The organism is Paraflavitalea sp. CAU 1676 (genome assembly GCF_029223285.1).
Taxonomy (GTDB): Bacteria; Bacteroidota; Bacteroidia; order Chitinophagales; family Chitinophagaceae; genus Paraflavitalea.
In genome coordinates this window covers 173015-369687 of the sequence record NZ_JARHUJ010000011.1, presented here as the reverse complement: position 1 = coordinate 369687, position 196673 = coordinate 173015, and the positions used below count along the sequence as shown (strand labels likewise).

Annotated in this window: 168 protein-coding genes, 1 tRNA gene and 1 riboswitch (1 of these 170 cut by a window edge); of the genes, 85 read left to right on the top strand and 84 right to left on the bottom strand. The window is 49.4% G+C overall.

Annotation, left to right across the window (positions count from 1 at the left end; all coding sequences use genetic code 11):
- Positions 1–300 precede the first annotated feature (300 nt).
- From P2H89_RS32195 to P2H89_RS32185, 3 genes are all read right to left on the bottom strand, one after another.
- Positions 301–633, bottom strand: coding sequence for a DUF3630 family protein (locus P2H89_RS32195; protein WP_275835050.1), 333 nt, complete (start codon positions 631–633; stop codon positions 301–303).
- Positions 634–691: 58 nt separating this feature from the next.
- Positions 692–865, bottom strand: coding sequence for a hypothetical protein (locus P2H89_RS32190; RefSeq protein ID WP_275835048.1), 174 nt, complete (start codon positions 863–865; stop codon positions 692–694).
- A gap of 70 nt (positions 866–935) precedes the next feature.
- Positions 936–1469, bottom strand: a complete 534-nt coding sequence (locus P2H89_RS32185) for a gamma carbonic anhydrase family protein (protein ID WP_275835046.1) — start codon at positions 1467–1469, stop codon at positions 936–938.
- 126 nt (positions 1470–1595) lie between these two features.
- Between P2H89_RS32185 and P2H89_RS32180 the strand changes: the two genes are divergently transcribed.
- Positions 1596–2789: an aspartate aminotransferase family protein gene (locus tag P2H89_RS32180; RefSeq protein WP_275835043.1), complete on the top strand. Its 1194-nt coding sequence runs from the start codon at positions 1596–1598 to the stop codon at positions 2787–2789.
- A gap of 74 nt (positions 2790–2863) precedes the next feature.
- Here the strand turns inward: P2H89_RS32180 and P2H89_RS32175 are convergent, their stop codons facing one another.
- From P2H89_RS32175 to glpK, 4 genes are all read right to left on the bottom strand, one after another.
- Positions 2864–3346 (bottom strand): RidA family protein, encoded by a 483-nt coding sequence (locus P2H89_RS32175; RefSeq protein ID WP_275835041.1) that lies wholly within the window; start codon positions 3344–3346, stop codon positions 2864–2866.
- A 40-nt stretch (positions 3347–3386) separates the two neighbouring features.
- Positions 3387–4124 carry an MIP/aquaporin family protein gene (locus tag P2H89_RS32170; protein WP_275835039.1) on the bottom strand — a complete coding sequence of 246 codons (738 nt, stop codon included), beginning with the start codon at positions 4122–4124 and terminating at the stop codon, positions 3387–3389.
- 67 nt (positions 4125–4191) lie between these two features.
- A complete protein-coding gene (locus P2H89_RS32165; protein ID WP_275835037.1) occupies positions 4192–5748 on the bottom strand; it encodes a glycerol-3-phosphate dehydrogenase/oxidase in 1557 nt (518 codons plus the stop codon).
- 96 nt (positions 5749–5844) lie between these two features.
- A complete protein-coding gene (glpK, locus tag P2H89_RS32160; protein ID WP_275835035.1) occupies positions 5845–7344 on the bottom strand; it encodes a glycerol kinase GlpK in 1500 nt (499 codons plus the stop codon).
- A gap of 123 nt (positions 7345–7467) precedes the next feature.
- On the opposite strand from glpK, the gene P2H89_RS32155 reads away from it, so the two are divergent.
- Entirely contained in the window at positions 7468–10989 is a 3522-nt protein-coding gene (locus tag P2H89_RS32155; RefSeq protein WP_275835033.1) for an amidohydrolase family protein, read from the top strand.
- A 115-nt stretch (positions 10990–11104) separates the two neighbouring features.
- On the opposite strand, the gene P2H89_RS32150 is transcribed toward P2H89_RS32155, so the two are convergent.
- The gene (locus P2H89_RS32150; RefSeq protein WP_275835031.1) at positions 11105–13618 is read right to left on the bottom strand and encodes a DUF5686 family protein; all 2514 of its coding nucleotides are present in this window, start codon (positions 13616–13618) and stop codon (positions 11105–11107) included.
- A 142-nt stretch (positions 13619–13760) separates the two neighbouring features.
- Between P2H89_RS32150 and P2H89_RS32145 the strand changes: the two genes are divergently transcribed.
- The 8 genes from P2H89_RS32145 to P2H89_RS32110 all read left to right on the top strand — a co-directional run bounded on the left by P2H89_RS32145 (position 13761) and on the right by P2H89_RS32110 (position 19953).
- Positions 13761–14408, top strand: coding sequence for a hypothetical protein (locus P2H89_RS32145; RefSeq protein WP_275835029.1), 648 nt, complete (start codon positions 13761–13763; stop codon positions 14406–14408).
- 29 nt (positions 14409–14437) lie between these two features.
- Positions 14438–14737 carry a transcriptional regulator gene (locus P2H89_RS32140; protein WP_275835027.1) on the top strand — a complete coding sequence of 100 codons (300 nt, stop codon included), beginning with the start codon at positions 14438–14440 and terminating at the stop codon, positions 14735–14737.
- An 81-nt stretch (positions 14738–14818) separates the two neighbouring features.
- Positions 14819–15253: a hypothetical protein gene (locus P2H89_RS32135; RefSeq protein ID WP_275835025.1), complete on the top strand. Its 435-nt coding sequence runs from the start codon at positions 14819–14821 to the stop codon at positions 15251–15253.
- 2 nt (positions 15254–15255) lie between these two features.
- Entirely contained in the window at positions 15256–16656 is a 1401-nt protein-coding gene (locus P2H89_RS32130) for a radical SAM protein (RefSeq protein ID WP_275835023.1), read from the top strand.
- A gap of 148 nt (positions 16657–16804) precedes the next feature.
- Entirely contained in the window at positions 16805–18400 is a 1596-nt protein-coding gene (locus P2H89_RS32125) for a DUF4153 domain-containing protein (RefSeq protein WP_275835021.1), read from the top strand.
- 12 nt (positions 18401–18412) lie between these two features.
- Positions 18413–18853 (top strand): hypothetical protein, encoded by a 441-nt coding sequence (locus tag P2H89_RS32120; protein ID WP_275835010.1) that lies wholly within the window; start codon positions 18413–18415, stop codon positions 18851–18853.
- A gap of 7 nt (positions 18854–18860) precedes the next feature.
- On the top strand, positions 18861–19232 hold the full coding sequence (locus P2H89_RS32115; RefSeq protein WP_275835009.1) for a diacylglycerol kinase family protein: 372 nt from the start codon (positions 18861–18863) through the stop codon (positions 19230–19232).
- 34 nt (positions 19233–19266) lie between these two features.
- On the top strand, positions 19267–19953 hold the full coding sequence (locus P2H89_RS32110) for a DUF1361 domain-containing protein (RefSeq protein WP_275835007.1): 687 nt from the start codon (positions 19267–19269) through the stop codon (positions 19951–19953).
- A gap of 355 nt (positions 19954–20308) precedes the next feature.
- On the opposite strand, the gene P2H89_RS32105 is transcribed toward P2H89_RS32110, so the two are convergent.
- Positions 20309–23875, bottom strand: a complete 3567-nt coding sequence (locus P2H89_RS32105) for a hypothetical protein (RefSeq protein ID WP_275835005.1) — start codon at positions 23873–23875, stop codon at positions 20309–20311.
- An 83-nt stretch (positions 23876–23958) separates the two neighbouring features.
- Between P2H89_RS32105 and P2H89_RS32100 the strand changes: the two genes are divergently transcribed.
- Positions 23959–24600: an MBL fold metallo-hydrolase gene (locus P2H89_RS32100; RefSeq protein ID WP_275835003.1), complete on the top strand. Its 642-nt coding sequence runs from the start codon at positions 23959–23961 to the stop codon at positions 24598–24600.
- A 407-nt stretch (positions 24601–25007) separates the two neighbouring features.
- Here P2H89_RS32100 and P2H89_RS32095 read toward each other — a convergent pair whose 3' ends face one another.
- Positions 25008–26528, bottom strand: coding sequence for a polysaccharide biosynthesis C-terminal domain-containing protein (locus tag P2H89_RS32095; protein WP_275835001.1), 1521 nt, complete (start codon positions 26526–26528; stop codon positions 25008–25010).
- Between the two features lie 184 nt (positions 26529–26712).
- Between P2H89_RS32095 and P2H89_RS32090 the strand changes: the two genes are divergently transcribed.
- A complete protein-coding gene (locus P2H89_RS32090) occupies positions 26713–27372 on the top strand; it encodes a hypothetical protein (protein ID WP_275834999.1) in 660 nt (219 codons plus the stop codon).
- A 216-nt stretch (positions 27373–27588) separates the two neighbouring features.
- Here P2H89_RS32090 and P2H89_RS32085 read toward each other — a convergent pair whose 3' ends face one another.
- Complete coding sequence (locus P2H89_RS32085) at positions 27589–28194, bottom strand: MarR family transcriptional regulator (protein ID WP_275834997.1); 606 nt, start codon at positions 28192–28194, stop codon at positions 27589–27591.
- Positions 28195–28228: 34 nt separating this feature from the next.
- Positions 28229–28816, bottom strand: coding sequence for a protoglobin domain-containing protein (locus P2H89_RS32080; RefSeq protein WP_275834995.1), 588 nt, complete (start codon positions 28814–28816; stop codon positions 28229–28231).
- A 219-nt stretch (positions 28817–29035) separates the two neighbouring features.
- Here P2H89_RS32080 and P2H89_RS32075 point away from each other — a divergent pair, with 219 nt between their 5' ends.
- On the top strand, positions 29036–30262 hold the full coding sequence (locus P2H89_RS32075; RefSeq protein WP_275834993.1) for a sorbosone dehydrogenase family protein: 1227 nt from the start codon (positions 29036–29038) through the stop codon (positions 30260–30262).
- A gap of 76 nt (positions 30263–30338) precedes the next feature.
- Here P2H89_RS32075 and P2H89_RS32070 read toward each other — a convergent pair whose 3' ends face one another.
- The 3 genes from P2H89_RS32070 to P2H89_RS32060 form a co-directional block, all read right to left on the bottom strand.
- Entirely contained in the window at positions 30339–31070 is a 732-nt protein-coding gene (locus P2H89_RS32070) for a ribonuclease III domain-containing protein (protein ID WP_275834991.1), read from the bottom strand.
- A 120-nt stretch (positions 31071–31190) separates the two neighbouring features.
- Positions 31191–32438, bottom strand: coding sequence for a beta-ketoacyl-ACP synthase II (gene fabF / locus P2H89_RS32065; protein ID WP_275834989.1), 1248 nt, complete (start codon positions 32436–32438; stop codon positions 31191–31193).
- 103 nt (positions 32439–32541) lie between these two features.
- Positions 32542–32778, bottom strand: a complete 237-nt coding sequence (locus P2H89_RS32060) for an acyl carrier protein (protein WP_038103191.1) — start codon at positions 32776–32778, stop codon at positions 32542–32544.
- Between the two features lie 343 nt (positions 32779–33121).
- Between P2H89_RS32060 and P2H89_RS32055 the strand changes: the two genes are divergently transcribed.
- Complete coding sequence (locus tag P2H89_RS32055; RefSeq protein WP_275834982.1) at positions 33122–33550, top strand: GNAT family N-acetyltransferase; 429 nt, start codon at positions 33122–33124, stop codon at positions 33548–33550.
- 8 nt (positions 33551–33558) lie between these two features.
- Here P2H89_RS32055 and rsmA read toward each other — a convergent pair whose 3' ends face one another.
- Positions 33559–34314 (bottom strand): 16S rRNA (adenine(1518)-N(6)/adenine(1519)-N(6))-dimethyltransferase RsmA, encoded by a 756-nt coding sequence (gene rsmA / locus P2H89_RS32050; protein WP_275834980.1) that lies wholly within the window; start codon positions 34312–34314, stop codon positions 33559–33561.
- Between the two features lie 78 nt (positions 34315–34392).
- On the opposite strand from rsmA, the gene pdxA reads away from it, so the two are divergent.
- The gene (gene pdxA / locus P2H89_RS32045) at positions 34393–35493 is read left to right on the top strand and encodes a 4-hydroxythreonine-4-phosphate dehydrogenase PdxA (protein WP_275834978.1); all 1101 of its coding nucleotides are present in this window, start codon (positions 34393–34395) and stop codon (positions 35491–35493) included.
- A gap of 155 nt (positions 35494–35648) precedes the next feature.
- Here pdxA and P2H89_RS32040 read toward each other — a convergent pair whose 3' ends face one another.
- Entirely contained in the window at positions 35649–36353 is a 705-nt protein-coding gene (locus tag P2H89_RS32040) for a hypothetical protein (protein ID WP_275834976.1), read from the bottom strand.
- Positions 36354–36538: 185 nt separating this feature from the next.
- Complete coding sequence (locus tag P2H89_RS32035; RefSeq protein ID WP_275834974.1) at positions 36539–37468, bottom strand: TIM barrel protein; 930 nt, start codon at positions 37466–37468, stop codon at positions 36539–36541.
- Between the two features lie 149 nt (positions 37469–37617).
- Between P2H89_RS32035 and P2H89_RS32030 the strand changes: the two genes are divergently transcribed.
- From P2H89_RS32030 to P2H89_RS32015, 4 genes are all read left to right on the top strand, one after another.
- Entirely contained in the window at positions 37618–38574 is a 957-nt protein-coding gene (locus tag P2H89_RS32030; protein ID WP_275834972.1) for an SUMF1/EgtB/PvdO family nonheme iron enzyme, read from the top strand.
- 25 nt (positions 38575–38599) lie between these two features.
- Positions 38600–39934, top strand: a complete 1335-nt coding sequence (locus tag P2H89_RS32025) for a Gfo/Idh/MocA family oxidoreductase (protein WP_275834970.1) — start codon at positions 38600–38602, stop codon at positions 39932–39934.
- Positions 39935–40133: 199 nt separating this feature from the next.
- Positions 40134–41027: a lysophospholipid acyltransferase family protein gene (locus P2H89_RS32020; RefSeq protein WP_275834968.1), complete on the top strand. Its 894-nt coding sequence runs from the start codon at positions 40134–40136 to the stop codon at positions 41025–41027.
- A 13-nt stretch (positions 41028–41040) separates the two neighbouring features.
- Positions 41041–42051 (top strand): fatty acid desaturase, encoded by a 1011-nt coding sequence (locus tag P2H89_RS32015; protein ID WP_275834966.1) that lies wholly within the window; start codon positions 41041–41043, stop codon positions 42049–42051.
- 99 nt (positions 42052–42150) lie between these two features.
- Here P2H89_RS32015 and P2H89_RS32010 read toward each other — a convergent pair whose 3' ends face one another.
- Both P2H89_RS32010 and P2H89_RS32005 read right to left on the bottom strand, forming a co-directional pair.
- Positions 42151–42990, bottom strand: coding sequence for an ABC transporter permease subunit (locus P2H89_RS32010; protein WP_275834964.1), 840 nt, complete (start codon positions 42988–42990; stop codon positions 42151–42153).
- Positions 42968–43903, bottom strand: a complete 936-nt coding sequence (locus P2H89_RS32005; protein ID WP_275834962.1) for an ABC transporter ATP-binding protein — start codon at positions 43901–43903, stop codon at positions 42968–42970. The genes P2H89_RS32010 and P2H89_RS32005 overlap by 23 nt, the downstream gene beginning before the upstream one ends.
- Positions 43904–44323: 420 nt before the next feature.
- On the opposite strand from P2H89_RS32005, the gene P2H89_RS32000 reads away from it, so the two are divergent.
- Positions 44324–45766: an Ig-like domain-containing protein gene (locus P2H89_RS32000; protein ID WP_275834960.1), complete on the top strand. Its 1443-nt coding sequence runs from the start codon at positions 44324–44326 to the stop codon at positions 45764–45766.
- Between the two features lie 283 nt (positions 45767–46049).
- On the opposite strand, the gene P2H89_RS31995 is transcribed toward P2H89_RS32000, so the two are convergent.
- From P2H89_RS31995 to P2H89_RS31975, 5 genes are all read right to left on the bottom strand, one after another.
- A complete protein-coding gene (locus P2H89_RS31995; protein ID WP_275834958.1) occupies positions 46050–46343 on the bottom strand; it encodes a transcriptional regulator in 294 nt (97 codons plus the stop codon).
- Positions 46343–46954, bottom strand: coding sequence for a hypothetical protein (locus P2H89_RS31990; protein WP_275834956.1), 612 nt, complete (start codon positions 46952–46954; stop codon positions 46343–46345). Before P2H89_RS31990 ends, P2H89_RS31995 begins: the two co-directional genes overlap by 1 nt.
- A 2-nt stretch (positions 46955–46956) precedes the next feature.
- Positions 46957–47556 (bottom strand): hypothetical protein, encoded by a 600-nt coding sequence (locus P2H89_RS31985; protein ID WP_275834954.1) that lies wholly within the window; start codon positions 47554–47556, stop codon positions 46957–46959.
- Between the two features lie 97 nt (positions 47557–47653).
- On the bottom strand, positions 47654–48307 hold the full coding sequence (locus tag P2H89_RS31980) for a hypothetical protein (protein WP_275834952.1): 654 nt from the start codon (positions 48305–48307) through the stop codon (positions 47654–47656).
- Between the two features lie 49 nt (positions 48308–48356).
- Positions 48357–50627 (bottom strand): TonB-dependent receptor, encoded by a 2271-nt coding sequence (locus tag P2H89_RS31975; RefSeq protein ID WP_275834950.1) that lies wholly within the window; start codon positions 50625–50627, stop codon positions 48357–48359.
- A gap of 682 nt (positions 50628–51309) precedes the next feature.
- Between P2H89_RS31975 and P2H89_RS31970 the strand changes: the two genes are divergently transcribed.
- The 3 genes from P2H89_RS31970 to P2H89_RS31960 all read left to right on the top strand — a co-directional run bounded on the left by P2H89_RS31970 (position 51310) and on the right by P2H89_RS31960 (position 57025).
- The gene (locus P2H89_RS31970) at positions 51310–53994 is read left to right on the top strand and encodes a M14 family metallopeptidase (protein ID WP_275834948.1); all 2685 of its coding nucleotides are present in this window, start codon (positions 51310–51312) and stop codon (positions 53992–53994) included.
- Between the two features lie 70 nt (positions 53995–54064).
- On the top strand, positions 54065–56431 hold the full coding sequence (locus tag P2H89_RS31965) for a hypothetical protein (RefSeq protein WP_275834946.1): 2367 nt from the start codon (positions 54065–54067) through the stop codon (positions 56429–56431).
- 219 nt (positions 56432–56650) lie between these two features.
- Positions 56651–57025: a DUF4870 domain-containing protein gene (locus tag P2H89_RS31960; RefSeq protein ID WP_275834944.1), complete on the top strand. Its 375-nt coding sequence runs from the start codon at positions 56651–56653 to the stop codon at positions 57023–57025.
- A gap of 59 nt (positions 57026–57084) precedes the next feature.
- Here the strand turns inward: P2H89_RS31960 and mdh are convergent, their stop codons facing one another.
- The gene (gene mdh / locus P2H89_RS31955) at positions 57085–58014 is read right to left on the bottom strand and encodes a malate dehydrogenase (protein WP_275834942.1); all 930 of its coding nucleotides are present in this window, start codon (positions 58012–58014) and stop codon (positions 57085–57087) included.
- Positions 58015–58130: 116 nt separating this feature from the next.
- Positions 58131–58619, bottom strand: coding sequence for a redoxin domain-containing protein (locus P2H89_RS31950; protein ID WP_275834940.1), 489 nt, complete (start codon positions 58617–58619; stop codon positions 58131–58133).
- 149 nt (positions 58620–58768) lie between these two features.
- Between P2H89_RS31950 and P2H89_RS31945 the strand changes: the two genes are divergently transcribed.
- The 6 genes from P2H89_RS31945 to accC all read left to right on the top strand — a co-directional run bounded on the left by P2H89_RS31945 (position 58769) and on the right by accC (position 65830).
- Positions 58769–59128: a BlaI/MecI/CopY family transcriptional regulator gene (locus tag P2H89_RS31945; protein ID WP_275834938.1), complete on the top strand. Its 360-nt coding sequence runs from the start codon at positions 58769–58771 to the stop codon at positions 59126–59128.
- 6 nt (positions 59129–59134) lie between these two features.
- A complete protein-coding gene (locus P2H89_RS31940; RefSeq protein WP_275834936.1) occupies positions 59135–60895 on the top strand; it encodes a M56 family metallopeptidase in 1761 nt (586 codons plus the stop codon).
- 28 nt (positions 60896–60923) lie between these two features.
- Positions 60924–62888: a M56 family metallopeptidase gene (locus P2H89_RS31935; RefSeq protein WP_275834934.1), complete on the top strand. Its 1965-nt coding sequence runs from the start codon at positions 60924–60926 to the stop codon at positions 62886–62888.
- A gap of 257 nt (positions 62889–63145) precedes the next feature.
- A complete protein-coding gene (gene efp / locus P2H89_RS31930; protein ID WP_275834932.1) occupies positions 63146–63712 on the top strand; it encodes an elongation factor P in 567 nt (188 codons plus the stop codon).
- 188 nt (positions 63713–63900) lie between these two features.
- Complete coding sequence (accB, locus tag P2H89_RS31925; RefSeq protein ID WP_275834930.1) at positions 63901–64389, top strand: acetyl-CoA carboxylase biotin carboxyl carrier protein; 489 nt, start codon at positions 63901–63903, stop codon at positions 64387–64389.
- Positions 64390–64492: 103 nt separating this feature from the next.
- Positions 64493–65830, top strand: coding sequence for an acetyl-CoA carboxylase biotin carboxylase subunit (accC, locus tag P2H89_RS31920; protein WP_275834928.1), 1338 nt, complete (start codon positions 64493–64495; stop codon positions 65828–65830).
- Positions 65831–65920: 90 nt separating this feature from the next.
- On the opposite strand, the gene P2H89_RS31915 is transcribed toward accC, so the two are convergent.
- From P2H89_RS31915 to P2H89_RS31890, 6 genes are all read right to left on the bottom strand, one after another.
- On the bottom strand, positions 65921–67753 hold the full coding sequence (locus tag P2H89_RS31915; protein WP_275834926.1) for a hypothetical protein: 1833 nt from the start codon (positions 67751–67753) through the stop codon (positions 65921–65923).
- 97 nt (positions 67754–67850) lie between these two features.
- A complete protein-coding gene (locus tag P2H89_RS31910; RefSeq protein ID WP_275834923.1) occupies positions 67851–70217 on the bottom strand; it encodes a T9SS type A sorting domain-containing protein in 2367 nt (788 codons plus the stop codon).
- 277 nt (positions 70218–70494) lie between these two features.
- Positions 70495–70698, bottom strand: a complete 204-nt coding sequence (locus tag P2H89_RS31905; RefSeq protein WP_275834921.1) for a hypothetical protein — start codon at positions 70696–70698, stop codon at positions 70495–70497.
- Positions 70699–70825: 127 nt separating this feature from the next.
- Complete coding sequence (gene der, locus P2H89_RS31900; RefSeq protein ID WP_275834919.1) at positions 70826–72175, bottom strand: ribosome biogenesis GTPase Der; 1350 nt, start codon at positions 72173–72175, stop codon at positions 70826–70828.
- Between the two features lie 16 nt (positions 72176–72191).
- On the bottom strand, positions 72192–73061 hold the full coding sequence (gene era, locus P2H89_RS31895) for a GTPase Era (RefSeq protein ID WP_275834917.1): 870 nt from the start codon (positions 73059–73061) through the stop codon (positions 72192–72194).
- A gap of 118 nt (positions 73062–73179) precedes the next feature.
- Positions 73180–73254, bottom strand: a tRNA-Met gene (locus P2H89_RS31890).
- Between the two features lie 79 nt (positions 73255–73333).
- Between P2H89_RS31890 and P2H89_RS31885 the strand changes: the two genes are divergently transcribed.
- Entirely contained in the window at positions 73334–74176 is an 843-nt protein-coding gene (locus tag P2H89_RS31885; RefSeq protein ID WP_275834915.1) for an alpha/beta hydrolase-fold protein, read from the top strand.
- 230 nt (positions 74177–74406) lie between these two features.
- Here the strand turns inward: P2H89_RS31885 and P2H89_RS31880 are convergent, their stop codons facing one another.
- Together P2H89_RS31880 and P2H89_RS31875 are read right to left on the bottom strand one after the other, a co-directional pair.
- Complete coding sequence (locus P2H89_RS31880; RefSeq protein WP_275834913.1) at positions 74407–75111, bottom strand: head GIN domain-containing protein; 705 nt, start codon at positions 75109–75111, stop codon at positions 74407–74409.
- Between the two features lie 33 nt (positions 75112–75144).
- A complete protein-coding gene (locus P2H89_RS31875; RefSeq protein WP_275834911.1) occupies positions 75145–75870 on the bottom strand; it encodes a head GIN domain-containing protein in 726 nt (241 codons plus the stop codon).
- A 176-nt stretch (positions 75871–76046) separates the two neighbouring features.
- A riboswitch (TPP riboswitch) is annotated at positions 76047–76164 on the top strand.
- A 67-nt stretch (positions 76165–76231) separates the two neighbouring features.
- On the opposite strand from P2H89_RS31875, the gene P2H89_RS31870 reads away from it, so the two are divergent.
- The gene (locus P2H89_RS31870; RefSeq protein ID WP_275834909.1) at positions 76232–78661 is read left to right on the top strand and encodes a TonB-dependent receptor; all 2430 of its coding nucleotides are present in this window, start codon (positions 76232–76234) and stop codon (positions 78659–78661) included.
- 173 nt (positions 78662–78834) lie between these two features.
- Complete coding sequence (locus tag P2H89_RS31865) at positions 78835–80052, top strand: PmoA family protein (protein WP_275834907.1); 1218 nt, start codon at positions 78835–78837, stop codon at positions 80050–80052.
- A 1-nt stretch (position 80053) separates the two neighbouring features.
- Here the strand turns inward: P2H89_RS31865 and P2H89_RS31860 are convergent, their stop codons facing one another.
- Together P2H89_RS31860 and P2H89_RS31855 are read right to left on the bottom strand one after the other, a co-directional pair.
- Positions 80054–80659: a Crp/Fnr family transcriptional regulator gene (locus tag P2H89_RS31860; RefSeq protein WP_275834905.1), complete on the bottom strand. Its 606-nt coding sequence runs from the start codon at positions 80657–80659 to the stop codon at positions 80054–80056.
- 9 nt (positions 80660–80668) lie between these two features.
- Entirely contained in the window at positions 80669–81268 is a 600-nt protein-coding gene (locus tag P2H89_RS31855) for a Crp/Fnr family transcriptional regulator (RefSeq protein ID WP_275834903.1), read from the bottom strand.
- A 212-nt stretch (positions 81269–81480) separates the two neighbouring features.
- Between P2H89_RS31855 and P2H89_RS31850 the strand changes: the two genes are divergently transcribed.
- The 6 genes from P2H89_RS31850 to P2H89_RS31825 all read left to right on the top strand — a co-directional run bounded on the left by P2H89_RS31850 (position 81481) and on the right by P2H89_RS31825 (position 85759).
- Positions 81481–82716, top strand: a complete 1236-nt coding sequence (locus P2H89_RS31850; protein WP_275834901.1) for an isocitrate dehydrogenase (NADP(+)) — start codon at positions 81481–81483, stop codon at positions 82714–82716.
- A gap of 90 nt (positions 82717–82806) precedes the next feature.
- A complete protein-coding gene (locus P2H89_RS31845) occupies positions 82807–83202 on the top strand; it encodes a hypothetical protein (protein WP_275834899.1) in 396 nt (131 codons plus the stop codon).
- The gene (locus P2H89_RS31840; protein WP_275834897.1) at positions 83202–83921 is read left to right on the top strand and encodes a phytanoyl-CoA dioxygenase family protein; all 720 of its coding nucleotides are present in this window, start codon (positions 83202–83204) and stop codon (positions 83919–83921) included. Before P2H89_RS31845 ends, P2H89_RS31840 begins: the two co-directional genes overlap by 1 nt.
- 219 nt (positions 83922–84140) lie before the next feature.
- On the top strand, positions 84141–84575 hold the full coding sequence (locus tag P2H89_RS31835) for a hypothetical protein (RefSeq protein WP_275834895.1): 435 nt from the start codon (positions 84141–84143) through the stop codon (positions 84573–84575).
- 53 nt (positions 84576–84628) lie between these two features.
- Positions 84629–84901: an acylphosphatase gene (locus P2H89_RS31830; RefSeq protein ID WP_275834893.1), complete on the top strand. Its 273-nt coding sequence runs from the start codon at positions 84629–84631 to the stop codon at positions 84899–84901.
- A 105-nt stretch (positions 84902–85006) separates the two neighbouring features.
- Entirely contained in the window at positions 85007–85759 is a 753-nt protein-coding gene (locus P2H89_RS31825; RefSeq protein WP_275834891.1) for a DUF1080 domain-containing protein, read from the top strand.
- A gap of 90 nt (positions 85760–85849) precedes the next feature.
- On the opposite strand, the gene P2H89_RS31820 is transcribed toward P2H89_RS31825, so the two are convergent.
- Positions 85850–86821, bottom strand: a complete 972-nt coding sequence (locus P2H89_RS31820) for an NAD-dependent epimerase/dehydratase family protein (RefSeq protein ID WP_275834889.1) — start codon at positions 86819–86821, stop codon at positions 85850–85852.
- Between the two features lie 574 nt (positions 86822–87395).
- On the opposite strand from P2H89_RS31820, the gene kdsA reads away from it, so the two are divergent.
- On the top strand, positions 87396–88217 hold the full coding sequence (kdsA, locus tag P2H89_RS31815) for a 3-deoxy-8-phosphooctulonate synthase (RefSeq protein ID WP_275834887.1): 822 nt from the start codon (positions 87396–87398) through the stop codon (positions 88215–88217).
- Positions 88218–88671: 454 nt separating this feature from the next.
- On the opposite strand, the gene P2H89_RS31810 is transcribed toward kdsA, so the two are convergent.
- Positions 88672–89661, bottom strand: a complete 990-nt coding sequence (locus P2H89_RS31810; protein WP_275834885.1) for an AraC family transcriptional regulator — start codon at positions 89659–89661, stop codon at positions 88672–88674.
- 87 nt (positions 89662–89748) lie between these two features.
- The gene (locus P2H89_RS31805; RefSeq protein WP_119052007.1) at positions 89749–89970 is read right to left on the bottom strand and encodes a PspC domain-containing protein; all 222 of its coding nucleotides are present in this window, start codon (positions 89968–89970) and stop codon (positions 89749–89751) included.
- 166 nt (positions 89971–90136) lie between these two features.
- Here P2H89_RS31805 and P2H89_RS31800 point away from each other — a divergent pair, with 166 nt between their 5' ends.
- The 11 genes from P2H89_RS31800 (at position 90137) to P2H89_RS31750 (ending at position 107372) form a co-directional block, all read left to right on the top strand.
- Positions 90137–92404: an aconitate hydratase gene (locus tag P2H89_RS31800; RefSeq protein WP_275834881.1), complete on the top strand. Its 2268-nt coding sequence runs from the start codon at positions 90137–90139 to the stop codon at positions 92402–92404.
- A 165-nt stretch (positions 92405–92569) separates the two neighbouring features.
- The gene (locus tag P2H89_RS31795; protein ID WP_275834879.1) at positions 92570–93682 is read left to right on the top strand and encodes a glycoside hydrolase family 18 protein; all 1113 of its coding nucleotides are present in this window, start codon (positions 92570–92572) and stop codon (positions 93680–93682) included.
- 94 nt (positions 93683–93776) lie between these two features.
- A complete protein-coding gene (locus tag P2H89_RS31790; RefSeq protein WP_275834878.1) occupies positions 93777–94889 on the top strand; it encodes a formylglycine-generating enzyme family protein in 1113 nt (370 codons plus the stop codon).
- 273 nt (positions 94890–95162) lie between these two features.
- Positions 95163–95879, top strand: coding sequence for a phosphoadenylyl-sulfate reductase (locus P2H89_RS31785; protein ID WP_275834876.1), 717 nt, complete (start codon positions 95163–95165; stop codon positions 95877–95879).
- 63 nt (positions 95880–95942) lie between these two features.
- Positions 95943–96851 carry a sulfate adenylyltransferase subunit CysD gene (cysD, locus tag P2H89_RS31780; protein WP_275834874.1) on the top strand — a complete coding sequence of 303 codons (909 nt, stop codon included), beginning with the start codon at positions 95943–95945 and terminating at the stop codon, positions 96849–96851.
- A 92-nt stretch (positions 96852–96943) separates the two neighbouring features.
- Positions 96944–98185 (top strand): GTP-binding protein, encoded by a 1242-nt coding sequence (locus P2H89_RS31775; protein WP_275834872.1) that lies wholly within the window; start codon positions 96944–96946, stop codon positions 98183–98185.
- A gap of 109 nt (positions 98186–98294) precedes the next feature.
- Complete coding sequence (gene cobA / locus P2H89_RS31770) at positions 98295–99149, top strand: uroporphyrinogen-III C-methyltransferase (protein ID WP_275834870.1); 855 nt, start codon at positions 98295–98297, stop codon at positions 99147–99149.
- On the top strand, positions 99133–100860 hold the full coding sequence (locus P2H89_RS31765) for a flavodoxin domain-containing protein (RefSeq protein ID WP_275834868.1): 1728 nt from the start codon (positions 99133–99135) through the stop codon (positions 100858–100860). Before cobA ends, P2H89_RS31765 begins: the two co-directional genes overlap by 17 nt.
- A gap of 29 nt (positions 100861–100889) precedes the next feature.
- Positions 100890–102563: an NADPH-dependent assimilatory sulfite reductase hemoprotein subunit gene (locus P2H89_RS31760; RefSeq protein ID WP_275834865.1), complete on the top strand. Its 1674-nt coding sequence runs from the start codon at positions 100890–100892 to the stop codon at positions 102561–102563.
- A gap of 36 nt (positions 102564–102599) precedes the next feature.
- On the top strand, positions 102600–104117 hold the full coding sequence (locus P2H89_RS31755) for a TSUP family transporter (protein ID WP_275834864.1): 1518 nt from the start codon (positions 102600–102602) through the stop codon (positions 104115–104117).
- Positions 104118–104441: 324 nt separating this feature from the next.
- A complete protein-coding gene (locus tag P2H89_RS31750) occupies positions 104442–107372 on the top strand; it encodes a TonB-dependent receptor (protein ID WP_275834862.1) in 2931 nt (976 codons plus the stop codon).
- Between the two features lie 148 nt (positions 107373–107520).
- Here P2H89_RS31750 and metX read toward each other — a convergent pair whose 3' ends face one another.
- Positions 107521–108531, bottom strand: coding sequence for a homoserine O-acetyltransferase (gene metX, locus P2H89_RS31745; protein WP_275834860.1), 1011 nt, complete (start codon positions 108529–108531; stop codon positions 107521–107523).
- A gap of 70 nt (positions 108532–108601) precedes the next feature.
- On the opposite strand from metX, the gene P2H89_RS31740 reads away from it, so the two are divergent.
- The 3 genes from P2H89_RS31740 (at position 108602) to P2H89_RS31730 (ending at position 111351) form a co-directional block, all read left to right on the top strand.
- Complete coding sequence (locus P2H89_RS31740; protein ID WP_275834858.1) at positions 108602–109039, top strand: OsmC family protein; 438 nt, start codon at positions 108602–108604, stop codon at positions 109037–109039.
- 170 nt (positions 109040–109209) lie between these two features.
- The gene (locus P2H89_RS31735) at positions 109210–110382 is read left to right on the top strand and encodes an aminotransferase class I/II-fold pyridoxal phosphate-dependent enzyme (RefSeq protein WP_275834855.1); all 1173 of its coding nucleotides are present in this window, start codon (positions 109210–109212) and stop codon (positions 110380–110382) included.
- 144 nt (positions 110383–110526) lie between these two features.
- Complete coding sequence (locus tag P2H89_RS31730) at positions 110527–111351, top strand: CHAD domain-containing protein (RefSeq protein ID WP_275834853.1); 825 nt, start codon at positions 110527–110529, stop codon at positions 111349–111351.
- Between the two features lie 13 nt (positions 111352–111364).
- Here P2H89_RS31730 and murF read toward each other — a convergent pair whose 3' ends face one another.
- Together murF and P2H89_RS31720 are read right to left on the bottom strand one after the other, a co-directional pair.
- Positions 111365–112639 carry a UDP-N-acetylmuramoyl-tripeptide--D-alanyl-D-alanine ligase gene (gene murF / locus P2H89_RS31725; protein WP_275834851.1) on the bottom strand — a complete coding sequence of 425 codons (1275 nt, stop codon included), beginning with the start codon at positions 112637–112639 and terminating at the stop codon, positions 111365–111367.
- 82 nt (positions 112640–112721) lie between these two features.
- Positions 112722–114323 carry an SUMF1/EgtB/PvdO family nonheme iron enzyme gene (locus P2H89_RS31720; RefSeq protein ID WP_275834849.1) on the bottom strand — a complete coding sequence of 534 codons (1602 nt, stop codon included), beginning with the start codon at positions 114321–114323 and terminating at the stop codon, positions 112722–112724.
- A gap of 176 nt (positions 114324–114499) precedes the next feature.
- Here P2H89_RS31720 and porU point away from each other — a divergent pair, with 176 nt between their 5' ends.
- The 6 genes from porU (at position 114500) to P2H89_RS31690 (ending at position 122645) form a co-directional block, all read left to right on the top strand.
- Positions 114500–117928 carry a type IX secretion system sortase PorU gene (gene porU, locus P2H89_RS31715; protein ID WP_275834847.1) on the top strand — a complete coding sequence of 1143 codons (3429 nt, stop codon included), beginning with the start codon at positions 114500–114502 and terminating at the stop codon, positions 117926–117928.
- A gap of 195 nt (positions 117929–118123) precedes the next feature.
- On the top strand, positions 118124–119296 hold the full coding sequence (gene porV, locus P2H89_RS31710; RefSeq protein WP_275834845.1) for a type IX secretion system outer membrane channel protein PorV: 1173 nt from the start codon (positions 118124–118126) through the stop codon (positions 119294–119296).
- 77 nt (positions 119297–119373) lie between these two features.
- Positions 119374–119850: a 2-C-methyl-D-erythritol 2,4-cyclodiphosphate synthase gene (ispF, locus tag P2H89_RS31705; RefSeq protein WP_275834843.1), complete on the top strand. Its 477-nt coding sequence runs from the start codon at positions 119374–119376 to the stop codon at positions 119848–119850.
- Between the two features lie 18 nt (positions 119851–119868).
- Positions 119869–120312, top strand: a complete 444-nt coding sequence (dut, locus tag P2H89_RS31700; protein WP_275834841.1) for a dUTP diphosphatase — start codon at positions 119869–119871, stop codon at positions 120310–120312.
- A gap of 37 nt (positions 120313–120349) precedes the next feature.
- Positions 120350–121183, top strand: a complete 834-nt coding sequence (locus P2H89_RS31695; protein ID WP_275834839.1) for a DUF4292 domain-containing protein — start codon at positions 120350–120352, stop codon at positions 121181–121183.
- A gap of 97 nt (positions 121184–121280) precedes the next feature.
- On the top strand, positions 121281–122645 hold the full coding sequence (locus P2H89_RS31690) for a peptidoglycan DD-metalloendopeptidase family protein (RefSeq protein ID WP_275834838.1): 1365 nt from the start codon (positions 121281–121283) through the stop codon (positions 122643–122645).
- Positions 122646–122792: 147 nt separating this feature from the next.
- Here the strand turns inward: P2H89_RS31690 and P2H89_RS31685 are convergent, their stop codons facing one another.
- Together P2H89_RS31685 and bshA are read right to left on the bottom strand one after the other, a co-directional pair.
- Positions 122793–123452 carry a hypothetical protein gene (locus P2H89_RS31685; RefSeq protein ID WP_275834836.1) on the bottom strand — a complete coding sequence of 220 codons (660 nt, stop codon included), beginning with the start codon at positions 123450–123452 and terminating at the stop codon, positions 122793–122795.
- Between the two features lie 363 nt (positions 123453–123815).
- On the bottom strand, positions 123816–124934 hold the full coding sequence (gene bshA, locus P2H89_RS31680; RefSeq protein ID WP_275834834.1) for an N-acetyl-alpha-D-glucosaminyl L-malate synthase BshA: 1119 nt from the start codon (positions 124932–124934) through the stop codon (positions 123816–123818).
- Between the two features lie 74 nt (positions 124935–125008).
- Here bshA and P2H89_RS31675 point away from each other — a divergent pair, with 74 nt between their 5' ends.
- On the top strand, positions 125009–126376 hold the full coding sequence (locus P2H89_RS31675) for a M20/M25/M40 family metallo-hydrolase (RefSeq protein WP_275834832.1): 1368 nt from the start codon (positions 125009–125011) through the stop codon (positions 126374–126376).
- A gap of 1 nt (position 126377) precedes the next feature.
- Positions 126378–126767, top strand: a complete 390-nt coding sequence (locus P2H89_RS31670; RefSeq protein ID WP_275834830.1) for a hypothetical protein — start codon at positions 126378–126380, stop codon at positions 126765–126767.
- 152 nt (positions 126768–126919) lie between these two features.
- Here the strand turns inward: P2H89_RS31670 and P2H89_RS31665 are convergent, their stop codons facing one another.
- The gene (locus P2H89_RS31665; RefSeq protein ID WP_275834828.1) at positions 126920–127630 is read right to left on the bottom strand and encodes an SAM-dependent methyltransferase; all 711 of its coding nucleotides are present in this window, start codon (positions 127628–127630) and stop codon (positions 126920–126922) included.
- A gap of 15 nt (positions 127631–127645) precedes the next feature.
- Positions 127646–128407 (bottom strand): EI24 domain-containing protein, encoded by a 762-nt coding sequence (locus P2H89_RS31660; RefSeq protein WP_275834826.1) that lies wholly within the window; start codon positions 128405–128407, stop codon positions 127646–127648.
- A 93-nt stretch (positions 128408–128500) separates the two neighbouring features.
- On the opposite strand from P2H89_RS31660, the gene P2H89_RS31655 reads away from it, so the two are divergent.
- Positions 128501–129127 carry a DNA-3-methyladenine glycosylase gene (locus P2H89_RS31655; RefSeq protein ID WP_275834824.1) on the top strand — a complete coding sequence of 209 codons (627 nt, stop codon included), beginning with the start codon at positions 128501–128503 and terminating at the stop codon, positions 129125–129127.
- A gap of 12 nt (positions 129128–129139) precedes the next feature.
- On the opposite strand, the gene P2H89_RS31650 is transcribed toward P2H89_RS31655, so the two are convergent.
- Both P2H89_RS31650 and upp read right to left on the bottom strand, forming a co-directional pair.
- Positions 129140–130165 (bottom strand): PorP/SprF family type IX secretion system membrane protein, encoded by a 1026-nt coding sequence (locus tag P2H89_RS31650; protein ID WP_275834822.1) that lies wholly within the window; start codon positions 130163–130165, stop codon positions 129140–129142.
- A gap of 66 nt (positions 130166–130231) precedes the next feature.
- A complete protein-coding gene (gene upp / locus P2H89_RS31645; RefSeq protein ID WP_275834820.1) occupies positions 130232–130882 on the bottom strand; it encodes a uracil phosphoribosyltransferase in 651 nt (216 codons plus the stop codon).
- A gap of 87 nt (positions 130883–130969) precedes the next feature.
- Between upp and P2H89_RS31640 the strand changes: the two genes are divergently transcribed.
- Complete coding sequence (locus P2H89_RS31640) at positions 130970–132094, top strand: anhydro-N-acetylmuramic acid kinase (RefSeq protein ID WP_275834817.1); 1125 nt, start codon at positions 130970–130972, stop codon at positions 132092–132094.
- A gap of 89 nt (positions 132095–132183) precedes the next feature.
- Positions 132184–133923, top strand: a complete 1740-nt coding sequence (locus P2H89_RS31635) for a M28 family peptidase (protein ID WP_275834815.1) — start codon at positions 132184–132186, stop codon at positions 133921–133923.
- 71 nt (positions 133924–133994) lie between these two features.
- On the opposite strand, the gene P2H89_RS31630 is transcribed toward P2H89_RS31635, so the two are convergent.
- Positions 133995–134600, bottom strand: a complete 606-nt coding sequence (locus tag P2H89_RS31630) for a GNAT family N-acetyltransferase (protein ID WP_275834813.1) — start codon at positions 134598–134600, stop codon at positions 133995–133997.
- 470 nt (positions 134601–135070) lie between these two features.
- Here P2H89_RS31630 and P2H89_RS31625 point away from each other — a divergent pair, with 470 nt between their 5' ends.
- Positions 135071–136048, top strand: a complete 978-nt coding sequence (locus P2H89_RS31625; RefSeq protein ID WP_275834811.1) for an AraC family transcriptional regulator — start codon at positions 135071–135073, stop codon at positions 136046–136048.
- Between the two features lie 740 nt (positions 136049–136788).
- On the opposite strand, the gene P2H89_RS31620 is transcribed toward P2H89_RS31625, so the two are convergent.
- From P2H89_RS31620 to ade, 6 genes are all read right to left on the bottom strand, one after another.
- Positions 136789–137523, bottom strand: a complete 735-nt coding sequence (locus tag P2H89_RS31620; protein WP_275834810.1) for a LytTR family transcriptional regulator DNA-binding domain-containing protein — start codon at positions 137521–137523, stop codon at positions 136789–136791.
- Complete coding sequence (locus P2H89_RS31615) at positions 137520–138542, bottom strand: histidine kinase (RefSeq protein ID WP_275834808.1); 1023 nt, start codon at positions 138540–138542, stop codon at positions 137520–137522. Before P2H89_RS31615 ends, P2H89_RS31620 begins: the two co-directional genes overlap by 4 nt.
- A 77-nt stretch (positions 138543–138619) precedes the next feature.
- Complete coding sequence (locus tag P2H89_RS31610) at positions 138620–138979, bottom strand: DUF4288 domain-containing protein (protein ID WP_275834805.1); 360 nt, start codon at positions 138977–138979, stop codon at positions 138620–138622.
- A 38-nt stretch (positions 138980–139017) separates the two neighbouring features.
- Complete coding sequence (locus P2H89_RS31605) at positions 139018–139797, bottom strand: LiaF domain-containing protein (RefSeq protein WP_275834803.1); 780 nt, start codon at positions 139795–139797, stop codon at positions 139018–139020.
- Positions 139798–139917: 120 nt separating this feature from the next.
- Positions 139918–140541 carry a Crp/Fnr family transcriptional regulator gene (locus P2H89_RS31600; RefSeq protein WP_275834801.1) on the bottom strand — a complete coding sequence of 208 codons (624 nt, stop codon included), beginning with the start codon at positions 140539–140541 and terminating at the stop codon, positions 139918–139920.
- A gap of 427 nt (positions 140542–140968) precedes the next feature.
- Positions 140969–142636, bottom strand: coding sequence for an adenine deaminase (ade, locus tag P2H89_RS31595; protein ID WP_275834799.1), 1668 nt, complete (start codon positions 142634–142636; stop codon positions 140969–140971).
- A 264-nt stretch (positions 142637–142900) separates the two neighbouring features.
- Here ade and P2H89_RS31590 point away from each other — a divergent pair, with 264 nt between their 5' ends.
- Positions 142901–143626 carry a hypothetical protein gene (locus P2H89_RS31590; protein WP_275834797.1) on the top strand — a complete coding sequence of 242 codons (726 nt, stop codon included), beginning with the start codon at positions 142901–142903 and terminating at the stop codon, positions 143624–143626.
- A 101-nt stretch (positions 143627–143727) separates the two neighbouring features.
- Positions 143728–146181, top strand: coding sequence for a TIM-barrel domain-containing protein (locus P2H89_RS31585; RefSeq protein ID WP_275834795.1), 2454 nt, complete (start codon positions 143728–143730; stop codon positions 146179–146181).
- Between the two features lie 596 nt (positions 146182–146777).
- Here the strand turns inward: P2H89_RS31585 and trmD are convergent.
- A complete protein-coding gene (gene trmD, locus P2H89_RS31580; protein WP_275834793.1) occupies positions 146778–147455 on the bottom strand; it encodes a tRNA (guanosine(37)-N1)-methyltransferase TrmD in 678 nt (225 codons plus the stop codon).
- A 306-nt stretch (positions 147456–147761) separates the two neighbouring features.
- Here trmD and P2H89_RS31575 point away from each other — a divergent pair, with 306 nt between their 5' ends.
- Entirely contained in the window at positions 147762–149258 is a 1497-nt protein-coding gene (locus P2H89_RS31575; RefSeq protein ID WP_275834791.1) for a DUF5723 family protein, read from the top strand.
- A gap of 61 nt (positions 149259–149319) precedes the next feature.
- On the opposite strand, the gene P2H89_RS31570 is transcribed toward P2H89_RS31575, so the two are convergent.
- From P2H89_RS31570 to P2H89_RS31545, 6 genes are all read right to left on the bottom strand, one after another.
- Positions 149320–149715: a S4 domain-containing protein gene (locus P2H89_RS31570; protein WP_275834789.1), complete on the bottom strand. Its 396-nt coding sequence runs from the start codon at positions 149713–149715 to the stop codon at positions 149320–149322.
- 58 nt (positions 149716–149773) lie between these two features.
- Positions 149774–151147 (bottom strand): dipeptidase, encoded by a 1374-nt coding sequence (locus P2H89_RS31565; protein ID WP_275834787.1) that lies wholly within the window; start codon positions 151145–151147, stop codon positions 149774–149776.
- 88 nt (positions 151148–151235) lie between these two features.
- On the bottom strand, positions 151236–152231 hold the full coding sequence (locus P2H89_RS31560; RefSeq protein WP_275834785.1) for a cation diffusion facilitator family transporter: 996 nt from the start codon (positions 152229–152231) through the stop codon (positions 151236–151238).
- 45 nt (positions 152232–152276) lie between these two features.
- On the bottom strand, positions 152277–153815 hold the full coding sequence (locus P2H89_RS31555; protein WP_275834783.1) for a T9SS type A sorting domain-containing protein: 1539 nt from the start codon (positions 153813–153815) through the stop codon (positions 152277–152279).
- Positions 153816–153820: 5 nt separating this feature from the next.
- Positions 153821–154465, bottom strand: coding sequence for a hypothetical protein (locus tag P2H89_RS31550; RefSeq protein WP_275834781.1), 645 nt, complete (start codon positions 154463–154465; stop codon positions 153821–153823).
- A gap of 84 nt (positions 154466–154549) precedes the next feature.
- Complete coding sequence (locus tag P2H89_RS31545) at positions 154550–155185, bottom strand: response regulator transcription factor (protein ID WP_275834779.1); 636 nt, start codon at positions 155183–155185, stop codon at positions 154550–154552.
- Positions 155186–155648: 463 nt separating this feature from the next.
- Between P2H89_RS31545 and P2H89_RS31540 the strand changes: the two genes are divergently transcribed.
- The 3 genes from P2H89_RS31540 to P2H89_RS31530 are packed head-to-tail and all read left to right on the top strand — an operon-like array spanning position 155649 to position 157914.
- Entirely contained in the window at positions 155649–156197 is a 549-nt protein-coding gene (locus P2H89_RS31540) for an RNA polymerase sigma factor (RefSeq protein WP_275834777.1), read from the top strand.
- Complete coding sequence (locus P2H89_RS31535) at positions 156190–157164, top strand: hypothetical protein (protein ID WP_275834775.1); 975 nt, start codon at positions 156190–156192, stop codon at positions 157162–157164. Before P2H89_RS31540 ends, P2H89_RS31535 begins: the two co-directional genes overlap by 8 nt.
- 33 nt (positions 157165–157197) lie before the next feature.
- Positions 157198–157914, top strand: coding sequence for a hypothetical protein (locus P2H89_RS31530; protein ID WP_275834773.1), 717 nt, complete (start codon positions 157198–157200; stop codon positions 157912–157914).
- On the opposite strand, the gene P2H89_RS31525 is transcribed toward P2H89_RS31530, so the two are convergent.
- On the bottom strand, positions 157896–159404 hold the full coding sequence (locus P2H89_RS31525) for an LptF/LptG family permease (RefSeq protein WP_275834771.1): 1509 nt from the start codon (positions 159402–159404) through the stop codon (positions 157896–157898). The two genes, P2H89_RS31530 and P2H89_RS31525, sit on opposite strands and share 19 nt — an antisense overlap.
- A 141-nt stretch (positions 159405–159545) precedes the next feature.
- On the opposite strand from P2H89_RS31525, the gene P2H89_RS31520 reads away from it, so the two are divergent.
- A complete protein-coding gene (locus P2H89_RS31520) occupies positions 159546–160157 on the top strand; it encodes a hypothetical protein (RefSeq protein WP_275834769.1) in 612 nt (203 codons plus the stop codon).
- On the opposite strand, the gene P2H89_RS31515 is transcribed toward P2H89_RS31520, so the two are convergent.
- Complete coding sequence (locus tag P2H89_RS31515; RefSeq protein ID WP_275834767.1) at positions 160158–160538, bottom strand: START-like domain-containing protein; 381 nt, start codon at positions 160536–160538, stop codon at positions 160158–160160.
- Positions 160539–160850: 312 nt separating this feature from the next.
- Here P2H89_RS31515 and P2H89_RS31510 point away from each other — a divergent pair, with 312 nt between their 5' ends.
- The 4 genes from P2H89_RS31510 to rimM all read left to right on the top strand — a co-directional run bounded on the left by P2H89_RS31510 (position 160851) and on the right by rimM (position 164461).
- On the top strand, positions 160851–161726 hold the full coding sequence (locus P2H89_RS31510) for an RNA polymerase sigma factor RpoD/SigA (protein WP_345799382.1): 876 nt from the start codon (positions 160851–160853) through the stop codon (positions 161724–161726).
- A 164-nt stretch (positions 161727–161890) separates the two neighbouring features.
- On the top strand, positions 161891–163210 hold the full coding sequence (ffh, locus tag P2H89_RS31505; RefSeq protein ID WP_275834765.1) for a signal recognition particle protein: 1320 nt from the start codon (positions 161891–161893) through the stop codon (positions 163208–163210).
- Between the two features lie 204 nt (positions 163211–163414).
- Complete coding sequence (gene rpsP, locus P2H89_RS35440; protein WP_345799381.1) at positions 163415–163852, top strand: 30S ribosomal protein S16; 438 nt, start codon at positions 163415–163417, stop codon at positions 163850–163852.
- A gap of 93 nt (positions 163853–163945) precedes the next feature.
- The gene (gene rimM, locus P2H89_RS31495; RefSeq protein ID WP_275834763.1) at positions 163946–164461 is read left to right on the top strand and encodes a ribosome maturation factor RimM; all 516 of its coding nucleotides are present in this window, start codon (positions 163946–163948) and stop codon (positions 164459–164461) included.
- A gap of 73 nt (positions 164462–164534) precedes the next feature.
- Here the strand turns inward: rimM and P2H89_RS31490 are convergent, their stop codons facing one another.
- From P2H89_RS31490 to P2H89_RS31480, 3 genes are all read right to left on the bottom strand, one after another.
- Positions 164535–164912, bottom strand: coding sequence for a T9SS type A sorting domain-containing protein (locus tag P2H89_RS31490; RefSeq protein WP_275834761.1), 378 nt, complete (start codon positions 164910–164912; stop codon positions 164535–164537).
- 158 nt (positions 164913–165070) lie between these two features.
- Positions 165071–165790: a LytTR family DNA-binding domain-containing protein gene (locus P2H89_RS31485; protein ID WP_275834759.1), complete on the bottom strand. Its 720-nt coding sequence runs from the start codon at positions 165788–165790 to the stop codon at positions 165071–165073.
- A 2-nt stretch (positions 165791–165792) separates the two neighbouring features.
- Positions 165793–166902 carry a sensor histidine kinase gene (locus P2H89_RS31480; RefSeq protein WP_275834757.1) on the bottom strand — a complete coding sequence of 370 codons (1110 nt, stop codon included), beginning with the start codon at positions 166900–166902 and terminating at the stop codon, positions 165793–165795.
- A 185-nt stretch (positions 166903–167087) separates the two neighbouring features.
- Here P2H89_RS31480 and P2H89_RS31475 point away from each other — a divergent pair, with 185 nt between their 5' ends.
- Both P2H89_RS31475 and P2H89_RS31470 read left to right on the top strand, forming a co-directional pair.
- Positions 167088–169469 (top strand): TonB-dependent receptor, encoded by a 2382-nt coding sequence (locus P2H89_RS31475; protein WP_275834755.1) that lies wholly within the window; start codon positions 167088–167090, stop codon positions 169467–169469.
- 262 nt (positions 169470–169731) lie between these two features.
- The gene (locus P2H89_RS31470) at positions 169732–170901 is read left to right on the top strand and encodes a serine hydrolase domain-containing protein (RefSeq protein WP_275834752.1); all 1170 of its coding nucleotides are present in this window, start codon (positions 169732–169734) and stop codon (positions 170899–170901) included.
- 97 nt (positions 170902–170998) lie between these two features.
- Here the strand turns inward: P2H89_RS31470 and P2H89_RS31465 are convergent, their stop codons facing one another.
- The 3 genes from P2H89_RS31465 to P2H89_RS31455 all read right to left on the bottom strand — a co-directional run bounded on the left by P2H89_RS31465 (position 170999) and on the right by P2H89_RS31455 (position 173274).
- Entirely contained in the window at positions 170999–171604 is a 606-nt protein-coding gene (locus P2H89_RS31465; protein ID WP_275834750.1) for a DinB family protein, read from the bottom strand.
- Between the two features lie 69 nt (positions 171605–171673).
- Positions 171674–172375 (bottom strand): hypothetical protein, encoded by a 702-nt coding sequence (locus P2H89_RS31460; RefSeq protein ID WP_275834748.1) that lies wholly within the window; start codon positions 172373–172375, stop codon positions 171674–171676.
- A 314-nt stretch (positions 172376–172689) separates the two neighbouring features.
- Positions 172690–173274 carry a Crp/Fnr family transcriptional regulator gene (locus P2H89_RS31455; RefSeq protein WP_275834746.1) on the bottom strand — a complete coding sequence of 195 codons (585 nt, stop codon included), beginning with the start codon at positions 173272–173274 and terminating at the stop codon, positions 172690–172692.
- A 128-nt stretch (positions 173275–173402) separates the two neighbouring features.
- Here P2H89_RS31455 and dinB point away from each other — a divergent pair, with 128 nt between their 5' ends.
- The 3 genes from dinB (at position 173403) to P2H89_RS31440 (ending at position 177155) form a co-directional block, all read left to right on the top strand.
- Positions 173403–174551 carry a DNA polymerase IV gene (gene dinB / locus P2H89_RS31450; RefSeq protein WP_275834744.1) on the top strand — a complete coding sequence of 383 codons (1149 nt, stop codon included), beginning with the start codon at positions 173403–173405 and terminating at the stop codon, positions 174549–174551.
- Positions 174552–175134: 583 nt separating this feature from the next.
- On the top strand, positions 175135–175776 hold the full coding sequence (locus P2H89_RS31445; RefSeq protein ID WP_275834742.1) for a peroxiredoxin: 642 nt from the start codon (positions 175135–175137) through the stop codon (positions 175774–175776).
- Positions 175777–175877: 101 nt separating this feature from the next.
- Positions 175878–177155, top strand: a complete 1278-nt coding sequence (locus P2H89_RS31440; RefSeq protein ID WP_275834740.1) for an amidohydrolase family protein — start codon at positions 175878–175880, stop codon at positions 177153–177155.
- Positions 177156–177228: 73 nt separating this feature from the next.
- Here the strand turns inward: P2H89_RS31440 and P2H89_RS31435 are convergent, their stop codons facing one another.
- The 6 genes from P2H89_RS31435 to P2H89_RS31410 form a co-directional block, all read right to left on the bottom strand.
- A complete protein-coding gene (locus P2H89_RS31435; protein WP_275834736.1) occupies positions 177229–177852 on the bottom strand; it encodes a hypothetical protein in 624 nt (207 codons plus the stop codon).
- A gap of 247 nt (positions 177853–178099) precedes the next feature.
- The gene (locus tag P2H89_RS31430) at positions 178100–178819 is read right to left on the bottom strand and encodes an RNA pseudouridine synthase (RefSeq protein ID WP_275834734.1); all 720 of its coding nucleotides are present in this window, start codon (positions 178817–178819) and stop codon (positions 178100–178102) included.
- The gene (locus P2H89_RS31425; protein WP_275834732.1) at positions 178812–180347 is read right to left on the bottom strand and encodes a pseudouridine synthase; all 1536 of its coding nucleotides are present in this window, start codon (positions 180345–180347) and stop codon (positions 178812–178814) included. The genes P2H89_RS31430 and P2H89_RS31425 overlap by 8 nt, the downstream gene beginning before the upstream one ends.
- A 116-nt stretch (positions 180348–180463) precedes the next feature.
- Positions 180464–181516 (bottom strand): 23S rRNA (adenine(2503)-C(2))-methyltransferase RlmN, encoded by a 1053-nt coding sequence (rlmN, locus tag P2H89_RS31420; protein WP_275834730.1) that lies wholly within the window; start codon positions 181514–181516, stop codon positions 180464–180466.
- Positions 181517–181547: 31 nt separating this feature from the next.
- The gene (locus P2H89_RS31415; protein ID WP_275834728.1) at positions 181548–182948 is read right to left on the bottom strand and encodes an amidohydrolase family protein; all 1401 of its coding nucleotides are present in this window, start codon (positions 182946–182948) and stop codon (positions 181548–181550) included.
- A 42-nt stretch (positions 182949–182990) separates the two neighbouring features.
- Complete coding sequence (locus P2H89_RS31410; RefSeq protein WP_275834726.1) at positions 182991–183449, bottom strand: hypothetical protein; 459 nt, start codon at positions 183447–183449, stop codon at positions 182991–182993.
- Between the two features lie 237 nt (positions 183450–183686).
- Between P2H89_RS31410 and P2H89_RS31405 the strand changes: the two genes are divergently transcribed.
- From P2H89_RS31405 to P2H89_RS31395, 3 genes are all read left to right on the top strand, one after another.
- Complete coding sequence (locus tag P2H89_RS31405; protein WP_275834724.1) at positions 183687–184883, top strand: acetyl-CoA C-acyltransferase; 1197 nt, start codon at positions 183687–183689, stop codon at positions 184881–184883.
- A gap of 82 nt (positions 184884–184965) precedes the next feature.
- Positions 184966–185514: a hypothetical protein gene (locus tag P2H89_RS31400; protein WP_275834723.1), complete on the top strand. Its 549-nt coding sequence runs from the start codon at positions 184966–184968 to the stop codon at positions 185512–185514.
- A gap of 11 nt (positions 185515–185525) precedes the next feature.
- Complete coding sequence (locus P2H89_RS31395) at positions 185526–185990, top strand: DinB family protein (protein WP_275834721.1); 465 nt, start codon at positions 185526–185528, stop codon at positions 185988–185990.
- A 216-nt stretch (positions 185991–186206) separates the two neighbouring features.
- On the opposite strand, the gene P2H89_RS31390 is transcribed toward P2H89_RS31395, so the two are convergent.
- From P2H89_RS31390 to P2H89_RS31360, 7 genes are all read right to left on the bottom strand, one after another.
- Positions 186207–188462 (bottom strand): 3-coathanger stack domain-containing protein, encoded by a 2256-nt coding sequence (locus P2H89_RS31390; RefSeq protein ID WP_275834718.1) that lies wholly within the window; start codon positions 188460–188462, stop codon positions 186207–186209.
- A 381-nt stretch (positions 188463–188843) separates the two neighbouring features.
- Entirely contained in the window at positions 188844–189644 is an 801-nt protein-coding gene (locus P2H89_RS31385; RefSeq protein WP_275834716.1) for a hypothetical protein, read from the bottom strand.
- Between the two features lie 403 nt (positions 189645–190047).
- Positions 190048–191244 carry a hypothetical protein gene (locus P2H89_RS31380; protein WP_275834714.1) on the bottom strand — a complete coding sequence of 399 codons (1197 nt, stop codon included), beginning with the start codon at positions 191242–191244 and terminating at the stop codon, positions 190048–190050.
- Positions 191245–191267: 23 nt separating this feature from the next.
- On the bottom strand, positions 191268–191909 hold the full coding sequence (locus tag P2H89_RS31375) for an ATP-binding cassette domain-containing protein (protein ID WP_275834712.1): 642 nt from the start codon (positions 191907–191909) through the stop codon (positions 191268–191270).
- A 108-nt stretch (positions 191910–192017) separates the two neighbouring features.
- A complete protein-coding gene (locus P2H89_RS31370) occupies positions 192018–193634 on the bottom strand; it encodes a DUF4836 family protein (protein ID WP_275834710.1) in 1617 nt (538 codons plus the stop codon).
- A 285-nt stretch (positions 193635–193919) separates the two neighbouring features.
- Positions 193920–195308 (bottom strand): histidine--tRNA ligase, encoded by a 1389-nt coding sequence (hisS, locus tag P2H89_RS31365; protein WP_275834708.1) that lies wholly within the window; start codon positions 195306–195308, stop codon positions 193920–193922.
- Between the two features lie 33 nt (positions 195309–195341).
- The gene (locus P2H89_RS31360; protein WP_275834706.1) at positions 195342–195812 is read right to left on the bottom strand and encodes a low molecular weight protein-tyrosine-phosphatase; all 471 of its coding nucleotides are present in this window, start codon (positions 195810–195812) and stop codon (positions 195342–195344) included.
- A gap of 542 nt (positions 195813–196354) precedes the next feature.
- Between P2H89_RS31360 and P2H89_RS31355 the strand changes: the two genes are divergently transcribed.
- Positions 196355–196673, top strand: partial view of an energy transducer TonB gene (locus tag P2H89_RS31355; protein WP_275834704.1) — the beginning only. Its footprint extends 527 nt past the window's final position; only the first 319 of its 846 coding nucleotides appear in the window; it begins with the start codon at positions 196355–196357; its stop codon lies off the right edge, out of view.

Below are 196673 nucleotides of genomic sequence, written 5' to 3'. Positions count from 1 at the left end.
CAAAAACAATACTAAAACACCCCTCAGTCACGTCTTTTTATACAGTGCTCTTGTGGATAAACCCCACCAGAAAACTGAAAAGAAAAAGGGTGCCTCAAATTACTTTTGAGACACCCTCTTTGTGTTTCAGAAGTAAAACTGTATGGTAAGCCAACGCTGGTTTGGGTGCCACAATGACAAAGCCTGTCCAATGGCTGTTGTCACTGCCATAATACTAATCTATTATCGACCAGCTGGTGTGTCGAACTGCCGGGTGTAGCGTGTGCGTCATTGAACGACTGCAGGTAGGCCTGTCAGTGATCAGGACACAAACCGCTTGGCGCGGTGGATGAGTAATTTATTCTCGAGAAAATTGGCTACTTCCACTACGGCGTCATTGTCTTTGCGCGGTGCTTCGCGAACTTTGAACGGGTAAAGGGAAATGCCGGTGTAAATGTTGTAGTAAAGTGTTAAGGTATGGCCTTTATACAGGAAGTTCCAGGTGAGGGTATCGAAATCATCCTGTTTTTGCGTGAAGCGGATCTCCAGGTTTTCGGAGAGAATGTTGGCCACTTCATAAAATCTTTTCAGACCGCAATCATCGTCTATGATCGCTTCGGTGCAGCCGAAGTCGGTACGTAGCGTTAGGCTCATACAGTATGGATTTAAGAGTTATCTAATGGGTACGAATCGTAAACTTCGTATCGGGAAATTATGCTTTGAATTTCTTAGCCTTCGGCACCTTTTCGCCACTGAGTATTCGTTCTGCACCTACATTCTTACCATTGGAGGGACAACCAGATTTGGGCCCGAAGATGCCACAGGAGCTGCTGCACAAGATGATCAATAAGCTGGCTGTAACGAGTACTGTTTGTTGGATTTTCATAACCGGATTGCAGTGGATTTTTATCGCTTTTTAAAACTATACATATTCTTCCGTAGTTGCAATAGGCAGTCTATTTTTCCTCGGCTACCTGGTCCCGAAACCAATCGGCATAGCGGATGTAATTGTTTGCTATTCTGTCGATTTCACCCTGTATTTGAGATTGGTCAATATTTTTTACTTTCTTGGCGGGCACCCCTGCCCAGATGGTTCCGGACGGTATCTGGGTACCTTCGAGTACGACGGCGCCGGCGGCAATGATGGTGTGACTGCCGATAACGGCATTGTCCATCACGATGGCCCCCATACCGATCAATACATTGTCTTCGATCGTACAGCCATGCACAATCGCATTGTGGCCGATAGATACATTATTGCCGATGATGGTTTGGGTCTTCTTGTAAGTGCAATGGATCACCGCGCCATCCTGTATGTTTACTTTATTGCCCATGCGAATGCTGTTCACATCGCCCCGCACTACCGCATTGAACCAGAAACTGCAGCCATCGCCAGCCACCACATCGCCTACGATCGTGGCATTGGGGGCTATAAATGTATTCTCTCCGAAACTGGGGTATTTACCATCTACGTGTAATATGACAGGCATAAATAGAAGTTTGTACAAATATACTAAGATGGACGCGGATACAGCGGCCAGTGGGAGTACGCCGGGAGCCAGGCCTGCCTAAACAGTGCAAACAGGAGCAAACCCTCCAACCAGTATCTTTGCGCCATGAATCAACGGGAACTGTTTTTTCGCCACGTGGCGCAAACCTCTACCGCCCCCCTGGCGCTGGAGATCGTAAAAGCTGAGGGAAGTTTGTTGTGGGATGCAGAAGGGAGGGAATACATCGATATGATCGCCGGTATCAGCGTATGTAATGTGGGCCACCGCCACCCCCGGGTGGTAAAAGCCATCCGGAAACAGGCCGACCAATACCTGCACCTGCTGGTATACGGTGAGTTTGTCGAAACACCCCAGGTGCAATATGCCAAAGCCATTACCGATCACTTGCCCGGAAGCCTCAATTCGGTTTATTTCACCAATTCGGGCGCCGAAGCCGTTGAAGGGGCGATGAAACTGGCTAAGCGTGTCACCAACCGTTCCCAGATCATCGCGTTCAAGGATAGCTACCATGGCTCTACCCAGGGCGCCCTCAGCATTATTGGCGATGAGTATTGGCGCCGTGCTTACAGGCCCCTCCTGCCCGATGTATTGCATTTGGAACACGGTTCCTTTACTGCCATCGAGGCCATTACCGATCGCACCGCCTGTGTGATCGCAGAGCCTATCCAGGCCGAACGGGGCGTCTATACTCCCTCCAAAGAATGGGTGAAGGCCTTGCGTAAGAAATGTACTGAAACGGGTACACTGCTGATACTCGATGAGATACAAACGGGTTTTGGTCGCACCGGCACCCTCTGGGCTTTTGAGCAGTTCAATATTACGCCGGATGTATTGCTATTGGGTAAAGCCCTCGGCGGTGGTATGCCGCTGGGCGCTTTCATTGCCGACAAAGCCATCATGATGAACCTGGCCGATAACCCGGTGCTGGGTCACATTACTACCTTTGGCGGCCATCCGGTGTGCTGTGCTGCAGGGCATGCTGCCCTTAAAGTGTTGTTGAAAGAATCGCTGGTGCAGGATGTGAAGAAAAAAGAAGCCATACTGCTGGAGCAATTAAAGCATCCGCTGATAAAAACCATCCGTTCAAACGGATTGATGCTGGCTGTTGAGTTCGATAGTTTCGAGACCAACAAAAAGATCATCGATGCCTGTATCCGTAAAGGTGTGCTCACCGATTGGTTCCTGTTTGCCGCCAATTGTATGCGCCTGGTGCCGCCATTAACTATATCTCCGAAGGAGCTTAAAAAGGCCTGTAAAGTGATCCTGGCGGCGATGGAGGAGGTGATGGGAGTGAGGTGAGGTTCACCCAAGCGGAAGGTCATCAACGGTAGGGTAAAAAAAGGGCCGGTTGAATGCCGGCCCGCTGTCGTTCTTTAAGGCTCTATTTCCACAATGACCTCTACTTCTACTGCAATATTATTAGGAAGGGAGCCCATGCCCACTGCCGAGCGGGCATGCTTTCCTTTATCGCCGAAGATCTCCACCATCAGGTCGGAGTACCCATTGATGACTTTAGGGTGATCGCCAAAACTGTTCTCACAGTTTACCATACCCAATACTTTCACGATGCGCTTTACTTTGTTGAGATTGCCCAGTTCGGCTTTCAATACCGACAGGTGGTTGATGCCTACCAACCTGGCCGCCTGGTATCCCTGCTCGATGGTAAGGTCCTTACCTACCTTGCCGGTGATATTGGTACCATCTGCTTTGGTAGGCCCCTTGCCGGAGAGGTATAACAGATTGCCCACCCGCACCGCATTGACATAATTGGCGATGGGCTGCGAAGGGGGGGTAAGCACGATGCCTTTTTCCTTCAGTTTCTGATCAATATCCTGGGCATGTAGGCTGGTGGTCATAAGTGAAAGTATAAATAACGTACGAAGTATTTTCATACGGTTAAGATAGAAAATATTTGAACACTACCGCGGCCAGCATGGCGCCGACAATAGGTCCCACCACCGGTATCCAGGCATAACTCCAGTCGCTATCTCTTTTTTGGGGAATGGGCAAAATGAAATGGGCAATACGTGGACCCAGGTCTCTCGCCGGATTGATCGCGTAACCTGTAGGCCCACCCAGCGATAAACCGATGGCCAGTACCAGCAAGGCCACCGGCAGGGCATTGAGCGTCCCCAAGCTTTGTGCGGAATCGGTAAACAATAAAGCGCCCAGCATCAACACGAAAGTACCAACGGTCTCGGTAAGGATATTGTGTGGTGCGCTGCGTATGGCCGGACCCGTAGAGAACACGGCCAGTTTGAGGTCGCCATCTGCCGTGTGGGCAAAGTGCTGACGGTAAGCCAGCCAGGTAATGATGGCGCCAACGATCGCGCCGGCAAATTGGGCGAGGATGAATATGCTTACATTTTCTTTGGGGAATTTCTCCAGGTAAGCCAGGGCGATTGTTACAGCCGGATTGAGATGACCACCTCCGCCCAGTTTGGTAGAACTATATACCCCTACAAAAACGGCCATGGCCCATCCGAAGGTGATAACGATCAGGCCGCCATTATGGCCTTTGGTCTTACTCAGGAGTACGTTGGCCACTACACCGCTGCCGAGTATGATGAGCAGCATGGTGCCAACGAATTCGCCTACAAAATGATTGTAAACAGGGGCAGCAATCGGATCCATAGTTGATGTATTCAGGTTTAAAGATGAATCAGTTTAAACGTTGCACAGGCAGGGCCCGGCATTATTCTTAACCGGGCAGGTATTGCCGGGCTATTTTATGAAAGGCTTCCAGCTCCCGCTGTATCCAGTCGTCGCCCTGCTTCAGCGCGCCCGCCATCAGTTGTGCCACGCGGGGAGCTGCTTCTATCGCTGCTTTGGCATCCAGCAGTAAGGCTCTTGTTCGCCGGCTTAAGGCATCTTCGAGGGTCATGCACAATTCATGCTGCACTGCCCAGATGATGGTGGCCTCCTGGTAGGGCAAACGTGGGTGCAATAAGGCGCCCAGTTCGGGTTTATCGGCGATCATTTGCTGCAGGCCCGATTTGTCGGAACCATAGTAATAATCGGTCGTTGAGTAGTCCGTGGTGTGCATGGCGCCATGGATCGGCAAATCTTTTGTTACCGGTTCTTTGTAGGGCAGACTGCCTTGCACGGCAGCAATATTGATCACGTCGGCAGCCATTTTGCGATAGGTGGTCCATTTACCACCGAGAATGCTTACGAGTCCACTATCGGATATAAGGATCGAATGATCGCGTGATATCTCTGCCGTTTTCTTCGCCGTGCTTTTGACCAGGGGACGCAGTCCGGCGAAGATGCTCTTGACATCATCGCGCGTAGGATCTTTGGTCAGGTAGCGCGCTGCATGCTCGAGAATAAACTGTATCTCCTCTTCCTGTGCACGAGGTTCTTCATCGATGCGGTCAACGGCCGTGTCGGTAGTACCTACAATGATCTTCTGGTGCCAGGGTACGGCAAACAATACGCGTCCATCATCGGTGTGCGGTATCATGATGGCCGCTTCACCGGGCAGAAATTCTTTGTCGAGCACCACGTGTATACCCTGACTGGGTGCGATGCTTACCGGCTTTTCCGGGTCGTCCATTTGTTGTATCGCATCCGAAAACACACCGGTGGCATTGATCACCACTTTGGCCTGTACTTCGTAGGTTTTACCCGTCAGTTCGTCTTTGACGATAACACCCGCAATTTTATCCTGCGACTTCAGCAGGCCGGTCACTTTAAAATAATTCAGCACCACGCCTTTTTGCTCAACAGCCGTTTGCGCCAGGTTGATCGCCAGGCGCGCATCATCAAACTGACCGTCGTGGTACAATACGCCGCCCCGCAACCCTTCTGCGTCGAGGGTAGGGGCAAGCGCCAGCACTTCTTCGGTGGATAGCCATTCGGAAGTGCCCAGCCCGAGGCTGCCACTCATCCAGTCGTATACTTTAAGGCCGAGCCCGTAATAAGGCCCTTCCCACCACTTGTAATTAGGTACAATGAATGATTGGTTCTTGACCAGGTGGGGCGCATTCTGCTTCATAATGCCTCTTTCCTTCAGCGCATCCATCACCAGTTTGATATTGCCTTGCTGCAGGTAGCGAACACCGCCATGCACCAGTTTGGTAGAGCGGGAGGAGGTGCCTTTGGCAAAATCGACGCCTTCAAACAGAATGGTGCGGTAGCCTCGTGCGGCCGCATCTACGGCAGCACCCAGTCCGGTGGCACCGCCGCCGATGATGATGATATCCCAGGGTGTTTTATTCGATTCAAGTTGATCTATCAGCTGTTGTCGGTTCATGCTATACAATTACAAAGGTTCGATTGGTAACGCTACTTTCTTATTGGTCGATGCAATATTGAACCAACCGATCACAATATTCAATTTGAAGGATGGCTATTTGTCATCGGCCCAGGCGATCGACGCTTTCACGGCACGGTGCCAGCCTTTTAACAAGCCCTGTACCTGATCTTTGGGCATAGCAGGCGTAAACTGCGCATCTACCTGCCATTGCTTTTGCAATTCTTCCACACTGTCCCAATAACCTACGGCGAGGCCAGCCAGGTAGGCGGCGCCCAATGCCGTGGTCTCGTATATCTTGGGCCGTAATACCGGCACCTGCAATATGTCGCTCTGGAATTGCATCAGGGCGTTGTTGATGGTGGCGCCACCGTCAACCCGCAGTTCTTTGATATCGATGCCTGCATCAGACACCATGGCCTTCAACACATCGTTGGTTTGGTAGGCAATGCTTTCCAGTGCCGCGCGGGCAATATGGGCATCGAGCGTGCCCCGTGTTACGCCAAACAGGGAGCCGCGTGCATGCTGGTTCCAGTGCGGTGCCCCAAGGCCCGCAAAGGCCGGCACCATAAACACGCCGTTGGTATCGGGCACACTGGCAGCCAGGGCTTCTACATCGGCCGAGTTGCGGATGATGTGCAGCCCGTCGCGCAGCCACTGTACTACCGCGCCGGCAATAAAGATGCTGCCTTCCAGTGCATATTCTACTTTGTTGTGGATCTTCCAGGCTACGGTTGTCAACAGGTTGTTGGTCGATGTCACCGCCTTCGATCCGGTATTCATCAGCATGAAACAGCCGGTACCATAGGTGTTCTTCACCATGCCGGGTTGTGTACACATTTGGCCAAACAAAGCGGCCTGCTGATCGCCGGCGATGCCCGCAATAGGTATATTGGCGTGTTTTACGATCGCTTCCGTGACGCCATAGGTTTTGCTGGAAGGTCTCACTTCGGGCAACACACTGGCGGGGATATCGAACAGTTTCAACAGGTCTTCATCCCATTCGCAGGTGTGTATATTGAGCAGCATCGTACGTGATGCATTCGATACGTCGGTAATGTGCAGCTTGCCACCGGAGAGTTTCCAGATCAGCCAGCTGTCGACGGTGCCAAAAGCGAGCTTTCCGCGGCTGGCTTTCTCCCTGGCGCCTGCTACATTGTCCAGTATCCATTTTAATTTGGTGGCGGAGAAATAAGCGTCGATGATAAGACCCGTTTTCTGTTGTATCGTAGCGCCATGTCCGGTAGCTTTGAGGTGATCGCAATACTCGGCAGTTCGGCGATCCTGCCATACGATGGCACGGGCGATGGGTTTACCGGTTTCGCGATCCCACACGATGGTGGTTTCACGCTGGTTGGTGATGCCGATCGCGGCCACCTGGTCGGTCGTGATGCCTTTGCGGGCGATCACTTCTGCCATTACGCTGAATTGCGAGGCCCATATTTCTTCGGGCTCATGCTCTACCCATCCTGGTTGGGGATACCATTGTTTGAATTCTTTCTGTGCTACAGTAACGATACAGCCGGCATGGTCAAAAAGGATTGCCCGGCTGCTGGTAGTGCCCTGGTCAAGGGCAAGGATATACTTTGAAGACATGCAATCGATTTATGTCAAAAGATAAGCAATTAAGAAACAAAACAACCATTCATAACAATTAAATAGCCGATTGATTGCGCTGTTGTAATTTTCTGCGTTCAACGCCAAAAAAATCTACTAATTATGAGCATAGCCCTGCCAAAAAAACGCAACCGCCGGCTGGTTGCAGTACCTGCGGTACTGATCGCCGGTGCGGTATGGGCAGCTACAGGTCATGAACGCCACCTCACTGCGTTCAACAATCCTGCCGTAGCTGACACCATCCGAAAGGACACTACAAAATTTACAGAGTATAAAAGTCTTCCGCTGAAGCCCGAGCGCAAGATCTCCTTTGCTACGAACGAAGGAACCTGGATGAGTGTGGACGTGAGTCCCGATGGTCAATCGATTGCGTTCGACCTGATGGGAGATATCTATACTGTTCCCATTACAGGGGGTAAAGCCACCATTGTTACCAAAGGCCTGTCTTTCGATACGCATCCGAGGTATAGTCCCGATGGAAAGAAACTCCTCTTCACTTCCGACAGAAGCGGTTCCGAAAATATCTGGTACATCGACCGGGAGAAACAGGACACCGTGCAGGTTACGAAAGATCGCGACCAGAACTTCCCCGGCGCTGCCTGGACACCCGATGGCGATTACATCGTCGCCGCACGCGGCCGTCTCGATGTAAAGCTGTGGATGCTGCACAAGGATGCCGGCAGTGGTGTGCAATTGGTAGAAACGCCCGGCTTCAAGACCATCGACCCGGCCGTTAGTCCCGATGGTCGCTATGTGTATTTTTCTTCGCGCAATGGCGCCTGGACCTACAACGCGCCCTTACCGCAATACCAGATCAGTGTGTATGACCGCGATAATGCGCGTACCTCTACGATCACTTCGCGTTATGGATCGGCCTTTACCCCTGTACTGTCGAAAGATGGCAAATGGCTGGTATACGGTTCGAGGTTTGAAGACAAAACAGGTCTCGTGATCCGCAACATCACCAGCGGCGATGAACGCTGGCTCGCTTACCCCGTGCAAAGAGACGAGCAGGAGTCGATGGCCACGATGGGTGTATTGCCTGGCATGTCCTTTACGCCCGATAGCAAAGCACTTATCGCTTCTTATGGCGGCAAGATCTACCGCATACCGGTGGATGGCGGAAAGCCAACCGAAATCCCTTTCACAGCTGACATAAACCTGGAACTAGGGCCGCGCCTCGAATTCAAATACCCGGTAACAGATACATCGCATATACTCGCTACCCAAATACGGGGTGCGGTGCCCTCGCCCGATGGCAGGAAACTTGCCTTTACTGTGTTGAACCGCCTCTATGTAATGGACTATCCCAATGGTACGCCCAGGCGTCTCACCACGCATGAGTTTACGGAGGCCGAACCCGCCTGGTCAACCGATGGTAACCATATCGTATTCACCACCTGGACACCCGAGGGTGGCCATCTGTACAAAGTGAACGTGAACGGCAAGACTACTTTGCAAAAACTTACGAAAGAACCGGCCTTCTATTCATCGGCAGTATTCAATGGAAAGAACGATCGCATCGTATTCGTGCGCGGAAAATTGCAGCGTTACCAGGAATCCATATCGCCGGGCGCTAATGAAACAGAGAACGAGATCTGCTGGATGCCGGCCAACGGCGGGGAGATCACGCTCATCAGCCGCGCTAACTTCCGCGGCAACCCTCACTTTGTAAAAGGTGAAGATGACCGTATTTATCTCAACCAGGGGGGCAGTCTGATCTCCGTGAACTGGGAAGGCAAAGATGAAAAAGTACTGGTACGTGTAACTGGTGTTACTACCTACGGCATCAGCAACTGGAAGGATGCGGAACATCAGCATGAGCTTAACTCGTCCGATTTCTGCCTGCTTACCGAGAAAGTAGCGCAGGCTATGGAAGTGCAGGTGCCTTCTTCGGCGGCGCAGATCAACATGTCGCCCACGGGCAACAGGGCGCTGGCGCAGGTCAACAACGATATCTACGTGATCACGGTACCCAAAACCGGTAAAACGGCTTCCATTTCGGTAGCAGATGCTGCCAGCGCTTCGTTCCCCGCACGCAAGCTGACGGACCTTGGTGGCGAGTTTGCCAGCTGGGAAGCGGATGGCAAACGTGTTCACTGGTCGCTGGGCAATGCGCACTTCGTGTACGATGTAGATAAAGCAGTGGCGCAGGAAGACAGCGTGAAACTGGCTAAAAAAGCCGAAGCCAAACGCAAAGAAGATTCCCTCGCCAAAGCGATCACCGACGTGGTTAAGATAAAGACCGATACCACGAAGAAACTCATCGATACGCTTGCGAAGAAGGTCGTTGAGAAGAAAGAAGAGTTCAAATACAAGCCTGAAGAGATCGCTATTAAGCTATATTTCGAAAAAGACATGCCCAAAGCATCGGTGTTGCTCAAAGGAGCACGCATCGTTACCATGAAGGGTAATGAGGTGATCGAGCAGGGCGATATCCTTGTGGTCAACAACCGCATCAAGGCAGTAGGGCCTAGCGGCACACTACAGGTGCCGGCCAACACTAAAGTGATCGATGTGGCTGGTAAAACCATTGTGCCGGGGTTTGTGGATACGCATTCGCACATGTGGCCTACCTGGGGCGTACATAAGAACCAGGTGTGGATCTATGCGGCCAACCTCGCTTATGGTGTAACCGCTACACGCGATCCGCAAACGGCCACTACCGACGTGCTCACCTACGCCGATATGGTCGATGCCGGTAAGATCGTGGGCCCGCGCGTATACTCGACAGGTCCCGGTGTGGGCTTCTGGATGTACAATGTGCGTGACTCTGCACACGCCAGCAGCATCCTGCGCCAGTACAGCAAATACTACAATACGAAGTACATCAAAATGTACCTCACAGGGCCGCGCCAGGTAAGGCAGTGGATCATCAAGGCTGCGAAAGACCAGGGCCTGATGCCTACTACCGAAGGCGGTCTTAACTACAAGCTCAACATGACCAATATGCTCGATGGCTATCCCGGTCATGAGCATACCATACCCGTTTATCCGTTGTACAAAGATGTGTACAAGTCCATCGCCGAGTCGAAGATGGCGGTAACACCCACCCTGTTGGTATCCTATGGTGGTCCCTGGGCAGAGAACTTCTATTATGAGACCGAAATGCCCTACAACGATAAGAAGCTGCAGAACTTCACACCATACGATGAGCTGGCGCCCAAAACACGCCGCCGCGGAGCCTGGTTCATGCCCGAAGAACATGTGTTTGTCAAACACGCGAAGTCGATGAAGTCGATGGTGGAAAGCGGTGCGCTGGCTGGCATCGGTAGCCATGGACAGTTACAGGGTTTAGGATATCATTGGGAGCTTTGGTCTATGCAGAGCGGTGGTATGAGCACGCTCGATGCGCTGAAGACCGCTACCATACTCGGTGCAGAAGCACTGGGATTGGATGGCGATATCGGAAGCATTCAGCCTGGTAAGCTGGCCGACCTGATCATTATGGACAAGAATCCGCTGGAGAATATCCGCAATACCAATACCATCAATATGGTAATGAAGAATGGCCGCCTGTACAGTGGTAATACACTCGATGAGGTGTATCCCGCTACAAGGAAGCTGGAACGTAGTGAATGGACATTCGAAAAACCCGTTAATACAACTGGTATAAAAGAATAGCGTGTTACATCACGCTGGGCTGGTAGCACAATAGCCAATCCATAATCGAAAAGGGTGTCTCAGCTGTACAGCTGAGACACCCTTTTCGATTTATCCTTTTATAGGCTGATATCGGTTAAAATGCCAGGCGGAAGCTGAAGAATACCCCGAATTTCTTTACCGTTTCCTTGGGCAGGGGGGTAGGCGCCAGTCGCCAGATGAAGTCGACCCTGAAGAGGCGGAAGATATTATCAACGCCCGTACCTACTTCTACATAGGTCTTGCCATCGAGGGATTCGAATTTGTAATCGGAACCTGCCGGCATATTGTATTCCTTGTTCTCATCGCTCAGGCTGCCCACCAGCGCCTTCACAGTCCAGAACTGGCGGAACTTGAGTTTCCGGGTAAAGGGAAGCAAACGGAAAATGCCGTTGCCGAAATTGTGCTCGAAATTGATACCGGCATATCGGTCGTTCAGGTATTCGTAGCGGTTCATGAGGTTGAAGGCATACTTATCGTAATAATAGATCTCATTACCGGGTGCTACGTCGAGCAGCATATAGGGCAACTTGCCCCAGGTGCGGCCTGCAAAGACATTGTAATAAACAGTGCCGAATGGTGGAATTTTCGAATAGTCGGATACGCTGGCGCTTAGCTTATGATAATCGTATTTACCGCTTAGTGCGCCTTTTAAACCCCGCGTATAACGGAGCTCAATGATCGGAAAGTCGCTGCCCAGGCTATAGCGATTGAAAGTAGTTTCCAGGAACTTTTCGAGGTGAGCATACCGGAAGCGAATGGTGGCCTCGGTGGTCCGGATGGCAGAGTCGCCCTTGTCGTCTACAAACAGCGATTTATAGGGCAGGTTGCGTACGGGATCGTAGTTTTTATGGGCGCCGCCGAGTGTTACCGAGAAGCCCGATTTGGTAGAGCCAAACAGGTCTACCTTGGTTTCATCGGCCATCAGGAACTTGATGGGTACGCCGCTTTTGCGGATGGCCAGTGCGAAGATATTGTCCTGGCTGATGGCATCGTAGTATTGCTGACCGCGGTCGAAATCGTGCTTATGCGATACGGTGATATACGTACGGGGGTTCTTGTTGAAAAGATACATTGCATCCAACTGGTATTTGAATTCCTGGTCTTTGAAGCCATAGGCCAGGTAGCCGTGGAACAATACTTTCTTGCTGAAATATTTATTCGTAGCGAGGTCGAACCTCGTACGGAATCCTTCCTGTACGTTGGCGGTGGCCCAGTTGAACCAGGGACCGATCTCGTAGTTGCCGATATTCATGTAGCCGGTAGCCAGGAAATTAAGGGTCCTGGTGGCACGCTTAAAGGCGGGCATCTTGAGCAGGGTATCAATGGTTTGATAGATCGCTTTCTCCGACTTATTGAGTTCTTCGTGACGCGATTCGACCCAGAAAGAGTCGGGGGCCTGTTGCGCAGCAGGTGACAGTATGGTCTCTTCAGTCAGCTTGTTTTTGCCCAGCTCTTCCACGACCGATGGATCATTGACCATGATGTTGCGGTAGGTGGTGCTTTTTCTGCCGATGGCCGACAAGGCCTTTTCGCCGGTAAGGGAGAGGTCTACGACAAACTTATCGCGGGTAAGGAACCAGGTGCTGTCGTTGATGAGGCTGAATTCCTGGATCAGGCTCAACCGGTCTACGTAGTTGATGTTCGCATCTTTCGACAGGCGCAGGTTCATCTTCTGGATGGCCCAGGTAGTATCGTGTGCCCAGCAATCACCTTCAAAAGTATTCTCGCCCCCACGTTTGGGAGTAAATGACATGTGAATGAGGCGGCGCCCGTTAACGACCTGGGTGTCCAGCACTTTGTAGCGGTAGTAGCTGTCGCCATTATCGCTGAGAGGACTTACAAAGAGTTTGTCGAATACCGGGATGAAGTTGCTGTAAAAGTTGATGTTTTGATCCATACCACCCAGGAAGCGGGCTACGCTTTCGTTGTTGATGCCCATGGTTTTGGTGCCCTGGAACACTTCGCGGCGCTTGCGGGGTGATTTCTGGTAGTAATAATCGGAAATGGCTTCTGTAAGATAGATGGGCAGGTAAGGATTGCCTTCATCGGTGGTATCAATATTGTTGAGTACGAAGTTGAATTTTTTGATGAAAGGGAGGTTCGCCCACTTATCCCGCTTGATATTCTTGATATCGACTTCCAGCTTGTTGTACAATTCGTAGGAGAAATTATCGAACCGGTAGCGGTCATTCTTTGCCTTGCGCCGCACGATCCTTTTCCACATGAGGAGGCCGCGGTCTATCTTCTGGCGTACTACCACTTCATTCGTGAATTTGCCCCTTTCAAGCAGGATACTGATGTCTATAACCCCGCTTCGGGCCTTACTGATGAGAGCAGAGTCGATAACCAAAAGGAAATCCTGGTAACCAACGTAGGTGATCTTTATGGAATCGAGGGGCCATTGGTCGAAGCGGAAGAGGAAAGATCCGGCAGAATCACTCAGCTTGCCGCTGCCGGAGCCCTGGAATTGCATAGAGGCAAAAGGGATACGTTCATCACTGTGGGCATCTTTGATAACGCCCCGCAGTACCTTGGTTTGTCCCTGGGCGGCTTGGATCAACAATAAAAAGCAACAAAGCCGGGCTATACTCGATAAAAAATTCTTCACACAATCAATTTGTTCTAATGACCAAAAATACGACTAAGCCCCCTATCGGGAACTGTTAAAAAGAACCAAAAACAGGGATATAACGACAAAAGTTTGCAAATATGAAATATTTGCCCCTACTTTGTGTTACAAAGTGCTTTATATGGATAGCCAACACCAACCACAAACTTTGGAAACGCTGCAGGATATTAAACGCATGATGGAGCGTTCCTCACGGTTTATTTCGCTGAGCGGATGGAGTGGTATCAGCGCGGGGATCTGCGCCTTGCTGGGCGCCTGGGCAGCCCATAGCAGGCTGGGAAGTTTTCTTGTATATCATGGTGGCCGGCAGCACCAAAGCATTTATAACGAAGAGCAGGCTTCCCTGGACTTGTTCTATGATCTCATCCTGATTGCCGTGATCACCTTCATTGCGGCTTTTATATCGGCTTTTTTGTTTACGTATATCCGGAGCAGGAAGAATGGTGTACCGATCTGGGACCGTACGGTACAGCGATTGGCCTGGAACACCATAATGCCCATGGTGGTAGGTGGTATTATGATAGTACGGGCCCTGGAATTTGGGTATTATGAGCTGGTGGCGCCGGGCTGCCTTATTTTTTATGGACTGGCATTGGTGAATGCTTCTAAATACACCCTTGGCGAGATACGCTACCTTGGCTATGGCCAGATCATCCTGGGCATACTCAATCTCTGGATAATCAACGAGGGGTTGTATTTTTGGGCCGCTGGTTTCGGCATCCTGCATATCGTTTATGGTGCCATTATGTGGTGGAAATATGAAAGATGAGGATGGCATTCAGCATAATTAGTGTGTGTATGAAGAACCCGATTGGAAATCTTAATAAAATATTTGACAGCCGTATCCGGCTGGGGGTCATGAGCATCCTCATGGTGAATGAGGAGGTGAGCTTTAATGACCTCAAGCAGATGATGGAGGTAACGGACGGTAACCTGGCCTCGCACCTGGTCAACCTCGAAGAAAACGGGTTCATCAAGGTCCACAAAGGGTTCGTAGGCCGTAAGACCAATACAACTTATTCAATAACAAAGGCTGGTGAAAAAGCTTTCAAGGAACATATTGAGGCATTGGAGAATATGATCAGAGGAGTGAAGTAATATTTTTTTTGCCCCTGCACTTTGTAATGCAAAGCACTTTACGAGTTGGGTATTATTATGGCATTTTAAACACTTATGAATATGAGCAATACCTTATCACAAAGAATCGGGTTCACTTTTAAAGTTTGGTTCATCGCAGTATTGGTCAACACCGCAATAGGAACAGCATTCCTGGCCTTGTTCCTGGGCCCGGGCTTTGTTCCGCTTTTATTGCAGTATGGTGCCGGACTTGGCTTGATCGTTTCTTCACCGGCCTTGCTGGTAATTCCCCTCACATTGGCGCTGTGTGTACGCAAGGGCCTGTCCGGTGTCTGGACTTATCGTGTCATGATAGGAGTAGCCGCGATTTTGGGATTGACGGGATGGCTTATATACATGGCTTTTTTTAAAGAATTCAATGAGGAAAATTATGTCTTACTGGCAATCGCCATCGTGTCTGGAGTGGTAGCTGTTTGTACTCAACAGAAAAAACTATACGCCCTGGGCGATTACTCATCACTTGCTGAAAAAGGGTAACCATGAAAATAAAAATGATCCTCCCGGCATTGACCGAAGCCAAAAGCCCCTATTGGCGTCCGATCAAATATTCCCTCTTTCCTCCTTTGGGGCTGGCCACATTGGCGGCGTGGTGCTCGCCGGATGATGAGGTATGCTTGCAGGACGAGCATGTAGAAACGCTTGATCTCTCCGATAATCCGGATCTTGTTATTATACAGGTCTATATAACCAATGCCTTTAGAGCATACAAAATAGCAGCACATTACCGTGCCAAAGGGAGCTATGTTTGTCTTGGAGGCCTTCATGTAAGTTCATTGCCCGATGAGGCGAAACCTTTTGCAGATAGTTTATTCATTGGGCCCGGAGAAGATACCTTCCCCCGATTCCTGAATGACTACCGCTCAGGAAATCCTAAGCCAATCTATGTCAATAACACGAGGAATATTGAAAGCATTCCTCCTATCCGACGCGATCTCATCAAAAGAAATTTATACCTGGTACCCAATTCAATTGTCGTATCGAGAGGATGCCCGCATCATTGCGATTTTTGCTATAAAGATGCCTTTTTTGAAGGGGGTAAGTCCTTTTATACCCAACGTGTAGATGCAGCCCTTGCTGAAATTGACCGGCTTCCCGGCCGACACCTTTATTTTCTGGATGATCACCTTCTTGGCAACCAGAAATTTGCTGCGGCATTATTCGCGGGTATGGAAGGAATGGATCGTGTTTTTCAAGGCGCATCTACGATAGATGCAATCCTTCGGGGCGACCTTATTGAAAAGGCGGCCAGGGCAGGACTTCGCAGCGTATTTATCGGCTTTGAAACGCTAAGTGAGGGCAACCTGCAGCAAAGCAACAAGAAACAGAACCTGGGGAAAAATTATCAGGAAGCAATACGCCGGCTGCACGACCTCGGGATCATGATAAATGGCAGTTTTGTATTCGGCCTGGATGAGGATAGGCAGGATGTATTCAAGCGGACAGTCGATTGGGCAGTATCAAACGGCCTTACAACTTCCACTTTTCATATACTAACGCCTTATCCAGGCACAAGGCTTTATAAAGACATGGAGCAAGCCGGACGTATCCTCCATCATAACTGGGATTTATATGACACCCGGCAGGTGGTATATAAAACAGGCGGACTATCTGCCGATGAATTGAAAGCTGGTTATGATTGGGCATATAAATCTTTCTATTCCTGGAAAAACGTTGCGAAAGCGAGTGTGCAACATGATAACCTGCACCATATGATCAAACATTTTGCTTATGCGGGTGGCTGGAAAAAGTTTGAGCCGCTTTGGAATTTTATTATCAAAACCAAGGGACTGAATCAGATGCTTCCTTTACTGGAAAGTATTTTGTCGAAAGTGAACAATGGAAAAGGTCAGCCAATCAAACCGTTTCCTGCAATTGCCTGATGAAGTATGATTGTACTCCAGCGTAAATTCATCGGCCTATGTTTTTAATGGAACCAACTAAATAACCAATAGCATCAAAAGTTCAACACACTGCCGGCTGGTCGTTTAACCAGCGGACAGGCCAACTTATGTCTTAAAATCAACCGTTATGCGTAACAAGATTTCACAAAGCTTATTAGTTATTGCCGGGGGCGTGCTGTTCAGCCTCGTATTCTGGCAGGAAAAACTCGGCATCAACACCGTGCTGTTCGATGCATTCATCTTAACAGCCATATTCTACTTATACGCCCGCGCCAGGCAAAATGCTGTGGTGAGGTGGCTGCTGGTCGGTCACCTTATCTGCCTGGCCATGATCGTGGTGCACAACACCGTATTGAGTAAGATCGCCTTTGCCACCACCTTATTGCTGATCGTGGGGTTTGCAGAATATGTGCACCGGTCAGCCTGGTTTGCCGGCGGTTCGGTTATCCTCAACATTATCTTCTGCATTGCCTCTTTTGGAGAACACTTCAAACCAGCACGTGCCAGTGGAAAAAAGAGAAAGCGACTGTCGAAGGTGATCCGCTTCGCCATCTTTCCGCTGATACTCCTGGTTGTGTTCTTTTTCATCTACTTCTCGTCCAACAGCGTATTCCAGGCCATCGCCAATAGCATCGACATTTATTTGGGCAAATTCTTTCATGCCTTGTTCGATGTGTTCTCGCCTCAACGGTTGCTCTTCCTGTTGTTCGGTGTATATGTAACGGGTTGTTTATTGATGCGTAGCAAGATCGATTTCTTTGTGAACCGCGAAAAGAACAGGAACGACGAATTGCAGCGTACGCGCACCAGCTGGCGGCAAAGGTTGGCCCGCCCTTCTTTCCAGATCATCGAGGCGGTGATGGGGCGATTTGCCAAAGGCACGCTGGCGTTGAAAAATGAGAATACCACCGGTATCATCAGTTTGTTCCTGCTCAATGCGCTGTTGCTGGTCATCAACCTGATCGATATCAGCTACCTCTGGTTCGATTTCGATTATATGGGCGAAGTGTTTCTCTATAAGATGGTGCATGACGGCACCGAATTGCTGATCGTATCTATTGTATTGGCGATGTTGGTCGTACTCTTTTTCTTCAAAGGCAATCTCAACTTCTACAAACGCAACAAATGGCTCCGCTATGGCGCCTATGCCTGGATCGCCCAAAACTGTATCCTGGTAGTATCGGTATTGCTGCGCGATTATTATTACATCGCCCGGTATGGGCTGGCTTACAAAAGGATCGGGGTATTGTTTTTCCTGTTGATGGTGCTGGTAGGCCTTACTACCGTATTCATCAAGATCTGGAAACAACGCACCGCCTACTTCTTATTTCGGGTAAATGCCTGGGCAGGCATCCTGTTGCTGGTATTGGCTTCTACCGTTCATTGGGACGAGTTGATCGCCAGCTATAATATTAAACACAAAGACCGGGTGCCGCTCGATGCACAGTTCCTGCTAACTTTATCCGACAAAACATTACCGCTGCTGCAGGCCAATATGGAAGCCTTTAAGCAGCGGCAGACAACCGTTCAGGAGAATTTGTCGGATGTAAGTGGCACCAGCTGGAAAAATGGCGTGCCTTATCCTTGCGATACCTGTTTTGCCGCAACGATCGCTGTGCGCACCAATGCCTATCTCGAGAAACAGGAGCATCTTAGCTGGCTCTCGTGGAACTATGCCGATGCGGTAACTACAAGGTCCCTTCGCAAACATCCAATACACTAAAATGCCGCTGCTATGGAAGTCGTAAAAATCAGTGTGAAGATTTGGATGAATACCATATTCTTTAATGCTCTTTTTTTCGGAATAATGGGAGCCGTATATGGGGAAATTTACTGGCTGTTTTCTGTACCCTTTATTTACATAGGTGGAGTTGTGGCAGGTTTGCCTTTTCTGGTATTGACCATCCTGCTGGTAAAGGCAGCGAGCTTGTTCCCCTATTCGGCAAGTGGCAAAGTTTGCTGGATAGCCGTGATCGAGTCCCTGTTCATAGCCTTATTTTACATGTCGGTAAATTATGTCGTCGGCAACAGGTTTTCGCTGAACAACAACCTGGCGCAATCCCTTACTGGAACAACAATTGCTGCATGTTGGCTGTCACTGTATATATGTCGAAAGTCATTTGCGGATCATACTGAAATGTCGGCCCCGGCCAACTTGCCAACTGACACTAAATAATCTGATTATGAAACCAGCACCATTCTCAACTAAAGAACGCGTCAGAAGTTTCCGATTTGCAGGCCAGGGCATCCTGTCTTTTTTGCGCAACGATCATAATGCCTGGATCCACCTGGGGTCTACCGTTGCCGTTATCGTATTGGCAGGCTACACCGGCGTCACCAAGGTCGAACTGCTTGCCCTGGTATTTGTGATCGGCCTGGTGTGGCTGGCAGAAATGTTCAATACCTGTATCGAGCGCATTATGGATTTCATCTCCACGGAGCGTAAGCCGGAGATAAAGTTCATCAAGGACGTGGCGGCCGGTGCCGTACTGGTAGCTGCCATTGCCGCATTCATCACCGGGTGCATTGTATTCATTCCAAAATTCATCCATTAACAATTATCAGATCGTTCTCTAAAAGAAGATAAACATGAAAAATATTATCAAACCCATCTGGCAGTACCGTCAGCTCTTTTTACGCAGCGAAGTAGACAAGATTCTTTCCTTGTCGATGACCTTTGGTGTATCACTGGTGGCAGCACGCATCATCTATACCGGCGAACGGGATTTCCTCTTTATGATCTGGAATCTCTTTCTGGCCTATATACCCTATTTTATTTCCAGCTGGCTTACACGTACCCCCAGCTGGGCAGCTTATGGGAAGAAGTTTGCGCTGGTATTCATCGGCTGGATACTGATTATACCCAACAGTTTTTATATCCTTACCGACCTGTTTCACCTCGGCGGGCATCCCGGTGCACCACTGTGGTTCGATCTGGCCCTGATCGTTTCCTTTGCCTGGAACGGTTTGCTGCTCGGTATCCTGTCGGTACGGCATATGGAGAAGATCGTTGAGTTGTACATTCCTGGTAAAACGGTATGGCTGTTTTTGTATCCGGTTATGTTGCTCAATGCATTTGGTGTGTACATCGGCCGCTACCTCCGCTTCAACAGCTGGGATGTGCTCACCAACCCATTTGGCCTGCTGGCAGATATCGCCCAACTCATCTGGCACCCGGTACAATACCGCGAAGCCTGGGCCATGGTAATATGCTTTACCGTACTGATGCTACTTGTTTACACCACACTCAAAAAGATAAGCAGGATGATCTGGTAATTGGAGGCAGCCAAACCTGCCGGACAAAGAAACCGGCAGGCGCTGCGCTACTACACGCACCAGGTTCATAGGCCTGTGCTGCACCTCTGAATTTGCCCGTTATACCCTTCCAAATATGACGGTTGGTTTAAGTTGGACAACGGCGTCGCATTCCTGCGACGCCTCTTTTTTTGCGCCATGGAGACTGGGAAACCTGAGCATCGGGGCAACATCATTTCACCATGCTGCCGCTGCTTCTCGGAAAGAATATGGCTTGGTAAAGAACAGACCCTGGTAAAAAGTAAACTTGCTATAAAAGAAACAGGGCCGACCCCATAAGGTCAGCCCCGTTCAATATCATCTGTATCGGATACTATTAGAAATCTACGCCCATCGCAAAATGCAGGATCGGCTTGCCACGGAAGATGCCACTCATTTCCCAGCCGGCATCCAGCCGCAGGAAATACCCTAGCAACGTACTGCGTACACCAAAACCATAGCCACCAGCCAATGGACCAATACCACCAGCCTTAATACGTACCGTGGCCGTAGGGTCGGGCAGCGGATCACCAGTCACCGGGTCACGTTGAGGGAACAACTGTTGAGGACGTTCAAACTTATTCAGTCCACCGCTGAACAGGTCACCATCCCAGGCATTGCCCAGATCGAAGAACTGAATCACCTGGAAGTTGCGGATGAATGCATTATTGATCGGCCGGTTGATCAGCGTGCTGAAGATCGGGAAGCGGAACTCACTGTTGATGACGACAGAGTTGTTACCATTCGTAAGGTTTTGATTAAACCCACGCATGTTTACCGCCAGTGATTGATAGGAGTAATCATTAGCCGGGTCGGGATTGGGCTGTGAATTATACTTGGGGAACATCCAGCCATCGGCGCCACCGAGGTAGTAAATGATCTTCTCATTACCCCAGGAAAAATCTCCTGCTACACGCGCAGCCCAGATGAAGTTGCGGTAGATGGGCAGGTAGTACCGGCCATCGAAGCCCAGGTTGAACATCATACGACCCGGTTTTACCTGGCTTTGCGTAGGTTTATTCAACAACGCGTTGAGGTCGATATAGGCCTTGTAACGAACACCGTTCCAGATGTTCATGGCCTTTTGAATGGCATTGTCATGTATATATTCAAAGCGGTTCACCCACCAGGTTTGCTTGTTCAGGTCGGGTGTTTTCAGCGCAATGGTATCTACACCAGAACCGGTGAGCTCTGCACGCACCACCACACGGTCCAGGCGAACGCCCGATGAAAAGCGCAAACTGCGTACTTTATCGAAAGGAAGCTTCACTACACCCTGGTAGAGGTTGCTATAAGATTTTCCCTCGCGGTATTCATTCACGGTACCACCCTGGAACAATACACCACCGATCTCCGTTTTGCGGTAATACAATAAAGAGAAGTCTAATTTCTTCTTGAGGTAATCTACGCGGGCAAACCACTCACCGCCGCCATCAAACAACGACTGACTAACCGGTGTAAAGATCGCCGTGCCGCCGGTTCCAACACTTACCCCGCCACCGCCGCCGCCGATCAGCGGTAAACGGATAGCACCGGTAAACCGGATGTCTTCGAAAAGATCAAATACGGATGCCTTCAGCATACCGTTAAAGGCCCCGCCGCTTTGCAGCATCACAGGCAGCGAACCGGTATAGGGTTGATATTTGGTGATCAACACGTCGTTATTGAAACCGCCGGAGAAGTTATCCATAGAGAACTTCAACCGGTAAGGGAATAGCTTGGCTTTCTTGAGCACCGATTCCTTTTCTTCTGTTACTGCCTCCTGGAACGGATCGATCACCGTAACGGGCTGCTTATTGGCTGCCGCCGCTGCTGCCGCCGAATCTGTTTTCTCCGGTTCAAAGCCCGTTTCAAAGGCATCATTCTTTTTCCTCACGGTAGTATCGCCGGGAATGATCGTTTGTATATCGCGCCCGCCGGATAGCTTCGCACTCGTGATGGTTTTGCGACGGTAATCGGTTGGTTTGGGATTTACATTGCGCCGCCTGAGCGCGTTTTCATCCACCTTTAAGCGATACACCAGTTTCAATGCACCTTCCTGGCGCACCTCACTCACCTGTCCGTTATCTCCTGCAGCTTTGGTCTCTACCAGGCCGCTTTGGTAGTTCGTAATAGGAAATACATACGAGGAGTCGTTGGTAACAGAGAACGCAAACACGGAGTCGGGCGCCGATTTGCCCCAGGTCTTCAACGTGGAATCGAGTTCCAGGTCGCTCGGGTTGCGCAATATTTCATCGCCCACGATATACACACTATCCAAACCTGCACGGCGGGTGGTGAAGAAACCGGCAAAACGGTTGTTAATACCTGTTTCATCGCTGACGAAAGTAAAGTGAGAGGTATTGTATTGCACCGGATAACGGGCATTGCCATACTTCATCTTGCTCAGCTGCGTGATCTGCCTGAAATCGCTCTTGTTATAAATATCGGTCAGGAAGATATTGTAACGGGTAGTGGCCACACCGGTGTCTTTGCCGATCGTAGTGGCATCGGGCCGGTTGGACGAGAAAATGATACCGGTCTTGTTGGGAAAGGCAACGAACGACGCATCCAGGTCGGCATAACCATCATTGGTAACCTGCTCATAGGTATCTTCCCCGATCTTGTAAATGAAGATATCCGGCTGGCCCTTCCGTACGGCACTCAACAGGAGCGTATTGGAATTGAGCATGAAGCTGGCACTCTGGATCTGCTCAAAATGGGTGAGCTCCATCTTAACCGGCTTGTAATGCTTGACTAGATCGTACACGAATAATTTGATCTTGCCTTTCTCCCAGTAGATACAGCCAAGGCGCGTGCCCTTGCCATCCCAGAACAGTAATGGATAAGCAGGGTTTACTTCATTGTCGAGCGAGCGAACGCCGTTCTTCAGCAACACCCGGCGATCAACGAAGTTTTCATACAATACCACCTGGTTCTGCCCCTTAACGTATTCCACCACGGCATAGGTCATGCTGCGGGGAGCCGGGTTGGGGGTAAAGCGGATATAATCGCGGTTGGCAGTTACATCTTCCGTAAGGATCACATTCCCCTTAGGCGCATTGCGGCGACCGGTAATGTCTTTGTAATACTTTTCCGACATCTGCTCCATGAAATCGCGCAGTACATCCCTGAATTTCTTTTTGCAGATACGCTGGGAGGCGCTGTTGAGGTTGCGGTATACACGGGAGAGGTATAGGAAGTAAGTAACGTTTTCTTTTTTGTATTTGTCGGCGATATAGTACCAGAAAGCATGGCCGGCCAGCAGGGGCTTCTCGAAGGCAAACTGGTAAAAGTTGCGATATTCAGCTCCCATCAGAGCCGATTTCAACTGATCGTCGAGGGTGGTATTCCAGTCTTCTGCCACATAATCCACATAGCCGTCTACCAGCCATTTGGGCAGGTCGAGCAGGGCCTGGTTGGCCGCAAACTCACCAAGATCATCACCAAACAGGATATTGTCAACCAAAATGCGGGCAATACCCTGGCGCACCTGGCGGCGAAGGTCGGCATGATCGCCGTTGAAGAAAACGATCATTTTGTTGTTCACCAGCTTGGTAATGCCGCCGGTTGTTTGCCAGTCGAGGTTGAGGCCGATATTGGATTGCTCCAGCTCGTTGAAATTGTTGTAGATGACAATATTGGCGCGGCGCTGCAGGCCATATTCTACAAACTGCTCGATGCCGGGCAGTTCCTCTTCGGCCATTTGCAATACGTAGTTGGCGATCGTTTGACCGTTCTCGTAGAAATAGGTATTAAAATTGGTGGATTGATAATATTGCCATTTGAATTTGCGATACTGGACCCGGTTCTTGCCAAACTCTACCGTGTTCACCTGGGCACTCACATCCATGTGCAAAAGCAGTACGGAAACTAAAAAACCAAGTAATACTTTTGTGGATGGCTTGATCTGTTGAAATTGCATAGCCTGTCATTAATGTTTTAAAGTTAAAACAAACCCTGTTACCGGGTGAAAAAAAATCAATTGGCTAAAATACGATACCGTTTATGCTGACGATCCAAAAATTTACCTTCAGTCCGATCCAGGAGAACACCTATGTGGTCTATAATGAGCAAGGCGATTGCTGCATTATCGACCCGGGTTGCTATTTCGGCAATGAACGCATCGAATTGAAGGAGTTCATAGAAGAAAACAGCCTTACCCCAAAGTTTTTATTGAATACCCATTGCCACCTCGATCATGTTTTTGGTAATAAGTTTGTCCACGATACCTGGGGATTAACCTTACACCTGCACGAAAAAGAAAAAGTGGTATTGGATTTCGCTCCTACGTCCGGACTGAAATGGGGGTTGCCTTTTGATAATTACAAAGGCGACCTGATCTATTTACGGGAAGGTGAGGCCATTCGGTTGGGTAACGATCAACTCAATATCATTTTTACCCCGGGCCATTCACCAGGCCATGTCAGCTTCTATTGTCCCGAACAGCAATTTATCCTGAGCGGTGATGTATTATTCCAGCGCAGCATCGGTCGTACCGACCTGCCAGGAGGCAATTTCGAAACACTCGCAAAAACGATCCGCGAACAGCTGTACATCCTACCCAACGAAACCACCGTCTATTCGGGCCATGGCCCCGAAACCACCATCGGCGACGAAAAAATACACAATCCCTTTGTAAAGGCTTGATTAAGATGTTTTTAATGTCGACAGCCGGGCGGCTTTGGTTGCCCGGCTGCTTGTATTGTAAGCTGGTAGTAACCAATAAAAAGCCTTGTACATATATTTTAGTTCGATATATGACGAAAACTACAGAGCACCTACAGAGCATCTACAGAGCACTTACAGAGGACCTACAGAGCCCCTCCTTCGGTTTGCTTTCGGAGATGCTCCTGAGATGGTTCATAGATAGTAGCCTGACATAGGCCTGGGCAAGCACTGAGGGTCTACCATTAGGCCACCTTCGCCATGTGGGTTTCTGTAGGATATCCAGTGTGTTTGTAGTGGAGTTGATGGGTATGATCGCGGATATAGTGCCTGCTCCGGGAAGGAAGCAGCCAGGAGAAGCGGTAAACGGTAGGGGTAACGCCCCGACGCTAGAAGAATTTGCCTACAAAGGGTAATTTCTGCATTTCCTTTCGCTCCACTTTTACGATCAGCAGGGTAAAGAGGCCTATCAGTACGGCCGAGCTGCCATAGTAAAGAACATAAGAAGTCGTTGACCACTTTTTAGGAAGGAAGGAAGCTATGAGGAACTCATGAATAATATAGATCAGCGTTACGATCACCAGGTAAGTGATCAGTTTCTTTTTGGCATAAGGAATAGGGTAGTGCTTCTGACCCTGCATGTAGCTGACCACCATCATAAACAGGTAACAGCAGAAAGTGGCCCAGGCAGCGCCGAAATAATGCCATTTGGGGATGAATAGCATATTCAGGACGATCGTGACGACGGCGCCGGCGATGGTAACATAGGCCGCCATCATATTCTTATTGGTGAGTTTGTACCAGATCGATAAGTTGTAGTAAACACCCAGGAAAACGCTGGCCATGGTAAGCACCGGCACAATGCGGATCCCCTCAGCATATGATTTATGCGTTGAAGCGATCAGTAACTTCCAGAATTCGAGGTTGAGGGAGATGATCAGGAACATGAAGCAACAGGCGATCACGAACAATTTGGTAACCCGGGCATACATCTTCTGAGCCCCCTCACTCTTCGACTGGTTAAAGAAAAAAGGTTCGGCCGCCATCCGGAAGATCTGGATGAATATGGTGATCAGCACGGCCAGCTTGTAGTTGGCGCCAAATATACCTAACTCATATTCGGCCTGGCCCGCATAGGTTTCCACGATCACCTTCCGGTAGATGACCCGGCTCATCATTTCGTTGATCATGCCGCCGAAGCCCACGATGATCAATGGATAAGAATAATGCATAATATCCCGCCACAGTTTCCCGTCGAACTGGAACTTGAAAGAGGCAAACTCCTTATAGAGCAGTAGCAGGGCCAGTCCGTTGCCGATGAGGTTGGCAATGATAAAATACCCTACGCCTATACGGGGATTGTATAAGATCGCTACAAACGAGTTCTCCCCCGCTTCACGCGCCGGGCGTGCCACATAGTAGAAAAATAACACCACGAGGATATTGACAACCACCGCAAAAACGTTGATGAAAGCATATTTGCGCGGCCGCTCTTCGAGCCTTAATTTGGCCATTGGGATCGTGTACAGGGTATCGAAGAACACGATCCAGATCATCCAGGTCACGAACTCGGGGTATTTTTCCATTTCAATGAACTGCGTTAGCGGTCCCTTGAATGCAAAGAGTAGCACGGTGAAAGCAAGGGTTGAGACCCAGATGGATATGTTAAGGGTATTAAATATTTTCTGTTTATCGTGGGTTTGCGCGAAACGAAAGAAGCTGGTTTCAAGTCCATAGGTAAAGAGCACCATCAAAAATGGGATGACGGCATAGATCTGAGTGAAAGGGTAAGAATCAGTAGGACCAAACAACCGGAAGGTCAGCAGGCTGACGCCGAAATTGAGAAACCGGCTCACGATGCGGGGTACGCCATACCAGAGAGTTTGACCAGCTAATTTTTTTATGCTCAACTACAAGGATTTTGAATGCCAAATTTAAGGGTTCATGTCGCAAAGTGATCGTTAATCCTGCGCCGGAACCGCCTTTTAAGCAGGAACAGTAATATTTTACACCCTGCCGCGACCAATGTTTAGTATAAACGCCGGGTTTCTGCGTTTATGTTTTTATGGCTAATCTTATACCAAATAAAGCACAATGAATAGAACTTTACCCCTGCTGATCCTGCTACTGTCTACTGCACTCAGCACACGTATCAATGCCCAGGCTGTCGTAGCCACTGAATCGAAAGTTGAACATACCAAAGGCGATAAAATTGCCGCTGTGATAGAACTGCCTTATCCGGTGGAGGAAGTGGAAGCTGCTATCGAAGAACATTTTTCCAAAAAGGGCGGCAAAAGCGACAAAAGCAAAGGGTACCAGATCTACCGCAACATGAAGATCAGCGACGAAGAAGTAGAACTGAATGACCTGCACTTCAAAGTAGAGCGCAAGAGCCGTAAGGAAAAAGATATTACCCTCGTGTACCTGCTCGTGGGCCGCCCCAGCGAAAATGTAGGCGCCCGTTCTTCGGTCGACCGCCACAAGATCAATGAAGCAAAAGCTTTCCTCAACCAGCTTACCCCTTCGGTAGAAGCGCGCCACCTCGATGTACAGATCGTGGGTCAGGAAGAGGTGATGAAGAAGACCACCAAACGCAACCTGCAACTCATCGACGAGCAAAAAGAGCTGGAAGAAAAGATCAAGGCCCTGCAATTGAAGCTTGATCAAAACAAAATAGAGCAGCAAAAACAATCAGAAGAGCTCACCCGCCAGCAGGGAATACTCGATGCCATGAAGTCGCGCAAGAAGGCCTAGGTCGCAGGCTGGACGATGTGTCCGGTGCAGACTGCCCGTGATGCCACGAAGGCATTCAGGATAAGCTGGTCGCAGGCTGTTTGATGAGGCCGGTGCAGGCTGGCCGAAATGCCTGGCTGTGTCGCCTGCAGGCATGCAACAAAAGTTAAGTGGCAGACCGGTTGGTGAGTTTGAATCTATGCGCATGCTGATGCATGCCGACTAGCAACGACAAATCTAAGCCGGCGTCTTGAACTCCGGGCATTCCAGCCGCAGGTCGGTAGCCCGCAGCGTTTGATTGACCAGGTTACAATAGTGCGTGTTGCGCTGGTCGCCGGCGTAATAATGGCAATTGAAGCACATGCGTTGCGTGGAAATAATATTGGCCTGGTTCAGGCGATAGATCAGCTCCAGAATGGTAAAAGTGAGCTGATCTTTTTGTTCCGGGGATAGTGCCGCCACGGCTTCTTCGAGCGGTGCGGTCACCCCGGCAGTGGCCAGGGCCAGGGCTATGCCTGCCTCGGTGAGAGAAAGTATATAGCTGCGTGAATCCTCCGGATCGACCACTTTTTGCACCAGCCCTTTTTGCTCGAGGGCTTTGAGGCTATCAGATACCGTTGCCTTGGTGACGTTGAATTCCCTTGCCATAAAGGCGCCTTTGCGATGGGCCGGGTTGGGATGAAAATGGATAAAGTGGAGTAATTGCAGCTGGGTAGCGCTGAGCCCGTGGTCCTGGGCTTGCGATTGAAATAATACACGAAATACTTCGGCCAGTTTGCCCAGCGAAGCAATGATCTTACTGTTCTGATTCACCAATTGTAATGCAGGATCGAACGATGACATAAGCGATAAGGTATATCCGGGAACATCAACAGCCCTAGAATTCTCCGGCACGGATATAAGGATACGTCAACAATACCGCTGATAAAACGACTGCTTTGAACCAGGCCTGTTGCATGCCTTCCACTTGTTCGGGACTATGTCCTTTGCTGGCCAGCAGCGGTTTGATCGTGGTAGTAATAGGATATATGAAAGCGGTAATATAGCGATAATGGACAATAGGTGCGGCCTCTATTTCATCGGTCTTGTTCTTTTTGATCCGGTGATGCCGCAATCCGATCTCGTACTGATAGTTCAACCACTCCTGGTCGAGCGGACGGAAGCAAAGATCTTTGATCCATTGGATAAAGCGCTTCCGGACGGATGTAAGATATTCCAGATTTGCCAGATTATTCTTACTAAAATAATGCAGCAGGTGCGGATGGCTCCCGATCAGCTCATACCAGCTATTGATCACCGCATCGGCCTGGTCGGTCAGTACCTCACCCGCCATGCGTAAATACTCCTCATCGGCCTCTGTAAATAACACAGTGGCTTTCAGCAGTTCCAGGTCCTGCACCGTTACGGGTGATGTGCCCGCTTTCCCGAACGTATACCCTTTGATGGGGGCTTCCAACTTGTCCATAGTTCCTGTTTGAGTGTGGTGTGATGAGGAATCCTTACGGTGCCTGATAAAATACAAGCAAATCCCCTCCGGCAAATGCCGGTTGTAAGGAATACTTACGAAAGCAGATTATCAAGGGATTAGCCAATGCCCGATTATTTTATTAAATACGCATTAAAAAACTGCTGGCTTCAGAATTGCAACGGTTTTTGCATTGATTTATCAGCTAAAACCTGCCATATGAACAGCTTTGCCCGGTTATTTCCCAGGTTAACTTTCCCCTCTTTCAGAAAATCTATCACCCCGGTACCTGCCTGCCTGCGCAAGTGTTACTGGTTGCTACCTGCATTGGTGTTGGCCGCCTGCTCCTCCGACAAGCCGAAGGTGCCGGGCACACCAGCAGAAGCGGATTCACTGTATTCCAAATACCAGCTGGATAAGATCAAATTACCGCCCGGCTTTAAACTATCGGTCTATGCAGTAGTGCCCAACGCACGCAGTATGTGCTGGGGTAGCCAGGGTACACTCTTCGTGGGTAATAAAGACGATAATAGTGTATATGCTGTGGTAGATACCGATCGGAACGGCCGTGCCGATACCGTGTACACCGTTGCGAAAAACCTCACGATGCCCAACGGCGTTGCCTTTCGCGAAGGCAGCCTGTATGTGGCAGAAATGAGCCGCATCATCCGCTTCGACAACATCGAAAGTCAGCTGGCCAACCCGCCGTCGCCGGCGGTGGTGTATGATAAATATCCCGATAAATCGCACCACGGATGGAAATTCATCGCCTTTGGCCCCGACGGTAAGTTATACGTGCCCGTTGGTGCCCCCTGCAATGTATGCGAGGAAAAAGATCCTGTGTTTGCCTCTATTACCCGCCTCAATCCCGATGGCAGTGGCCTGGAAATTTTCGCCAAAGGGATACGCAATACCGTGGGCTTCGCCTGGCATCCGGATACGAAGGAGCTTTGGTTTACCGATAATGGGCGCGACAATATGGGCGACGATATTCCCGAAGACGAGCTCAACCATGCACCCAACAAGGATATGCATTTCGGCTTTCCCTATTGTCACCAGGGCACCGACCTCGACCCCGAATTTGGCAAAGGAAAGAACTGTGCCGATTATACGCCGCCGGTACAGAAGATGGGGCCTCACGTGGCGGCGCTGGGCATGCGTTTCTATACGGCCGGCATGTTCCCTGCCGAATACAGGAACAGGATCTTCATCGCTCAACACGGCAGCTGGAACCGAAAGATTCCTGCAGGCTACCGGGTGATGACGGTTACCCTCGACGGCAATAAGGCCGCGAAGTTTGAGGAGTTTGCCACGGGCTGGTTGCCGGGCACCAGTGAAAAAGACGTGATCGGCCGGCCGGTGGACGTAGAAGTGGCGGCAGACGGCGCTTTGCTTATCAGCGACGATAAACAGGGAGTGATCTACAGGGTTACTTACAGTAAATAAAACTGCTGAACTGCGGGAGAGCAGTGTTGCACTGAAGGATTGACGGTGGAGGTGGAGGACCGTGAGGGTGGAAATATTAATCCTCTTCCCCTTCTACTTTATTGAGGCCGAGTTTGTCGATGGCAATGGCGGCAGCGATCTGGCTGGCGTCTTTCTTATTATAGGCTTTGCCTTCTGCCAGCAGGGCGCCATCTACCACAGCACCGATGGTGAAGAGGCGGCGACCACCTTCAATGCGCTCATCGAGGGTTTCAAACTCCAGGTTTTTGCCATTCTTGTTGGCCCACCCATAGAGCTTGTTCTTGTGATTGATCTCGAGGGCTTCGAGGTCTTCCATATACAGGTGCGGAATGATGATGCATTCCAGTACCCACTTCTTGGTCTTCACAAATCCCTTGTCGAGATAGATGGCGCCAACCACGGCTTCGAGCGTGTTGCCGAAGATCTGGCTCATCTTTAGGGAATTGTCGAACTTATTGTAGAAGGTGATCTTTTTTAATCCCATCTTAATGGCAATCTCGTTGAGCTTGTTGCGGTTTACCATCTTGCTCCGCATTTCGGTGAGAAAGCCTTCTTCTTTATAGGGATATTTCTTGAAAAGGAAATCGGCTACGATGCCGCTGAGAATGGCATCACCGAGGTATTCGAGGCGTTCATTGTTTTCGTCTGCACTGTCACGTACAGAGCGGTGGGTCAGCGCGGCCTGGTATAAAGCGGTCTTGCCGGGTGCAAAACCCAGTACATTACGGAGATTCTTCTTGAAAGCAAGATTGCTTTCCTTGCCTATAAATCGGTCCAGGATTCCCACAATAGTTAAGCTACAATTTTTTCATTAAGCCAAAAAATCAATATAGGTAAGGGCTTACGGTTCGGTACTAAGATACCAAACAACGAACAAGGTTAGTGAAAAATTATGCAGCTTGCTTTTTTAGTACTTCTTTATGATCACACAGGCATTGTGACCGCCAAAGCCAAACGTATTACTCAAGGCAGCGCGCACAACTTTCTTCTGAGGTTTTTCAAAGGTAAAATTAAGACGAGGATCAAGCTCGGGATCGTCTGTGAAGTGGTTAATCGTAGGAGGTACCATATCATGCTGAACGGCCATGATACAGGCGATGGCTTCTACCACACCGGCTGCTCCGAGGCAGTGGCCGGTCATGGACTTGGTGGAGCTAATGTTAATGTTATAGGCATGTTCACCAAACACATCGACGATTGCCTTCACTTCGGCAATATCTCCCAATGGGGTAGAAGTACCGTGTGTGTTGATATAATCGATGTCTTCAGGTTTCATACCGGCGTCGTCAAGTGCCGAGAGCATCACATTTTTAGCGCCCAATCCTTCGGGGTGGGGGGCTGTAACGTGGTGGGCATCTGCAGTGGCGCCGCAACCGGCGATCTCACCATAGATCTTTGCTCCACGGGCAAGGGCATGTTCCAGTTCTTCCAGGATGATCGCTCCCGCCGCTTCTCCCATAATAAAACCATCACGGTCCTTGTCGTAAGGACGACTGGCAGTTTTGGGATCGTCGTTGCGCTCACTCATTGCTTTCATGGCATTGAATCCGCCTACACCAGCTTCGCTGATCACCGCTTCCGAACCACCGGCCATAATAATGTCGGCTTTCCCGAGGCGAATGAGGTTGAAGGCTTCCATGATCGCGTTGGTCGAGGAGGCACAGGCGCTCACAACCGCAAAGTTGGGGCCCCTGAAGCCATGCCGCATGGAAATATGACCAGCAGCAATGTCGAGGATCATCTTGGGAATGAAGAATGGATTGAAACGGGGTGTACCGTCTCCTTTGGCAAAGTTTATTACTTCTTCCTGGAAAGTTATAAGGCCGCCGATACCACTGGCAAAAACTACCCCGATACGATCGGGATTCATGGTCTCTTTGTTGATGCCTGAATCGGCTACAGCCTGATCGCTGGAGGCAAGTGCGATCTGTGTAAAACGGTCAAGCTTCCGGGCTTCTTTTTTATCGAGGTATTGTAAAGGATCGAACCCCTTTAACTCGCAGGCAAAACGGGTCTTGAACTTCGATGCATCAAATAAAGTAATATTATCCGCACCGGAAACACCATTAAGAAGACCGTTCCAATAGTCTTGTAAGTTATTTCCAATAGGAGTTAAAGCGCCAATACCTGTTACAACAACGCGTTTTAAGTGCATAGGATTCTTGTCCGGAAGTTTTTTTAAGTAACAAATCCGCCTTCGGGCGTACATAGCTATCGAAGGGCGGATTTAATTTATTACACCTGAACTAGTGTTCAGATTACTTTGCATGCTCTTCTAAGTAAGCAATAGCCTGACCAACAGTCGTGATGGTTTCAGCTTGCTCATCTGGAATTGAAATGTTGAATTCCTTTTCAAACTCCATGATCAGTTCTACGGTGTCCAGTGAATCGGCACCCAAATCATTGGTGAAAGAAGCCTCATTGGTAACCTCTGCTTCTTCGACACCTAACTTGTCAACTATGATCTTTTTTACTCTGGTTGCAATGTCTGACATTTTTGTAAAGTTTAGTTACGGCTGCAAAAATATAGATTTTGGCATAATGACAATAAATCACTGGTTTTTAATTGTGGCGCAGATATTTTTTAGTTTCAATGAATTGTAGTACTATCCGGCAGCAATTCCGGCAAATTCGATGCCCGCCTGTAATATATATTAAGCATGTTGATGCGATCACCAGCAGCCATCCCGGGGTATTCAGTCAAAACGGGTTGGCATAATTGACGCTTCACCGGCCCTCCGGAACCTTTTATCAGTTTAATTTTTAATATATGACACTTCCGGTTAAAGGGTAAATCACTATATTGCAGCAGGCGAAACACCACTCAAAAACGCGTGCATGGCTCTCAAAATCATTGATCACGGTACGAAAGAATACCAGCAAATGGTTCAATTGCGGAATGATATCCTACGCAAACCGCTTGGCCTTAGCTTTACCCCGGAAGAACTGGAAAAAGAGAAAGAAGAAATACTGATTGCAGCATTCGAAGAAGATAAAATGCTGGGCTGCTGCATGCTCATCACCCTCGACCCGGCTACCGTTCGGTTACGCCAGATGGCGGTATTGAACAACCTGCAGGGTAAAGGTATCGGCCGTGCCCTGATGCAGTTTGCCGAAAACATCGCCCGCGACCGCGGTTTCCGGAAAATGACCATGCATGCCCGTCAAACGGCCGTGGGTTTTTATGAAAAACTAGGCTACCGGGTAAGCGGCGATCAGTTTGAAGAAGTTTCCATTCCACATTATATAATGGAGAAGAGCCTGTAAGGGGGCCACTAGTAATTCATTCTGAAGGTCAGGGCGGCAAAGTCCTGCACCTTCAACTGCTCAGCCCGTTTATTAAAGATCTCATCCTGCAGCTCATCGGCCGAAAACAGGCCTTTAACAGCATTGCGTAAAGTCTTCCGGCGCTGGTTGAAGGCAGTTTTCACCAGGTTGAACAGGGCTTTTTCACTTTTCATGGGCACCGGCTCCGTCAGTGGCACCAGGCGGATGACCGCACTTTTCACCTTGGGCGGTGGATTGAATGCATCCTCATCCACTTCAAAAAGGTATTCTACGGTAAAAAAAGCTTGCACCAGTACGCTGGTAACGCCGTATACTTTTGACCCTTCCCGGGCGGCTACCCGCTGGGCTACCTCTTTCTGAAACATACCTGTCATGGATTCCACCTGGTTCTTCCAGTCAAGCATTTTGAATAATATCTGAGAGGAGATATTGTAGGGGAAGTTCCCCACTACCGTAAAGCGACCTTCGAACGGCGCATCGATATCGAGGATACTCTGGTGAATGATCTTGCCCTGCAGCACGGGATACTGCTGTTGCAACCAGTTTACCTTTTCATCATCCAGCTCCACACATTTGAAGTCGATCCCTTCCAGCCCTATCAGGTACTTGGTAAGCGCTCCGCCACCAGGCCCCACCTCCAGCAATTGCTGAAACGGTCGCTCCCGCAGTACCTCCACGATCCTGCGACTGATTTTCTCATCCTTCAAAAAATGCTGACCCAGCGATTTCTTTAGCGTGTACATGGGGCAAAGGTACGGTGGGGAATCGAGTTGCGCAGGCGGCATAATTATTCGTACTTTAGCCACCCAGAATAAAGAACTATGAATGCACCGCAACAAAAGCCGGTAATAGGCATCACGATTGGCGACCTGAATGGTATTGGTACCGAGTTGATCATTAAAACCTTCTCCGACCACCGTATCCTTGAACTGTGCACGCCCATTATATTCGCTTCCAATAAAGTGATCAACTTTTACCGGAAGGGTTTACCCGATCTCAATCTCAACTACCAAAGCATAAAAGAGCTGAACCGTATTACGCCCAAGCAGGTTAATATATTCAACTGCTGGGAAGAAGAGGTAGGCATTACACCCGGTCAGCTTTCCGAAACAGCCGGTAAATATGCGATCCGATCGCTCACTACAGCGGTGCAAGCCCTTAAAGAAGGAAAGATCCAGGGGTTGGTAACAGCGCCTATTCATAAAAAGAACACCCAATCGGCCGAGTTCAACTTCACCGGCCATACGCCTTATTTAAAGAGCGTGTACGGCGTACAGGACGTAGTGATGCTGATGGTAGCAGAGAATTTCCGGGTGGGCCTTGTTACGGAACACGTTCCGCTGCGCGAAGCTGCTCAGTTCATTACCCGCGAAAGGATCCTTTCCAAACTCAATATCCTTAATCAGTCCCTGATCAAGGACTTCGGCATCGATAAACCGAAGATCGCCGTACTAGGCCTCAATCCCCATGCCGGTGATGAAGGCCTTATTGGTAAGGAGGAAGAAGAGATCATCAAGCCAGCGATCAAAGAAGCCAAACGGAATATGCTGGTGATGGGACCTTATAGCGCCGATGCATTCTTTGCCCGTCAGCACTATACGAAATTCGATGCGGTACTGGCCATGTACCACGATCAGGGGCTTATCCCCTTCAAATCACTGGCGCTTGGCGAAGGTGTAAACTATACTGCCGGCCTGCCGGGTATCCGCACTTCTCCCGACCACGGTACCGCTTTCGACATTGCCGGTAAGAACAAGGCCGATCATTCATCCTTCCTCACCGCGATCTATGAGTGCATCGACATCATCAACCAGCGCAATGGTTATGCGGAATACCGTAAGAACCCGCTGAAGAAAATGACGTCCGTGATTCTGGCCAATGCGGTTGATGAGAAGATCGATATGGAAGAGACCGACGAATAAAAAATGATAAAATCATCATAGAAAAAGCCGGCAGTGATCGATCACTGCCGGCTTTTTTAGTTCGGTAGGTAGTTTTTCGCTTTGGTTGCTTCCACTTCGATCCACGTGCTTTTTTCAGCAATTGCGGTAACAGCCCTGGGCTAAAGGGGTAACGATTACTTGAAGAAACTATCTGCCAGGCCCTTATTGACCGCATAATTGGAATAGCTGATCTCCAGTTTGCCCTTTTGTTCCTTATCGGTATTATTGGCAGGCTTGGGTTTCTCTCCGGTGTCGTAATCGAAGGCGAGGCCCTTGGGTAGTTTGTAATCCTTCGTATTGAAACTGAATACGACCTTATCGGGCAGTCCCCAATTGGCATATTGGCTATAGGTCATTTCCATTTCATACGTGCCATTGCTGCGGGTGGTCATAACGGCCTTCCGCACCAGCGATTGCTTTTCGTCGATGTACAGGGTGGCTACCACGATATCGCTCTTTTCATCGGATGGCAGTAATTTGATGATGCTGACGGGTGTGTTGTCAACCGTGCTCTTGCCGGCGGCAACGGCGGCATAGTTCCCATTGGCGAACAGGCCTCCCAGGTTTATATTAGCGCCCCCTTTGGGCACGATGGCAATACCATCTGCTTTCTTGATCCTGAACTTATCGGGATTTTTATAATAGATCACCACTTTCGATTCGGGGATCTTCATGAACGAGACATCGGTCTTCATCACACCATCGGCCTGATAATCCTTTACAGTAGCCAGTTTGTCTTTTACTTTTTTGATGACGGCATCGGCTTCCTGTGCAAGGGCGGTCGTGATCGATAAGGTACAGGCGCTGGCCAATACCAGCATGCTTCGAAAAATATTCATTGCTAATGATTAACGGCTACAGCAACTGCTGAAGCCGGTACAAAAGTAAGGTGTGCAATTTTGCCGGCGCTGGTCATAGAAGACTTTAACGTTCCGGCAAATTGCACACCTTTAAAAATCGTTGCAGGCAGGTAAAGCAAGCAAAGTGATGAACGCCTGGCACTCAGGCCATTGGCGCCCGCGCTTTACAGAAAACTATCCGATTCGCGGTAGGCCTTGATCAGGGCAGTTTCTCCTTCTTTACCGGGCTTGGCATTACCATGCTCCATACCGAGGATGCCCTTAAATCCTTTGGCGTGAATATGTTTGAAGATATTCTTATAGTTCATTTCACCGGTAGTGGGTTCCTTGCGGCCGGGATTATCACCGATCTGCAGGTACCCGATCTCATCCCATGATTTATTCAGATTATTGATAATATCGCCTTCATTGCGTTGCATGTGGTACATGTCGAACAGGAATTTGCAACTGGGACTGCCTACCGCCTGGCAGATCATATAGGTTTGGTCGGAGTGGCGGAGGAACAGGTCGGGGTTATCGCTCAATGCTTCCAGTACCATTACCAGTCCATGTGGCTCGAGAATAGCGCTCGCCTTGCGTAATGCGTTGATGACGTTGGCAGTTTGGTATTCGAACGAAAGACTTCGTTCGTAATTGCCCGGTACTACCGTCATCCATTTGGCGCCACAACGTTTGGCCACTTCCACGGCTTCCTTACAGTCTTTGATCATGCGGTCTATGAACTCCTGTTTGCCGGTGGTAAGGGAAGTTTTCCAATGCCAGTTGTCGGATGTGATCACGAAAACACCCATACGCATACCCAACGATGCCAGCGTTTCGCCGATCTTCTTCTGCATTTCCGGTGTACGGCCCATCATACCATTGTCTTCGATAGACCGGAAGCCCATGCTATGGGCAAATTTTATTTGTTCAATGAAATCATTGCCAGCGTGGTTTCTGAACATGCCATCATGAAAGGCATAATCGAGATTAAATGTTTTTTCAGCATTCGTTAGGGTATCCTCCCTTTCATCCGACTTACCAAGTGCTACAGCAGCTGTTGCTAATGAGGCGCCGGTGAACAGGGAATTACGCATAAATTGTCTACGTTTCATGTTCTGAGTGTTTAGATAAATATAGGATCAAATGCGTGTAGCTGGGAAATAAATTTTTAATGCAATCGATTTCTCTACCTGACAAGTGTAGTGTGCAGGAGGGGCGTATAATTTATTTCCTTATCTTTCGAGCACTTAAAACTATTAGAGTGAAAAGACTGGCCCTATTTGTATTCGGCGCTACTGCAATGAGTGTAGCAACGGCACAACAAACAAACAACTTTGAACCCTACGAAACTACCATACCTGGTTCAAGCGTGTCATTTAAAATGCTTCCAGTACCTGAAGGTCAGTTCCTGATGGGAAGTCCTGCCAAGGAACTATTGAGGAAGCCGGATGAAGGACCGCAAAAGAATGTTAAAATTTCTGCATGCTGGTTTGGGCGCTATGAAGTGACATATGATGAGTTCCTGCTTTTCTTCAACGACGAAAGCGCGAGCAGGAATTCGGAGGTGGATGGTGTTACCAGGCCCACCCCGCAATACATCGACCTCAGCTGGGGTATGGGTAAGCAGGGAGGTTTTCCTGTAAATAGTATGTCCCAGCGTACTGCGCTCATGTATTGCCGCTGGTTATACAAGAAAACCGGCGTCTTTTACAGGTTGCCTACAGAAGCCGAATGGGAATATGCCTCCAGGGCCGGCAGTAACACGGCTTACTATTTCGGTAATGACGCAAAGCTGCTGAAGGATTATGGATGGTTTGCCGGCAACAGTAAAAATAAATACCAGAAGGTGGGTCAAAAGAAACCGAACGCCTGGGGATTGTATGATATGTTGGGTAATGTGGCCGAGTGGACAGTCGACCAGTATGATGAAAAATTCCTGGCCAACCTGGCGGATGGCACCGTTGATCCATCCGTGAATGGAGAAGACCTGTATCCTAAATCCGTTCGCGGCGGTGGATACCTCGATAAACCGGAGATGCTGCGTGTGGCAGCCCGCGGTAAATCGGACCCTACCTGGAATAAGCGGGACCCGCAGATCCCCAAAAGCAAATGGTGGCTTACAGATGGCATGCAGGTGGGCTTCCGCCTCGTAAGGCCGCTGAAAGCGCCCAGCGCCGAAGAAGCAGAAGCTTTTTATAAAAAATACCTTGGTAATTAGATTGCTCCATTATAAACTTACAACCATGCACAAAGATGCACCCAACCAATCTTCCCGCCGTGATTTTGTGAAACAAACTTCACTGATTGCCGGTGGCCTGATCGCAGCACCCCTATTTTCCAAAGCCAATTATTTCTCCGGCGCTGACGATGTCATCAAAGTAGCCCTGGTGGGTTGCGGTGGCCGCGGCACAGGCGCTGCTATGCAGGCCCTGCTCACCAAGCAAAATGTAAAGCTGGTAGCGATGGCCGATGCATTCGGCGACCGTCTTGAAAAATGTTACAAGTCTTTGACTGCCGATTCAAAATCGGGCGATAAAACGGTGAAGGATCGTGTAGACGTTCCCGCTGAAAGAAGGTTTGTGGGTTTTGATGGCTACCTGAAAGCTATTCCACTGGCCGACGTGGTGATCCTAGCCACCCCTCCGGGTTTCAGGCCCATTCATTTTGAAGAAGCCATTAAGCAAAATAAGCACGTGTTCATGGAGAAGCCGGTTGCCACCGACCCTGCAGGCGTGCAAAAAGTGCTGGCAGCAGCCGAGCAGGCGAAAGCCAAAAAGCTGAACGTTGTAGTGGGCCTTCAGCGCCACTACCAAAACAGCTACCGCGAACTGTTCAAAAAGAAAAAACTCATAGGTGATATCACCTCGGCACAGGCCTGGTGGAACAATGATGGAGTATGGGTAAACAAACGTCAACCTGGCCAAACCGAAATGGAATACCAGATGCGTAACTGGTACTATTTCGTATGGCTTTGCGGTGACCATATTGCCGAGCAGCACATTCACAACATCGATGTCATCAACTGGTTCAAAGGTGGCTATCCTGTAAAAGCACAGGGTATGGGCGGCCGTCAGGTGCGTAAAGGAAAAGACAATGGTGAGATATTCGACCACCACTACGTTGAATTCCAGTATGCCGATGGCTCTATCCTCAACAGCCAGTGCCGTCACATTCCCGGCACCATGAGCAAGGTTGATGAATTGCTCGTCGGCACGAAGGGTATCATCAGAACCGGTGATGCCAATATCATATCCCACAAAGGCAAGGTGTTGTTCCAGTATGACAGAACGAAGGAGAACAATCCTTACCAAACAGAGCACGACGAACTGTTTGAAGCCATTGCGCAGGGGCAATACAAATTTGCCGACGCTGAGAACGGCGCCAAAAGCTCAATGACCTCTATCCTCGGCCGTATGGCGACGTATACCGGACAGGTCGTTGACTGGGATAAAGCGATCAATTCCAACCTCAACCTGCAACCCAAGCAATACGACTTCGCGGCCGCGCCGCCGGTATTACCCGATGCAGATGGCTGGTACCCTGTAGCGATTCCCGGAGTAACCAAATACGGTTTTTAACAGTATCGACTAAAAAATAAGTGAGAGGGCTGCCCACCGGGCAGCCCTCTTTTTTGTCTTATGGCGGTTCGGTGGTCGCCCATGGCGTTTTATTCCTATATAATGTTAAACTGACAGTATTTTAATGGGTAATTGCAAGTTTTGTGAGGTTTATTCTTTTATCTTTAGCGCCACCTTTAAAACTAAACAACGGACGACTTTGGCTAAGTTGAGCTATTATATAGCCCTACCCTTTATTTACTTACTTTCACTGCTCCCTTTCCCTGTATTATACCTGGTATCGGACGGATTCTATTTTGTGCTGTATCACCTGATCGGTTACCGCAAAAAGGTAGTTTTCGCCAACCTGCGGAATTCTTTCCCCGATAAATCAGACGCCGAGATCAAGGCCATTCAAAAGCGCTTCTACAAGTACTTCTGTGATCTTTTTATCGAAACCTTTAAAACGCTCACCATTAGTCCCAAAGCGATGCTGAAGCATTGCGGCATGGACCCGGCGGCGCAGCAATTATTTGATGGATTTGCGGCAGAAAACAAGAGCATCATCATTGTCATGGGCCATTATGGCAATTGGGAGTGGGCGGGCAATACCTTTAGCCTGCTGTGTAAGCACCAGTTGTATGTGATTTATCACCCGTTGTCGAACCAGTACTTTAACAACCTGATCATAAAAATGCGCACGCGGTTTGGTACTAAGCTGATCGCAATGAGGGATACCTTCCGGGAAATGGTACTGAACAGGTCGCATTTGTCGGCCACTGCTTTTATTGCCGATCAAACCCCGGCGCCGGATAAGGCTTACTGGATGGATTTTCTGAACCAGGATACGCCGGTATTTCCCGGTACGGAGAAGATCTCTCAGAAAATGAATTATCCCATCGTATATGTGTCGATCAAAAAAATAAAACGGGGATACTATACGTTAAGCGCAGACATATTGAAGTTGCCGCCTTATAATACCACCCAGGAAGGAGAAATAACAGAAGCACATACCAAAAGGCTGGAAACAGATATTAAAGAGAATCCAGACACCTGGCTATGGACACATCGCCGGTGGAAGCATCAAAGACCAGAGAAACAGTTATCAAAGTAAATAAACGATCAATATGCTGTGTGGAAAAGAGCTGATCCTTGCAACGAAACCATTTGCGAAAGAGATCAGAAGTAAGAGTTGGTTGTACACCATCACAACCCTGGGCCTTTGTATCCTTGCTTTGAGTGCCACCGTATGGGCGCCATGGCTCGGACTGAGGATATTGAGTAGCATCGTCTCCGGCTTATTGCTGGTGCGTATGTTTGTGATCTACCACGATCATCAGCACCATACGATCCTGCACAAGTCGGTACTGGCCGATATGATCATGAGTGTGTTTGGCATTTACATGCTGGCGCCCACCAGTATCTGGAAGCGTTCGCACGACCATCACCATAAACATAACTCCAAGCTTTTCAGCGCCAGCATTGGTTCATTCCCGATCGCTACGCGGCAGAAGTACCTGACCATGGGTGCAGGTGAAAGGGTCGGCTACCTGGCTATCCGCCACCCCCTTACGATTGGCTTGGGTTACTTTACCATGTTCCTGCTGGGCATGTGCGTAAGCTCTTTCCTGAGCAGCCCCCGTAAGCACTTCGATGCGCTGATCGCACTGATCCTGCACATCGGGGCAGCTGTATGTATATTCATGTTTTTAGGATGGGAAGCGTGGCTCTTAATGTTCTTTGTGCCCTTTGTGATCGCTTTTGCTTTGGGATCGTACCTGTTTTATGCGCAGCATAATTTTCCCGGTGTTACCTTCTGCAGTAACCAGGATTGGGCCTATGACAAGGCAGCGCTGGAATCGTCCAGTTACATGACCATGAATCCCATTATGCATTGGTTTACTGCCAATATCGGTTATCATCATATACACCACCTCAATGCAAAGATCCCTTTCTATCGCTTGCCGGAAGTAATGAAGCACTTTCCCGAACTGCAGGCTGCCAGGACCACTTCCCTGCATCCACGGGATATCATAGCCTGTCTGAAACTGAAGGTCTGGGATCAGGAGCTGGGCCGTATGGTTTCTCTGAAGGAGCTGGCGGTGAATGTAAAGAAGGCTAAACTGGCCGCTGCGTAGTAGTATAAACAGCATAGAACTATCAACGTCATACCGGCGGCCGAATGGCCGCCGTTTCTATTGGTGGTTACCGTATTGGGGTCGATTGGCCGCTGTGTTTTAGGAAAGTATGTCCTTTCTCCGGAAGATCAGGATGGCTGTGCCTACAAAGCCGACAATATGCAGCAACAGGATGCCCGCCGATTTAAAAACACTGGTATAATTCACCGGGTTGTCAAAAAAGCCTTTCCATCCGAGCATGTGAGAGGTAAACAGGAAAGGTTTCATCAGGTTGAACAAGGGGAGGTCCATGGTACTGAGAATCGTGAAAACGATCACGATGCTCATCGTAGCCACGATGGGGCCAATGGAGTTTTCGGCAAATAAAGATAGAAAGAAGGAGAGGGCCGATACGGTGATCATGGCAACGGCCGCAAATCCAAAAGCTGAGAAATAGCGCCACATGACGTCGGCTTGCTTCAGCTGTATGATCTCTTCGCTCTTAAATACCATCAGATCGCCCACACCAAAGATCAGCATAGACAGCAATAGCGATAGAAAGGCCATCCACAATAATAGCGAGAGTGTATAGATCGCGCTGGCAATAAACTTCGAGAGCAGCAGGGTGCTTCGACTGATCGGCTTGCTGGCCAGCAGGCGAAGCGTGCCCATATTGGCTTCACCGGCAATCATGTCTCCACCGATCAGGGCGATTAGCAGGGGCACATGTATCAGCAGGGTTTGCAATATGAAATAACACACGAAATATCCATTGGCGATCTTGCCATCGATGGCGAAATCAGACCGGATGGACTGCAGCAACAGGTCGAGATAGGTGTCGGCATCGACGTACAGCGCCAACTGTATCAATAGTACGATAGCAGCGATGGCTGCAAAGGATATATAGGTGCGCGGGCGCTTGAATATCTTGAACAGTTCAATTTGTAAAAGGGTCCACATGTCTATTGGCAGTTGTTAAGGCCAGAAAATAGGCTTCCAGTGAATGCTGCGGTTGTACAGCTGTGATAGCGGCCCCCATCCCTACGAGGTCGGCGGTAAGGGCCGGCACCTGTTGTTCGTCCATCCGGAAAATCACATGATCTTCTTCGTGCGTTTGCAATTGCGCCTGCCAGCGGCTCGCTTGCAGGCGGGGCAGTACGGTGGGAAGATTGCCGATACCTACCCGGATGAGCATGTTCGATGTGTCGAATAGCTCTTTCACATTTCCTTCGGCTACTTTCTTTCCTTTATCAATAATGATCATTCTGTTGGCGGTCATTTCTATTTCATACAGCAGGTGAGACGATACCAGTACTGTCTTCCCGAATTGATGACTAAGGTTAAGGATCAGCTGCCTGATATCGGCAATACCCTGAGGATCGAGTCCATTGGTGGGCTCATCGAGTATGATGAGCTGGGGATCATGCACAAGTGCCACGCCAATACCCAGCCGCTGCTTCATACCTTGTGAAAATGTCTTGACCTTGCTGTGTGCTCTGTCTGCAAGACCTACCAGCTCCAACTGATCCATCAATTGCTGTTTGCCGGATTTGATGCCGCTCATACGTGCAAACAGAGAGAGGTTCTCATAAGCTGTGAGATACTTGTAGAGGTCAGGGCGCTCAATAACTGCCCCTACCTGCCGTAGTATATCTCTTCGATGCTTTTTGAGGTCCATACCAAAGAGTTCTATGCTTCCTTGAGATGGTTCTATGAGAGAAAGCAGCATCCTGATGGTGGTGGATTTCCCGGCGCCATTCTGGCCCAGGAAGCCGTATACATCACCCTGGTGGACAGTAAATGAAATATCATTGACCGCTGTAAGATCCTTGTAATGCTTGCTGAGGTGATTAACGCTGATGATGGCCGACATATAATGATATGTCTTACAAATTACAACCCAATTTGTTAGCAATGAGCAAAAAAAGCTACCTGTTGGGGATCACTATAGGACATGCATGCCCGTTTAAAAAAAAGTATCCGATTTCTTGCATAATCCGTAAGGTCGTTATACTTTTGCCTCATCTCCTCGCATCCTCTGATAATTCCGTTACCTGCAAGACCACATGATTTCCAATCTTGCACCAATTTCCACCAACAAAGTTCAATGTAACCAGTAGCCTGTCAGCAGGTTAACTATAATACTATTCTTTCCAATAGCTATGTAAGCTCGGAGTGGAAGTGATTCCCTCACTCGTACAATCCTTTAAGCAAAGTATTCTCCTTCCTTTGAATGCCCCGATGAACGCGCTTCATCAGTGTATCTCCATTACAAACTCTGAAACTTACATCAATGAAAAGGAATTTTACCCTTTTAGTATCCGCATGGGTACTCGCATCACTGAGTGCGCAAGCTCAGCTTCCTGAAAACTTCAACTCTCGTCCGGGCGTATCAACTTCGATGGTAAAGGCCCATCTGCAAAGCAAATGCTGGATCTTCGACGGTTTTAACACAAACGATAACTACACACCTGGTATTGAAGGTGATGGAGGAATGGTTTCTACCAGCAGCACGGCCACTATTTCTCAAACTACTGGTATTTACACACAGGTGCTGGATATTCCGGGCTCTGTTACGGTTTCTTTCAAATACAAGATCAGCGACGCTTTGCCGGCCGGCGCTACCCGTAGGATCAGGATTTTTCTGACCACGGCCGACCAGATCGTAGCTGGTGCTTACCTCGCGCAGATCAACATCAACAGCTCAACAGTAGCTGGTCAGGTTTATAGCTTCAGCCAAAACTTTTCACCGGTTGGTTCTGGTCCTTACAGGGTTTACCTGCAATACCAGGGCACAGGTGGTAACACAAGGGTAGGTATTGACCAGGTGATGGTTAATGCTCCGCTTTATTATCCAGCAGGTTGTAATTCAGCGCCCGTTGCAGTTAACGATAACTTCAACGGCGCTGGAAACCGCACTGCTTCGGGTGATGTAACACAGAATGACAGCGATCCCGAATTCGAGTCGTTCGATGCTTACCTCACCGAACAATCGGCCGATGGTACTGTGGTGCTGGAAACCAATGGCAACTTCTCTTTTACGCCCAATCCTGGTTTTCTCGGTACTACGACCTCTTTCAAATACAGGATCTGTGATTTCGGTTTCAATCCCCAGTGTTCTCCCGAAGCTACTGTAAACCTCACTTTTGCAGCTTCCACGCTGCCGGTAACCCTGGTTGATTTCAAGGGCCTGTACAAGGATGAAGGTAATGTAGAACTGAGCTGGGCTACTGTTGCCGAAGTGAACAGCGACCGTTTCGAGATCGAGAGAAGCTTCGACGGTGCTAAATGGGAAACGGTTGGTTCGATCAAGACCGGAGCGAACTCTTCAGCCAGGAAGAATTATAGCTTCATCGATAAAGTAGGTCGCAACACGGTAGCTAAGAAAGATGTGTACTACCGCCTCAAGCAGGTTGATATCGACGGCCGTCCTACCTACAGCAAATTACTCATCGTTCGTGTATACAATACTCAAGCACTGAAGATGGTAAGTGTAAGCCCGAACCCTGCGAAGAATGACATTGCCGTTAATGTACAATTGAACGAAGACTCTTATATCGTGATGAAGGTGCTCAACTCGAGTGGTGCTGAAGTAATGCGCAAGTCGGCCAAGGCAGGTGCAGGTTCCAACAGCTACCTGATGGATGGAAGCAGCAACCTCAAGCCAGGTATGTATGTACTGGAAGTGACTATCAACAGCAAAGAACGTATGATCGTTAAGCTGATCAAAGAATAATTGGTTAGGTTTCAACAGAGGTAAGAAAGCATCCCCCCTGTCCTGCTCGTATTACGCTAAGGATTTGGGGGGACTTTTTTTATGAGAAGGTGGTGCGAGGTAATAGGAAACCCTGGATTTGCTTAAGATATAACCTGGGTTCACCAGGTGCCCGAACAAAAAGGAGGAAACCTCAAATACCTGAGCCTTCCTCCTTTTGTTATTTTAGCCTGGCAAAGAGAATTTGAACGAGCTGCGTTTCGCCGGGTCTACGCCTGTAAAGGGCCTCCTGATGGAAATGCTTTTATTTTTTTACGCCGAGATAGGATTGCAGGTTGTTGACGTACTCTTCAAACGCTTTGATGCCGAGCGGCGTTATTTTGCAGGTTGTTTGGGGATAGTTGTCCTTGAACTGTTTGGCGACTTCGATGTAGCCGGCCTCCTTCAGCTTATTGATCTGCACGCTGAGGTTACCCGCCGTGGCATTTGTCTTTTCCTTGATGAAGGTAAATTCGGCCTCCTTCACACTGATCAGGAGTGAAACGACAGCCAGCCTGAGCTGGGAATGAAGTATGGGATCGAGGTCTTTAAATTCCATTAGGCAATGATTCTGTCTGTTGTCTGCATCTTTTTCCTGTGCTCAGCCCTCAGCATATAGCCGGGAATGAGGTATCCTACCAGCACTGCCACTGCAGCGATCATCATATCGTACCGGAAACTATCGACTATAAAAATGCCGATAGCGGCGGCCCAGTTTACCCATGCTCCCACGATCAGTGGTTTGAAGCGGATAGCACTGCCATGTATGAACATCCAGAAGGCATACAAAATATAGAAATAGCCAAAGGAGAATTCGCTTTCGCTGATGTATGCGGCTGCAATGATGGAGAACAGGCTAATGAAAAAGCCGTGCTCTATTTTGTCGAGCAATTCCTGTACATAGGTTTGCACCGTATCCTTTTTCTTTTTCTGCAGGTGCCCGATGGCATATACGATCAGGCCAACAGCCACCATGCCCAGCCATACCCATCCGATATATCTTCCCAGTTTGAGATAGCTCAACACGATGGAGCCTACCGTAGCACTAAACAGCAGCCAGCCCCAGATAAGCCAGCCATCTCCTTTTTCCTGGTGCTCATCACGGGCCACCTTGATCATTTGCTGTATCAGCAACAGGCTCTCTTCGCCCGATAACTTTTTCTCTTCCATGATTAAGCATTTTCTTTTTTATGCTTTGCCTGCAATACATAGCCGGGAACGATCCAGGCAACAATAACAGCCAGCGACAACATCAGCAACTGATAATCGTATGGCACAAAGCTGGCCAGTATCGACAACAGCCAGCAGGCGATGCCGCCGATCATGAGCACGCGCACTTTCAAAATGATACCCGATAAAAAAGTAGGCATGCCATAAAGCGCCAATAGTGCAGGATTGAAGAATTTGTAATACTCCGGACCCATGATCTGCCCGAATAGAAAGCCAAAGAGGAACATGAGGACAACGAAAGTGAGCCAAACAAAACCGATGATCTCGTCGGTATAGGTTCTCACTTTGCTGTTCTTTTTGCGCTGGCGGAAGTAAAAGAACTGGTAGATCAGTACCAGCCATACCGACACCCACACCAGGTAGTGCTGCTGATAGTGAACAAAATGTAATAATATGAATTGGGCAATGCTGCAGATCAGCACTGTCCATCCCCACAATAAATACAAATGGCCGTTCTCGCTGTAGCGATTACGGGCCTTGTTGATCATCGATTGGATCAGCTCAAGACTTTGTTGCTGCGAAAATCCTGGTTCATGCTCCATAGAGAAATTAATTATGGTGTTCAACCACGGGTCAAATATAAAGTTGTCCACGGCAATTCTGCCCGGGGCAGGCCGTGGACAATGCACATGATATGCACTATTTTATCTGATTCAGGAAATACAGCACCTGCGATTTGCCCCATTGTGGATGTATGTCCGATTCGGGTTTGTAGGTGTCGTATTTTTTGATGGACTGTTCAAACAGCGCCTTGGCTTCTGTTTTACTTCCACCGAACTGTTCAGGCGTATAAAATTTGTCCTGGCCCTCGAGCAGGTATACGCGTGGATTTTCAGGGTTCAGTGACTTGGCTTTTTGGAGCGCTTCTGCGGCCATCGGGCCATAGGTCATGTAGCGGTTCATTGGGTCGACCATCATCCGCAGTGTGGCGATCATTTTTTTCACGCAATAGATATCGGAGTTGTCTTTGTTCAGCGCTTCGGCCTTATTCAATAATTCCTCTGCCTTGCTGGCGAGCGGATCGATCTTGTCGCCATTGCCGCCACCAACAGCTCCTTGCATGTAACCAGACATGACGTTGCTGAGGGCAGCATAATAATAGGGGAGCCACTGTGTTTTTTCGGCATCACCAATGCGCTGAAAGCTATTGGCGGCATCGGTCCAGGCATCCGCAGTTTGCAGTGAGTCGAGTGAACTTACAATCGGTTGCATGGCCTTTACATATTTTTCGCTTTGAGCGCTGGCGCCCAGCACCAGGATGGATAAAACTACTGAAGTGAAGATCTTTTTCATATTGCTGTTATTTGAATGGATGGTTTATTGATTATTTGTTTTTTATTTATTAAAGGTTGCTGTTGATCACATCATCTGACCGGTCTACACCAAAGCTCAGGAAGCAACCCAGGAAGAAGAAGCGTTTGGCTGTAGGCACAACGGGCTCCTTATGTGATCCATTGGCCGAATAGTTGTACCCGAATATTTGGTTGTTGCCAATTACGTTGTTCACGGAAAACACCCATACGACAAACTTTTTGGCTGTCTGGCTGCCGATATTGGGCAGGTAATTGACGCTAAAGCTCATGCTGTGGTAGGGGATGGTTTTGCCCTGATCGGCAATGACAAATTTTGCGCTGCCATTGTCGTAACGGATATTGTAATAGGGCCTGCCCGAGGCGAAAGTATAAGAGCCGTTGAATTGCGTCTTCAGCTTGGTTACAAATTTCTTGACGATAAGGCTGGCAGTGTGGTTGGCTGCGAAATTGGGTTGCATGGCATAAGGGTAATTGAGGTAGTCGCGCTTGGTGTCGAGATACGAATAAGAGATCCAGTAGTCGACGTTCTTAAAGGTCTTACGGTCGCGCCAGAACAATTCGATCCCTTTGGCATGCCCGTAACCACCCCTGCCTACACTGTCGATGATCTTGCTACCGCTGGTTGCAAAGGTTTTATTGAGTTCGTTGTATTTCTTGTAGAATGCTTCAACCCGCAATGTATAGTCCCTGCTTACTTTTTGAACGTTGGCGATATAATGCGTTGCCTTTGTATAGGCAAGATCATTGTAGAAGTAATTGCGGAGGTAAAAATCCTTTTCAGGCTTCTGGTAGAAGACACCGTAAGCCAGTGATGCCTGCGTTTTTTCTCCCAATTTGTAAGCCAGCGAAACGCGGGGCGCAATATTCGCTTTATCAAGCTGCGAGGAATGTTCTACACGGCCGCCTACTTTGGCTGCGAGGTCGTTGGTGAGGTAAATATCAGTTTCGGCGAATGCAGCTTTGAAATGATCATCCGTTTCGGTGATGGCTTTAGGCACAAATTGATTGCTGAAATCGTTCTTGTCTTTAAAATACAGGTACTCGCCACCGAAACGCAATGCACTGAGGCCGGGTAGCTTCCTTTCCAACACTGCTTTTACCTGGGCAAGGCTACCATATGACTTAACCTTAAAACTCTTGCCGCCAAAAGGATCGTCGTCGATATCCTGGGGCACATTATCCTGGTTCTGCAGTTCATTGTTGATCTTATCGCTATTGTCGCTGTAAGAGGCGCCGAGGTTGAGTTTCCAGTTGCGATTCAGTTTTTCGCGGTAGGAGAGGTTGGCATAGACGTTGAAATTGGTGAGCCTGAATGCGTTTTTGAGGTCGAGGGAATCTATATCGGGCCGGCGAACCCCCAATTGACTATAATTAAAGTAGCCATAGAATTTGAGCATGCCGGTCCTGGACGTTTTGATCCGGAAATTGGCCTCGCCATTGTGAAACTCAGGCGTATGAAAATTATCGACCCGTTGTTTTACGACTGCCAGGTAGGCCACGAGGTTGGTATAATTGTAGTTGACGCCCCAGCTGGCCTTCTTCTTCTTGGAGAGACTTTGGTAACCAGCGTTGAGGCCTACTGTTGATATGCCTACACTTGCAGATGATTGTTCGGGCAGGTCGACCGATTCGAGGATCAAGGCAGAAGAGAGCGCCTGACCATACAGCGCCGAATACCCGCCGGAACTGAAGACGGTGCCTTTAAATATAAAAGGAGAAAAGCGCCCGCGCTGAGCGATATCCGGAACGCTGCTGAAGAAGAAGTTGTTGACGAGGGTTCCGTCTATGAATACCTTGGTTTCCTGGGCGGTACCACCTCTTACAAACAGGCCTTCACTTTCACCTACCTGTTGTGCGCCGGGAAGGGTTTTGATAGCACTGGTAATATCGGCATTGGCGCTGGCGGTGGTAACGATATCGATGGGATTGAGCGCCGTAGTGCGCTTGGTATCGCTGGCCTCGAAGGTGCCTGCGGTGATCACCACGGCCTTCAGTTCATTGGGTTCTTCCTTTAGCTGAAAATCCAGGGTGATGGAACCACCCGTAAGGCTTACTTTTTGTTCGAATAATTTAAAACCGATGGAGGTAACCAGGAGCGTTTGCTCGCCCTTTTCGGTCGTCTTGAACCGGTATTGTCCGGTTGAATCGGTGGTACCTCCATCGTAGGAGTCTTTGATGGCTATACTGGCGCCACTAACCTGGCGACCTTTGGCATCCTTCACTTTTCCTGAGATCGTGGTTTGGGCCGAGCCAACGAGCCAGGTGAGTGCCAGCAGGATGAGGGGAATCAATTTGAGCATGTAGCGATAGTTTGGACTTCAAAGCTAAAGTAGTTTATAACATAAACCAAATGATGTTGTAAAGTTGATCGCTGTTAGCAGGCTAAAGAAGGACGAAATGGTTGATTAATATGCTGATAATGAATGAATAGTGTAGCTGAAATATTTTTTGCGACTGTATTGTGACCGGACTACGGTGCAATTAGCAGGTTTCGGTAAGGCAATTTCCAGCGCCCGGGAGGGATTTTTCTATCGTGTTTTTACCTTGTAAAGCAATAAAAAATAGAGTACACTTGTGTTAACCCTCTTCCGTAGAAAAGCCTCAAACCGTCCCCCCGGTTGATGAGGATGAACATAGTTCACCTGTTACCTGAGCGCAGGCTGCCCTATTTGCCTGTTAACCCCGCTTGTAAAGCCGGCGTGGCTACCATTATAATCAATTAATCCAGTACAAAATCTGTACTATGAAACACATGTACGCACTATCCAGCAAACGTGCCCATTCCCGCCAGGGGCGCAAAGGACATACGGTACTTTTCTGTCACCCACCATTTTATCGGTGCCTCTAATTCAATAATTACTCCGGTAATCATTGCGGCATCTCCCATGCCGAAACGGCCAATTTCGCCGTATGGATACGCTTTTGCCCAACCCAACCCCTAATTGGAGTATAAACCGCTCCCAATCCCTAATGACTAAACCTATGAAACCATTGCATTATTTAGTTGCCATATCACTCGTAAGCCTCTCTACTACCGCCAGCGCACAGCAGAAATACAGTCGCGTAAAACTGGATATCCCCGCTGCAGGCCTTGCCTGGCTGGAATCGCAGGGCGTGGAGTTTGATCATGGTGAAATGATCAGGGAAGAAAAATCTTTCATTACCACCATCGACAGTGTTTCGATGATCAACCTGAAAAAGTTGGGTATCCGCTATACAGTCCTCATCGACGACGAAACGGCACATTTCAAAAGCGTCGCTCACCGTGAGAATTTCTACAAGCAAACAGAGGCCGTCATGCTCAATGGAAAGCTGGAGTTTGAGAATCCCTGCGGCTCACATTATTCTGGACTATCAGTACCCGCCGGATTTATTGACGGATCTTATGGCGGCTATTATACCTGGCAGGAGATGCAGCAACGCATCGATTCGCTGGTGCATCATTATCCCTCCCTGGTTCAAAAGATCGTTCTGCCAACAACTTCCCTCGAAGGCAGGCCCCTGATCGTGGTTAAGATATCGGACAATGCCTCCTCCGATGAAGCGGAACCGGAGGCGTTTTATACCGGGCTTCATCATGCCCGCGAAGGCATGAGCATGATGAACCTGTTCTTCTTTATGCAATACCTGGTAGAGAATTATTCAACCGATACCAGGATCAAAGAATTGGTCGATAGCCGGGAGCTTTATTTTCTGCCCTGTGTGAATCCCGATGGCTATCGTTATAATGAGATCAGTGCTCCGGGCGGCAGCGGCATGTGGCGAAAGAATCGCCGGCCAAATGCCGGTGGGTCTTATGGTGTAGACCTTAATCGTAACTATAATGTTGATTGGGGGATAACGGGCCCCAACATCAGTACCTCCCATAGCCCTTCGAATGATGCTTATGTAGGTACAGGCGCGTTTTCGGAACCGGAAACCCAGGCCATCCGGGCCTTCTCGGCTACCCGCCACTTTACCGTAGCTATTGATCATCATGCATATGGTAATTACTACGTAACGCCTTATGGCCGGCCCGCCAGCCATCCTTTCTCAACGGTTGATGCCGCCTTCTATTCATATGCTTCTGCACTGATGTCGAGGTACAACGGGTATTTTGCCGGAGATGGAATGGCTACGGTGGGTTATTATGCCGTGGGTAATTCGCGCGACTGGCATATCGCCGGCGACCTTGGCATGGGTACCAAGCAAAAGACCTATGGCTATACGGTGGAAGTAGGCAACGGCAGCCTGGGCTTTTGGCCTCAACCCGAGAATATTATTCCCATTGCCAAAAGCATGTTCTTTGCCAACGTTCAGATGGCTTACATGGCTGGTTCGTATTTCGAACTGCAGGATATGGATCCTGTAGCCGTGACATCCACCAGCGGTGATTTTGGCTTTAGCCTCCGCCGGATCGGGTTAACAGATGCCCCTGTAACGGTAACAATAAGTCCTGTTGAAAATATTGCCACCATCAATGGTTCAGTAACGGTGAACAGCTTTGCTAATTATTTCGATACCGTGCAAAGGCAGATCGGATATACATTACCCGCTGGCCTTGGCGCCGGTTCAAGGATCCGTTTTGCCTATGAGATCAGTTCGGGTGGCATTACCATCAGGGATACCATCACCAAATTATTTCAACCCGTTACGCTGCTCGCCGACAATATGGAATGGGCTTCCAACCCGAACTGGAGCCTTTCCGGAGGGTGGGGCACCAGTACGGGTGCTTCCTATCAGGGAACGCGTGCACTCACCGAGTCGCCTTCGGGTAACTATGCCAGTGGATCAACCTCCACGGCCACCTATAATACCAGCTTCGATCTTTCGAATGCTTCAGCTGCTTATCTGTCATTTTGGGTACGGCATCGTGCCGAGAACGCTTACGACAAAATGCAGGTGCAGGTATCGACAGGCGGTAGCTATCTCTCTGTTTGCGGTAATAATACTGTATCAGAAAATATTGGTACGCTGGGCAGTCAGCCTGCACTCACCGGCATGCGCGATGCCTGGACCCGCGAAGTGATAGACTTGCGCAATTACCTCGGTAATTCCTCGGTAAACCTGCGCTTCCGTTTCACCTCGAATGGTGCAACCGGCTATGACGGATTCTATATAGATAATATGGAATTGGTAAAATCGTCGCTGATCCTTTTGTCATCGAAGTTTACCAGCCTGCAGGCAAAACAGGCGGAGGAAGGGGTAGAGCTTACCTGGCAAGCAGCGGTCTCTGCCGAACATGATCGGTTCGAAGTGGAGCGGTCGGCCGATGGAACAAATTTCATAACGCTTGGCACCGTGAAAGGAGTTACCAATCTACGCTTCGTTGATCCATTGCCAGCCGGTGTGAACTATTACCGCGTCAAGGCCGTCGATAAGGCAGGACGCGCGGACTACAGCCGGATCGTGACCATCGAAACCACAATCATGACCAGTGTGCAGCTGCATCCTAACCCGGTTTCAAAGGTGATGGTCATGAGGTTTCAACTGGTTTCACCATCCGGTTTGCTGTTGAAGGTTACCGATATCGCCGGCAGGCCGCGGTACCAGCAGACAATCCAGGCGACTAAAGGAATAACAGACTGCCGTATCGACGTAAGCCACTGGCCGGCGCAGGTATACCTGCTGCATGTCAGTGATCCGCGAACAGGGCAGGTATCGGTTCTTAAGATGATCAAGCAATAAAGTCCGCGTACGGTGCTCCTGCAAAGGAGCAGCGTACATACCAATAATCAATAACTGAAAATCCATTCCAATGAAAAAGAGATCTACTATCCTGATTTTGCTTATTCTCTTGTTACTGCTTTGGGGTATGGCAGAGCGGTCTGAAGCGCAGACTGTCGACTTCAGCAAGACTGTTGCCAATATCACTACCGGCGGTAACGGCACCAGCGCCAGCGAAGGAAATATCCTGGAGTATACGATCGTCGTGAAGAATCTATCCACGACGAACTACACGAATGCTATTTTGTACGATAACATCCCGGCGGGAAGTGCCTATGTACCCAATTCCACCTTTCTGAATGGGGCAGGCGTGGCCGATGCCAGTGGCAAAATGCCTTATTCCAATACGGGCAATATCATCCAGTCGCCCGCGGCTGGCTTAGGTGTATTGGTACCCAATGTGCCGGCTACGATCAGGTTCCGTGTGCGGGTAACTGCCAATGGTGGTAATATCAACAATTTCGCCATGCTTGAGTATGATCACCAGTCCAATAAGATATCGCAGAACTCCAATAAAGTGTTTACCAACCTGTCGCCCGATCCGCTTTGTACCACCATCTATCAGTCGACGGCCGAAACGACCAATGGTGTGCCCCAAAGCCCGTCTAATAAACCCTATCGATATATCAGAACGGTCAATACGACCAATGGTACTGCAGGCCCGATGATCTACGATGGCGCCAACGGGCTTTGCTACAATGCGCTGACAGGTGCTGCACTTGCCGCAGGCTCGGTGCTCACGTATGCTTCTGCTATTGCCTATGACAAGAATACCAATCGCATCTATTTTGTAAATAACTATACCAACGAATTTCAGGACCTCAGTTATATCGACCTGAATGTTTCTCCGGTGGTCGCCCGTAGATTTGTAGGTTATCCATTGGAAACGAACCTGACGAGTGGCTACAATATCAACAGGATGTCCTTTTGTTCGGATGGTTTTGGTTATGCCATTACACAGAATGGTCGTGACATTATCCGCTTTTCGATCAATGCCGTTACAGGCGCTCCGGATATCGTACGCCTTGGCGCGCTGATCAATGATGTCAACAATGGCAGCAACAATATTCTCAATGAAAGCGGCGGTGATATATTCGGTGATGGTTCGGGTAACCTGTACCTGATTGCCAACTCCAGCAAACTGTATAAGATAAACCCTAACACCAGGGTATCCACGTTCCTTGGTTCGGTAAACCCTTTTCCGGGTACTTCCAATTCGATGGCGGTGGATCCGGCCGGTAATGTTTACATTGGTGGTGCTTACCGGAATGTGTTTAACGTGAACCTGGCTTCCATGGCAGGTGTATCGCTGGTGACGGACTCCCTGAATAATGTGTGGACGAGCGGTGACTATACCAGCTGTGGATTTCCGGTGCTGGCACCTGTATTGGAAGCGATCAAAACGTACCGCAATATCAATGGGCATGTAGGCGTGATAGGTGGTGATACCGTGGAATACGTTATCGAGGTCATCAACACCGGCAACCTGAATGCTGCAGGCGTTAAATTGTACGACTATATCCCTGCGAATACAGCGTACATTCCCAATTCCACAAAACTCAATGGTGTTGTCATTCCCGATGTGAGTGGTATGATGCCTTTTTCGCTAACCGGCGGTCGCCTGATCAACACGGCTGGGCAGCCTAATGGTATCATCAGGCCCGGTGTGCAGCATAAGGTCGTAATGACGTTCAGGGTCAAGACGGCACTCAATAGTTATGTCTGCAATCAGTCGAGGGTTACCCTATTCGATATCAATGGCAACCCGATATTTATCAATTCCGACGATCCTACGCAGCCAGGCGGTGGCTCACAGGCTACCTGCTTTTACACTGGTGGTGTATTGCCTGCCAATAGCTTTACTTTTAAAGCCAGTTTACTCGACGATAAATCGGTACTGCAGTGGAGTGTTAAAGAGGAATACAATATTGAACATCATGATATTGAATACTCCAACGATGGCAGCCGCTTTGTATCCCTCGGCAGTGTTAAGAGCAAAGGGAATACTATGGGGGTTAACAATTATCAGTTTACCGATGAAGTAAACACCTTGGCCCCCGCCAGGTATTACAGGATCAAGACCCGGTCGTTTAATGGTAAGCAGGTCTATTCTTCCGTAGTCCGGTTGAGTATTAAAAGTCTTCAGGTTACCCGTATCATGCCCAACCCCTTCGACAGGGTGATTACGGTTCAGTTGCAATTGAAAAGTGCAGGGCGTGTACAGACCCGCCTGGTTGACATGTTTGGCAGGGTAGTGGTGCAACGATGGGAGTCGATGGGTAAAGGGGTGCATTCCTTTACGATAGAAGCACCTGCGGGGCTTGCTCCCGGCACGTATGTGATGGAGATCATTGCTGGCACTACCGATATGTATCAGCAAAAGCTGATCAAACAGTAATTGGTTGAAGCTGATAATAAGGGCAGTATCCGGAGGGGGCTGCCCTTATATTGTTTGAGCGACACGAAAAATTGCAACTTCTTTGTAAAACAGAACGATGGTTCATTTATTTTTTATGGAACTGGCGGGGATATTCAGTAACTTAAGGTGGAAATGGTGGTGTAATAAAATGGTGGTTGTGGAGACTTATTAAGTATAAGAATCTTAAACAAACATAACATGAATCAGCAAACCAATTCAATCCTGGGTAGCGAAGAGCAACCCTTATACACACCTACGTCCGATGAGCGTACTATGGCCATCCTAAGCCACGTTCTTTGTCTGGTTGTCGGCTTTTGGGCACCCCTGATCATTTACCTGGTAAAGAAGGGTGATTCCAAATTCGTGACAGAGCATGCGAAAGAATCGCTGAACTTCCAGATATCTCTGGTGATCTATTTCATCATAAGCGCCATTCTTATCATTGTGTTGATAGGCATTTTCCTCATCTGGGCAATTGGTATCGCAGCCATTGTGTTGATCATTATAGCCACTATACGGGCCAGTGAGAACAAGCTGTATCGCTATCCCTTCTGTATCCGCCTCATCAAATAATCATACGAAAAAGGGCGCCATTGGCGCCCTTTTCTCTATCGTTGTTTATAGCTTAAAGCTTATAAAGTCTTCAGAACGTCGTTCATATTGCGTACGGCATCAGCGCTCTTGTTGAACAGAGCCTGCTCGTCTGCATTCAAACCGAAGTCCAGGATCTTCTCCCAGCCACTACGGCCAATGGTCACCGGTACACCCAGGGCGATGTCTTTCTGTCCGTATTCGCCATTGAGCGATACGCAGCAGGTGAACAATTTCTTCTCATCCCGAACGATGCTTTCAACCAGGGCTGCTCCGGCAGCACCGGGTGCATACCAGGCAGAAGTACCGATCAGCTTGGTGAGGGTGGCGCCACCTACCATGGTATCAGCGATAATTTGTTTTTGTTGTTCTTCGCTCAGGAACTTGGTTACCGGAACGCTGTTCCAGGTAGCAAAGCGGATCAGGGGGATCATGGTTGTATCACCGTGACCGCCAATTACCACTGCATTCAGATCAGCCGGGCTGCAGCCGAGGTGCTGGCTCAGTTGATATTTGAAACGGGCGCTGTCCAAAGTACCACCCATACCGATGATGCGGTTCTTGGGAAGTCCTGTAGCAGTGAGCGCCAGGTAGGTCATGGTATCCATTGGGTTGCTGATCACGATGATGATCGCATCGGGAGAATATTTGAGGATGTTTTCGCACACACCTTTTACGATGCCAGCGTTGGTACCGATCAGCTCTTCGCGGGTCATACCAGGTTTGCGGGGCAAGCCTGAGGTAATCACTACAACATCAGATCCTGCAGTTTTAGAGTAGTCATTGGTGCTTCCGGTGATCCGGGTATCGAAGCCCAGCAGCGTAGCGGTCTGCATCATGTCCTGGGCCTTGCCTTCAGCGAATCCTTCTTTAATGTCGAGTAAAACCAGTTCTGTAGCAAGTTCTTTACGGGCAATATTATCGGCACAGGTAGCACCCACGGCGCCTGCACCCACAACGGTTACTTTCATCAGAAAACAATTTTAGAGTTGATCAATGTGTAAATCCTGTCTGTCCGTTTCAGACGGATCCGGCAGGCGGGGCAAAGGTAGGCCATGAAAACACAAGATGCAATCTAAATCCGGAATTACTGGAGGGCTTTGAGCAAAGTCTCTACCGCCACATTTCCCTGCCAGGTATTCACCAGGTCGCCTTTCTTGTCGTATGCTGCGAGGTAAGGCAGGCTTTGGATATGATAAAAGGGGGGCAGGAAAAACTTTTCATCCCGGCCCACTTTGATATTAGGATGCTTACTCAGTTCGAAATAATTGATAAACTCCACCATTTCTTCAAATTTCTGATAGGTGGCCAATACCAGTTGGGCATGCTTGAACTTATCAATGCTTTTCATCATGTCTTCCATCTGATGCTGGCAATGATCGCAACCCGGACTAAAGAACATCACCAGCACGGGTCCTTTCTTCAACTGGTCTTTGGTAAAATTTGTGCTATCGGCCTGTAACAAAGTGAAAGGCGGTACGGTCGGGAAACGCTTGTAGGGATAGGTTGTATCCGTTTGTGCCACAGCAAGTAAGACAAACAATAAAGTGGCTGTTGTCAGTATCCATTTCTTCATCGCGGTCGAAATTTTGAATGAGGTTTGTGGCCCCAAAAGTAACTGTAAACCATCTTACTGTATAATGAGAAGTCTCTTTTAACAAAATGAGGGAGAAAATAATTGGAAGGTCTACGATATTGTCGTAGGTTTACGAAAATATCGTACAGATGGAGAAATTAACACCCCAGGAAGAGGACGCGATGATGGCAGTGTGGAAGGCCGGAGAGGGTAACGTAAAGGTATTTCTGGAATTGATGGACGAACCCAGGCCTCCTTATACCACCCTTGCGTCTACCATTAAGAACCTGGAAAGAAAGGGTATGCTGCGCAGTAAGCTGGTAGGGAATGCCTATTTGTATACACCGGCTATGACCGAGGAGGAATATAAAAAAACCTTTATGAACGGCGTAGTCAAGAATTACTTCGATAACAGCTATAAAGAGCTGGTGAACTTCTTCGTGGAGCAAAAGAAACTGAGCCCCGAAGAATTACAGGAGATCATCGATATGATTGAAGGAAAGAAGTAAAAACGTATGCAGTATATCCTCAAACTATCCATTGCCTTGACAGTAGTATACCTGTTTTACTGGTTGCTGCTGCGCAGGCTTACATTTCATAACTGGAACCGGTGGTATTTATTACTATACTCTGCGGTATGTTTCCTGATACCTATGGTTGATGTAGGCAGTTTGTTACAAAGGCGGGGTTGGATCGATGCTACCGTTGTTAACTATATACCATCGCTCACCAATGCCGGCAAGGCATATCTGCCGGTTGAAAGAAAGGAAATCGTTTGGGCGGTTGTATCCTTACTGGTAGCGGCAGGCACTGTCCTGATGCTGATTCGAATGCTGGTACAATACTGGTCGCTGCGGCGGCTACTTTCGTCGGCTGTACTATTGTCTGATGGCGACGTAAAATTGTTCCATGTTGAAAAAAAGATCATCCCTTTCTCTACGGGAAATGCTATCTACGTTAATCGCCATCTCCATCAGGACCATGAGCTCAGGGAAATCATCAGACATGAATTCATTCACATAAAACAACGTCATTCACTCGATCTCTGGTGGAGCGAACTGTTATGTATTACCAATTGGTACAATCCTTTTGCCTGGCTTATCCGGAAAGCCATCCGGCAAAACCTGGAATACATAGCCGATCACCAGGTGTTGCAAAGCGGTCTCGACCGAAAGCAGTACCAATACCTTTTGTTGAAGGTAACCGGTGTTGCCCCGTTCAGCTTCACCTCTAATTTCAATTTTTCCTCACTCAAAAAAAGAATTGTCATGATGAACAAGAACAAAAGTGCCAATGCGCACCTCATGAGGTTCCTGTTTATACTACCACTGCTTGTGGTAGTGTTGCTGGCCTTCCGGAAGGTAACGATCACCAACACCTCCGTAACCGTATCAAATATAACAGATACGGTACCGGTGAAAACGATCGACATAGACGCGGAATTCAAGAAAAGGAATATAAAGCAGATCATGATTACCGAGAAGGGTGACAAAGCAAAAGTCACCCTCAGAGATGGAACGGTCAAATCCTTCGACCTGACAAAGGCAGATGAAAAAGCCGCTTTCGAAAAGGCATACGGCGACCTGGAACCTCCGGCTCCGCCGCTTGCTCCCAGGCCCTCCAAATTGGCCGCACCACCCGCTCCTCCTGCTCCGGTAAAAGGCCAGCAGCCAGCACAGCCAGCAACGCCTCCTGCGCCTCCTGTGCCTGTAGAAGCGCCACAGCCTTCGCAGCCTGCCCAGCCTCCTGCACCACCGGTAAAAGTCAAAAATGTGGTTGCCGTGGCTACACCTGACAACGATATTTCGATCGCGGCGGATGAAGTGCGGATGGTGTATGCCTCTGAAGTCAATGTGTCGGGCGGAACGGTTGTTGGCAAGGGCAATGCCCATGCCCAGGTACAGGAAACACCGGTTCGGAGAACTGTGATGAGCGGCGATCTGATCGCAATAGCTCCCGCAGCATCTGCCGGGATGGAAGCCGATAAAGTGCCTCTCGAAGAGCAACCATTGCTTGAGTTGACCAACAGCATGACTTCGGATGATCTGGACCGTATCGCCCGCGAGCTGGCCGGCAGGGGGTATACTTTAAGATTCAAGAATGTGAATTTCGATAACGGTGTACTTACCTCGGTCGTGGGATCAATCTCTTACGACGGCAAGTTGAGCAAGTTCACGGCCGATTCGTTTAAGAAATTGTCAATCTACCTATACAAAGGCAATCCTGATAAATTTCATATCATGATCCACAACGGACGGGTATCATTGACCAATTAATATTCGTATATCATTTAAGCACCTTGTTATGCCGTATATAGCCCAGTATTTGCTAAAGTTGTCGATCAGTCTCGCCGTCGTTTATCTATTCTATGCATTGGTGTTGCGGCGGCTTACTTTTCACAACTGGAACCGATGGTACCTACTGGGCTATTCCCTGATTTCCTTCTTCATTCCTTTTGTCAATATTAATCCATTACTGGAGCAGGAGGCCTGGGTAAAGTATCCGGTGGTGCAGCTTATCCCGGTAGTAGGCAATTATGGAACCGCGGCTAGCCAGTCATCCGCGCCGGATGGGTGGATGCTGTTATTATACTTCTTTATTGCAGGAATGTTGATCATGTTGATCAGGTTGCTGGTACAATACCTTTCGCTGAAGAAAATTCAGCGGTCGTCCGAACTCATTTCCGACAACACAGTAAAGATCTACCAGGTCAACAAAGCGATCATACCATTCTCTTTCGGTCGCTCCATCTTCATCAATCAAAAGCAACATAGTGAAGTGGAGTTAAAAGAGATCATCCGGCATGAGTTCATTCATGTAAAGCAACGCCATACCGCCGATATGCTGTGGTGTGAAATATTATGCCTTCTTAATTGGTATAATCCCTTTGCCTGGCTCATCCGCCATGCCATCCGGCAGAACCTGGAGTTTATTGCCGACCATCATGTCCTGCAGGCAGGGCTCGATCGCCGGCAATATCAGTACCTGTTATTGAAAGTAGTAGGTGTTCCTGCATTTGCGATCGCCAGTCAATTTAATTTCTCATCGCTTAAAAAGAGGATAGCCATGATGAACAAAATGCGTAGTGCAAAAGTACATTTGATAAAATTCCTGTTCATACTGCCCCTGGTTACAGTGCTCTTGCTGGCTTTTAGGAATGCGGCTGTGACGAATGATCTTTCAACTGCAATAGAGCCCGGCCTGTTGGATGAGGCGCCACTGCCGCTGGGTGCCAATGTTGCCCTGTATCCGGCCGTAGAGAAAATGATTGAATCTCCAACTGCCGATACGGTGCCTGCTGTAATCGGTATCAAGCTGCAGCGGATCGATTCATCGAGGCTCCTCCTCAGGGTTCCCCGTTTCGATTCGACCAGGTATGTTATCGATGCCAGCCTCGAGGGCCCAGCCGATCCTCACCGGTCTATGAAAGGCAGGGATCCAATGGTCATCGTAGACGGTGTTGTATTTAGAGAAGAAGGCAGCGTCCTCCATACCATGGACCCCAATGATATTGAGAGTGTTTCAATATTAAAGGACCAGGCGGCTGTTGCTTTGTACGGCGAAAGGGCACGATATGGGGTAATTCTGGTGACCAGCAAAAAGGTAAAAGATTCCTCTTTACCCAAAAGAGCTATCATCCTGCGACCAGTGCAGGAATCAAAAGTTGCAGACACTGGCAGGCCCGTGATCAGGATCAGGGGAGTGGAAAGAAATGAAGGCCTCAGCAATTTTGAAGGAATTATCGTCGTGGACGGTAAAGTCTATGACACTGTTGAGTACCGCACCCTGGATCTGAAACCGGAGGCGATCAAATCGATTGACGTGATCAAAGGTCCGGGTGCTGAAGCCATTTACGGTCCGAAGGGGCAAAAAGGGGTGATCCGGATTACTACTAAAGCGGCCGGTGAACTCATCACTGCCGCCCCAGCGCCTGTGAGGGGGGCCATGTTTACGGAAGAAGAAACAAAACAGCTGCAGGAAGCAGCATTAAAAAATAATATACTTTTTATTGGCGTTGAGAATCAACTCCCCATTAACATAAAGGGCATTCCCGACAACGAGCTTTGGGTAACTGTCAGCCAGGGCGCTGTATCGGTGAAAGGAGCAGTAGCACTTATAAAGCCAATCAACCCAGGGCCAGTAGAAATGACGATTTCCCGGAGAAAGAATTTTCTGAGCGCCCCCGAGGTTTTGGAGAAAAAGACCTTTACAGCGAAATTCCTACCCTCTCCAAGCGGTCTTTCCGCGTTTTTGGCGGCCAATCATTGAGCGTCGCTGTAAGCCGGTTGGGTGTTTCTGCTTCCTGATCAGCCAATTGATCAAACTTCTACTGTAGGCATTCCGGTAAAGGGCCCGCTCAGGGAATTCCCCGGCACCGCCAATCCCTGCTTTGAGCTGATTTTGAACTTTTACTAACCTTTTGTGCGGTGACAATTTTGCCGTAGTTTTGCTGCCCCTGCTGCCCGGGTTTAGCGCCACAGGAGCGGAGGTGGTAACATTTGTAATAAAAAAATTTCAGCTACTTTATGGCAACTACTGCAGATATCAGCCGCGGTATGATCATCAAGCTCGATGGCAGCTTATACTCCATCGTTGATTTCGGGGAAAACAAAACTGCCCGTGCCGCCGCTAAGGTGTGGGCTAAGTTAAAAGGCGTTGACAATAAACGAAGTATTGAAAAAACCTGGAACTCAGGCGATAACATTCACCCGGTTCGTGTAGAAAGGAAAGATTACCAGTTCCTGTACAAAGACGACAGTGGTTACAACTTCATGGATAACGAAACCTTTGAGCAAATTGCACTGGGGGCAGAATTGATCGATGCTCCGCAATTTTTGAAAGATGGTCAGGAAGTGTCCATGCTGATCAATACCGAGACCGAGCAGCCCATGAGTGTGGAACTGCCCGATAAGATCGTGTTGAAAGTAACTTATTCGGAGCCTGGTGTAAAAGGTGATACGGCTACCCGTACCTTAAAACCAGCTACTGTTGAAACCGGTGCTACCGTAAACGTACCCCTGTTCGTGAATGAAGGTGAACTGATCCGTGTCAACACCAAGAATGGTGAGTATGTAGAGCGCGTGAAAGAATAAGGTGTATGATCGCTGTTCGCATTTTATAAAAAAATACTGGAATGGATAATGGAGCCTTTCTGTTGTCCATTTTTTTATTCCATTGGATATTAGCTTTATAAAAGGGGTTTTGGGTATATTTAGAGTGTAATCCTTATCTTAGCCGCCTGTTTTGCCCGAACTAACCGTCAACATAAACAATTAAACAGATGGATTTTAAACAAATTCAGGAGTTGATCAAAATGATCAACAAGTCCAACATCGGTGAAGTGACCATAGAAGAAAAGGGATTCAAGTTAACCATCAAGCAAAAAGAAGAACCTGCTCAACACGTAATTGCTGCTCCCGTACATGCGCCTGTGGCTTTCCCGGCGGTTGCTCAACCCCAGGCTCTCGCAGCGCCCGCAGCACAAACTTCCGGGGATAAGCCCAAAGCAGCAGAAGCCGCTGCTGACAATCTGATCACCATCAAGAGCCCCATGATCGGTACTTTTTACCGCAGTCCATCACCCGGCAAACCGGTATTTGTGGAACCCGGCGACGAAGTGTTGCCTGGTAAAGTGGTATGCATCATCGAGGCAATGAAACTCTTCAATGAAATTGAAAGCGAAGTAAAAGGCCGCATCGTGAAAGTACTGGTTGAAGACGCTTCGCCTGTGGAATATGACCAACCGCTGTTCCTGGTAGAACCTAATTAATTTGAACATTTGGAAATGTGCTGTTGAGCGAATGACACCCCTGTCGATTCACCGGTAAGGCCATTTTCAGATCTTCAGATCCTCAAATTCTCAACCCAAAAGAATGTTCAAAAAGATTTTAATAGCCAATCGTGGAGAGATTGCCTTACGGGTAATACGTACCTGTCGTGAGATGGGTATTAAAACTGTAGCGGTATATTCTACGGCTGATAAAGATAGTCTGCACGTGAAGTTTGCCGACGAGGCTGTGTGTATAGGCCGTGCAGCCAGTACCGATTCCTATCTTAACATTCCCCATATCATGGCAGCTGCCGAGATCACCAATGCGGATGGTATCCATCCGGGTTATGGTTTCCTGGCAGAAAACGCCCGGTTTGCCGAAATATGTGGCGAGCACAATATCAAGTTCATCGGACCCACACCCGATCAGATCCGTTCGATGGGCGACAAGATCACCGCCAAGGATACGATGATCAAAGCCGGTGTACCCGTGGTGCCCGGTGGTAAGGGTTTGCTGGAAAACCTCGATGAGGCAAAAAGCCTGGCAAAAGAGATCGGCTATCCCGTTATCCTGAAAGCGACTGCCGGTGGTGGTGGTAAGGGGATGCGGGTAGTATGGAATGAAGAAGAGATCGAGCGTGCCTACACTACGGCTAAAGTAGAAGCAGGTGCGTCTTTCAAGAATGATGGTATCTACATGGAGAAATTCGTGGAAGAGCCCCGTCATATCGAGATCCAGGTAGCCGGCGACCGCTACGGTAAAGTATGCCACCTCAGCGAAAGAGACTGCTCTATCCAGCGCCGTCACCAAAAGCTGGTAGAGGAATCTCCTTCTCCTTTCATGACACCCGAACTGCGTCAGCGTATGGGCGATGCTGCCATCAAAGCGGCTTCTGCCATCGGATATGAAAGCGTTGGTACCATTGAGTTCCTCGTTGATAAGCACCGTAATTTCTACTTCATGGAAATGAATACGCGTATCCAGGTAGAACATTGCGTAACCGAAGAAGTGACCAACTTCGATCTGATCAAAGAACAGATCAAGATCGCTTCCGGCGAAGCCATCAGCGGCCTCAACTATGAACCGCAAATGCACGCTATCGAATGCCGTATCAATGCGGAAGATCCTTACAACGACTTCAGGCCCAGCCCCGGTAAGATCACCGTGCTTAACCAGCCCGGCGGTCATGGCATCCGTATCGACTCGCATGTATATGCCGGCTATGTAATCCCTCCTTACTACGACTCCATGATCGCCAAGATCATTGCTGTTGCACGTACCAGGGAAGAAGCCATCAATACCATGAGCCGCGCGTTGAACGAGTATGTAATTGAAGGCGTGAAGACGACCATTCCTTTCCATCAGCAACTGATGAAGAATGAAGACTTCATCAAGGGTAACTTCAATACCAAATTCCTCGAGACATTCAAGTTGGTTTAACACCAGCAGCATAATAGTAAAACAGGCCCGCCAGCGATGGCGGGCCTGTTTTATTGTAGTAAACCCACGCTACCGCACACCGGTTGTCTATCACAGCCTGACCAACCTTATCGGTTCTATCCTGGCCAGTAGGGTAGTGATTGACATCGTATATATGCCTCTGGGATATTTCGATACATCGATCGCTATGCTGGTATGTCCTTGTTGAAGCTGGATGGACCTCATCTCGCAAACACGCCCTGCTGCATTAACCAGCTTGCAATGAATGGTCATTCTCCTGGGTGAAGTGATGATCAGTTGTGTAAAACCGCTGGTAACGGAAGGCCTCAGCGTTGCAGAGAGACGGCTGCCTTCGGCATGATGCAATTGCCCCCGGGGCCCTAGTAACAATGGATTGAGGGTAGCACTGGTACTGGCCAGCGTAAAATATTGCTGGCCGGGGGCGAATGTCGCAACGGGCTCACTCATGACGAATCCATTGGACCCCGGTGTACCCTGTCGTTCCCAATTGCCCATATCCACCCAGCCTGTGGGGGACAATTGGGCTACTCTTAATGCCATCATATCTGTAACACCCCCGCTGTTGGGATCATTGAAAGATAACTTCACCTGTGCTTGCGGACTGCTCAAGGCATCGGCCAGAATACTCCAGTGCTCGATTCTTGAGATATGGTGAATAGAAGCGGGTATGACGCTGCTCTTCGATGCAGGATTGCTGCGATGGAACTCTACGGTAAAGGTGCCGGTTACATTTACCAGCGAAAGCCAGCGCTGAGCGTTGCCTTTACCCACGGGAAACATAAATTGGCCGGTTGCTGATAGTCCCTCCTTCTTCAGTGGGCCATCGATAAAAGTACCGGTTGTCAGCGAATCAGCATGAACGGTGCAGGCAGGTTGCAGTGTTAACAGTTTCGATGGAGTGGTAACGAGGCGCCCGTTTTGCAATTGGAGTTTGTAGGGTAGGGAGACCGGTGTTTGTAAGGTTGCTCCTGCAGGGTTATTGATCTTGAGGGTTATGTCATTAGCAATGCCGCCTGCTGCTACCGATATATTTTGTACACTGCTTCCGCAGAATTCAAGAACAGGAAAGCCATTGTCCTTTTCTGTGATGATACCGCTGGTTTGTTCAAGGGCTTTCGCTATGCGAATAACGGTATTGTAAGGTGCGCTCCCCAGGTTTAACATCCCGCCTTGTTGCACCAGGTTGCCTGCTATGAATATAGTGTCATCCAGCGCGAGGTTCAGGTTCACCTGGTTACCGATGATCAGGTCGCCGCGTATAGTAGCACGATTGAGGCCATTGATATTATACGTCTTGCTACTTCCATTGGCTACCGCTGAGAATGCCAGCGTTCCATAGGTTCTGCCAGAAACCGAGAGCAAGGGGCTTCCCCCCTTGATATCAAATTCAAAGATGCCCAGCTCGGTGCCTGGTACAGTTGATAGCGCTGCTACCAAATTGACATGTGCGATAGGAGTATTGTGAATATATCGGCCGCCGTTGCCGATCCACATTACACCCGCAACCTGTATGGATATGCCCGATGATGCTCCTGAATTATTCCTGAAAATGCCGCCTGCATGGATGGCGAGGCAGGTGGCCGTGTTGCTGAGCTGCAATGCAGGGAGGGCGGTATTCCCGAATGGTAACACCAGTTCAATGGTGTGTGCCGCCGAAGGCTGAATCGTCAACGATCGAATATGGACCGTTATATTTCCTATGGGTAAATTGATGGAATAGTTGCCAGCAAACAGCGAGTTGTCGAGTAGTACATCATCGCCCGGTGTGGGTACCATGTTGCCTTGCCAATTGGCGGCAGTATTCCACTGTTTGTCACCGGCAGTACCAATCCAACGAATCTGACCAATGCTATTTAAGTGGGCAACGGAAAGGAAAATGAGTAGTGTAATGGACTTTTTCATAGTATATGGCAGGCTGTCATACAGCCTGCGGTAACTACGAAAAAAAATCCTCCTGCGATTGCGCAGGAGGATGCAGATATTTTGATGGTAGTATTTACTACTGCTTGATGAAGCGGATGGTGCTGGTCCTTTCTCCGTTTTGCAGGTAGCCAGTAACCTGGTATGTGCCGGCAGGCAACGTTGCCAGGTTGAGCCATATTTCCTGATTACCGGCAGTAATACCATTTACCTGGCGATAAGCCGTGCGGCCCTGGATGTCGGTTACCACAAACTGGACATTGGTCTTCTCGGAAGAACCGATCTGAAGGCGTGCCCTGTTCGTAACGATGGTAGGCATCATAGAAGAGATAACCACTCCTCTGGAACCATTCATTACCACTACGATCTTGGTAAGCTCTGCAGAGCCGTCGATATCTATCATACGCAGTCTGTAGTAAACGGTACCTGCAGGCAATGCTGCATCGGTGAATGAATAAGAGAGTTTATTCTCTTCGCCATTGACAGTGCCGATAGCCGTAAAATTGCTGCCGTTGGTAGAACGCAAAACTTCAAACTGCTGAGGCGTGCTGTTGTCGGTGATCGTCCAGTTGATTTTAGCGGTACTGCCATCTTTCCTGGCTGTAAAGTTCAACAGGTAAATAGGCAATGCACTATTGAGGGTATAAGCAAATGTAAAAGGGCTAAAGCTTGTCATTGTTGTAGTCTCAATGCTGCCTGTGGTAGAGTTGCCGGGGAACAGTTTGGTTCCTCTGGCATCTGTCCAGGAGGTGCCATTGAAATGCGCTACTACCAACGTATCGGTAGCGCCGGCGCCAGGTACGGCAGTTGCCAGGGAGAGCCTTATTACTGCATCACTACCAGCTATTTTAGAAATGTTCCAGTATTCCTGGTTCGATATCGCCGTTAAAGGACTTGTGACAGTGGTTGTAGCATATCCGCTGTTGAAGTATTCGGCTTCGTACACAGAGAAGGTTGTAGCAGCAGGCTTCACCTCACAGGCGCGAAGTACGCCACCCTTGCCTACTGGCAAAGAGAGGTATTGGGTATTGGAGGCAGCAGCTCTCCTTAACGGGCCGTCTACATAGCCGCTGTTGGAAGGCGAATTGAATACCAATGGGTCGGTTGCGTTGCTGTTACGTACAAACAGGAAGTTCGAAGCACTTGTTGTGATAACTCCTTTTGCGGCAGAATTCCAGCTTAGCTTACCTACCTGCAAGATGCTTTGCAGTGTGGCGCCTGCGCTGTTGTTCATGCGCAAAACCACCTGTGTTGCGGGGTTGTCGAGCGGCGAGGAAAAGAATCCGATATTTTGGTTGGTGGTACCATTTAATTCTATCACGAACAGCTCGGCACTGGTACTAACAGTGGGGTTAAGGCAATCGAATATGCCACTGATCTGTGTAACGTCGCCCCTTATCTTAAAGGTAACCGGGTTGGTGACGGTACCAATATTATTCATGAGGTTTAAGGTGCCGCCGGTTTGCAGGAAATTACCGCGCAGATCCCAGGTATAACTTCTGGTGAGGTTGGAGCCCCCCAGGGTTACATAAGACCCGGCACCTACTTCCATATATCCCATTACGGTATAGTTGACGGCCGGTACTGTGGTGGCGCTCAATGATAAGTTCTGGTTATTGGTGCCTAATATCTCGAGGTTACCATTAATGGTGAGGCCAGGGGGCAACGCAAGTGCTACGGAGCTGGTCATGCCAGGACAGTTAACGGAAAGGTGCCCGATATTGGAAGGTACCGGGGCGCTGAAGCTTGGGGCAGCGGTAGTGATGCCTGTGATCGAAATGGCGGCATCTGCATCCCAGGTAGCAACAGGAATATTGCCGGCGTTGCGGGCGACCCAGAAACGGGAGCCGCTTTCAAACTTGAGGTAAGCAGGTACGCTGCAGAGAAAACCGCTAAAGTCGTTGGCTAGTTTGATGGTGCCATTTACAGTGAGCAAATTGGAAAAGCCGGTACCAGGCATTTGCCCAACAGCAGTTCCAGCAAACGGAGCACCTGTTACACCGAAGAAGCTCCAGGTTCCATCTACCAACGCCTGCGCATTATTGGCAAAAGTTGTAGAGAAAGTAGTATTCGCAGTAGAGGCGCTGTCTTCCAGTGTGCTGCCGACATCGATCTTCAGGGCTGGCGCTGCTATGCTACTGCTGTTAAGCGTCATCGTGGTGCCGGTGGCAGGGGTATAGAGGCGAGCCTTGGCATTACTGGTTACGGTTAAGCTGTTGAGTGTAATAACAGTGAGGTCAACGAGGATGAGCGCATTCTGATCGAGCACTACATCGTAGCTGGCGCCATTGGGTACGTCAACACCAGCAGCGCCGCCAGAGGTGTTTGACCAGTTATTGGCGTTGTTCCAGTTTCCGTTGGAAGGACCAATCCAATATTTCGTTTGAGCATTTGTGGGAATGACATAGCACAGGCATGCCATCAGAAGCAGGTAAAGGTGTTTCATGCAATTGAATAGTTTACAGGCGTTGAATAATGAATGAGATCGGAATAATGGTGCACACAGGAGATGGATTCCAGAGGTTTATAATTCGTTTTGGTTGTAAGCGGCTATTTGAGAAGCCAATTTAGGCAAAAAACAAAAACGGCCATCAACTTCCTGAATAATGATTTTAAATAGATTGATTTATTTATATGTGTCGGAGCGCATATGTCAATGATCCTGTATACCAATAAAAAAAGCCTCCCTGTGGGGGAGGCCAGCAAAATATCTTGCCAGACTACTATTTCTTAGTGCTGTCTGCAGCAGGCTTAGTGCTGTCAGCTTTCAGTGTAGAATCAGCAGCAGGAGTAGCTGTGCTGTCAGCAGCAGGAGCAGATGTAGCAGGAGCAGCTGTAGAATCAGACTTTGTTTCTTCAGCAGTACCACCATCGCTGCAAGCAGTTAAAAAACCAGCAACAGCTAAAATAGCGAGTAACTTTTTCATTTGGAATTGCTTTTGAGTTTGATGAGATGGGCGCAAAAGTAATATCTTTTTGCTATTATGCAAATATTTTACAATCAGTAGATTGAATTTTGATTTGAACCGGGTTTATTTACTATCAAATACCGCCTTATTTCTTCCGGAAGAACAATCTTACCGGTACTCCTTTGAAATTAAAATTTTGTCTCAATTGATTTTCGAGATAGTTCTTGTAAGGTTGCTTGACCTCGTCGGGATAGTTACAGAAGAATGCAAAAGAAGGAACATGTGTTGGTAACTGTGTCACAAACTTGATCTTGATAGAATTGCCGCGTACCACCGGCGGGTGGTAAGACTCGATGGCCTTCAACATGATCTCGTTCAACTGTGAGGTTGGAATGTGGCGTTGTTTGCTTTCGAAAACATCCAGTGCCAATTCAATAGCCTTGTGGATGCGCAGTTTATCCTTAGCAGAAATAAAGAGGATGGGTACATCATTAAAGGGAGCCAGGCGGTCTTTCAGTACCTTTTCGTAGTCACGTGCCGTATTGGTAGCCTTTTCCATCAGGTCCCATTTGTTTACCAGGATCACTACTCCTTTGCCTTTACGGACTGCCAGGCTGAAAATGTTCAGGTCCTGGGCTGTGATCCCTTTCTCGGCATCCAGCAGTAATAAGCATACATCTGCTTCGTCCATGGCCTTGATAGCACGGATAACCGAATAGAACTCGAGGTCTTCATGTACCCTCGTTTTGCGGCGGATACCGGCCGTGTCGATGAGTACGAATTCTTTCTGGAAAAGATTATAATGTGTATGGATGGTGTCGCGGGTAGTACCAGCGATCTCGCTGACAATGGTTCGTTCCTGGCCTATCAATGCATTAAGAAGAGATGACTTGCCTACGTTCGGCTGCCCAATGATCGCAAACTTTGGAATAGTGGGTTCCTTAGGTTTTTCCTCTCCTTCTTCTCCGGTATAGTCTTCGGGTTCTGTAGCTGGTTCAGCCGGTATCAAAGCCGTAATGGCATCCAGCAATTCACCACTGCCACTACCACTCATAGAAGAAATGAAGAACACATTGTCGAAGCCAAGTCCATAAAACTCGGTCGCTTCCAGCATGCGCGCTGAATTGTCTACTTTATTAACGGCTAAAAAGACTGGTTTGGAAGTGCGGCGCAGCACATCGGCCATCGATTCATCGAGATCGGTTATGCCGGTTGCAGCATCGCCCATAAAGATCAGGGCATTGGCTTCTTCAAGGGCGATCATCACCTGCTTGCGGATCTCGCGTTCGAACACATCTTCACTTTGGGGTACAAATCCCCCGGTATCGATCACGTTGAACGACTTGCCATTCCAATCAGCTACACCGTACTGCCGGTCGCGCGTAACGCCGCTCACATCATCCACGATGGCTTTGCGCTGCTCCAGCAGTCTGTTAAAAAATGTACTCTTTCCTACATTGGGTCGTCCAACTATTGCTACCGTAAAACCAGCCATAACTGCTTCTTATTATTTAATGATAACCGTATTCTTTCAGCATGAAATCGTTATCCCTCCATTTGGGCTTCACCTTCACAAACAACTCCAGGAATACCTTTTGACCAATGAACTGTTCAATATCTTTCCGCGCGTCGGTACCCAGCTGCTTGATCATTTTACCCCCTTCGCCCAGCAGGATGGCTTTCTGTGATTCGCGCTGTACAACGATATCGGCGACTATCTTGACAAGTGTTGCCTTCTCTTTGAACTCCCGCACGATCACCGTAGTATGATAGGGGATCTCGTCCTTGAACAGGTAGAAGATCTTTTCCCGTATCATCTCTGCTACAAAAAAGCGGGTAGGCAGGTCGGTCATCTCGTCCTCAGCAAAGAAGGGTTCGCCTTCGGGCATGTATTGCACGATTGTCTTCAGCAGGTCATCTACCTGTGCGCCTTTCAACGCAGAGATGCCTACGACTTCCTTGCAATAAGGCTGCCCGCGGAAAAAGCTTAGCGCTGCTTCCTTCTTTTCTGCTTTGGCGGTATCCAGCTTATTGATTGCTACAATGGCCGGTGCTTTCAATCGCAGGGAGGAAAAAAGGGTATTGGCCTCTTCCAGGTTTTCATTGATATCGACCAGCAACACGGCAACATCAGTATCTTCCTGCGCCTGCTGTACAGCATGCATCATTTTCTCCTGTAGTTTGTACTTGGGTTCAATGATGCCGGGCGTATCGGAAAAGATGATCTGGTATTCGGGCGTGGTGACGATGCCTTTGATCCGGTGACGGGTTGTTTGCACTTTAGGTGATACAATAGCCAGCTTCTCGCCCATGATGGCGTTCAAGAGTGTGCTTTTGCCCGCGTTGGGCTTCCCGAATATGCTTACAAACCCCGATTTCATAAAGAATGCAAAGGTAATAAAAGGTTGTCGTGGTATAAAGTAAGCCTGGAAGAGACGCCCAGGTAACCTTATACCAATAAAAAAAGGGATCAGCATTGCTAATCCCTTGCTTTTGATTTGGTTGCGAAGCCAGGGATCGAACCTGGGACCTTCGGGTTATGAGCCCGACGAGCTACCGCTGCTCTACTTCGCGATGTGGGTTGCAAATGTACACTTTTTTTCATTACTGCCAAATTTGATTTACTTTTTTTACAAATTGTATTTTCAGGGTTATGAATAAGATATCGTTAATATGCCTGCTGGTCGGTGTTTGCGCCTGTAAAGCGGCCCCGAAAAAACAGCAGGATAGCCTTTACTCCCGCCACCTGCAGCGCGCTGTACAACTTACGATCTTCAATACGCCGCTGCCTGATGATAAGTCACAGCTGAATCTTCTGATCCTGAACGATGGCCAGGAAGCCGACAGGCTGCGGTTGAATGACCTGCTCGACAGTCTTTACAAAGCCAAAGCGATAAAGCCACTGGTGGTTGTAGCTGTACATAGCGGCGACCGGATGCAGGAGTATGGAGTGGCCGACAAACCCGATTTTGAACAACGTGGCAGCCGGGCAGGCTACTATGATGCGTTCGTCAACAACGAACTCTATCCTTTCATAAAAAAGAAGGCCGGCGTGCGTAAGTTCAACACAGTGGCTATAGCTGGATTTTCCCTGGGCGCGCTCTCTGCTTTCGATATTGCCTGGAACCATGCCGATAAGATCGATAAAGCCGGTATTTTCTCCGGTTCATTCTGGTGGCGCGATAAAGACCTGTCCGATACGACCTATAAGGATGATGATAACCGCATAATGATCGCGAAATTGAAAGACTCCCGCAAGAAGCCACATCAGCAATACTGGTTTTATGCCGGCGGAGCCGAAGAATCATCCGACCGGGATAAAGACGGGATCATAGATGTAGTGGACGATACCAAAGACGTGATCGCCCTGGTGCAAAAGAGAATGGGCGGCTCCGGCGATGTTCAATATGTGGAAGCACCCGCCGGCCGTCATGACTGGCCCGACTGGAGCGCTCAATTGCCCGCGTTCCTGGTTTGGGCCTTTGGCAATCAATAAATGCCAAAGAAGCTGTTACAGCGTGTTTAGGTCCCGAAAAGGCCTCAACTGGTTGGTGCTGAAGACCTCCCCCCACCAACACCCTAAGATGGCCCTGGGTTGAACGAAGGATGATGCCTGGCACACCATAGGGTAACAGGATAATTAATAAAAAAAGGGCTGACCAACAGGTCAGCCCCGAAAAGCTTTATCGTTGAATTTAAAACGCAGGAGTCGTTTTTTCCGGCTGATTACCCCCTGCGCACACTGCTGGCGCCACTTGATCTCAGGTCACGGATCACTCCATCTCCTTTGTAGTGTACACCACTGGCGCCCGAGGCCCGCACATTCAATTCCTTGTTCACGGTGATCTTGATATCGGAAGCACCGCTGGCATCAGCATCACAATTGTCCACGATCAGGTCATAACCCTTGAAATCGCTCGCACCATTGGCATCTACCTTCAGCACCGTAACCTTACCATGCACCACCGCATCGGAAGCGCCGCTCAGGCTCACATCGAGCGAATTTGCTTCGATAGCCCCTTTGAAATCACTGGCGCCGCCCATAGAGAGTACCATGTCGTTGGCCTTGATCGTACCGGTAACTACCACATCACTGGCGCCATTTGCCGTTAGCTTGTCGATGTTTTTGAAAGATACATACACCTTCAGTTTCTTGCTGCCTTTCCACCATTTACCATCATCATCGTAACTGATCTTCAACACGCCATCTTCCACTACAGTTTTGATGCGATCGCGGAACTCGGGTTTGATGGCGCTCACCGCCAGCGCTTCTTCGTCGGATTGGGAGAGGTACAGGTCAATGGCATTGGAAACGCGGATAGCGTGAAAGCTGCCTACCTGACGGGGTTGTGCGTTTTCATCCGTGATCACCTTCTGGGCCATCATGGCGAGAGGCAGGGCCATAATCAGTAAGAGAAATACCTTTTTCATGGGTTGCTCAGTTTGTATTGAGTTAGTTGAATATTATCCTTTCTTGGAAACAGATCCACCACTGCTGGTCTTTACGTTGCGGATCACTCCATTGCCTTTGTAAGAAACATAACCGCCGCTGCTCGCTTCCGCCGACATCTCTTTGTTGATCGTGATCTGCGCACCTGCACCGCTGCTCACATCTACATCGCAATTATTTACTGCGAGTTCGTAGCCATGGAAGATACTGCCGCTGCTGGCATCAACATTCAGGGTATTGGATGTACCGGAGATATTAACTACTGAACCACTGCTTAGATCGATGTCCAGACCATTGAAGGCGATGGCGCCTTTGAACACCGCACCACTCGAAACATCCATCACCAGTTTATCACCTTTCAGGTCTCCTTCTACTGCAATGCTGGAGCCGGAAGCGAGATCAATACCATCTATCTTGTCGATAGATACATACGCTACAGGGTTTTTGCCTTTGGTACCGCCACCGTTCTTCCAGAACTTCAGGGTTTCCTGTTCGTAATAGATCTTCAAAACGCCGCCTTCCACTTTGGTAACGATCTTGTCGCGGTACTCGGCCTTGGTAGCACTCACCGCTACTGCTTCGGGACCCTGACTTAAATATACTTTGATACCTGTAGATACTTTAATGGCATGAAAGCCCGATACCTGGCGCACCTGGGCCAAAGGATCATTCACTTGTTTCTGTGCCGATAATAAGAGCGAAAAAAGAATGCCGAAGCCTAACAATCCGATCTTTTTCATAATAAGCATTTTAGTATAGAGACTGCTTGATTTGTTGAATGTTGCATCCGGTCTGCCAGTAAGCCACCCGGCTGCTGTTATATAGGTGTGACGGATGCCCGCACCAGAATGTTACAATTCTTTTAAAAAAGTTTTTTTGCCTGTATCTTTGCGGTCTCTTTGGCCAAAGAGGTTTTTTCAGATTCCCGGGGTGCTTTTCTCATACTGCCCAGGCAGTATGTCTAAAGGCTGAGATTATACCCGTAGAACCTGACCAGGGTAATGCCTGCGCAGGGAAGGTAGGTCCTCTTCTATTGTCTACACTTCGCTTTCGCAGCATTTTCTCTTAAATCATTTTTTTTCACTCTAAATCTTTCCGAAGATGAGAAAAATGCTTTTGGGGATTTGCTACTTATTGATTTCCCACGGGTTATTGGCTCAACAAATTAAGGGCCACGTAACCGATGCATCCACCGGGGCACCCGTAGCAGCTGCCACCGTAGAGCTATCCAATTTTGTTACACAGGTAACCAATGAAACCGGTCAATTCAGTTTTCAACGCATCAGGCATGGCCGGTACACACTGCGCATTACCAGCGTAGGCTACCAAGCTATCGACACCACCGTTTCAACAACTGAGGCCGGTATCACGATCAAGCTTAACAAGCTCAATCTTTTCCTGCAACCGGTAGAGGTAAGGGCCATCAGGGCGGGGGAGAAGGCACCCTTCGCCAAAACCGATATCTCCAAAAAGGAGATCGAAAAGATCAATATGGGCCAGGACCTGCCCTTTATCCTCAACCAGCTGCCATCGGCTGTGGTAAGTTCCGATGCGGGCAATGGTGTAGGTTATACCGGGGTCCGTATCCGCGGTACAGATGGAACACGCATCAACGTTACCCTCAATGGAATTCCGTACAATGATGTGGAATCGCAGGGTAGCTTTTTCGTGAACATGCCCGATTTCACTTCGTCGGTCAACAATATCCAGGTACAACGAGGGGTAGGCACCTCTTCCAATGGAGCCGGCGCCTTTGGTGCTACCATCAACCTCAGCACCAATGAAACCAATACCAGGGCTTATGCTGAACTCAACAACAGCATAGGTTCGTTCAACACCTGGAAGCATACGCTCAAGGCCGGCAGCGGCCTGATCAGTGATCATTTCACGATCGACGCCCGCTTGTCTAAGATCAGTAGCGACGGTTTCGTTGACCGTGGCTCAAGTGATCTGAAGTCATTCTACCTGAGCGGAGCCTACCTTGCTGCTAAAACATCGGTACGGGTGAACGTATTTTCTGGAAAAGAAAAAACTTACCAGTCCTGGAACGGCGTGCCAGAGGCAAAACTCTATGGTGATGAAGCCCAGCTGACAGAACATTACTACAACAACCTGGGTACACTTTACTATACACAACAGGATTCAGTAAACCTGTTCACGGCCGATCCGCGCAAGTACAATTACTTTACCTACAGCAATCAAACCGACAACTACCAGCAGGATCACTACCAGGTATTCTTCAACCATGAGTTCTCCCCGAAGCTTGCCGTCAATACCGCCTTCTGGCTCACGGAAGGGAAAGGGTACTACGAAGAATACAAACCGCAGGAAAAGTACAGCTCGTATGGATTGCCCAATTATGTAGTGGGTGGTGTTACAGCAACTAAAACCGATCTCATCAGGCAGCTTTGGCTCGATAATAAATTCTATGGACAGATATTTTCGCTCCAATACAAGGCTGCAGCAGATCAGGTAACAATTGGTGGTGGTTGGAACCGGTACGATGGCAAACACTTTGGAGAGATCATGTGGGCGCAGGCCGGCATACCCAACAGGTATCGCTGGTACGACCTGAAGGCTTATAAAACGGATGTGAATGGTTACGCCAAATACCAGCATAAGTTTACAGCGAACCTCGAAGCATTTGTGGACCTGCAGTACCGCCGCGTATTGTATAATATCGGCGGCTTCCGCAAGAATCCCAACCTGAAAGTGCGCAATACCTACGATTTCTTCAATCCTAAATTGGGTATTACTTATAGCGAGGGTGGCTTCATGACCTATTTGTCTTATGCGCAGGCTAACAAAGAGCCCAATCGCGATGATTTTGAAGCCGGTGCTCAACAGCAGCCAAAGCCGGAGAAACTGCACGATTTCGAAGCTGGAATATCTCAAAGAGGCAGCTGGTATTCGTTTAGCGCCAATGGTTACTACATGCTGTACAAGAACCAACTTGTGCAAACTGGCAAGGTGAATGACGTGGGTGGCTATACCCGTACCAATGTAGATGACAGTTACCGAATAGGAATTGAGTTGCAGGGTACGGCGCAGTTGCGGCAGTGGCTACAGATAGGCGCCAATGCTACATTCAGCGGCAACCGTATCAAAAACTTTACAGAGTTCTATGACGATTACGACAACGGCGGTCAACAGGCCATCGCGCACGGCAATACCGATATCGCATTTTCGCCCAGGCTTATTGCCGGCGGCAATGTTACTTTACTGCCTGCCAAGGGCTTCGAGATAACTTTTCTTGAAAAGTACGTAGGGAAGCAATACCTCGACAATACTTCCAGTAACCAGCGTAAACTGGCTGCTTACTTTGTACAGGATGCCAGAGTATCTTATACGTTGCGTAATGTAGTTGCGAGAGAGATCGTGCTAATGGGCCAGGTAAATAACCTGTTCAACCGGAAATACAATTCGAATGGGTACACCTACAGTTACCAGTATGGTAAGGTGATCACCGAGAACTTCTATTTCCCGATGTCGGGAACCAACTTCATGCTCGCCCTCAACGTGAAGTTGTAGATAGCTCATATAGCTAATTAATCGAATGCCACAGTTTAACATCCCTGCGGGAGTTAACTGTGGCATTTTTCTGTACATTTATAGCGCACCCGTGTACAGTCAAAGCCCGGCTTTTAATGCCGCCGCCATCGATCCGTGCACCTGCAGCTAAACGACAACTAAAAGCTATTCGGATGAAAGGCATCGGCTCGCTGTGCTTACTGTTCCTGGCTACCTGCCAATGGATAACGGCTCAAACAATCCCCTTCACGATTGAAGTGAAGGCAGGGAAGTATTCCCGTTACAATACACCTGTACAAGTCAACCTCCCGAAACCGCTTCCTGTTGGAACGGTGTATCAATTGAAGAATACGAAAACAGGCAAAGCGGCGTCCGCTCAATTGCTCGACAGTGTAACACTCGTGTTCATTCTTCCCGATAGTATGGAGCCTGGCTCCTGGCACAATTATACGGTCACGAGGTTAGCTAATGGCAACGGCGTTAAACATCCAGTCACCATTGTTAAAGAGAAAAACGGCCTGCAGGTGAACGTAAAGAACAAGCCACTTTTCTTTTATCATACTACAGAGGCAATGCCGCCGGCAGATAGTCCGGCTTATTATCGCCGTAGTGGGTTCATTCATCCCTTATATAGCCCTGGTGGCCAGGTACTCACCGATGATTTCCCTGCCGGCCATACCCATCAGCATGCGATCTTCAATGCGTGGACCAAAACTACTTTCCGGCACGAGATTGTCGACTTCTGGAACCAGCATTCAAAGAAAGGTACCGTAGAGCACATCGAGGTAGACAGGGTGCGCGAAGGCCCTGTAGTGACCGAGCTGCGGGTAAAGCTGCGGCATAAAAGCCTGTTGCATGGCGAAGTGTTGAGGGAGATGTGGATCATCAGGGTGTATCCCTTCAGCGATTATTACTTATTCGACCTTATTTCGGAAGAACGCAATGTAACCACCGATACCTTGTTCCTCGAGAAATATCATTATGGGGGCATGGCATTCAGGGGGAGCAAATATTGGAATGACCACGACAAAAAGAATTTTCAAAACTACTGGCAGGTGTTGACGAGCGAGGGTATCCGTGACTCCGCCGCCAATCATACCCATGCCCGCTGGGTCGATGCGTCGGGACGGGTGAATGGCCAGGCAGCAGGCGCTACGGTGTTCGATCATCCGGTTAATTTCCGCTACCCCCAGCCGATAAGAGTGCATCCTACCATGCCGTATTGGGTTTACTCGCCAATGGTAGATGGTGGCTTCACCATCAATCCGGGTACCTGGTACCGCACGCAATACCGCTATTTCATCCATCAGCAATTGCCCGATACAGCGGGCATTGGCCGGGTTGAAAAGGATTGGGTGATCCCTCCCGATGTAAAAGTGATTGGTTTGTAGACTACTTCTTCCGTAACAGGTGTTTCAGCCTGCTAAAGGTTTCCGGTTTGATATTCAGGTAAGAGGCCAGTATCTTTTGCGGCACCCGCTGAAGCATATGTGGGTGGTTGGTGACGTAAGCAAGGAAGCGCTCGCGGGTGGTCATCTGCAATTGCTCGTAATAGCGGATATCCTTTTTCATGAACATTTGCGTTACCATCGCTCTGCCGAGCCTTTCGAGGGCTATCGATTTTTGAAGGGCTTCCTGCATGTTATCGTAGCGAAGGGAGATGAGCACAGTTGGTTCCAGGGTTTCGAGTATCAGGTCCGATGGGGTGCGGGTATGAAAAGATATTTCGGATTGTACGATATGCCCTTCGGTGGCCAGCTGCAGGGTACATTCTCCCTTTTTGGTGGTGATATATTTCCTGACCATGCCTTTCATAACGATGCTGAGGGAGTCATCCACCTCGCCCTGATGAAGGATCACCGTTTTTTTATCGTAGGCGCAAAGTTCCAGGTAGGGCGATAACAGGTCAAAATCATGGCGGCTTAGTTCCATGAAGCGCTGGAGATAAACAAAAACGTGTTCCAGATAGCTTTTAATATCCAACTTTCTCTCTCTCATTCCGTGGGGTTAGTTCGCTGCAGACGTCTCTGCAATCCTTTTAGACAAATAATGCTTTAAACGGCTAAATGTTTCAGGTTTAATGTTAAGATAGGAAGCCAGATATTTTTGCGGCACCCGGCGGAAGAGATCGGTATTTTCCAATACAAACCGCACGAACCGCTCTTTGGTATCGTAACGGATCCTGTCAAGCTCCCAATATTCTTTTTGCAGGAAGAGATCGGTGATGAGCAGTCGCCCCAGCGTTTCCATTCTTGGATACTGCTGGTAAAGCCTTTCCATTTCGTTTTTGTGCAGGGATAGGAGGATGGAAGGTTCAATAGTTTCCACGACATAAGTCGAGGGCATCGTAGTAAAAAATGACACAGAAGAGCAAATGAGTTCGCCTTCCCGGGCCAGTTGGGTAATTACTTCCTGGCCTCCTTTATAAAAAAATTTGCGTAGTAAACCTTTGTTGATGAAATGCAGGTAGTCTTCGGTTTGTCCGGGTTCGATGAGGCGCACCTTTTTGTCGTAAGAACGTACTTCCATTACCTTGGTAAGGGCTGCCAACTCATCCGGTGAAAGGGTCATGAAACGGCCGATATACTTTTGTAACATATTCAGCATACGCGCAAGTTAAAGGTTATCAAACTATATATACACCGCACGGGGGATCGGGTAGCCATTTCCTTCGAAAAATACGTGTAATTACGTAATGACCCAAAATTACCAACTCTCCTGTACCTTCCTGCCCTGCTTCCCGGCACTAAATGCACTTTGTGTATTTTCTGCATTTACTGTAGGTTTGCAAACCTTAACATAGCTTAAAATTTCAGCAAATGCCAAAAAAAATTAAAGTAGCGAATCCTGTTGTAGAACTGGATGGTGACGAGATGACCCGCATCATCTGGAAATTCATTAAAGATAAACTGATCCTGCCCTACATAGATGTTGATATTAAGTACTATGACCTGGGTGTTGAGCACCGCGATGCAACCAACGATCAGGTGACCATCGATGCCGCCAATGCCATCAAACAGTACGGAGTAGGTATCAAGTGCGCTACGATTACACCCGATGAAGCCCGGGTAAAAGAATTTAGCCTGAAGCAAATGTGGAAGAGCCCCAACGGTACCATCCGTAACATCCTGGACGGAACCGTATTCCGCGAGCCGATCGTTATCAATAATATCCCCCGCCTGGTTACCAACTGGACAGCCCCCATCATTGTAGGCCGTCACGCCTTTGGCGACCAATATCGCGCGACAGATACCGTTATCAAAGGTAAGGGTAAATTAACTATGACCTTTACCCCCGAAGGCGGTGGTGAGCCCCAGACCTTTGAAGTGTTCAATTTCAAGGGCGATGGCGTGGCTATGACCATGTACAATACCGACGAAAGCATCATCGGCTTTGCCCGCAGCTGCTTTAACATGGCCCTGGCCAAAAAATGGCCCCTCTACCTCAGCACCAAGAACACCATCCTCAAAAAGTACGATGGCCGATTCAAGGATATCTTCGAAGACATCTACCAAAACGAGTTTAAAGCCCAGTTCGAGGCAGCGGGTATCGTTTATGAGCACCGCCTTATCGACGACATGGTGGCTTCTGCCCTCAAATGGAACGGGAACTTCGTATGGGCCTGTAAGAACTATGACGGCGACGTACAGAGCGATACTGTAGCACAAGGCTTTGGATCACTGGGTCTCATGACCTCTGTACTCGTTACCCCCGACGGCAAAACGATGGAAGCGGAAGCTGCCCACGGTACCGTAACCCGCCACTACCGCGACCACCAGGCCGGCAAGCCTACCAGCACCAATCCCATCGCGTCTATTTTCGCGTGGACAAGGGGTCTGGCATTCCGCGGCAAGCTCGACGGCAACCAGGAGTTGATCGACTTCTGTAACGCTATCGAAGCCGTTTGTATCGAAACCGTAGAAAGCGGTAAGATGACTAAAGACCTGGCTGTTTGCGTTCATGGCAACAAGGTGAAACACGGAGAACATTTCCTGTACACCGAAGAGTTCCTGGAAGCCATCGACCAGAACCTGAAAAAGAAAGCTGGATTGTAATTGATCCTTATTGAATACTTTTGAAAGCGTTCCGCCCGGTGGAACGCTTTTTTTTATTAGCTTAACGGGCACAAATACCCTAGTCTGATTATGAACACCAGGATCCGAACACTTATTCCATTGCTGCTAATTGGCGGATTTGTCATTTTTTCCTGGGTCATATTCTTGTCAACTGACTATCAACCCGTTTTCCAACACTATCTGACACTGTTACTTTTTGCGCCGCTGGTGTACCTTTTTTTCACCCGTCTTAAATGGGCTACTGTGCTTACAGGAGTATTCCTGCTCCTCGCCACTATAAATCTGCTGCCATTAACTCCTGGAATAGAAACTACGTGGGTGTCCATTGGGAAAGTGATTTTGCCGTCCTTTCAATTCTTCGGATTGATGATCCTGATTGTGTATGCAATTCTCAATTTTGATGTGCTGACAGAGATATATTTGGACTATAAAGACGCGAAAAGCCACAAGGAGACCAGAAAATAATGCAACAATATTATCCAACCCTTCAGCAATTTGAGCAGGATGGCTATGCTGTGGTCAATGAAATATTCAGCGAAGACGAAGTGGCAGCCATCATAGCCATCATCGACCAGGCCGACCACTCGAGCCCCGTATTCCGCAAAACCAGCGAGCTCTTTGCCATCCGGCAATTTCTTAAAGAGCTGCCTGCTGTAGGATCCTATATTTTTACGGAGAAACTCACAAATGTCATTCGCTCACTATTTGGTGAAGTTTATTTCGCAGTAAAGTCGATCTACTTCGACAAGCCCGGGCAATCCAATTGGTTTGTTGCCTGGCATCAGGACCTTACCATATCGGTAGCAGACAAAGCTGAGGTGGCCGGCTTTGGACCCTGGACGGTGAAACAAAACCAATTTGCCGTACAACCGCCGCTGGAAATACTACAACAGAACTTTACCATTCGCATACATCTCGATGATACCAATAAAGACAATGGCGCACTCCGCGTAGTACCCGGCTCTCATAAAAAAGGTATTTACCGACCCGAGACCATCGATTGGTCGATAGAAACAGAAGTTACCTGCGAGGTGCAGCGCGGTGGTATTATGTTCATGCGGCCACTGTTGTTGCATGCCTCCAATCGTACCGCCAACAACGCCCGGCGGCGCGTAGTGCACATCGAGTTTAGTAAAACGGCCTTGCCGCAACCGCTGCAATGGTCGGAGGTATTGCCTGCATAGCATACCGTTTCAAACTGGCAAATCCATTCGAAGATGGGAAGTCCACCGTTATTAGCGTCCACTACGGCAGAAGCGGTAGCTGTGCCTGAAGACCTTTTGCAAAATGATTATTACTGACTGTTGCCAATCATCCCCAGATTGCCCGGCCCGCCACTAAAGCATTGATACCGTGCATGGCAAAGGATTTGAGCATTCATCCATAAGTTCAAAAAGATTATTATGGAAGCAAGTATCTATGAATTTTTTGCCGCGTACGAAAAACGTTTCAACGATGCACTGAAGGGCGAAACAGATGTGGAAGGGACCGCTGCCGCCTTTGCTCCTTTTTTTGTTGAAGCCAGCCCTGCCGGTATTCATGGTGGCAGTAACGACCAGGAGTTTCGTAAGAAGATACCACAAGGGATGGATTTCTATCGCCAGATAGGAACTTATTCGATGGAGATCTTGTCGCAGGATGTAACAGAACTCGACGACCTGCACTATATGGTAAAAGTGCATTGGAAAGCAGCTTATAAGAACAAGGACAATACCGACCTTGCCATTGAGTTCGATGTCATCTATTTCCTGCAAACCCGCGATGATGAATGGAAGGTATTTGCCTACATCACAGGCGATGAAGACAAGGTAATGCGGGAGCATGGATTGATACAGTGATCAGGTACATCGCCGTAAGCCCCCGGCCTCCTGGCATTTCGTATCTTGCCGGCATGTTACAAACTGTCACCATCCTGGTATCCGGCAAAGTTCAGGGTGTCTATTACCGGCAAAGTACGCGGGAAAAGGCCCTGGAACTGGGGCTCACCGGTACCGTAAAAAACCAGCCCGATGGCAGCGTGCTGATCCATGCCTCGGGGCCGGCACAACTCGTCAACCAGCTGATAGCCTGGTGCAGACAGGGCCCTGACCGGGCAATAGTTAGCAGTGTAGAAGTGACAACCATTGAACCATTGGCTTTTCTGGGGTTTACCATAGTACGGTAGATGTAGTGCGGTATTTTGTTAACCGTATGCCATTGCTCCCGCCAACGATTGTTGATTCGCTACATTTCCCTATCTTGATCCCCTATTCCTAAAAATATTTGTACCATGACCCAACGATTATTGCTGACTGCCTGCCTCGTATCTGTGGCCGCATTGGCACAGGCCCAAAAAGTGAACAGAACTGGCGGTGATCCCAAATTATCAGAATACTGGGAACCCGAAGTAAAAGTAGTGGCGCCAGGCAAATCAGCTGCCGACGCACCGGCTGATGCCATCGTATTGTTCAATGGCGCCGATGCCAGCGCCTGGGAAGCGAAAGGCGGCGGCGCTATCAAATGGAAAGTGGAGAACGGAGCCATGACAGTAACCGGCGGCTCCGGCGAAATTCATACCAAACAGGGCTTCGGCGATTGCCAGCTGCACATTGAATGGAGAACACCCGATGTAGTGAAAGGAGATGGGCAGGGTCGTGGCAACAGCGGCATATTCCTCATGGGTAAATATGAGTTGCAGGTACTCGATTCGTACAACAACAGAACTTATTCGAACGGACAGGCAGCAAGCATCTACAAGCAACTGCCACCCATGGTAAACGCCAGCCGCGGACCCGGCGAATGGCAAACCTATGACGTGATCTTCACTGCACCTGTATTCTATCCTGATGGCAACGTGAAATCACAGGCCCGTATTACTGTCATACACAATGGCGTGCTGGTGCAAAATAATGCAACCATCTGGGGCGCCACCCAATACGTGGGTATTGCCAATTACGAAAAACATGGCGATAAGGAATCGATCATACTGCAAGACCATGGCAATCCTGTCAGCTACCGGAATATCTGGATCAGACCGCTCTAAGCGCTACAGCCAAATTCAAATAAATAAAAAGTAAAAGGGTTAAAGTTTCTGCTTTAACCCTTTTACTTTTATTGAAGAGCAGTGTTGCTCTTATGATTTTATACCCACACCACCACGTTCGATCTTCAGGTTATCGAGCATATCCTTGGTCATCTTGGCAAGGTCATATTCAGGTTTCCAACCCCAGTCTTTCGAAGCAACGGAGTCATCGATACTCGCCGGCCAGCTGTCGGCAATTGCCTGGCGGTAATCGGGTTGACAGTCGAGCTTGAAATCTGGAATATGCTTCTTGATCTCGGCGCCGATCTCCTTTGGAGAGAAGCTCATCGCAGACAGGTTATACGAATGACGGATATTGATCCTGGCGGCCGGAGCTTCCATCAGCTCAATGGTGCCGCGAATGGCATCGGGCATATACATCATCGGCAGGTAGGTATCTTCTTTCAGGAAGGCTGTGTATTTCTTCTCTTCCAGCGCCTCATGGAAAATTTCCACTGCATAATCGGTAGTGCCACCACCGGGAGCCGATTTATAGCTGATCAAACCAGGATAGCGGATACTCCGCACATCCACGCCAAAGCGCTGGTGATAATAGTTACACCAGAACTCGCCGGCATACTTACTGATACCGTACACGGTAGCAGGCTCAATGATCGTTTGCTGCGGGCAGTTCTGTTTGGGGGAAGTGGGACCAAATACAGCAATGCTGCTGGGCCAATACACTTTATAGATCTTTTCTTCACGCGCAATGTCCAATACGTTCAGCAAGCCCTGCATATTGAGATTCCACGCCAGGTTGGGATTCTTTTCGCCGGTGGCCGACAGGATCGCCGCCAACAGGTAGATCTGGGTGATGCTTTGACGGATCACCTGCACATGCAGCATCTCCTTATTCATTACATCGATACTTACATAGGGGCCGGTTCCTTTCAGCAGGTCATTTTCTTCCCGCAGGTCCGATGCGATCACATTTGCATTGCCATATATCTTACGAAGGGCCAGCGTGAGTTCCACACCGATCTGCCCGGAAGCGCCAATAACGAGAATTCTTTCGCGGATCATAATAGGGTTTGCATTTTAATGGCAGCAAAAAAACGCAAAATTTCAATGGAAACCATAAAATACTGAGCCCGTCCGTCCGAATTATCAGCAGACCGCTCCTTAACTTGAACCGCGCCAGCCGTGCACCCGGTTGCGCGGTCGATCCTTACTGTGTACTTAATACGAAATGGCCTCATTCGGGCAGTAACGCTGTCCATCGCCAAGCGTCCCCCATCGCGCATGAATTGCCTGCAACCAAATAGCAGTTGCCGGTTGGTTTAAGCGATCGTTACCTTACTATCGATTGAATGTAATAGGATGCTGCGTTCCTGCAATGTAGGCACAGCAAATGTGCGACACATCTATTAAGAGACGCTGCATCTCCGCTGTAATAGGGCGCAAACCAGGGTGGTGGGGCGGCTTCTTTGGTAACCGATTCGGGACCTAAACCGGGACCAGAGGCCAGCTTCCAGTAACGGGAAGGCCACACCTGCAAGACCTGGGGTGAAAGGGCCGCCAGCAAGCCATTGGCACCGAAATCGACATGCCGTTGATGCACTGCGGCCGGATGCCCCTGCTTTCGTATCTTTGCGCCATGGAAAAAATGCTTAAAGACCTGTTTGCCAATCAACAGTACGACGAGAACAACTTTTTTCTGATAGCCGGCCCCTGTGTGGTGGAAAGCGAGGAATTATTGCTGGAGGTAGCCGATAAAGTAAGCGGCATCTGTAAAAATCTGGGTATCCCTTACGTATTTAAGTCTTCTTACCGGAAGGCGAACCGCACCAGCGCCTCTTCCTTTACAGGCCTGGGCGATGAAGTAGCGCTCCAGCTCCTCAAAAAGACAGGCGAAAAATACAAGTTGCCGGTAACCTCCGATGTGCATGCGCACGACGAAACTGCCCTTGCTGCCAAATACATCGACATATTGCAGATACCGGCCTTCCTGTGCCGCCAAACCGACCTGCTGGTGGCTGCGGCCGAAACCGGCAAGATCGTAAACGTGAAAAAGGGCCAGTTTGTAAGCGGCCCCTCCATGAAGTTTGCGGCAGAAAAGATCCGCAAAGCGGGCAATGATAAAGTGATCCTTACCGAGCGTGGCAATACTTTCGGTTACCAGGATCTGGTGGTAGATTACCGCAATATTCCCTGGATGAAGGAGCACGGCGCTCCCGTGGTAATGGATTGCACGCACAGCCTGCAGCAGCCCAACCAAACCTCGGGCGTAACAGGCGGTAACCCCCAGCTCATAGGTACTATAGCCAAAGCGGCTATCGCATCCGGAGCTGATGGCCTATTCATCGAAACGCACCCCAACCCTGCGGTTGCGAAGAGTGATGGCGCCAATATGCTGAAGCTCGACCTGCTCGAAGGAGTATTACAGCAACTGGTAAAGTTGCGCAAAGCGGTGATCTAAGTCGAAGAAATAATACCTGACAGGATAGGTAGGGTAAACAGCGCATGGCGCTGCAGCTGCTACTAAAAAAGAAAAAGCTACTCTTTGCGGAGTAGCTTTTTTCTCATGTGAATGTATAGCACTTTAAAAATCTGTCCAGTAAAAAAGCTTCCACGGAGGAAGCTTCAATGAGTTTTCAAAGGTAATTCCGTGGTTTCAGTCAGTACAAAAGACCAGCGGTGGTTTTCCATAGTTTCTGCAGGATCAAAAACGGGACTTCAGCTCAAAACCGTTCAGTGGTCGTTTATGTATACAAAACTATACCCGAAATGCGGGTTCATCTAACTGATATCGGTACAATGCTAACTATAAAGTATTTACACAATCGTTTGCACGATAATTTAACTAACGTTAGCTGTTGTTAATAGTTCGAAAGTGTTTGTTAAAGGACGGACCCGAGCAATACTTTTCATTTTCAGGATAGCAGCTGACTGGGCAATACACCAAATTCTTTTTTGAATGCGATGGTGAAATTGCTCAGGTTGGCATAACCCAGTTCCATGGCCACTTCTTTCACTGAGTATTTTTTTGTGAGCAATTTATCCTGGGCAGCCTGCATACGGGCTTTCTGGTAATACTCGTAAATAGGATAACCATACATCGTTTTGAAGTCCTTTTTCAACTTCGATTCACTGATGGAAACCATCTTAGCGAGCTGTTGTATAGAGGGGGCGGGTTGAAAGATGTCTTTGGTCAGTATTCCTTCGATCTGCATCACCCGGTTAATGTCCTCCTGCGAGAGCGGAATGCGGAAGGTAGGATTGTTCATTTTGTCGAGCAGGTGCAGGAAAAACCGTTCGATCATCAGCATGATCCTGTTTTGGATGATCGTTAACCGGAGGGGATTGTCTTCTTCCACATCGAGAATGGTACGCATCCACTGACGGTATTTGCTGTCGAGCGGTTCGATATTGAAGTTCTCCGCCTTGAGTGAAATGTAGGTGGAGAGCACGTCTTCAACAGTATGGATGTCGAGGTATTTGGCCAGCCATTCTTTGTTGAACAGTACAGCGATGGAGTGGAAATGACTGCTTGCCGTGCCAAGATACGACCAGTCGAAATGCGAACTGGTGAGGTAGGCGATCGACTTGCTGGTATTGCTCTCCTTCACCTTTTCATCGTCGATGGTGATAATAAGGCTGCCGGGTATGGCGAGTTCATCGAACCGAAGCGTATAGAATTCTCCATTAATGCTTCGTTTTCGGTGGATCAGCCAATCCATGTTCCACTTGCAATTGGTAATACAGGCATGTAATCCATTGGGCAATGGCAGAAACATGAAATTGCCATCCGCCACTTCAGGAGGAAAAACTACCTGGTTATTCTCTACCGGCACGCCAAGCTGCTCGGAAAGTTTGAGCAATAACTGCTCATAATCTGTCGTGTTGTAATCAAACTGAAACAAAATACAGGCTTTACAATGTGAATTAAGCAATACAATTCAATCACAGGATGAAAGCTGTTAAGTCGGTTGGATACAGAGATGTACTTGTTATTGGTATTTCAATGGGTTACGGCGCACGGATAAGATGTACCGCTTGATGTTCATCCAGAATGCCAATACAAAGTATACGATAAGGGGGGATCCCATGGTCAGGAAAGAGATATATACAAACCAGGTACGAATGCGTGAGGTGGCAATGCCCATGCGCTCACCAATAGCGGTGCAAACGCCGTAAGCCTGCCATTCGATAAAAAATCTCAAACGATTCATAATACTAATTTATACATTTTAAATCAATGTCCTAGCCCCTGTTTATCCCAATAATTTATTTTTTAGGTAAATTGCACCGATTTTATGCGACCGGTACGTTTATGACGGGATTTGAGATGATAGGGTTGTAAGGGTGATCGTATAATTAAAATATAAAATATTTAACATGGTTTTTGATCTGGATCTAATCAAAAAGCTTTACGCGGCCATGCCTTCGCACATCGCAGAGGCCCGTAAGCTGACAGGCAAGCCCCTCACATTGGCAGAAAAGATTTTGTACTCCCACCTGTTTGAGCGCGCAAAGAGAGCTTATGAGCGTGGCAAGGATTATGTAGATTTCGCTCCAGACCGCGTTGCGATGCAGGATGCCACCGCACAGATGGCCCTGCTGCAGTTTATGACCTGCGGCCGCTCTCAGGTAGCTGTACCTTCTACCGTACACTGCGATCACCTTATCCAGGCCAAGACAGGTGCTAACGAAGACCTTAAAACAGCATTGGATGTAAATAAAGAGGTATATGACTTTTTAGCATCCATTTCCAATAAATACGGTATCGGGTTCTGGAAACCAGGCGCCGGTATCATTCACCAAGTAGTTTTGGAAAATTATGCATTCCCCGGCGGTATGATGATCGGTACCGATTCTCACACCCCCAATGCAGGTGGCCTCGGTATGGTGGCTATCGGTGTAGGTGGTGCGGATGCGGTAGACGTAATGGCTGGCCTGGCCTGGGAGCTTAAAATGCCCAAACTGATCGGTGTAAAACTGACGGGTAAGCTGAGCGGCTGGACTTCTGCCAAAGACGTTATTCTCCGTGTAGCGGGTATCCTTACCGTAAAAGGTGGTACCGGTGCAATCGTTGAATATTTCGGTGAAGGCGCCGACAGCCTGAGTGCTACCGGTAAAGGAACCATCTGTAACATGGGTGCCGAGATCGGTGCAACCTGCTCCGTATTCGGTTACGACAAGAAGATGGCCGATTACCTTATTGCTACCGGCCGTGCCGAAGTAGCTTCCCTGGCTGATGGTATTCGCGAGCACCTGCGTCCCGATGCAGAAGTGTACGCTGATCCTGCCAGGTATTACGACCAGCTGATCGAGATCAACCTCGATGAACTGGAGCCTCATGTAAACGGTCCGTTCACGCCGGATCTGGCATGGCCTATCAGCAAATTTGCTGAAGCGGTGAAAGCCAACAACTGGCCCGAGAAACTGGAAGTTGCCCTCATCGGCTCCTGCACCAACTCTTCTTATGAAGACATCAGCCGTTCTGCTTCACTGGCAAAACAGGCTATCGATAAAAAATTAAAGACAAAGGCCGAGTTCACCATTACACCCGGTTCTGAAGTAGTTCGTTATACCATCGAGAAAGACGGATTCTTGAAGACTTTCGATCAGATCGGTGGTATTGTACTGGCGAATGCCTGCGGTCCCTGTATCGGTCAGTGGGCCCGTCACATCGACGATCCCAACCGCAAGAACTCGATCATCACTTCCTTCAACCGCAACTTTGCAAAACGTAATGATGGTTACGCTTCTACCCACGCATTCGTGGCATCGCCCGAGCTGGTAACTGCGTTCGCCATTGCCGGTAACCTTACCTTCAACCCGTTGAAGGATAAGCTCACCAATACAGAAGGCAAAGAAGTGATGCTCGATGAGCCTACTGGTGTTGAACTGCCTCCCAAGGGCTTCTCTGTCGACGATCCCGGTTACCAGGGTCCTGCTGCCGATGGTACCGGTGTTCAGGTAATTGTAAAGTCCGATTCTCAGCGTCTGCAACTGCTCGAGGCATTCACGCCCTGGGAAGGTACCGACCTGAAAGGATTGAAGCTCCTCATCAAGGCAAAGGGAAAATGTACTACCGACCATATCTCTATGGCGGGTCCCTGGTTGAAGTTCCGTGGTCACCTCGATAACATCAGCAACAATATGCTGATCGGCGCGATAAACTTCTTCAACGATAAAACCGATTCTGTAAAGAATGAGCTGACTGGCGAATACGGTCCTGTTCCTGCTACACAGCGTGCTTACAAGGCCGCTGGTATCGGTTCAGTAGTAGTAGGTGATGAAAACTATGGTGAGGGCAGCAGCCGTGAGCACGCGGCCATGGAGCCCCGTCACCTCGGTGTTCGCGCCATCGTAGTACGGAGCTTTGCCCGTATCCACGAAACCAACCTGAAGAAACAGGGTATGCTGGCACTTACTTTCGCCAACAAGGAAGACTACGACAAGATCCAGGAAGATGATTCTTTCGACATCACAGGTCTCACCAGCTTCGTGCCCGGTAAGTCGCTTACCCTCGTTGCCAACCACAAGGATGGCAGCAAGGACAGCATCACACTGAACCATACCTACAATGAACAACAGATCGAGTGGTTCAAAGCAGGTGGTGCGCTCAACGTGATCCGCAAGCAGTTTGCAGGTAATTAATGAATAATTACATCGAGCTATACAGGGCCAGCCGTACCGGTTGGCCCTTTTTGTTTTGTGTAGCCATGAGTCGCCACTGGCCAGGGGCTGTTGATTGCGGAGAATTGTGCAACCAATACATTACAAACGGCGTGTAGCGGGCACATTAATTATGTAAATTCATGTATGATGCGACACCTTCTTACCAACCTGCTCTTCCTGCTATTGATCTTTAACGCTGCCCAGGCAAGGCAGTCTAAACGAACTGATGCTAGAAGACCTTTGGCCGTACTGGCCTATTACTCGGGTAATGCCACAGAGATCGATCAGTACAACGTACAACAGCTTACCCACATCATCTATAGTTTCTGCCACCTCAAAGAGAACAAGCTGTTTGTAGGCAATGGCGAACCTATTATCAGGAAGCTGGTGTCGCTGAAGGACAAGAACCCATCTTTGAAAATACTGCTCTCCCTGGGCGGCTGGGGCGGCTGTAAGACCTGCTCGGATGTATTTGCAACCGCCGAAGGGAGAAATGAGTTTGCCCAATCGGTAAAAGAGTGGACCGATAAACTCGGTACCGATGGCATCGACCTCGACTGGGAATATCCCGCTATTGAAGGCCATCCCGGCCATCCGTACAAGGAAGCCGACAAGTCCAATTTCACTGAGCTGGTGATCGCCCTGCGCAAAGCCCTCGGCAAAAAACAGGAGATCAGCTTTGCCGCAGGAGGTTTCCCTAAATTCCTGGAAGAATCGATCGAATGGAAGAAAGTAATGGCCGTGGTGGATAGGGTCAATATTATGAGCTACGACCTCGTCAATGGATTTAGTACAGTGACTGGTCACCACCCGGGGCTATATTCCACAGCCGGTCAAAAGGAGTCGGCCGATAATGCCGTGCAGTACTTGTTGTCGCTGGGCATCCCCGCCAATAAACTAGTGATCGGTGCAGCCTTCTATGCGCGTGTTTTCGATGGGGTAGATAGTGTGAACAATGGTCTTTATCGCGCCACCAAATTCAAGAGCTTTGTTCCGTACAGAACCTTCCCGAAAAACATAACGGCCGAACAGGGTTACACTTTCTATTGGGATGATGTAGCCAAGGCGCCCTACGCTTATAATGCTGCTCAAAAGCTGTTTGCTACTTTCGACGACAGTACTTCCATCGACCTTAAAACAAAGTATGCGCTCGATAAAGGCCTTAATGGCATCATGTTCTGGGAGCTCACCCTCGATAAGCCCGAACATGGACTGCTCGAAGCGATCGACCAGGCAAGGCGCCGGAAGAAGAAATAGCACTCTACTAAAAAAGTGGGGTAAATGAAGTTTTAATGCGTTCAAAGGCGAAAAAATAGCGCCTCTAAAACACAGGATGCCTTAACTTGGGGCAATGAAAAGAGGCCTCCTGCAGATCCTGGCACTAGGGTTTATTTATTCCTGTAATTCATCGGATGCGGCCAAAACTGCTGTTGCGCAACATGATACTGCGGTATCCTGCGAGTCGAATCTGCCTGCACGTTTTCCCGTGGCCGGCGGCGATAGCTCCATAGCGCAAAGCGATAGTGTATCGCACAACGGAATGATCTGGATCGCCGGCACCACGTATGGCATGGGGGCCACCGATAATGAAGGCAGGCCCGATGAATATCCGCAGCATAAAGTATCAGTGGCAGGTTTCTGGATCGACGCCACTGAGGTGACCAATGCACAGTTCAGCAAGTTTGTAGATGCCACCGGCTATGTAACCACTGCCGAAAAAAAGCCCGATTGGGAAGAGATGAAAAAACAGTTACCGCCCGGCACGCCCAAGCCTTCCGAAGATGTGCTGGTGGCTGCTTCGCTGGTATTTGCTCCGCCAGCACACCCGGTGCCGTTAGATGATGCCTCGCAGTGGTGGTCGTGGAAAAAAGGAGCCAACTGGCGCCATCCGCAAGGCGAGGGCAGCGACCTCAAAGGAAGAGACAATTATCCCGTAGTACATATCTCCTGGTTCGATGCAGAAGCCTATGCCCGCTGGGCCGGTAAGCGCTTGCCTACCGAAGCTGAGTGGGAGTATGCAGCAAGGGGTGGGGTACAGGATGCCATATACCCATGGGGTAATGAAGACATCGAAAAAGGCAAACCCAAGGCCAACACCTGGCAGGGCAGTTTCCCCGATAAGAATACAGGATGGGATCGCTTCCAGGCCTTGGCGCCTGTGAAATCGTTTGCGTCGAATCAATACGGACTATACGACATGGCAGGTAATGTATGGGAATGGTGCAGCGACTGGTATGATGCGAATTGGTATGCCGCACAAAAAAATGCCAATGCCTTCAACCCTGCCGGCCCCGGTCAAAGCAATGACCCCATGGAACCCACTGTGCCTAAGAAAGTAGTGCGCGGCGGATCCTTCATGTGCAATGCCTCTTACTGTAAAGGATACCGCGTTACAGCACGCATGAAAACCTCTCCCGATACTGGGCTTGAGCACACCGGATTCCGTTGTGTATCATCGAAATAATGCAGCCGGCTGGCGGAACTAACATTCATTAGCAACAGCAATTGTTAAAAAAAGTATTAGTCTACCTATGAGGTAGAAAAAATTGTCCGTTTCCGCCCCGGACCTTATCTTTGTTAGTGAGTCAACGAATTTTGTTCATGTTACACACTATCGCGATGCAATACAATACTATCTCCTATTGTTACAACTATTGTTGTTGCTGTTGATTCATTTCCTCCTATTTTGCTTGTTTCCCGCTATCATTTTTCGATTACCACTGAATGTTCAACATACATGCATACGTCACTTAAGGATTATACTGCCGAATTAACCTATCAGTCGAGTGGACTATCTATCGCTGAAGTGCTGGCATTGCTGGCGAGGACATTCCCCGGCCAGGTGACTTTCTCCACCAGCTTCAGCTTTGAAGATCAGGTGGTGGCCCATGAAATATTCAGCAACAGCCTTCCCATTAAAGTGTTTACCCTCGATACCGGACGCCTGTTTGCTGAAACCTATTCTGTGTGGAATAGTACCAATACAAAATATGAATCGAACGTAAAAGCATATTATCCCAATAACGAGGCGCTCGAGGAATTTGTGCTGCAAAACGGACCCAATGCTTTTTATGAGTCGGTAGAACATCGTAAGAAATGTTGTTTTATAAGGAAAGTAGAGCCATTGAAAAGAGCGCTTCAGGGGAATGCTGTATGGATCACGGGGCTGCGGGCGGAGCATTCCCCTGACAGGAACAACCTGGCCGTCTTCGAATGGGACGAGTCGAACCAGGTGATCAAGTACAATCCTATTCTGAACTGGACCACCGAAGCCGTGCGCCGGTTCATCGACGACAACAATGTTCCTTACAATCCGCTGCACGATAAGGGATTTGTGAGCATCGGTTGTGCCCCCTGTACGCGTGCCATCAGACCCGGAGAAGATTTCCGCGCCGGCCGCTGGTGGTGGGAGGACGCGAGTAAGAAAGAGTGTGGCCTGCATGTTCATTCATAAGGACACAACGGCGAAAAATAATACAGTAATAAATACTTTTGAAGGAATAAAAATATTGAACGAATGAGTGCTTACAGATTAGATTACCTGGATCAGTTGGAGTCGGAAGCGATACATATCTTCCGTGAAGTGGCAGGTCAGTTCGAAAGGCCCGCCTTGTTGTTTTCGGGAGGTAAGGATTCTATCACTCTTGTTCACCTGGCCCTCAAAGCCTTCAGACCCGGCAAGTTCCCCTTCCCGCTGGTACACATCGATACCGGCCATAATTTCCAGGAAGCGTTGGACTACCGCGATGCACTGGCGGCTACCCTCGGTGAAAAGCTCATTGTTCGCCATGTAGGTGATACCATCAAGGCAAAGCAACTTACTGAGCCCAAAGGGAAATTTGCCAGCCGCAATGCGCTGCAAACCTTCACCCTGCTCGATACCATCGAAGAGTTCAAGTTCGATGCCTGTATTGGTGGCGCACGCCGCGATGAAGAAAAAGCAAGGGCCAAAGAAAGAATTTTCTCTGTAAGGGACGAATTCGGGCAGTGGGACCCCAAACTGCAACGCCCCGAACTCTGGAATACCTACAATGGTAAGATCCACAAGGGCGAGAACGTACGGGTATTCCCCATCAGCAACTGGACCGAGCTCGACGTATGGAACTATATCCGTCGTGAGAAGATCGGGCTGCCTTCCATCTATTTCTCGCACGATCGGGAAGTGATCGAACACCAGGGACAGCTGGTAGCTGTATCCGAGTTCATCCAGCTCGAGTCTACGGATAGGGTGCTTACCAGAAAAGTACGTTATCGCACAGTGGGTGATATGACCTGTACTGCAGCCGTTGAATCTACAGCCACTAACATTGACGATATCATTACCGAGATCATTGCTACCAAAACCAGTGAGCGTGGTGAAACACGTATCGACGATCGGGTATCCGAAGCAGCGATGGAAGACAGGAAGAAGAACGGATATTTCTAATGGCTGCGTCTAATGGCGCAAAAGCACAACGGGTGCTTCCGGGTGTGCAACCGACAAAACAAACAAAACAGTAACAACTATAAATTATTAAGATGGACTTACTTCGTTTCATAACTGCCGGTAGTGTTGATGATGGCAAAAGCACCCTGATTGGCCGGTTGCTGTATGATAGTAAGAGTATCATGATCGATCAGCTGGAAGCGATCGAGCGCCAGAGCAAGAACAAGGAAGAAGGGGAGATCGACCTCGCTTTGCTGACAGATGGCCTGCGCGCAGAACGTGAACAGGGTATCACTATCGACGTAGCGTATAAGTATTTCTCTACCCCCAAACGGAAGTTCATCATTGCCGATGCGCCCGGTCATATTCAGTATACCCGCAACATGGTTACAGGAGCTTCCAATGCCGACCTGGCCATCATCCTCATCGATGCGCGCAATGGAGTAGCGGAACAAACACGCCGTCACTCGATCATCGCATCACTGCTGAACATCCGCCACGTCGTGGTGGCCATCAATAAAATGGACCTGGTGAATTTCTCCCAGGATGTGTACAACAATATTGTGATTGATTATGCTAAAGTGGCCCAGTCGCTCGGGCTTAAGCAGGTTACCTATATACCGCTCAGCGCCTTGCAGGGAGATAATATCGTAGAGAAGTCGGATAAGATGAGCTGGTACGAAGGTCCATCCCTGTTGAATTACCTCGAAGAAGTGGAGATCCAGGATACCATCGATCTAACCAATGGCCGTTTCCCGGTACAGTATGTGATCCGTCCTCAAACGGACGATCTGCATGACTACCGTGGTTACGCCGGTAAGATCATCAGCGGCGTGTACAAAGTGGGCGATACGGTAACTGTACAGCCCGCCGGGATTCAAAGCAGGATCAAGGCTATTGAAGTTGCCGGTAAGGAAGTAGAGGAGGCATTTGCGCCCCAGAGCATAGTGCTGCACCTAGCCGATAATATCGATATCAGTCGTGGTGATGTGATAGTAAATGCTGCCCAGCCCGTGAAGACGGCCCAGGAGCTGGAGGTGCTGGTATGTTGGATGGACAATAAGCCGCTGGTACCCGGAAATAAGTATCTGTTGCAAATCAATAGCCGCGTAGTACGATCGGTAGTCCGGAATATAGAATACAAGCTGGATGTAAATACACTCGAAAGGAATGAAGCTCCTGCACAGGCATTGCTGAATGATGTGATCAAAGCCACGATCAAAACCGCCTCCCCCATCCCGTACGATTCCTACCAGGAGTTAAGGGCTAATGGTGGCGCCATCCTGATCGATGAGACCAGCCACGTAACCGTGGGCGCCTGTATGATCCAATAATCAATAAAGCAATAACGGCCATGGTCCATGGCCGCCCGGATAATGCAAAAAGACAGTAAATACTGTTGATATTTTTTTGCCCCTTTAATCTACTAAAAAAGTAGACATAATGAGTACAAAGCAAACAGGTAAGGTGATATTGGCGGGCGCCGGCCCGGGTGATCCCGAATTGCTGACCATCAAGGTGGCCCGTTACCTGCAGCAGGCTGATGTGGTATTGACCGACCGGCTGGTGAGTGAGGATATACTCAAGGCCTGGGTACCTGCCGATGCGGAACTGATCTATGTTGGCAAGCAGTGCCGCCGCGGCTTATCGACACCTCAGGAAACGATCAATGAACTGATCGTTGAATATGCTTTGGCCGGTAAACTGGTCGTGCGCCTGAAGGGTGGGGATGTCTCCATCTTCTCGAATGTGCTGGATGAATTGCAGGCGCTCGCCGCAAACCAAATACCTTATGAGATTATTCCCGGCGTAACAGCCGCCCTGGGAGCCGCTGCTTTTGCAGGCATTCCACTCACCGCCAGAGGGTACTCGACAGCTGTTCGATTCCTTACTTATTATAAATCCGACGTGGTATCGGAAGCATATTGGAAAGAGCTGGCTGCAACAGATGATACCCTGGTATTCTATATGTCGTCCGAAACCCTCGATGGGGTAGTGGCGAATCTTACGAAAAACAATATCAGTGCCGATAAGCTGCTGGCGGTAGTTGAACAGGCTACCACGCCACTGCAGAACGTGCACGTGTCGAACATCTATGCTTACAACGAACAGTTGAAAGGCATCAAATTCATTTCTCCTTCCCTGGTGATCATTGGTAAGGTAGTGGGCCTCCATGAGCAGTTCAACTGGCTGGCCAACAGCAATAGCAGGGAAGAATACTTTAAGCCTGTAGCCAAGTTATTTACAACCATAACCGACCATACTGAAAAAGTAAAAGACCATGTTAGTAGAGCCTAAATTGAAGTTGTTGCTTGACCTGGTAAACACTTCCAGCAAAGACGAGTTGATCTGGATGAATGGATACCTGGCTGGCTTGCTGGCACAACACCAGCCTGCGCAACAGTCGGCCCCCGCACCCGCGGCAGCGCCTGCTGATGCCAAGCCTGCCGTACAGAAGATTACCATTGCTTACGGTACCGAAACCGGCAACTCCAAGAAGCTGGCTGCTGATTTTGCTTCGCAGGCGAAGAAGAAGGGCATTAATGCCAAACTGGTGAGCCTGGATCAGTATAAACTCAACGACCTGTCGAAAGAAGAATATTTCTTTACCATCATCAGTACACAAGGTGAAGGTGAACCACCTGCCACCGCGAAGAAGTTCTACGACCATATTCACCAAAATGGATTCAAGCTCAACCAGCTGAAGTTTGGTGTACTGGCACTCGGCGATACATCGTATCCCTTGTTCTGCAAGGCCGGCGAAGATGTCGATGCACAGTTACTGAAGTTGGGCGGTCAGCGCGTAGTATCGTTGCAGTGCTGCGATACCGATTACCACACGGAAGCAACCAGCTGGTTCTCCAATGTGTTGACGCAGCTCACTACAGCGGGCAGCGCCGCGCCCGCAGCCACTGCAGGCGTAGCGGTTGCTAAGAAAGCCACCGGAAAGAAAACTTATAAAGGCACCGTCCTTACCAATATAAACCTGAACGACCGCGGTGCTTCCAAAGAAACCTACCATATCGAGATAGGTGTAGAGGAAGAAGTGGATTACCTGCCGGGCGATTCATTGGGCATCATTCCCGAAAACTCAAAGCAGGTGGTAGATACCATACTGGCGCTGGGTTTCAGCAATAACAATACAGAGATCGCTTTCCGCAACGAAAGCGATTCGATCTACAACCACCTGAAGAAGCGTATCAATATAGCCTGGCTACCCGAGCGCGTGGTGAAGCAGTATGCGGCGATCGTAAAGCAGGATATACCCGAAACCAAGATCGGCCTGGTAGACCTAATGAAGATCTATCCGGTAAAGGACCTGCAACAATTCCTGGAAGTGTTTTCGATCCTGGAGCCCATAACGCCCCGGTTGTATTCGATCTCTTCTTCTCCCAATGCCCACAGCGGGGAGATGCATGTTACGGTAGCAAGGGATACTTTCTACATTAACCAGGAAGCGAAGTACGGACTCTGCTCCGATTACCTGTCGCAGCACCTCTCCCCCGACAGTGAAATACAGTTCTATATTCACAAGAACAACCAGTTCAGACTACCCGAAGCCGGCAAAGATGTGATCATGATAGGGCCCGGTACCGGAATTGCTCCCTTCCGTTCCTTCCTCGCCGAGCGCGATGCGACCGGAGCAGAAGGACGCAACTGGCTCTTCTTCGGCGATCAGCATTTCATAACCGACTTCCTGTACCAAACCGAATTGCAGAACTGGTTGCAAACCGGCGCTTTGACCAATATCAGCCTCGCCTTCTCGCGCGACCAGGACTATAAGATCTATGTACAGCACCGCATCCTGGAGAAAGCTGCCGAGCTGTGGAAGTGGATCAGTAACGGCGCCTATGTGTACATATGTGGTGCAAAGGCGCCGATGAGTGTAGACGTAGAGTTTGCCCTGCTGCAGGTGATACAGCGCTATGGCGCCAAAACCGACGAGCAGGCCATCCAGTACCTCAATCAACTGAAAGAGGAAGGCAGGTATTTGTTAGATGTTTATTAATCAGTCAACCGACCATTCACTACCGAAATATGAGTACGAATAAGAATTTGTCGCCCGTAGAGAAGATCAAAACCGAAAGTGATGCACTCCGTGGCACCCTCAAACAAAGCTTACACGATGAAATAACCGGCGCGTTGCGGGAGAATGACCAATCGCTGATCAAGTTTCACGGTATGTACCAGCAAGACGACCGCGACCGTCGTGAAGAGCGCAGCGCCAAGAAGCTGGAATGGCTGTATTCATACATGGTGCGTCTCCGCCTGCCGGGTGGTTTCCTTACACCGGAACAATGGCTGGGTCTGCACAACATCGCCGGTGAACATTCTACCGGTACTATCAAGATCACGACCAGGCAAACCATACAGCTGCACGGTATTCTCAAATCGCACATCAAGCCTACCTTGCAGGCTTTCAATACGATCCACCTCGATTCTATTGCCGCTTGCGGTGATGTGAACCGAAATGTAGTGTGTGGTGCACACCCCAAGCAGTCGCCCATTCATGAAGAAGTGTTTCAATATGCCGGTAAACTGAGCCAACTCGCACTGCCTAAGACGAAGGCATATTACGAAGTGTGGTTGAACGAAAAGCCATTGACCGATAAGAAGGAAGAAGAAGATCCCTTGTACCAGGAGCGTTACCTGCCCCGGAAATTCAAGATCGCCATTGCCATACCGCCACACAACGATGTGGATGTATTTACCAACGACCTGGGGTTGATAGCCATAGTGGAGAACGGCAAGCTGATCGGTTTCAACATGGCCGTAGGCGGGGGGCTCGGTGCTACCCACGGCAATGCGAGTACTTATCCGCGCCTGGGAACTATCCTCGGTTTTGTACGCGGCGAAGAAAATACGTTGAAGGCTGCTTATGAAGTGATCACCATACAGCGGGATTTCGGTAACCGCAGCGACCGCAAACTGTCGCGTCTGAAATATACGGTCGACCGCATGGGTGTAGAGGCATTCAAGGCCGAACTGGAAAAACGTTGCGGCTTTGCGCTCGAAGAGACCAAAGACTTCAAGTTCGATCACCGGCCCGATTATTACGGCTGGCACCAGAACCATGAGCAGAAATGGTACTATACTGTATTCTCAGAAAATGGTCGCATTCTTGACGACGAAAAGGTGGCCATGAAAACGGCACTCCTGGAAATAGCTAAAACCGGGAAAGCCAATTTTCGCTTCACTTGCAATCAGAATGTCATAGTTAGTGATATCGCCCCAAAAGATAAAAAAGCGGTTGAAGATATTTTGGAGCAATTTGGTATCATTGCACACACTAACAGTGCCGGCCCTGTTCGGCGCAGTGCGATTGCCTGTGTGGCCTTCAATACCTGCCCGCTGGCCCTGGCCGAAGCTCAACGATACCTGCCCACGCTGATCAGTAAGATAGAGCCACTGATGGATAAACACAAGATCAGCGATGATGAGATTTCCGTGAGAATGACGGGTTGCCCCAATGGATGCGGAAGACCTTATGCCGCAGAGATCGGTTTTGTAGGTACTGGTTATGGACTGTACAATATGCACCTGGGCGGCGATCGCGATGGTTTCAGGCTCAATAAGAAATACAAGGATAGCCTCGACGAATCGGCGATTTTGCGTGAGCTGGACAGCCTCTTCGAGGTATACAGCAAGAAGCGGAAGGAAGGTGAAACATTTGGAGATTTTGCCGTACGTGAACAATGGGTTACAGCATAGATCTGGAAAAACGAACAACTAATTAATACCTACAGGATGTCGAAAGAAAATCAACAAACCAAAATACCGGGAGCCGAAGCAGCGGCACAGGATGCCAACTTCCTGTTCCCGGTATTTCTGCGTCTCGAGGTCCTGGAGGTGCTGCTGGTAGGCGCTGGGAAGGTGGGCTTGGAAAAGCTCACCGCCATCCTGAACAACTCCCCACAGGCGAAGGTGTCGGTGGTAGCCACCAAAGTATTGGAAGAAGTACGGGAACTCGCCGAAAATTATCAGTTCGTGAGCATCGGGGAACGCCCGTTTGAAGAGGCCGATCTCGATGGAAAAGACCTGGTGGTACTGGCCATAGATGATAAAGAGGCCAGCAAAACCATCCGTGATCTTGCCCGTGAACGGAAGATATTGGTCAACGCTGCCGATAAGCCCGATCAATGCGACTTCTACCTGAGCTCCGTGGTGCAGAAAGGCAATCTTAAAATAGCGATCTCTACTAACGGTAAGTCACCTACGGCGGCTAAGCGTATCAAGGAGGTATTAAACAAGGCATTGCCAGGTGAACTCAATGAGGTGATCAATAACCTGCATACCGTACGAAACAGGCTCAATGGCAATTTTGAATATAAGGTGAAGCGCCTCAATGACCTCACCAAAATTCTCGTTGAGCGTGATACCGCCGAAAAGGAAAGACGTTGGCGAAAAATAGCCACCTATTCGCTGCTGATCTTCGCGGCCATGCTGATCGGTCATTTCATTTTTTCTTACCTGCCTTTACGCCAAATGGCCGATGATACCGTTAAATGGTACCAGACCCTCGACAAGAACTTCCATTGGATGGTTATGGCGGGTTTCCTCGCCCAGTTGGTGGACGGTGCCCTCGGTATGGGGTACGGTGTTACCAGTACCACGATCCTGCTCTCTGCAGGGGTAAACCTGGCAGCGATCAGTGGAAGTATCCATACGGCAGAAATGTTTGCGAGCGGAGCTTCTGGTTATAGCCACTATAAATTTGGAAACGTCAACAAAAAACTGTTCCGCGTACTGGTAATACCTGGTGTGATTGGGGCGATCCTGGGCGCTATATTGCTCTCTAAATACGGTGAATCACATACCGCCTACCTGCGCCCTATCCTGGCATCGTATACAATGTTCCTGGGATTGAAGATCCTCTATAATGCGTTCAGGCAGCAACAGCAGAAAAAGAAATTCAAACGGTATGGATTGTTGGCCGGTGCAGGCGGTTTCCTCGATTCATTTGGCGGTGGCGGTTGGGGACCTATCGTAACCACCACGTTGATCACCAAAGGCCGCAGCCCACGTTTTGTGATCGGATCGGTAAGCCTTACAGAATTCTTTGTAACCCTGGCAAGTGCTTTCACCTTCTTCACCCTGCAAGGGGTATCGCACTGGCAGGTTATTGTAGCCCTGATCGTCGGCGGCCTGCTGGCTGCGCCGCTGGCTGCCAAGCTAACCGGTAAGCTGCCGAGAAAAACAGCTATGATCCTTTTAGGAGCCCTGGTGATCTTCTGGAGCATCAGGATCATCATCAAGATATTTTAAGTAGAAAGCCCGGCAGCATAACCTGACCGGGCTTTAAAATATTTTAATAGTCTAGTAAAAGAATAGACTGTATATCCAAAATAACTATTAATTTAGCGCCATGATGCAATACCAGTACACCCATATACAGCCATATTACTACCTGGCACCCATCTCCACACTAAGCCGCTGTTGTTGTTGAAACAAACAGAAACCGAGCAAGTTCACTCAAACAAAACGATCAACTACTCAATACTCCCGGAACTTATCGATAAATCCGGGATTTTTAAGACCTAATAAGTCTACTAATAAAATAGACTTTAACCGACAAACATCAACGACAGTATGAAGCCCATTTATTTGCTGCTGGTAACCCTCCTTAGCCTGGCAAGGGTGAATGCCCAGGAAGTAAGCCTGATTGAAGTAACAGGCCGCGTTACCGATCAGGACAAACACGAACCCCTATCCGACGTTAGTATCCAGATAAAAGGAACCGTTCAGGGAACCATCACCAACCGCGCCGGTGAATTTACCCTCCGTACCAAGGCCAAACCTCCTTTTACGCTCGTATTCTCTTCCATTGGATTTAAAGAACAGGAACTGGAGGTAAAGAGCCTTGGCTCTAACCTGCAGATCGCCCTGGCCACCCAAACCTATATCGGCAATGAGGTGGTAGTTACCGCTTCCCGGGTTCCTGAGAACATCCTGAAATCGCCCGTAGCCATCGATAAACTCGATATCCGGGCCATCAGACAAACTGCCGCTCCCAGTTTCTATGATGCCTTGGAGAATATAAAAGGCGTACAGATGACCACCTCGAGCCTTACTTTCAAAGTGCCCAACACCCGTGGCTTCAACATTCCCAACAACTTCCGTTTTATGCAACTGGTGGATGGGGTAGATATGCAGGCCGCAACACTGGGTGTGCCGCTGGGTAATGCCATCGGGCCCACCGAACTGGATATTCAAAGCGTGGAGATCACACCCGGTGCCGCCTCCGCCCTCTATGGTATGAATGCCATCAACGGCATGGCCAATCTCATCACCAAAGATCCCTTTACCAACCAGGGATTGAGCTTCTACCAAAAGACGGGGGTAAACCATGTCGACAACCGCGATCATGACGCAGGTATACTTACCGAAACCGCTATCCGCTATGCCAAAGCATTCGGTAACAAGTTTGCCTTCAAGGTCAATGCCAGCTACCTGCAGGGTGTTGATTGGATCTCCGATACCAGGCTTGATCAAAATCCCAATAGTAAGAACTCAGCCAACCCGGCATACCCTTCTCTCAACGGCGCCAACAACATTGCTTTCGATGGCTGGAATAAATACGGCGACGATGCCCTGCAGCTGAGTAACACCGTTTCCGTAACCGGACTCACCATCGACGATGTACCCAACCGTACCCTTACTGTTGCGCGCACCGGTTATTGGGAAAAAGACCTCGTTGATCCCAAAGTAGACAACCTGAAAGTAGACCTCGCATTACACTATCGTTTAAATACCAATACACTCCTGTCTTATTCGTACAGGGTTGGTAAAATGGATGGGGTGTTTCAGCGTGGGAATAAAGTGAAGCTCGACAATGTAGTGGTGCAAAACCATCACCTCGAACTGAAAGGCATCAACTACAACATTAAGGCTTACATGATCAAGGAACGTACCGGCGATTCTTACAACGTAAAACCGTTGGCCGATAATATGGACTTGTATACCGGCGGCAGCGGATCTGCCTGGGGCACCAAGTACAAAGACGCCCTGAACGCTTATGCAACTGCGAATGGCGGCAAGCTTACTGCTGCCAACCTGGCTGCTGCTACTGCATTCGCCCGGCAGAAGGCGGATGCGAGCCGGGCAGAACCCGGTACCGAACGTTTCGCAAGGGTAAAAGATTCTATTATCAGGATCAATAACTGGGATATCAAATCGTCCCTGATTCCTGATGCTCCTGCTACCGGTGGTGCTGCCCTGATCCAGAAAAGCAATGTGTACCATGTAGAAGGACAATGGGATCTTACCAAATACACCAAAGCATTCAACCTCCTCATCGGTGCCGATGCCCGCGTGTACGAACTGATCCCTGATGGTAACAACTTCGTCGATTTCAGCCGCCCTATCGATCAGCGCAACCTGCCCGATAAGAACGGAGGATATGGCGATAATACCTATTACAAGAAATTTGGCGGCTTTGCGCAGGTCACCAAAACCTTCTTCAATGAAAAGCTGAAGTTGTTTGCCTCGCTGCGTTCCGACTACAACCCCGAGTTCGATCCCAAGTTTACCCCCCGTATCGCTGCAGTATATACATTCAAGGAGCGCCACAACTTTAGGGCTACCTTCCAGCAAGGATACCGGTTCCCTGCCTTGTTCGAAGCACTTTCTTATGTGAACAATGGCCGTGTAAAACGCGTAGGCATATTGCCTATCATCAACGAGGGGTTGGGCTTCCGCGAGAACAGCTATACACAGCCTTCCGTAGCCGCTTTCAATGCTGCGGTTAAAGCTGCTGGAAACTCCGATGCGGCAGCACTGGCCAACCGGAACCTGCTCGAAGTAGCCAGGCTGCCCGATGGCCGTCCCGAAGGCATCAACTCTTTTGAGGTAGGATACAAGAGTGTGCTGTTTGGCAACAAGCTCCTCATCGATGTAGATGCTTATGCCAACGTATATGATGGCTTCCTGGGCCAGGTACAGGTGTATGTACCCAAGGGTGAAACAGTGGGCAGCGATGCGGCCGTGATCGCCATGGTCGATCGCAACCGCGATGCCACTACTGCCAGCAACGGCAACGCTGCCAGCAAAGGACAGGATCGTTACCGCGTGTATACGAACGCAAAGAATAAATACACTACGTATGGTTCATCGCTGGGCATTACTTACAATTTCTTCAAAACTTTCGCGGTGTCTGGCAACTTGAACTACAATGATATTAAAGGCAATGAAACGGCCGACCTGTTTGTGACCGGCTTCAATACGCCCCGTTGGACGAGTAACCTCTCCTTTGGTAACCGCGCTGTTACACCCAATATCGGCTTCAACGTAACCTGGAGATGGCAGGATGCCTTCCTGTGGGAGAGCCCACTGGTTACCGGCCGGGTAGCTGCCTACCAAACCATCGATGCACAAGTTACCTTCCGCCTGCCTGCTTTGAAGAGCTCTATTAAAGCTGGAGGTACCGATCTGTTGAACAATCGTTATCTGCAATACGCCGGCGGTCCTTCTATCGGTGGCTTGTACTATGTGGCCATTACGGTTGATGGCTTGCTGAAATGATCTTTCTGATGAATGGAAAAGGCCTTGCGAGGTAGTGATACCCAAGCAAGGCCTTTCTTATTTTGAGTTGAGATGATCGATGTGTTGGTGTTGGCGGGGCCACCTGAAGTAACATGATTACTATCCTGGTTTTAGGAGTAGCAGGCTATTAATTCCCCAGCCAGTTCTGTAAACATTGAGAGATCTTTTCTCCCTCTACCATAAATCCATCGTGGCCATAGGCAGAGTCGATCTCTACCAGGGTAGCATTCGGCAACTGAGCCTGGATATGCCGCTGCTCGATGAGCGGACAAAGGATGTCGCTGCTGATGCCGATGATGAGGGTTTGCTGCCGGATCGTTTGTAACAAGGCATCTACATGGCCGCCGCGCCCGCGGCCCAGGTTATGGGTGTCCATAGCCTTGGTAAGCGTCCAGTAGCTGAAAGCATTGAAGCGTTTTACCAGTTTGTCGCCCTGATAATTGATGTAAGAAGCGGCCCGGTAGGCATCGAGTTTTTCACCGTCGGGGTCCGTTTGCTTTTGCACCATGATGCCGTAGTTGCGATAGGTCAGCATACCTACTGCCCGGGCAGCTTTTAATCCTTTGCTGCCGGCATAGGGAGCGTTCTCCTGCCAGGTACTGTCGGCCTCGATGGCCAGCCGCTGTGTGGCGTGAATAGCGATGCCCCAGGCGCTCTCGGTAGGTGAGGTGGCTAACAGGAACAACCGGTCTATGAGGCTGTTTTCCTGGATGCACCATTCCATGGCCTGGTATCCGCCCATACTGCCGCCCATGAGCAGGTAGATGCGTTCAATACCAAGATGGCGGCGAAGCAGGATGTGCGCCTGCACCATGTCGCGGATGGTAATGAGGGGAAACTGATGATAGTAAGGCTGTCCCGTTGTGGGGTTATTGCTGAGCGGGCCCGTAGTGCCATAACAAGAACCCAGGATGTTCGCACAAACAATAAAATACTGGTCGGGGTTTACAACATAATCCTGCCCAACGACCCCTTTCCACCAGTCGGCAACGTCGGAATTGGCCGTCAGGGCGTGGCAGATCCACACTACTTTACTATCAGCCCGCAGGGTGCCGTAGGTATGATAGGCAATCGTGAGTTCTGGTAATGACGCGCCGTTTTCCAGGGGAAAGGGCTGATGATAATGGAAATACTTCATTCTACCGATTAGCTAAATTCAGGGTGCAAAGTAAATGCCTGCATGAATTACATTTGCAAAAATCTTTGCCATGATCAAAATTGAGCTAGAAAGGGTTTCGGGAGATTACGGATTTGCTGCAAAAGACGCTTACGGCCATGTTGTACATACGGACAGTAGCCCGGAATCGGGTGGTACAAACTTTGGGGTACGTCCTATGCAATTGCTACTCATGGGGTTAGGCAGTTGCAGTGGCATCGATATCGTGTCTATCCTCAAAAAGCAGAAGCAAACGATCGACACCTTTACCATGAAGATCGAAGGCCTGCGGGAGCCCGGAAAAGAGCCCTCCATCTGGCAGGATGTGACCATCGTTTTTGAACTCACTGGCGATATAGACCCCGATAAGGCCCGCAAAGCCTGTCAGCTTTCCATGGATAAATACTGCTCCGTAGCCGAAACCATGCGTCGCGCAGGTGGTAACCTGAAGTGGGAAGTAAAGGTGAACCAGCAGGCGGCCGCCCAATAAGCGAAGTGACCGACCGCGCCAGGGCACACAACAAGGTCATAAAATTTACCCGTTGGCAATTAGCCACCCAACCGGCAAACCCGGTTTCCGGCAGGCTGCCGCTCAACAAGAAATAATAATTTACCGTATTCACATCCGAACCATGTTCGGGTCAACTTGTAATCTTTATCATGTCACAACATCCCATCACGAAAGCGATCCGTACGCAAACCGACCGTACGCCCGAAATGGAGCATTCCACGCCGTTATTCTTAACCAGTAGCTTTTGTTTCGACTCGGCCGAAGAAATGCGCGCCGCTTTCGCGGATGAAACGGATGATAATATTTACAGCCGCTTTACCAATCCCAACGTAAAAGAGTTTACAGATAAGATCTGTGCCCTCGAAGGGGCTGAAGCAGGATATGCCACTGCATCTGGAATGAGCGCCATCTTCGCCTCTTTTATGGCCTTGATGAAGAAAGGTGATCATTTGCTTTCCTGCAATGCCATCTTCGGCAGCACCCATACCGTGATCACGAAATTTCTGCCCAAGTATGGCATCGAATCTTCTTATGTCAGCGCATCGTCCGATGCTGCTGCCTGGGAAGCCGCCATTCGTCCCAATACGAAGATGATCTATATCGAAACCCCTACCAATCCGGGACTCGATATCATCGACCTGCAAATGGTGTCGGCGATTGCCAAAAAGCACAACCTCATCCTGAATGTAGACAACTGCTTCGCTACACCGATCGGTCAGCGTCCCATTGACCTGGGAGCCGACCTCGTGGTGCATTCTGCTACCAAGTGGATCGACGGACAGGGTAGGGTACTGGGTGGCGTAATAGTGGGCCGGCCCGACCTCATCAAAGACGTCTACCTGTTTTGCCGTAGCACGGGGCCATCGCTTTCTGCTTTCAATGCCTGGCTGCTCAGCAAAAGCCTTGAAACGCTCGATGTACGCATGGAGCGCCATGCCACCAACGCCTTGAAGCTGGCACAAGCCATCGAAAATCACCCCAAAGTATCCTGGACCAAATATCCTTTCCTAAAGAGCCATCCGCAACATACCATTGCCTTGAAACAAATGAAGAACGGCGGTGGTATCGTTTGTTTTGAACTGAAAGGTGGATTGGCCAGCGGACGCAAATTCCTCGACAGCCTGCAGATGTTGTCGCTCACGGCCAACCTGGGCGATACACGCAGTATCGCATCGCATCCGGCCAGTACTACCCATGCCAAGCTCTCAGAAGAAGAAAGACTCGCCGTGAACATCACGCCCGGATTGATACGCATATCTACCGGTCTGGAACATGCCGACGATATCATCAACGATATATTGCAGGCACTCGATAAATGCTAAAAGAGGCCAACTGATCAGCGTTCCCGGATCCTGGCCTATCTACGCCTAAGGAGGGCAACTCGTTGCCGTTAGGAGATCGTAGTCTATCCACGGCTAAGAAGGCCAACTGCTGTAAATTTCGTACCTTATGTACAAACTTGCAGTATGAAAAGGGCCTTGCTGGCAGATGTGATCAGGAAACATGGACGCCGTATCAAACGCTATGGCGACCAATTGCCCGGTCATTTCGAGGTGGAAATGGTGCATGATCTCCGGCTGGAGTATAAAAAGCTCCGAGCATTTACCCGTTTGCTGAAAGAGTCTAGGAAAGCCCGCGATATAGGCATTCCCCCGGAAATAAAATCAGTGTATCATACCGCTGGTAGGGTGCGCGACTTTCAATTATTCATACCGCTGGTAATGGCCAGGCAGGAGACAGAAGGCGTCCGGTTAAATCAATATACCTCTTCTCTGGAGCAGCGATTGTTTACCGCCAAGGAATTGTTGGTGAAAGCCATCGAAAAGCTAAAGGCGAATAAAGCCATTGATCAGCTGACCACCTCATTGCCATCCTACCTCGATGATAAGATCGTTCGCCGTTTCATCCATCGCAAAATAGCTTCCGTGCAGGTGATGTTGCTGGCCCTGGAAAAAGACAGGGAACTGCACGCTATCCGAAAGCAGTTGAAAGATATTATCCTCAACATTCGCATCTTCGACAGCGACTGGGGTATATCATTTCCGGTAACGGCCTGGCGCAGTGAAAAACGATTACACGAAGTAGCCTCCATGCTGGGCGATTTCAATGATCGCTGTATCGCGTTGTCCTTTTTGTCGGACAGTACCCTCCACGCTTTGCCCGAAGAAGAAAAGGCACACCTGGTGAGCTGGCGTACAGCCCTCATCAACGAAAAGCAGCAGATCATGCAAAAACTCATGGAGCAATTGCAACAGCTGCACCTCATCTCTAATTTTGAAAAACAATATTGACCACACTTTATCCCTAAGCCAGCACTTTCTCCATTTGCATGCTGCGCGATCCCTTGATCAAAAAGAAGGTATGATGAAGATCCTGTTGCCTGAACCATTCAGCAGCCTGCACGGCATTTTCCTTACTGATGAAAGGGTGTTCGATCTTCAGGAAGTCGCCGCCCACCAGTACCACGGAATCCCATGGGTACTGCTGTAGGAGAGCAACGATCTGCTTGTGCTCATCGAGGCTTTCGGGGCCCAATTCGGCCATCGCACCCAGCATTAATACCTTATGATCAGCTTTGATGCCGGCAAAGTTTTCGATGGCGGCGCGCATACTGCTGGGGTTGGCATTATAGGCATCGAGAATGATCTTGTTATCGCCGCGTTCCATCAATTGTGAGCGGCTGTTGGAAGGAGCATACTGTTCAATAGCCTTTTTGATGAATTGATCTTCCACCCCGAAATGCCGCCCTATGGCAGCTGCCACCAAAACATTGGGCAGGTTATAGGCGCCTACCAGCTGGGTTTGGATCGTAAAGGCATTATCCGAGGTAATAGCGACAGAAAGGAATGGTTCGCTTTGCACCAGCTGGCCGGTAACATCGGCATCGGCCGTGCCATATTTGATGATATGAGGTAGCCCCTGGCTCATCGTGTGCAGGTAATCATAATCCCACATCACAAAGGCGGTACCATTGTTGGCACGCAGGTAATCGTATAGTTCGCCCTTGCCCTTGCGTACGCCTTCCACGCCGCCAAATCCTTCCAGGTGGGCCTTGCCCGCATTGGTAATGATGCCATGCGTAGGCAGGGTGTAGGCACAATAGGACGCAATTTCCTGTTGGTGATTGGCGCCCATTTCGATCACCGCCATTTGCGCGTCTTTCTGAACACGCAGTATTGTTAGCGGCACACCGATATGGTTATTAAGGTTGCCATAGGTCGTATAAGTTTTGAACCTGGTAGACAACACCGCGTGCACGAGTTCCTTTGTGGTGGTTTTCCCGTTGCTGCCCGTAATGGCGATGAATGGGATATCGAACTGCTGGCGATGGTGTTTGGCCAATTGTTGAAGGGTGTCGAGCGTATCGCTCACGACGATGATACGTTCGTTGGGCGTGGCCGGTGCTTCATCCACCACAGCATAGGCTGCGCCGGCTGCCAGTGCTTTTTCGGCAAACTGGTTGGCGTTGAAGTTGGGGCCTTTCAGCGCAAAGAAAATATCTCCCTGCTTAAGGCTGCGGGTATCGGTTTGAACGGAAGGGTATTGCTGGAATATTGAATAGAGTTGTTTGATCGTCATACAACAAATATAATGAAGCCACTAAAAAAAACATCCCGCTCTACGGCGGGATGTTTTAAATATGATGGAACAAGAAAGCGGATTAACGTTTTCTGCTGTTCTGTCTTCTCTGGGGATAGCTGATACCGGTTTTGCGACCGTTACCTTCGGGGCTACCTACACGGTCCATAGCGCAACGGAAACCAACGGTGCTGCTACCCTGATCTTCTTCGAGGAAGCGGCGTGTACCGGGAGAAAGGTAGTAAGGACGATCGTTCCAGCTGCCACCCTTGATCACACGCGATTTATCGCTGATGAGGGTAGTGAAGCCATAGCCGCGACCACCGTTCTTTTGGTTTTCTGCGATATCGGTAGTACCATAAGTAACACCACTTACCAGTGAGTCACCATCGAGGTAGTTGATCACATTGGCTTTTTGGTAGTTACGACGGTTCTTGCTCTCTTCGTCGGTTGCGTACACTCTCTTCACGCGACCAAGACTGTCTTTTTCAAACTCACCATCTTTATTCTTGTAGTCATTCTGGAAGTAGTTACCACGGAAAGGAGCTACATCTTCCTGGTCAACCGATGACAGCGGACGGTAAACGTCTTCTACCCACTCGTTAACGTTACCAGACATGTTATACAAACCAAATGAGTTGGGGAAGAAGGAGTTTACAGGGGCGGTGTACACGGCACGGTCGTTCAAACCACCGGCAACACCCATGTTGTCACCATTGCCGCGTTTGAAGTTGGCGAGGAAAGTACCTTGCCATGCACCACGGCGGTTGTCGCGCAAGCCATTTACGTTTTGGCTCCAGGTATACACCTGCTTGTTGGTGATCAACTCTTCACCGCGCTTGCCTTCTTTCTTGCTGGGTGAAGGGTTTTGACCTACAAGCGCAAGGGCTGCATATTCCCACTCAGCTTCTGTAGGGAGGCGGTAAGAAGGCAGCAGGATACCATCTTCGAAGGTTACCTGGGTACGTGGAGTACCATTAGGATTCTTCAAAGGGTTCTTTTTGGAACGAACCTGGTTGCCCGGGGTAGGTGTGGTAAGACCCAACAGGTATGCTTTCGTGTTGAAAGACTCCTGTCCCTGACCTTGAATATTCTTGAAACTGTTCTTGTTGATGAAACCTTTATCCATCAGGGCTTTTTCATTGACCCTGTCCGAACGCCAAAGGCAGAAATCATGCGCCTGTCTCCAGGTTACCCCAACCACCGGATAGTAGTTGTAAGAGGGGTGACGGAAATAGTACTCAACCATGGGCTCGTTATAGCCCAGCTCGCTACGCCATACCAGCGTATCGGGCAATGCGCCTTCGCGCACGGGTTTGTATTCGTCGCCATCGAATACGTTGTTGATCCAATAGAGGTATTCACGGTAGTGAATATTGGCTACCTCGGTACGGTCAATGTAGAATGAGTTTACAGTCTTACGGCTGGGGATGTTGTTCCAGTCGCTCATTACGTCCTCTTCTACGGCACCCATCTGGAAAGTACCACCCTGTACGAACACAAGTCCGGGACCAGTGCGCTGCTCTTTCTCGCGCGACACCTGGTAGCCGCCCATATTCTTATCGTTATAATTCCAGCCGGTTACGTCGGATTTTTCCTGCTTCTTGCCGAATAGGCCTCCATTTTTACAGGAAGACACTGCAGCGGTGCAGGAAAGCAGGATGAATAGGTTTTTCAGATTCATTTTGATAACTTTTGCCTTTGGTTCAATTAAGTTAAACGTGCTTTTAAAGCAAATATTGTACAGCTTTCAGGGCTGTTTTTTCCACAAGGTAGTCGGTTGGCGAATATACTCACTTTCATGTAACCAAGCTCCTCAGGTAATACTTATTACATTAAAAATGAGCTATTTTTGAAGCAATGGGCCGCCCTGGTAACATCCCCTTTTTCGTATTGTTCACCCTACTGTTTGGGGTATTCCCCGCTGCCGGTCAAAGGAATTATACGAGCCAATCCGTCCTTTCGGTTGGGAATTGGTATAAAATTGCTGTGCCCGCTGCCGGTGTTTATAAAATTGACCTCGCTCTCCTCGCCGCCCTCGGCGTCAATACCGGCTCCCTGGCCTCCTCATCAGTACGCCTCTTCGGCAACGGCGGCCAGATGCTGCCCGAAGATAATAAGACCCCGGTCATCGACGACCTCGCCGAAACGGCCCTTTGGGCCGAAGATGGCGGCGACGGCATTTTGAACGGCAGCGACTACCTGTTATTCTATGCCCCCGGCCCCCACGCCTGGCTTGCCGACCCTGCCGCCCGAACCTTTTCGCATCAGAAAAATGTCTATAGCGAGCAGTCTTTTTATTTCATCAGTATCGGCGGTACCGGTAAACGTATTACCACCGCCAACCAACCGCTATCTCCCAATATCACCATCAACACCTTCTCCGAAAGATACTTTTACGAGTTGGATACCGTGAATCTCTTAAGTAGTGGCCGCCAATGGTTTGGTGACGATTTTGCCGATGCTCCGGGGAAGCTGCGAAGCCGCAGTTTTACCGTCCGGATGCCCGGTATTACCCCCGAGCCTGCCCGTCTTACTGCCAGCTGCTTATCGCGCACTTTTGGTAATCAGGGCAGGTTCAACATCACAGTCAATAATCAGGCCGTACTATCGATGGATATTCCGCCCGTGGCTACAGGCCCCTACGACCAGTTTGCCCGGATCGTGGAAGCCTCCAACAATTTTACTGCCACTCAGTCCGACCTATCGGTGCGCTTCGATTATACTCCCGGCAGCGCCAATGCCCAGGGCTGGCTCAACTGGTTCGAGGTATTGGCCAGGCGTACGCTCGCTATGGTGGGGAATGATCAACTATCCTTTCGCGACTGGAACAGCGCGGCCGCCGGCAATATCGGCAACTTCACGATTGGCGGGGCTACAGCGGCTACCCGCGTGTGGGAGGTCACCAACCCACAGGAGCCGGTACGCATGACCCTGGTTCCTGATGGCGCCGGCCAACATTTCGTGAACACCTGCAATACCCTACGGGAATACATCGCCTTCAATACCAATGGATTACTGGTGCCTGCCGCCATTGGTCGGGTAGCCTCTCAAAATCTCCATACGCCCACCCTCACGGACTATATTATCGTTACTCATACCTCCCTGTGGGAGCAGGCCCAGCGCCTGGCTGCTTTTCACCGCCAAACCAATGGGCTCAGCGTTACAGTCGTATCGACCGAACAGATCTTCAATGAGTTTGCTGCCGGCTCACCCGATCCGGCCGCCATCCGCAACTACCTCAAAATGTACCACGACAGGGCCGGCGCCGATACCACCAAACGCGCCAGGTACCTCCTGTTGCTCGGCGATGCCTCTTTCGACTATAAATCGCGCATCAGCAACAATACGAACCTGGTGCCCGCCTGGGAAAGCCCTGTATCGCTCGATCCGCTGGCCACTTATACTTCCGACGATTTCTTCGGCCTGCTCGATAACGACGACGATATCAACGGAAATGGAATTTACCTCCTCGATATAGGCATCGGCCGCATACCAGCCCGCAATGAACAGGAAGCAAAGGCTATTATTGATAAGATCATCGCTTACCATCAGCCAGCCACTCTGGGCCCCTGGCGCAATGAACTCAGCTTTGTGGCCGATGATGAAGACAATAACCTCCACCTTCAGGATGCCGAGATCATCGCACAATCGGCCACCGCAACTGCTCCTGTCTTCAACCTCGATAAGATCTATCTCGATGCCTACCGCCAGGAAAGCGGGGCAGGAGGGAGCCGCTATCCCGGCGTGAACCTGGCCGTCAACAGTGGGTTTTTCAACGGTACCCTCATCTGGAACTATAGTGGGCATGGCGGGTACAGAAGGCTGGCCGAAGAAGTGGTGCTCGACCAGGATATCATCAATACCATCAACAATCCCGGCAAGCTGCCACTGTTCATAACCGCCACCTGCGATGTGGCGCCGTACGATAATCCACTGATCAGTTCGATAGGGGAGAACCTGCTGTTGCGCGAAAAAACGGGCGCCATCGCGCTCATGACCACCACCCGGCTGGTATTTGCCTTCAGCAACCGGGTCATGAACAAAAACTATATTGAAACGGCCCTGCAGCAGCAGGCCAACGGCCGCTACCTGCCCCTGGGCGATGCGGTGCGCAGGGCAAAGAATGTCACTTATACTCTTTCCGGTGATGTGATCAACAACCGGAAATTCACCCTGCTCGGCGACCCCGCCATGCGACTCGCTTTTCCACAGCATACCGTGCAAACCACTTCGATCAACAATAAACCGGTTGCAGCCACACCCGACACACTGAAAGCACTATCAACGTATTCCATCAGCGGGCTGATAACGGATGCCGCAGGCAATCCGCTCCCCACATTTAATGGCACATTATATGCTACTGTCGCCGACAAAGCGCAGGGGGTGAATACACTGGGCAATGATCCCGGCAGTGTGCCTACTACCTTTCAGTTGCAGAAGAATACCCTTTTCAAGGGAAAAGCTACCGTTACGAATGGCGCATTCACCTTCCGTTTTGTGGTGCCCCGCGATATCAGTTATCGCTTCGGTAATGGCCGCATCAGTTATTATACCGATAACGGCAACGTGGATGGCAATGGCGCTTTCACCAATATCATGGTGGGTGGATCGGGCGACAGCACTTCCGATCGTGAAGGGCCCAATATCAAAGCCTACCTCAATGATGAAAGATTCATCAACGGTAGTATCAGTAATGATAAACCGATCTTGCTGGTGAAGCTGGCCGATTCATCCGGTATCAACATCATGGGTACAGGCATTGGACACGACCTGGTAGCTATACTCGATAACGATCAGCAGCAGCGGTTCTTATTGAATGATTTCTACGAAAGTGAGCTGGATAATTATCGTAAGGGCGCCGTACGTTTTCAGTTGCCCGTATTGAGCGATGGACCGCATACCCTTACTATAAAAGCATGGGATGCAGCCAACAATTCGAGCGAGACCACGCTGGAGTTCAAAGTGCAAAATCAGGATCAGCTTAAGCTGGAGCATGTATTGAACTACCCGAATCCGTTCACTACACGCACTACCTTCTGGTTCGAGCATAACCGGGCCGGTGAGGAGTTATACGTAGATGTACAGGTATTTACCGTAACCGGAAAGCTGGTAAAGAACATACGCCGTACAATATTTTCCCCCGGCAACCGTTCGAGTGAGGTGGAATGGGATGGGCGCGATGAATATGGCAGCAAAATTGGTCGTGGAGTATACATTTACCGGTTACGGGTACAGACAATGGACGGTAAAACCGCCCAAAAACTAGAAAAATTGTTTATTTTGTAATTAGTATTTGTATTTTTGGTCCTCATATTTCAACCGCCTATTGAATTGATATTCTACTCTGAAAGTTTTTGACGCCACAGCAAGGCCATCTTGCCAAAACTAACTTGATCCGAACCTGATTCTTTTTAATTTATTGTTATCTGATTGCATTTGCTGTAGGTGCTTTTACCTTAAAACACGACAAATTACTGATGTATGAAACAACGGACCTTTAAACTGACTGCTGCATTATTGGTGTTGGCGGGGTTGAATTCTTTAAAAGCGCAGGACGCGCAGCCTATCAATGTGGTTACCACGGCTGTTCCGTTTCTGCGTATTTCTCCCGATGCACGGGCAGGCGGTATGGGCGACTTAGGCGTGGCTACTTCACCGGATGCCAACTCGGCATTCTGGAATCTTGCTAAAACCCCTTTCGCTCAAAAGAATTTCAGTATAGGATTGACCTATACACCCTGGTTGAAAGACCTCGGCCTTAATGATGTTTATTTATTAGCATTAGCTGGTTATTATAAGCTCGATGATCTGCAGGCATTCTCCGGATCGGTTCGGTATTTCAGTCTTGGTAATATACAATTCACCAACCCCAATGGTGATTACTGGGGAGATGGCCGTCCACGTGAGTTCGGCGTAGACCTCGGTTATTCCCGTAAATTATCAGATAAGATCGGTTTGGGTGTGGCACTCCGTTACATCAACTCCAACCTCGCTGCCGGCGCTCCTTCAACAGGAACTGCTTATAAAGCAGGTAGCACTGTAGCCGGTGACCTTTCTTTCTACTACAATGGCCTACGTGAATCGGGTAGCGGCTGGAGCTTCGGCGCCGTGCTCAGCAACCTCGGCGGTAAGATCGGTTATACCAATGATGCACAACAACGGGATTATATCCCTGCCAACCTGAGCTTTGGTACCACCTATACGGCAGCTATCGACGAAACCAACAAGATCCAGTTCGGCGTAGACTTCCACAAACTGCTGGTGCCTACACCACCTGCCTTTACCGGTAATACATCAGAAGACTCCGCGCTCGTTGTGAAGTACCGCGACAAGAGTGTAATGAGCAGCTGGTTCAGTTCATTCGGTGACGCCCCCGGTGGCTTCAGCGAAGAGTTGAAAGAACTCCAGGTATCACTGGGTGCAGAATATAGCTACAACGACCAGTTCTTTGTGCGCGCCGGTTATTTTTATGAAGACAAGAGCAAGGGTAACCGTAAATATTTTACCGTTGGTCTGGGTCTTAAATACAATGTATTCGGATTGAACTTCTCTTACCTCGTGCCTTCCGGTTCGGGTGTAAACAGGAACCCGCTTTCCAATACCCTCCGCTTCGGTCTGATCTTCGATCTGGACGATGCAGGTGGCGATAACTAATCGCGGCTGGCATTTATTGAATATATTTGAAGCGCCCCGGCATCCCGGGGCGCTTAACTTTTAATACAGCGTTCATCATGTTCCGTATCGGATTTGGCATCGATTTTCATCAGTTGGTAGAAGGAAGACAGTTATGGATTGGTGGGGTGAACATACCACACCATAAGGGAGCATTGGGGCATAGCGATGCCGATGTATTGTTGCATGCCATTTGTGATGGGCTGCTGGGCGCACTGGCACTGGGTGATATCGGTATGCATTTTCCCAATACCGATCCCACCTATAAAGACATCGACAGTAAGATATTGCTGCAGCACTGTTATGCGCTCATCAGTTCGAAGGGCTATAGAGTGGTGAATGTAGATTCTTCTATTTGCCTGGAAGCACCCAAGATCAAGAAACACTCACCCGAAATGCGGAAACTGATCGCTGAGATACTCGAAATAACGATCGACGATGTATCGGTAAAAGCCACGACCACCGAGACCATGGGATTCGTGGGCCGCGAAGAAGGACTGGTGGCTTATGCCAATGTGCTGCTCCAAAAATTGTAAATCCGTTACCTTTGCGCCATGTCAAAAATTCAAGTAAAGGTCATCAATCAATCATCCAATCCATTGCCCGAGTATAGTACCGCCGGATCGGCAGGTATGGATCTGCGCGCTAACCTCGAGGCACCCGTTGTGCTTAAATCGCTCGAGCGCGCCCTGATACCCACCGGTCTGTTCATGGAATTGCCCGATGGCTACGAAGCCCAGGTGCGGCCCCGCAGCGGCCTGGCCATTAAGCAGGGACTTACCTGCCTGAACACACCCGGCACCATCGATGCCGATTATCGCGGAGAGGTGAAGGTGATCCTTATTAACCTGTCGCAGGAGACACAAACCATCCAGCACGGCGACCGTATTGCCCAGATGGTGGTTCACAGCGTCGGCCAGGTTGCCTGGGAACCAGTAGCAGCCATCGGTGCCACCCAGCGCAATGAGGGCGGCTTTGGTCACACCGGCAAATCCTGATTCAGCCAGTAGCATTCAGTATTACATATTTTCATTTATGACATATTTCAAATGGTTAGGGTTCATTGCTGTACTGATCGTCGGCATACAGGTTAGCAGCTGCCGTTCTACCAGAAAGATCCAGACTGCGATCACCAAAAAGGATACAACCGTGGTGGTAGTAGTGCCCGAGGTTGACCGCAAAGCCGATTCAACGAAATACATTCAACAGGTATTTCAATCTGTTCAAAACACCCGCATCACGGATTTCCGCGCCATGACGGCCAAAGTGAAAGTGGAGTATAAAGGGGCCGATGGCAAGAAACCCGATTTTACCGCCAACGTACGGCTCCAGAAAGACAGTGCTATCTGGATCAACGTTACCACCATCCTGGGCGAAGCATTGCGGGCTATGGTAACGAAGGATAGCGTAAAGGTCCTGTACAAAATGGATAAGATGGTGCAGCTGAGGTCTATTGAATATCTTCAGGAAGTGACTAAAATTCCCTTCTCTTTTAATGAGTTGCAAGACATCCTGCTGGGCAACCCCATCTATCTCGACAGCAATATCGTGTCGTACAAGAACGAAGAAAAGGCGATCTCCCTCATGAGCCTGGGTACCCTCTTCAAACATTTTCTGACGGTGAATAGGGGAGATTATTCCCCCCAGCACAGCAAACTGGACGATGTGGATATGAACCGGGCCCGCACCTGCGATATCACCTATGGTGACTATGAACTGAAGAATGGGATCAATTTTGCCAAATACCGTAAGATCGTGGTATCGGAGAAGTCTAAGCTGGAGATCGAGTTGCAGTTCAAACAATTCGACTTTATTAACGAACAATTAAGCTTTCCTTTCACCATTCCGAAAAATTATAAGCGTCAATAATCGTTATAGTAGGGCAATCTTTTGATAGTGCCGAACGTTGTGCTGTATAGATTGCACCCTGGTATAACCGCTTTTTTAACTTGTAAATGGATCTGTCATGCTCAAAAAACTATTTTCCTGCTTGCTGGTGATCAGCTTTTCCGGTACCCTCCTGGCTCAAAACAGTAGTGATGACCTGAAAAAGAAACAGGCTGATATTCAACGGGAAATAGATGAGCTGCGACAATCGCTCAACGATACCAAGAAAAACAAGAAAGCGGGCCTGGGACAACTTTCCATGATCACGAAGAAATTACGTCTGCGCGAGCAGGCCATCAATAACATCAATGACCAGATCGATGCGATCCAGAGCAATATCAGTCAGTCGCGCAATGAGATCGGCCGGCTGAAGCAGGAATTGGATACCCTCAAGTTCCAATACGAAAAAAGCGTGGTGTATGCCTACAAGAACCGCAGCAACTACGATTTCCTCAATTTCATCTTCTCGGCTTCCAATTTCAACGACGCGCTGAAACGCATAGAATACCTGAAATCTTACAGGCAATATCGCGAGCAGCAGGCAACCTCCATCAAGAGTACCCAGCTGTTATTGCAAGGCAAGATCGTAGGGCTGGAGTCTTCGCAAAAGCAAAAAAATGATGCCTTGCATGTGCAGGAGAAGGAAAAGGTGGTGTTGGTAGAAGAGCGCAAAGAAAAAGATGAGATCGTATCGAAGCTGAAGGCGCGCGAGCGGGAACTGAACAAGGAGCTGAGCGACAAACAGCGCGCCGATAAAAAACTGCGCGACGGTATCATGGCGGCCATTCGCCGCGAAGCTGAAAAAGCAAGGGCCGAAGCGAAACGCCGGGAGAAAGAAGAAGCAGCGCTGGCGGCCAAGAGAGCGGCAGCGGAAAAGGCGGCGGCGGCCGAAAGGGCTGCAGCTGAAAAATCATCTGCTTCTGAAAAAGCGGCTACGCCCAATCCCAATACAACGGCAGCAACCACCACAGCTCCCAAGCCGGCCGTGGCCAAACCCAAGAGTGTATTTGAAGCTACGCCCGAAGGCGTATTGCTCTCTGATAATTTTGAGAAGAACCGCGGTAAACTGCCCTGGCCTGTTGACAAAGGACAGATCAAGATTCACTTCGGACCCTATAAAGTGCCTGAGATCGGCGTAACCGGTAACAACCCTGGGCTCACACTAGAGACCGAAGAAGGCGCTCCTGTAAAAGCTGTATTTGATGGAGAAGTGATTTCCGTGTTTGAAGTAGATGGCTCCAGTGCGGTGTTCGTTCGCCATGGTAAATATTTCACTACCTACAGTAACCTCAACGGTGTGTCGGTTTCCAGGAACCAGCATGTAAAAGCCGGCCAGGTACTGGGCAAGGCCTCTACCAATGGAGAAGGCAATGGAGAGATCGAATTCGTATTGATGCAGGATACCCGGAACCTCGATCCCGAGCCTTGGATCAGGCGGCGTTAATCGCAGAACATAAGAAGCGCTTGATATGATTGGGAGCCGGCGATGAATTGCCGGCTCTTTTTATGGTTGGCCAACAAGGGCATATCTATTGGGGCTTATTGCTCACCGTACGCCAGCACACAACTCTTTCTTTCAAGTACCGATGCATCAGCTGGTCTCTTCTACCAGAGGCTTACTCCAATCAAACTCCTTGAATGTTTGAAAGTACTGCTGGCGGAAGAGCCTATCACGCTTGCGCCAAAGGCGTAACTCAAATGAAGGGGCGCGTGGCCGTGCGGTCGATTCGGAGGTGCCGGTGCGCTTCCGCCTACTGCGTCGTAATTGCTCTTCAAACGACCGGGACCGCGCCAGGCTGGTCGCTTCGTGTACCGATCCATCATCGTGTCCCTGGCGGCGGAGGTTTCTATTTAACGCCGCCCGGCGAGCCCGGTAATCCACGCGCAGGCGGGTTACAGCACCCTCCACGGGCTGCTGCTGCTTACCTGCATATTGCTTCGAGAGGTAGTCAATGATGTCGTCCTTGCTCCAATGGTATTTAAGCCAGGTGGTTACTTCGCCCACGAGTTTGCGGAAGAGTTCATGTTTTTGGCGATGCTTCGGCAACAATGCATAAATGGTTGATGCAATGGGCGAAGCCATACCCATCAGGTTGGCATACTGCATCGTTTTTCGGAAGGCGGGGTCAGTCTTCACCCGCTCGGCAGTGAGCGAACTGCGGGACCGCATGAAGTATTCATCGTACCGTTTATAGATGGTCACCGGTCCCACGGTACCGGTAAATGGAGGAGGGGAGGTAAGCCGTGCCATACAAATGATTTACCTAAAGTTACGGGACAGGGCAGCTTTTAGATCTGGCTGTCGTACAAACCGTGGCTTTCCGTGGCATTCAGTGACTTTCCGTGGCATTTTAACAATTCGTTACAGGTGCAACAAGCTGGCTGTCCACTTACTTTCAGCCGTATCTTCTTATTGCCAACGCCGGTCCTCCCTATATTTTTCTTTGGATTTCGTTAGGTTCTCCTTCGTATTTCATTCGCTGTTAAAGCGCACTTTCCTAAGCGAATACCGAACAAATACCGAACGAGGTACAATCCAGATAGGAACAATGTCCCTGGCGGCATCCGTCCGGGATGCCGCTGCAGCAATACCGCCCTTGCGGTAACCAGTATGTTAGAGGAATCTATTGTAAAGTTCTTCGTATTGGGGTACAATATTATCGATGTCGAAAAGGCGCGCATGGGCGGCCGCATTGAGTTTGAACTGTTCCAGCTTCGCCGCGTCCGACAGCAGGGAAATGGCATAACGCCCCATGGTCGTTACATCTCCCACATTCGCTAAATAGCCCGTTTCACCGTGTTTGTTGATCTCGGGCAAACCACCGGCATTGGTAGAGATCACCGGTACGCCTGCCGCCATGGCTTCCAGGGCCGCCAATCCAAAGCTCTCGTAATCGGAAGTGAGTAGGAAAAGGTCGGCAATCGCCAGGATATCCTCCATCTGCTCCTGCTTGCCCACAAAACGGGTTTCATCGCAAATGCCCAGGTCGCGGCACATACTTTCTGCAGCGGGACGCTCGGGACCGTCGCCTACAAACAGGAGTTTGCTGGGCACTTCGCGCACCGTTTCGGCAAAGATCTGAACCACATCCTGTACCCGCTTTACCTTACGGAAGTTGGAGGCATGCAGCAATATCTTCTCACCATTGGGAGCGATCACCCGGCGAAAGGCATCGATGGGTTTTTTATTGAATCGTTTTACATCCACAAAGTTCTGGATCACTTCGATCTCCTTTTCAATGCGGAAGTTCTTATAGGTTTCATCACGGAGGTTGTTGGATACTGCCGTGATGGCGTCGCTTTCATTGATAGAAAAAGTAACCACCGGTGCAAAGGTCTTGTCCTTGCCCACCAGGGTAATATCGGTACCGTGTAAGGTCGTGATCACCGGGATCTTCTTGCCCTGCTTCTCCAGGATCATTTTGGCCATATATGCCGCCGAGGCGTGCGGTATCGCATAATGCACATGCAGCAGGTCGATATTGCTGTTGACGATCACATCGACCATGGTGCTGGCCAATGCTGTTTCGTAAGGAGGATAATCGAATAAAGGATAGTGAGGAACTCTTACTTCGTGATAAAAGATGTTTGCATGGAACTCGCTTAAACGCACGGGTTGCTGATAGGTAATAAAGTGCACCTGATGACCCTTATCTGCCAGAGCTTTCCCCAATTCTGTCGCCAATACGCCACTTCCGCCGAACGTTGGATAACAAACAATTCCAATACGCATACGCTGCTTTAATATTTGAAGATGTGAAGGTAAATGAATTAGTTTGGAATTAACTTTAGCCGAAAATAACACCTATGATGCGCAGAATGTTCACTGCATGTTTTCTTGTACTCACCCTGCCTGCCCTGGCCCGGCAGAACGACTCACTGCTGATCAGGGCCATAGCCGATGAAATACTGGTTAATGGAAAAGCTTATGAAAACCTGCGTGTACTTACCAAGCAGGTGGGCGCCCGCCTGTCGGGCTCGCCCGCCATGTACAAGGCCGAGGCCTGGGGCAAAAAGACCCTGGAACAATCGGGCGCCGAAAAGGTTTGGTTACAGGAATGTATGGTGCCTCATTGGGTACGCGGCGGAAAGGATGAAGCCTATATCGCCGGCCAACCAAAGAACACGCCACTCGATGTGCTGGCATTGGGTAACTCAGTAGGTACAGGTGCCAAAGGTGTTAAAGCGCCGGTTGTCCTGATCAATTCTTTCGATGAACTGGAACAGCGCAAGGATGAAGTAAAAGGGAAGATCGTCTTCTACAACTATAAGTTCAACAACAAATTTGTCAAGACCTTTAATGCTTATGGTGATGCCGGCAAATACCGCGGCATGGGGCCCAGCCGGGCCGCCAAATACGGCGCCGTAGCAGTATTGGTACGCTCCATGAGCAATGCGGCCGACAACAACCCGCACACCGGCAGCACCGTATACAATGATTCATTTCCTAAAATACCGGCGGCGGCAGTAGGCCTGCAGGATGCCGATAAACTGGCAGCCCTCCTCAACAGCAATAAAAGCGCTACTGTATATTTGAAAACGCTGGCCAACATGTTGCCCGATACGATCGGTCATAACGTGATCGGCGAATGGAAAGGCAGCGAATTTCCCGAGCAGATCATTACCATTGGTGGCCACCTCGACTCCTGGGATCCTGCCGAAGGTGCGCATGATGACGGTGCCGGTTGTGTGCAGTCCATCGAAGTATTGAGGGCGCTCAAGGCCATTGGTTATAAACCCAAACGTACTATCCGGGTGGTGTTGTTTGCCAATGAAGAGAATGGCCTCCGCGGTGGCACCAAATACGCCCAGGAAGCAAAAGCAAAAGGCGAACAGCATTATTTTGCGATGGAAAGCGACGAAGGTGGGTTTACACCCCGCGGTTTCGGGATCACTGCAACGCCAGAGCAACTTGCCAAAATTCGTACATGGACACCGTTGTTTGAACCCTACGGTGTCTTTGAATTGGAAGCCGGCTATGGTGGCGCCGATATCGGTCCGCTCAATCAGCTCTTCAAAACACCATTGGCGGGACTGGAGCCAGACTCTCAGCGGTATTTCGATATCCACCATGCGCGGAGCGATGTTTTTGAAGCCGTCAACAAAAGAGAGTTGGAGCTGGGCGCGGTCAATATGGCGGCATTGATTTATCTTGTTGATAAATACGGATTATAATATGAAAGTTAAGCACTACATCATTATTTCACTGCTGCTGATACTGATCGGCTTTGCGTATTTCCGTTTTTACTGGGTGTTTGCCGAAGGTACCAAGGCCGGTGTACTCAACACCTTTCAATTGAAAGGCTATGTATTCAAGACCTACGAAGGAAAGATCATTCAGAGTGGTTTCAAGGCCAATATCCAGAGTAATGAATTTGAGTTTAGCGTGGTGAGCGAGTCGGTCGCGAAAACACTGATGGAGAATTCGGGCCGGGATGTGGAGTTACACTACAAGAGTTACTTTGGGGCATTACCCTGGCGCGGTATGCAAAAGTTCATTGTAGACAGCGTTTACCAGGTGAGGGATACCAACGGAGAAACGATCATCAGTCCAAAAAATAAATAGAGCTAAGCTTCGGGGCTGCTGGCCAGTATGTTCCCGGATCTTATACCTGCCATATCGCTTTATCGCCCGGCCCTGTGCCGGGCTTTTTGTTGCGCTTCGGGCAACGAATAGGATCACTTTTTCAAAACATGTTAGTTGATACCAGTGGCAGGCTACTTCCCCGCAGCCAGTAAACAAAATACCGTAGGCCGCTTGTGCAGGTTGGGTAGTTCCTTATTCCACTCGGCGATGCTTTTAGTTTGGATAAACTCTGTATCGGCGGTAAGGTCGGCAGCCACGCACAACCTGGTGGTGGGCAGGCAGGCCTTTAGCAAAGCTTCCAGCAGCTGGTTGTTGCGGTAAGGCGTTTCAATGAACAGTTGCGTGCATTGTTTGCGCGCCGATTCAGATTCGAGGTCACGGATGGTTTTGATGCGGTGTCCGGTATCGATGGGCAGGTAACCCACAAACTGGAATTGCTGTCCGTTCATGCCACTGGCCATCAGGGCCAGCAACAGGGCACTGGGGCCGGTGAGCGGTTTTACCTGGGCATTCATTTCATGAGCAACGCCGGCCAGTATCTGCCCGGGATCGGCCACGCCCGGGCAACCGGCCTCGCTGATGATGCCGATATTTTTGCCGGCTTTGAGGTGCTGACGAAACTGCGCACGTACCGCTTCTTCCGCTTTGTGGATCGTGATCCACTGGTAATCGTCGATCACCATCTCTTTCCACAATACTTTCAGGTAGCGGCGGGCGCTACGCTCGTTCTCTACAAAGAATACCTGGCATTCCTTTACAGCCTCCAGTACGTAGGCAGGAATGGTTTGTGTAGCTGTTTCGTGCAGGAAACAGGGTATCAGAAATACTTTGGGTGAAGTCATGATTGGGTAAGTGCCTTACACTTCTTTGTTTTGGTAATACAAGCTGATCGTTGCTGCAATGACGGCATAGGCGGGGGCCAGCACCCATCCTACAAAAGGCACCAGGTGCATCAGGTAAAAAACGATACCGTTGCCAATGGCGAGCCCTTTGTGTTTACCAATGAACTCGATGCTCGCGGTGGGCGATAGCTTGTGGCGCTCGCAACTGTAATCCAGCATCGAAAATCCATAAAAATAGCATTCCACCAGCAACACAATGACCGGGGTAACCCAGCCGATAACGGGCACGAAGGAGGCCACGAACAAAAAGAACAGGTAAACCGTTTGCCACAGGGTGTTGCGCAAAGCCAGCTTAATACCGCGCAGCATATCCTTCAGCAATTGCTGGAAGCTGAAGGGATAGTCCTTTCCGGAAAGGATCGCTTCGGTCTTTTCGCTCAGGTACGCAAACAGGGGAGAGCCCAGTATCAGGAACAGGTATTTGAACAGGGAGAAATAGAACAACACGAGAATGAGCCTTACCATGATCTCGCCCAGTATGAAAATAAAACTCAGGAAACCGCTGCTCTGGCGATGCAGCCACCGGTCGATGCCGGCGGTATGACTAACGTAGGTAACCGCCGCACCCGAGGAGGTCCAGAAGAAATACATGCCCAGCATGAACAGGATCATGTAAAAGATACCCGGAATAATGATCCACTTCCACAGGTTGTGTTTTGCAATGAACCTGTGAGCCCTTGAATAGGACTGTATCGCTATAACTATTTCTTTCAGCAAGTTTAATAAATTTGAGGTGCCCGGGGCAGTGACTCACAGGATAAGGAAAAGCTTGTGCAGTCAAACTTAACAAATATATCTATTGCATTACTCATGAAAAAACTGGAACAGGATTTTTATGACCGGTCCGATGTACTGAAGATCTCGAAAGAGCTGTTGGGAAAAGTCCTGGTTACAAAGTTCGGTCAAAGGCTCACAGCTGGCCGTATAGTCGAAACGGAAGCCTATGCCGGAGAAATAGACCGCGCTTCTCATGCCTGGGGTGGCCGCCGTACCAACCGTACTGAAGTGATGTATGGTGCCGGAGGTACCGCGTACGTGTACCTGTGTTATGGCATACACCAGATGTTCAATGTGGTCACCAATCAACAAGGCATACCCCACGCTATTCTTGTGCGGGCTGCAGAACCGCTGGAGGGAATTGACATTATGCTGGAGCGAACCGGTAAGAAGCAATTGGATTTTACGCTCACGAAAGGGCCCGGCAATGTCGGTAAAGCTTTCGGTTTCCATACCCGGCATACAGGGCTCAGCCTGCTGAGGGATGAATTATTTATCGCCGACGATGGCTACCTGGTGAAGAAAGCCGACCTGCTCGCGACGCCCAGGATCGGGGTAGATTATGCAGGCGACGATGCGGCCTTGCCTTACCGGTTCATCATCCGGGACAATCCTTATGTGAGTGGTAAAAAGATCGGGTTGGTGAAGAAAGAGAAATGATCTGGGTAAAAGCTAGAATCTCGGGCAGGGTATGCCTTTATTACCTGGCGGGCGGTTGATATAGATGAGGGAAATTTCAATACCGCCACGGCTTTGGGAAGCTGTTTTAAGACTTGAAATATTTACGTCGTAAGAGGCACCCAAACGGAAGCCGCCAAACTCGAGACCTACATAGGGAATCACCGCATCATTAACATTGTTGAAGCGGGTCCATAGCCCAGCATAGAAATTGGTGGGATTTTCTTCATCGCCGTTGACATTGAATCCGACAGCACCTCCCAAAACAATATTGTTGGCGGCCGCCTGGCGGCTGAAAAGTGAACTGAGGTAGACCGTTTTACTGCGGTCGCCGAGGGGAATGGCGCCACCAGCATGCACCGTGAGCCGGGGATTGAGCGTGTAGTATATACCTGTGAAGGTTTCCTGTGGCTTATTGACGTGGTAGGCCGAAACACCCAGGTAGAAGTTGTTGTAGCCATCGGTAGAACCGTTATACAGGGCGCCGAGGCTGAAGTCGAAATACTTGACATTGAGCACCTGTTCATCCACGGATTCACCACTGGGGTTGGTCCATCCGCCAAAATCATCCAGCTCATTCTGGAAATTCAGTTTAGTGCCATCGAGCCTTTTATTGGTATACGTGCCCTGGAAACCGATGCCGATCTGGTGCAGGCCATCTTCATCCAGTCCTTTATGGTAAGCGGTAGTAACGGCGATGCTATTGGTGGTGAGGATGCCATTGGCCGTTCTGTCGGTCATCGCCATAACACCTACACCCCAGGTATCGAGTTCGGAAATGCGTCCGGTAAGAATGGGAAGGTCGAAAGAAGCAGTAGAGGTAATGAAGGCATTGCTGATGGCAGGCCACTGATCACGATAATTACCTGCTACACGGAACGTACCATTGAATTTGCCGGTGAGGGCAGGGTTGAGGGTGAGCGGCGATACGAAGAACTGGGAAAAGTTAGGGTCCTGGGCTGTAACAGAAACTGTATTCAGCATCAGGCATAAAGCCGTCAGTATTGTAAAGATCCTCATCCGCATAGTTGGTACTTACTAAGTAAATACAAAATACGACAAAAAGAGGGAACCAGCAATGAAAATTTACATTTGGACTTTTGTGCCGAACGAAAGGTCGCCTGCGTCGCCCAAACCGGGCACAATGTACCCCTTGGCGGTAAGTTCCTCGTCGATAGCGCCGCACCATAATTTGACGTTGGGCTCGCTCCGCTGTACGTATTCGATGCCCACGGTACAGGCGATGGCCACTACGATATGGATCTCACGGGGGTGCCCTTCTTCCCGCAGGTATTGAATGGTCTTGACCAGCGAAGAGCCGGTGGCCAGCATCGGATCGGAAATGATCACCACCCTGTTCTCCAGTTCGGGGCAGGATACGTATTCCAAACTTATCTCAAATGAGCCGTCCCGGTTGTGTTTGCGATAGGCAGAAATGAAAGCATTATCGGCTTTGTCGAAATAGTTCAACAAACCTTGGTGCAGGGGAAGGCCGGCCCGCAGGATGGTGGCCAATACCGGTTGCTCCCGGATCACATCGCATTGCGATATGCCCAGCGGCGTTTGGATCTCTTTTTCCTCATAATCCAGCACTTTGCTGATCTCATAGGCGGCGATCTCACCAATGCGCTCCAGGTTGCGGCGAAAGCGCATCCTGTCGGTTTGCACCTGCACGTCGCGCAGCTCACTGATCCATTGAGATACCAGGGAACATTGGTCGCTTAAATTGATTACCATGCTTTAAGTTTTGGATTTTGATGGCGAAGCCTGACATTTGGTGGACAAAACTAAAACCTACGTTCTGAAATCAGAAATAATAAAATTATGGTATATCGTGTAATCGGGCTCATGAGTGGCAGTTCGCTGGATGGTTTGGACATCGCTTTTGTGGAATTGCACGAGCAGTCGGGCAACTGGAGCTATGAGATCAAGGCCACCGCCTGCTACGCCTATAGCCCCGAGTGGGTCGAGAAATTGAAGAAGGCCACAATGCTCAATGCGCTCGACTATCAGTTACTGCACACCGCGTATGGCCATTATACCGGGCAACTGGTCAATTCGTTTATCGAAGAGAACGGCCTCGAATACAAAGTTCAACTCATTGCCTCGCACGGACATACGACCTTTCACGTGCCCGGTCAGCAAATGACGGCCCAGCTGGGCGACGGCGCTGCCATCGCCGCCACCACCGGCATCAACGTAGTGAGCGATCTGCGTGCCATGGACCTCGCCCTGGGGGGGCACGGCGCACCGATTGTGCCCATCGGCGAAAAACTCCTGCTGAAAGATTACCCCCTGTTCCTCAATATCGGCGGCATTGCCAACGTATCGTGTAACCTCACGGCCGACTATATTGCCTTCGATGTGTGTCCGGCCAACCGGGTACTCAACATGCTGGCCAACAAGGCAGGCAAAAATTATGACGACGGCGGACAGCTGGCGGCCACCGGTACCCTGCAGCCCGAATTACTGAATACGCTCAACGCATTAGAGTATTATCAGCTCACCGGTCCCAAATCGCTGGCCAATGATTTTGGTACCGATGTCGTATTCCCGTTGGTGACCGGCTTCCGCTTTGGCAAAAAGGAATCGTGGATACAGGATAGCCTGCGTACGTACATAGAACATATTGCCCTGCAGATCAAAAAAGCCCTCTCTCCCGTGGTGAATAACCAGGGGCAGGAGGCATCAGCCGGCAGCCGTAAACTGCTGGTAACCGGTGGAGGCGCGCACAACACCTTCCTCATCGGGCGGTTGACGGAATTGCTCGCAGAAGATGGGATCGAAGTGGTGGTGCCCGACAAACAGCTGGCCGATTTCAAAGAGGCAATCGTCATGGCACTCATCGGTGTATTGCGGTGGCGCGAGGAGAACAACGTACTCGCCTCCGTTACCGGGTCGCGTCGCAACAGTATCGGTGGCGCTGTATGGATAGGTCAGGAAGCCTGATACCATCGTTCATCGATCGAAACCTGTTAATATAGATTGGGCAGCTGAACGCTGCCCAATTGCTTTTCGTATATTGTAACTACTATCCCATGCGTAGAATGAAAAATCTGATTACAACCCTGGCGTTACCATTGCTGATCCTTTGTTCCGGAGCACAGGCCCAAAAAGCATCTCCCCGGGAGAAAGAATACTTCACACAGCTTAGAAAAACATTTGTCGCCGATAATGCTTATCAAACCGTTGCATTTGTGGAGCAGCGTTGGCGCATAGCCGGCAATACCGGATTTAATGAAAGCATCTTTCATGTGGAGAAGATCCTGCAGCAGGCAGGGTATGTGCGCGAAACGACTGGCGAAACGGATGCAGTACTCACCTACCGCATCGAAAAGCGACCCATGCAGCGGCCTACCTGGGAGCCAGTCAATGCCCAATTGTTCATAGATGGAGAAAGTAAGCCCTTGCTGGAGTTTGTCACCAACCGCAATATGCTGGCCATCAATTCAGCATCCACCGGTGCAGCGGGCGTAACAGGCGAACTGGTCGATATCGGCAAAGCGACCGACAAAGACCTGGAAGGAAAAGACTTTACCGGCAAGATCCTGATGGCCGATGGGGGTATTGGCGCCGCCTATACGAAAGCGATGAAGGTTGGTGCCCTCGGCGCACTTGCTTATTCCCTGCCAGGGTACACGCAGCCCGAAAAGCACGTCAACTCCATACAATTCCAGGGCATCCGGTACGAGCCCGATTCTACAAAACGTAAATGGGGGATACTCCTGTCGACCGCAGCACGCAAGCGGTTGAAGGAAGCGCTCGCCAAAGGACTGGTTAAGCTGCGGGTGGTTACAGCAGCCAGGGCATACGCTTCGGAAGAACTGACCCTGGTGGCCAACGTTCGTGGCACCCTAAAGCCGGCCGAGCGTTTTGTGTTCAGTGCGCATGTCCAGGAGCCGGGGGCCAACGACAATGCAACCGGAGTAGGCACGCTGGCCGAAATGGCGCGGGTAACCGCTGCCTTACTCAAGGCCGGCAAGATCAATCCTCAACGTACCATTACATTTCTGTGGGGCGATGAGATCATTTCTACCAACCGCTACATCAAAGACGATACGCTGCGCGCCAAAGGCATTAAATGGGGGCTGAGCCTCGATATGGTGGGTGAAGACGTTCAAAAGACAGGCGGCAGCTTCCTCATTGAAAAGATGCCCGATCCTTCGGCTATCTGGACACGTGGCAACGACAAGCACAGCGAATGGGGTGGCTCGCCGTTGAAAGAATCTGATATGTTTCCTCACTACTTCAATGATCTGCTGCTGAACCGCTGCTTGCAGGAGTCGAAAGCCACCGGCTGGGTAGTCAATACCAACCCCTTCGAAGGAGGCAGTGATCACACCCCCTTTTTACAGGCTAAGATACCCGGGTTGCTGATGTGGCATTTTACCGATGTGTATTATCACACGGATGGCGACCGGTTGGAAATGGTGTCGGCAGAAGAGATGAAACATGTCGGGGTAAGTGCGCTCGCCACCGCCTATCTCCTGAGCGACGCCGATGGCAAAACAGCCATAGCGCTGATCAATGATATAACCGGTAATGCGCTGGTGCGGTTACAAACGGAATGTGCGTTGGGTAAAGCGAATATTGAAAAAGGAGGCGATGCCGCCACAGAGAAACATATCCTCGAAGTGTGGCGCGATTGGTACGTGGCCGCCATTGGTGCCATGGAGGATATTCCGGTGCAGAGCAACGATAAAAAAACAGCTAAGGCCATCGCGCAGGCGCAACAGAAAATTCAGGAGGCGTTTACCAAATGTACTGCGGGCTGGTAAGGCCAGTTGGTGTTGTGCACCGCCCATCGGCAGTATGTCGTTGATGGTGCGATGCTGGCATATACAACTGTTTATGCCTGCGATTGGTAAAACTGTTCCCGGCTGCATAGGTATAAGCACGAATTCTTTTGCCGGGTAGTGATCTTTTTATGAAAAATGAAACCGCGTTTCCCGATCTTACTGTTCAACAGCTCATGCTCGTCGAGCAACATCACCAGGCGTTTTACTTCACGGAAAGAAAAGAGGAATTCCATCATGGTTTCCAACGCATACGACCATTGGGGGCCGGCCAGTAATCTTTCGGGTTTGATGAGCAGCTGCAATTTATAATCGCCTTGGCTGGCCGTGTATTGCAGGCTGATATCGTCGGCAGCAGCCTGGTAAAGATCAGCCTGTGCTAAAGTAGCATTGTTCAACAACAACATAAAGGATTGGGCAGTACCCGATCCTGCAATGCGGCTGTAGATCTCCTGCAGGTGCGTAACGTGGGCTTCCTTCTTCAAATGACGTGTATACTCCCACGGAAGCCAGTGATAGATCACTGGCAGGTCGGTAGAAAGGTTGAGCAGGCGCAGGGAAATGATGGCCTGGTCGGTAGCGAACTGTTTGGTATAAACAATGTTCTGTACCGAATCATAAGAAACAGGTTTACACGGCAATTTGCGCGCGATAGTCATATGGGACTCTTTGACAGTGTCATCGATTGGACCTGCCAGGTCTCTGAATGCTACGTTAGTAGGTATTAAACTGGCGGACATTACATTTGGTTTTAATAATGTATACCAGAGCCTTGACCAGTAATGTTCTTTTGAAAGGGTTACGGGAGTTAGATGATCTTGCTACAGGGAAGTGAATTGTTGGTTGCTAGTCATGATCGGCCAGTAATGCGATCCGGTGCTCTTTACGCGGCCGTAAACGAAAGAGGAATTTGCTTCTTTTTTAGGACCCTGCCAGTTATTATCCACTCAATTTTACCAAAATACTTTCTAACGTGTAGGTGACTATACAAGTAAACCCTTACAGAAGGTCTTAATTGTGAGGAATACTAACGGTTATACGGCAGCTGAAATAAAAATGCATGGCAAAAAGTGAATAATTAGATGGATAACCGAAATTGTAGCGGCATTTAGCCATTAAACCTGTCTTTATGAGTGTTCAAGTCCTTTCAGAAAGTGAAGGGCGTATTGCTTTGTCCGATGCCGAACCCGTAGGATTGTGGGAGTTCAAGATACCTGAGGCGCGTTCTCTTACGGCGTCGGGTGCATTTGGCGATCTGCTTTTGCAGGAAACCCCTGGCAACCAATATGCTGTTTGGTATAATAATTTCCACATCAAGCGGGGCGACCGCCTCACCATACTGCATACAGAACCAGTCTATAAGCTTCAATTTATTCTGCACAACAGTTTTTCTTTTTATGATCCCGGCGGACTTACTACTCCTGTGCATGAACGTGGATACAATTTTCTGTCCCTGCCAGGTACGGAAGAGCGCATCAGTTTTAAAGACAAATTGTATTCATCCATCGAAATACATTTCTCTCCGCAATACCTGCAAACTTATGCAACCGGTTTTGCACACCTGGCCGATTGGCTGGGGAAGACCAGAAATCCTGTTGTCAGCCGCTTGTGCAAGGTTAACCAGATTGCCACGCGCCACATGATGCAATGTATTCATGAACTTCTTTACTCACCTTATACCGGCGATCTGCGAAAGATGCATTATGATGCGCTCGTCAATGAACTGTTGTTACTGGTGTTGCACGAAACAGGCATGCATCCTGTAAAGAAGGCGATCCGCTTTACCAACCGTGAAGTAGAGAGCCTGTATGAATTAAAGCGGTACCTCATTGCCAATATGGACAAGCCGGTCGACCTGGAACAACTGGCTGGTACGTATGGAATAACGTTGAGAACGATGAAAAGGCGCTTTCAAACACTGTTCGGTATTAAGATGTACAACTTCCTGTGGGAGATCAGAATGGAGCAAGCCTGCGTGCTGTTGCAGGAAACGGATACGTCGATAGAACAGGTGGCTGCTATGACTGGTTACCAAAGCTTTGCTAATTTTTCAACGGCTTTCAAAAAGTATTATGGACATCCTCCGAAGTATTTCAGGAACCACTGATTTATTTTGACTTTGTGGTCATTTATGGAAAAAAGAATCCCTATAGCTAAAACATCGGCCAGTGGTGGTAAGGTATATTTGTTATGCCATCAGCACACAGCATACTGCTGTTGCAATCGGTAGTGTCATTGCCCGCTAGTGCGATGGCTGCCGCCAGGTTCGGGATAGGATAGTGTGAATGGGTTTGCAGAAACCGGACCTTATTAATCTGGAGTTCATGCACGTAATAAAGTTTCGAATGTTGAGGTTGGGCTCTGTATTTTATTGATCGCTTCGGGCGACACACGATTACCCTTGGGGAAGTTGAATGCCGGTCGACGGTTGTTGTTCCTGTGTCTGAAAAATTAATTACACTCCGATCGGGTCTTTTTCCCAGGTAGCTGTTTAACCGGGTAGCCGGTGGTGAAGTGGGTTGATGAGTAAAAAAATCCTTTTTGCAATTGAGGACCCTTTATTCCGCGTCAACCCTGCACTAACGATGTAGTCTGTGTTGGACCTTCTTTGAGGAGAGGGTCGATCAGCACAGTTGCATCGATGCCGGCTCCCGTTTTTCTCCCCTGTCCGTTTACCCGCAGCCAAAAAAATAAGAACTGCTTTTGCCCTGCAGTAAGATACTGCCTGGTGGGAAATGTAATTTGGCGATCAAATTCCATTAACCATTATACCTATCCTTGCACTTGATTTGCCGGAGACTGCGCTGCCTATGGAAACGTAGTCTCCCCCGCCAGGCTTTTGCCACACTAAATTCCCAACACGCCCTTAAGTTTCGCATGTCCTGTTTTGCTTACAGGTATCCGGGCACCTGTTGTGAGCAAAGCGAGCCAGCTTTCTTTTTCATGCGGATCGAGCCGGGTGATGCACTGTACGTTGACGATATAAGACCGGTGTGTTCGTACGAATTGTGCGGCATCCAGTATCTGCTCAAAATGAGCCATTGTTTTATTCTTCAGGAAAGTTCCATCCGTCGTATGGATCTTCACATAATCATCGGCAGCCTCCAGGTAATGCACGTCTTCGATGGGGATGATCCTGATCCTGCCGCCCGTTTTTACAACAATGCGCTGGTTTTGCTGGGGAGCCAGCGAGGCAGTCTCGAGTAGCGGAGCAGGCGAGGATACAGGTTGCCGCTGATCAAGCCACTTTTGCAATGCCTTGTCAAACCGTTCCTGGCTAAAAGGCTTCAGTAAGTAGTCGACCGCATGACTTTCAAAAGCCCTGATCGCATATTCGTCGAAGGCAGTAGTGAATATAATTGCCGGTGGCTGTTCCACCAGTTCCAGCATTTCAAAGCCATTGATCTTCGGCATCTGGATATCGAGGAATATCAGTTGCGGTTGGTGTTGCTGTATGGCTTTAACACCTTCAAAGCCATCGCCGCATTCTTGTGCCACAACGATTCCGGGATGCTGCTGCAGGTATTCAACAATGATCGACCGGGCTAGTGGTTCGTCGTCTATTATGAGCGCCTTGATCATAAGCGGGGTATTTTAATGAGGGTGGTAAACAAGGAGTCTGCCACGGATGTATTCAATAAGTCGGCCCTGGCAAACAGGAGATACAATCTTCGTTGTACCGAGCTTAATCCAAAACCTGTACCTGGTTTTGGGGTCGAGGTTTCGGGATCGAAAGGGTTTTGTACCGCCACCTGCAGGTATTCACTATCGGCACTGGCTTTAATGCTGATGGTCACCTGACCCGTGGTATCGTATAAGCCAAACTTGATGGCATTCTCCACTACCGGTTGCAGCAGCATATGGGGAATTTTATAAGCCGCCGCCGCTTCGTCGAATTCAACCAGCGTATGCAGCCGGTGTCCAAAGCGGACCTTCTCTATCTCCAGGTACAATTCGAGGTGCTGCAATTCTTCTTCCAGCGTGGTCCATTGGTTTTCTTCTTTTCGAAGCGTACCCCGTAGAAAGTCGGACAACTGCTGGATCATTTTCCTGGCCTGATCGGGACGGCTCGTTACCAGGGCGCTGATGGAGTTCAGGCTATTGAAGAGGAAGTGAGGCTGAAGCTGTTGCCGTAATTTATACAGTTCGGCATCTTTGGCCAGTTGAGCGGCTGCCGTACTTCTTTGTGACGTTTCCTTTTGTTCTTCCTGCGCATACCACAACTCACTGATAAGGGCCACACAGCCTGTAGCCAGCAGCGAAATAAAGAAACGAACAGGCAGCGAGGCCTGCAGAAAGGAGAGGTATACGATGTCTTCGCTATACAGCTGAAACATGGCCAGCTTTACGAGCGCGATCCATATGCCGCTCAGGGCGGCACAAAGGATCAATATGTAAATGTATTTTCCTTTTTGCGGACGGTAATACCGGAGGTTGTTGCTTACCAGCCAGCACATGGCGGCGAGCAGCAGATTGGTGAGCACCGCATCAGTTGCCGACAGGGGCCAGGGCAAATTCCAATACCGCAGCATGGCTACATGCATGGCCGTCCATACCAGCCAGCAGCTGGCAAAGATGAGTTTGTTTCGGTATGTTCCCAACGGAGTAATTGACAAGGTGCTATGCTTAAATGGGTGGCTAATGGTTTTGATGCCGTGAATGAATTGGTTTATGTAAGCTAAAATAACTCAAGAAACCGGTGTGTGATATTATCACGGATATGGGCAGCTTTTTTGTGGACCAGCTCGATGTAGACGCCGGCATTATCAGCTTCCTGCACCCTGGAATACAGTTCGGCGCCGTCTATCAGGGCCGAGATTCTGTACAGTTCGCTTACGTTGATGAATTTCCATTGCACCATCTTCTGTTGCTGATTGAAGAACATTTCCTGCTCGAGATCGCCGATCGTTTGAGCTTTGGCAAAAGCCGTGCTCTCGTCATCGGCCTGGATAAGCCTTAGCTGTTCATCGAACTGAGGAGTATGTTCTCCTTCTCCGCAAATGATCTGGTATACGATTTTGCACAGAAACCAACTCATAGCAACAATTTTGAAAGGAAAGGATTGAATGGCGTACGTTAAAAGCTCCTGATCTCGATGCCGGCAAAGAGGGCCGTACCTTGTAGTATCAGCACTTTGTCGGAACTGGTGGTAGGTTGCGGGGGGCGTTTGTCTTCAATACCCCCAAAGATGGCTACCGCTTCCGAGCGGATAGACCAGTGAGGAGGCACGATCAGTTTGGTGCCGCCAAATACCTGCACTACTTCGATCACGATAGGGCCTTTGAAATCGGCCTGCGTTAAATTGATCTCGGCGCCGCCGAAGATCGAAACGATCTCACCGCCCTTGAGGTCTTTGGTATACATCACTTTTTTCACGTTGCCGAATATGGAAACAACATTCAGTGCGTCGGATGTAGCCGTAGCACTGTAGTCATACGTTTCTTCGATTGGTGTGGCTGGATCACCGTAGTAGGTCTTTTCTTCAATACGGCGGTTCTTCTTTCTGCCCGGCGATAAAAGTAAGATAAGTCCCACGCCAAAAACTACTACGGGTATGATGAACCGGCTGGCATCATGGTCGGGGAAAATATTATCCGATAGAAAGAAGGTGCCGATGCCCATCAGGATCAGCCAGCCGAAGTCACGGAAACGGGTTTGAAGTCCGATAAAGAAACCCACCACGATCAGGATCATCGGCCAGGTAAATACCCATTTGGGTATCAGGTCGGCTTCCACTTGCCTGATCATTAACACGGTGCCTGCCAGGAGTAACACGAGGCCGGCCAGTATATTTTTATCTTTCCGGCGACGCCTGGGCTTGTCGGTGGTGGTGTCCTGGAAATCCTGGTTTTGCATATCCTGTATTTTTCACAAAACTATAGGCATAAAATTCCATTTGCAATAACCAATGGGTTATGCCGGGCCTTTTACCGGTGAATACAGGTATTTTCTCGGGGAATCCGGAAGCGTCGGAGACTATTTGGCGTGAGAAAGCTTACTCCTGATGCGGCTGAGTGTTTCGAGCGTCATGCCCAGGTAAGAAGCGATGAACTTGAGCGGTACCCTGTTGAGCATGAAACTTTTGGTCGCAATGAAGCGTTGGTATTTGGAGGTAGCTTCCGTAAGGCGGGCTATGTAAGCCCTTTCCTCTGCATCACGATAGTACTTCTCCAGCAACAGGCGTCCGGCAATATTCACTTCCGGATGGTTGTTGTAGAGGTATTGCAGGTCATCGAAATGCAGCCCGGTGAGCTCGCTCTCCTCGATGGCTTGAATATTCTCGAATGATCTTTGCTGGGTATGAAAACTGGTTATGGAAGTAGCCAGCTCATTTTCGGCAGTGATCCAGGTAGTGATCTCTTTTTTGCCGTCCTGTACATAGCCGCGCAGGATACCCTTTTGAATGAAGTAGATGTAAGCGCACAACTCGCCCGATCTCACCAGGAATTCTCCTTTCTTTACTTTGTAGGAAAAACATTTGCTGTTGGCATACTCTCTTGCTTCATCGCTTAACGGATGAACGGCATTTGCAAAAAATACCAGTGGAGCATCTTGAATAACAATACCTGGCTCACCTGCAGTCTGTTGGTTAAATGACATACAATAGTTCGGGTTTAGTCGGGGGTTCACAAACAGGCCTTCATGACATGGGCGGATACGACCGGTCAATCATTCAGAGGTATTGTATTGGAATGGTGGGTTTCAGTATAGATAGCCGTAACTGTTACTAAAGATATAAAAACTATGCTTATAACAAATGTCAAGGAATAGGAATTTAGCAACCTAAGTGATTTTCTGTACGCACCGGCGTTGAATACACCCTGCATGCAGAAGAAAAATACCCATTCGCCTGACGCTGGTTTTTCGTATTGTCTTATTGTGGCGCCATGGCGAAATGCGCGCCGGATGAAAAGTCTACCAATTTTGTCCCCCAAAGTAGGTACAGCCTTCCCCGGCCAATGGTAGGTTGGAATGTTGAGCGGGATCAACAGTACAAAAATAGGCAGGACCCCGGGGTCCGTTTTATTCAGAGCAAGGCAAATTGATCTCCGTCAAACATGCCCAGGTCGCTCAGCTTTAAGTGTGGGATTACCAATAGTGCCATAAAGGAAAGTGTCATGAATGGAGCCGACAACGTGGAGCCCAGCTCTTTGGCCATGGCGTCGATGGCTGTATAGGAGCGGGCAACGGCATAACCATCTTCATCGCTCATGAGCCCGCCCACCGGTAGCCCTACTACGAGTGAAGAAGCATTTGCATCACCTTTACAACAGCTAACACCTCCCTGCCGGGCGATGACCAGGTTGATCGCCTGGCACAGGCTTTCATCATCTGCACCAACGGCTACAATATTATGCGAGTCGTGCGCCACGCTCGAGGCCAGGGCGCCCGCCTTCAATCCGAAGTTTTTGATAAAACCAATGGCTGGTGGAGCAGGGTGGTACCGGTTTACCACCGCTATCTTCAATATATCCCGGTCGGTATTACTGGTCAACCAATCTGCGTGTTGTGTCGTTAGCCAACTTGCAGGCACATCAAGGCGGTTGGTGATCAATTGACCGTCGAGCGCTTCAATAACCGGAACAGTTGGCTGTTCGTTCGCAGCGGCGCGGAGATCTTCGGGCTTTATGGGACTGCCATGGAAATTATTGACCGGCGCCTGTCGACTGTTGGTTTTGTGGGCAGCGTTCCATTGCTGCATCACTTCAGGTTTGGTCACTTCTATACCATCGATGAAAGTGGCCTTCACCGTAAATTGTTGTACATCCTTGACCAGGATAAAATCGGCGCGATCGCCCACCCGCAATAAGCCTACATCGAGGTGATAGTGCAGTACGGGGTTCACGCAGGCTGCCTGCAATACTTTGAATAGATCGATCCCTTTGGCAACGGCGCGCGCGCAAAGTTGATCTATATGGCCCTCCACCAGGCTGTCGGGATGTTTATCGTCGCTGCAAAACATGATCTGTTCCGGATGGTCGTGCAACAAACCTATGAGGGCTTCGAAATTCCTGGCAGCACTGCCTTCGCGGATGAGGATCTTCATACCGTAATGCAGTTTGTCGAGCGCCTCGGCCTCGGTAAAACATTCATGGTCGGTTGAGATGCCGGCCTCGATGTATTGTTTGGCCTGTTCACCGCGCAGACCGGGCGCATGCCCGTCGATAGGTTTGCCCAGGCGCCGGGCTGCCGCTATTTTGGCCATCACAACAGGGTCTTTGAACAGCACTCCCGGAAAATTCATCATTTCGCTCAGGTACTTCACCTCGTCCATTTGCAACAAAGCCTCTACGTCATCCACATCGAGGGTTGCGCCGGCAGTTTCGAATATAGTGGCCGGAACGCAGCTGGGTGCGCCAAAGTAAAATTTGAAGGGTGTGGTATTGCCATTGTCGATCATATACTGCACACCGGCCAGTCCGCACACATTGGCAATTTCATGGGGGTCGCTCACTGTCGCCACAGTACCATGTACCACCGCCAGGCGGGCAAATTCTGCCGGCACCAGCATGGAACTTTCAATATGAACATGGCTGTCTATAAAGCCCGGTAAAATGAACTGTTCGCTCACGGCAGCCCCCGCCGGCAGTGGATCGATAGACCGGATAATGCCGGCTTCCACCCGGATAGAAGCCGGATATACCTTTTGCTGCCATACATCGGCCAGGAAGCCGGTAATTGAAAAGTTCGTCATAGATACCTGGTTTGATCGTAAATATAGGACCATTTGATCTGGAAAAAGACCGCTTATATTGCCTGACTTTACCCGGTAGCATGGTGAAACTGAGGCTAATGTGCGCATATGCCGCACAAAATGGCGCGCGAATTGTAATATAATCTGCCTTTTTACGTCTAACATTGCGACTGGGCCCGGCCTGTTTTGCTCCATGGCCGCCACCCGTCTTCCGTGTCCCTTCAAATTGGTTCCATGTTTATTATCAAATTAAAAATAAATACCATGAAATTCTTGCGCATGCCTGTTGCCGCGATAGCGGCCTTATCCCTGAGTGTTGCTGTACAGGCTCAAACTGCCGATGAGATCATCAATAAGCACCTTGAGGCCATCGGCGGTAAAGAAAAGATCGCCGGCCTGAAATCGCTGGTCGTCGAGTCAGAAATGGACATTATGGGTACGCCCGCACCCACGGTAACGACGACCTTGTATAAAAAAGGATATATCAGCGAGGTCAACTACAACGGACAAAAGATCATCAATTGCGTTACATCCGACAAAGGGGGCTGGACTGTCAACCCGCTGGCCGGAGTGGTAACTGCAGAGCCCATGCCTGCTGATCAGGTGAAGTCTGGCCAGGTACAGCTGGAACCGGGTGGTTCTTTGTATAACTACGCTGCCAACGGTTTTACTGCCGAACTGGCCGGACAGGAAGAAGTGAACGGGAAGAAAGCCTACAAAATAGTGCTCACCGGCAAAGACGGTACAAGCTTTACTCACTTTGTCGATCCAACAAGTTATTTCATTGTACGCACGGTTGCTAAAATGTCCATTGGCGGAAACCCGATTGAACAGGCTGTCAATTTCAGCGATTATAAGAAAACCGATTTCGGCATGCTCGTACCCAATAACTTTTCTATCGAGTTGCCCAATGGCATGGTTCTTACATCGACTGTAAAGAAAGTAGAAGTGAATAAAGAGATCGATCCAAAAATATTCGACAAGCCCTAAGCGGCTTTCACTCACTTTAACAAACGGGTGCCGTCAATTTTTTTGACGGCACCCGTTGTTTTTATAAATTGACCCACATATACAAATCAGAAATGCAAATAATGCGAAAAACCACGATCGCTGTACTGCTCTTCCTGCTGGTAACAGCCACACAGGCACAAAAAGTGATCGTCAATACTGTTGGAAAGGATCCTTTTAATGGCAAGGCCGATGAGGTGGTATACAAAGCCAAAGAGGGCGAGTGGACCTTTCAGTCATATACCTTTCCGGTCATCAAGGCTACTTACCGGCCCACGGGTTATACACGCGGCGAACAGGTGTCCGATGCCGTGATCGCCAAACCGCCAGCCATCAATACCAAAGTAACCGTCGCCACATCACAAACCATCGACTGGGAAAACAACACCAGCGTGGTTATTCAACGCGATAAACTCTATTTCAAGGCCGGCAAGGAAGTGCGCGTTAAATCAGCTTCGTGGTTCACGCAGGGCGATTACAATGGATTCCGGTTTCAACTGACCGATCAGGAAAAATTCTTTGGCGGTGGCGAGCGTGCCCTGCCAATGGATCGTCGCGGATACCGGTTCAACTTATACAATATAGCAGCTTATGGCTATGGCCTCGGCGCCGATAACCTGAACTTCTCGGTGCCTGTGCTGTTGTCTTCGGCCGGTTATGCCCTGTTCTTCGATAATCCGTCGAAAGGGTATTTTGATATCGGCCTTACTGATAAGGCGGTATTGGAAGCCGGCTTCGTGAGTGGAGAACTTACCTTCTATGTGGTGTTTGGTAAGAACATGGATGAAATGCTGCAGAACTATACAGCCATCACCGGCCGCCAGCCCCTGCCGCCCCGCTGGGCTCTCGGCAACTTCGTGTCGCGGTTTGGTTATCGCAGCGAAGCGCAGGTGAAAGAGGTGGTGGGCAAAATGAAAGAACAGAAGTTCCCGATGGATGGCCTCATATTCGACCTTTTCTGGTTTGGAGATGAAATCAAAGGCGGCCTCGGCAATCTCGATTGGACGAATACCACCAAATGGCCCAATCCCAAGCTAATGCTTGAAAGTTTCCGCCTCAACAATAACCTGAAGTCGGTATTGATCACCGAGCCTTATATTTTGCGCTCATCAAAGACCTATACCGAAGCCACCCCCTTCCTTGCTACCGATGCAGCCGGCAAGCCCTACGATTTTACAGAGCTTTATTTCGGAAACGGTGGTTTGCTGGATGTGTTCCGTAAGCCTGCGCAGGACTGGATCTGGAAATTCTACAAAAAGCAGGTATCCAACGGGGTTACCGGATGGTGGTCCGATCTGGGCGAACCCGAAAAACATCCAATTGGGGTGATGCATAACCTCAAGGATTATGGTGTTAACCGACCCATGGGGGCCGATGAAGTGCACAATGTGTATGGGCACTATTGGAGCAAAATGCTGTTCGAAAAATACAAGGATGACTATTCCTCCGTTCGATTGTTCCACCTCAACAGGGCCGGCTTTGCCGGCAGCCAGCGTTATAGTGTATTTCCCTGGACAGGGGATGTGGCCCGCAACTGGAGCGGTCTTAAATCACAATTCCCGGTATTGCTGGGTATGAGTGCCAGCGGCATGCCCTATGTACATTCCGACGCAGGTGGTTTTGCCATGGCCGATCAGGCCGATGCGGAGCTGTACACCCGCTGGTTGCAGTTCGCTGCCTTTACACCGGTATTCAGGCCGCATGGAACAGCCTTGGGGGATTATGATAAAACTGTCAAAGACATTCCATCCGAACCAGCCTTGTGGGATCAGGCTACCCGCAACAACGTGCGCAATTACATCAACCTGCGTTACCAGTTACTGCCTTACAATTATTCCCTGAGTTATGAACAGTCGGTACTGGGTAAGCCGCTTATGCGACCAGTGTATTATTACAATTTTGCAGATCCCGAAGCGCTGAAGGCAGACGAAGAATACCTCTGGGGCGACAATTTATTGATAGCCCCGGTGACCAGCCAGGGCGCTACCGCCAGGATGGTGTACCTGCCCGAAGGTAAATGGTACAATTTTTACGACAACAGCGTGCAAAATGGAAAGCAATATGTGAACCAGCCGGCTGATCTGTCAAGAATACCGGTGTTTGCGCGGGCAGGTGGCTTCATTCCTGTTTGGCAAGCCGACTCGATCAAATCGACAGAGAGCTATAATTCCAAGGAGCTGGGCCTGTTGTATTATCCGTCTGAGGCTGCCTCTTCTTATGTGTTTTTCGACGATGACGGGACCAGTACGCGTACACTCGAAAAAGCCGATTATGAGTTGATCACCTTTAGCGCCCAGCCGCAGGGTAGTTCCATATCGATAGAAGTAAAGACCAATAACGAGGCTTTGTATAAACGTAAGCAGGTAAGGAAATTCACCCTGATGATACCGGCTACCGGTGGTTATCCCAATATACGGGTGGGTGGAAAGGCGGCGACCGCTGCTACTGCCAAAAAGATCAGTCTCGTTAGCGGCCAGTTTATCGCGGCAGAGATCGAGTTCAGCGGCAAGCCACTGCGTATAGAACTGGTTAAATAACGAGAATGTATAATGTATCTGTGGGGCAAATCGCGATCAAAAGACCGGCCAGTATAGCCGTTTTGCGGAACATAATCCGCAATTCCGCAGCCTGATTTGTATTTATTGGCAAATTTGAATTTGAATCCGGGTGGTATACGATTTGTCGTACCTACCCTCGGTTTTTCATAGGATATTGGATTATAAATTGCCTGGATGTCTATCCGGGCTATTTTTTTGTGGTACCTGCCTGCTTTTTTAGGAGGCTGGCTACGTCATTAAAATGGATGGTATGCGGTTAATTGTAGAACTGTAATCAGGTGAAAAAGCAGTATATAGATGGGTGCTGGTAGATACCCGTTAAGCCCTGGGTAGTTTTGCGATGTGGATAACAAGCTTTTGGCATGAAGCATGCAATTACTGATACAACCAAAATCCGTCTCTATGAAAAAGACAATCCTGATCAACCTGCTTATGCAACTCGTATTTTATGCTTTGGTGTACGTAGTTGCATCGTGGTAGTTATCACGTCTCGTTTGATGAGTCGACCTTCCAGCACCCTGAATGGGCCCTGTACTACGGTATGGATCCGGCAGCCCGTGCTGGAAGTATCGTTCTTAATCTTTCAGCAGGTCCGGTTTCCTCTCGGTGGTGCGTTGCACTGCCTGGTCATATCGCCATTCTTCAATCTTTTTCAGATCACCGCTCAGTAAAATATCGGGCACTTTCCAGCCCCTGAAATCTGCCGGCCTGGTATAAACGGGGGGAGCTAATAAATTGTCCTGGAAGGAGTCGAACAGGGCCGAGGTTTCATCGTTGAGCACCCCTGGCAACAATCTGCCAATAGCATCTACCACTACCGCCGCCGCCAGTTCTCCGCCGCTAAGCACATAACTGCCGATCGTGATCTCTTTCGTTACAAAATGATCGCGGATGCGTTGGTCGATGCCTTTGTAGTGTCCGCAAATAATGAGCAGGTTCTGCTTCATCGACAATTGGTTGGCCGTGCCTTGTGAAAAATCTTCACCATCAGGCGTCATATAAATGACCTCGTCGTATTTCGTTTCTTTCGATAATGCTTCGATGGCATTTGCCAGAGGTTCGGGCATCATGACCATGCCGGCGCCGCCGCCATACTGGTAGTCGTCGATCTGGCCATAGTCATTTATCGCCCATTGACGCAGGTGATGCACCTGAATGGTCAGCAGCCCCTTGTCGCGGGCCCTTTTCATGATTGAGTGGGATAGCGGACTTTCCAATAATTCGGGTAAAACAGAGATAATATCGATGCGCATGGCGCAAAGATAAACAAGAGCGACCGTAAACCAGCCCGCCGGAGGAGACCGGGAAGGGAAGGGCGGTACTAAGCGGGACGGGGCCGGTAGGTAAAAACCGGCCAGGGTGATGCTGCATTAACCAGTAGATTCTTTGGTGACCAATACCAAATCTCCCTGCAATGCGGTTGTGATCGCATGATAACCAATCTGTATTTCGAAATTTCCCTTTTGCAGGCATCAAATATTCCCGGTGCTTTTGCGTTTAAGGCATGGAACATCGGTTGGATGTCTGTGACCCTTAACCCCTAAACCCCTCTTTAACGCATGTTTAAGCAATTAAACGGACAAACCCTATTGCGTAGATTGATCGTCCCTTCTTTTTTGTGCAGTGCATTGGTTGGTTATTCCCAGGATTACACAGGTTATCGTACCGGCAATTATACCGGCGTCAACGGTGTATTCTTCAACCCGGCCAATATCGCCGATAGCCGCTACAGGTGGGATGTGAACCTCGTTTCGGTGAGTGTGCTGGGCGGTAATAACCAGGCCTCTTTCAAACTGAAGAATCTCAGTGAATCCTTTAATGCAGACAGTCTCGAAAACCAGTTATATGGTAAGAATGCAGGCCCTACCAACGGTATTATGAGCGTTGGATTGATCGGCCCCTCTTTCATGTTCAATGTATCACCCAAAACCTCGATCGCGCTCACCACCCGCAGCCGGGTGATGGCCAACGTACAGGATGTTGACGGTACGCTGCTGCAGCAGGTGATCGATGGTTACGCCAACGGCGACGAACTGCCTTACACCATCACGTCGGCGAAGAACATGGTGGTGAATATGAATGCGTGGACCGAGTTTGGTGCCAGCGTAGGGCAGGTAATCCTCGATAAGGAGAAGCATTTTCTCAAAGGCGGTGTTACCCTTAAATACCTCGCCGGCGTAGGTAATACTTACCTGCAATTGAAACAGCTCAGTACAACGATCAATGAAGATAAAGTGTCGGAGAAAGGCTATCTCTCCAATACAACCGGCCGCATTGGTATCGGTTTCGGCGGCGCCAGCTTCGATAATTTTGAGGCCGATGACCTCACCACTTTCGATAGCAAAGGTTTTGGTGTAGACATCGGTTTCGTGTACGAATTCCGTCCCGACCAGGCAAAGTACAGGTCTGGCGATAAATACGATTGGAAGCGTAATGAGAATAAATACAAGTTGCGCGTAGGCCTTGCCTTACTCGACATCGGCGCTATCAAATACAAGCGCGACCTCAGCCGCAGCGGTGCCTATGACCTGGGTGTTACCGGCGTTGAACGCTTTTACCTGTCCGAGCTGAAAGATGTTGACCTCGATGATTACAAGCAATTTTTCGACAACCGCCCGCAATACTTTACAGCGGTTGCCGGCAGCACAGAAGGTGATTACAAAGTAGCCTTGCCCACTACCATTCAACTGGATGTGGACTACAACCTGCACAAAAAGTTTTATATCAGTCTGGCTGGCCAGTTCTCGCTGATCAATAGCGATAGCAAACCTTACAATAGTCAGTACCGCAATACATTCACGCTTACACCGCGTTACGAAACAAGGCTGTTCAGCGCCTTCCTGCCGCTCAATTACAATGAGCTCACGAAGTTCAATGCGGGTTTATCGCTCCGTTTCGGACCAGTGTTTCTTGGTTCGGGCAGCGTGATCACCGCCCTGCTGGGTGAATCAAAACAGGCAGATGCGCATATCGGTATCCGCTTCGGTATCCTGCACAAGGATAAATCGGGAAAGAAGAAAGTAGCAGAGAAGCCAGCCGAAGCCGCCAATCAATAGTTTTCTGATCAAAGGTATAGGTAAGACAAAGCCCCCGGTTGCAGATCCGGCGGGCTTTTTTTTATTCACCATCTTCGAAGAAATCGCCCAGTTCGCGCCGCTGCTTTTTGGTAGGACGGCCAATCTTGCTGAGGCGCTTGCCGGTATGGAAACTCGCTGCCTGGAATTCCAGACGTTCCAGCTCTTCGGGAGGAGTAATATCAGTATAATACTTGATGGCCTCTGAGTAAGCCACGCGGTTATGCAATAAGGCAGCAACTTTCACCCGCCAGCGGCGCGCTTCGGTCTTTACATGGTATTCGTCGCCTACCGTAACCGTTTTCGATGGCTTTACCGGCATATCATTCAGCTTAACCTTTCCCGCATCGCAGGCAGCCGCAGCCAGCGCCCTCGTTTTGAACAGGCGAATGGCCCACAGGTATTTATCGATCCTCAGTTTTTCTTTTTCGGTACCCATGGTGTAAAATTAAAAAATCCCGGAGGTTCTGCCTCCGGGATGATGATATTTAAGCCGATCAGGCCTTATTGAATTCCGCAAAATACTGGTGGAAATAAGGGATCGTTTCGATGCCCTTGTAGAAATTGACCAGGTCAAACTTCTCATTGGGCGAGTGCAGGTTGTCGCTGTCCAGCCCAAATCCCATAAATACGATCTTCACCCCCAGTTCGCGTTCGAGGGTAGTGCAAATAGGAATACTGCCGCCACCGCGTACGGGAACAGGTTTCTTATTGAAAGTAGTTTCGATGGCTTTGGCAGCAGCCTGGTAAGCCAGCGAATCGATCGGCGTCATATAAGGTTCACCACCATGCAGGTTCTCTGCTTCAACCGTTACGGAGGCAGGAGCAATTTTGCGGAAATAATCGAGCAACAGGGCAGTGATGTTTTCCGAAGATTGATTGGGTACCAGTCTGGCCGAGATCTTCGCGTATGCTTTAGATGGCAATACGGTCTTGGCGCCTTCGCCGGTATAACCACCCCAGATGCCATTGAGCTCGATCGTTGGGCGGATACCGGTGCGTTCGTTGGTCGTAAAACCTTTCTCACCCCACAGTTCCTTTACACCGAGGTCGTTTTTGTATTCTTCCTCATCATAGGGAGCCTGTGCCATCAGGTTGCGTTCTTCCTGACCCGCCTCTACCACATCGTTGTAAAAACCGGGAATGGTGATATGGTTGTTCTCATCGTGGCATGATGCGATCATCTTTGCCAGTATCGTAATGGGGTTGGCTACTGCACCGCCGTAAACTCCAGAGTGCAGGTCGCGGTTGGCCGCGGTCACTTCCACCTGGATATAGGCCAGGCCGCGCACGCCGATATCGATGGAAGGGTTTTCCATGCTGATCATGGACGAGTCGCTGATGAGGATCACATCACACTTCAACAGGTCTTTATGGGCAGCCACAAATTTGCCGAGGTTGGGCGAGCCAACTTCTTCTTCGCCTTCGATCAGGAATTTGATATTGGTAGCCTGCGAATTGGTCCTGGTTAAAATCTCCAATGCCTTTACGTGCATATAGAACTGCCCCTTGTCATCGGCCGAGCCACGGGCATATATTTTGCCATCCTTGATCACGGGGTCAAAAGGGCCACTGTGCCAAAGGTTCAGCGGATCGGGTGGTTGTACATCGTAATGACCGTATACCAGTACCGTTGGTTTCTTGGGGTCAATGATCTTTTCTGCATATACTACCGGATGTCCGTCTGTTTCGTACACCGCCGCAGTCGCTGCACCGGCATCCAGCAACCGCTGCTTCACTGCTTCCGCACACAGCTTCATATCCTCCTTGTTGGAGCTGTTGGAACTGATAGACGGAATGCGCAACAGTTCAAGCAACTCGTTAAGGAATTTCTCCTTGTTTTTCTCCTGATAGTCTTTCCAGGCTTGCATATTGACAGATTTATGTTTAACTGAAATAGGTCATTGGGAAGCGAATATAGGCCGTTTTCCGGAACTCGGCCGGGCTCGTCTCCCCCCTTCACACGCCGGGATTTAACTGGTGCTTCTTGTTCTGGGCCAGGTTTTCCAGCGTCCAGGGCACCTGCTTAACAAAAGGCTGCTGGCGAACCGTACAATCCTTCTTGGTGCAAATGCGGCAGGAGAAATCGAGGCAGCCGTCGGAGTGTACGAACAATTCGAGCGTGGAGCCAAATTCGTTGCGTATGAGGCTGGATAGCTCATCGATCTCGCGATGTGCTTCATGCACATTGAAATACCAGGGCACGGTAAGGTGACAATCTACATGCAGCTGGCCGCCGTATTTGATCACGCGCAGGTTGTGCAGGTCGATCCAGTTCTCGCGGCGGTGCTTGTTGAGCAGGTCAACCATTTTCAGCAATAGATCCCGGTCGGCCTCGTCCATGATGCCGGCAATAGAGCTGCGCAAAATGCGGTAGCCGGTGATGATGAGGAGCACACCAAACAAGATAGCAACCACCCCGTCGATCCATTGAATGTGCGTCACATAGATCAAAGCAAGGCCAACGATGATGCCAAGGGTTGAGTAAGTGTCGGATTGTAAATGTTTGCCGCTCGCAACAAGGGCCAGTGAATTGTTTTTCTTTCCCTGGCGCACGCTGTAATAACCCATGGCAAAATTCACCAGGGCGGTAAAGGCTACCAGTATGATACCGTAGTCGAGTTTTTGCAATTCGCGTGGATGCAGCAGGTTGTCGATCGCTTCATAGATGATGAACAAGCCCGCCACTCCGATCAAAGTGCCTTCTACGGCGGCCGACAGGAACTCGGCCTTCCCATGTCCATAAGGATGGTTCTCATCGCGTGGCTTGGCAGCCACAAACAAACTATATAGACCAATAAAGCCGGCAATGACATTGACGGTGCTTTCCAAAGCGTCCGTCAATATCGCTACCGAGCGCGTCAGAAAATAAGCAACGATCTTGATAAGGAACAGGCACACGCCTATCGATACTACCCATTTCTGTATGCGAAGATTTTCCCTTCCTGTTTCCACTTCGGCCAATTTGCCGTAAAAGTAGAATTTATTCAATTGTGCCGCCTACCGCACTACCATTACTTTTTCCTTAAATGCCTGGCCCATTCCAAACGCATGGGGAATTGTAAGGACATAGGTGCCGGCCGGCAGGTTATGAATGTTTACCGCTTGTGTGCCTCTGATGCTAAACTTTTGAACAAGCTTACCGCTCAGGTCGGTAATAAGGGCTTCTTTAGGGTCGTTGATGCCCTCCAGGCGAATGCTAAACTGTCCTTCGCTGGGGTTGGGCCATATCAATACGTTCACACCGGCGCCGCCTTTGATCGCTTTGATCATGGAATAATAAGCACGATCATCGAGGTCTACCTGTTTCAGCCGGTAATAGGCGATGCCAGGATAGTTGTTGTTGTCGGTGAAGGAATAGTCGATGGGCATCACACTGTTACCATTAGCTGCTTTGGAGGCAACAAATCCTTTATTGGTGAAGTCCGTTTCTGTGTCCAGCCTTCTTTCAACGTAAAAGCCCTGATTATTGTGCTCCGTTTGGGTTTGCCATCCCACCAATACCTGCGTGTCAGTATGGCGCTTCAGGTTAAACTGCGTCAGGCTCACCGGTAAGGTCGTTGCCAGCAGGCCAATGCCGAATTCGCTGAAGGTACTCAGCTTGTTGCGTTGTGCATAGCCATGTGCTACGAGCCGGCCCAATCCTCCAGTAGCATTTACATGACTACCGGTTGGCACCGACCAGTCGGCGCCATTGGAAGAGGCTTCGGGTCTGCGCAGGATGGTGAACAGGTTGTCGCTTAAGCCTGTAAAGCCATTTATGTATACACGCAGGTCGTATTGGCCGGTAGTGGGTGTTCCATTCGGGCTCAGGTGCCAGATGCCTGCGTTATGAATGCCGGTATAGGAGGCGCCTGCTTCGGTTACAACCAGTCCCGCATCGGTACCCAGTTTGGGTTGAAAAGATGCGTCGATATAGCTGATGTTGTTGAGTGGATTGGCCATCAGGTTGTCCATTTCGGCGAGATACACGCCAGAAGAAAGCCCCAGGGGAAATGTGTATTTATTGGTCAATGCCGGGTTAATGAAACGCCTTATACTGCCATTGATCCAGCATTGGCTATAATTAACATTCGAAGGAGATGCTTCGATTGCCAGCTCATCCATACCGGTCACTACAGCGGAGTGCGTGAGCGTGCGGATCCTGCCCTGGTTGAGGTACCACTTGAGGGCAGATACCGAACTCGCGAATTGCAGGTCATATCCGCTCATTTCCAGGCTTCCGAAAACATTCAGCGTTTGGATCGTTTGTGGCATGCTACTGTTGAAGACGATCCTCCCGGTACCATATTGGTAGGGAGTAATGGTTTGGTCGGTGAAGTTGGCGCTATACCCCGCACTATTGCCCAGCAGGATCGTGCCGGCGTTGATCAATACGCTGCCTGCCTCAAGACTGATATCTCCCTGAACAACAAATTCAACGCCTGATTGAATGCGAATATCGGCCCCGGATTGCACATACACCTGCGTCATGGCTGGTAAGCAGCAGCTAACTGCCGGCAGTACCGCAAAGAATAATTTTCTCAAAGTGGATGGCATTGGAGTTATGGTTTATAGATCACGAAATGAAAATTGCCATCGATATCAGCACCAGTTATGCTATACAGGAATACCTGCAGCCTGCCGGCACCACTGCCAGTGGTGGATATAACGGGTGTAGTGCTGCCGATGGGCGTCACCACGGTAATGTATTGTTGAAACTGGTAGTTTTCGCCGGTGATCGTGATGTCATAAAAGCCGGTAATAGTGTGGCTCACCGAAACATTGCCGCTACTAGCCTGGACGAAGCCTGCAGCGCTGATATTGCCATAGGCGATCGGCAAAAGGTTGGCGTTGCCTGTTTTGGAGCTGCGGGTGAGTTCGTTCTGCACATCGACGGAACCACTGGCAGTAACGGAAAGCTTGGGAATACCTTGTATTGTAAGGTGAACGCTGCCGGTAGTATTGCCGCCACCGGTACCAAAGTCTACATCCTCGGCCGACCCCGCCCAGGAGCCTAAATAGCCCCGGTAAAAATTGCTTTCGTACAGGGTCATGTACATGGCCGAAGAGCCGGTGAATCGCGCCACCGGGCCAACGGGACTGTACACGTCGAGTTTATAGAGGGGCGCGGGTACGCCGATGCCGACATTTTGAGCATGGGTGGTAAAAGAGATTACTAATAGCAGCAGGATGGATAGTTGTTTCATGAGTGGTTACTGTTTGTACCAAAACTAAACAGTACCATCAAGGCATACACTACATCATCATGTAGTGGAAAGCGTTGTAGCTTTTTATACCAGTCCGTCTTTAATGGCTTTGGAAACCGCTTCGGTAGCGGAATGTACATGAAGTTTGTCGTAGATCTTTTTGATGTAGAAGCGCACCGTATCGTGGCTGATCTTTAGCTGGGCAGCGATCATCTTGTAGCTGAAACCCTGTACCAGCAGTTGCAGGATGCTGATCTCTTTTTCGGAAAGGTCGGTCTTTTCCTGGTCGGGATTGTGGGCCGGAGGGATCATCAACAATACTTTGCGGGCTACTGTACCCGTCATGGGAGCGCCGCCCGACAGTACATTGCGTACGGCTGCGGGCACTTCGAGCGAAGCGTATCTTTTGAGGATATAACCACTGGCGCCGGCACAAATGGCGCGGAAGATATTTTCATTGTCGTCGAAAACGGTCAGCATGATGATGGGCAGCTCGCCGGCAAATTTGCGGATGCGCCGCACGGCCTCTACGCCATTTACACCAGGCATATCTATGTCCATCAGTATCACATCCGGCTCCAGTTGCCGCACATCTGTTTCTACGGTCTCTGCATTGGGAATACCGGCCATGAACTCCAGGTCGGGCTCTTCACTCAGCAGGGTTTCCATGCTTTGCCGCAGCGCTTCATTGTCGTCGTATAGTAGGATCTTGATTGCCATTAGCTTGTTAAAGGTAGTATCCTAAAATACGATATCCGCTACATTATCATGTAGTATCCGGAGTGAAAAGATGCCGGCAACGGGAAAAAACCACTCCGCCCGCCGGCCGGCATACAAATTCACCCCAGAGAACTAAACGTTTAAGGGAAAACCACCACCTGTTAATCATTGTCTGTGTTACTGTTCGGGGTACGGACTTTCGTTCTACCCAGATACAGCCAGCATCCGACCGCTGCCAAACATGAACTTCCCAAAGGATGTGGGGGAGGTAAGCACTAAAGTGTAAGGGTTTGATCAACAAACTATAATCCGGTTTCAGCACTGATTCCAATGTTTAGACCGGACTTCATTTCCAAACGTTTCGCCGCCGGGAAAAAAAAGTCACTTTTTTTGAATTACCCACAAACAGTGATTAACATAGTGGGGCATCGCCGGGAATAGGGAAAAACCTGATATTTGTTGGATGGAACCTGTACGCAACGCCCCTCCTCATTTTGAGGTCTTAACCCAACAAGCTGCTAATGGCGACAACAAAGCCTTTCAGCAACTCTACGATCATATCGCCGGGCGGATGTACAGCCTCTGTCTGCGTTATGCCGGCAATGCCAATGATGCCAACGATTGCTTCCAGGAAGGTTTCGTAAAACTCTACAGGCACCTGTCGGGGTTCAGGGGCGATGGTTCCTTCGAGGGATGGGCCCGCAGGATCTTTGTTGGCACCTGTATTGATTTCATCAAAAAGAAGAAAATAGTACTTACTGCTATCAGCGACGAAATAGAACTGGCTGCTGATGGGCTGAGCGGCTATGACAAGCTCACGAACGATGAACTGATGAAGATGATCGGCACCATGCCCGATGGCTACCGTACGGTCATCAATCTGTACCTCGTAGAAGGGTACAACCATAAAGAGATCGGAGAAATGCTGGATATATCGGAAGAGGGTAGCCGTTCGCAATTGTTCAGGGCCAGGGTTTATCTGCAGAAATTATTCAAGGAAACCAATGGATAACAGGATCACTATACTAAGTCGCCTGCGCGACTATGAGGTACAGCCCCCGGCTGCCGCCTTCCAGCGCTTGCTGGCGAGGCTGGAGCAGGAAGCTGCGCCCGATCCTGACGTTCAATGGCTGGGTGCCTGGCAGCCTTTACAAGAGTTCGAACAGCAGCCACCAGCCTGGCTGCCGGCGGCCATATTGCAGGCAACGGTACATACACCGATGCTGGCCGGCTTGCAGTCGCATGAGCAGGCGCCCCCTGCCGGGGCCTTTGAGCAAATACTGCGCGAAGCGGCGACTGTTGTCCATCAGGAACCGATCGAACCATCCACACCCCACGAAAGCCTGTTACCAGGGATCGAAGAAACGGTGGGCGGAAAGCGCAAGGCCTTTCTCTGGTTCAGGATCGCAGCGGCGGCCTGCCTGCTGCTCATAGCGGGGTGGGGAATATACCGGTTGAACAGGAGCCAACCGGTTGTGACTGAAACGTCTACGACACAACAGCAGCCGGTACAAGAAGTCCCCGCGCCCCAGGTGCCCGCAACGCCGGCGCCATCCCCGCAGCCGCCGGCCGATATGGCCCGGTATCAGGCCTATGATAATGTCCACACAGAAAATTATTTCAGCAGTAATACGTTCTTAATTGGCGATGAGGGTATCGGCCTCATCGATAATGATTTTATCGTCACCCTGGCCAGCTATCAGTACAAGGAATTGCCTTCCTTCCTCACTGAAGAGGAAGAGGGCGAAAAGATGGTAAGGCTTGATCAATACAGCTATTTTACGATCTCGGAGAACATGATGAATAACCTGCGCAAAATGTACCAGCGAAGATCGAAAGGTACACCAACGCGCCGGGCAAGGAAGGAAATGGAAAGATTGGAAAAGTGGAAGCTGGCCGACGAACACCAGTTCGACAGGAGCAGACGGCAGAACCCCCTGGATCCGATAGACCTGGCTGAATTCATTTTTAATTATTAACCTGGGAATGACCTTTCATTCCACCCGAAGACCATGTCACGCACGAACCTCTTTTATACCGTAGCAATCGCTTTCGTCACCATGTCACTGACGCAGGCGCCCCAAACTGCCCCGCCCAAAGAGCTGGTACCGCTTAAATCGGTCGATGACCTTACCGTCACTTACACGATCGAACTCAGCAAATCCAGGAAAAGAAGCGTTGGCATTGGTGAAGCCTACAATGGCGGCACCAAGACCCTGTTCATCAGCAATGGCCTCGTACGCCTGCGACTGGTAAGCCTCATGCGCATGCAAAGCATCTTTATGCTGCCTCCCGGCAACGAAGAGCGTACTGCAGCCATCGTCAAGGAGTCGGGGAAGAACAAGAACAAGGTGTACCTCAATGCAGAACAGTGGAAACAATACAACGCGAAATACGGACAAGCCAGCTGTAAACTGGCCGACGATACCGCCTTCGTATCCGGCTATGCCTGCAACAAAGCGGTGATCACACTTGCCGACGGAAAGATCATCACCGCGTGGTTTACCCGCCAGATACAGCGTACGGAACCCGCGCTCGTAGAGCCCGTCTTTGCCTGCATACCCGGACTGGTGCTGAAATATACGTACGAATACAAAAAGGGAAAGATTACTTATACTGCTACCTCGATCAGCAAAAAGCAGATCGACCAGGATATCCTCAAGGTACCTTCAAAAGGTTACATCGAACAGCCCTACCAACCGGTGGTTGATCAGCCTTCAGCCGGCTGATCTTTCTTGATCGTCAGGTCTTCGCCGGAGATCTCCGCTTCCAGCTCCGTTGGTAACTCGTCAGGTTCTTTCGCCGCAGCCTTTTTCTTCCTCAGCTTACGGAAGAAGCGGTAGTAGAATTCTTTATTGAACAGTTGAGAGTCATGGAGTGCTTTGTAAATGAGGAAGAAGCCAATGGGCAGCAGCACGATCGTGGCCAGCCACATGCCGGCAATAGGCTGCAACACGTCCTCCTTAACGAACTTCTTGCCGAAATTATTCAGCAGGAAGAATACCACGAAGAAGATCACCGCAAATACCACGGGCGTACCGATACCTCCTTTCCGGACGATCGATCCGAGAGGAGCACCGATCAGGAACAGCACCAGTACAGCGATCGACATGGTGAATTTTTCGTGCCAGGTCATGAGGTGAATGCGCAATTCCTTGCGCCTGTTCTCGTAATCTGTGGCGGCGCCGTCGAGCGTCGATTTCAGTGAGCTCGTGAAAGAAATACTTTGGTCAATGACGCTCACGCGGGCACTGTCGGGCAGGGTTTTGATGAAAGGTGTGTCCTTCTTCAAAGCCGGCACCCTCACCTTCGCCCATCCACTGTCCATATACTGCATAAAAGGCAGGTAGGCCTTCATTTCGGCTTTATGGCGCTCATGGAACTGGTTGAGCATCTTTTGTACGGAGTCGATGGACCGGTTAAGCTGCAGGATGGTGAGCATTTCGGCGCGGTCCTTATACACACTATCCGACGTGAAATTCCGCATCAGGGCGCTGAGGTCGAGTACTTTTTTATATTCCTTGAAACCCAGCCGGTAGAAGCGGCTATTGACACCGGTCCTTTCCCCTTCTTCCTCATAACGCCAGCCATCCTGCAGGGTGAATTCGAGGTAACGCTTATCGTCCGACATGCGCATCACACCCCGCCTGGCCGAGATCATATTGTCCTGCACATTGGGGCTGGTCTCGAAGATGATAATATCGTTGAGTACAGAGTCGTTGACCTTTTTAGCTACCTTGATGGAGTAACCGGGGATCATGTTGTAGAAGGTACCCTCCTTCAGATCGAAAGCCGGCTTTTGGTTCACCAGGTCGTACTGAAGGGTTTTCATTTTCAGGTTGGCAACGGGGATCACGTTGTTGTTGAAGTAGAAAGCGAGCACGGCTAGCAGTAAGGTGGTCACCAGCAGCGAACGCATGAAACGCAGCAAGCCGATACCGGCCGATTTGATGGCCACCAGCTCGAAGGTTTCGCCCAGGTTGCCAAAGGTCATGATAGAAGAAAGCAGCACGGCGAGGGGGAGTGCCAGGGGCACCAGCGTCGCGCTCAGGTAAATGATCAGGCGAACGATGGTCATGCCATCGATTCCCTTGCCCACAAAATCGTCGATCCACAGCCAGAAGAACTGCAGGATCAATACAAACAAGGTGAGGAAAAATGTGGCAATGAAGGGCCCTATAAACGCCTTCAGGACCAGTATATCCAGTTTTTTGATCACTATGTTGGTTTCACTTTTCTTGTTCCGGCCAGGCATGCAGGTATTCCCTGAACGTTCATTCGATCACCTCGTGGGGCAACTACTGTTGCACATGCCCTTCCGCTAGCCACAAAACCCGGAACGGTTGATTAACTTTATTCAATGAACGCGGCAAAAATACAGCTTTCAGCAGAGGAATCAACCCTGATACAGAACGCAGCATGGCTTTTAACAAAGAATATCATCATCGATAAAGTAGTAGCGCTGATGGGGCAGCAGATTCCCGTCATGAGATCGCTGCATGAACAGCTGCGTCATCCGTTGCCGGAAGCCGCGGCAGCTTCTTCGCCCAAAATATCAAAAGGAGAAAAATATGAAGGATTGCCCTGGGTGATGCTCGATTTTCCGCGCGTATTCGGTAAAGAAGATACCTGGTCTATCCGCACTTTCTTCTGGTGGGGCCATTTTTTCAGTCTTACGCTGCAGCTTAAGGGCAGCTACAAAGAGCGATATGAGCGCACCCTCCGTGATAATTTACCATTGTTGAAACAGCATGGATTTTACCTGTGCATCGCAGCCGATGAATGGCAACATCATTTTGAGGAAAGCAATTACATGCCGCTTCATCAGTTGGATGAATACTCGATAGAAGAATTGCTATCGAGTAGTAATTTCTGTAAGCTATCCGCTAAAATTCCTTTGGAGCAATGGGAACATGCCAATGCGAAACTTATGCAGTTGTACCAGGTGTTATTGCAGGCGATGGGCCACTGATTAGTTACCCAGGCGGTGAAACAGGTCCTTAACCTGATAACCCCACAGTTGGCTTTGATCTTTTACTTCTGCTTTTTCTGCAAAATCCCTGATAACAAGTATCGTCTGGTTGGTAACTTCTGATTTTTCGATCCGGAACTCAAAATATTCATCAGTTGGTGCATGTAACCAATGGAATCGTATGAATTTTTCTGGTTCACTTTCAGTTACTTCAGCTCTGTCGGTTGTCCCATTCCAGGAAAAACTGAAAACATTATCCCGTTCATCCACTTTATCAGCAAACCACTCCTGCAAACCGGCGGCCGTACTAAGGAATTCATATAAAATGGAAGGAGAACATCTTAACGGATACTCTAACGTAAATTGTTGTTTCTTACTCATCTACTCCTTGTATTGATCTTTTTATAATACCAATGCGCAATAATAGAAAAATAATGCAACCCCCAAAATTTTTTTGTTGCAAACCCCGTTAAAGGTAGGGAAAGTCATATATAACCCGAAAAACTTTAAAGCTACTGACAACCAGCAATTTAAATGTGAATAATTTGGTTTCCGGGCCGGAAATCATTAAATTGCTGAAGGCCAACTTTTATAAGTCGGCAGTCCGGATGCAAGAAAATAACCCGTACAGCGTTTTTTCACGTATCTAGTACGTAGCCTTTAAACCTTAAAAACCCTTTAAATGACCTACCTATGAGTATGCGTCAACTCAAGATCACGAAATCGATCACGAATCGTGAATCTCAGAGCCTTGAAAAGTACCTGCAGGAAATTGGTAAAGTCGAATTGATCAGCCCCGAAGAGGAAGTGCGGTTGGCACGCCGAATCAAACAAGGCGATCAATCCGCGCTCGACAAGCTTACCAAAGCAAACCTGCGCTTCGTAGTTTCGGTCGCAAAGCAGTATCAGAATCAGGGACTCTCCCTGCCAGACCTCATCAATGAGGGCAACCTGGGCCTCATCAAAGCCGCTCAACGCTTCGATGAAACCCGCGGTTTCAAATTTATCTCCTACGCAGTTTGGTGGATCCGTCAAAGCATATTGCAGGCCCTGGCCGAGCAATCCCGCATTGTACGCCTGCCACTCAACAAAGTTGGTCTCACCAACAAGATCCAGAAGGCATTCTCCCAACTGGAACAGGAGTATGAACGGGAACCCTCACCTGAAGAATTGGCGGAACTGCTTGAACTGGAAACTGAAGAAGTGTCAGCTACGCTGGGCATTGCAGCCCGCCACGTAAGCATGGATACGCCACTGTCCGAAGGGGAAGACAATACCCTCGTAGACGTGCTGGAGAATCCGAATGCCGAAAGGGCCAACCTGCAGATCGAGCACAACGAATCGCTGAAACAGGAAATTGAACGCTCTATGAAGATGCTCACCGAAAGGCAGAAAGAAGTGATCTGTTACTTCTTCGGCATCGGGGTCGACCATCCCATGAGCCTCGAAGACATCGGAGAGAAGTTCAACCTCACCCGCGAACGCGTTCGTCAGATTAAAGACAAAGCCATCACCAAGCTCCGTACCAACTCCCGTTCCAGGGAATTGCGCGGTTATTTGGGCGTTTAACCTTAAAATGTAGCATTACCCAAAGAAAACTTTACACTTTAATAGCTATTTCTACTGTAAATTTGCAGTCCGTTCAAAGGTGAATGTAACAATTACATTCACCTTTGAACTTTATAGCATTACCCCGGTTCCCGGTAATTGGTTCATTTTAAACACCGTTCAATATGTTCGAGTCTTTATCGGAGAAGTTGGAATCCGCCTTTAAACAGATAAAAGGGGAAGGCAGGATTACCGAACTCAATATTGCTGCTACTGTAAAAGACATCCGCCGCGCATTGGTAGATGCCGACGTAAACTATAAGATCGCCAAAGACTTTACCGATAAGATCCGGGAAACCGCCCTCGGTCAGAAAGTGATCACCGCCGTAAGCCCCGGCCAGTTGATGGTCAAGATCGTCAAGGACGAGCTCGTAGAGCTGATGGGAGGCACAGAAAGCACGTTCAATACCAAAGGCAATCCCGCCGTCATCCTCATCGCAGGCCTGCAGGGTTCGGGTAAAACCACCTTTTCGGGCAAACTGGCCAATTTCCTCAAAACCAAGAAGGGACTTTCCCCCATGCTGGTAGCCGCCGATATCTACCGTCCGGCCGCGATCGACCAGTTGAAGGTATTGGGTGGCCAGATCGGCATCGATGTATACAGCGAGCCTGACAATAAGGATGCGGTAGCCATCGCCACCAACGCCATCAAAGAAGCCAAAAGCAAGAATAAGAACGTACTCATCATCGATACTGCCGGCCGTTTGGCCGTCGACGAGGCGATGATGACCGAAGTAGCCAATATCAAGGCCGCCGTGAACCCCAACGAGATCCTTTTCGTGGTGGACTCCATGACCGGCCAGGACGCCGTCAACACCGCCAAAGCCTTCAACGACCGCCTCGATTTTTCGGGGGTGGTACTCACGAAGCTTGATGGTGATACCCGCGGTGGTGCCGCCCTCTCCATCAAATACACCGTCAACAAGCCGATCAAGTTTGTGAGTAGCGGCGAAAAGATGGACACGCTCGACGTGTTTTACCCCGAGCGGATGGCCCAGCGTATACTCGGCATGGGTGATATCACCACCCTCGTGGAAAAGGCCCAGGCTCAGTTCGACGAGGTGCAGGCGAAGAAGCTGGAAAAGAAGATCCGTAAGAACCAGTTTGATTTTGAAGACTTTAAGCAGCAGCTCGACCAGATCAAGAAGATGGGTAACATCAAAGATCTGCTGGGTATGATACCCGGTGTAGGAAAGGCTGTAAAGGACATCGACATCAGCGACGATTCGTTCAAAGGCATCGAAGCCCTGATCAACTCCATGACGCCCCAGGAACGCGCCAATCCCGATATTATCAGCCCCGGCCGCAAGGCGCGTATCGCCAAAGGAGCCGGTAAAGACCTCACGGAATTGAACGCCTTCCTCAAGCAGTTCGAGCAGATGAAGGAGATGATGAAGATGATGAATAAAATGCCCATGGGCCGCATGGGATTAGGAAGAAGGTAATAGTCGCCCGGAAATCTTGCAAAACTTCCAATAAGCTGTGCTGAGAGGCGCTTAATATTTTTTTAATTTTAATTTTTGAGGAAGTGAGCTCCGTTTTCCAACGAATTATTATATTTGAAAAAATCAAGGGGATTGCTATCTTTGCACTCCTTGAAAAAGTAGAAAGTAACCCTATTTGTTCACGCATTTAAATGTCTATTTAAAATGCCAGTTAAAATCAGACTGCAACGTCACGGGTCTAAAAAAAGACCATTTTATTTCATCGTAGTGGCAGATGCCCGCTCTCCCAGAGATGGAAAATTTATCCAGAAATTAGGTACGTACAATCCGCTTACAGTTCCGGCTTCCATTCAGCTCGACCGCCAGAAAGCCCTCGATTGGCTGCATAAAGGCGCTCAGCCCACAGACACTGTACGCAGAATTTTGTCGTTCAAGGGAGTTCTGTATCTGAAACACTTATTGCGCGGTGTTAAACTGGGTCTCTTCGACGAGGCTGCTGCAATGGTGAAGTTCCAAACCTGGCACTCAGAGCATGAGGTACAGGTGAAGAAACGCCAGGAAGCAAACGCTAAGGACAGAAGAGTCCGCCGTGGTGGTGTTGGCGCTCCTATCAGAAGGAGAAGCGAGGGAGAAGCCTCCTAAGCGGCAGTATAGCTAAAGCCAAACTCATTAAATCCCGATGACTATCTTTGTCGTCGGGATTTTTTTCTGGTATCCCTTGTATTCAACCGTTATATGATCAATTACTGCAGCATCGGCAAACTGGTAGCCACATTTGGCGTGGGCGGCGAACTTATCCTCCGCCACGAACTCGGCAAAAAAACAGCCCTCAAAGGGCTCGAAACACTGTACCTCGAAGACAGGAAGGAAGAACTTTTGCCCTACTTCATCGAATCGGCCCGCGCAAAGACCGATCAGGAGCTTTACATCAAGCTGGAAAATATCGACACCAAAGAAGCGGCGCAGAAGCTGGTTCAAAAACAGGTATGGCTCGAAGAAGCAGCCTTCCATCAATATGCCGGTAAATCGGCCCCCATATCCCTTCTTGGCTTTCACATCATCGATAATGGCACCGACATCGGCGAGATACTCGAAGTCATCGAACAGCCTCACCAGGTCCTTTGCCGCATCGACCTCGATGGCAAAGAAGCACTCATACCGATACATCAGGAAACCCTGCAGAAGATAGACCAGCATAAAAAGCAGGTGCTCGTGGAATTGCCCGACGGACTGCTCGATATATTCAGGTAAAGCTGCCCAACTGTAGCAAGCTGGTTAGCGCGGTAACAGGAGAAGGCAGGTCGCCTTCCCGCAAATTCATTCCTTATTCGGAAGCCACCAGTCGCGCTTTCTTCACCGCATCGCCCATCACCACATGCAGCGTGTATACACCGCCGGGTAGCTTGTGCGGCATTACGACCGGGATCACCTGGTCGCCGGTGGTCGTTTGGCGCCCCTGGTGTACCATGGTGCCGGTACTGCTGAAAATAGCGATCTCGATAGCGCCGGTATAGCGCTTCCCCAGGTTGATCTTGAATTGATTTTCATTCACTGGATTGGGATAGATCCTGATCTCTTTCCCCTGGCGGGAAGAAGTTTTCTGGCTCACCGATTGGTCAGCCGGTTCTGGCTGAAGAAGGTCCTGACTGAATACGCGCCCCAGGCTCATCATTCCAATAAAACACAAAAACATGATCCGCATAGTAAACGATATTAAGATGTACGGTGGTTCAAAATATCCTTACGAAAGGGTCGCGTAAAGAGAGATAAAGCAGACTGTTAATTTAGTATTTTTTTTCCGAATAAGGCTTGTTAAATCTATAGTATAAAAACCGTGCCGTACAGAATTAACCGTTAAGTCTACGAACGGGCAAATTTCTCCTTCACGGTATCCGCATAATTCACGCTCACCGGTATCTCCGATCTGTTCATCAGCACCACCGCATCGGGTTTCAGTAATTTGATCTGGCGCAAAGCCACGATAAAGGATTTGTGCGTGCGGATGAACCGGTCGGCGGGGAGCAGCTCCTCCAGCTTCTTCATTGTCTGGTGAATGAGGTGGTGTCCCGATACGGTATGGACCTTCATATAATCGCGCGAAGCTTCGATGTGCAGGATGTCGTCGTAGGCGATCTTCATCAGTCCGTCTTTTTCCTTCACCAGCAGGTAGTTGACGCCATCCGCTTCAGCCTCCGCAGCCGGTGCGGCGGGCATCAGTTGTTGTACCTTCTCAACCGCTTTTACAAAGCGCTCGTACGAAAAGGGCTTCAGTAAATAATCGGTTACATTAAGGTCGTACCCTTCGAGCGCGTAGTTGGCATACGCGGTAGTGAAGATAACCCGGGGCGGATTGGTGAGGGTTTTGAGAAAGGTGATGCCGTTCACCAGGGGCATTTCGATATCGAGGAAAATGAGGTCGATGGCATGCTGCTCCAGTTTCGCGAAAGCCTCCAGCGCATTGCGGCATTTGGCTACCAGCAGCAGTCCGGGCGTTTGAACGATATATTGTTCCAGGATCTGGTGAGCAATCAGTTCATCATCGGCGATGAGGCAGCGGATTACGGGTGCAGGGGCCGTCATGGTTATGAAGATAAGGCGGTTATGGACAATTGTACTTCAAAAACTTCGTGGGTCTTGTTGATCGAAAGCGTATGCTGGTGTGGATAGTACAGCGCCAGCCGTTTTCGTACATTTTCGATGCCTACCCCGCCGTAGGGAGAAGCACTGGCAGGGGTGGCGATCGCAAATACGTCATTCCGCAACACAAAGTGCAGGCTGTTGCCTTCCACGCGCAGCGACCCGTGGATAAAGCCGGTATCGTTGAGCCGGTGCGCGCCGTGTTTGAAACTGTTTTCAACGAACTGGATGAATAACAGTGGCGCAATCTGCTTACCCAGCGCCTCACCACTGATGGTGAATTGAATATTTGCGGCGGGGTAGCGCTGCTTTTCCATCTCGAGGTAATTCTCCAGGAACTCCAGGTCTTTTTCGAGCGATACCAGGTTGCGCTGGCAGTCGTACAAAATGAAACGCATCATGTCCGACAGGCGCAGAATGAACGAAGGCGTTTCCTTATTGCCGGTAAGGCTCATGCCGTAAATATTGTTGAGCGTATTGAAGAGGAAATGCGGATGCAGCTGGGCCTTCAGGGCATCCAGCTGCAGTACGAGGTTGTCTTTCTCCAGCAGGTGCTTTTTGCGTTCGTTCTCGAAAGCATACCATATGAAGGCTACCGAAAGGAATACGATGATGTCGGCAAACAGGGTATTGGGTGTCCAGCCGAATGGGCGGCGCAGCAGCCCGGTGGTAAGCGTAACACATTTCGCGTAAAAATCCTTGAGGGGAGAAGCCGGGGTGAGGTAATAGAAAATGTTCGATACGATCCAGTTGCTCACCTTGCACACCAGCCCGAAATAGAGGATGATGGCCACCGGCAGCCAGCCGTTTTTCTTCTTTTTCAGCAACGTGGGCACCAGCCACCGGTAGAAAGGAATGGTGTACAGCGATAGCCCTATGGCGAAAAGGATCAGTTGGGGATGGGGGAAATTATCGAACTGCGGATTGGGCAGGTCAGATACATCCAACAGGTAACTGTATTTATAAGTGCAAACGCAGATCAGCCATACCGATACTTCATAATAGAAGGGAAAGGTGTTGAGCTGGCGCAAGCCTGGTGGTAGTCGTTTTAACATGAGTACAAGAATAAACAGGTTAGGAGTTCTCCGGCAGCTCCTTCGATGTAACCGGCCTTTTCTTCGACGAAATTTCGCCCTTCCGATTACGTCGCACAACCATCCCTCTTTGCCGAAACGACCATTTCTCCCTTGGTTTCAGGTGATAGGTTTGTGTCATCAACAAACAAACACACACCCTTCATATGAGCCGCATCATTATCTTCACCACTGCCTTTCTGATCAGCTTCTTTATAGTAGGCTTCGCCACTGCACAGGATATTACCGGTACCGTTACGGACAGTCTTAGTACGCAGCCCCTGCCACAGGCATCGGTGGCCTTGCTCCAGCAAGACCAACCCGTGGCTACCACCACCACCGACAACAAAGGTAATTTCCGTTTCAAAGACCGCTCCGCCGGCGCTTATACGCTCAAGATAGCATACATCGGGTACAAAACGATCACCCTTACCGGTGTGCAGCCCGGCAATCAATACCTTACCCGCCTCGTGCTCGATCAGAAAGATCTTAAAGTGGTAACGGTAACCGCCAGCAAGCCCTTCATCGTGCAGAAGGTTGATAGAATGATCGTCAATATCGCAGGCAGCCCGATTGCCGCTGGCGGAACCGCCTGGGAAGTATTGTTGCGTGCCCCCGGCGTGGTAGAACTGGGCAGTGGTTTACAATTGAAAGGCAAAAAGATCGTGGTATTGATCGATGGCCGTTACTCGAACCTCAGCGGCGAAGACCTCAAAAATATGCTGAGCGCGATGACCGCCAATGGCATCGACCGCATAGAACTGATTGCTAACCCTTCGGCCAAATACGAAGCACAGGGAGGCGCCATCATCAACATCATCATGGCGAAGAATACCAAACTGGGCACCAATGGCACCGCCACGCTCAGCGGACGTGCAGGCACTTACGGCTCCTTCAACACCGGACTCACGCTCAACCACCGCAGTAAAAGGCTCAATGTGTACGGCGGTTACGATTACCTCAACAACCAGCAATACAGCAAAAGCAACTTCACCCGGTACCTGAACGAAGGCAAACAAATTGCTGATGAAACGGAAGGCAACAGCCTGCTCCGCAACCACAGCCTCAAACTTGGGTTGGATTACGAGATCAACAAAAGAAATGTATTCGGCATCCTGGTAAAGGGAATGGCCAACAATATTGAAAAGAGCAACGATACCCGTTCGTTGGCGAATTATGCAGGCACTAAACAGGATTCGTTCTCTACCGTAACTGCCGCTGGAAGCGTCCGTTACCTCATTCCTTCCGTCAATCTTTACTATAAGACCATCCTCGATTCAGCAGGCAGGGAGCTGAGGTTCAATGCCGATTACTTCAGCTACGATAAAAAATGGAATGATCGCTTCACCACCCGCTATTTCACCCCCCTCGGTAAGGAGTATGCCGTAAACCAGCTCCAGGCCAATGCACCCGCCAACAACGATATCAAATCCTTTGCTGTGGATTATACACAACCCATTACCAAAGGCAGCTTCGAGGCGGGCGCGAAAGTGTCGGCGGCCACAACCGACAATGATGCCCAGTGGCAAAAAGACGACAACGGTACATGGGTAAAAGACAATGGTAAAACCAACCACTTCATTTACCAGGAGCATGTGTACGCTGCCTATGCAAATGTAAACAGGCAGTTCAAAAAGTTCTCCGTGATGCTGGGAGTCCGGGCCGAACAAACCCATACCGAAGGTAATTCCGTCACTACGCAGCAGGTCAATGCCAACAACTACCTCAACATTTTTCCCAATGCAGGTATTCAATACCAGGCTTCAGAAAATAACCTGTTAGCTTTCTCCTACCGCAAAAGCATCGAGCGTTACAAATACGATATTGTGAATCCCTTTATCATTTACAAGAGCCAGTACAGCTATTCACAGGGCAATCCTTACCTCAAGCCGGGCATACAGCACAATTTTGAACTGTCCTATTCCTGGAACAATGAATTGTTCACTTCCCTCACCTATGTACGGTACAACGACGTGCTGGCCGATATCTACCGCAAAGACACCGCATCGCCGGCTGTCATCAGCACCTACGACAACCTCAGCAATGCGGACTATTATGAAGCCAACATATCTCATTCCAAGGCAATCTTCCAAAACAAGTGGATCACCAACAACAGTCTTGTGATCTCATACGCTGCATTCAATGCGCCCGCCGGTTCCGATCTCAACAATGCGCAGGTCACTGCCTTCATCAGCAGCGATCATACCATCCTGCTACCAAAAGGATTCAAAGTACAGGTATCTGGCATGTACTTCTCGCCCATGGCATTGGGAGTGGTAACATATAAATCAAGGTTTAATTCGTCGATCGGCGCTTCGAAGACGATGTTGCAGGGGAAAGGCACGTTGACTGTCAATGTCAGCGATCCGTTCAATACTTTCAATTCAAGATTCAACGTGTCGTCGTTCGGTGTGCAATCGGTGAACTATGCAAAACCCGAGACCCGCTTTGTGAAAGCCACCTTCACGTATCGCTTTGGTAATAAAAATGTAAAGGCCAACGCCAACAGGAAGAACGCGATCGATAGTGAAAGCCGTAGAATGCAATAAAAGATAAAAGCACAGGAAATTCTTTTCGCCCATCCTTTATACCCTGCTCCTGGTGTCTTCGCTCAACGCGACGGCAAAACGGGAGCAGGGATTTTTTATTCCGTAAACAACAACTTCATACATGCAACAATGATATGTGCCGAAACAGAACAGCGACTGTTCGTAATCGTACACTTATTATGAATTACATTTGTAACCGCTTCAATTTCAATTGTGGATCATTGTGGCACGCTTTTTAAACCTTAAGAACAAATACTTAATTATGAAATCCTTAGCCATCTTGTTGCTCACCCTTGCTACGGCAACAACAGGATCAGCTCCCGTTACCGAACCCGTACCCATGTTGAATGGACGTAAAACAACCAGTACCGAAGAGCTCACGAAAAAGATCAAAGCCATCGCAGATGCACAGAAGCTCACCGGTCTGTCGATGGTGGTAGTGAAGAACAATGTGATCATTTACCGCAATTATTTTGGTGTAAAGAACCAGCAAACCGGTGAGCCGTTTACCGACAACACCGTTTCTTATGCAGCTTCGCTCACCAAGCCCCTGTTTACTTATTTGTTCCTGAAGCTGGTCGATAAAGGTGTGTTTGAGCTGGATAAACCTGTTTACACGTATCTTAAACAACCTATTGGCGAATATCCCAAATGGAAAGATCTGGAGAAACAACCCGAATTCAATAAGGTCACGGCGCGCATGCTGCTGAGCCATTCATCCGGGTTGCCTGTATTGCGTTATTTCTACGGCGACAGTACCACGCTTACGCTGATCAATAAGCCGGGCAAAGCGATGTATTATTCCAACGAAGGCATGAACCTGCTGGGGTTTATAGTAGAGGAACACACGGGAAAGGGCCTGCAGGCCTTGTGCAGCGAATATATTTATGAGCCGCTGGGTATGAAGCATACCGCGATGGTGTGGCAGAAAGAATTTGAGGCCGATTATGCAGTTGGGCACGACAAGGATGGAAAAGTGATCGGTGCTGAGAAACGAACCAGTGCGAGGGGAGCAGGGTCAATGGTGACAACCGCTGGCGATTACGGATTGTTTGTAGCTGATGTGCTCGGCAAAAAAGGACTTTCGTCTGCCCTCTATGCACAGATGTTGTCGCCTCAGATCCGTGTTACCAGCAAGCGGGGCTTTGGACCGTTGCGGGATAGCCTCACCGATAAAAGCGAATTCAGGAGCATTGACCTGTCGTGGGGACTGGGATGGGGGTTGATCAAGACGCCTCATGGAAAAGCATTTTTTCATGGCGGACATTCCGAGGGATGGCAGAATTACTGCGTAAGTTATCCCGAAAAAGGGATTTCGGTTATCCTGTTAAGTAATAGCGATAATTTTGAAGGTGCTGCGGGCAAGATCCTCGAAACGACGATAGGGGATACCTGGTCGCCCCTTAAGTGGCTTAGCTACTACGATCATTGATACCCGGTGGTTGCATACGGCTTACACCTGCTATAAACTTTTTAGGAGCGTTGTGTCAGTGGCCTGCGGGTACCGACACGACGCTTTTGCTTTGTATTCAGGAAGGCACAACACCATTGGCAAACGTGTAGCCTTGATTTCCCTTTACAGCTTCGATGGTATTGGCGATCTGTACAAAATGCCGTTGGTGGTGAGCAATGAGGAAACGGAACGTATCGCCCAGGTTGATCGTGATGAACTTCGCAATGGAAATAGGTATCCTGATCTTATTTAGGTTGTTGGCGCGCGCCTGGTGTAATAATTCCAGTAGTAATTTCTCCTGTTCAAGAAAGGTCTTCAAAGTAGCCAGACTGTCGACATGGGGCGACGGGCGGTGATCTTTAGGAGCCTTCATTTTATTGGGAATACGTCCATCTTCTTTGGGCAGCATCGACTTCGTGAAATAATTGCCCAGCCAACCTGTTTTGAAGAGGGGCGAAGGTTTATTCGATTGGGTTTGGAGCGCTTGCTGAATGAGTGGCAGATAATAGCGGCCATAGGAGTTGAGGTGTTCAACCACCTGGGCCACGCTCCACTTGCCGGCAGCGGGTTGCTGCAACAGGATACCCGGGTCTGTCTGCAACAAATAATGTAAGGTGAGGATGACTTGCTTGGTATCTGCCGAAAGTTGGTCCAGTAACTTCGAGCTTTGTATTGGGTTCATGTGCGTTGATTTGATGGTACAAAGCTACCGGGCTGTTTGTTAGTAAATCTTGGTCTGCGCCAAGATTCTTTAAAACCAGGTAACGGCCCGCTTGACCCCGATGCCTACTGTATAAAAACTGCCCCTTGACTCCTGGATGGCCTGCACAGGAACGCTGCTGCTGCTCGACATGGGCTTGTATTCAATGGTTTGCTTCATCATTTTGCTCAATCCGCCATAGTAGTTGCTGCTCAGTTGCAGGATCGTTTTGGGCCACAATTTAATGTCGATACCGAGGCCAGCCTGAAAGAGCGAAAATACCTGCGAGGGGTGCTGCAGGTTGTAGGAATACGTGATCGGCTCTTTAGCCAGGGCCTGGGCTTCTCCGATCATACCGCCTTCGCTTTCATCGGTAACGCCGAAAGTGATACCGGTAACCGGACACAGCGCAACAGCGCCTTTCAGCAGGGGCAGGCGCAAACCTACTCTAAGCGGAAGCAAATAACCGTTGCGATCAGTGGATTGCGTGCCGTATTCGCCATCGAAAGCGATGCCTACCTTGTAAGCGCGTGCATATAGTCCTGTTTCAAAAAACAATTTCTGTTGCAATACATGCCGTATGTTCACGCCCCACAACGCGCTGGAAACATCTGGTTGAGAGAGGCGACTGCCTGCATCTGTTTGCTTGAAAAGGTCAGCCGAATAGGCGACCTCAGCGCCAATATGGGTGGATTGCGCCATAGCGCCAAATGAAAGGAGGAGAACACAAAAGCAGGTAAAAAATCGGGTCATGGGGGCAAAGTTTTAAAGGTCAATGCTAATCAAAACCTGAATTAAGGGAAATTTAAAATGTAACGAAACGGACAGGAACGTGGTTGAACGGTCAAACCGCCTCTGAAAGCTGAGGACATTGTTTCCAGGAAGGGCGTTGCGTCTGCCCGCTAAATCCTCACGCCTCTCCTCATTTCTCCGCGAATGCAACCTTAGTTCCACTTACTGATCATCCATTTGCTAAAGTGCTTTCATCGGAGTGCTTCCGCCGCCTCGCCACCGAACCTTAGGTTGCCTTCCTACGCTTTCCCCTCATTCCCTCCGCGCTTTCATCCTTATATCCGCACGCTGGCCATCAGTTTGCTGAATGTACTGGCGTCGATGCCCAGGTAAGAGGCGAGGTATTTATGAGGGATCAGCTGCAGCACGTGTGGACTGCGTTTCAGGAGGATGCGGAATTTCTCTTCAGCACTGTAACTCAATAATTCGATCTGCCGCTCCAGCAATCCCATCATGACGTACGAGACCGACAACCGTATCCAACGTTCAATATTATGGTACTTGTCCATGAGGGCCTGCACCTGCTGGTAAGAGGTGCGCAGCATTTTGCTGGTGGTGAGTGTTTCGAGAAAGTATTTCGAAGGCTGCTGCGTCAGGAAAGAATCGACGATGCCCGAGAAGGAAGGAGCATAACTAAAAACCACGGTCGCCTCGGGATGCTTCTCGTCGATGTAGAAGGCGCGTTGCACGCCCTCCACGACGAAATAGAGATAACGCTCTGTTTCGCCGGCAGTGGTGAGAATGGTCTTGCGTTTGAACTGCACCGGCTGCCAGATGGCGGAAAATTCATTCCACTCATCCTCCGACAAAGGATGTAAGGCAAAGATTTGTTTGCGTAGCATCTGCAGTTCCTGCTCCATGCGGTAAAAATAAGTAAATAGGCTCATCGTTCCGGCGCCCCTTCTGGACAGCTCAACCCGCGGCGCCTGTTCTTTGTCTTCGATTCGCTTTCCTCGCCAGCCCGCTTCTTTGTATTTTTGCAGCTACCATGGCGGCCACTCAACAACGCATTATCGCCCACTTCGACCTCGACGCCTTTTTCGTGTCGGTCGAATGCCTCAACAATCCCTCCCTCAAGGGCAAGCCCCTCCTGGTGGGCGGCCGGGAGCGGGGTGTAGTGGCCGCCTGCAGCTACGAAGCCCGCAAGTTTGGCATTCACTCTGCCATGCCGATGAAGACGGCGCTAAAGCTTTGCCCGCAAGCCATCGTCACCAACAACAGCCGGAGCGATTACAGCAAATACTCCCGCATCGTTACCAATATTATAGCCGACAAAGCCCCGCTGTTCGAGAAAGCATCCATCGACGAGTTCTACCTCGACCTCACCGGCATGGAAAAATACTTCCAGCCCTACCAGTGGACCATCGACCTGCGACAGGAGATCATCGACAAAACAGCCTTGCCCATCTCTTTCGCCATGGCTTCCAATAAAATGGTGGCCAAGATCGCTACCGACCAGGCCAAGCCCAATGGTTATCTGCATATACCCTTTGGCAAGGAAAAGGAATACCTCGCACCACTCACCGTCAACAAGATACCCGGTGTGGGCGACTCCACCTATGAGGTCCTCAAATCGATGGGCATCTTCACCATTCGCGACCTCAGCGAGCAGGCGCCCGAACTGCTCGAAAAGCGATTCGGAAAATATGGCTTCGACCTCTGGAATAAGTCGCAAGGCATCCATCATGGCGAAGTGACGCCTTACCATGAAGCCAAATCCATTTCAACCGAGAATACCTTCGAAGAAAACATTAAGGGTGTTGATCAATTGATGGTGGAACTTGTACACATGACAGAACGCGTAGCCTACGAACTGCGGCAGGAAAACAAAACGGCCGGTTGTGTTGCCGTTAAAATACGCTATCCCGATTTCGAAACCACTTCCAAGCAGTCCACCATTCCATATACCTTCTACGACGACGAACTGATTCCCAAGGCCAAAGAACTCTTCCACAAACTCTGGCGCAAGGGTCAGCCCGTGCGCCTGCTCGGCGTACGCCTCAGCGAACTGACCGACGAAGCTGTTCAAACCAATCTGTTTACAGATACCGAGAAAAAGAATGGCCTCTACAAAGCAATCGACGACGTCAAGAACCGCTTCGGGAAGTATGCCATCACCAAGGCTACCGGCAAATAATGCATTATAAATTACCGTAATGTGGCAAAAACTATAGAGCACCTACAGAGCATCTACAGAGCAATTACAGAGCACCTATAGAGCCCCTTGTTGTGGGATAATTCGCCCATGGCTCATAGATCATTCACTGACTATTCGGGTGTGCTATACTGGATATCGTACCCGGGACCATCAATGAAGCACACTATCGAGTAGGCCTTTTAGAGTATAACCAGTAACTATCCCGACAACCTTGCCTGATGTCGATCTGCATTTGCCCTATATATCGGTAACCCGACATGTGGGTTGTAAGAGGGTTTGCCGCCTATCCGCAGGTCAATTTCGCACGGAAAACAGGCAGGTCCACCCTAGTGCTGGCCCACAGTACAAGATCAGGATCCTGCTCCAGGTCCACCTGGCCAGTCGTACAAAACCTTAACTGCCGGCCTATCCCTAAAAAATAATGCAACCGGGTTAAAAACAATTCCAACACGTTATTAATCAAACCAAAAGATAAATTTAACAATACAGTCTACTTCATGAGTAGGGAATCTGTATCTTCGTTATCCGTTCGCGGATTTTTTTAACCATAAATTTCTTTGATATGAGCTTAAGACTAGGAGACATCGCGCCAAATTTCCAGGCTAAAACGACTGCTGGCGATATCGACTTCTACGAATATCTCGGCAATAGCTGGGGTATCCTGTTCTCTCACCCTGCAGATTACACCCCCGTGTGTACTACCGAGCTGGGTAAAACCGCTTTGCTCCAGGGCGAGTTTGAAAAACGCAATGTAAAAGTACTGGCTGTAAGTGTTGATTCTCTGGATAAGCACGTAGGCTGGGTTAACGATATTAACGAGACGCAAAATTGTAACGTTGGTTTCCCCATCATCGCCGATACAGACCGCAATGTAGCGACCCTGTACGACATGATCCACCCCAACGCTTCTGAAACCTTCACCGTTCGTTCACTGTTCGTGATCGGACCCGATAAGAAAGTTAAGCTCACCATCACTTACCCTGCTTCTACCGGCCGTAACTTCCATGAAGTACTCCGCGTGATCGAGTCGCTCCAGTTGACTTCCGGTTACAGCGTTGCTACACCTGCCGATTGGAAACATGGTGAAGATGTGATCGTGGTACCTGCAGTATCTACTGAAGATGCAATCAAGAAGTTCCCTAAAGGCGTACAAGTGGTAAAGCCTTACCTGCGTTACACACCGCAGCCAAACCTCGACAAATAGTTTTTAGTTGTAATAGCTGACATCGTTATAAAACCTTCCTACTTCTGTAGGAAGGTTTTTGTTTTTAGCCCATTTCAAAATATCTTACTGCAAATTCGTTTATGAGAAAACTACTACTGCTGCTGGCCTTAACTGCCCCCATCACCTTATTATCACAACGTACCCTGCTCCATTGCGGTAAACTTGTCGATGCTACCAAAGGACAGGTTCTAAGCCAATACACCATCATTGTTGAAGGCAATAAGATCACCGATGTGCAGGCCGGTTACCTTAAAGCCGCCGGTACCGATAAAGTGATCGACCTGAAAGAAAAGACCGTGATGCCCGGCCTCATTGATTGCCACGTGCACCTGGAAGATGAGACCAATCCCAATCAGTACCTCAATAAGTTTACCTATAATCAGTCTGACTACGCATTCCAATCGGTGGTCTATGCAAAACGCACACTGGCTATCGGCTTTACCACGGTGCGCGATCTGGGTGGCACGGGCGTCAACATCTCTCTGCGCAATGCGATCAATAAAAAAATGATTGAAGGGCCGCGGATGGTAACAGCCGGTAAATCGATCGCCACCACTGGCGGCCATGCTGACCCCACCAATGGTTACCGCAAAGACCTCATGGGGGATCCCGGACCCGCTGCTGGTGTAGCCAATGGTCCCGACGAATGCCGCCAGGCTGTGCGCCAGCGTTATAAAGATGGTTCCGATCTCATTAAGATAACTGCTTCAGGTGGCGTACTCAGCGTGGCCAAGAGTGGCGAGAATCCTCAGTTCACCGAAGAAGAGATCAAGGCCATTGTATCTACCGCAAAAGACTATGGGTTCAAAATAGCCGCCCACTGCCATGGCGCCGAAGCGATGAAGCGTGCAGTGCGGGCAGGTGTCAACAGCATCGAGCATGGTACCTATATGGACGACGAAGTGATGAGTCTGATGAAACAAAATGGTACGTATTATGTGCCCACGATCACTGCTGGTAAATCGGTAGGTGATTCGGCGAAGAAGCCCGGCTATTATCCCGACCTGGTGACGCCCAAAGCCCTTGCCATCGGCCCCAAAATACAATCAACCTTTGGCAAAGCGTATAAGGCTGGTGTGAAGATCGCGTTTGGTACCGATGCGGGTGTTTACATGCACGGCAAAAACTGGCTAGAGTTTGTGTACATGAACGAAGCCGGTATGCCGGTCATTGAAACGATCCAGTCTGCTACTGTAGCGGCGGCCGACCTGCTGGGCATGAGCGAACTGATCGGTAGTATCGAAAAAGGTAAACTGGCCGATATCGTAGCCGTTGAGGGGGATCCAATCAAAGATGTGCAGGCCATGGGTAAAATGAAGTTTGTGATGAAGGACGGCGTAGTTTATAAAAATGAATAACGTCCGGTTACTACAATAATAAAGGGCGATCTCCATCTGGATGATCACCCTTTACAATTATAGGCAGTGCTGATCAATTCAGGACCATGTAAGCCACGTTCGTGAATTTGCCTTCTGTGAATTCTAATTTCTTGGTGGGGTCATCCATTTGAGACAAAGTGGTCTTGAAAGTCCCGGATACTTTTTTGGCGCTTTCATTGCAGGCAGTAATGGTGAAGGTGCCGTTTTCCGAGTACACGTCAAATAGCCAGCTGTTGGTGCCCAGTTTAGTGCCGTAGGTCATGAACCCATCCATGCTATCATCGCTTTCGTCCTCGGGCGTGTTAGGATCATCTTCATTGAACAATTTGACCTTATAAGTCTTCACCGACATGCCATTACCGACTGCTGTCTCCTCACCGAAGGTAAGAATGATCTTTTTCGTACCATCTTTTGAGAGCCCGTTGATATCAAGCCTTTTTTGGTTGGTTTGGGTTGAGCGCAGAAGCGTGGCCGATTCTACGGTGAAGGTGATGGTTTGCCCGTTTAATTTCACTTCCAGGCCTCCGTCAGGGCCATTGTTACCACCGTCATTGCCGCCACCATTTCCGCCGCCACTGGTTGGTGCGCCGGGGTCGCTGCTGTCAATACTTTTTTCTTTTTTGCAGGAGGTAAATGCGATGGCCAGGCACAGCAGGGGCAGCAGTAGCTTTTTCATAACGGTTGAGCGTTGGGTTTTAGTAACGAATGCTATCCGGGTTTCATTTGGGGTTAAAAGATAGTCTGCCAGTGACCTGGCAGACTATCCGAATATAGGTAATTCTGAGGGATAACGCAAACGGCTGTTCACTGGGAGCGCAGGGGAGGCTTTAGGGGCGCGGGCTGAGCAGGTCGTAGGGCAGTATCCGATTCGGCGAACGGGCGGTAACCGATCCAGGCCGTGAGCCGGTTTCCCAAAGCCCGATCTATTTCTTCTTCCTCAGCTGCTGCAGCAAGGCGCGCATGTCTTTCGGCAACGGGGCTTCAACGGTATACGATTTGCCCTGGGCATCCTTAAAGAGCAGCTTTTCCGCGTGGAGGCCCAGCCTGCCCAGGATGGGGCGCTCTTCGTCATCCTGGCGCGACAGGTTGTAGTTGCGCTTGAAGGAAGATACCCGGATCGGCGCCGCATCCCCATATAGTGGATCCACCACAATCGGGTGACCTGCGTGTTGCATGTGCACGCGTATCTGGTGTGTGCGGCCCGTATGGATGCGGAAACGAACCAGGGAGAACTTCCCAAATTCCTCCAGCACTTCGTAATCCGTAATGGATTGTTTGCCACGCTGGTGTATCAGCATCACACCGCGCCTGGCCTGGTTTTCGGCGATTGGCGCATCGATGGTCTTCTTCTTTTCGGGCGGTACACCATTGACGATGCCGAGATAATATTTCTCTACCGTTCTTTCCTCAAAAGCCTGCGACAGGAACTTGTGGGTTTCCTCATCTTTGGCAAAAACAATGATGCCGCTAGTATCGCGGTCGAGGCGGTGAACGGTAAATATCTGTCCGAATTTCTCCAGCAACATCTGCTTTAGGGAGATATCTTTTCCTTCGCGGTCGGGTATGCTCAATAAGCCCGATGGTTTGTTGAGCACGATAAAATGTTCGTTATCGATCAGTATTTCGGGCGATGTCTTAACCACGGGTCGGCGTTTTGGTTTTGGTGTACGAAGCATTAAGGTATTTCAACAGGCGCACTTCTTTCTCGTTGAGGAAACGCCATTTACCGCGCTCTACATTCTTCTTGGTAAGATTGGCATACATCACCCGGTCGAGGTTGCGTACATCGTATCCCATATGTTCAAAAATGCGGCGTACAATGCGGTTGCGGCCACTGTGGATCTCGATGCCGATCACGCTCTTGTCTTTCGGGTCGGCATAGGCCAGTACATCGGGCGCAACGAAACCATCTTCCAGTTCGATGCCTTGCAGGATGGCATCGAAATCTTTCCTCACAAGCGGCTTGTCGAGTTTTACTTCGTAGATCTTCTTTACCTGGTAGCTGGGGTGGGCCAGTTTTTGGGCGAGGTCGCCATCGTTGGTGAGCAGCAGAACGCCCGTGGTGTTGCGGTCGAGACGGCCAACGGGGTATACGCGCTCGGTAGTAGCATTCCGTATAAGGTCCAGCACCGTTTTTCTTCCTTGCGGATCGTCGGTGGTGGTAATAAAATCTTTGGGCTTGTTGATGAGGATGTACACCATGGTACGGCGAATCGCTATAGGCTTGCCATTCACGGTTATTTCATCCTTATCGGTTACTTTGAATCCAGGTTCCGTAACAACTTTTCCGTTCACGACCACCAGGCCCGACTTCACAATATCTGCAGCCTCGCGACGGCTGGAAATGCCGGAATGGGCCAGGAATTTATTTAAGGGAATAACATTTTTAGCTTCCTTGCCCTTGGCGGCTGCCGGTGGGGCGGTGTTTTTGCCGGTCACTTTGCTGGCAGCTGGAGCGGAAAAAGCAGGTGCATTTTTGCCTGTTGCTTTACCAGTTGCGGCTGCGGCACCTTTATCGGCAAAAGGACTTTTTGTCCTGCCAAAGGGTTTCTCCTCCTTGGCATATCCGCTTTTCGAGCCACTGATTTTTGAATCGGGTGATTTGGAAAAACCTGCTTTATCGCTGGATGACTTTTGGTAAGGCTTCTTGTCGGTAGCTGGTTTGCCGTATGCGCCTTTGCTTTCGAAGGAGCGGCTTCCGGCTGGTTTTGCCTTGCGGTCATCGCCAGCTGCTGCTTTAGGGTAAGCTGGTTTGCGTTTATCGGCAAATGGCTGGTTGTCGTTCTGCTCAGAAAAATCAGGATTGGCTTTTTTCCCGGCCTGCTTCTTCTTCCTTTCCATGTAGCTCATGCGGTTGTAGCCCTTGTTCGCCGGCCTCTTTCCGGTGCCGCCGCCAGTACCCGCTGTTCGGCCACTTTCCCAATCGCCATTACCTTGCTCTCCGGTACGTTTGCCGCCGGTGCCTTTACGGGCGCGTGGATCACTGTCTGCACGCTGTGCCCTGTATTGTTCACGTTGGGCCCTTGCCTCAGATTTCTTTTGTTCGAAAAAGGCTTGTGTTTCCTTACGGACCGCTTTTTTCTCCTGGCGGATACGCTCTTTCTTTTTAGCGCCGGTCTCTTTTTGTTGGATGAATTTGCCGAATCCGGCAGAACCCTTGCTTTTGCTCATGGAAGTAGTTTGCTGTTTTACAACAGTATGATAAAATAAAATTGCCTTTGTTGAAAGCGGCTCCGGTGAAAGGTTCATGATACATCAACCCTAACACGGTGGATCGCTTTTTCTATTTACTGTATGCCTTCCTTATTGGCCAGCTGACCGCAGGCGGCATCAATGTCTTTACCACGGCTTCTTCTCAGCCTGGCGTTCACCCGGTGTTTCTCCAGGTATTGCATAAAATTATTCGTCGTCTGTTCATCGGGCTTGCGGAACGTGGCCATATCGATCGGGTTGTACTCGATGATATTGACCAGGTCGGCAGGTACCTGACGATAGATCCTGATGAGCTCATCGGCATCCTTCAGGCTATCGTTGAAATTGTTGAACAGTATATATTCAAAAGTGATCTCGTTCTCTGTTTTCTTATAGAAATAGTTCAGGGCCTCGATCAGCGCCTGCAGGTTATTGCTTTCGTTGATGGGCATGATCTCGTTCCGCTTCACATCGTTGGCGGCGTGCAGGGAAAGCGCGAGTTTGAAACGTACGTTGTCGTCGCCCAGTTGTTTGATCTGCTTGGCTACACCAGCCGTTGATACGGTGATACGGCGGGGGCTCATGCCCAACCCATCAGGTGCTGTAATGCGCTCGATGGACTTCATCACATTGCGGTAGTTGAGCAGGGGTTCACCCATACCCATGAACACGATGTTGGTGAGTTTCTTTTCATACACACGTTCGCTCTGCTGATTGATGAGCACTACTTCATCGTAGATCTCATCGAAATCGAGGTTGCGCTTGCGGTCCATATAACCGGTGGCGCAGAACTTACAACTGAGTGAGCAGCCGATCTGGGAGGAAACGCAGGCTGTTTTGCGTTCATCGGTAGGGATGAGTACGCCTTCCACCAGGTGTCCGTCATGCGTTTTAAAGCGCGACTTTACGGTACCATCAGCTGAGTATTGAGTTGCATCTACAGCGAGTGCAGGTAAAGTGAAATTATCGGCGAGTTTAGCGCGGAGGTCCTTGCTCAGGTTGGTCATGGCGTCGAAGGATTGAGCCTGCTTCAGCCAGAGCCATTCGTACACCTGTTTGGCCCGGAACTTCTTTTCTCCCAACGTTTCAAAATAACTGTTCAATTCATCCGGCGTGAGGTGCCGGATATTTTTCTTCGCCGTTTTCATCGCTGCAAAGGTACTTCAACCCGGGCAGAAATCAGTTTCCGGCTATTTTACGTGCCTTTTCCCATAACCCAAGTACCGTTTCCGGTCCCAGAAACCGGCCTTTGAGCACTACGGCGCCCACCTGCCGGGTGTTGTTAATATTCTCTAAAGGATTGGCTTCCAATAGTACAAGGTCGGCCAGCTTGCCGGTTGCCACCGTTCCCAGGTCCATTTCGATGCCGAAGTACCGGGCGGGGTTGAGGGTGGCAGTTCGCAGGGCTTCGAGGGGGCTGAGGCCACATTCGGTGAAAATCTCCAGTTCATCATGAAGCGAGAAGCCGGGGAAGCAAAAAGGGTTAGGGGTATCGGTACCGGCCAGCAACGGGATGCCGCCCTGGTGCAGGGCCCGGACAATTTTCTTTTTCATTTCATATTCCACCTGCTCGCCACGGAAGTATTCGGGGGTAGCCGTTCTAAGGCGGAAATCATTTTTAGGGTCCCACATGTTTTTGATCATAGGGGCTACGTATACCATGCGGTCATCTTTCCGGAAGGCCGAATCGTTGATGAAGGCAATGCCGCGGTTCACGGTCATGGTAGGGCATATCCAGGCATCATATTGCTTGAGGTCTTTGATGATGGAGGCCAGCTTTTTTTCACTGTAAGTGCGGCGCAACAGCTCACGGCGCGCGTTGCGGGTAGCGAAGTTAGAATCCTTGATGGTGCCATTAATGAGCCCATAGTAATATTCGCTGCTGTCGGAAGCGAGCTCCAGGAAGCCGTACAGGTGTTCCATGGTCTTTTGACCGGCTTTGGCAGCTTCCAGCACTGTTACTTTATTAGGAACGTGGCCGGCAAATACGATCCCTTGTTTCTTTGCTTCGTCGGCAATGGCGAAGTAAGCGTCTCGCTCCAGCAGGGAGTATACTTTGATGAAATCGACCTTCGCCTGGTTCTTCAGGGAGTCTACCACTTTGCGGCCGCGTGCCGGATCGGTTACGGCTACACTGCCGGGCCAGATGGGTTTGGGACCATCTACAATGGGTCCGGCATAATAGCCGCGTGGCGATATATCGCCGGGGGTATTGCCGCGTTTCTGCCAGTATTGTGCGGCTACCGATTGTTCAAACATACCGCGTATGCCTGTAACGCCGTTGCCGATAAAAAGGGAGAAGAAGTAATCGGGCGCCCACACGTGCGTATGCATGTCCCACAGGCCGGGAATAAGGTATTGCCCATGGCAGTCAACAACGCTGTCGTTCGTGGCGGGTTTAAATGCGTTTGCCTTTGTGATAACGGTGATGCGGTCGCCGGCAATGGCTACCGTTTGATCTTTGAGCAGCTTGCCTTTTTCTACGTCTACAATATTGACCTTGTGCAATACGAGTCGCTTTTCCTGGGCTTTGGCGAATAGTGTAATAAGGAGGATCGGTAATAAGCAGTAATTTCTCATGGCTGGTGAATAGTTATTTTGGTTAATACTGAAGCGAGTTTGTTATTCCACTTTTTTGAAGACCTGCAATACCCAATGGTTACTGAAAGCAGGATCCACCTGCAGCGCTTTGAACCTCGATACGAAAATGAGTTCTGTGTCGGTCAGTTTCCTGATGTAAGAGGTGTCTGTGAGGCTACTTCTTATGCCAAATTGATAGGCGTTGAGCAACAGGGTGGTGTCGTTGGCTAAAACCCGGTAGTCGGACGTATCTTTTGAAGAAGGGCTTTTATAATATAGCTTACCGTTGTTGCGGAACTCGAAAGTATGTACGCCGAGTAGAGCGAGGGCCAAGCCTGCTGGGGCGGTACAGCCCCTGTCCAAATAAACGGTGCCCGAGGTTATCTGCCATATCCTGCGCAATTTGGGATCGCCGGTAGCGGTATCCTTATCTTTCTTACAGGAGATGGCCGCTAATAAAAGAATAGTGGCTGAGAGGTATAGGATCAGGTTCTTTCTCATAACAGGGTTTATGGTGTTCAAATATAATCAAAGTCGGGCAAGCGTCCAGTGCCGGTAAATACCGGGCCACCTCTTTTGGAGGCGGGAAATTGGTTTGGTGAAAGCTGAGCGGGCTTTTCCCGGCAACTTTTGGACCGTAGGGAGGTTGTGAAAGGCGCCGGCGTATGGTGTGGCCAATACGCATACCGGTGACAGCCTGACTTAGTTTTCTTAACTTGCCGCCTTATCATCATAATTATGAAACCAGTATATGTGATCGATGTTGTACGCACCCCCATTGGCAAATATGGCGGGGCGCTGAGTACCATCCGTCCCGACGATCTGCTTGCTCATGTTGTAAGGTCATTGATCAGCCGTAATCAAAGTATCGATGTAAACGCCATTGAAGACATCATTGCCGGCGATGCCAACCAGGCGGGAGAAGACAACCGCAATGTAGCCCGTATGGCTGCCCTGCTGGCAGGCTTACCCGTAACGGTTGCCGGAAATACCGTGAATCGTTTATGCGCATCGGGCCTGCAGGCCATCATGGATGCTGCCCGCGCCATCATGTGTAATGAAGGAGAATTGTACATTGCCGGTGGCGTGGAAAGTATGACCCGTGCGCCTTTTGTAATGGCCAAAGCCGGAACCGGTTGGAGCCGCACTACCGAAATGCACGATAGTACCATCGGCTGGCGGTTTGTAAATAAGAAGTTGACCGATCAATACTATCCCTATAGTATGGGCGAAACAGCCGAGAATGTGGCGAAGCAATGGAATATCGGCCGCCAGGAGCAGGATGAATTTGCGCTGGGCAGTCAGGAGAAGTACTTCGCTGCCCTGGACAAGGGTATCTGGAAAGAAGAGATCAGTGGCATAGAGATACTCGGCGGCAAGAATGAAAAGATCTATCTCGAAACAGATGAGGCTCCGCGTAAGACGTCACTCGACAAACTGGCCTCGTTGCGTCCTGCCTTTATCAAAGAAGGGTCTGTAACGGCGGGCAATTCATCGGGCATCAACGATGGTGCAGCGGCGATGCTGCTGGCCAGCGAAGAGGCGGTGAAGAAATACAACCTGAAGCCGCTGGCTGCCATCCGGTCGATGGCCATTGCCGGGGTCGATCCATCCATCATGGGTATTGGTCCGGTGCCTGCATCCCAAAAGGCGCTGCAGCGGGCCGGTATTACTGCCAATGACCTTGACCTGATCGAACTCAATGAAGCGTTTGCAGCGCAGTCTATCGCCTGCCTGCGCGATCTGCAATTGGATGCTGCCAAGGTTAACGTGAATGGCGGTTCTATAGCAATAGGCCATCCGCTGGGTTGCAGCGGCGTGCGTATCTCCGCCACGCTCTTGCACGAAATGAAGCGCCGTGGCGCGAAGCGCGGGCTGGCTACGATGTGTGTGGGGGTAGGGCAGGGCGCTGCGATCGTATATGAGGGGGTATAGGCCGGGGAGGTTGCAGGGGCCAGGGAGATTGAGTATCTTGAAGGGTGATCGACTCTGAAGTCGATCGGGTAAATCCACTCCTATGCAGCAACACCAGGTAAAAACCGTTTTTTATAAGTACAAGAAAAGTCCGGGTATAAAGCTCATATTGTACCTCTTGTTCTTGCTGGGATTCTTCTTTGTTGCCCGTGGTAATACTATGCTGATGGTACTGTGGTTTGCCGCTTTGTTCCTGCCGCCAATTGTGGTGGCAGTGCGGCAAAGGTCCGTCTTCACCCTCCGCTCGTGGGATGAAAGGTCACTCACCATTACCGCCGAATTCATACAGGTAGGGGAGGAAAGGTTTGAGTTCAAGGATATTCAAACGGTGGCCATTTACCTGGGTGGGTTTCGGGATCTGCCGATGGTACTCCGGAAGAGCCGTAAGGCGGTGCCTACCAGCGATGGCGACGACAACGTGCTGGCTTTCCGGCATAATGGGGAGACGAGGAGTTATGAGTTCTTTCTCCGCGATTTTGCCAGTTATGTGGAGCTCTGCCACATTATTGACGTGTGGAAGAATAGTGGCAAATCTTTTGTATTGAAAGAGCAATATTCGCGGGAGTATATCCGCAAGCAATTAAGTAATTAAATATAGCCGGTATGACCATTGAGCAAGTGATCGTCGATCTCACCGCCCACATCAACAATATTCCTTTCCGCTTTGGAGAGATACCCGTAGAAGATCAGCTGGCCAGGCCTGCGCCGGGCAAGTGGTCGAAGAAGGAGATATTGGGACACCTGATCGATTCGGCGATCAACAACCTCAAGCGGTTTGTGGATGTGCAAAGTCAGCCGCAGCCGTATACGATATTGCGCTATATGCAGGACGATCTGGTGGCCATCAACCGCTACCAGGAGCTGCCGCTCGATCATATGCTGTTGTTGTGGAAAAGCCTCAATCAGCAGATCGTGTATGTGATCAGTAATATACCCGCCGAAAAGCTTCCTTATAAAGTCACCACGCCTGCCGGGGAGCACAAGACCCTCGAATGGCTGGTACTCGATTACCTCGACCATATGGATCATCACTGGAGGAAGGTGTTTGGGGAAGTGACGTCCATCTAAAAATAAAAAGGCGGCGCCCGAATGGGCACCGCCGAAAAAAAGGAAAAGAAAAGGGCTATTTGCTCAGCAATACCTTTTTGGTAATTGTTTTACCCGGGCTGCTGATTTTGATAAAGTAAACTCCGTTGCCAAAAGGCTGCAAATTGATCTGCAGACTACTATTATCGGAGCGTTTGGTGCTTCGGTAAACTTCGCATTTGGCTTGCTTGATACTTACTATTTATTTATTACAATCTTTCTGACTGTAAATTCTACAGGGCTTTGAATCTTGATAAAGTATACTCCGTTGTTAAGTCCGCCCAAGTTTAGCTTTATAGTTCTTCCACCGTCATCAGGTAGTGCCTTTATCACTTGCGCCAATCTTCCTGACTGATCAACGATCGAGATCACAGCGTCTTTGTGCTGTCTGATACCTGTAATCATCAGATCTCCTTGGCTAGGGATTGGGAACACTTTCAATTCATTGTTGTTGGAAGGGGTTTCACTATCTGCAACGGAGGATTTTTGCCCGGTAGCTGTTCTCAAACCAACTGCGGTCGTATTATAACAGTTGCCTGTCGCTGTAAATGCAAGTGGAGTGGCAGGTGTGCTACAAGTAAGCGTGTATCCGAACTTATTGATGGTGCCGAGAAATTCACTGCCTTGACGTGCTTCGAAACCCGGCAATAGCTGAACTTCATTCCCTGCCTTATAAACTACCGTTTGACTGGCAGGCACAATAATGCTGGCCCCGTTTTGGGTGGAAACACTGTTGTCAGCCTTTTCTTCTGTTGCCTGGGCATAGGTGATCGCCGCTACGGTCTTATTGGAAGTATAGCTGGGATACTCCGTAAAGTTCGAATAAGGCGTCGGCGTAGTAGTGGTCAGTATGCCTTTATGCTTGTTACGCAAATCAGCATCGAAGGTGCCTGTGGTAACTTCAATATTGTAGTCCTGGATATAAACAATGGGCGCATTGTCGGGATCGTTCTTTTTCTTGAGGATGGCTTTTACCCTCAAGGAAACATCGGTATTAATGGGAGCATTGAAAGCGAGGCCGTTCAGGCATTCGAGGTTGACATACGGCGTTTGAATGGAATGTAGTTTCTTCTCCGTGTCATAGTTGGCGATCTCAAGTCTGCCCGATTGGAGATCAGGAAGCATGAAATTTTTAACAAAGATCAGGTAATACGGCCCATCCGAAGTCCTCTGGTGTTCGGCAAACGGATTGTATTTCGGATTGCCATTCTCATCGGCTTGTACCTTGCCAACGATCGCTGCCTGTACCGACACCAGGTCGAGCCCGGCGCCGCTATTATACACGATATCGGGAATGTTCCGCATCCTGTAGGAAATGTATTTAGAAGTTTCATTTCCAATACAGCATTGCTGATACCTGGTAAGATGCGCCCGGTCATAGGTGATTGTGTCGGCCTGTGGCGTATTTTGCAAGTTAAAGATACCCATCGGGCATTGATAATAGGTCGGGTTCTGATTGTCAGTCGCCGTTAGAGCACCGGGTACCCGAATTATAAACGTTTGTTGCACCGACTTCGCTGTCAGGGTGCCCCTGAGTTCCATGTCATACGAAGAATATGTTGGCATGGCTGCTGGCGTGCCGGTGCCGCCATTAAACATACCGACCACTTCTCCGACAAACTTTATTAAGTTACCTAAAGTAGATGTTGACGTGGTCAGATCCGAAAGTAGTTGATCGAAACCAGTGGGGGTAGCTGCTTTACCCGCGATAGCATCGGCATTTGCTTTTTCCCTGGCTTCCGGACCTTTGGCTTCAGGGTTACTGGCGGCTATCGCAGCAGACGTACGTTCGGCTTCTGCAAAAATTATACTCCTGAACTCCGACACGGATTTGCTGAACTTCAGGAACTTTTCGCCAGTTCCGGTAAAGTCGGTATTACCATTATTATTGGTGGGTGTTGTTTTCGGTACATAGTTGAAACTATAGATGACAGGATCGGTGCCGCTTACACTTTTGCCTTTAATCACTGCTTTCATATCATTGACCAGTACACCGTACAGGGTAAACTTCAAGCCAGTTCCGCGATATAATTCGTTTTGAATATTATGGTCGAAGCCAGGGATAAACTCGGCTACCGTCCACCGGCTGCTGCCGGCATTTTCACCAACTGCTGCTACTAACTTGCCATAATTGCCAGCCTGATTTCCACTGAAATATTTATCGGGTGTAATAGCCCGGTCGTCTCCCAGTGAGGTAGTGGCAGGCCAAGGACTTTTGGTAGGTTCTACATGAACCATTATGGAAGAGTAATGCGGCTGTGTATCCGGCTGATACACGAAAACTCGGATAAGCCCCGAAAACCTGTTGTACAATACGAAATAGGGATAGGCTGTGACACCTCCGCATCCGAAATTCCTTTGTAGTAGTTCCCATCCTTTGCTCCTTGTATAATCACCGCTTTGTGAAATTAGGTCGAGCGAGGTTGTTGTAGGATTGACAAATGGGGATCCCATAGCGGTGAGTTTGGTTGCTACGCTGCTTGTGCGTGCGTACCATTGATTACAATAATTTGGGCTACTGCTACCCAGCTCCCAGTTCCAATTCGAATTACCACTTGCGTCGCCATATGGATCACATATTGGGGTCCCTGGCAGGGTAGCATACACATCGGGGCATTGAGCGTGCGACTGCGTCCATCCAAAAGCGAGCATTAAGCATACGATTTTTATTAATGAATTCATATTTTATGCTTTAGCATTGGGTTATATTTTAGAATATTTCGCTTGAGACTTTATTTCAGACTAGTGTTCCCCAATAAACTATTGGAATTCTATATATTATCCCGAAGGGAAAATTTGGAAGTTACTGGAGAATCCTTGCGTGCATTCCTTATGTTATTTTTTTGCTTCTCTCAGCTTCGCATTCTCCTGCTCAATTGCTTCCAGCCTCTTATTAACCTCAATAAGATGTAATGTCAGTTCCTCGATCTTTTCCAGCAGTTTCACATTCATTGCCCCCAATTCTATTCCCTCATTTTCTTTCACTTCCTTTGCTGATGGAATGTTTGGCAGGTGATTGTTTTTCTTGATGTACGCTTCGAGTTCGCGAAGGCTAAGAAGTTTGTAGTCGGATGCAAATACGTAATCCGCCCACGCAGCGGTTGTTACTTTAATTTCACGAGCCCCGATTTTTCCTTCTACGGCAAGTTTGAATGGGCCAGGGATTGTGGTGCCGATGCCTACATTGCGATCCCAATTGATAAAAAGTGCAGACTGTCCTGTGTTTCCATTAGTAATGTCATCGTTGTAATTTTTGCCAGTCCTGAAATCAATATGATCGGCCATTAGTGTCACTTGGGATGGTATACTCGCTCCGTCTGACGTTCGCAAAAAGATACCCGCTTGACCCTTTCCTGCATCCTGACTCTGTGTTCTTATCACAGAGCCATAACCTGCACTTTTCATTGTGTTAATAATTGAATTTTCCTGCGGATTATTGCCGGGGATTATGCTCGTTCCCGTGAAAGTATTACTTCCTCCATCCCAAACTTGAAAAGGAAAAACGGGGCTCGAGGTTCTAATGCCCACATTTCCGGTATTGCTATTGTAAATATGTGTGCCATTCGTAAGCCATGGCTGGGCCAATACGGAATTACAAACAAAGGCTACCATTAATGTTGCGAAAAGTTTCTTCATAAAAAACTGTTTATTTAAGGTTAACGATTAGAAATAGTTCTGATCTTGTCATGAATGGTCATGACATAATAAGCCAGCTTGACCTGATCGATCAATGAAGCTTGCTGTAATAAATTGTTGACTAAATGTCTAAGTGAAGCTAGACAACTTGGGAGGTGACGTTCTGATAGAAAGTAAGCAGTTAATCATAGAATGAGGTTTTTGGGTTGATGTTCGTTTTCAAAGATATAATTTGCGAACATGCCAATTTGTACAAACCCGTAACTGTGCAGGTTTAACCGAAAAGTGTGCAGAATTGGGCGATAAGTGTGCAGCCCCGATAGCGAAATGAGCGACTACAGGATAACTCTTATGTATAATTGTCAGCCTTGAAGGTGACCAACAGATTTAAGAAAGTTAAGGATTATGCCATGCGGTACAGTAGTTTCCTTACCATCCTATAATTGGTAACCAGCGACAGTGCGATCAGGAACCCTGCCGTTACGAATACGCTCCAATGTAAGGGAGTCGATATCTCTTCTCGGTCAAACATGGCAAAGTGATGAAAAGCCCACTGCATGAGCTGCGTAAACGCAACCGCAAAGAACACCACGAGGATATAAACAGGAATAAATCGCCGCGCTACATTTTTGCTCAACCAATCGGGTGAGTAACCCAGCACCAGCAGCAATTGCAGATTGTCTTTGCTGCGCGCGATCATCAGTTGAAGATAAAAGGAGAATAACATCAGCGCCAGTATCACTACCAGCAAACCGAATATGCCCAGTCCGCTGAATATACCCTGCAATACCTGCTTCACCCGGCCAAACTTCGTTTTGTCTTTGTTGACCTTGTAATGCTTTTGTTCCAGGTAACTCAGGAAATCGGGATTGTTGGCGTCTTTCGTTTTTACGTATAGGCGAGAGGCCCGGATCTCTTTCGTAGTGCCAAACTGCTGGTTGGCCCAGTTCAAGAAGTTCTTGGGTACGATGATCGAGTTGACGCGATCACTGAGGGCCACAACTCGCCCGCGGAAGGTTTCCTTACTACCGTCGGGACGGTAACAGATCAGTTGCAGGCCCAGCGTGGTGGCCGTTGCTTCGGATATCTGCGGCAGTCCATAACCCGGCGCAAATACGTTATAGATCTCCAGGAAGTCGGAGGCGATAATAATGGGCACCAGCCGGTCGCCTGGCTGCCACGTAAAGGAGGGAGGCACGGTATCGATAAAACTATCATCGAGCGATTCCACAAAGAAATCACTCACAAAAGGTACCAGTGCACCACCACTCAGTTGAAAGCGGAAATTATTGGCCAGTAAGGGCGAGACGCCATCCACGAAGGGCTTTCCTTCCATTTCCTTGATGTCGGGCTCGGTAAAGAGGTTCTTTTCAAGCTGCCCCATTGTTTCATCGGTAATGGTCTTCGAGATCGATATGAAATCAAAGCCATCCTTACGCGGCGAATCGCCACCCAGCAATTGCTGGATGTTGATGTACATCTGTATCGAGCACAGCAGCAGCAATACGCCAATGCCTAAGCCGATATACGAGAACCAACGCGATGCGGCATTGGTGCCGGTTTGTAACAATGGTTTTACGGGTTGGAAGGAAAGTGCCACGCGAATTATTTTTTACAGTTTGCTTATAAGTGATAAAGCCTCGTCCAGGGAAAAAAATCGATCCGCTCCAGGTCGGCGAATACGATGCCGGCTCCCCGCGCTTTTGCTTCTTCCAGCATCAGCTCCATCGCCTTTTTGGAGTTGTTATCGTCCAGGTGGCTGAAGGGTTCATCCAATAACAGGAAATCAAATGGCTGCAGCAGGGCGCGTATGATTGCTACACGCTGTTGCTCTCCATAAGAACAGATGCGGCTTTTAACCGATAGCCTGCTGCCAATGCCCAGTCGCTCTGCCATCTCCGTAATCTTTTCTGCCGGGTGGTAGGGATTCAACTGACGCTTCAGCTCGAGGTTCTCACGCACGGTTTGTTCGGGAAACAGGCGCAGGTCCTGGAACACGATGCTGATATGATCTTTCCGGTACCGCGCGAAATCTTCTACGGTAAAGGAATGCAGCTTTTGATCGTTGTAAAGGATCTGGCCGTTGTATTCATTGCGCATGCCATACAGGAAATGGCTAAGCGATGATTTGCCACTTCCCGAGGGGGCTACGATCTTGATGTATTCGCCTTTGTTGAAGACGAGCTGCTTTCCCCATACTTCCGATTGCTGCCGGCGGCTTTCATCGAAATAAGTAGGCAATACTTCCTGCAGGGTAATTGTCATGATGATCCAAAAATAATCGATCTGTAATAATAATACGGATAAGGCCGGTTAAGGTAACAACAAAAAAAAGGCAGGGGGTAAGCCCTGCCTGATAACAACGAATATCTTTTAGAAGCCTTTTTTGTTCATTTCAAGTGTTGCCAGCTTATCGAAGTACTGGTTCAACTGCTTCAAACTGTTCTCATTTTTATTGACCAGGTTGATCTCAAAATGACCGGTCAGCTTTCCTCCGCTGTAATGATCGCCGGTAGCCAGCACATCTTCCCACATATTGAGCGATTCTGTAAGGGCAATCTTGGCCGTACTGTCGGTAGTGGCGGCCGTAGAGGCTGTAAGTATCTTTTTGATATCTACATAGAAACCGCTGGGGTGACCAGCCAGTTTGCCGATAGCTGCATGTTTGTTCTTGGCATCACCGGCCAGGAACTTATTCACCTGGTCAACGGAGTTGCCGGCTGCAAACCATTTATCGTTTACAGAGTAGCTGATGTGGAATACTGAATCGGCTTTGAAGTCACCTACCTGTGCCTTTACCACGCTGATCAACTTCTCGAATGCAGGCTTATCGTTTACAGAAGCTGCAAACAGCACGTTGACCTTAGGATCGGTCTTGGTATAGGTATAAGGCTGTCCGCCTTCTTCATAGCTGGGAATAGTTACCTGCTCAGCCTTCAGTTCGAAGTCGGAGGCGGCTACCAGCACATCGCCCTTGTTGGCTTTTACAAATTCGTCGAGGCTATAACCAGCCTTGCCGAGGAAGCCATTGACCAGTCCTTCCAGACCGCCGATGCGAAGAAACTCCTTCAAACCGGCGGGAGGATAATTCCAGGAGAAAACACCCGTGATGTTTTCTGAGGGAAGACGCGAAAGGAGTTCAGCCTCGATATCCTTGGTAGGATACTTCTCCATCAACGCAGTCATTTCCTTGTTGTAGTAACTGGTCGATTTGCCATCGATCTTTCCCTTATCGAAGTTGAGGGTGAATGCTGATACGTTGCCTTTGATGAGGTCGCTGATCTTTGTAGCGGCAAACACGTCGCCCAGCAGATCACCAGTCAGGTTTTCGGCATTGATCCACATATGCATGTCGCCGGTTTCCTTGACCAGCGCAGCATACCTGTCGTCGCTGGAAAGGTTCTCGGATGACTTGAGCTCATACAACTCTTTTGCAAAGGCGATCAGGCTATCGGTAGAAACCCTGCGGGGGCCGCCCTCGCCATCGCCTGAAAAATTATAACCACCACCAGCAGGCGTTTGGAACACATAGATGAACTTGTTGTTGTTCCAGGTGGTAATTCCTTCCTTGCTTCCCTGGAGAACGTTGATGTCGCCATTCTTGGTGGCTTTCGCGTTCTCCTGGATCTTCTTGTTCAGCGCTTCGAATGCGGCAGCATCTTTCAGCAGGCCTTCAAATACGGTAAACATGATGCCGCCCTGGTTCTTGGCAAAGAACACGAGATCCGCATCGGTATTGATACCGGTATTTTCAGGATTGTCGAGGAGCTTTTTCGCCAGCGAATCTTCGGACTTCGCGTAGGCGGTCTTGAACCAATTGGTTTGCTGAATTTCTTTCCAGCTTAATTTGGAGCTTAAAGAGGCTGTATTGATCTGGAACACGAATCCGGCATCTTTTGGAATAGCGATCGCCGATTTGTCGCTACTCTTACACGATGCGATCAACAGCATCGCGATAGCGAGAAGGCTTAATAAAGAAGTACGTTGCATAAAAGGGTTTATTTATCAAACTCAAATAAACAAAATACTTCCGGTATTTACCAGTTCTTTGAAAGCCAATGGGATAAAATAACCAGTCAGGTGAGGGAAAACCAGCCGGGACCGGGCAGATGGAGGGGCGAATTGCGGATAAAAATGCCAGAAACGGGCTAAAACCTGGCCAGGAGAACAGTTTGGCTATTGGAAAAGGAAAGCAGTGAAGTATGAGTAGCCGAAGGAATCTGGCCGGCTTTGCCGGCCAGATTGTTGAGATATGCTGGAATGCGATAATATGCTTTACAAGCCCGAAATGGTTTCTTCGAGGGCTTCCCATTTTACTTCCTGCTGCTGGCCCTTGCCCAGGTGTTTGACCACACAGGATTGGGCTTCCAGCTCCTTGCTGCCGATAATAACGGCAAAAGGTATGTTCTTTTTTTCGGCGTACTTGAATTGCTTATCGAACTTGGATTGTTCGTGGTACAATTCGCAGCGGATGCCGCTGTTGCGCAGCTTTTGCATCAGGGCAAAGGCGCCTTTGCTTTCCGCATCGCCCAGGTTGAAGAAGAGCACCTGCGTGCCGGTTTGGACCTCCTGGGGAAACAGTTTCAACTCTTCCAGTACATCGTAGATTCGGTCAACCCCAAACGAGATACCCACGCCCGGTATATTAGGTACGCCAAAGAGCCCGGTAAGGTCATCGTAGCGCCCGCCGCCGCCGATGCTGCCCATTTGTACACCCAGGGCCTTGATCTCGAATATGATGCCTGTATAATAATTGAGCCCACGCGCCAGCGTGAAATCAACCACCAGGGGAGAGGCTGCAGTCGTATCGGCCAGCACCAGTGCTGCAAACTGGTTGATCACATAGTCCAGCTCGTCGATGCCCTTAGCGCCTACCGGCAGGCTGCCCACCAGTTCCTTCAGCTTGTTGAGCTTTTCACTATTGGTGCCTTCGATGGCGAGGTATTGAGCGATGATGGCGATCTGGTGTTCATCGAGTCCGCGGGTCAGCAATTCTTCTTTTACTTTTTCCAGTCCGATCTTATCCAGTTTATCGATAGCAACGGTAATGTCGACCATTTTGTCGCTGCCGCCGCAGGCTTCAGCCAGGGCAGCCAGTATCTTCCGGCTGTTGATCTTGATCTCGACATCGATGCCCAGCTTGCTGAACACCTGCCAGTAAATGGCCGACAGTTCTACCTCATTGAGCAGGTTGTTGCTGCCCACTACATCGGCATCGCACTGGTAAAATTCGCGGTAGCGGCCACGGGCGGGCCTATCCGCGCGCCATACAGGTTGTATCTGATAGCGTTTGAAAGGGAAGGTAAGTTGCCCGTGGTTCATGGCCACATAGCGGGCAAACGGTATGGTTAGATCGTATTTGAGCGCTCTTTCGGTGAGGTTCTTATCATTTTTGCCCTGCAAAATGTTATCGAAAGCTGTTTGTGCTTCCTGGTGTTTCGATGGGTTATCAAGGCCGTTGTTCAGGATCTTAAAAATGAGCTTATTTCCTTCCTCTCCATACTTCCCCATCAGGGTGTCGAGGTTTTCCATGGCTGGGGTTTCCAGCGGTTGAAAGCCGTACAACTCGAATGTATGGCGGATGGTATTGAGGATGTATTGTCTTTTGCGAACTACTTCCGGTCCAAAATCTCTGGTGCCTTGCGGTAATGATGGTTTGGTCATATAAAGCTTCGGTATGGCTGTTTAATGTAAAACTTATTGATGGGCAAGGCTGGTGTGCCGGGCAATGATGCGGTCGCAGGCTGCTTCGATCATTTTGTACACTTCATGGTAGCCGGGCTCGGTGCCGTACCAGGGGTCGGGTACATCCATATCGCTGCCCGGGTGCAGCTCATTCATGAGCAATTCCACCTTAGCTTCCTGGAACCTGTTTTTGGCCAGCCATTTCATTTCTTCCACCACATCACCTGCCATGGCATAGATCATATCGAACTGGTCGAAATCGGCCCCGCTAAAGCGCCTGGAGCGCTGACTGCTGATGTCGACTCCATTGAGCAATGCTACTTTCTGCGACAAATGGTGGGGGGCTTCACCAACATGGTAGCCGTTGGTGCCGGCGCTGTCAACTGTCCACGACAGTCCCGCCTGTTGGGCCTTGTGTTGTAAAATTCCTTCTGCCAGGGGGCTCCTGCAAATATTCCCCAGGCAAACCATTAAGATCTTCATGCCGCAAAGATAATCAGGCAAGGGCAGGTTTGGGGCAGAAGGGGCGATGAATCGATGGGCCTTCTTCGTGTTTTGTTATGTCCTTATTCGGGATTTGTTCGGTGTTTGCATAGGAAAGTGCGCTTTAACACCGAATGAAACACGAACAAAACACGAACAAAACAAGAATGAAACATGAATTAAATACGGGCGAAATACGAATGAGATACGAATGAAACAAGAACAAAACTAGAACCGAGAACAGGTTTAGGTATGTGTGAGGGTGCGTAAAACCCGGTACTGCCTATTCTCCGGTTCAAATCGAATCATACCCGTAAACGGTCAGTAAATCAAGGAGATAGGTCCCAAATGCCCCTTCCTGGACGTGCTTTAGCACCCGTCTATACCGTGAGTATGGTATTTTAAAAAAATATTTATGGATTTTTCCAGCTCCCCGCATCTTATAGGCAAGGACTTGCGCAAGTCATTCTGATCAATTCGTTACCAGCGATTATTCACGCACTGCGGTGGCCTGAGGCCGGCAGGGCTTTAAATCAACTGCGATGAAACCAGAAATGATTTTGCAATCGGACATGCTTGACATTTTGTTTGAAGGAAGAAACAAGGACTATGGAGCGTACAACCTTCGGAAGACGTACAACGATCGGGTGATCAAATCGTTATCGGCGATGCTCCTGCTGGTGGGGCTTTTTATCGGGGGGTATTACCTGGCCTCGGCCATGAAGCCGAAAACGCTTGCCGGTGACCCGCTTTTCAGCGATTCGGTCATGTTAAGAGTGATCCCCATACCGCCTCCCATCGAGGAGCCTAAACTGCCGAAGGCGCCCCAGGTAGCCCAAAAGGTGGCAACGATCAAAAACA

Bases quoted from the DNA above. Each gene is read 5' to 3' on its own strand.
- P2H89_RS31975 (WP_275834950.1), bottom strand. From the start codon at position 50,627: ATGCTCAAATTGATTCCCCTCATCCTGCTGGCACTCACCTGGCTCGTT.
- P2H89_RS31530 (WP_275834773.1), top strand. From the start codon at position 157,198: ATGTCACGCACGAACCTCTTTTATACCGTAGCAATCGCTTTCGTCACC.
- P2H89_RS32170 (WP_275835039.1), bottom strand. From the start codon at position 4,124: ATGGATCCGATTGCTGCCCCTGTTTACAATCATTTTGTAGGCGAATTC.
- P2H89_RS32100 (WP_275835003.1), top strand. From the start codon at position 23,959: ATGCTGACGATCCAAAAATTTACCTTCAGTCCGATCCAGGAGAACACC.
- P2H89_RS31905 (WP_275834921.1), bottom strand. From the start codon at position 70,698: ATGAAAAAGTTACTCGCTATTTTAGCTGTTGCTGGTTTTTTAACTGCT.
- P2H89_RS31535 (WP_275834775.1), top strand. From the start codon at position 156,190: ATGGATAACAGGATCACTATACTAAGTCGCCTGCGCGACTATGAGGTA.
- P2H89_RS32190 (WP_275835048.1), bottom strand. From the start codon at position 865: ATGAAAATCCAACAAACAGTACTCGTTACAGCCAGCTTATTGATCATC.
- P2H89_RS31425 (WP_275834732.1), bottom strand. From the start codon at position 180,347: ATGAGCAAAAGCAAGGGTTCTGCCGGATTCGGCAAATTCATCCAACAA.
- P2H89_RS31880 (WP_275834913.1), bottom strand. From the start codon at position 75,111: ATGAAAAAGGTATTTCTCTTACTGATTATGGCCCTGCCTCTCGCCATG.
- P2H89_RS31445 (WP_275834742.1), top strand. From the start codon at position 175,135: ATGAGCTTAAGACTAGGAGACATCGCGCCAAATTTCCAGGCTAAAACG.
- dinB (WP_275834744.1), top strand. From the start codon at position 173,403: ATGGCGGCCACTCAACAACGCATTATCGCCCACTTCGACCTCGACGCC.
- P2H89_RS31665 (WP_275834828.1), bottom strand. From the start codon at position 127,630: ATGACTTCACCCAAAGTATTTCTGATACCCTGTTTCCTGCACGAAACA.
- mdh (WP_275834942.1), bottom strand. From the start codon at position 58,014: ATGAAAGTAACCGTTGTGGGTGCAGGCGCCGTGGGTGCTACCTGTGCC.
- P2H89_RS31650 (WP_275834822.1), bottom strand. From the start codon at position 130,165: ATGAGGATCTTTACAATACTGACGGCTTTATGCCTGATGCTGAATACA.
- P2H89_RS31940 (WP_275834936.1), top strand. From the start codon at position 59,135: ATGCAGTATATCCTCAAACTATCCATTGCCTTGACAGTAGTATACCTG.
- porV (WP_275834845.1), top strand. From the start codon at position 118,124: ATGAAACAACGGACCTTTAAACTGACTGCTGCATTATTGGTGTTGGCG.
- P2H89_RS31730 (WP_275834853.1), top strand. From the start codon at position 110,527: ATGAAAAGGGCCTTGCTGGCAGATGTGATCAGGAAACATGGACGCCGT.
- P2H89_RS31510 (WP_345799382.1), top strand. From the start codon at position 160,851: ATGAGTATGCGTCAACTCAAGATCACGAAATCGATCACGAATCGTGAA.
- P2H89_RS32055 (WP_275834982.1), top strand. From the start codon at position 33,122: ATGGCTCTCAAAATCATTGATCACGGTACGAAAGAATACCAGCAAATG.
- P2H89_RS31820 (WP_275834889.1), bottom strand. From the start codon at position 86,821: ATGATCCGCGAAAGAATTCTCGTTATTGGCGCTTCCGGGCAGATCGGT.
- P2H89_RS32035 (WP_275834974.1), bottom strand. From the start codon at position 37,468: ATGAAACGTAGACAATTTATGCGTAATTCCCTGTTCACCGGCGCCTCA.
- P2H89_RS31655 (WP_275834824.1), top strand. From the start codon at position 128,501: ATGAAAAAACTGGAACAGGATTTTTATGACCGGTCCGATGTACTGAAG.
- P2H89_RS31565 (WP_275834787.1), bottom strand. From the start codon at position 151,147: ATGCAAGCCTGGAAAGACTATCAGGAGAAAAACAAGGAGAAATTCCTT.
- P2H89_RS31835 (WP_275834895.1), top strand. From the start codon at position 84,141: ATGGAAGCAAGTATCTATGAATTTTTTGCCGCGTACGAAAAACGTTTC.
- P2H89_RS32195 (WP_275835050.1), bottom strand. From the start codon at position 633: ATGAGCCTAACGCTACGTACCGACTTCGGCTGCACCGAAGCGATCATA.
- P2H89_RS31550 (WP_275834781.1), bottom strand. From the start codon at position 154,465: ATGAAACAACTATCCATCCTGCTGCTATTAGTAATCTCTTTTACCACC.
- P2H89_RS31840 (WP_275834897.1), top strand. From the start codon at position 83,202: ATGCAACAATATTATCCAACCCTTCAGCAATTTGAGCAGGATGGCTAT.
- P2H89_RS31370 (WP_275834710.1), bottom strand. From the start codon at position 193,634: ATGCAACGTACTTCTTTATTAAGCCTTCTCGCTATCGCGATGCTGTTG.
- P2H89_RS31775 (WP_275834872.1), top strand. From the start codon at position 96,944: ATGGACTTACTTCGTTTCATAACTGCCGGTAGTGTTGATGATGGCAAA.
- P2H89_RS31675 (WP_275834832.1), top strand. From the start codon at position 125,009: ATGATGCGCAGAATGTTCACTGCATGTTTTCTTGTACTCACCCTGCCT.
- accC (WP_275834928.1), top strand. From the start codon at position 64,493: ATGTTCAAAAAGATTTTAATAGCCAATCGTGGAGAGATTGCCTTACGG.
- P2H89_RS32175 (WP_275835041.1), bottom strand. From the start codon at position 3,346: ATGACCACCAGCCTACATGCCCAGGATATTGATCAGAAACTGAAGGAA.
- P2H89_RS31995 (WP_275834958.1), bottom strand. From the start codon at position 46,343: ATGGAATTTAAAGACCTCGATCCCATACTTCATTCCCAGCTCAGGCTG.
- P2H89_RS31555 (WP_275834783.1), bottom strand. From the start codon at position 153,815: ATGCCATCCACTTTGAGAAAATTATTCTTTGCGGTACTGCCGGCAGTT.
- P2H89_RS32085 (WP_275834997.1), bottom strand. From the start codon at position 28,194: ATGTCATCGTTCGATCCTGCATTACAATTGGTGAATCAGAACAGTAAG.
- P2H89_RS31855 (WP_275834903.1), bottom strand. From the start codon at position 81,268: ATGCTGAATATGTTACAAAAGTATATCGGCCGTTTCATGACCCTTTCA.
- P2H89_RS31885 (WP_275834915.1), top strand. From the start codon at position 73,334: ATGAATAAGATATCGTTAATATGCCTGCTGGTCGGTGTTTGCGCCTGT.
- P2H89_RS31980 (WP_275834952.1), bottom strand. From the start codon at position 48,307: ATGAAAAAGATCTTCACTTCAGTAGTTTTATCCATCCTGGTGCTGGGC.
- P2H89_RS31405 (WP_275834724.1), top strand. From the start codon at position 183,687: ATGAAACCAGTATATGTGATCGATGTTGTACGCACCCCCATTGGCAAA.
- P2H89_RS31740 (WP_275834858.1), top strand. From the start codon at position 108,602: ATGATCAAAATTGAGCTAGAAAGGGTTTCGGGAGATTACGGATTTGCT.
- P2H89_RS31460 (WP_275834748.1), bottom strand. From the start codon at position 172,375: ATGACCCGATTTTTTACCTGCTTTTGTGTTCTCCTCCTTTCATTTGGC.
- P2H89_RS31385 (WP_275834716.1), bottom strand. From the start codon at position 189,644: ATGAAGAAACTTTTCGCAACATTAATGGTAGCCTTTGTTTGTAATTCC.
- P2H89_RS31390 (WP_275834718.1), bottom strand. From the start codon at position 188,462: ATGGGATCCCCATTTGTCAATCCTACAACAACCTCGCTCGACCTAATT.
- P2H89_RS31630 (WP_275834813.1), bottom strand. From the start codon at position 134,600: ATGACTATCGCGCGCAAATTGCCGTGTAAACCTGTTTCTTATGATTCG.
- P2H89_RS31455 (WP_275834746.1), bottom strand. From the start codon at position 173,274: ATGGAGCAGGAACTGCAGATGCTACGCAAACAAATCTTTGCCTTACAT.
- P2H89_RS31490 (WP_275834761.1), bottom strand. From the start codon at position 164,912: ATGCGGATCATGTTTTTGTGTTTTATTGGAATGATGAGCCTGGGGCGC.
- ffh (WP_275834765.1), top strand. From the start codon at position 161,891: ATGTTCGAGTCTTTATCGGAGAAGTTGGAATCCGCCTTTAAACAGATA.
- P2H89_RS32060 (WP_038103191.1), bottom strand. From the start codon at position 32,778: ATGTCAGACATTGCAACCAGAGTAAAAAAGATCATAGTTGACAAGTTA.
- P2H89_RS31985 (WP_275834954.1), bottom strand. From the start codon at position 47,556: ATGGAGCATGAACCAGGATTTTCGCAGCAACAAAGTCTTGAGCTGATC.
- P2H89_RS32180 (WP_275835043.1), top strand. From the start codon at position 1,596: ATGAATCAACGGGAACTGTTTTTTCGCCACGTGGCGCAAACCTCTACC.
- P2H89_RS32105 (WP_275835005.1), bottom strand. From the start codon at position 23,875: ATGCAATTTCAACAGATCAAGCCATCCACAAAAGTATTACTTGGTTTT.
- P2H89_RS31760 (WP_275834865.1), top strand. From the start codon at position 100,890: ATGAGTACGAATAAGAATTTGTCGCCCGTAGAGAAGATCAAAACCGAA.
- P2H89_RS31690 (WP_275834838.1), top strand. From the start codon at position 121,281: ATGCTCAAAAAACTATTTTCCTGCTTGCTGGTGATCAGCTTTTCCGGT.
- P2H89_RS31610 (WP_275834805.1), bottom strand. From the start codon at position 138,979: ATGAGTTGGTTTCTGTGCAAAATCGTATACCAGATCATTTGCGGAGAA.
- P2H89_RS31475 (WP_275834755.1), top strand. From the start codon at position 167,088: ATGAGCCGCATCATTATCTTCACCACTGCCTTTCTGATCAGCTTCTTT.
- cysD (WP_275834874.1), top strand. From the start codon at position 95,943: ATGAGTGCTTACAGATTAGATTACCTGGATCAGTTGGAGTCGGAAGCG.
- P2H89_RS31485 (WP_275834759.1), bottom strand. From the start codon at position 165,790: ATGACGGCCCCTGCACCCGTAATCCGCTGCCTCATCGCCGATGATGAA.
- metX (WP_275834860.1), bottom strand. From the start codon at position 108,531: ATGAAGTATTTCCATTATCATCAGCCCTTTCCCCTGGAAAACGGCGCG.
- P2H89_RS31470 (WP_275834752.1), top strand. From the start codon at position 169,732: ATGAAATCCTTAGCCATCTTGTTGCTCACCCTTGCTACGGCAACAACA.
- efp (WP_275834932.1), top strand. From the start codon at position 63,146: ATGGCAACTACTGCAGATATCAGCCGCGGTATGATCATCAAGCTCGAT.
- accB (WP_275834930.1), top strand. From the start codon at position 63,901: ATGGATTTTAAACAAATTCAGGAGTTGATCAAAATGATCAACAAGTCC.
- P2H89_RS32080 (WP_275834995.1), bottom strand. From the start codon at position 28,816: ATGGACAAGTTGGAAGCCCCCATCAAAGGGTATACGTTCGGGAAAGCG.
- P2H89_RS31480 (WP_275834757.1), bottom strand. From the start codon at position 166,902: ATGTTAAAACGACTACCACCAGGCTTGCGCCAGCTCAACACCTTTCCC.
- P2H89_RS31795 (WP_275834879.1), top strand. From the start codon at position 92,570: ATGATGCGACACCTTCTTACCAACCTGCTCTTCCTGCTATTGATCTTT.
- P2H89_RS31805 (WP_119052007.1), bottom strand. From the start codon at position 89,970: ATGAATCGTTTGAGATTTTTTATCGAATGGCAGGCTTACGGCGTTTGC.
- P2H89_RS31625 (WP_275834811.1), top strand. From the start codon at position 135,071: ATGAGTGTTCAAGTCCTTTCAGAAAGTGAAGGGCGTATTGCTTTGTCC.
- P2H89_RS31400 (WP_275834723.1), top strand. From the start codon at position 184,966: ATGCAGCAACACCAGGTAAAAACCGTTTTTTATAAGTACAAGAAAAGT.
- P2H89_RS31945 (WP_275834938.1), top strand. From the start codon at position 58,769: ATGGAGAAATTAACACCCCAGGAAGAGGACGCGATGATGGCAGTGTGG.
- P2H89_RS31540 (WP_275834777.1), top strand. From the start codon at position 155,649: ATGGAACCTGTACGCAACGCCCCTCCTCATTTTGAGGTCTTAACCCAA.
- trmD (WP_275834793.1), bottom strand. From the start codon at position 147,455: ATGCGCATCGATATTATCTCTGTTTTACCCGAATTATTGGAAAGTCCG.
- kdsA (WP_275834887.1), top strand. From the start codon at position 87,396: ATGGAAAAAATGCTTAAAGACCTGTTTGCCAATCAACAGTACGACGAG.
- era (WP_275834917.1), bottom strand. From the start codon at position 73,061: ATGAAATCGGGGTTTGTAAGCATATTCGGGAAGCCCAACGCGGGCAAA.
- P2H89_RS31410 (WP_275834726.1), bottom strand. From the start codon at position 183,449: ATGAGAAAGAACCTGATCCTATACCTCTCAGCCACTATTCTTTTATTA.
- P2H89_RS32075 (WP_275834993.1), top strand. From the start codon at position 29,036: ATGAACAGCTTTGCCCGGTTATTTCCCAGGTTAACTTTCCCCTCTTTC.
- P2H89_RS32025 (WP_275834970.1), top strand. From the start codon at position 38,600: ATGCACAAAGATGCACCCAACCAATCTTCCCGCCGTGATTTTGTGAAA.
- P2H89_RS32135 (WP_275835025.1), top strand. From the start codon at position 14,819: ATGAGCAATACCTTATCACAAAGAATCGGGTTCACTTTTAAAGTTTGG.
- cobA (WP_275834870.1), top strand. From the start codon at position 98,295: ATGAGTACAAAGCAAACAGGTAAGGTGATATTGGCGGGCGCCGGCCCG.
- P2H89_RS31765 (WP_275834868.1), top strand. From the start codon at position 99,133: ATGTTAGTAGAGCCTAAATTGAAGTTGTTGCTTGACCTGGTAAACACT.
- rsmA (WP_275834980.1), bottom strand. From the start codon at position 34,314: ATGTACACGCTAAAGAAATCGCTGGGTCAGCATTTTTTGAAGGATGAG.
- P2H89_RS31415 (WP_275834728.1), bottom strand. From the start codon at position 182,948: ATGAGAAATTACTGCTTATTACCGATCCTCCTTATTACACTATTCGCC.
- P2H89_RS31865 (WP_275834907.1), top strand. From the start codon at position 78,835: ATGAAAGGCATCGGCTCGCTGTGCTTACTGTTCCTGGCTACCTGCCAA.
- P2H89_RS32145 (WP_275835029.1), top strand. From the start codon at position 13,761: ATGGATAGCCAACACCAACCACAAACTTTGGAAACGCTGCAGGATATT.
- P2H89_RS31990 (WP_275834956.1), bottom strand. From the start codon at position 46,954: ATGGAAGAGAAAAAGTTATCGGGCGAAGAGAGCCTGTTGCTGATACAG.
- P2H89_RS31965 (WP_275834946.1), top strand. From the start codon at position 54,065: ATGAAAAAGAGATCTACTATCCTGATTTTGCTTATTCTCTTGTTACTG.
- bshA (WP_275834834.1), bottom strand. From the start codon at position 124,934: ATGCGTATTGGAATTGTTTGTTATCCAACGTTCGGCGGAAGTGGCGTA.
- P2H89_RS31635 (WP_275834815.1), top strand. From the start codon at position 132,184: ATGCGTAGAATGAAAAATCTGATTACAACCCTGGCGTTACCATTGCTG.
- P2H89_RS31825 (WP_275834891.1), top strand. From the start codon at position 85,007: ATGACCCAACGATTATTGCTGACTGCCTGCCTCGTATCTGTGGCCGCA.
- upp (WP_275834820.1), bottom strand. From the start codon at position 130,882: ATGGTAATCAATTTAAGCGACCAATGTTCCCTGGTATCTCAATGGATC.
- P2H89_RS31375 (WP_275834712.1), bottom strand. From the start codon at position 191,909: ATGACAATTACCCTGCAGGAAGTATTGCCTACTTATTTCGATGAAAGC.
- P2H89_RS31870 (WP_275834909.1), top strand. From the start codon at position 76,232: ATGAGAAAAATGCTTTTGGGGATTTGCTACTTATTGATTTCCCACGGG.
- P2H89_RS32125 (WP_275835021.1), top strand. From the start codon at position 16,805: ATGCGTAACAAGATTTCACAAAGCTTATTAGTTATTGCCGGGGGCGTG.
- P2H89_RS31735 (WP_275834855.1), top strand. From the start codon at position 109,210: ATGTCACAACATCCCATCACGAAAGCGATCCGTACGCAAACCGACCGT.
- porU (WP_275834847.1), top strand. From the start codon at position 114,500: ATGGGCCGCCCTGGTAACATCCCCTTTTTCGTATTGTTCACCCTACTG.
- P2H89_RS32040 (WP_275834976.1), bottom strand. From the start codon at position 36,353: ATGAATATTTTTCGAAGCATGCTGGTATTGGCCAGCGCCTGTACCTTA.
- P2H89_RS31640 (WP_275834817.1), top strand. From the start codon at position 130,970: ATGGTATATCGTGTAATCGGGCTCATGAGTGGCAGTTCGCTGGATGGT.
- P2H89_RS31860 (WP_275834905.1), bottom strand. From the start codon at position 80,659: ATGAGAGAGAGAAAGTTGGATATTAAAAGCTATCTGGAACACGTTTTT.
- P2H89_RS32015 (WP_275834966.1), top strand. From the start codon at position 41,041: ATGCTGTGTGGAAAAGAGCTGATCCTTGCAACGAAACCATTTGCGAAA.
- P2H89_RS31935 (WP_275834934.1), top strand. From the start codon at position 60,924: ATGCCGTATATAGCCCAGTATTTGCTAAAGTTGTCGATCAGTCTCGCC.
- P2H89_RS31360 (WP_275834706.1), bottom strand. From the start codon at position 195,812: ATGAAGATCTTAATGGTTTGCCTGGGGAATATTTGCAGGAGCCCCCTG.
- P2H89_RS31585 (WP_275834795.1), top strand. From the start codon at position 143,728: ATGCGAAAAACCACGATCGCTGTACTGCTCTTCCTGCTGGTAACAGCC.
- P2H89_RS32185 (WP_275835046.1), bottom strand. From the start codon at position 1,469: ATGCCTGTCATATTACACGTAGATGGTAAATACCCCAGTTTCGGAGAG.
- P2H89_RS31620 (WP_275834810.1), bottom strand. From the start codon at position 137,523: ATGATCAAGGCGCTCATAATAGACGACGAACCACTAGCCCGGTCGATC.
- P2H89_RS31970 (WP_275834948.1), top strand. From the start codon at position 51,310: ATGAAACCATTGCATTATTTAGTTGCCATATCACTCGTAAGCCTCTCT.
- P2H89_RS31520 (WP_275834769.1), top strand. From the start codon at position 159,546: ATGAACGCGGCAAAAATACAGCTTTCAGCAGAGGAATCAACCCTGATA.
- P2H89_RS32010 (WP_275834964.1), bottom strand. From the start codon at position 42,990: ATGTGGACCCTTTTACAAATTGAACTGTTCAAGATATTCAAGCGCCCG.
- P2H89_RS32165 (WP_275835037.1), bottom strand. From the start codon at position 5,748: ATGAACCGACAACAGCTGATAGATCAACTTGAATCGAATAAAACACCC.
- P2H89_RS32000 (WP_275834960.1), top strand. From the start codon at position 44,324: ATGAAAAGGAATTTTACCCTTTTAGTATCCGCATGGGTACTCGCATCA.
- P2H89_RS31465 (WP_275834750.1), bottom strand. From the start codon at position 171,604: ATGAACCCAATACAAAGCTCGAAGTTACTGGACCAACTTTCGGCAGAT.
- fabF (WP_275834989.1), bottom strand. From the start codon at position 32,438: ATGCACTTAAAACGCGTTGTTGTAACAGGTATTGGCGCTTTAACTCCT.
- P2H89_RS32115 (WP_275835009.1), top strand. From the start codon at position 18,861: ATGAAACCAGCACCATTCTCAACTAAAGAACGCGTCAGAAGTTTCCGA.
- P2H89_RS31545 (WP_275834779.1), bottom strand. From the start codon at position 155,185: ATGGCAATCAAGATCCTACTATACGACGACAATGAAGCGCTGCGGCAA.
- P2H89_RS31910 (WP_275834923.1), bottom strand. From the start codon at position 70,217: ATGAAACACCTTTACCTGCTTCTGATGGCATGCCTGTGCTATGTCATT.
- P2H89_RS31755 (WP_275834864.1), top strand. From the start codon at position 102,600: ATGTCGAAAGAAAATCAACAAACCAAAATACCGGGAGCCGAAGCAGCG.
- dut (WP_275834841.1), top strand. From the start codon at position 119,869: ATGTCAAAAATTCAAGTAAAGGTCATCAATCAATCATCCAATCCATTG.
- glpK (WP_275835035.1), bottom strand. From the start codon at position 7,344: ATGTCTTCAAAGTATATCCTTGCCCTTGACCAGGGCACTACCAGCAGC.
- P2H89_RS31575 (WP_275834791.1), top strand. From the start codon at position 147,762: ATGTTTAAGCAATTAAACGGACAAACCCTATTGCGTAGATTGATCGTC.
- pdxA (WP_275834978.1), top strand. From the start codon at position 34,393: ATGAATGCACCGCAACAAAAGCCGGTAATAGGCATCACGATTGGCGAC.
- P2H89_RS31800 (WP_275834881.1), top strand. From the start codon at position 90,137: ATGGTTTTTGATCTGGATCTAATCAAAAAGCTTTACGCGGCCATGCCT.
- P2H89_RS31395 (WP_275834721.1), top strand. From the start codon at position 185,526: ATGACCATTGAGCAAGTGATCGTCGATCTCACCGCCCACATCAACAAT.
- P2H89_RS31785 (WP_275834876.1), top strand. From the start codon at position 95,163: ATGCATACGTCACTTAAGGATTATACTGCCGAATTAACCTATCAGTCG.
- ispF (WP_275834843.1), top strand. From the start codon at position 119,374: ATGTTCCGTATCGGATTTGGCATCGATTTTCATCAGTTGGTAGAAGGA.
- hisS (WP_275834708.1), bottom strand. From the start codon at position 195,308: ATGACCAAACCATCATTACCGCAAGGCACCAGAGATTTTGGACCGGAA.
- P2H89_RS31875 (WP_275834911.1), bottom strand. From the start codon at position 75,870: ATGAAAAAGATCGGATTGTTAGGCTTCGGCATTCTTTTTTCGCTCTTA.
- P2H89_RS32120 (WP_275835010.1), top strand. From the start codon at position 18,413: ATGGAAGTCGTAAAAATCAGTGTGAAGATTTGGATGAATACCATATTC.
- P2H89_RS31670 (WP_275834830.1), top strand. From the start codon at position 126,378: ATGAAAGTTAAGCACTACATCATTATTTCACTGCTGCTGATACTGATC.
- P2H89_RS31695 (WP_275834839.1), top strand. From the start codon at position 120,350: ATGACATATTTCAAATGGTTAGGGTTCATTGCTGTACTGATCGTCGGC.
- P2H89_RS31440 (WP_275834740.1), top strand. From the start codon at position 175,878: ATGAGAAAACTACTACTGCTGCTGGCCTTAACTGCCCCCATCACCTTA.
- P2H89_RS31915 (WP_275834926.1), bottom strand. From the start codon at position 67,753: ATGAAAAAGTCCATTACACTACTCATTTTCCTTTCCGTTGCCCACTTA.
- P2H89_RS32090 (WP_275834999.1), top strand. From the start codon at position 26,713: ATGAATAGAACTTTACCCCTGCTGATCCTGCTACTGTCTACTGCACTC.
- rlmN (WP_275834730.1), bottom strand. From the start codon at position 181,516: ATGAAAACGGCGAAGAAAAATATCCGGCACCTCACGCCGGATGAATTG.
- P2H89_RS31960 (WP_275834944.1), top strand. From the start codon at position 56,651: ATGAATCAGCAAACCAATTCAATCCTGGGTAGCGAAGAGCAACCCTTA.
- P2H89_RS32140 (WP_275835027.1), top strand. From the start codon at position 14,438: ATGAAGAACCCGATTGGAAATCTTAATAAAATATTTGACAGCCGTATC.
- P2H89_RS31845 (WP_275834899.1), top strand. From the start codon at position 82,807: ATGAACACCAGGATCCGAACACTTATTCCATTGCTGCTAATTGGCGGA.
- P2H89_RS31570 (WP_275834789.1), bottom strand. From the start codon at position 149,715: ATGGGTACCGAAAAAGAAAAACTGAGGATCGATAAATACCTGTGGGCC.
- P2H89_RS31600 (WP_275834801.1), bottom strand. From the start codon at position 140,541: ATGTCATTTAACCAACAGACTGCAGGTGAGCCAGGTATTGTTATTCAA.
- P2H89_RS32155 (WP_275835033.1), top strand. From the start codon at position 7,468: ATGAGCATAGCCCTGCCAAAAAAACGCAACCGCCGGCTGGTTGCAGTA.
- P2H89_RS31720 (WP_275834849.1), bottom strand. From the start codon at position 114,323: ATGAATCTGAAAAACCTATTCATCCTGCTTTCCTGCACCGCTGCAGTG.
- rimM (WP_275834763.1), top strand. From the start codon at position 163,946: ATGATCAATTACTGCAGCATCGGCAAACTGGTAGCCACATTTGGCGTG.
- P2H89_RS31515 (WP_275834767.1), bottom strand. From the start codon at position 160,538: ATGAGTAAGAAACAACAATTTACGTTAGAGTATCCGTTAAGATGTTCT.
- P2H89_RS31850 (WP_275834901.1), top strand. From the start codon at position 81,481: ATGCCAAAAAAAATTAAAGTAGCGAATCCTGTTGTAGAACTGGATGGT.
- P2H89_RS31435 (WP_275834736.1), bottom strand. From the start codon at position 177,852: ATGAAAAAGCTACTGCTGCCCCTGCTGTGCCTGGCCATCGCATTTACC.
- ade (WP_275834799.1), bottom strand. From the start codon at position 142,636: ATGACGAACTTTTCAATTACCGGCTTCCTGGCCGATGTATGGCAGCAA.
- P2H89_RS31950 (WP_275834940.1), bottom strand. From the start codon at position 58,619: ATGAAGAAATGGATACTGACAACAGCCACTTTATTGTTTGTCTTACTT.
- P2H89_RS32130 (WP_275835023.1), top strand. From the start codon at position 15,256: ATGAAAATAAAAATGATCCTCCCGGCATTGACCGAAGCCAAAAGCCCC.
- P2H89_RS31605 (WP_275834803.1), bottom strand. From the start codon at position 139,797: ATGCAAAACCAGGATTTCCAGGACACCACCACCGACAAGCCCAGGCGT.
- P2H89_RS31830 (WP_275834893.1), top strand. From the start codon at position 84,629: ATGTTACAAACTGTCACCATCCTGGTATCCGGCAAAGTTCAGGGTGTC.
- P2H89_RS31685 (WP_275834836.1), bottom strand. From the start codon at position 123,452: ATGGCACGGCTTACCTCCCCTCCTCCATTTACCGGTACCGTGGGACCG.
- P2H89_RS31750 (WP_275834862.1), top strand. From the start codon at position 104,442: ATGAAGCCCATTTATTTGCTGCTGGTAACCCTCCTTAGCCTGGCAAGG.
- P2H89_RS32110 (WP_275835007.1), top strand. From the start codon at position 19,267: ATGAAAAATATTATCAAACCCATCTGGCAGTACCGTCAGCTCTTTTTA.
- P2H89_RS32005 (WP_275834962.1), bottom strand. From the start codon at position 43,903: ATGTCGGCCATCATCAGCGTTAATCACCTCAGCAAGCATTACAAGGAT.
- P2H89_RS31790 (WP_275834878.1), top strand. From the start codon at position 93,777: ATGAAAAGAGGCCTCCTGCAGATCCTGGCACTAGGGTTTATTTATTCC.
- rpsP (WP_345799381.1), top strand. From the start codon at position 163,415: ATGCCAGTTAAAATCAGACTGCAACGTCACGGGTCTAAAAAAAGACCA.
- der (WP_275834919.1), bottom strand. From the start codon at position 72,175: ATGGCTGGTTTTACGGTAGCAATAGTTGGACGACCCAATGTAGGAAAG.
- P2H89_RS31590 (WP_275834797.1), top strand. From the start codon at position 142,901: ATGAAATTCTTGCGCATGCCTGTTGCCGCGATAGCGGCCTTATCCCTG.
- murF (WP_275834851.1), bottom strand. From the start codon at position 112,639: ATGACGATCAAACAACTCTATTCAATATTCCAGCAATACCCTTCCGTT.